Raw genomic sequence first — 227,451 nt, 5'->3', positions numbered from 1 at the left:
GCGGCCGAGGCGAACACGTCGAACGATTCGGCCGCTTCGGCCGATCGCTAGGCCTGGCCTTCCAACATGTAGACGACCTCCTCGGCATCTGGGGCGACCCGGCCGTCACCGGAAAGCCGGTGTACTCGGACCTGCGCAGCCGCAAGAAGTCGCTGCCGGTCGTCGCCGCGCTCACCTCCGGCACGTCAGCCGGAGCGGAACTGTCGATGCTGTACCGGCAACCGCTGTCGGACGATTGCCTCGCCAAAGCCGCGGCCCTAGTCGACGAGGCTGGCGGCCGGGCATGGAGCCACGCCCAAGCGGACGAGCTGCTCACCGACGCGCTGACCGCACTGACCGCCGCCAACCCGACCCCGCGCGCGACAGCCGAACTGACTGCTTTAGCCCAGCTCATCACCCGCCGAGACCACTGACCCGGCCGATCACCCGCCTCGGACGAACGCCCGTCTAGGCCAAACACCCGCCCAGGGCGATTGTCCGCCCTGCACGATCGCCCGCCCCGGACAATCGTCTGACCGGGGCGACCACCCGACCTGCACGGACGACCGCCCGACACGCAAGACCATCTGCGACACAACCGCCCGACCACCTGCCCAGTACGACCGTCCGACCAGGGCGAACGCCCGCCCAGGACGATCGCCCTAAACGGACACCTGCCCTGGGCAAACGCCCAACTAGGGCGGTCGCCCAACCACGGCGAACGCCCTTACCTCGACGGATACCCACCCAGGGCGAACGCCTGACCTATACGGACACCCGCCCAGGGCGATCGTCCGCCCTGGGCAATCGCCCTACCTATACGGACACCTGCCCAGGGCAGTCGTCCAGGGCGATCGTCCGTCCAGGGCGATCGCCCTGATGCCGTCTCGGCCGCATCCCACCACGCCCCGGGAGAAGGCGGCCCATCGCCCCAGCGGCATCGGGTGCTCCATCGACACCTCGCCACCGAACCGAACCGTCACCGACCCGGGCGGCTCAATCCGTCATCCCCAGCACCCCGGGAAAGCACCACCTCATCGGTATTGGCGAGCGCTTCCTTCCCCCGCTGCGTCGGCGGCGCAGTCGTCAGGTCCCGCAACCGAATCGGCGGCCCGAGGTCGATCAACGTCGGCACATATTCCGCCTTGTCCACCGCCCAATGCCCGCCAGCCCGGCTGAACCGGAACCGCGCCGCGACCCCTTCCTCGGTCGACCCGCGAGGCTCGTCATGCCGAGCGACCTCATTGCCCAGCCCGAACGCCACCCACTTGCCGCCGACCTTCTGGAACGGCTGCACCACGTGCGCGTGATGCCCGATGATCAGGTCGAGATCCGGCGACGCCGTCAGCTTCTGCGCCAACTGCTTCTGCTCGGCAGTCACGTCATGCTGATACTCGACACCCCAATGCAGGCTGGCGATCACGACCTCCGCCCCCGCCGCCTTCGCCGCGCGCGCCGCAGCCAAGATCTCGTCGGGGTCGATTTCGTTGGCCAGCCACGGTTTCCCGGCCGGCCGCTTGATCCCGTTGAACCCGAACGCGTACGAAAGCTGCGCGACCTTCACCCCGTGCACGTCCACGATCAGCGGTTTACCCGCCTCCTCAGCCGAACGCGCGGAGCCGGTGTGCTTCAGCCCGGTCTGGTCGAGCTTGTCCAAAGTGCGCGTGACACCCGCCGCGCCCTGGTCGAGGGTGTGGTTCGACGCGGTGGAACAGGTGTCGTATCCGGTGTCCTTCAACGCGTCCGCGATCTCCGGCGGCGCGCTGAACGATGGATATCCGCTGTACGGCCCGCCTTCCGGCGCGAGCGGCGTTTCGAGGTGGCAAATCCCCAGATCCGCGCCGGACACGAGCGGTTTGACCCCGGCGAATAGCTGCCGGTAGTCGATCCTCCCGCCGCCGTCCGCCTCGGCCTGCTCGGTGAGCCGCGGGTGGATCAGCACGTCGCCGGTCGCCACGACGGTGAACGAATCCGGCGAAGCGGCCGCCGACGACGACGGCCCGGCCGAGGGCGATCCGTCGCGTTGCGGGGCGGCTTCGCTCCCACACGCCGTGAGCATCAGCGCGACCCCGGCGAGGGCGGCGGCTCGGCGCATGTTCGTCATGATCATCCCCTTTGCCCGACTGCCCGGCACATCCTTCCTCATCACTCTTGTGGGTTAACACCCCGGTCGCGACCAGGCGAAACGCTCAGGCTAGGCAGTCGGCGGGCTGTCCGCGAGTCAGCGCCGGATCGGTCTGGTCGAACGTCCGAGCGACGCCCGGGCCGGACGTGCGCGTTTCGAACCGCACCGTCACCCGGCCGTGCCCCGCGCCCTGCACCCAGCCCGTGCCGTGTTCGGCGTGCACGACGTCGTCGCCCGGACGCCATCCTGACGACGACACCGGCGCACTCCCGCCCGGCGACGGCTCCGAGGTCGAGGTGACCATCAGCTCCTCTGTCGCAGCAGGCACGGTCAAGCTGAACAACGCGTCCTGATGCGGCACCGAAAGCCCGCTGAACGCAACGCCCGCCAGCCGCACGCCGCCGAACTCCTGCGGGTCGAGCAGCAGCCGTTCCGCAGTAGCCGCAAGCTGTTCGAGGTCGTCAGTCGGAGACGCGGTGGTCTCGGAGCGGGTCACGGTGCTCATGTCCGTATGCCGCAGCTTGATCACCACCGTGCGCGCGACACGACCCGCCTTCACCAGCCGAGCGTGCGCGCCAGCCGCGATTTTCCTTACCTCAGCACGCAACCGGACGAGATCGACCACATCGACGTCGAAGGTCGTCTCCGCGCTCACCTGCTTGGCTTCGCCCCGTTCCGCGACCGGACGGTCGTCGAACCCGCTCGCCAGCCGTCGCAAGTCGCGGCCCACCACGCCACCGAGCGTCGACACCGCGTCCGGCTCCGGCAACGCCGCCAGCTCGCCCAACGTGAGGACACCGATCGTGCGCAGTTTCGCTTCCGCTACCGGCCCGATCCCCCACAACGCGCGCACCGGCAGCGGGGCCAAGAACTCACGTTCAGTACCCGGCGGCACGACGAGCAGACCGTCCGGCTTCGCGCGGTCCGAACCGATTTTCGCGACCTGCTTGCCAGTCCCCGCCCCGACGGACGCAGTCAGCCCGGTCTCCGAACGGATCCGCGCCCGCAGATTCTCGGCCCACTCGGTCACCTGCTCGACCGAAGCGCCAGCCAATGCGGGCGGTTCGGCGAACGCCTCGTCGAGCGAAATCCGTTCCAGCACCGGCGCGACCTCGCCGACGACGTCGAAAACCTGCTTGCTCAGGACTTCGTACAACCGGAACCGCGGCGGCAGCACCACTCCGCCGGCCGGGAGCAGCCTTCGCGCCTGGGACATCGGCATCGCCGAACGCACGCCGTATTCGCGGGATTCGTAGCTCGCCCCGGCGACGACGCCCCGATGCCCGGTGCCGCCGACCACCACCGCGCGCCCGCGCAGCGTCGGCCGGGTGAGCTGTTCGGCGGAGGCGTAGAACGCGTCGAGGTCCAAGTGCACGACCCAGCGAGGCATGTCAGGTTCCAGCGTCCAGGAGCCGTTGCAACGCCTTGGTGTAGCTCTCGAACGCGGCCCGGCCCTTGCTCGTGAGCCGCACCAGGGTGACCGGCGTGCGGTGCTCGTAGGCCTTGGTGATCTCGACGTACTCGGCGTCCTCGAGCTTACGCAGATGCGTAGAGAGGTTGCCCGCGGTCATCTCCAGCAGCTGCTGCAACCGGGGGAAGGTGATCTGGTCAGCGGGACGCAGCCCGGCGAGCGCGACCGTGACGCGCAGCCGCGCCTGGGCGTGGATGACGGGGTCGAGCTCCGGCAGCTCAGCCACGGGGCCGCACCACGTAGACCAGCGCCGCGACCGCGAATCCGCCGCCGCCGGCTAGCGAGAGGACGAGAAAGTTGCCCGGCACGCCGACCAGGACGCTCGCCCCGCTGCACACAATGATCCAGCCCCCGAGGAAGTACTGCCGCATGTCCTGCCAGAGCATCCCGCCCGCGAGGTAGAGCGTTCCGGTGAGCAGCAGCGACGTACCCGACCACAGCAGCGGCACGAGATCGGAGCCCTCGGGGAGGAGTTTGGTGATCCGGATGTCGATCAGGCTCATCCCGGCGAACGAGATCATCCACGTCCAGCCGTACATCGCGCCGATCCGCCGCGACGGCCCGCGGATACCGCGACCGCCTTTGCTGCCGTGCCAGGCGGAGTAGACGATCGCGCCCACCATGAGCACTGCGACGACGATTCCCGCGACCCAGCCGGGCAGCAGAGCCGCTGACCGCTCGTCGGAGAGGTAGACGAGCCCCCAGCCGACGAGCCAGGCAAACGCCCAAGCGGCGAACAGACGCGCGGGGCTGACTCGCAGCTCCCGGCGCGTCCGTTCGTTCTGCCGGGCGATGAGTTCGAGCGATTCCGCCGCGGACAGCGGCTCGCCCTCGTCCTCGACGGGGTCCCCCGCGTCGTTGTTCACCCCGGACCGCCCTTCCCCCGTACTGACCCCGCATGCAGCACGGAAGCTAACACGTCACGCGACCTTCACCGGTCCCAGCCGGAACCGCCGCACCACCACGAGCGCGGGCACGACCAGCCACGCCGCCAGCACGCCGACCGCAAGGCCGAGACCGCCCGCGTGATCGATCGGGAGCGTGCCGACGCGGCCGAGCCAGTACGTAGGGAAGAAGTGCGCGAGGGTCGACATCCATTCCGGCAGGAACGCGAGCGGCATCCACAACCCGCCGAACACCCCGAGCGGCAGCATCAACGCACCGGTCATCGCGCCGACCGTGTCGCCCTTGCCGAACAGTCCGAGCAGCAGCCCGAGCACCGCGAACGGCAGTGCGCCCAGCCACAACGAGACGCCGCTGATCAGCCACTGTGTCGCAGTCAGCTGCACCCCGCGCAGCGCACCGGCCACGAAGATCACCAGAACCACCGGCAACGCCATCGCCATCGAGGACGCGATCTTCACCGCGAGGTAGCCGGGTCCGCGCATCGGTGTGAGCCGGAGCTGCCGCTGCCAGCCGTCGGTCCGCTCGGTCGCGACCCGGGTGCCGGTGAACAACGCGCCGCTCATCGCTCCGTACGCGCCCATGTTGATCATCGTCGTGACGCTGCCCCTGATGCCGTTCGCGCCGACCTGGTCGCCGAACAGTCCGCCGAACAGCAGGAACATGCCGAGCGGAACCACGATGGTGAACAGCGCGAACTGCGGACTGCGGACGATGCGCAGGATCTCGAGGCGGAGGTAGACGAGGTTCATCGGAGCGCTCCCTGCGGCTCGTCGGAGGTGAGGGCGAGGAACGCTTCCTCCAGCCCCGCGGAGGTGATCTCAATCGAGCTGGCCTGCGGGAATGCCGCGAGCAACGCGCGGATCGCCAGGTCGGAGTCGCTACAGCCCAGTTCCGCACGATCGCCCTGAACACGTGCACTGGCGACCCCGTCCAGCGCGGCCAGAGCTTCCTCACGGGTGCCCTGTACGACTGCCCTGATCACTCGCCCGGACACATTCGCGCGCACCTCGTCGACCGCCCCGTCCGCGACGACCTTCCCGTGCCGCATCAACACGACCCGGTCCGCGTAGTCCTCGGCTTCGGCGAGGTAGTGCGTCGCGAAGAGGACGGTCCGCCCAGCCGCCGTGAACTCGTGCATCGACGCCCAGAACTCGCGCCGGGCGTCGACGTCCAGCGCCGCCGTCGGCTCGTCGAGGAGCAGCAGCTCGGGGTCGCCAGTGAGCGCGAGCGCGTACCGGACCCGCTGAAGCTGCCCGCCGGACAACTTGCCGCACCGCCGCTTCGCGAACTCCCCGATGCCAGCCCGCTCGTAAACTTCCTTGGCCGGCAACGGATTCCGGAACATCGATCGATGCAACTCGACCAGCTCGCCCGGCGTGACGTCCCGCAGCAGGAACCCGTTCTGCACCATCGCCGCGAGCCGCCCGGAGTCGAGCGCCGCCCGAGGCGAGCCGCCGAACACCCGCACGCTCCCCTCGTCCGGAGAGGTGAGCCCGAGCAGCATGTCGATGGTGGTCGACTTGCCCGCGCCATTCGGTCCCAGGAGCGCGACGACCTCGCCGCGCCGCACGGTCAAGGACACGCCGTCGACCGCGCGGACCTGCTTGAACTGCTTCACCAGGCCGGTCAGCCTGAACGCTTCTGTCATCTCGTCCCCCAGTGCTTCGCTGTCCTGAACTTTGTAACACAAAGTTGGTTGCGATGGAAAGTAGTAGGTGATGCGGAGTTGTTCACCGCGGCAACCGGATGACGGCTATGCCCGGCAAATCCGGTTGCTCCCCGCGACCGGCCGCACTACCGTCCCGGTCCATGACGATCTTCGCCCGCTGCCGCCTGTCCTGATCCCGGCACGACTCTTCGGGCCGCCCGCCACCGGGCTGCCTCTTCTTTGCGTGCCGGACCGCATCTCGTCCGGAAAGGACACTTTCGCCTTATGGGCAAGCACATCGTCGTGGTCGGCTGTTCCGCGCCCTCCCACGTCTACCCCTCGCTCGGGGTCATCCGCGAACTCGTGCGACGCGGCCACCGGGTCAGCTACGTCGTGGGCGAACCGCTCGCCGAACTGGTCGAATCGACCGGCGCGGACGTCGTCGCGCATCCCACGATCTTCCCGATCGGCCCGGACGCGGAGTGGCCGGAGGACCCGGCCGAAGCGATGCGCGTCTTCCTCGACGAGGCCATCGCGATCCACCCGCAGCTGATCGAAACCTTCGACCAGGACCGCCCGGACCTGCTGCTTTACGACATCGGCGGCCTCGGCGCGCCTCTGCTCGGCCTCCGCTACGGAGTACCGGCGGTGCAGCTCTCCCCCACCTACGTCGCCTGGGACGGCTACGAGGAAGAACTCGCCGAGGTCCTCAAACCGATCCGCACCTCACCGTCCGGTGTGGACTACGACCGGACGTTCACCGAATGGCTGGCGGAACACGGCGTCACCGAAGACGCCTGGACGTGGCTCGCGCGACCGGTGCCGATCCTGTCCCTGATCCCGCGTGCGATGCAGCCGAACGCCGACCGCGTGCCGGAGGACCGCGTCCAGTTCGTCGGCCCGTGCCTCGACCCGGCGCGCGCGGCAGAGCACTGGACGCCGCCGTCCGACGGGAAGCCCGTACTGCTCGTGTCGTTCGGCACCGCGTACAACGATCAACTGGACGTCTACCGGCACTGCATCACGGAGTTCGACGGCTGGCACGTCGTGCTCTCGATCGGCAAGCACGTCTCGAAGGACGACCTCGGCCCGCTGCCGGAGTCGGTCGAGGCGCACGAAACGGTGCCCCAGCTGGCGATTCTCGACGTCGCGTCGGCCTTCATCACGCACGCCGGCATGGGCGGCTGCACGGAATCCCTGTGGTACGGCGTCCCGACAGTCGCCATCCCGCAGGCCGTCGACCAGTTCGGCAACGCCGCGCAACTGGAAGCGTTGGGGGTCGGCAAGCATCTTCCCGCGGACCAGGTGACCGCCAAGTCCCTCCGCGAAGCCGTCGATGAGGTCAGCAGTTCGCCGGACGTCGCCGTGCGGCTGGCCGAGTTGCGCGCGGAAATCCGTGCCAACGGCGGAATCACCGCGGCTGCGGACGCGGTGGAGAGGTTCCTGAAGTAAGCAGACACGAACCGTCCGGGCTTGGCAGCGACAAGCCCGGACGGTTCGGCTATCCAGCCCGAATCTCGTTGAGATAGTTGTAGATCGTGTACCGGGTCACCTCAAGCTGCCCGGCCAGGTGGTCCACGGCGTCCTTGATCAGGAAGTATCCGGCCTCGTCCAGTTCCCGGACCACCGCCGACTTGTGCCGCTTCTTCATCAGCTCCACCGGAATCCCGGATTTCCCGATCGCCCGTCCGACGAGGAACCGCTGCAGGCTGTCGACGTCCGGCAGGAACGTCTCCTCCCTGCGCTCCTCCGACGTCTGCGCCGCTGCGGGAAGTTCGCTGTTCACGCACAGACAACCGATCGCCGTACCCTCGGCGTCCCGCAGGAACAAAGTGGACGACCGGATCTCGCGACCGTCCGGACTGTGCGTGCGGTAGTTCGTCAGGTCCTGCGTCGTGCCGCGACGGACGAGCCCGAGCAGCAGATCCGTCATCGGCCCGCCGACCGAGCGGCCGGTGAGCCTCCCCGCGATCGCGACGATCGAATCCGGCAGCCGTGACAGGTCGTGCAGCAACACCTCGTTGCCCGGCCCGAGCATCGCCGCCAACCCGTCCACCGCCGGAATCAACGCGATGAGCAGCTCATGCGTCGCCGTGCCCGAAGCTGACGCGACCGGTACGACCCGGCGCGGCCGGAGCAACGTTTCCAGCGCATCCCGCACGAGATCGGCAGCCGCCACCGGGGTCGACGCGTGCGGCGACAATCGGACATGTTCCGGACGGACCGTCGCCGCGATCCCCGCCGCCGTCAACGCCGCCCCGACCTGCTCCGCTGGCTTATCCGGCAATGAGAACGCGAGAATCCCGGCCCGTCGCTCTGTCGCCGACACGATCTCCGCGCCGAACGAACGCAGCACTTCCTCTAACTCGCCAACGCGTTCATCGATCCGGCCAGCGATCGCCGCGACTCCGGTTTCCTCGATCAGTTCGAGCGCAGCCGCGAACGCGCCGGACGTGACCGGGCTGAGGTTCGAGATCGACCAGCTCGCCGCGGTCGGGTCGGCCGGGTGGATCTCGTTGTCGAACAGACCGGGGTCGCGCGCGCCGGTCCAGCCGGACAGGATCGGGTCCATCCGCGCCAGCGCCCGGTCCGACAGCACCGCGAACCCGGTGCCCCAGCCCGCACGCAACCACTTCTGCCCGCCGACCACGAGTACGTCGGCGACCTCCCACGGCGCGTCGACGACCCCGAAACCCTGGATCCCGTCGACCACCAGCAGCCGGTCGCCCACCACCTCGCGCAACGCGGCGAGATCGGCCCGGTAGCCAGTGCGGAAGTCGACGGCGCTCACCGAAACGACCTTGGTTTCCGGCGTGAGCGCCTCCGCGAGGCGATCGGCGGTGACGTAACCGCCTTCCAGCCGCCGCATCCGCACTCTTCCGGCCTGCTCGGCGCGCGCCCACGGGTACGTGTTGGCCGGAAACTCCGCGGCCGAAACGAGCACTTCGCCGTGACTGTTGAAAGCCGCCTGGAACAAACCGAGGCTGGTGTGCGGCAGCAGTACCGTGTGGTCGGTGTCGCTGCCGCAGAGCCGCGCGGCCGCCGCTTTCGCCCGGATCTCCTGCCGCATCAGCTCGTCCACAGTGGACGGACCGGCCTTAGTCGTCGCCTCCAGCAGCCGAGCGGTGGTGTCTAAGACGGTGTGTGACGGCGGCCCGAACCGCGCGAAATCCAGGTAGCCGGCGGGCTCGTCGAACTGAAGCAGGTACCGGGGCGGGATCCGGGTCACGAGAGGACCCGCGCGAGGAACTGCCGCGTCCGCTCGTGTTCCGGTGCCTTCAGCACGAGCTCCGGCGGCCCGGTTTCGACCACCGCGCCGTCGGCGAGGAACACCACCTCGTCGGCGGCCTCCGCGGCGAAGGCCATCTCGTGCGTCACGACCACCATCGTCATCCCCTCCCGAGCCAACGTACCCATCACCGCGAGCACCTCCCCTACCAACTCCGGGTCCAGCGCGGACGTCGGCTCGTCGAACAACATGAGCTTCGGCTTCATCGCCAGCGACCGGGCGATCGCGACGCGCTGCTGCTGCCCGCCGGACAGTTGCCCTGGGTAAGCGCCCGCTCGGTCCGCGAGCCCGACCCGGTCGAGCAGGTCCAGCGCCTCTTTCCGGGCCCGCGCCGGATCGACGCCGAGCACCCGCACCGGTCCCTCGACCACGTTCTCCAGCGCCGTCCGGTGCCCGAACAGGTTGAACCGCTGGAAAACCATGCCGATGTCGCGGCGCTGCCGTGCGACGTCCTTCTCCCGCAACTCGTACAGCTTGCCGCCGCGCAGCTTGAACCCGATCGGCTCGCCGTCCACCCAGACCTGGCCGCCGTCGATCGTCTCGAGGTGGTTGAGACAGCGCAGAAACGTGCTCTTGCCCGCTCCAGACGGCCCGAGCAAGCACACCACCTGTCCTTTGTGGACCTCCAGGTCGATGCCCTTGAGCACCTCGGTGTGCCCGTAGTTCTTGCGGACCCCGACAGCTTTCAGCAGCGGCTCAGACACGCGCACCCCTCACCAACGGCATCCCTTTGAGCGCCTTCCCGGCCCGCGCCACCGGACTCCGGTCAGCCGCCCCGAACGATCGTTCAAGGTAGTGCTGGCCGATGCCCGCCACCGTCACCACGACCATGTACCAGATGGCCGCCGCGATCAGCGTCTCCATCACCAGCAGGTTGTTGGACGAGATGTTGTTGGCCGCGTGGATCAGCTCGGTCACGCCGATCACCGACGCCATCGACGTGCCCTTGAGCATGTTGATGAAGTCGTTGCCGGTCGGCGGGATGATCACGCGCATCGCCTGCGGCAGCACGACCCGGCGCAGCGTCGCGCCAGGCGTCATGCCGATGGATTTCGCCGCCTCGGTCTGCCCGGTGTCGACGCTGGTCAGCCCGGCGCGGACGATCTCCGCCATGTACGCGCTTTCGTTCAGCGCCAGTCCGAGCAGTGCCGCGGTGAACGCGCTGATCAGCACGTTCGTCGGCTCGTGGACGAGGTAGCCGCCGAACGGCAGCGGGATCGAGACCGTCGGGAAGATCAGGGCCAGGTTGTACCAAATCAGGATCTGAAGCAGCACCGGAAGCCCGCGGAACAGCCAGATGTAGGCCGCCGCGAACCACTTCGCGACCGGGTTGGCGCTGAGCCGCAGCAACGCGATCAGGATGCCGAGCACGATCGCGACCGCCTGCGCGATCACCGCCAGCACGACGGTGTTGAGCAGCCCGAGCGCCATCACTCGGTAGAAGACGAAGTCGGGTACCGAACTCCACTCGATCTGCGCCTGCGCGAGCGCGAAACCCAGCAGCACCAGCAGTGCGACGATCACCGCCGCGCTGACCCAGCGACCCCAATGCCGCAGCCGGACGATCGGCAGCGGTTCAGCTTCCGCCATTGACGGCCGCCTCCTTGACCGCACCCTGCTCGACGCCCCAGGACTGCAGGATCTTGCCGTACGTCCCGTCGGCGACGAGCGACTGCAACGCCTGCTTGACGGCGTCACGCAGCTTGGCGTTGCTCTTCGCGAACCCCATCCCATACGGCCCGCCCTCGATCGGCTGGCCAGGTACGACCTCGAAGAACTTGCCGTCGCCCGCGGTGCGCGAGATGTAGACCGCGCTCGGCAGGTCGTTGAGAATCGCCGCGACGCGACCGGTACGCAGCTGATTCTGGTTCTGGTTGTCGCTGTCGGTCGCGGTCACCGTGATCGCTGGCTTGCCCGCCTGCGTGCACTTCGCACTCTGCGCGGTGGCGAACTTCTGGTGACTGGTGCCCTGTACGACTGCCACGTTCTTGCCGCACAACGTGTCCGGCCCGGTGATGCCGTCCGGGTTGCCCTTGCGGACCATGATCGTGATGCCGGACGAGAAGTAGTCCACGAAGTCGATCTGCTTCTGCCGTTCCTTGGTGTCGTTCATCGCCGCCATGGTCAGATCGACGCGGCCGGACTGCAGACTCGTGATCAGCGAACCGAACGCGAGATCCTGGTACGCAACGGTCACCCCGAGCTTCGCCCCGACCGCCTTCGCCAGATCGACCTCGTAGCCGATCGGTGTCTTGCCGTCCGCGGCGTAGAAGTTGTTCGGCGCCGACTGGATATTGGACGCCAGCCGCAACGTCTTGGCCTGCGCCACCGCCGGCGGCAATGCCCCGGCGAGCTGCGGGTCAGTCTTGATCGTTCCGAGCAACGCGGCGTTGTCCGGAACAGCGCTCTGCTTTTGCGGTTGCCCGCCGCCAGCCCCGTCAGGACCTCCTCCACAAGCGGTAGCGAACGCGAGCAAGCCGCCCAGCAGAACGGCCTGCCAGGCACGGGAACGAAGCGACGACATGCGGAACCTCCAGGACGTCGTTGGTTCCGCGGGACGCTACAACTGGTTGTTAAAGAGGTCAACAAGCAGTTGAATTCTTGTCTCGTCTAGCGTGCGGACATGACACTCGACGAGGGCTTCCGCCAGTTCTGGACCGAACGGCGGCTCGCGTCGCTCACGACGGTGCGCCCGAACGGAACGCCGCATGTGGTCGCGGTAGGCGTGACAGTCGACTTCGAGCAGGGCCTCGCCCGCGTGATCGCCTCCGGCACGTCGTACAAGGCCCGCCTCATCCGCGCCGCCGGCGACACCGGATTGGCCGCCGCGGTGTGCCAGTTCGAAGGCCGGACCTGGTCCACGCTGGAAGGCCGAATCCGCCTCCTCGACGACGCTGTTTCGGTCCGCGACGCCGAAGAGCGCTACGCCCAGCGGTACCGGCAGCCGCGAGAGAACCCGCAACGAGTCGTCCTGGAACTCACCATCGGACGGGTGCTGGGCAACGCTTGAGTCTCCGTACCTCCGGACGACCACCCTGGTCAATCGCCCTGGTCAATCGCCCTGGGCAGCCGCCCTGGTCAATCACCCCGGGCAATCACCCCGGGCAGTCGTCCCGGGCAGATGCCCTGGGCAGTCGTCCCGGGCAGTTGTCCTGCCCGCGCGCGCTGGTCAGCCGTTGCTCTGATCAGCCGCCCGGCCTACCGCCTTGATCAATCACCCTGAGCAGTCGTCCTGGCAGTTGTCTCGGTCAACCGCCCCGGTCGACTGCCCTGATCACTAGCCCCGGTCAGTTGTCCCGCCAACCAACCCGGTCGACCGTCCGGGGCAACTGCCCTGGACGACTGCCCCAGTCACACGAACTGCGCCAGCAACCCTTCCGCACTGCGCACCACAACCTGCGCCGCCGCGCGCTCCGCCAGCGCCCGGTCCGGCCGCTCCGCCTCATGACGCCATCGCATCACCGCGTCGAGACCGGCTTCGTACCTCTCGCGCGGATCCGTACCCGCCGCGAGCCCCAGCCGCTCCTCCGGCTGCGTTCCCTCCGCGCCCAGCAGCCGCACAGCTTCTTCCGCCGACTCCCCCGCCAGCGCGGTACGCCCGCCGCGAATGTCCGCGATCAGCCGCAACTCGCGAAAGTCATGCGCACCAGCCGAAAACCGCTCAACCCGCGCCGCAAGCCGATCACTGTGCGGCCGAGGCTCCGCGTTCAAGACGGTCTCCAGCCGAATCAACGCCGTCCGCGCACGCAACGCGTCCGCACGCGCGGCGAAACACCCCGCAATAGTGTCGCGAAGCTCGCCAAGACCACTACGCCGCACCAGTTCCGTCGACAGCTTCACCCGGTCGTCACAGCCCGTCCGGATCAACGTCAGCGCGAGCTTCACCCCGAACAGCCCGAAGCGCACCACCAACGACCGTCGCGTCTCGACCGACACCGGTCCCGGAAACGCCGGATCAGTAAACGAATCCACCGACAGCAGATACCGCTCCAACTCCTCACGCGGTACAGCAGCGAAGGCCGCGAGAAGCTCAAACTCGTCATCAGTAAACGCGCGCGCCCCGTACGCAAGCTGTGCCGCCACCGCGATCACGCCTTGGAATCCACTACACAGCGGATCTTCGCGCCACGCGCGCCGCGCAATCTGCTTCGCAGTCAGCAGTGCGTCAATCCGCCCCGCGCCTGTCTCGTCCGCGCGCGCAAGCACAAGGATCGTGTCGACGGCCGTCTGTCGCGCGAACGCTGAAGGTGTTGTCGGACGCAGCGTCGCCAACTGCTCGGGCTCAAGGTGGCGCAGCAGTCGTACGGATGCGTCAGTGAGCGTCGACGGATGCGGCGCGTCGAGAAACTCCAGATCCCGCAACGCCCGCGTCGGCCAATCGCCCAACGCCGCAGCCAGCGTGGACTTCCCCGTCCCCGCAGTCCCGCCGATGCTCACCCGAAGCGGCTCGTCAAGATGATCAAGCGCTTCCCCCAGCAACGCCGAAGCCCGCGGACTGTCGCGGTAGTACGCAGAAGCATCCGCCAGAAGCGCCCGAACGTCCTCAACCACGCGCGACACCACTCCTCACTCGACTCACGCCACCCGGCACAGTCCCGCACATCCTCGACTACCCGGCGACCTCCCGCTCACCGACCACCGAATCCGGCCATCACCAATCCGGCCACTAACTCCCGAAACGCCTCAACCGCCCAAGGAGGCCACGTTCCCCGCAGCCGAACCACCACACAGGAGCACCTCCCGCCTCAGCTCCGGCGACCGAAGCGTTTCAACACCGCCAACCCAAACCACAACTCGCCAACCAACCACCGAAACTGCTCCACCACGCAAACTGATGCCAGATCACCAAACCGCGTTCACCGCGGCAAAACGCCTCAGCGGACCAACTGACTCCCACGATGCGGAACCCGCTCGGCGACCACCGGCCCAAGGCTCAGATTCCGCGCCTCATCCAGCCAGCACCGAACCCCGCCGAAGACTCAGCTCACTCAACCAATCCCGAGGAAAGCCATCCGTACGACCAAAACACGCCGCATCCAGCCATCGCCACCGAAGTCACGCAGGCAGTCCCTCGAGCCCGGCCGACGCGCGAACTCCCAGTCCGCAGAGCCGCCCGCACCGCTAAAGCCCAACGATCCCCGCGAAGTCGCGCAGCCAACTCTGCAGACACCTGATTAGCCAGCATCCCGCTCGCCAGACCGCAAAGCCCTCTGCGTTACCTGAGCACGTCGCTCCTAGCCATCCCAGGCCGAGGTCACGCGGGCAACTCCCTGGGCATCCGACCAGCCAGCATTCCCACCCACCAAGCCGCTAGCGGAACACGCCGAACTCAGTCGAGGTCAAGCGAGCAACTCTTCTGGTGCCCGGCTGGCCAGCATCTCCAAGCCCCGCCCGCAAACGCCCAGCACTACCTGAACAGGCCGAGTCGGCCGAGGTCACGCAGGCAATTCCTTCGGCGTCCGATTGGCCAGCATCCCCAACTCCCCAGCCCGCTTGTGCAACCCCGCGAGCCGGTCGATCTCCCGTCGCAGCGACGCGCTGCGACGCTCCCGCTCGGCCGATCCGGCGATGATCATCTCACGTTCCCGCGTCAGCTCGTCGGCAAGACCGTCCGCGAGTTCAGTGAAGTGGTCCCGCAACCGTCGCTGCACATGGCGGATCGCGTCGCGGCATTCCTTGCTGAAGCGCAAGAACACGTCGTCGACATGCCGTTGCGCGGTCATCTTCGCCACCGCCTGCCGACGTTGCAGCCGCATGCCGCCCTCGTCGCTGATCGTCTTCGCCGCGAACGCGACGCCCGCGCCGATCGACACCGGGTTGATCAACGGCAATCCCGCCAACCCGGTCACCAGGCCGAACATCAGCACGCCACCATACGAACCGCGCAACCCGGTGAACGCCTTTTGCCCGATCTTGAACCGCTCGATCCGCGGCTGCCGAACCTCGGCGATCTGGTCCACACCGGAGTCGATCAAGGCCAGTTCCGGCAGGTCGTACTGCGCGCCGAAGCTCACCGCCACTGCCTGGGCGATCCACTCGGCGCGTTCTGCCGTGAACGTATAAGTCGTATCGACCGCTTCCGCGAGCGTGCTGTCCAGCCACGGCCCGAACTCGTCCCACACCTTCACCGGGTCCCCGCGGTCGAAGGTCTCGTCGATCGTCTCGACGATCTTCCGGGTGCGTTCGCGCAGGTCGTACTCGGCGTCGGACTGCAGGTCGGCGATTTCGTCCGACAGCAGGTTCTGCCAGCGGCTGTTGCGCCGGCGCAGCTCGTCGGCGCGACGTTGGGAGCGTTGCAACAGCGTCGTCTGGTCGACGCCTGCTTCCTGCCCCGCCGCTTCGGCCCGCGCGCGCAATGTCTCGACCAGCTCCGCTGCGGCCGCTCGCACGCTCACCGCGGCAAGCAATGCGGCCGTGCTCTCCGCCGGCCGCGACACCTGTGTCGCGATCCACGAAAGCAACTCCGGGAATCCGGACCGCGCGTTGAGGTCTTGATCGCCGCCCTTGGCCGCGGCGAAACGAACCGTCGCGGACACCGGCAGCACCGGCGAGTCGATCCCAGCCGACGACAACGCGGTCCGGTTCTGTTCGGCGACCGTGCGCCATCCAGCGCTGACATCGATCTTGGTCAGCGCGATGACCACGTGCGGACACCACGTCCGGATGTGATGCGCCAACGCCAGCTCGGCCTGATCCAGCGGAGCGGCGGCGTCGGAAACGAGAATGACCGCGTCGGCGTCCGCGAGAACGTCGAGAGCGGCAGCCGTGCGAGGCGACCTGGGGTCGCCGATCGCCGGAGTGTCGATGAGCACCAGGCCCGCGGACAGCAAATCGCGCGGGACCCCGACCTCGACCCGCCGCAGCGACCCGGCCGGCCGTGCGCCGACCTCGCCGGTCAGCTTCTCGATCTCGACCGGCATGCGTTCGTCAGCGCGTCCGACGAGCGTCGCGCCGGGTTCGGCCGCGTACGCGACTTCGATCGGCACTGCGGGTGTCGCCGCGTCGCCGACCGGGCAGACCGGCGCGTTGAGCACCGCGTTGACCAGGTAGCCCTTGCCTTGTTTGGGGAAGCCGAGCACCGCGACGCGCGTGCCTCCCGGCGGCCGGTCCTGACGCCGGCGAAGGCGCTGGGCCAAGTCTTCGCGGCCGTGCGTCCGGCAGGCGTCCGAGGTCTCGGCGAGCACTTCGAGCCAAGCTGGAGCCGTCACGGCGAACCAGTGTCCCCTGTGTACGGGGAGTATCCGAACCGGGTGGTGGCTCCGCGGTCGCACCCAGACCGCGGAGCCACTCCCGAATTACCCTTGTTCAGAGGGAAATGTGCAGCTCACCGCCGCCGTGCGAGGTCTCCGCACCGCCGTGCAGGTCAAGGCCGAGGCCCTGGTGCCCGAGGTCGGAAACCGTCGAGACGGTGTCGTGCACCATGCCGACGCCGGCGTCGGTCCCGGTGTGCGTCTCGGTCGCGGCGTCGGAACGCTCGGCGTCGCCGTGCGACATGAGCGAGTGCGCCTGCTGGGTCACACCGTTGACAGCGTGGTTCAGGCCGTCGGCGCTGAGCGTGTTGCTCAGGCTGCCGACGTTGTCGGTGACAGTCCCGACAGCGTCGCTGACGTGCCCGGCGATCCCGCCGCCAGCCTCGGTCGCGTGGTCGGCGACCTGCGCGCCGGAGTTCGCGACCGGCAGGTCACTGACGTTGACCGGCGAAGCGGCGGCGAGCTCGCCGCCGACGTGCTGCACCTGCGAGACGGCACCGTCAGCCGCGGCGGCCGCCTGCCCACTCGCCTGCGCGACGGCGCTGGAGTCCAGCCCGCTGGCCAGGTCGTTGCCCAGGGCGAGTGCACTGGTCGGGTTCTGCACCAGCGCGGTGACCGACGCGGCAGCGTTCTGCACGTCGCCGACGCCCGGCACCGAGGGCAGAGCCGGAGCGGCCGGGAGACCCGGCACAGCCGGGACCGACGGCAGCTCGCCGGCCACCGGCAGCGCCGGAACAGCGCTGGCGACGTCGCCGACACCCGGCAGCTCGCCGACACCCGGAAGGGAACCGGCACCCGGCAGCTCGCCGAGACCAGGCAGCTGGCCAACGCCCGGGAGCTCGCCCAGACCCGGCACTGCCGGCAGTTCGCCAAGGCCCGGCAGGTCACCGGCCGCGGGCAGCGCCGAAGCACCGGCCACGTCGCTGACGACGGGCAGTTCGCCGAGACCGGGCAGGTCGCCGACGGCCGGCAGCGCACCCGCGCCCGGCAGCTCGCCGAGACCGGGCAGCTCGCCCAAGCCCGGCACCGCCGGCAGCTCGCCGAGACCCGGCAGCTGAGGCGCACCCGCGGACGCGGCCGCACCGCCGAGCGAAGCGGTGAGCGCCTGCAGCTGCTCGATCGCGCCCTGCGGGCCGTCGCCGAGCGCAGTGGTCAGGTCGCCCGCCTGGGGCAGGTGACCGAGAGAGGCCAGGTGGTCCACCGGGACGTAGTCGAGCACCAGCGGCGCGACCTCGTTCACGTCGGCGGCGCTGATGTCGCCCAGCCCGGCAGCGGCCAGCGCGGCCTGCGGGTCCTGGCCGAAAGCGGCGAGCGCGGACGGGTCTTGGAGCAAGGTGAGCGTGAAGTCGTGCAGAGTCTGCACCGAATCCATTGGGGGATCTCCACTTGTCGTGATTACGGGGGAATGCCCGGCCCTCCCCGGCCGGGCGTGGCGCCCAAGGTAGGGACGGGGCACCCCTGCTCACATCGGGGTTTACACCCAGTCGCGCCTCGCTCAGCCGTTAGGGGGTCGATATGAGATCGTTAGGGAGTTAGGGGATCGGACACGCGGAACCCGGTTGGGTTAAATCCCACCCCACCCTTGCCCGTCTGACCCGAACGGGTGAGGATGCGTATCCGTTCAGTGAGTTACGCCCCTTGGCCGAACCCTGACTGCGACGAAGGGAGGAAGCGGCGGTGCCCTACGTGCTCGGCATCGACCTCGGCGCTGCCCGGACCCACGCCGCGCTCCGTCGCAGGCAAGGTGACCGGTGGGACGATCCCGAGCCGTTGTGGCTGGGCGAGACGTCTCCGGCGACCGCGACCGCACTCTTCCTCGACGACGAGGGATACCTGCTCACCGGCGATGCGGCCACACAAGCTGGTGCCGCTGTGCCGTCCCGGCTGATCACCGGCTTCCACCGCCGCGTCGGGGACGACGTGCCGGTATTCATCGGCAGCGAACCGTTCACGCCGGAATCCCTGACGACAGTCTTCGTCGAAGGCATCGCCGACGTCGCGGCCAGCCAGACCGGCGGACCGCCGCGCCAGCTCGTCGTCACCCACCCCGGTGACTGGGGCGGTTACCGCCGTGACCTCCTGCGCCAGTCGCTCGCGGAGTCCGGTTTCAACGCGGTCACCCTCGTTCCCAGTGCGGTCGCCGCGCTTTACGCACACCTCCCGGAGCCCGGCGCGGGCGACCGGACGGCCGCGGTGTGCGAGTTCGGCCCGGACGGCGTCACCGTCACTTTGGCGACCGCTTCGGGAGCCAGCGGATGGATCGCCCGGACCAGCACCGAAGGCGTCGCCCCGGGTGCCGCGATCACGACCGCGTTCGGCCTCGCACAGGCGGCGAACGTCACCCCAGAGTCGCTGGCCGGCATCGTGTTCTGCGGCGAACCGAGCCAGGGCGTCCGCCCCGGACGTTTGCCCTGCCCGTTTTTCACCGGCCCTCAACCTGCGGATACGGCCGCCATCGGCGCCGGGATCCTCGCCAGCCAGCGGACGAGGCCCCTCGCACGGCGGGAGGCCCCCGCCCCCGAAACCACCTTGCTGCCGCGAGTCGACCGAGAACCGGAACTTCCCGAGAGACCCGAGCGGCCGCCGGTGGAAATCACTCCGTTCACGCTGCCGGAGCCCGAGGGCGCTGCCAAACTGATGCGTCGCTGGCGACCACTCGCCGCCGCGGCGGCCGTGCTGGCGGTCAGCTCCTCGATCCTGATCGCGGTCCTCACGTCACACGAAGCGACCGCGGACAAGGAACCCGCTTCTCCCCGTCCCCCTGTTCTGAGTTCGTGCGCCCACCCAGCCACAGCTCCCTCCGGTGAAGGTCACTGTTGAACGCACTGCTGGCGAAAACCGGCAACGACGCCGTCCACCCCGCAGCCCGCCGCCTCCTTGAACAACTCGCCGACACCCCCGCGGCCCCAGTCCGGCTCGTTGTCGTGGCCCCGGGCGGTTACGGCAAGACTGCCTTGCTCGGTGCCCTCGACCGCAGCTACCGCGAGGCAGGCATCGAGGCCACCGTCGTCGACGACGCCGACCAGCTCGACGACGATGACTTGACCAGGCTCACCAGGCTCGCCGCCGCCAAAGAGGGACCGCTCGTGGTGGCACACCGTCCAAATCCGCGCGCGCAAGCATTACGGGCCCTCGGCGAAACGCTGCTGCTGCCGCCGCTGACCGTCGACGAAGTCGGCAAGCTCGCGAAACAACTCACCGGCCGCACCGCGGACGCCTCCGCGCTGCACGCCAGCACCGGCGGCGTCCCCCGCCTCGTAGAACGCGTTGTAACCGCCCACCTCGCCGACTTCCGCGCCGAACTGGCCGCACTCGACGACGACGTGCTCCGCTACCTCATAGCCGCCGAAGCCGGCGCGGCGCGCAACCTCGACCTGCTCTGTTCCTTGCTGGAGCGCACACCGGACGAACTTCCCGAAGTCGTCGACGGAGCTCGCGCTACCGGTCTCCTTGATGCTGAAGACATCCTCCTGCCTGCCGCCGCCGAAGCAGTGCGCGCTTATGGTCCGCCTGCCCGTCGCCTCGCGGTTTTGCAACAACTCGTGGAAGCACAGCTGACCCGCGGCCTGCCCGTACTCGATCTCGCGACCTCGCTCCTCGACGCCGGCAGCTCTGGTGCCTCCGCAGCCACCGCATTCGCAACCGCAGCAGGCGAAGCGCTCCCCACCGATCCAAAGCACGCCGCACGCCTCTTCGAAGCCGCAGCCGAAGCCGGTGCACGCGACGCCGCGACTACTACTGGCTGGGCCCGCGCCGCCGCGCTGTCCGGGGATCTGGACACCGCCCTCCGCCTAGGCGACGGCATGCTGTCCGGTGAAGACCCCGAAGCACGAGCCGCCGGCGCGGAGATCGCCGCGACAGTCTTGGCCCACCGCGGCGAACTGGCTCGAACCGCAGAGCTGTACCGCTGGGCTGCGGCCACGGATAACTGGTCTCGTCAACACGCGGCCACCACGTCGTCCAGCGCTGGCGGCAACGGCTCCATCCCGGCAGGCACCGAAAACCCCAACGCCGCAGCAACGAGCCGCCAAGACGCAAACCACCCAACGGCAGCCAACTCGACGCACTCTCAAGCCTCTGCACTCCCCCGGCGAACGAACGCCGCCGAAGCTCCGCTCGATCTCGCTTCCCCAGCACCAACCGCATACGCGCCCAACGCGAATGCTTCTTTCCCAACGTCGCCCCAACAGAATGGCGAGAGCTATCGCTGGGTGGGGCCTGGCGCGGTGGACGCGTTCGCCACGATCGCCCTCGTCGGAACCGGCCAGACCACCGACGGCCAAGCTGTCGCCACCGTCCCGATGCCGGGCGTCGCGCCGACGTTGTTCACCGGTGCCGCAGCGCGAACGGCGAGCGGGATCGTGGAATCGGTATTCGGTTGCGGGACAGAGGCGTTGCCGACGCTCGTAGGTGCTGCGGCTATGCTCGAACCAGCCGTCGGCGGCGCGCCGCTTCCGGACAGTCCGGCCGCTCTCGCCGCACTCGCCGGTCTGCATGCTGGTGAACTGGCGCTCGCAGAATCGGTGCTGGAACGAGCGCTGGCCAGCAGCGTCGGCGGCGACCTGCTCGCCACCCGGCACCGGCTGCTGCTCGGTTGGGTCGCGATGACCGGCGGCCACCTCGCCGCCGCGACTGAACACCGAGACGCCGTTGCCGGCACCAAACTCGAAGCCCGCGACGAACTGTTCTTCGCGACGCTGGAACTCGGCCTCGCCCGGCGGGCGAGTGACCTGGTCGGACTGCAACAGTCGTGGGAGCGGGCGTATCAGGCGTCCATGCGTCAGCAAGTGGACTTGTTCACGCTGTTGCCGTTGGGCGAGTTGGCAATCGCAGCAGCGCGGACCGGTGCGCACGCCAAGCTGTCCCGGCGGCTAGAGCGCGCCCACGCCATGCTGGACCGTCTCGACAATCCTCCTTTGTGGACAGTCTCGCTGTGCTGGCACGAACTGCATGCCGCAATCACCACGGAAGACCGAGCCACTGCGGAACGGCAACTGGCTGCACTGAACCGCTTCGCGGACTGCGGCCGCTATCCGGCTGCGCTCGCCCGCGCGGCTGGGTGCTGGCTTGCCGTGCTCAGCGGCACGTTCGATCCGGGCGAAATCTCCGCGGCGGCCGCAGAGCTTCACGAGCTGGACCTGTGCTGGGACGCTGCCCGCCTGGCGGGCCAAGCCGCGATTCGCACCTCGGACCGCAAGGCGATGGTCCAGCTCCTCGAAGCAGCTAGGCAGTTCCAAGGCACAACTGGACGTCTCGAGTCCTCCACCCCGACTCCAGGCGCGGCGACCGGCTTGAGCGCGCTGAGCGAACGAGAACTGGAAGTCGCGCGCCTGGTGGTCGACGGCCTGACCTACAAACAAGCTGGCAGCAAACTCTTCATCTCCGGCAAGACCGTCGAACACCACATGGCCCGCATCCGCGGCAAACTCGGTGCCGCCGACCGTCGCGAACTGCTCGCGACTCTGCGCGAACTGCTCGCCAAGCCGACCGTGCATTGACTGCTGGACGGTCTCAGTCCCGGCTGGGGCCGAAACGCTCGGTGCGGATCGACTGCGGCGAATGTCCCAGCGCAAGCATGATGTCCGCGGCAGTTTCGACGAACCCGGTCGGCCCGCAAATGTACGTAGTGGCACCGAATTCAGCTGGCCACGCGGCGGTGCTCAACGTGGCGACGTCGATGCGCCGAGGAATGCCGGAGCGACCTTCCGGAAGCTCTCGCGTGTAGACGTAAGTGATGTCCAGCCCCGCGTACGGACGGCGAAGTTCCTCGGCGTAGTACAGCTCCGCTGGGGTACGTAGCGAATAGACCAGCCGGAACAGCGCTTTGCTGCCAGCGTCGCGCCGAGCCCGGATCATCGACATCAGCGGGACAATGCCCGCACCACCGGCGACAAGCAGCACCGGAGTAGAATCGGTGGGACGCCATACGAACCAGCCGCCGATCGGCCCGCGGATCTCGACCGGGTCTCCGATCGAGTAAGGGCCGGTGAGGTGTTCGGACACTTCGCCGTCGGCTACCCGCTGCACAGTCAGTTCGATCCGGTCTCCGTTCGCCGGTGCGGCGAGCGAATAGCTGCGCTGCGCGGTGTAGCCGTCAGCCGCGGTGAGACGAACGTCGACGTGCTGTCCCGCGAGATGGCCTGGCCACCCAGGGACGTCGAAGACCAGCGTGCGCGCGGTCGGCGTCTCCTGCCGGATCTCCGCGAGCCGGGCGACGCGCCACGCTAGTCGCCCTGATACCGCTGTTCCCGCCATGGATCTCCGTAGTCGTGGTAGCCGGCCGCTTCCCAGAAGCCCGGATCGTCCTTCGTTGCGAGTCGCAGTTCGCGCACCCATTTCGCGGACTTCCAGAAATAGAGGTGCGGCACCAGCAGCCGGGCGGGACCGCCGTGTTCCGGGGTGAGCGGCTTGCCGCCGTATTCATAGGCGATCCACGCCTGCCCGCTGAGGAGGTCGGCGAGCGGAAGGTTTGTGGTGTAGCCGCCGTAGGAATGCGCCATGACGTAATCAGCGGCTGTCTCGAGGTCCCCGACGAGCGTGTCCACTGAGACGCCGCGCCAACGAGTGTCCAATTTGGACCATTGAGTGACGCAGTGGATGTCGACCGTGATCTTCTCGCTCGGCAGCGCCATCAGTTCCGGCCACGACCACGAGCGACGTTCGCCGCTTTCGGTCACCACCGTGAACTCCCATCGCTCGGTGCTCACCCGAGGGGTGGGCCCGGCCGAAAGAACCGGGAAGTCCTCGGCGAGATACTGCCCTGGCGGCAGCCGTGGGTTGGCACCACGGGCGCGTCCGGTGAAGCCTGGCGTGACGACTCCCATCGCGCTCCCTTCCGGACATACCCGACAGCTCAGCCCCTGAACGCGAGACTACCCGCGCACCTGTAACCCGAGCGACGTGACGAGCACCGCTGCCTGCTCCGGGGACACGATCGCGCCAGTCAGCGACGCACGGGTCAGGTCAAGCGACGACAGATCGCTCCCCCGCAGCTCAGCGCGTGTGACGTCGATGTCCTGCAGTTCCGCCCCGGACAGATCCACGTCGGCGAACACGGCACCCGAGCACTTCGCCTTGGTGAGGTCCGCTTCGCGCATCCGGACGCCCTGGAACGTGACTCCGCGCAGGTCGGCACCGTTCAATCCGACGAAAGACCAGTCTCCGCCCGTTACGCGCAACGGCCGCAGGTCGCAGTCCTGGAATCGGCTGCCGACCAGCTTGCATCCGGTGAATTCGGCGTCGAAGAGATTGCACCCCTTGAACGCGCATCCAGTGAACGCCGAGTCGGTGTGCCGCGAAGCGTTGAACTGGACGTTCCCGAACACACAGTCCAGGAAAGTGACACCGCGCGTAACGGCCTCGGTGAGATCAACCTGGTGGAACTCACAGCGCACGAACCGCCGCGCCGTGAACTCCTCCGCGTACCAGTCTTCCCGCCGGTAGACACGGTCCTCGACCGTCTCGATGCCGGGCGGCTCCGGCTCGTGTTCGGACATTCGCCAAGCCTAGTTCGCTCGCCTGCCGACCGGGTGCTGAACGCGACAGCAGCGTCTCGCCGCCACGGGATTTGGCTGGTGGTGGTCAGAATCACCGGAGCCGCCGCACGTGCTGTGTCGCCTGTTGCCTGGCCGGTTGCGTGATCAGCCCCTTCCGCTCCGCTACGCGGCTCATGCCACAGCGAGGAGCGGTCACCTCAGGACAGCCATACGATGGCCGGATGAGCGAAGGACGATGGTTCGATGCCTGGGTGCCCTGGCCCGAACTGTCGGGCCTGGCCGCCGCGGGCCGGGCGCTGCTGCCCGCAGTGCCCGCGACCCCGGCCGCACTCGCCCGGACTGTCACCGAGCAACTGGTGGGCCGTCGCCTTACGACAACGGTGCAAGGCCACGAAGTCGGCCTGACCCTCACCGAACTCGATTACCCGGCGGACTCGCTTCGCCTGGCCACCGGCCGGGTGGGAGACGTCCGCATTGTCGCGGAAGACGTCGACTGGCCCGTTCCGAACAGTTCGGCGGCCCCCGCTGAGCACGGCGCTGGCAGCCTTGCCGGCACTGCCGGCTCGTCTCGATACGCAGCGGCTGCAGCAGCGTCGAACGCGCGTGGTGAAACAAAGGACGCGACCACTTCGGGCTCATCCGACGCGCCTGCTGAGAAGGGCACGCGACCTCCCGCTGACGGGCCGAGCAACACGGACGGCTCGCCGGACACGGCTGATCTTGCGACTGGCCGCATCGAGCAGCTCGGCGACGACCGAACTCCCGCACGCCCATCCGGTCCACGAGAGACGACGGCATCGTCGAATTCTGTTCAGGCGCACCGTGATCGCCGAATCGCGGAAGCCACACCAGGTGCCGCAACGCGGAAGCCCACCTCGGCACCTGACGCATCAATCGCGGAACCGCGCGAATCCGAGCAACCGACTTCTCGGCAGAACTCCGGACGGCCGTCCAGCAGCCGCCAAGCCGACTCGGCACGCCGGTCGACTGCCGACGCGCCTGCACAATCAGGCGTCGACCGCATTCCGCTGCGCCGCGTAACCGTGCTCGCCAAGGACGTACGGCTTCGAGGATTGCCTTCGCCAGCTGTGATTCCCGGATCTGTCGAACTCGAGATAGAAGTGAGCGGGACTGTGGTGCGGGATCGGGTTGCCGCGGCACGTCCCGATCTGATCGCGACGCCGCATCCGGAAGGGTTCCGGGTGCGCTGGCGAAAGCATCCGCACTGGGGGTATCTAACCCTCGTCGCAGGCATCGAAGACGAAGCAATAGTGCTGACCCCGACCGCGCTCCGCCTCGGACGGTGGGCGAGGCGTCCGCCGAAGCGGATCCGGCCGATCGTGCTTCCGCTCCCGGATCTGCCGAAAGGGTTGCGGCTGACCGGAATCCGTCCGGACGAAGACGAGCTCGCGCTGACGATCGCAGCCGACGAATGGCCCGGACGGCTCGCCCGGATTCCGTTGCCGGACATGCTGACCTGGCTGACGACAGCGGCAATGACACTGACACTTCCCGGATTCGGATCACGGTCCCTCCCCTGAACCGGCAGCGGCGCCCACCGAACCCCTTGTGGGCCCGGGCAATGGACGCGGCGCTACCGTGATCCAGAGTGCTCGAACATCCGTTCGGAATCATCACTCGATCGGGGATAGATCTAAAACCGTTGGCGCACAAGGGAAACGCGAAATCAGCCCGAAATCCTGTCGGTGCGGTCGGCTAACCTCGGAATCGAGCCGTCAATTCGCTCCGAGGGGATGCCACCGATGACAGTCACCGCAGAACTGCTCCGAAGAAGCCGAAGACCCCGGTCCCATGCCGGGGCTCCGCAGGCAAGCGCGCGTTCAGAGCGACGCTTGTTCCTCCACCGGAAGGCAGACCTCGAACCGGGTGTCGCCCGGTTCCGACGTCACCTTGATGTCGCCCGAATGCCGTTCCACGACGATCCGCCACGAGATGTCCAGCCCGAGACCGGTTCCTTCGCCCACGCCCTTGGTGGTGAAGAACGGCTCGAAGATGCGCTGGCGCACCTCTTCCGGGATTCCCGGCCCGGTGTCGCCGATTTCGACGCGCACCTGCTTGCCGACCTGCCAGGTGCGCAGGGTCAGCGTTCCCTCGCCGCCCATGGCGCCCACGGCGTTGTCGATGATGTTGGTCCACACCTGGTTCAGTTCTGCCGCGTAGGCGGGAACCCGGTCGATCGAGCAGTCGTATTCCTTGACCACGCGGATTCCTTCGCCGAGCTTGCCCGACATCATCACCAGTGTGGAGTTGAGTCCTTCGTGGACGTCGATGAACTGGTGCGGCGCGCGATCCATTTGCGAGTACTGCTTCGCCGCGCCCACGAGCGTGGAGACCCGGCTGGTCGAGTCTTCGATCTCGCCCATCAGCATTTCGGTTTCGAGCGCGTACGCGAGCCAGCGGATCGCGCCGTCGAGCAACCCCTCGCCCACCGACTCGAGGACGTGGTCGAGATTCTTCGGAGTGAGCCCGGCCGCGACGAAGATGCTCGCGAGGTCCCAGCCCTGGTCGATGCCGTGGTCGTCGAGCCAGTCGCCGATCTCGTCCTCGCGGTCGGCCTGCTGCATCGCGGTGAGCTTGGGCGCGTCGCCGACCTGTTTCACCAAGCGTTCCTGCACGTCGAGCAGCAACTCGAGCAGATCCGGGTCGATGTCTTTCTTCGCCAGGATCGCCAGTTTGTGCCGCATGCCCGCGACCCGCTCCCGCAGGGCGGCGGTCGCCCGCACCGCGGCCGCGGCCGGGTTGTTGAGTTCGTGCATGAGCCCCGCGGACAGTTCGCCGAGGGCGACGAGCCGGCGCCGCGACGACACCAGCGCGTCGGTGTTGCGCCAGCCGAGGTACATCCCCTCCAGCAGGTGCGCCGCCATCGGGAACCATTGCCGGAATTCGACGGCGAACTCGGCGGCGGGAAGCGTGAGGAAAGTCAGGTCGCTGACTGCGTAGATCGTCGCACCGTAGGTGGCTTCGCTGTCCTGATAGGCCAGGAATTGCGTTGCACCGCAGTAGGAACCGCGCTGGTCGGACCGCTTCATCTCGACCTCGGCTCCGGCCACCACTCGGGTCATCCGCAGCGCGCCGTTGAGCAGGACGTAGAAGCAGGTGGCCGGATCGCCCTCGCGGATCACCACGGAGTCAGCCTTGAACTCCTCGCGCACCGCGTTCCGCTCGATCCAGTCGAGCTGCGCGTCCGAGAGATGTTCGAACAAGAACAGGCCGCGCAGTTCCTCGCGCGGCAAGGCGGGCTGAGTCACTGTTCCTCCAAGTAACGGTGGACCAGGGTCACGGCCATGGCGCCCTCGCCGACGGCGGACGCCACGCGTTTCACCGACTGCGAGCGCACGTCTCCGGCCACGAACACGCCGGGCACTGACGACTCCAGGTAATGCGGATCGCGGTCCAGCGCCCATCCCGGCGGCCTGCGTCCGTCTTCCACGAGGTCCGGGCCGGTCCGGACGAATCCGTGGGCGTCCCGGAGGACGCCTTTCCCCAGCCACTCCGTGCGAGGAGCGGCTCCGATGAAGATGAAGAGGTGTTCCGTGTCCAGTTTCTCGGTCACGCCGTCTTTGCAGACCGTGATGGACTCGAGGTGATCGTCCCCGTGAGCTTTGAGCACCGTGGTGTGCGTGCGGACGTGGACGTTCTCGATGGCCGCGATCTGCTCGATGAGGTAGTGCGACATCGAAGACTCCAGCGACGCGCCGCGCACCAGCAGCGTCACGTCGGTGGCGTGCTGAGCGAAGAACACCGCGGCCTGTCCCGCGGAGTTCGCGCCGCCGACGATGTACACGTGGTCGTTCGAGCACTCAGGCGCTTCCGTCGCCGCGGAGCCGTAGTAGACGCCGCGGCCGGTCAGCTCCTTGATTCCCTCGGCTTCCAGCGCGCGGTAATTGACGCCGCTGGAAAGGATCACGGAGTGCGCGGCGATCTCGGATCCGTCGCCGAAAGTCACGACCCGGCTCGATCCGCGCGCTTCCAGGCCCACGACATCGCGGGCCGTGAGCACTTCGGCACCAAACTTCTGCGCCTGGCGACGGGCTCGGTCCGTGAGCTGCGCGCCGGACACCCCGTCCGGGAAGCCCAGGTAGTTCTCGATCCGGGAACTGGTTCCGGCCTGGCCGCCGGTGGCCTTGCGCTCGACGAGCACGGTGCGCAGCCCCTCGGAGGCTCCGTACACCGCGGCACCGAGTCCGGCCGGGCCGCCGCCGATCACCACCAGGTCGTAAAAGTCTTGCGCCGGCTGGGTAGAAAGGCCCACCGCATCGGCGATCTCGCTTCCCGACGGCTGCTTCAGCACCGTGCCGTCCGGCGTCACGACCACCGGGATGTCGGTCTCGCACGCGCCAGCGGCTTGGAGGAGGCGGCTGGCCTCTTCGTCGTCGACCGAGTACCACCGGTACGGCACGGCGTTGCGAGCGAGGAAGTCGCGCATCCGGAACGACGGCGCCGAGTACCGGTGCCCGATCAGCTTCGTCTCCTCCACCGGGCGATCGCCGACGGCGAGCCAGGTCTCGACGAGAGAGTCGATGACCGGGTACAGCTTCTCCTCGGGCGGGTCCCAAGGCTTGAGCAGGTAGTGATCGACGTCGACCACGTTGATCGCCTGGATCGCGGCGTCGGTGTCGGCGTAGGCCGTCAGGAGCGCGCGCCGGGCGTTGGGGAAAAGGTCCATCGCCTTCTCCAGGAAGACGATGCCGTCCATGTGCGGCATGCGGTAGTCGGCGAGGATCGCTGCCACGGCGTCGCCGCGCAGCTTGATCTCGCGAAGTGCGTCGAGGGCGTCGGCACCCGAGTCGGCGCGGATGACGCGGTAGTCCTTGCCGTAGCGGCGACGCAGGTCGCGCGCCACCGACCGCGAAACGGCGGGGTCGTCGTCGACGGTCATCAGGATCGGCTGGCTCACACGGCACAGCCTACGGTGTCCCGGCGGCCCTCGTGGCAAGCAACAGAACCAGGGACCGGTGCCCGCCGCGGCCGCCACCGCGGCGGGCACCGGTTGTCCAGGTGGTGGCTACGGATAGCGCACCAGGTTCGCCGGTTTCGTGCCCGCCGGGGTCGTTGCGCCGACGTCGTTGATCACGTGGGTGATCGTTCCCTGGTCGTTGAGCGAAACCGTCACCATGTCGTGGAACCGCACGTTCGGGGCAGCAGGGGCGGCGAAGGCGTGCGAGCAGGCCACCGACGGGTTCGTGCTGAAGAAGCAGTAGCTGCCCAGGCCCCAGGCCTCGTGGCTGGTCACGTCCGAGGCGACCTGGTAGGCGGGGTAGCCCTCCGCCTCGCCGTTCATCCAACTGGCCTGGTCGGGGACGTCGTAGGGCATCTCGTTCTGGAAGAAGTAGGTGCGTCCGCCGTTTCCGTTCCAGGCCACCTGAGCCTTCTGGAAGTGCTCGACAAACAACCCGTAGACCGTCACGTCGTTGCCGTTCACAACCAGGCCGGTGTCGGCGGCGTTGGAGTTCCAGCCGACGTGGCTGTCGTCAGCGCCGTGGTCGGCTCGCCAGAGCCACAGGTGGTCGCCGATCACGTTGTTGCTGTTGACGACGAGGCTGGTGCGCGCTTTGCCGGCGGCGGCACCACCGACGCGGAAGAACACGTCGTGCAGCGAGGTCGGGTTCGCCGAATGGTCCGCGTCCGACCCGGGGCCGCCGACCTCCATGAGCATGGCCGACGAGGTCGTCCCGGCGTCGATCAGCAGGCCGGCGATCTTCACCCCGTCCACGTCGTCGACCTTTATGGCGGTGATCCCGCCGTCCGGCACCAAAGTCGCGATGCCGAGACCGAGGACGACGGTGTCCTGGCGAGTCACGTGCAGCGGCTGATCAAGGTGGTAGACGCCTGGGGTGATCAGCAGGTTCTTGCCCGCCGTGAGCGCCGCGTTCATCTCGGCCGCGGCAGCGCCGGGCTGCACGATGAAGAACTGGTCGATCGGCAACGAAACGCCTGGTGCGCTGTCATGTTCCCAGGTGACCCCGGAGGTGCTGTTCCGCAGTGCGGGCACGAACACTCGGTAGTGCCCGGCCTCGTCGACCTGAAGGCATGGCTTTTCGCGCACGATCGGGGTCTGGTCGACCGTCGTGTAGGGCGGGTCCGGGAAGGTGCCGGCGGGTGCGCCGTCCACTCCGACGAACACCATGTTCCAAGTGGACCCGCTCCAGCTGCCGAACCGCGAATCGCGCGAGATCCATTGCTGTTGCGACCCGGAACGGACCTGGCCGTCGATCTTCGTGTCCGAGATCCAGCCGCCGCTCGACCAGCCGCCGCCGTGGTCGAGGCGGAGGTCGCCGCGGACGTGCATCCGCCGGTACGGGCTCGCCTGCGAGACGGCCCACTGATCCGAGCCCCCGATGGGGTTCACTGACAGGTTTTCCGCGCCGCGCCAGAAGTTCTGGGTCGCATTGTTAGGGGGAAACCAGTCCGCTTCGACGTGCACCGCGCCGTCGATTGTCACGGCGTCGGGTGTGCTGCCCAGTCCGAGGATTTGGGTGTAGAAGCCGACGTTCACGTCGTTGGCGTACGTGCCCGGCTTGAACAGCACCGCGTAGCGCTGGCAACCGAACTGGTTCTTCTCCTGCTCCGCGAAGATCGCGTCCAGCTTGCGCTGGATGCTCGCGCTCGGCATCGACGGATCGAAAACGACGACGTTCGGCCCCAGGTCCACTTGTCCCGGCGGCGGAGAAGTAGTGCCACCCACGGAGATCAGTGTGAACGACCGGTTGGCGGCGTCCTGACGGCCGGGCCGCTGCGGCTTCGCGCGGTCGGCAGCCGGTCCGCCCGGACGCGGTTCGCGGTCTCGGCCGGAGTCAAGATCGACAACCGCCGCGGCTGGATGCGCTGGCCATCGCGGGTCGACCTCGGGGAACGGCAATCGCGACGAGACTGCGGCGCGGCACGTTCCCGGAGCGTTCTTGTCCCTCGGAACAGGAAGCTGGGACCGCTGGGTGGTCGTCTCGGCATCGCCCTCGCGGGTGAGGTGAAAGTGCCAATCGTGCGCGTTTGTTCCGGTGCTGATGTACGTGCGGGCCAGTGGGACGGGCCTGGCAGGCGACTGAGCGGCGGCTCTTTGAGCGTTCGCTGCCGTGGTTTGACCGGGCCGCGCTTCAGCGGTTGCAGTGAGGGGTTGATGGGGCAGCGCGCCGCCGTCCCTCGCGGGGAGGTAGCCCGCCGGGTTCGGAGGTGTCGGCAGCAGTGCAGCCACTCTCCGTGATTCGGGACCCATCGCCACCTCCTTGCCGAGACGGGGCCATCGGGCGACCTCGGCCGGGGGATGCGGTCCGCCGCATGGCTGGGGTCGGCTCGAACGGCGCGACTGCGGAGGAATGTAATCGCGGGCACACCTGCACTCAACGCAAACCTGAAGAAAAGTCAGGAAGGGCAGTCGACCTGCACTAATGAGCCCCGAGAGGAAGAGGACGGTGCGGGCTTGACCAGCTTCACGCGGCTTTCGGCCGCGCTTGCGGCGGGTATCCGACCCCCTGCCGAAGGCCTCGGACTCGGGGTGTACTGTATGTCCATACGAGATGCGGAGTTCACCTCTGCTTCGGGGCTATGGCGCAGCTGGTAGCGCACCTCACTGGCAGTGAGGGGGTCAGGGGTTCGAGTCCCCTTAGCTCCACACATAGTTGGCCCGTGCCCGCCAAGGGTGCGGGCCATTTGTGTTTCGCCAGCATATTGGGGTGTGCAATCCCCCAGCCCTGTTCGGAGTGTGCCTCGCGCCCGCGCCTGGTCGCGTTGGTCTTGTTCGCTCGGGTTCAGGCGTTGGGCAGGGCGATTCCTAGGGGCGTTGTCCGGCAAACGGGCGCGTTGCGGATATCTACGATGCTGATTCCGTTCCAGTGGTCGTCGCGGGTGAAGCCGCTTGTTGTGTATGCGGTGTGGCCGTTGCTGCTACGGCTTCGTGGGAGCAGGATGCTGTCCTTGATGATCGCGGTGCCGTGTTGGCGGGTGTCGGCCGTCATTGGTTCGGTGGTGGTGTGGCTGGACTTGGGGTCTACAACCAGGAGTCGGTCGCTTTCGAAGGGCAGCAACGGGGCACCGTCGAAGGGCGTGCGGCTGCGTAGTGCGGTTTGAGCCAGGAACTCTAGTTCCGGCCGGGTTTACGAAGATGCTGCGGGCGCTCCAGTCGCAGGTGTTGACGACGGTGACGTTGAAAGGTCGGGTGTCGGCTGGTGTGCCGGCGGCTGCGGCGGGCGATGTCGATCGCCTCTAGGACGCCGTTCCGGTTGGGGACGTCCGGGGTAGAGCGATGCTCATGCCGCCGCTGCGGTATTCGTCGGTGCGTGTCGGTGCGGTAAGAGATCAGGGCGGTGTGTCGCTGAGTTGCGGTGTCGGCGGCTACGTCTCTGCGATGGGTGCTCAGGCGGTTCCGTCGGAGCCTAGAGCGATTTCGTAGGGTGCTGTGCCGACTTGGGCCTAAGGGGGTTCCGGTGCGGAGCGATGGGCCGCCGAAAGTGACCGTGTGGCAACGAAGTCGGCGACCAGAAGGCCCGGCGCGGGACGCTTCTCAGGTGGAGGAGTCGGCGTGTGGGGGCTTGAGTGCGCTGCCAGCGTTAGTGCCGTCGCGGCGAATCCTGGTGCGGTGAGAAGGAAATGTCGGCACCGCAAGGGGATCTTTTCGCGGACTGGCCTTTTCAGCGCAGGGTATCCCTCGTTCGGTGGCTCAGGCGTCGACGGACAGGACGGGTCTGGCTGGCGCGACGCACCGGCACCGAGGTCATCCGGACGGGCGGCCTCGATGACGGGAGAGGCTATTCAACCGGCTGGGTTACGGGGCGCGGTTCGCGATGGGCGGTGACGTTTGCCTGGGGTTTTCACACTCGGCGCGAGGGCAGGAACCGGGCGGCTGGCATTTCGATGGAGCGGTGCCGCAGGTTTGGGCACAATCGCCGTCGCGGGAGCGGCGAGTACCGCGATTTCCGGGTCGGCGCGCGGCACGGAAAGCGCGCTGCTTCGACGGGATTTTCGGGTCGGCGCGCGGCACGGACAGGGTGAGTGGCGGGTACCTGTGGGTCAGGTGGACCGGGTAGATCGCCGAGGTCCGGCTTGACCGCTCCCGAATAACCTTTGACAGGCTGATCCGGTCGTTCGTGCGCGTTATCAAGAGCACCACGGCGATCGCCAGCGGCAGTGTCCGGAGCATCGCGTTGTCCTGGGAGGTGAAACGCTGATGCGGGTCGGGACCAGGTGAACACCGGTGCATGCACCGAGACCGAGCGCGATATAGCGGTGCGCGGCTTGCGTGCGCACGAGCGAGATGAGCTGACGATGCAGAACTCCTTGCCTGGCTTGATGCGCCCGCATGTGCGGCGTGCCGGAGATCTAGCAGAGGGAACGCGCGGACAGCAGGATCATGCTGAAGCAGACGACGGCCAGCAGAACCGGCGGTGCCAGGGTTTCCGAAGCAGCAACGGGATCGACGCAGCGACCCAGCGACGCGGCAACGCGGCAACGCGGCAACGCGGCAACGCGGCAGGAGACGATGATCTGGATCTATAGCGTCCAGGTGACCCCGGCCATGCCGATCCGCAGCCGCTGGAAGAAGTTCCAGATCGCCGAGGTCCAGCTTCGGGCAGAAGCGATAGAGGAGACCTGCAGTCCTACGTTGGTCATCAGGTACGCGATCGGAGTGACCACCTACAGCAGGGGCAACAGCCGGTACAGGGAGGCACCCGGTCCTTCCCGCTGTCGCATGCGTGACAGCCACGCCGCTGGTCATCAGGAAAGTGCGCACCCCGAGGGAGCCGAGGGGTTCAACGCTGAGCCGGAAGTCCTCGACCGCCTGCTCCACGAGCCGGTCGGTGAGCGCCCGATGGTGGTGCGCCAGCGTGGAGTACGCGGCCGAACAGGACGAGGCAGGACGGCCAGCGCAGCAGTTTGGTTCAGCCGGGGAAGTCCGCGGATTCCACGTTCGGTCCGTACAGGGCGGCCTTGATCGCTTCCAGCAGTTCCTCGAGGCTGAGCTGAGCGACGCCGTCCGGACTCGTGAGCGTCCAGGTGTCGGTCCAGGTGACCGCGTACACCTCGTGCCGGTAGTTCTCGAACTCCGCGAACAGGTCGTCCCGGCCCTCGCCGCGGGTCACCACGCCGACTAGCCCCTTGACTCCGGAGAAGCCGCGTTGTCCTTCCAGCGAACCGTCGTCTCCGCGGTAGCGGAACTTCAAGTACGGGGACGGCGGACGGTCCCAGCTGGTGCCGCGGATGCCGTTGCCGCGGGTGTAGCGGAACTGGGCTTCCGGGAGGGGTTCGTCGCCGGCTACCTCGCAGCGGTAGATCGGGACGAGCGACCGGACCGCCTCATGCTTTTCGGCGTCGTCTGGGAAGAGGCGGTGCACGTTCGGGCTGGCCGTGGCGACGGCGTCGAAGCCGAAGCCTGCGTGGGAGAAGCCTTCGGCAAGCGTGATCGGGTGGTCGGTGGTCAGTTCGGCGCTGTGCGAGCGAGCGAAGGACAGCAGGGCGACGGCCAAGCCTTCGTCGTACGAATCCAGCGCGTATGCCTGGAACGCGCGCTCGCCGTCGTCGTACAGGGCGGCGCTGTAGTCGAAGCCGGGCACCTTCGCCCAGTGCCAGGCGTCGGCGAGGTCGCCGAGGGCGGCGGCGTTGGGCATCGCCGCGTACGTCTCGCGCAGGTCCATTGTCCGTCTCCCGGTATCGCCTTGTTCAGTGCGCCAAGGTACATGGATGCCGCGGTCCCGGCGCGGTCTTCGCGTACCGTTCGTCCAGCTTGGCGCCTTCGGACGAGTTCTGCGACCGGCTCATCGCTTCCATGTCGTCAGTCTTGTTGTACCAGGCCTTGCGTTCCGCGTCGGTCATGTTGTGGCCCTCGTCCCGCCAGTGCTCCACGACCGGGGGAACGTGCTCGTAGGTCAGGTTCGTCTTGCCCTTGGCGTCGTAGTACGGGATCGGATTGCCTTCGCGGTCGACCCAGTTCAGCTGGTCGTGCGGGATGCGGGCGCCGGTCGTCGGGTCGCGGGGGACGCCGCCGAGCGCGCGGCCCTCCTCGGTCCACTTGGTCGCCATCGTGTCGTGGGTGGACTGCAAATAGCCCTTCGGGTACTCGGTGCCGCGGTTGTGGATGTGGTCCGCCGGCGGCAGGGCCGGGTCGCGGGCCCACCGCTTGGACACCGGGTCCTGGTAGCCGGCCAGGCCCAGCGGGTCGGCGACGACCAACGGGTTCGGGACGTAGGTGTAGTTGTTCGAGGACGGGGACAGCCCGATCGGGTCCGGCGAGAGGTACCGCGCGGTGTGCGGGTCGTAATACCGGTGCACGTTGTAGTGCAGGCCGGTTTCGTCGTCGTAGTACTGGCCGGGGAAGCGCAGCGGGCAGCCGGTGCCGTCCGAAGCGGACATGGCGATGGTGTTGCCCCACAAACCGCTTGTCCGGTACCAGGCGACGCGGCCGTTCGCGTCCACCAGTTCGGTCGGGGCGCCGATCAGGTCGGCGACGATGGCGTGGAAGCGGGTGTCGATCGTCTCGGCGGGTGCGTCCGCCAGCCAGGAACGCGTGGTCTGCGCGATCGGTTCGGCCGAGCCGCCGCGGTAGTCCCACGACGTGACGGTGGTCCGGCCGTCGACGGTGCGGGCGGCTTCGGCCAGCACGGTGCCGTCCCAGGAGAACCGGGTTTCTTCGGCGACGCCGCCGTCCGCGGCCAGCCGCTGCTTGGCGATCCGGCGGCCGAGCGGGTCGTAGCGGTATCGCCAGCGGGAGCCGTCCGGGGTGGTGACGGCGACCAGCTGGCCGAGGTCGTTCCATTCGTACTCGCGGATCCGGCGCTGGCCGGACAGGCCGCGGCGGACTTCCCGTACGACCCGGCCCGCCGCGTCGTACGAATAGGACGTCCGGCCCGCGCTGCGCAGCAGCATGCCGTCCACCGTGCGCGGGCCGGCCATGTCCGCTGCGTCCTCTGTGGACGGACCGGGTTGTGCGGAGACCAGGTTTCCCAGTGCGTCGTACGCGTAGTGCTCGGTCCAGTTGGCGGCCTGCACGCCGGTGACGCGGCCGCCGGGGGTGAGCTGGAAGAGCCGGGCGCCGTGCACCCGGTCGTCGATCGCGAGCACCTGGCCGTCCGCGCGGTAGCGGAAGCTGCGTTCCTGCAGCGCGCGATTCGGCTCGCTGGCGGAGAAGAGAGTCTGGCTGGCGAGGCGGCCCAGTTCGTCGTGGGTCTGCGTCAGGCTCGCGCCTTCGCCGAGGCGGCGGAGCACCTCAAGCCCGTCCCGGTATTCGAAGGCGATCGTCCCGGCGGTTCCGGCCATCGCGGTTTCCCGGCGCATCTCGTCGTACTGCCACCGCGCTTCAATCCCGGACGGCGTGACCCGGCGGACGCGACGGCCCACCAGGTCGTACTCGCTGCGCAGCACCCGGCCGTCGACCGACTCGGCGACCGGGCGGCCGAGCAAGTCGCGCTCGTAGGTCACTTCGACGGCGGCGTCGGCGATCCGGCTCAGCTGGCCGCCTTCGTCGTAGTCATAGGCGACGATCGTTTCACCGGACGACTGGCGGAGCACCCGGCCGCGGACGTCGCGCGTCAGCTCGGTCGCCGGGCCGCCCGCTTCGGTGCGCGAGATCAGCGCGCCGTTCGCGTCGACCCGGTACTCGAGCGAGCGGCCGGTGAAATCCCGTTCGCCGATCAGGTTTCCGGCCGGGTCGTAGCGGTAGGACCAGGCCTGTCCGGCCGGGTTGCGGACCTCGGTGAGCCGCATCTCGGTGTCGTGGGCGAAGGTGTGCCGAATGCCGTCATGGCCGGTGCGCGCGCGGAGCAGGCCGAACGGGCCGCGTTCGAAAACCGTGATCGCGCCGCTGACCGAACGGTCCCGGACCAGGCTGCCTTCGAGATCGTAGAACCGTTCCTCCCGGTCGCCGTTGGGAGCGACGCGCCAGGCCAGCGCGCCTTCGCGGGTCCAGCCGTACCGGGTGGTGCGGCCGCGCGAGTCGGTCGCTTCGACCGGCTTGCCGAAGCCGTCGAACCGGAAGGTGGTGGTTTCGCCGTCCGGCGAGGTGATCGAAAGCGGGCGGCCGGCGTCGTCGCTGGTGTAGGTCCAGCGGGCGCCGTCCGGTTCGACGGTGGCGGCGAGATGGCCCCGCTCGTCCAGTTCGCTGGTCGCGACCGCCCCCATCGGGTCCACTGTGGACACGACGCGGCCGGCGTCGTCGTAGGTGTGCCGCCAGACCGCGCCGTTCGGCTGGACGACCGTGCTCGGCAGCCGCCAGCGCGGGTCGTACTCGATGGTGAGCGCGGTGCCGTCGGGGTACTCGATCCGCGTCGGATCGCCGTTCTCGTCGCGTTCGTAACGGGTGACCGCGCCGTTCTTGTCGGTGAAGGACACCAGGCGGTGGAACCGGTCGAACTCGGGGCGTTCGACCTCGCCGTTCTGGTCGACCACCGCGGTGATGTGGTTGTGCTCGTCGTAGTGGTACCGGGTGCGCTGGCCGAGGCTGTCGGTGATGGTGGTGACCCGGCCGGGCAGGTCGTAGTCGAACGTCGCGTCGAGGTACCCGTCCAGACCCGCGCCGCGGACGACGCGTCCGTCCGCGCCGTATTCGTACGCGTAGCGGTAGCCGGTGCGATCGGTCCAGGCGACGATGCGGTCCTCGTCGTCGTAGTCGTACTGGTACGGCGCGCCGGTCGAGTTCACGATGCCGGACAGCCGGCCGCGCCGGTCGTAGCGGAACGACACGACCGGCACGTCTTCGCCTTGTTCTCCGCCGCTGAGCAGCCGGTACCCGGCGATGCGGAGACCTGCCGGGCCGTCGACGGTCTCGACGCCGATCCGGTAGCCGCCGGAATGCGTGACGGCGAGCGGACGGCCCGCTTCGTCGCGCAGGTAGTCGACGCGGTGTCCGCTGCGGTCCGACAGCGAGCTGATCTGCCACTCGCCGGGAGCCGAGGGGTGTGCGGCGAATCGGCGGGTCCATCCGGATTCCTGGTCGACCAGTACGTACGTTTCCGCGGCGGCGTCCCAGCTCAGCGGCCAGCGGGCGCCGAAACTCGGCAGCACCGGCGAGCCGTCGCGCGCGGGGTGGACGTAGCTGAGCACTTCCGCGTCCGCGCCGTAGTACCGGACGAAGTCGTCGGTCAGCTCCAGCCGCTGGTCCATTGTGGACGCCCAGCCGGGGCCGAACGACCGGCCGGCGTCGTAGCCGGAGGCGTACCCGCGGTTCAGCACCAGCGGCAGCAGCCCGGGCAGGTCGACGTCGGTGCCCGCGGTGATCATCTGGCCGGACACCGCGTCGACCGGGTCGCCGCCCTTGCCGTCGCAGCCGCCGGTGCCCTCGGACTTCTGCCCGCCCGCCGCCTCCGGATCGCGGCTGCCGGGTGCGGCCGGGTCGTGGCCGCCCGGCGGTGTGCCGTCCGGGACCGTGCCGCCCGGCTCCGGCGAGGAGGACGGGGTGGTGCCGTCGTGCGGGGCGCCGGGTTCGTGCGGGCCGCCGGGGTGGCCGGGTTCGGCCGACGAGACGTGCGTGCCGTCCCCGCCGGGGCGGCCGTGCAGTTCGGACATGACCTTCTTGACCGCAGCGAAGATCTCTTCGAGCTTCGACATCAGCGGCCGCAGTTTCTCGACCGAGTTGATCAGCTTCTTGACCAGCGCGCCGATCTTCTCGATCCACGCCGACACCTGCTCGACCACCTGCGCCACCACGACCGGGGTGCCGAGGCCCAGCGAGCAGACCTCCTCCAGCGCGTCCTGGATGAAGTCGCCGACCGCCTGGGTGATCATGTCCCGGACCATGGCGCGCACCGCCGCGGTGATGACGCCGACGACCTCCACCACGGTGCTGATCCCGCTCGCGCAGGTCGCGGCCGCGTTGAGGTGGTCGATCTTGTTCTTGACGTTCGCGCGGTAGGCGTCCGCGGCCTGCCCGCCCCAGTGCGCGGTGTCCTTCTGCACGCTGTCGCCGAGGTCCTTGGCCGCTTTCTCGACGGCCTTCGCGATGTTGCCCCAGGTCTGCGAGTACGCGGTGATCTGGTCAGCGTCGCCCGCGAGCTGGTTCAGCGCGTCCTGCAGCGGTTTGACGTGTTCGATCAGCCAGTTGAGGCCGTAGGAGATGAGCGTGCCGACCGGGTTCATCGCGATGGTCAGCAGGTCCATCGCGGTGCCGAGCGCGGCGATGCCGCCTTCGATCCACGAACCGGACTTGATGCCGTCGTACGCGCCGATCGCGTCGTCGAGGACGTTGACGCCGGTGTGCCAGGTGGTCGAGTCCTGTTTGCCGGCGACCAGCGGATTGCTCACGGCAGGTCCTTGCCGAGGCTGCTGATCCGCTGCGAATGCGCCTGTTCGGCGTCCTGATAGGTCTTCGCGGCCTGCTGGATCGACTGGGACAGCGTGCCCATGGCCTGCTGCGCGGCGCCGAGGGTGAGCAGGCCCGGCGCGCTGACCGCGAGCACCATCGGCACGAACAGCGGGCCGCAGATCAGGCCGTAGGCCTGCACGCCCATGGTGACCTGCTCGGCCGCGGCCAGCGCCTGGCCGAGGGTCTGGCCGACCTGCTCGACCGCTTTCGCGTGCGTGAGCAATTCGTCCGGGCGGACCTGATAGCCGCCGTTCGCCGCGCCGTCCGGCATCGTCGCCTCCCCCAGTCCCGGCTATTCGCGGATCATGACCGGGCCGCCGAAGCCCTCGTCGTTGTCGTCGTCATCGCCGGGCGGGGCCGGACGCCGCGGCGCCGGCGGCGGCGGCTCGGCAGGCCGCGGGGTCTCCGGTTCGTCGTCGAGCCGGCCGATCCGGCTGTCCGGAGGCGGCGGCGCTTCGTCCGGCTCGGGTTCGGGTTCGGGGAATTTCGCCCGGTAGCTGCCGACGATCGTGTCGCGGGTCCGCGGATCGTCGCCGATGGTGTCCGCCATGACCTCGCCCAGCCGGTCCGGCAGTTTCGCCTGCGCGGCGCGCAGCGCGGTCAGCACGGCCTTCGCGACCTGATCGCCGGACATCTCCCGCACGCGGTCGGTGATCCGCAGGTCGGCGACATTGCCGGCGGAGTCCACCGTGACCGTGGCGGTGCCGTCCTTGCTGGCCGCCGACACCGAGACCTGTTCGACGGCCTGCTGCATCGCGCGGTACCGCTCGGCTTTCCGCTTGGTCTGCGCGACCAAGTCGTCGATCCGGGCTTCCGCATTGTCCGATAATGGATCGCTCATCCGGTTTTGTGCTCCCCCATCGCCGGGTCTGTACGAGGAAACCACCGAAGCCGGAGCGAAAGGGGGCAGACCTTCCGGAATTACGCCGAATGGCGCACGACGGCAACTGATCGATGGTCGGCGGGCCCGGTTCGGGAGCGGGTGCGGCAAGAGCACAAAGCGGATTTTTCCGGCAGAGAAACGTCATCCGCGGCCGGAGTCGTTCCGGCCGGGTTTCGTCCACAGTGGACTCAGCGTGGGCTCCGGCGGCACGGGCGAGTCGGCTCCGGTCCCCCGGCGCCGGTTCTTCCACCACGGCTACAACGAAAATCGTGCGGGCGATCCTACGGTCCGAGCATGTCTGACAGCTGGCCGCGGCCCGGGCGCGGCACCGCGCCGGAGCGGGTCGTGGTGCTCGGCGGGACCGGGTTCCTCGGCCGGAACCTGTGCGTCTCGCTGACCGCCGCCGGGTACGCGGTCACCGCGGTCGCGCGGCGGCCGCCCGCTGTTTCGCTCGGCTGCCGGTTCCGCCCGTTCGACGTCGTCGTCGGCGGAGCGGCCGGGCTGGCGCGGCTGCTCGCCGACGAACGCGCGACTGTGCTGGTCAACGCGGCCGGAGCGGTCTGGCGCGGCTCGGACTCGGACCTGACGAAGGCGAACGTCGAGTTGGTCGGCACCGTCCTCGAAGCGCTCGCGTCGTGCCCGGCCGCGCCGCGGTTGATTCAGCTCGGCACGGTCTACGAATACGGGAATCCTGCCGGGCCGGCCGAACTGCGCGAGTCCTCGCCCGCGGCGCCGGTGAACCATTACGGACGCGGCAAGCTGCTTGCCACCGAGGCGGTGCTGGCCAGTCGGGCACGGGCGGTCGTGCTGCGGCTCAGCACCTCGGTCGGGCCCGGGATGCCGCCGGAAAGCCTGCTCGGAATGACGGTCCGGCAGCTCGCGGACGGCGCCGCGGTGATCGAGCTTCCGGCGCTCCGCGGCCGGGGCGACTTCCTCGACGTGCGGGACGTCGGCGCCGCGGTGCTCGCCGCGGTGCGCACGCCGGCGGCATCCGGCGTGTTCAACATCGCGCGCGGCGAGCTCGTCCCGGTCGCCGACGTGGTGCGGCAGCTGATCCGCCTCAGCGGGGTCCCGGCGACGGTGGCCGACCGCGGCGGCGGGCAGTCGCGGCGGGCGGCGGGGTTCGAGGCCCGGCGGATCGTGCCGGACGCCGCGAAGCAGGTGCTCGGCTGGGAGCCGCGCCGGTCGCTGACCGAGGCGCTGCGCTCTCTGTGGCAGGAAACCAGCTCTGAACGGAGACGGCAGGCATGAACGACCCGGCAACGCAGTCCATTCTGGAACAGACGCGGAAGCTGCACCGCAGCCGCCGCACCGACGGGGCGTTCGTGCCCGGGGTCACGCCGATCCTGGCGTCCGGCGCGGTGCTCGACGAGGACGACCGCGCGGCGATCGTGGCCGAGGCGCTGGAACTGCACATCGCCTCCGGGGACACCGCGTTGCGGTTCGAGCGGGAGTTCGCCCGCGCGCTCACTCTGCGCAAGGCGCATCTGACGAATTCCGGGTCGTCGGCGAACCTGCTCGCGCTGAGCACGCTGACCTCGCCCAAGCTCGGGGAGCGCCGGCTGCGGCCGGGCGACGAGGTGATCACCGTCGCCGCGGGGTTCCCGACCACCGTCAACCCGATCCTGCAGAACGGCCTCACCCCGGTCTTCGTGGACGTGGACCTCGCCACCTGCAACACGACCGCGGACCGCGTCGCGGCCGCGATCGGCCCGCGCACCAAGGCGATCATGCTGGCGCACGCGCTCGGGAACCCGTTCCCGGCCGCCGAAATCGCCCAGCTCGCCACCGACCACGACCTGTTCCTGATCGAGGACAACTGCGACGCCGTGTGGTCGACCTACCAGGACCGCTACACCGGCACCTTCGGCGACCTGGCCACCGTCAGCTTCTACCCCGCGCACCACCTGACGATGGGCGAGGGCGGCTGCCTGCTCACCGACAACCTGGCGCTGGCCAAGATCGCGGAGTCCTTCCGGGACTGGGGCCGCGACTGCTGGTGCCCGCCGGGCGAGGACAACAAGTGCCTGAAGCGGTTCGACCACCGGATGGCCGAGCTGCCGCACGGCTACGACCACAAGTACATCTTCTCCCACGTGGGCTACAACCTGAAGACCACCGACATCCAGGCCGGGCTGGGGCTGAGCCAGCTGCGCAAGCTGGCCGATTTCGTCGCGGCCCGCAAGCGGAACTGGCGGCGGCTGCGCGCCGAACTCGACGGGCTGCCGTGGCTGCTGCTGCCGGAGCCGACCCCGGGCAGCGACCCGAGCTGGTTCGGTTTCGTGATCACGGTCGACCCGGCGGCCCCGTTCGCCCGGCGGGAGCTGGTGCGGTTCCTGGATTCCCGCCGCATCGGCACCCGGCTGCTGTTCGCCGGGAACCTCACCCGGCAGCCCGCCTACCAGGACCAGCGGTACCGGATCGCCGCGGATCTGCGCAACAGCGACGTGATCACCGAGCAGTCGTTCTGGATCGGGGTCTATCCGGGGGTGACCGGCGAGATGATCGACTACATGGTCGCCTCGATCAGCGAATTCGTCACCGGGCGCCGCGGCTAGCGACCGGCCCGCACCGAAGGAGACCTGCTGATGAGAGTGCTGGCCCTGCCGTCCCCGTCCGCGGCGACGCACATCATGGCCATGGTGCCGCTGATGTGGGCGCTGCGGGCGGCCGGGCACGAGGTGCTGTTCGCGGGCACGCCGGACATCGCCGGCTCGGCGCACGCCGCCGGGTTCAGCTTCGCCGCGCTGGGGTCGTCGGAGAACTTCAACCGGGACCTCTACGTCGACCCCGGCGACCGGTTCCCGGTCGAGGAGTGGAAACACCGGGAAACCACGCGGTACGGCCGGTTCCTGGTGGAAATGCTCGCGGATCTGCACGCGGACTACGCGGACGCGGCGCTGCCGGACTACGAGCGCTTCGCCCGCGAGTGGCAGCCGGACCTGCTGCTGCCCGACTCGACCGCGCTGATCGGCCGGGTGCTCGGCGGCGTGCTCGGCGTCCCGGTCGCCACCCACCGGTACGGCGTCGACGCCACCGGCCCGGTCTATCACGACAAGGCGAGGTGGGACCTCGCCCCGCTGTGCGACCGGCTCGGCCTCGCCGGGCTGCCCGATTCCGATCTCGTCCTCGACCCCTGCCCGCCGAGCCTGCAATCGCGGGAGGCGAGTCCCGGCCTGCGAATGCGGTACGTGCCGTTCAACGGGGCCGGCACCGTCGCCGACTGGGCGCTGCGCCCGTCGCCGCGCAAGCGCGTCTGCATCTGCTTCGGCAAGACGCTGCTCTCGATCTGCGGGCCGCGGCCGCTGGTGCGAGTGGCCGAAGCGCTCGCCGGCCTCGACGACGTCGAGGTGGTTCTCGCCGTCAGCAAGTCCGACGTCGGCTTGATCGGCGAGCTGCCGCCGCACTGGCGGGTCGTCGAGCTCATGCCGCTCACCCTGTTCCTGCCCGGCTGCGACCTTTTGATCGCGCTCGGCGGAAGCGGCGCCGCGCTGTCCGCCGCGGCGCTCGGAGTCCCGCAGCTCGTGCTGCCGCAGGTGTTCGACCACTTCGACTGCGCGAGCCGGATCCAGGAAGCGGGGGCGGGCCTGTCGATCGACACCCGGGCGGCGCAAGCGGACATCGGCGGGATCCGGGACGCGATCAGCACGATCCTCGGCGACCCGTCGTACGCGGCCGCCGCGCGGCGGGTGCGGGAGGAGAACGAGGCGGGCCTGACCCCCGCGGAGGTGGTGCCGGTGCTGGAACAGCTGGCAGCGGACCGGCGCTCCGGCGAGCACCGCGTCGCCCGGCCCCGGGCAGGCGCCCCGAGTTGACTCGTCATAAAAAGACTAGTATCTTCATGGCTATCGGGCCTCCCGGCCGGTAGCCGGTCTTCGCCGCGCTGAGGACGCCCGCCGGGAATCGAGCCCGGCTGCCGGCGCTGTGCCGCCGGTCGACGACAGCGAAAACTATTCAGAGGGTGAGACGCATGGCAGACGAGGAACGCGTTCCGGTCCTGGTGGTGGGGGGTGGCCTGGTCGGGCTGGCCACCACGTTGTTCCTGGCCGAGCAGGGGGTGCGCACCCTGCTGGTCGACCGGCACCCGGGCGCGTCGATCCAGGGCCGGGCCCGCGGGATCAACCAGCGGACGATGGAGATCTACCGGGCGCTGGGCCTGGAAACCGCCATCCGCGAGGCGGGCAAGCCGTTCGAGGACGACTGGGGCGTCGCCCGGTGCGAGACGCTGGCGGGCGAGTGGCACTGGCTGTTCGACGACGACGCGCCGCGGATCTGGCCCGCGCTCAGCCCGGGCGAGTTCTGCCAGGCCGACCAGAACGCGGTGGAGCCGATCCTGATCTCCGCGGCCCGGGAAAAGGGTGCGGAGCACCGGTTCAACACCGAACTGGTCTCCATCGTCACCGACGACAACGGTGCGACCGCGGTCATCCGCGACCGCGCGACCGGCGTCGAGGAGACCGTCCTCGCGGACTACGTCGTCGCGGCGGACGGGCACCGCAGCCCGATCCGCGAGCAGCTCGGCATCCACCGCACCGGGCCCGGCGTGGTCCAGCACTCGGTGAGCATCGTCTTCCGCGCCGACCTCTCGGAGTTCGTGCCGCGGCCGGCGCTGTTCTGGATCATCGTGAACGAGAAGGTCGGCGGCGGCCTGGTCACCACGGCGGAGCCGAACCGCTGGGGCATGAGCGTCGGCTACGACCCGGCGGCGGGCCAGTCGCCCGCGGACTTCACCGTCGAGCGCTGCGTCGCCGACGTGCGGAACGCGATCGGCCGGGACGACCTCGAGGTCGAGATCGAGGACGTGGCGGCCTGGGAGCAGGCCATCGGCCTCGCCGACCAGTACCGCAGCGGCCGGGTCTTCCTCGCCGGCGACGCCGCGCACGTGTGGCCGCCCGCGGGCGCGATGGGCGCGAACACCGGCGTCCAGGACGGGTACAACCTGGCCTGGAAGATCGCCGGCGTGGTCAAGGGCTGGGCGGGCGAGGGCCTGCTCGACACCTACCACACCGAGCGGCACACGCTCGCCGTGGAGCTGTCGGACCTCGTCGTGAACCGGCAGATGCAGCGCAACAGCGCGGAAATCGAGGACGACACCACCGACGACCAGCTGTGGACGCTGGGCCAGCGCTACTGGTCCTCGGCGGTGCTCGGGGCCAAGCACGACTCGGTCTTCGGCGACACGCTGGGCAAGACGGCCGAGCCGGGCCTGCGCGCCCCGCACCTGTGGGTCGAGCGGGACGGCGAGCAGATCTCCACCCACGACCTGTTCGGCCGCGGGTTCGTCCTGTTCACCGGGACCGACGGCACCGGCTGGTCCGAAGCCGCGGCCGCGGTCTCGGAGCGGCTTTCCTGCCCGGTCAAGGCTTTCCGCATCGGGTCCGCGGAGGCCGGGGCCGACCTGGTCGACGTCGACAAGGTCTGGGAGCAGCACTACCCGCTCGGCGCGGGCGGCGCGGCGCTGATCCGCCCGGACGGGTATGTCGCGTGGCTGAGCCAGACCGGCGACCAGCCGGCGGCGGCTCTGTCCGGCGCGCTGGAGCGGGTCCTGCAGACCCGCTGAGCGGCAGCGGAAACCGGCCCGGCGGGCGGACTCGGGCAGTCCTCCCGCCGGGCTTTTCGCGTGCCCGCCGCACGTGTGGCTTACGAGTCCTTTATGGACTGAACGTTCCAGCCGAGCTCCAGCGGCGGTCGAGCCGCCCCGAACACTGTTGGTGCAGCACAGCATGTCTTGCCGAGAGCAGCAGTCCGACCTGATGAGGATGGGGCGATGGTGCAGACGACTTCGGGGGCGGGAACCCGCCTGCGCACGTTCGAGCGCGCGGTGTCGGTCCGGATCGCAGAGTCCGCGCTCGCCTTGAGCGGCGTCCTCGACCTGGAGCAGCTGCACGGCTGGCTGGCCGCGCGCAAGCGCCAGGAGGTGTTCGACGTCCGGCGCGTCGCGTTCGACGAGATGCGGAAGTGGTCGAGGGCAAGCGAAACCGGGAACTACGCGCACGAGAGCGGCAAGTTCTTCAGCGTCGAAGGGCTGTCGGTCGCGGTGTCCGGCGGCCCGGTGAAGGAATGGTCGCAGCCGATCCTCAACCAGCCGGAGGTCGGCATCCTGGGAATCCTGGTCAAGGAGTTCGACGGGGTGCTGCACTGCCTGATGCAGGCGAAGATGGAACCGGGCAACGCGGGCGGGGTGCAGCTGTCGCCGACCGTGCAGGCGACCAGGAGCAACTACACCCAGGTCCACAAAGGACGGACGGTGCCCTATCTCGAGTACTTCCGGGACACCGGCGGGCACCGGGTGCTCGCCGACGTGCTGCAGTCCGAGCAGGGTTCGTGGTTCTACCGCAAGCGCAACCGCAACATGGTCGTCGAGGTCTCCTCGGACGTCGAGGTGCTCGACGGGTTCTGCTGGATCACCGTCGGCCAGCTGCACCGCCTGCTCGCCGAATACGACGTGATCAACATGGACACCCGCACGGTGCTGTCCTGCCTGCCGTTCTCCGCGGCGGGCATCGCCTCGCTCTTCAGCTTCGGCGGGGACGATTTCCAGTCCTCGGTCATCCGCTCGCTGTCCGAGGACAACGGGAGCCTGCACAGCGCGGGCGACGTCCTCAGCTGGATCACCGAATGCCGGGTCGGCAACGACGTCGCGACGAAGCTGATCCCGCTCGCCGAAACGACGGGCTGGCGGCTCGGCGACGACGTCATCGAGCACGAGACCGGGGCCTTCTTCGACGTCATCGCGGTCGAAGTGAGCGCGGGCAACCGGGAGGTGCACGGCTGGTGCCAGCCGATGATCTCGCCGCACGGGACCGGTCTCGTCGCCGTCCTCGTCAAGCGGATCAGCGGGGTCCTGCACGTGCTCGTCAACGCCCGCGTGGAACCGGGCTACCTGGACGTGATCGAGCTCGCGCCGACAGTCCAGTGCGCCCCGGAGAACTACGAGCACCTCCCGCCGGAAGCCCGCCCGGCCTATCTCGACGACGTGCTGGAGGCGCCGCCGGACGCGATCCGGTACGACACGGTCCTTTCCGAGGAGGGCGGCCGCTTTTTCCAGGCGCAGAACCGCTATCTCGTGATCGAGGTCGGCGACGACGAACACGAGGACGTGCGCCAGGACTTCCGCTGGCTGACCGTGCACCAGCTGACCGCGCTGATCCGGCACAGCCACTACGTGAACGTCCAGGCCCGCAGCCTGGTTTCCTGCCTGCACAGCCTTTCCTTCGCCGCGCCGGGCGGCCTCGGATGACCAGACAGGAAACACTCGCCGGCTCCGGCGAGCCCCCGGTCCGGCTCGGCGTGCTCGGCGCGTCCTCGGTCGCCCGGCGCCGGACGCTGCCCGCCGCGCTCGCCGCCCCGAACGTCGTGCTCGCCGCGGTCGCCAGCCGGGACCGGGAAAAAGCGGAGCGGCTGGCCGCCGAATTCGGCTGCCGGGCGGCGAAAGACTACGACGCGGTGCTCGCCAGCCCGGACGTCGACGCGGTGTACCTGCCGCTGCCCGCCGCACTGCACCGCCGCTGGACGCTCGCCGCGCTGGCCGCGGGCAAGCACGTGCTCGTGGAGAAGCCGATGGCGACCGATGTCGCCGAAACCGCCGAACTGCTGGCCGCCGCCGCGAGCCGGGGCCTGGTGATCCGCCAGAACCTCACGTACCCGCATCACGGCCAGCACGCCGCGGTGCGCGATCTGGTGCGCGCGGGCCGGATCGGCTCGCTGGTGGAGTTCCAGAGCGCGTTCTGCATTCCTTCGCTGCCCGCCGCCGACATCCGCCATCGCCCGGAGCTCGGCGGAGGCGCGCTGCTCGACGTCGGCGTGTACCCGATCAGCGCGGCGAGGTTCTTCCTCGGCGACGATCTCGAGGTGGCCGGAGCCGTCCTGCGCTGGGACGACGAGTACGGCGTCGACGCGGGCGGATCCGTCCTGCTCCGGTCCGCCGGCGGCCGGACCGCGACGTTGAGCTTCGGCTTCGAGCACGGTTACGGCGCCCGATACCTGCTGTGGGGCGGCAGCGGCCGGATCAGCGTCGACCGCGTCTTCACCCCGCCCGAATGGCTGCGGCCGGTGGTGCGCGTCGAAGAACAGGACCGGGTCGAGGAAATCGTGCTGCCCGCCGATCACCAGTTCCGGAACTCGTTGTCCGCCTTCGCCGACGCGGTGCTCGCGACCCGGCGCACCGGTGCGGATCCGGAGCGGGAGGCCCACGCCGCCTCCGCGCTGGGACTGGCCCAGCTGCTCGCGGACATCGCGGCCAAGGCTCAGCGGGTTCCCGCGACCCGGGGTGCGTGATGGAGATCGTCGGCAACGGGTTTGTCGCACGCGGCCTCGCTTCGCTGGCTTCCCGCCACCCCCGGGTGACTGTGCTCGCCGCCGGGGTGTCCAGCACCCAGGCCGCGGGCAAGACAGAGTTCGACCGCGAGGCCGAGCTCGTCACCGAGGTCCTCGGCCGCTGCCGCCGCCAGGGCGCCGCGGTCGTCTTCCTGTCGACCGCGTCGCAGGCGATGTACGGCTCGACCGACGTCCCGGCCGCCGAACACCGGCCGGTCTTCCCGGAATCGCCGTACGGCAAGCACAAATACGCGCTGGAGCGCCGGGTGATGGACTTCCCGGTGTCCTGGCTGGTGTTGCGGCTGAGCCATCTGGTCGGCGACGGCCAGCGAGCGCACCAGCTGCTGCCGAACCTCATCCAGCAGATCCGGTCCGGGACCGTCCGGCTGCGCCAGGGCGCGCACCGGGACCTGATCGACATCGCGGACCTGCGCTGCGCGCTGGACCACCTGCTGGAGAAGGAGATCACCGGCGAGGTGGTCAACGTCGCGTCCGGGCAGCCGAACCGCGTGGAGCACATCGTGCAGGGCATCGAGGACCGGCTCGGCATCACCGCGCGACGGCTCGTCATTCCCGGACCGCCCGCCCGGACCGTGGTGTCGACGGAAAAACTGTGCAGCCTCGTGCCGCAGATCTACTCGCGGATCTCCCGCGACCGCTACGCCGAAAGCCTGCTCGACCGTTACGTCCCTTGCTACTAGCCGTTCCGCGAACAGACAGGAGTGACGAAATGCGCGTGCTGTTCACGGTTTCCAGCTGGCGGAGCCACTATTTCCCGATGGTGCCGCTCGGCTGGGCGCTGCAGGCCGCCGGGCACGAGGTGCGGGTCGCCTGCGCCCCTTCGGAAAGCACGCACGTGACGCGGGCCGGACTAGTCCCGGTGCCGATCCTCGCCGGGACCGAGCAGCTCCTGCACGCCCGCTGGCTGAACGCGGTGCAGGCCCGGGGCGGTCAGTGGCGCTACGCCTCCCCGCCGCCGCACCCGGAAACCGGGGAAGAGGTGAACGACCTCGACGAGATCGACCTGGCCGGGATCACCGCCCGGCTGCGCGCGGACGGCGCGGCGGCGGCCGAACGGAGCGCGGACAGCGTGGTGGCCTTCGCCCGGGACTGGCGTCCCGCGCTGGTCGTGCACGATCCGGTCAGCTTCGAGGGACCGCTGGCCGGCCGGGTGCTGGACGTGCCTTCGGTCAACCATCTCTGGGGCCCGATCGGCCCGGAGGAGATGGTCCTCGCCTTCGCCGGGCTCGACGAGACCGCGAGCATCCACGACCTGGTCCAGTTCGACGGCGAGTACGTCCTCAACCGCCCGCTGACCGACGCGCTGGCCAGGTTCGGGCTCCCGGAAACCCCGTCCGGGCCCGGTTACGTCCTGGACCCGTGCCCGGCGAGCACCGAGCCGGGCCTCACCGCCGTCCGCCTCCCGATCCGCTATCTGCCCTACAACGGACCCGGGGAGGAACCGGACTGGCTGCCGGAGCTGACCCCTGACCGGCAGCGGATCTGCGTGATCTGGGGCAACTCGTCGCGGCAGATCTTCGGCAGCCGCGCGCTCGCGGTCCCCCCGGTCGTCCGGGCGCTGGCCGAGACCGGGGCCGAGGTGCTGGTCGCCGCCAACGCCGCGGACCTGGCCGAGCTCGGCCCGCTGCCGCCGGGGGTGCGGCCGATGGAGAACGTGCCGCTGCACCTGGTACTGCCGCGCTGCGACCTCCTCGTCCACCACGGCGGCGCCGGTTCGGTGATGACCGCGCTCGCGACCGGCGTTCCGCAGCTGGCCATCCCCCACGGACTCGACCAGCACGTGATCGCGCGGCGGGTGGAGGCCGCGGGCGTCGGCCGGAACATCGCCGCGTACGAGGCGAACGAGAACGACATCGGCAAAGCCGCGCTGGAGATCCTGGCCGACCCCGCGTACCTCCGGAACGCGGCCGAGGCGAGCAGGCAACTGCGGGAACGACCCGCCCCGAGCGAGGCGGTCGGGGCACTGGAAGACCTGGCGAACCACGGAACCACGACGACGCACGGAAAGAGCTGAGCATGACCGCCGAACGAACCCGCACCGAGGCCGTGACCCACACCCTGCCGAACGGGAAACAGGTGGACTGCTTCGACGAGGTCGAGGCACGGATCCTCTGGGAGGAGATCGACGGCGACACCCCGTACACCGAGGCGGTCGCGGGAGTCCGGCCGGACGAGGTCGTGCTCGACGTCGGCGCGCACGTCGGACTGGCGTCGCTGTGTTTCGCCGAACTCGCCCCCGGTTCCCGGATCATCGCCTTCGAGCCGGCCGCCCGCACCTTTTCGTGCCTGGAAACGAATTTCGCCCGGAACGTGCCGGGCGGCACCGCGTTGCGGCTCGCGGTCGCGGCCGAGCCCGGCGAGGCCGAGTTCGTGTACCACCCGCACGCCGCCTCGAAATCGACCCTGCACACCGATCAGGCCGAGGAGGACCTCAACCTCGAGGCGTACCTGACCAACGTCGGCTTCGACGAGGCCGCGAAACCGCTGGTGCGGGAGATGCACAACGTCCGCGAGACCGAGACCGTCCAGGTGGTGACGCTGAGTTCGGTGTTCGACGAGTACGGGATCGACCGGGTCGGCCTGCTGAAGATCGACGTCGAACGGGCCGAACTGGAAGTGCTCGACGGGGTGCGGGACGACCTGTGGCCGCGGATCCGCCGGGTACTGGCCGAGGTGCACGACCTCAACGGCAGCCTCGGCGAGACGGTGGCCCGGCTGGCGGGCCGCGGTTTCGACGTCCGCGTCCGGCAGGCGCCGGTGTTCGCGGGCGGGACGGTCTACGTCGTGCTGGCGACGAGGGACTGAACCTTATTCGCGCGAAAGGGGCGGCCGCGGGAATTCCGCGGCCGCCCCATGCTTGTCGCGACAAGGTCAGCTGACGCCGGTGCCTTCGTAGGCCCCGATGTTCAGCTTGCTGGTGATCGGGTTGCCGAAGAAGTCCTTGCCGCCGTTGTCGGTCACCGGCGCGCCGTGGTCGATCGCCGGCGAGGTCTGGTGGAGCTGGTAGCCGGTCGCGGTCGCCATCGAGGTCGCGGTGCCGGGGCTGAGCAGCCCCGGGTCGCCGAGAATCGAGGTCGGGTCGGCGAGCGGGGCCCCGGAGACCTGGTAGAAGACGTTCTTCAGGTACTTGCCGGTGGTGTCGCTGACGCTGGAATTGCCGGGCTGGCCGTAGAAGATGTTGTTGGTGAAGCTGACCCCCATCGTGCTGGTGCTGATGTTCGTGACCAGCCGGGGACTGGCCGGGGCGTAAAAGACGTTGTTGTAGATCTGGGTGTTCGACGCGTCGCCGCAGGAGATGGTGATCGTGCTGGTGTAGGGCCCGTCCGTGCCCGCCGCGTCGTTCTGGCTGAGGTTGTACCGGGCGATGCCGTTCGCGGACTTCACGTCGTTGCCGGAGCACTCCAGCAGGAAGCCGCCCTTGTTGTCGTGCGAGAAGTTGTATTCGATGACCGTGTCGATGTTCGCGTCGTCCAGGCTGAACGCCATCGCCTGGCCCTTGCCGTTCGACACGTCGTTGTACCGGATCCGGGTGCCGGTGGCGTTCCAGCCGTACGCGCCCGCACTGTCCTGAGTGGACCGTTCGTTGAACCCGTTGATGACGTTGTGCTCCATGATCGCGCCGGAGCCGTTGAACACCACCATGCCCTCGCCGCCGATGTCCCGCACGGTGTTCCCCGAGAACCGCACGTTCGTCATCGGCACCAGCGGCGAACCGGTCCAGGTGGACAGCATGCCGATGCCGATCCGGTCGACGTGCTGGACGGTGTTGCCGGTGACGGCGACGTCGTCGAACCGGGTCGGGGTCGCGGAGCCGGTCGCGTAGAACACCACCCCGCCGCTGGGCGGGAACCGGCAGTCGCATCCGTTGACGTCGTGGACGTCCACATTGGAGATCACGTAGTGGCTGCCGACGCCGTAGTCCTCGAGCAGCGCGTAGATGCCCGCGCGCTGCTGGTTCGCGGCGGGCGCCGGGCCGGTGTTCGTGATGTCGAGGTCGCGCAGTTCCCAGCCCGCGACGTTGTGCAGATAGATCGCGCTGGCCCCGCCGTTGCCGTCGATGCGGGGTTTGGCCCCGGAGCCGAACTTGCCGACCTTGATCGGAGCCTTCGCCGTTCCGGAGCCGCTGGGCGCGAAGGTCCCGGTGCAGGTGACCCCGGACTTGAAGAGGACGGTGTCCCCGGGCAGGAACTTCGCGGTGTTGGCTTTGGACAGCTTCCATGCCTGGTCAGGACTGGTGCCGGGCCCCACGTCGAGGCCGCGTGCGCAGTCGACGTAGTACGTGCGCGGTGTCTTGGGCGCGGCGGCTTCGGCCGGGGCCGCGGCAAGTCCCGCGCCGAGAACGAGCGAGGCCGCGGCGGCCAGGACCTTGGCCGCGACGGCTCGTTTTCCGTGCATGAATGTTCCCCCACTGTTCGATTCGTGCTTTTTGTGCTTCTCCAGCTAATGGCGTACTCCGACAGGGGTTTCGTCACCCTCGGTCAGATAACTGAACATCCTTTTAGCCCCGCCGGATGAACTTCCCCAGAGCTAGTCGCCGGCGAGTAACGCTGAGTCTAATGACGCACACCGGGCATGTCCATCAAAGGAATAACTAACTCATAACTATAGACAAGATAACTGGCGCTTTCGTTTCGCTGCGCACACGCCTTGCTACCTAATATATTGCAGAGATAACTAACGTTATTCTGATTAACACTACTATGACTAGGTGAGTGTCGATGGCGAGTGAGCTGCAGCGGGTGCCGGTCCTGATCGTCGGCGGGGGCCTCGCCGGCCTCGCTGCGTCGGTTTTCCTGACCCGCCACGGGGTGCGGTCGGTGCTGGTGGAACGGCGGCCCGGGGTGCGCCCGCCGGGCGGCGGCTCCGGCATCGACCAGCGGACCATGGAGATCTGCCGCGCACTGGGGCTCGAAGAGGAGATCCGGGGGACGGTCCGCCGCGGCGCGTCGCCCGGCCCCGGATGGTGGCCGGATCTGTGCCCGTGCGATGTCCACGAGGGCGACCGGCACGCGCTCGAGCCGGTTCTGCTCGAGGCGGCCCGCCGGCCGGGAGCCGTGATCCGGTTCGGCGCCGAGCTCGTGTCGATCGCCACCGACTCCGCCGGGGCCGACGCGGCGCTGTTCGACCGGGCCACCGGCCGGACCGACGTCGTCCGGGCGGACTACGTGATCGCGGCGGAGGGCACGGGAGGCCGGGTCGCGGCCAGCCTGCTCGTCCGCCCGCCCGGGCGGACTGCCGCTCCGGAGAACGAAGCAAGGTACGCGGGCGAGCCGATCTCGGCGCCACGCCGGGCCGGGACGCGGCGGTACCTGTCCGGCACCGCCGAGACGTTCCGGATCGGGCGGGTGTTCCTGGTGGGAGACAGCGCGCGCTGGTGGCCCGGAGCCGACGCGCTCGGCGCCGGCCTCGCGGTCCAGGAAGCGCACAACCTGGCGTGGAAGCTCGCCGGGGTGATCCAGGGCTGGGCCGGGTCCGGTCTGCTCGACAGCTACGAAGCCGAACGTCGTCCGGTCGCGCTGGAATTGGAGAAGCGGTGGGTGCCCGGCAGCGCGCGGATGCCGTCGGACGAGGCGGAGGACCAGGTGCTGACGCTGGGGCAGCAGTACCCGGCGGGCGCGCTCGTCGGGAACCGGCCGGACTCGGTGTTCGAGGACCGGTTCTCGGTGCGGGCCCGCCCGGGGACGCGGGCCCCGCACCTGTGGCTGGAACGGGCCGGGTCCCGGCTGTCCTCCCACGACCTGTTCGACGGTTCGTTCGTCCTGCTGGCCGGGAGCGACGGGGCGGAGTGGACCGCGGCGGCGCGCCGGGTCGCCCGCCGCACGTCGGTGCCGCTGCGCGCGTACCGGCTCGGCCGCGGCCCGGCGGAAACGGAGCTGAAGGATCTCGACGGCTGGGGATCGGCCCGCTATCCGATCGGCGACGGCGGCGCGGTGCTGATCCGTCCGGACGGGTACGTCGGCTGGCTCACCGAAACCGCGCCCGCGTCGCCGGAACTCGCGCTGGCCGGGGTGCTCGGCGAGCTGTTGCGGTGAGCGGTCCCGGCCCGTCCGCCGTTCGGGGGCGGGCCGGGACCGGCGTCAGGGTTTGCGGCAGATGACGAGCGTGTCGTACGCGCCGAGCGGCTGCTCGGTGATGTCCCGGCAGCCCGCCGCGGCGGCGTGCTCCTTCACCTCGGTCACCGGGTACTCGGAGCCGCCGTCGGTGACCAGCAGCATGTCGAGGCTGATCACGAGGTTCTCGACGTGGGCGGGCTCGTCGTCCAGCATGCGGTCGTAGACGAGCAGCGCCCCGCCCGGCTCGACCGCGGCGTACGCCTTGGCCACGAGTTCCTTGCGCTGGGCGGGATCCCAGTCGTGCAGGACGTGCCCGAGGTTGACCAGGTGCGCGGTCGGCAGCGGGTCCTCGAAGAAATTGCCGCCGCGGAACGAGGCCCGGCCGGTCAGTCCGGTCTCGGCCATCAACTCGGCGAAGAACGGCTCCATCTGGGGCAGGTCGAAGACCGTCCCGGTGATCCCGGGGTTGGCGCCGAGCACTTTGGACAGCAGGTTCCCCCGGCACCCGCCGACGTCGAGGACGGTGCGGTGCCGGGCGAAGTCGTACGCGGCGACCAACTGCGGGCCGAGCACCTGGGTCAGCCCGTCCATCATCCCGATGAACTGGCGCAGCAGCCGGGGATCGGCGACCACCTGGTCGAAGTTGCCCACCGCCTGCGGCCGCCCGGTGCGCAGCGCCTCGGCCAGCTTGCCCCAGGCCGGGTACAGGTTGCGGTCGGACCGGAGCAGGAACCCGCCGATGTAGTCGTCGGTGCCGCGGATCAGGTACTTCGCCGCCGAGGGCGTGTTGGCGAACCGGCCGTCCTCGAAGTCCAGCAGGCCGAGCGCGGCGAGCAGGTGCAGCAGGTCGGACAGTCCGCGCCCGGCGACGTCGAGCCGGGTGCGGATTTCTTCGGCGGTGCCGGGATTGTCCTGCAGTACGCCGAAGAGGTCCAGGTCGACGGCGGTGAGCAGCGCCTTGGCGTCGGAGAATCGGTTGCCGAGGCGGACGATCTGCTCCGGACTGTCCAAAACGGACACTCCGGGGGCGGCGCTGGTGCTGGGCATGTGCGGGCTCCTCAGTGCTCGGTCGGATCGGGGTTCGGTTCAGCCGAAGGCGACCTTGGCCAGCTGGTCGAGCTGTCCGGGGTCGGCGGTGGTCGGGAAGAGGATCAGTTCATCGCAGCCGGCGGCGGCGTAGCTGTCGATCGTGTCGCGGAGCCGGGCTTCGTCGGAAAGCAAGCCCTTGGCCAGAAACTCGGCTTTCGGTCCGATGTAGGAGTAGTAGTCGCGCAGGTACTGGGCGCCGCGCGCGGAGTTCTCCTCGCCGAGGCCGACGTAGGTCATCGCGGCCATCCGCGGTTTCTCGGTGCGGCCGGCCGCGGCGAACGCGGTGTTGGCGCGCTCGACCAGCTCGGAGTAGGCCGATGCGCTGCCGCCCGGGGAAATCCAGCCGATGCCGTGCTTGGCCGCGCGGGCCAGTGCCGCCTCGGAGTGCCCGCCGATCCAGATCGGGATCCGGCCGCGTTCCGGTTTCGGGCCGATGCCCGGCACCGCGCCGCCGCCGGACCAGACCTGGCCCAATTCCTCGAGCAGCGCGTCCAGCCGGGCCCCGCGACGGCGGTAGGCGACGCCGGAGGCGGCGAAGTCGTCCTCCCGCCCGCCGGCCGCGACGCCGAGCACCAGCCGCCCGCCGCTGATCCGGTCGATGCTGGCGAGCTGTTTGGCCAGCACCGCGCCGCTCGGCCGGTACGCGGCGAGCAGGATCGTGCTGGCGAGCGTGATCCGCTCGGTCGCCGCGGCCGCCGCGGCCAGCGCGACCAGGCTGTCGTAGCTGTCGCAGACGAGCCGGTCGAGCACCGCCAGCGTGCTGAACCCCAGCTCCTCGGCCCGCCCGGCGAACTCGACGAGTTCCTTGCCCGCGGCGCCCGGCACCGTGCTGGGCAGCCCTACTCCGATGTCCATGCGCCCTTCCTTCCCGAAGTCGTGCCCCGGCCGCGGCCGGGTTTCCCGCTGGTCGTCCCGAGCCTGCCGAGGGCCGATCGGGCCGCGCTGGAGCCGAAATGGGGCAGCCGGTTCATCCGCTCCGCCGGGCAGGCAGGAGCCGGCAAAGCGCGGCGGCCAGAAGGAGAACACCGGCCTGCACCCACAGCGTCGTCGTGGTGGCGTCGGCGAACGCGCGCTGTTTCGCGCCGGTCAAGGCAGCGGCGACGGCCGGGCCGCGCAGCTCGGGAACACGGCAGGAATCCGGTGGCGCGAACGGGTTCGGCCCGGCCGTTTGATCGTGGACGCAGGTGCTGAACGCGGCCTGCGGCGTGCCGACCGGAGCGGACAGGTCTTGGCTGCCGCCGCGCGCCACGAGGGCGAAGAAGACGGCAGCCGCGACGCCGACGCCGACCGCGCCGGCGAACTGGAAGACCGCGGACAGGATGCCGCCCGCCGCTCCCGCGTCGCGTTCCGGCACGTCGCGGAGCTGGATGTTCACCAGCGTGCCGACGACCAGCGCCATGCCGGACCCGGAAACGAACAGCGCGGCGGACACCGCGAGCGGCGAGACCGCGGCGCCGGCGAGATCCACCAGCACGCTCAGCAAACCGACGCCGGCCGCCATCAAAACCGCCCCGGTGGCAACGGTTCCCCGGCCGAAGGACGGCACCCGCTTCGCGCCCCAGGTGCCGACGGCGACCAGTGCCACCGCGAAACCGACCAGGCCGGCCGCGGTCCGCATCGGCGTCCACCCGAGCGCGAGCTGCGTGAACCAGACCAGGACCAGGTTCACGGAAATGACCGAGGACAGCACCAGCATCGCGAGCAGACCGGCGGCGGAGAACGACCGCGACCGGAACAGGCTCGTCGGCAGGACCGCGTCCGGGCCCCGCTTCCGCTCGTACCGGATCAGCACCGCCAGCAGCGGCGGCACTGCTGCCAGCATGGCGAACAGCCACCACGGCCAGTGCGCTTCGCGGCCCTGCTGCAGCGGGACGACCGCCAGCGCGGTGACGACCGCGATCAGCACGATGCCGACCGGGTCGAGCGCGGGACGGCGATCCGGCCGGGACTCCCCGACCAGCGCCCGCGCGGCGACCGCGATCGCCGCCCCGATCGGCACGTTGACCAGGAAGATCGCCCGCCAGCCGAGGCCGAGCAGGTCCTGGGTGGCCAGGATCCCGCCGAGCAGCGGCGCGCCGATCTGGGCGAGATTGATCACCGCGCCGTAGATCAGGAACCCGGTCCCGCGTTGCTCCGGCCGGAACAGCACCTGCATCATCGCGAACACCTGCGGGGTCATCAACGCGCCGAAAGCCCCCTGCAGGAGCCGGGCGGCGATGAAGAGACCGGCGGTGGGGGCGGCGGCGCAACAGGCGGACAGCACGGTGAAACCGGTGACGCCGATCAGGAAAACCCGGCGCCGGCCGTAGCTGTCCCCCAGCCGGCCGCCGACCACCAGCACGATCGAGAAAGCCAGGACGTACGCGACGACGAACCACTGGCTCTGCGCGTAAGTGGCGCCGAGATCGCGCTGGATCACCGGCACCACGACGGTGACGATGCCGACGTCGAGCAGGTCCATGAACGAAGCGAACGCGAGCACGAACATGGCGAGGCCCGCGCGACGCGGGACAGCCGGGGCCGGGACGGTCGTCATGGCAGCCCTTCCAGGACTGGCACCCCGCGGTGCCGTGGAGAGCGGCGCGGCCCGGACCCCGGGCCGCGCCGCGGTCAGATGGCGAGGTCGACCTGGTAGTGGCGGAGCCACGCGTCGAACTGCAGCGCGGTCTCCACGTTGATCCGGCTCTGCCATTCGTGCGCCGAACCGGTCGGGTTCGCGGCCGTCTCCTTCGCGGCCTTCACGTCGAGCAGCGGCAGCACCGGCGACGACGGGTCGGCAAGCACGTCGGCGAGTTCGCGGTGCAGGGCCTCGGTGTAGGCCGGGTCCTGGGTGACCGGCCACGGGCTCTTCCGGCGCTCCACAATGGACTTGGGCAGCAGATCGCCGACGGCCGCCCGCAGAAGGCTCTTCTCCCGGCCGTCGAACGTCTTGAACGCCCACGGGGTGTTGTAGAGGTATTCGACCAGCCGGTGGTCGCAGTACGGGATGCGGGTTTCGAGCCCGTGCGCCATCGCCAGCCGGTCGCCGCGGGCCAGCAGCATCGGCAGCCAGCGGGTGAAGTGCGCGTAGCAGATCTCGCGCATCTTGTGCTCCAGGCCGTTTTCCCCCTCCTGGTGCGGGGTTTCGTCGACGGTCTGCTGGTAGTTGTCGGCGTAGTAGGTCGCCATGTCGAGCTTCCGGCTGAACAGTCCCTGGTCGAACAGCCCGCGGCCGTGGCCGGTGCTGCGCATCTTGTTCTCGTTGGCCACCCAGGGAAAGGTGCCGGAGTTGGTGAAGTCGGGGTCGAACATCCAGCGGAAGCCGCAGAACACCTCGTCACCGACCTCGCCGGTGAGCATGACCGTGGAGTGGTCCCGCACCGACTTGAGCATCAGGTAGTGCGAGTAGTCCATGTCGCCGAGGGTCGAGGGCATGTCCTGGGCCAGCAGCACCGCCCGCCGGGTCTCCGGGTCCATCAGGTCCGCGGTGCGGATCACCAGGTCGGTGTGATCCGACCGGACCAGCGCCGCCATCTCGGCGGCGAACGGGCCGTCGGGGGTGTCGCGGACGTCGTCCGGGCGGAAGTTCTCGGCGTACCCCTCGAAGGCGTGGGTCACCGTGCGCACCCGCTCGCCGCCGAGCTTCCACTGCCATTGCGCGGCGAGCGCGGTGATCGCGCTCGAGTCCAGCCCGCCGGACAGCCCGACGCACAGCGGCACGTCGGCGACCAGCTCGCGCAGCACGATGTCCGACAGCAGGGAGCGCACGTGCGAGATGGTGCCTTCGAGGTCTTCCTCGTGCGGTTTGGCCTCGAGCTTCCAGTAGGTCTGCTCGTGCAGGCCCTTGCGGCTCACGGTCAGCGTGTGGCCTGCCCGCAGTTCCCGCATGTCGCGGAAGACCGCCGCGCCGGGGCGCTTGGCGGTGGAGAAGATCTCGCGCAGGCCGTCCAGGTCGACGGTCGGCCGGATCGCCGGGTGCGCCAGCAGCGCCTTCGGTTCGGACCCGAAGATGAATCCGCCCGGGACCTTCGCGTAGAACAGCGGTTTGATGCCCATCCGGTCGCGGATCAGCACCAGTTCCTCGGTCCGCAGGTCCCACACCGCGAACGCGAACATGCCCTCGAGGCGCTCCGCGCAGCGCACGCCCCACTCCAGATACGAGCGCAACACCACCTCGGTGTCGCTGCGGGTGCGGAACCGGTGCCCGCGCTCGCGCAGTTCGGTGCGCAGCTGCTGGAAGTTGAAGATCTCGCCGCTGTAGGCGAGGACCGCGGACGGATCGCCGCCGTCCTCGGCGATCATCGGCTGGACGCCGCCCTCCGGGTCGATCACCGCCGTGCGGGTGTGCCCGAGGCAGGCGTGGCCGCGCAGCCACAGCCCGTGGTCGTCGACGCCGCGGCTCGCGATCGCCTCGGTCATCCGCTCCACGGTCGGCCGTTCGGTGGCCAGGTCACGGTGGTAGTCGACCCAGCCGGTGATTCCGCACATGTGCTAGCCCTCTCGTCCGATCGAAACCACTCCGGCACAGACTTGCCAGCGGGGCTCGAGCAGAACTCGACCCGATCTGAAAGAAGGCGGGCGGCAACCGGCGTTCGAGCCCGGTTCGAGAGCGGCCGTCCAGTCTCCCGGCACGGCCACTCGGCGAGAAACGGGAGACGACGATGACCGCATGGGGAACACGTTCGGCCGGTGCGTTGGCGGTGGCCCTGCTGACGGTCTCGGCGACCGCCGCGCCCGCCGCCGCTGCCCGTCCGACGACGTATTTCGTGGACTGCCAACGAGGATCCGACGCGGCGGCCGGCACGCGCGCCTCGGCGCCGTGGGCGTCGGCGGCGCGGGCGAGCGCGCAGACCTACCGGCCGGGCGACCGCGTCGAGTTCCGGGCGGGCAGCCACTGCGACGGCACCTTCGCGCCGAAGGGATCCGGCACCGGCAGGCGCCCGATCACCGCCGGTTCCTACGGCGCGGGCGCCAAGCCCCGGATCGACGCGCACGGCGCGCTCGCGGCCGTGCTGCTCGACAACGTCGAAGGCTGGGAGATCGAAAACCTCGACCTGTCGAACTCCGGACCGCCGCCCGCCGCGCACGAAATCCGGTTCGGCGTCTACGCCCGGCTCACCGACTACGGCATCGGGCGGCATTACGTCGTACGCGACGTCGACGTGCACGACGTCAACGGCTGTCAGTGCCAGAACCCCAGCGACCGGGACCCGAGCGGCGGAATCCTTTTCAAGGCGGCCGGAACGCAGCGGCCGACCGGTTTCGACGACGTGGTCGTCGACCGCAACACCGTGACCCGGGTGGGCCGGACCGGCATCGGCACCTCGTCGGACTGGGAACGCCGGCCCGAATACCCGGACGGCAGGGGCACCGCGTACGTGCCGAACACCCGGGTGCGCATCACCGGGAACACGCTGCGCACCGTCTACGGCGACGGCATCGGTGTCTACAATGGACTCGGCGCGCTGGTCGAGGACAACGTGCTCGACGGCTACGCCATCGGCGGGACGAAGTACACCACCGGCGTGTTCTCCTACAACTCGAACGGCACGCGGATCCGGTACAACACCGTGTCGGACGGGCGCGGCGGGGAGGCGCTGCCGTCGCAGGCGTTCATGATCGAAACCGCGTCGATCGACACGGTGTACGAACACAACCTCAGCCAGCGCAGCGACGGCGGTCTGCTGATCGTGTGCAACGACCCCGACGCCACGTCCGACCGCACCGCGTTCCGGTACAACGTCAGCCTCGACGACAATTCCCTCGGCCGGTACCCGAACGGCGTCCGCACCGGAGTCTTCACTTTCATGTGCGGCAATCCCGGATCCCTTGCGGTGTACGGAAACGTGGTGCGCACGAGCACCGCCGACGTGCTGGTGAACAATGTCGCGGACTTCGGCGCGTCTTTCGTCGGCAACCTGTTCTCGGGCCGCCGCGGCGGTTCGCGGATCGACGACCCGCACAGCACCTTCCGCGGCAACCTGTTCCTGAACGTCGTCGACCCGCCGTCCGGCAGCGCTTTCGCCAGCCCCGCGGTGACCGCGGGCGCCCGCCGCGACAGTGTCACGGTGCGATGACCGGCTTGCCCGAGCTCGCTTTCCCGCTCGCCGACGCGCCCGCGCTCGACCCGGACGCCCGCTTCCCCGCGTTGCGCGAAGCGGGCCCGGTCCGGGTCCGGCTGCCGTTCGGCGAAGCCGCCTGGCTGGTGAGCAGCTACGAGCACGTCCGGCTGGTCCTCGGGGACCGGCGGTTCTCCCGCGAGCAGTCGCTCGAAGGCGACGAGCCGCGAGTGGTGCCGATGCCGCAGCGCGCCAACCTGATCCTGAACCACGACGAGCCCGCGCACAGCAGGCTGCGCGGTTCGGTCGCGGCCGCGTTCACCCGGCCTGGCGTGCGCCGGATCGAGGCGGCCGTCGAGGGTTTCGTGGCCGATCTGCTCGACCGGCTGTGCGCGGAAGGCCCCCCGGCGGACCTGGTCTCCGGGCTGGCCGCACCGTTGCCCGCGCTGGTGATGGCCGAACTGCTCGGCATTCCGGCGGGCGACCACGAGGAGTTCGTCGGGCTGACGGGGTCGCTGCTGGCGTCCGCGTTGGCCAGGCAACCCGCGGAACAGACCAAGAAAGCCGGGCTGCGGCTGTGGGAACGCCTCGGCGATCTGGTCCGTGTCCAGCGCCGGTCTCCCGGCGCCGGGCTCGTCGCCGAACTGGTGCGCGGCGGGGCGAGCGACGAGGAGACGGTCGCGCTGTGCGCCACCGTGGTGATCGCCGGGCACGACGCGACCACTATGCAGATCGGCAACTTCTGCTACCAGCTGCTCACCGCGCCCGGCCAGTACGCCCGCCTCGTCGCCGACCCCGGGCTGATCGAAAACGCCGTCGAGGAGCTGATGCGCTACAGCCCGCTCGGCATCAGCACGGCCTTCCCGCGCCGGGTCACCGAGGACGTCGAGCTCGGCAGCGTGCTGCTGCGCGCCGGCGATTACGTCGTGGTGGCGCTGACCGCGGCCAACCGCGACGGAGCCGTCTTCGACCGGCCGGAGGAACTCGAGCTGACCCGGCGGCCGAACCCGCACCTGGGATTCGGGTACGGGGTGCACCGGTGTCTGGGGGCGCAGCTGGCGTTGCTGCAGCTGCGAATCGTGTTGCGGGCGCTGGTTTCCCGGTTCCCTCGGCTCGCGCTCGCGGTTCCGGCGGCGCGGGTGCGCTGGTCGCCCGGTTTGCTCGCGCGCAGCGCGGAAACCTTGCCGGTGCGCTGGTGACCGCGGCGGCGCGGGCTGTTCAGCAGAGCGCGCCGTCGACGGTAACCGCGGAACCGGTGACGCCCAATGCCAGGAACTTCAGGCTGTGCTGCGGACGCGCTTCCGGATTGTGGTCCGTGAGGGGAACCCTGAGGGAATCTGATTCCCTCAGGGTTCCCCTCACGGACTTCAAGACCCGGCCACATGGCGGCAAATCGGGCATTCCTGTTCCGATGATGTCCTTTGTGGACGGTCAGCGGGCCGAGGTCGCCACTTATAATAAGTTCCTGGCATTGCCGGTGACGCCGTCCTCGATCGGCCGGAGGAACTCGAGCTGACCCGGCGGCCCAACCCGCACCTCGGATTCGGCTACGGGGTGCACCGGTGTCTAGGGGCGCAACTGGCGTTACCGCAGCTGCGAATCGTCCTGCGGGCACTGGTTCCCTCGGCTCGCGCTCGCGGTTCCGGCGGCGCGGGTGCGCTGGTCCCCCGGTTTGCTCGCGCGCAGCGCGGAAACCTTGCCAGTGCGCTGGTGACCGCGGCGGCGCGGGCTGTTCAGCAGAGCGCGCCGTCGACGGTGACCGCGGAACCGGTGACGTAACCGGCGAGATCGCTGGCCAGCCAGCGCACCGCGTCGGCCGCCTCGGCGGGCTCGGCCAGCCGCTCGAGGGCGATGACCGGACGGAACCGGGCCAGCAGCGCGGCGCGGTCGGCCTCGGCGAGGTCGTCGTAGACCTCGGTGCGGACCATGCCGAGCGTGAGCAGGTTGAACCGGATGCCGGACGGCCCGTACTCCCGGGCCAGCGACCGGCTCCAGCCCTGCAGCGCGGCCTTCGACGCGGTGTAGTGCGCGCGCCCGGCCAGGCCGAGTTCGGCGGATCGCGAACTCATCGCGACGACCGAGGAGCCGCGGCCGAGCAGCGGGAGCACCGCCGCGGTCAGTTCGTGCACGGCGGTCAGGTTCGCGGACAGCACGGCCGTCCACTCGGCGAGGCCGAGTTCCCGGTACCCGCATTGGCCGACCGCCGCGGCGTTGTGCACTACGAGGTCCAGCCTGCCGGACCGGGCGGCGCAGAGCCCGGCGAGGCGCTCGGCCTCGCCGGGAGCCGCGATGTCGGCCTCGCAGACGAGGTGGTCGCCGCCGATCGCGTCGAGTTCCGCCCGCAACGCCGCCATGCTCTCGCCGCGGCCGCGCGCACAGGTGACGACGTCGACGCCGTCCTTGGCGAGCGCCAGCACCACGGCCTTGCCGATCCCCCGCGTGCCGCCGGTCACCAGTGCGCGTTTGCCCCGCAGTTCGAGGTCCATGCTCAGCGGCCGCCCGCCACGTTGATCACCTCGCCGTTGATGTTGCCGTTGGCCTCGGAGCAGAGGAACACGATGAGCCTGCCGACGTCCTGCGGCGTGCTCAGGTGCCCGCTCGGGGTGGTGGCCGACGCCTGTTCGACGATCGCCGGGTCGACGCCGTCGAAGCTTTCGGTCAGCGTGCCGCCGGGGGCGACCACGTTGCTCAGCACGCCGCCCTTCGTCCACATCAGCCCTCGGACGAACCCGTTGAGCGCGGACTTCGCGGCGCTGTAGATCTCCGACGCGTACATCCCGCTGGTGGCGGTCACCGAAGACAGCAGCACCACCCGGCCCCAGCCGCGGGCGCGCATGCCGCCGAGCGCGGCCTGCACGGTGCGGAGGTGCCCTTCGCTGTTCTCGCGCAGCTTCGTGTACCAGTCCTCCTGGAAGTCCTCGAAGTCGCTCAGGTCCTCCGGGTTGATCCAGGTGAACGTCTGTGCGTTGCAGACCACGACGTCGATGCCACCCCATTGCTGCTCGACCTCGGCGACGGCGGCCTTGATCACCGCCGGGTCGCCGAGGTCGTGCCGGACCGCGAGCGCCCGGCCCGGCCCGCCGAGTTCGGCCACCAGTTCGTCGGCCGCGTCCTTGCCGGTGTGGTAGGTGACGGCGACCCGCGCGCCCTCTTCGGCGAACAGCCGCGCCGTCGCCTTGCCGATCCCCCGGGTCGCCCCCGTGATCAGCACCCGCTTGTCCTGAAGCCCCAGATCCATAACGTCACTCCGCGGTCGTAGTCGTGGCAGGCGCCCGGCAGGCGCCGCACCCCTCAACCATAGCCATACTATGGTTATGGTTAATAGGGCTTTGCCCTCTTCCGCTCAGTCGGCGCGCAGCGCGGCGGCCAGCACCGGGTACTCGCCCTCGGTGGGCGCGGTGATCCGCAGGCCGGACACCCGGCCGGGCTGCGCGCCGGAGAACACCCGGACCACCACCCCGTGCCGGAGCAGCCGCTGGTGCTCCCGCTCGGCGTCTTCGGTGTGGACGAACCGGTAATGCACCGGGACGCCGGTGCCGACGACCGGATAGCGGGCGCGGAGCAGGGCTTCCATCCGGTCCGCGGTGGCCAGCAGCCTGCTGCGGCTGTGCGCTGCCCATCCGGTGTTGCGCAGCGCCTCGGCGGCGACGATCGCGTCCAGGCCGGAGATCGACCAGTTCAGCTGACGGCCGCGGATCGCCGCGCGCAGCTTCGCGTCGGGCGTCCACATCACGCCGGTCCGGGTGCCCGCGATGCCGAACAGCTTGTTGGGCGAGAGCAGCACCACGACGTTGCCGAGCCCGGACCAGATCATCGAACGCTGGGCGCCGCCGTCGGCGAAGTCGATGTAGGCCTCGTCGACGATCAGCGTCGCGTCGGGATTGTCCCGGCAGATCGCGGCGAGTGTCTCGGCCGGGACGTAGAGACCGAGCGGATTGTTCGGGTTGGACAGCAGGACGCAGTCGTAGCGGCGCATCGCGTCGGCGACCCTGTCCGCGCGGCTCTCGACGGTTTCCGGCCCGCCTCCCGACGGGCCGACGTGGTTGGCGATCCACCGGATGCTGTCGGTGTAGTCCGGGGTCACCACCGCCGTGCGCGAGGCCGGGAAGTGGGCGGACAGCAGCCGGATGAACTCGGTGATGCCCCGGCCTGCCACCAGATCGCCGGTCCCGATGCCGAGATAGTCCGCGTAGGCCGAGAGAAACAGCTCTTCGGCGTCGTAGGGATGCGCGCGCAGCGACCGGATGTCCACCGCGCGCAGCGCCGAACCCACGCTGGTCGGCGGACCGTACCGGTTGATGCAGGTGCCCAGGTCCAGATACGGCCGTTCGCCGAGCGCGCGCAGGTCGCCGCCCTGCCATTCGGTGGCCGTGAGCGCCTCGGTCACTTCTCCGCGGCCTTGTGCAGTTCGACGAGCGTCTCGTTGCTGTCCAGCGCGACCACCTTGCCGCGCCGGAATCCCGCCGCCTCGCCGAGTTCGGTCAGCTCGGCGATCGAGTACTCCGACCCGCCGGGCGTCACCAGGCGCATGTTCAAGCTGGCGACCAGGTTCTCGACGTGCCCGTAGTCGTCGGGCAGCATCCGGTCGAAGACCACCAGCACGCCGCCGGGATTCACCGCCCGGTAGGCGTTTTCGACGATCTGCCGGCGTTCTTCGGGAGACCAGTCGTGCAGGATGTGCCCGAGCACCACCACGTCCGCGGCCGGGATCTGGTCGCGGAAGAAGTTGCCCGCCTGAAAACGCACCGAACCCGGGCTGCCGATTTCGGCGCGGTACTCGTCGAAGAACGGTTCGATCTGCTCCCGGTCGAAGACGGTGATCTCCAGTCCGGGGTGTGCCTTGGCGAGTTGGCTTGCCAAGTTGCCGCGGCCGCCGCCGGCGTCGACCACGGTGCGCTGCCCGGCGAACCCGGCCGCCTCGATCACCTTGGCGCCGAGGACCTGCATCAGCCCGTCCATCATCCGGACGTACGGAGCGATCATCTCCGGGTTGTTGAGCATCACCTCGAAGTCGCCGCCCGCCTGGGGTTTGCCGGTGCGCACCGCGTTGCCGAGGCCGCCCCACACCGGGTACAGGAAGTGCTTGGCCCCGCCGAGGAAATCCCCGATGTAGCCGGTTCCGCCGGGCACCAGGTGCCGGGAGCCCGCCTCGGTGTTGCGGTAGCGCTCGCCCTCGGTTTCCAGCAGGCCGAGCGCGACCAGCAGGCGCAGGAAATCGCGCAGGCCGCGGCCGTGCAGGCCCAGCCGCTCCCGGAGCTCCTCCTCGCTCGCCGGGCCCGCGGCGAGACTGCCGAAGAGGTTCAGCTCGACCGCCGTCAGCAACGCCTGCGCGTCGCAGAAGGAGTTGCCCAGCCGAAGGATGTCGGCCGAACCGTCGGTGTGCCGGGCGAGAGTGTCCTGGGCGGGCGGGGTGGTGGTGTTCGTCATCGGCGTCGTTCCTCTCCTGGTTCCGGTCCCGGCCAGGGTGGCGAGGTCCGGTCGAGGATCGCTGGGACGGGACTGGGCGCGCCGCCCGCTGACCGCTGCTCCAGCGCCGCACCAGCGGGGGGCGCGACGGTGTGCGGCGAGCAAATGCCCAGTTCGCCGTCGGCGCGCGGCTGACCTGAGAGAGGTGCCCGGTGTCCGGTTCGTGCCCTGTTTCTTACCCGTTCGCGTGGACTCCGCCGCTGGAGATCCCCGAGAAGTGGCGGGCGCTGCGCGAGCAGCCCATCCTCGAGATCTCCTTGCCCAGCGGCGATCCCGCTCTCCTCGTGACCCGGTACCAGGACGTCAAGGCGCTGTTCGCCGACGTGCGGCTGAGCCGCAACACCGCCCGGCACCCGACGTCGCGGATCTCGCTCAACAACGACCTGTTCGGCGACCCGGAGATCGACTCGGACCCGCCTCGCTACAACGCCGAGCGCGGACTGGTGACCCGGGCCTTCAGCGCCCGGCGGATCGAATCGCTGCGGCCGCTCGCGACGAGGATCACCGAAGAGCTCCTCGACGACATGGCGCGGGGCGGGCCGTCCGCCGAACTCAACGAGGCGATCGCGTTCCCGCTGCCGATCCGCGTGATCTGCCATCTGCTCGGCATTCCCGAGGAGGACATGGAGGTCTTCCGCGGGCTGGTCGACGGCTTCCTGTCGATCAGCAAGCTGCCCGACTCCGAGGTGGCGCGCTGCCGGGAAGACCTGTGGAGCTACATCGACAAGTTCATCCGGCTGCGCCGCGAAACCCCGGGCGAGGACCTGACGAGCGCGCTGATCCAGATCAGCGACGGGGACCGGGACCGGCTCTCGGATTACCAATTGCACCACTGGATCCGCACCCTGCTGATCGCCGGCTACATCACCACGGCCAGCCAGATCGGTTCCAGCATGGCGGTTCTGCTGCACCGTCCGGAGGTCGTCGCCGATCTTCGCGCCGACTACTCGCTCATCCCGTCGGCGGTCGAGGAACTGCTCCGGTACGAGCTGATGGGGTCCTCGCTCGGCTCGCTGCGGTACGCGCTGGAAGACATCGAACTCGCCGACGGCTCGGTGGTCCCCAAGGGGTCGACCGTGCTGCTGTCCACCGAGGCGAACGTGGACGAATCGATGTTCCCCGACCCGTTGAAGCTCGACATCCGCCGCACCGGCAACCACCACCTCACGTTCGGCTCGGGCATCCACTACTGCGTGGGCGCGGCGCTGGCCCGGATGGAGCTGCAGGTCGTCACCGAGGGCTTGCTGCGCCGGTTCCCCGGGTTGCGCCTCGCCGTGCCCGCGGCCGACCTGCCGCGCAAGGACGGCGGGTTCCTGGAGGCGTTCGCCGAGATCCCGGTCGAATGGTGACCGGCGAGGACGCGCTGCGCGTATCGGCGGACCGGGAGGTCTGCGTGGTCAGCAGCCTGTGCGTCTACCGGGTGCCGGAGGTGTTCGACCAGGACGACGAGGGCCGGGTCAAGGTCGTCGACCCGGCCCCGCCCGCCGCGCTGGCGCCGGAGGTGCGGCGGGCGGTGCAGGGCTGCCCGACCCGGGCGATCCGGATCGAGGAGCCCGGTCCGGGGGACGAGCGATGACCCAGGAGACGGCGGGCGCCCGGTCGGCGGCGGGTCCCGCGCCCGCGCGCGCCCGCGGGATTTACGCGGCGCTCGTGCTGGCCGCGATCCTCGGCCAGATGTCCGGTGCGATGCCGACCGCCGCGCTCGGCGACATCGCGCTCCGGCTGCCCGCCTCGGCGGCCTCGGTGGGATTCGCCCATTCCCTGTGTTTCCTGCTGGGCGGCCTGGTTTCGGTGGTGGTGGCCAGTTACGCGGACTACTCCAGCAGGCGACGGCTGCTGATCGGTTCGCTCGTGGTGACCTGTGCCGGTTCCGCGCTCGCCGCGGCGGCGCCGGACATCGGGACGCTGATGGCGGCGCGGGTCCTGCAGAGCGCTTCCGGCGCGGCGTTCCCGCTGGCGTTGCGGGTGTTGTGGGAGACGATGCCCGCGCAGCGGTTCGGCCGGGCGATGGGCATCATCACCGCGGCGTACGGCGGGGTGGCCGGGATCGACTCCCTGATCGGCGGCTGGCTGACCGACCACGGCGGCTTCCGCGCGGTTTTCGGCTTCATGACCGCGTTCGGGCTGCTCGCGCTGTACTCCGTCGTCCGCGCGGTGCCGAAGTCCGCGCCGTCGCGCGAGGGCAGGATGGACTGGCGCGGCGCGGCAGTGCTCTGCCTGTGCCTGGCGGCGATCCAGGCGGCGGCCGGGATGGCCGACCGGCCGGTGGTCTGGCTGCTCGGGCTCGCCGCCGTCGCCGCGCTGCTGTTCCTGGTGTTCGTCCGGGTGGAGGCGCGGCTGCCGAACGCGTTGATCCCGGCGGAGTACCTGCTTTCGCGGCAGATCTGGCCGATGCTGCTGACTTCGGTCCTGCTGCTGGTCGGCGTGCTCAGCGTCATCAACTACACGGTCCCGCTGCTCGCGATCTTCCCGGCGGGCGGCTACGGTTTCTCGGCGACGATGATGACCCTGGTGTTCATGGTGCCGCCGTGCGCGGTCACTGTGCTCGCGTCGCCGCTCGCCGGGGCGCTCGCACCGCGGGTCGGCTGGCTCCGGCTCCTGCGGCTGTCGCTGTTCGGGGTCGCGCCGCTGATCGTGGCGATCGCACTGGCCCACCGTTCGCCGTGGGCGGTTTTCGGTCTGGTCATCCTGCTGGCGGCGGTCAACTCGGTCGCGCTGACCGCGCTCAACGGGCTCAGCGTCGTGCTCGCCCCGCCCGGAAAAGCCGGGGTGCTGCCGGGAATCAACTCCGCCTGCCTCGGCCTCGGCGGTTCGATCGGCATCGCGCTCGCCTCGCAGCTGTCCAGCCGCCCTCCGGGAAGCGGCTCGCCGACGGCGGGTTTCGCGGCGGCGCTGTGGATGGCGGCGATCGCGGCGGCACTGGCACTGGCGGTCTCGTTCGCGGTGCGGGACCGGCGCGCGACGGGTTGATCCCGGAGGACGACTGTCCTCTGTGGACTAAATACTGTGCGAGCCGGAAACGGCGGCACGAAGGCAAGGGCTCCGGTGCGCAATCCGCGCCGGAGCCCTTCGGCGTGGCGGCTGTGCTGCCCCGCGCCGGGCGGCAGCCGAGCCCGTTGTCCCCGGCCCGGCGCGGTTCCCGGACCTTGCGGCTCGGGCGACCCGGCGTCCGGCCCGGCGGGAACGACGGATCCGGCGGAACGGATACGCGCCCTGATTCCGGTGGCCCGAGCCGGTCTCCCTGTCCGGCACATCTGTCCTCTTTGGACTAAACACCGCGCACCAGGGACAGCGGCACGAAAGAAGGGCCCCGGTGCGCGATCCGCACCGGGGCCCTTCGGCAGGGCATGGGGCCTCCGTTGGGGGCCGGGGGCCCGAGCCGGGTCAGGGGTCACTCAAGACGGCGCCGCGGGTGCGGTTCGCGGGCGGGCCAGGCGTCCGTGAGGGGAACCCTGAGGGAATCAGAGTCCCTCAGGGTTCCCCTCACGGAGTTCAGGCGTTCCGGCGGCACTGAAGTCCTTTGTGGATGGTCCAGGGCATGGGGTCAGGGGGCGGGGACCGGGGCCGTCCGCTCCAGTTCGGCGACCACGTTCGCCGGGGTCGGCTGAGCGCGCATTTCCTCCCGCAGGGCGACCGCGGCGGTGCGGAAAGCCGGGTCGGACAGCAGCCGGGTCACCTGGGCCGCGACCGCTTCCTCGGTGGCCTCGTCCCTCGCCAGCACCTCGCCGGCCCCGGTCGCGAGCACCCGGCCCGCGTGCGCGGCGTGGTCCGGCAGCTGCGGCAGGAGGAGCATCGGGACTCCTTTCGACAGCGCGGTCAGGATGCTTCCCGCCCCGCCGTGCGAGACGAGCAGGTCGCAGTCGTCGAGCAAGCCCTCCAGCGGCGCGTCGACGTACAGCGAGACGTCGTCCGGGAGCGGCCCGAGCAGTTCGAGCTGCGCCGAGGAGCACGCCAGCACCACCCGCACGTCCAGCTCGCGCAGCACGCCGGCGATCCAGCCGGCGAGGAAAAGCCGCGGGTGGAGCTTGGCCATGGTGTGCCCCCAGCTGACGCACACGGTCGGCCGGCTCCCGCGCGGCGGCGGGGCCGGGCGCGGGCCGGGGCTGTTGAACGGCACGTACCGCACGGGGAACCGCCGGTAGTCCGCCGGAAGCTGGAGAGACGCCGGCACCGGGTCGATCGTGTACTCGCCGAACGGATCGAACTCGGCGACCCCGTGGCGGCGGGCCAGCGGGGCCAGCGCCGAGGGCAGGATTCCGCGGGCGCGCAGCATCAGGTCCGTGCCGTAGAGGTGGCGCACCGCGGGCACGCCGGCCGCGGCCGCGCAGATCGGCCCGGCCAGCGCGGTCGGTTCGTACACCACGAGGTCCGGCCGCCACCGGTCGGCGAGCTCGATCAGCCCGCCGGTCATGGATTCCGCGTGGGCCAGGAACATTTCCATCGCCCGCGGCCCGGCCCCGGTCCGTTTCGCGCCGCCCAGCGAGCCGTCGGGGTCGGCCGCGGAGGGGAGGACGTACTGGCGGACGAGGTCGGCGGCGGCGACGTCGGTTCCCACGCTCGCGCCGGGCAGCCCGGTCGCGGTCACCCAGTCCGCCGCCGCCGGCTGGCTGGCCAGCAGCACTTCGTGGCCCGCCGCGCGCATCGCCCACGCCATCGGCACCAGCGCGTACAGATGCGAAGGCCAGGCCCACGCAGTCAAAAGCACCCGCATCGAGGACTCGCTCCTTTGCTCGAGGTCAGTCCGGCCGGGAGGGTCAGGTGGACTGCTGGGCGGGCTGGAGGACCAGCCGGCTCTGCTCCGGGATGCCGAACGCGTCGTCCCCGCCGAGCACCTCGGTCAGCCGGTCGTGCTCCTCGGCGAGCTGCCGTCCCACCGCGCTGATGCCGGGCAGGCAGCGGCACACGCTCGAATCGTCCTCGCGGATCGTCACCAGGCACAGCTCGGCCAGCTCGTCGAGCGTCGTTTCCGCGACGTGCTCCGGGACGAACAGGCGGGCCGCGAGCCCGGCGGCGGACACCGAGCCGGTCAGCTCGCCGGTCACCACCCGGAACGCCGCCCGGCCCAGCGGGGTCAGGCATTGGTAGCTCTGCCACACGCCGGCGCGCAGGCCGAGCGGATCGCTGGTGGCCCCGCCGTCCCTGGCGAGCTCCGCCTTGATCCAGCGGACCGCGCGGGCGGTCGTCCAGTGCGAGTGGACTTTCAGCCTGCTCGCCACGGTTTCCAGCGCGCCGGGCAGCCCGTCGCACAGCCGCAGCAAGTCGGCGTCGGCGGCGGACCGCGCACTGTCGTCGCCCGGTCCGAAAAGCTGGGCGAGCATCGTCGCGCTCTGGTCGAGGTCCAGCGGCGACAGCTCGATGACGGTGGCCGACGGCGACGGGACGATCCGGCGCCTGCTGATCACGATCACCGCGCAGTCGTCCCCGGACGGCATGAGCCCGGACAGCTGGTCCAGGCTCGTCACGTCCTCGAAGACGGTCAGCAGCCGCCGGTCCGAGGTGCGCGAACGGAAACCGAGCACCCGGTCGTCGAAACCGGCGGGCACGTCCGCGCGCTGGTCGCCGAGCGCGCGCAGGAAGTGGCCGAGCGTCTCGCTCCGGTCGGCCGGGTTGCCGTCGTCGTCGGTGAGCCGGGCGTAGAGCTGGCCGTCCGGGTACTGGCGGCGCACCAGGTGCGCGATCTCCGTGGCGAAGGCGGATTTGCCCGACGCGGGCGGGCCGGTCACGACGATCGTCGCCGGGCCGCCCGCCCCGTCGGCGCGCAGCGCCGCCAATGCCGCCGCCCGCGGCTGGTCGCGGCTGACGAGGTTGCTGCGCCGGGGCGGCAGCTGGCACTGCGGCTCCGGCGAGGTCACGCGGTGCGCGTCGGTGTCCGGCTCCAGGTCGAGCGACCGGTCCGCGTCGAGCACCGCGCGGTGCAGCCGCTGCAGTTCATCCGACGGGTCCAGCCCCAGTTCGTGGTTCAGCGCGGTGCGCAGCTGCTGGTAGACACGCAGCGCCTCGGCCCGGCGCCCGGCCCGGTACAACGCGATGATCAGCTTCGCATGGAGGCCTTCGTTGGTCGGCTCCTGGCCGACCAGCCGGGCGAGCTCGCCGATCAGCTCGTGGTGCCTGCCGAGCCGGAGGTCGGCCTCCAGCCGCAGTTCCAGCGCGTTGCGGCGGAACTCGTCCAGCCGCAGGATTTCAGCGCGCAGCACCGGGCCCACGTTGACGTCCGCCAGCGCCGGCCCGCGCCACAGCAGGCCGGCGTGGGCGAGGGTGGCCGAGGCGTCCGTCCACCGGCCCGCCGCGCTTTCCGCCCGGCCCTGGTTCACCAGCTGCTCGAAACGGTAGGAGTCGAGGCCCTCCGGCTGGTAGGTGAGGCTGTACCCGCCCGGCGAGGTCTGCAGGCTGGGCAGCGGTCTCGTGTCGACCTCGCCCGCGGGGGCCAGGCCGGGCCGCTGCAGCCGGAGCAGCTTGCGCAGCTGGTAGATGTAGGTCTGCATGGTGGTGGTGACGCTGATCGGCGGGTTGTCCTCCCAGAGCTCCTCCAGGATCTGCTCGTTGCGGACCACCCGGCCGGAATGCAGCGCGAGCAGAGCGAGCACCTGGCGAAGTTTTGCGGCGGTAGGGGTGATAACTGCGTTGAGGTGGACGACCTCCAGCGGACCAAGAAGATTAATCCTCACGGTATGTTCCCCCATAGATCGGCAAAGTCGATTGCTCGCGTTAATAGTTTCAAAATGATCAGTCGCGGTCTACGGCCAGACGGGGGACAAACAAATCTCTTGACAGTAACTGCCAAGCGTTCACAGATCACGTCGAGGGCACGAGACCGTCTCGACGGCGCCGCGCCGGACGGACCGGAACCGCGACAGCCAGGCATTGCACACCACTGACCGAACATTGCCGGAGCTGGTGATTTTTTTCCTGACAAGCCGCCCCTGGGGATTGAAAACCGCACGCGAGATGCGCCTCACCTGCGAATACAACACAATGGCGGCACACTAATTATTTGATGATTAGCCCTATCATCACTATCGCTGTACTGGGCGTTCGCGGTGTGCCGGAAGCTGGGACGCAGGGCTCCGACCTGGACCGGAGCCCCCTCGGCGAGGCCGGCGGCCCGGCCCGCCGAGGGGTCGCCGACCGCCCCCGCGGCACCGCCGGAAGCAGTCCGAACAATTTTCTCGAATTGCTTCCGAGTGATCCGGGTGGGCGGATAAAGCGAGGCCGCCGCATTCTTTTCAAGGTTAACTCGATTTGTTCCGAACCATTTTTCTGCTGACTTTAATGCAACGGCGCGGGCGCGCTGTTCGCCGAATTTTTCCCGGGCTCGGCGGCGGGCATCGCGATGTCGATCTTGCGAATGGACCACTGGGCGATTTTGAGCGACAGACCGACCGCGGCGGTCGCGTGCTCGGTGACACCCGTTCGATATCGGTCAAATGCATCAGCAAGGCCGATATCCCCGTCGGCCACCTGGCGGAGCAGCCCGGTCAGCAGGGCCGCGTCCCATGCCGCGCTGTTCGCTCCGACCCCGCCGGAGGGCGGCATCGTGTGCGCAGCGTCGCCGAGCGCCACCACCCGTTCGGTCCCCCACGGCACGACCGGCACGCTCGCGCGCAGTGACACCGCGAACGTGTCCGCGGCGTCGCCGAGCGCGAACAACCCGCGCAGCGCCGGGTGCCAGGCACTCATCCGGGCGGTGGCGAAGCGCGCCAGCGCCCGGCCGTCCATCGCGAAGAACTCGTCGTCCGACAACCCCAGTTCGTCGCGGTGCACGTTGAGCACCGCCATGTAGTAGTCCTCGCCCGGCGGCAGGTCCAGACCCGGCCACAGGCGGGCCGCCGCGGCGGGCGGCGCCTCGCGGAACACCATCGGCATCAAGCCGAGATGGTGCCCGTCGGAGCCGATCACGTAGCTGAACTCGCCGCGCAGCTGTGCGGGCAACCCGGCCTGGTGCACCGCGGTCATCGGCAGCCGCGCGAAAACCGTCCGCACACCCAGGTCCCGCGGCTGCTCGTGCGGGCAGAACTGGGTGCGCACCGCCGAGTTCGCCCCGTCCGCGGCGACCAGCACGTCGCCGGTCGCGGACGAGCCGTCGGAGAACCGGGCGGTGACGCCGCCGGTGGTCTCCACCACCTCGGTGAGCTTGCGGCCGAAGCGCACCACGTCGTCGAGACCGGCGAGCAGGACCCGGCGCAAGGTCACGCGGTCGACCGCGTCGATCTTGTCCGGGCCGCTGCCCCTCGGGTCGTCGAACGCGGGCGCCCACTGCGGGGCCAGCTGTTCGTCGAAGGCCAGCAGTCCTTCGCCGTGGCGCTGGTTCGAAGTGGCCAGCAGCAGCTCGATCACGCGCGGCGGCAAGCATTCCCGCATCGCCCGCTCGCCGTCCGGGCTCACTCGCAGCCGGTAGCCCTGGGTCCGCGTGCGCGGGGAGGCGTCCCGCTCGTGCACCTCGACCGGCAGCCCCGCCGCGTGCAGGCCCTGTGCCAGGATCAGCCCGCCGACGCCTCCGCCGATGACGATCGTCTTGGGGCCGCGTGCTCCGGTGGCCATGGTGGCTCCTCGCCTTCGTCGCTGTACGTGGTTTCCCCGGGAAGCACGATGCAGCCGGCGCCCGCGCCGAGCGCGATCAGCCCCTCAGCCAACCAGGACGTGCAGCGCCGCAGCGAGGTCAGCACGGGTCGGCCGCCTCGCCGGCGAAGCCGTCCAGTACCTGGTAGACGCCGAACGGGCGGGGCAGGCCGAGGTCCCGGTAGGGCCGCAACGGGGCGGTGCTCGCCCGGTGCGACGCACCGGTTTCCCAGTCGTCGAAGGCTTTCCGGTCGGCCCATTCGCTGATCACGATGAACTCCGCCCCGTCGTGGACGTTGCCGAGCAGTTCGTTGCCGAGCAGGCCGGGGGTCCCGCTCAGCGCCTCGCTGGTGCGGCGGTAGGCGGCGCGCAGGCCCTCGCCGTCCTCCGTCCGGTTGAACAACAGGACCCGCAGCGCGCCGGGCATCAGAGGCCCCGGTCGAGGTAGGCGATCACCCGCATGGTGACCATCGAGCCGCCGGAGCGGTAGGGGTGCAGCTTCTGCCGGTGGGTCAGGTGCCGGTCGCTCGTCTCGAACTCGCGGAACGCCGGTTCGCTCACCCAGTCGCTGACGATGTAGTAGACCGACGCGCCGTCCTCGGTCTCCTCGTCCGAGCGGGACAGCCACTGCCCGAGGTTCGCCGGGTGGGTGACCACCGAGTCGCCGACGTCGAGCCAGACCCGTTCGAAGTCCGCGCCCATGCCCGGTTTGATCACCATCCGCAGCATGACCCGGAACGCGGTGCTCGCCGGCATCAGGAGATCCCCCCGTCCACGCTGACGACCGAACCGGTGACGTACCGGGCGAGGTCGCTGGCCAGCCACAGCGCGGCGCCCGCGACCTCGGCCGGGGTGCCGAGCCGGTGCAGGGCCGTCTTGTCGGAGTACCGCTTGACCATGGTTTCGCGGGTCTCGGCGGGCAGCGCGTCCATCGCCTCGGTCGCGATCACGCCGAGGGAGAGCACGTTGAACCGGATGCCGCGGCTGCCGAATTCCTTCGCGAGCGAACGGTTCAAGCCCTGCAGCGCGGCCTTGGTCGCGGTGTAGTGGGCGCGCAGCGGGATGCCGGCGTCGATGGACTTGGAGCCGATGCTGATCACCGAGCCGCCCGCGTCGAGCAGCTCGATCGCGTTCTGGGTCACCAGGTGCACCGCGGTCAGGTTGGTGGCGAGGACCCGGTTCCATTCCTCCAGCGGGAGTTCGGCGTAGGGGATGTGGCTGATCGCGCCCGCGTTGTTGACCACCACGTCCAGCACGCCGTACTCGGAGCGGACGACGTCGAACAGCCGCTCGATCTCGTCCGGATCGGTCAGGTCGGCCCGGACCACGTGGTGCCTGCCGCCGATCTCCTTGAGCTCGCGCTGCAGGGAGGCGGCGGCCTCGGAATCGGTGCGGTGGCAGGTGATGACGTCGATGCCGTGCCGGGCGTACTCCAGCACGATGCCGCGGCCGATGCCCCGGGCCCCTCCGGTCACCAGCGCTGTCTTGCCGTGCAAACCAAGATCCATCGGAACGCTCCTCGTTGTCTCGTCGGGTCAGGCCGCCGCGCCCAGCAGGAAGCCGAGCGCGACGCAGTTCAGCGCGAACGCGAGCACGGAGAGCGTGCTGCGGACGCGATTCCAGGCGCCCCAGTGCTTTCGGGGGTCGAGCCGGGCGAAGTCGGCGGGCAGGCGGTCCGGGTCGAGAGTCCGGAGCCACCTGTTCACCGGGACGTTCTTCGCCAGCGAGACGGCCATCGCGACGCCGGTCAGCAGCGCGGCGACGGCGAACAGGGCGCGGCGCGGGCCGGTGTCGGCGAAGGCCAGTGCCGCGTCGCCGGCGAACGTGAAAACGAAGCACAGCGGCATGAACGGGTCGTAGCGGGTGGCGAAGAAGGCGTGCGCCTGGACGTAGCGGTCCGGCGGGAGGCCGCGCAGCAGCGGCCAGCCGCCGAGCTGGGTGCCGACCAGCACTCCGGCCGCCAGCCCGTTCGCCAGCAGCACCACCGGGAACAGCAGGACGGCCACGGGGCTAGCGGGCCGCGGCCAGCTGCTCGAGCCGGTCCCGGATCAGTTTCTGCTGGATGCCGGTGTTGTGGTCGAGCCGCGCGCGCATCGCCTCGTCGTCGATCGGGGCGGCCGCCTTCATCTCGAAGTCCTGTACCCAGCGCATCCGCGTGCCGTCCGGGGTTTCGGTGTACTCCCAGTAGATCCACATGTACTTGAACGGCCCGGTCTGCACCCGCTGCGACCGCACGGTGCGGGTCTCGGGATCCGGCGTGCGGGCCGAGACCCAGTCCCACACCTTGCCGTTCTCGTCGGGGTGCAGCGCCAGCCGGAAGACGATGGTGCCGTCCCGTTCGGACAGGATCTCCGCGGCCGAGTACTCGCTGAAGAGCTCGGTCCAGGACTCGACGTCGTTGGTGCGCTCCCACACCAGTTCCAGCGGCGCCTTGATGAGGATCTCGTTGTCGACGTGACCGGACATCTCAGTGGGCCGTCCTCTCCAGGTGTCGGTTGATGGTGCGCAGCGCCTCGGCCGGGGTGCGCATGTCGAGCGCGGCGTCGTCGGTGATGGTCACCCCGTACCGGCGCTGGAGCTGGCCCGCCAGTTCCAGGACGGCCAGCGAGTCGTAGCCGAGCTCGGCGAATTCGATGTCGCCGATGTCGGCGTCCAGATCGACTCCTTCGTCGACCCCGACGCTGGTGCGCAGGATGTCGCGCAGGTCGTCGATGGTGAGCTCGGTCATCGGAGATCTCCCTGTCTGGTTCCGTCGGGTTCGGTTTTCCGGAGGACGAGGGCGGAGGTGAAGCCGCCGTGTCCGCGCGCGAGGACCAGCGCGGTGGTCAGTGCCGTTTCCCGGGGCGCGGTGCGCACCAGGTCGAGATCGCAGCCGGGGGCCAGCCGCTCGGTGCCCGCGGTGTGCGGGATGACGCCGTCGCGCAGGGCGAGCAACGCGGTCGCCACGTCCAGCGCCGCCCCGCCGCCGTAGAGCCGGCCGGCCAGTGTCTTCGGCGCGGTCACCGGGACCGCGCCGGCCCCGAACACCTCGCCGATCGCTTGCGCCTCAAGCAGGTCCAGGTCCGGGGACCCCGCCGCGTCCGCGAAGACGACGTCGATGTCGCCCGGTCCGAGACCGGCGTCGGCGAGCGCGCCGCGGATCACCCTGGCGAGCGCGGGCGGCCGGCCCGAGCCCGGCCGGGGGTCCATCCCCGCCGCGTGTCCGGCGACTTCGCCGTAGGAGTGCGCGGCCCCGCGTTCGCGATGCGCGCGAGCGCTTTCGGCGACCAGGATCGCGCCGCCCTCGCCCGGCAGATATCCCGAGGCCGCCTCGTCGAACGGCAGGTACGCCCGCCGCGGATCGGGTTCGGCGGACAGCCTGCCGTTGGTCAGCTGGGCGACCAGCGAGTAGGGGCACAACGGCGCGTCGGTGCCGCCCGCGACCACCACCCGGGTGTCGCCCGCGGTGAATCTCCTTGCCTGGCCGAAGGTGTCGAGCCCGCCCGCCTGCTCGGCGCAGACCACGCCGCAGGAGCCGCGCATGCCGTGCCGGATCGCGAGCTGGCCGGTCGTCGCCGCGTAGAACCACGCGATGGACTGGTAGGCGCTGATCCGGGGGCCGTGCTGCCACAGGCTCGCCATCTCGCGCTGGCCGAACTCGACTCCGCCGGACGAGCTGGACGTCAGCACGGCCATCTCGAACTCGGGGACCGAGGCCGGGTCGAGCGCCGCGTCGGCCAGTGCCTCGTGGCTGGCCACCAGCCCGGTCTGCGTCCAGAGGTCGGTCTCCACCAGCAGCCTGCCCGGCAGGTGCTCGTTCGGGGCGAAGCCGCGAAGCTCGCCCGCGTGCCGGACCGGATAGCCCGCCGGGTCGAACCGGCTGATGCGCCCGATCCCGGAGCGGCCGGCGAGCGTCGCGCTCCAGTGCTCCCCCGTCCCGATGCCGGTCGGGGCCACGACGCCGATCCCGGTGACCAGCGTCCGCCCGGCACCGCCCGAATCGGTCATGATCCTCACCTTCCCCAGCGGACAGCTTTCCTGCCCGGTTCCGATCTTCAGCGCGTTCGCTGAAGCGCTTCTCGAACGGTGCTCGATCGTTCGCTCAGGAAATCGCGGCCGCGTTGAGCCCGGCCGCGAGCACCGCGATCCCCGTGCGCAGCAGGTGCCACCGGCGCCACAGCGGACGCGGATCGGCCCAGTGCGCCGGGATCGCCTCCGGGTCGAGCCGTTTGACCGCCCGGTTGAGCGGGACGTTGCAGAAATGCGAGACCACCGACACCGCGGCCAGCGCTCCCGCTCCCGCGCCGAAAAGCCAGGCCCGGCCCGGCACCAGGAACGCGAGGACGACGTCGAGCGCCGTCGAGCCCAGTACGAGCACCGGCATCGTCGGGTCCCACCGTTTGCCGATCAGCTGGTGGCTGTAGACGTACTGCGCGGGCGGCATGGCGAACAGCGCGGGCAGGACGGCGAGCGCGACGGCGAACAGCACCCCGGCGATCGCGCCGCTGGAGACCGTCGCGGCGCCCGCCAGCCAACGTTCCACTGTGGACACGTCGATCCCTTCCGCGTCACCGCGCGGACGACGGGTCGCGGTGGAAGCCTTCGGCGATCACCGCCGCGTCGTCGTCGCCGTGCCCGGCGTCGACCACCGCGCCGAACCGGTCCGCCGCGGCTCCGGTCACCGGCATCGGCACGCCGCGACCGGCGGCGTCCTCGCAACCGAGCCGGAGATCCTTGTGCATCAACGCGCTGCGGAAGGCGGCCGGCCGGTAGTCGCGTTCCCGCATGAACCGCGCGCGGAAGCCGAGGATCGGCGAATACCATCCGCTGTTCGCGAAGACGTCCAGCAGCAGGGTGCGGTCGATCCCGGCGGACCCGGCGAATTCCAGCGCTTCGGCCAGTCCCGCGGTCTGCACGCCGAGCAGGAGGTTGAACGCGAGCTTGAGCGTGCTCGCGCGACCGGTCTCGCCGAGCCAGCTCACCTGCTGGCCGATCGCGGCGAACACCGCGGACACGTCTTCGCCGGGCGTGCCCTCCCCCGCGGCGAAGACCCGCAACCGCCCGGCCCGCGCCATTTCCGGGTTGCCCATGACGCAGCTTTCGATCCGGCGGACCCCCTTCCCGGCCAGCGTCTCGGTGGTCTGGATCGAGAACGGCGGCGACACCGTGGAGGTGTCCAGCACTGTGTGCCGGGAGGTGAGCACGCCGGCGAGATCGCCGAGCAGCACCTGCGTCACCGCGTCTTCGTCGGCGAGGCTCACCAGGACCAGATCCGCGTCCTGGACGGCTTCGGCGGGGGTGGCGGCGACCCGCGCGCCAGCCGGGCGAAGCGACTCGGCGCGGGAGGCGGTGCGGTTGAAGACCACGACCTCGTACCGCGCGGCGAGCAGCGCGCGGACCATCCCCGAACCCATTTCCCCGAGTCCGATCGCGGCTACCTTGGCGGTCACCGCGGCGTCCCGGCGTTCGGGTGGTCGGCGGCCGAGAGCTGGGAGACGCAGCGCATGGTCGCCGCGGCGAAGTAGCGAGCGAATCCCTTTTCGCTCTTGGTGTCGCGGGGCTCGGCGAGGTACGGTGCCAGCGCCTCCTCGACCAGGTGCACGCCGCGTTGCGCCCCGACATGCCTGCCGACCGCGGAAAAATCTCCTTCGTAGTGCACGAACCGGACCACGACGTCGTCCTGCACGAACACCGCGGTGCCGAGCAGGCGGGCGCCCTCGTCGCCGTTCCCGGCCGGCGCCTGCGGCGTCGACATCCGCTGGAACCCGGCGAAAATCTCCGCGATCCGGTCCTCGTTGCCCGGCTTGACCCGATAGCAGATGGCCGCGTAGGGCATCAGACTCCTCCGTCCACGTTGAGAGTGATTCCGCTGATGTAGGCCGAGGTGTCGCCGGCGAGGAACAGCACCGCACCGGCGACGTCGGCGGGCTGGCAGATCCGGCCGAGCGCGGTCATGCCCACGATCCGGCTGACCGCCTCCGGCGGCAGCCCGGCACCCGGTTCGGTTTCGGTGAGCCCGGGGGCGACCGCGTTGACCCGGATGCCCCGCGGCCCGAATTCCTTGCAGAGCGCCCGCGTGAACCCGATCAGCGCGGCTTTCGACGTCGTGTAGTGCACCCCGTTCGCGCGTCCGCGCAGCGCCACCGACGAGCCGACGGTGATCACCGAACCGCCGTCGGCCACCTTGTCCGCGAACGCGTGCGTCACCTGGTACACGCTGGTGACGTTGTGGTCCATCACCCGCTGCCATTCCGCCGGGGTCAGCCGGCCGAACGGCACGACGCCGTCCACACCGACGTTGTTCACCAGAACGTCCACCGCGCCCAGCGTTTCCGCGGCTTCGGCGGCGAGCCCCGCGGCGCCGTCCTCGCTGGTGACGTCGGCCCGTACGACCCGGTGTGTCCCGCCGATCCGGTCCAGTTCTTTTTCCAGCGCGGCAGCGGCTTCCTCGTCTTCGCGGTAGCAAGTGACCACGGAAGCGCCGGCCGCGGCGAACGCGAGCACGATCGCCCGGCCGATGCCTTTCGTGCCGCCGGTCGCTACGACTTTCTTGCCGTCCAGTCCTTGGTGCATGGGAAAAAACCTCTTCTCTAGCTTCGATGGGGGGCGGCGGCGCGCGGTGCGTCGTGCCCGGCGGGATCGCGGCGCAGCGCGGCGGTCAGCCGGCCGCGGAAGACGGTGAACAGCAGTCCGGCGAGGACGCTGGCGGCGCCGAGCCCGAGGTAGTACCAGAGCTCGGGAATCAGTTGCAGCAACCGCAGCAGGATCGCGCCGATCGCACTGCCGAGACCGGCGAAAAGCCAGTAGAGGCCGAGCATCCGGGCGGTGAACGAGCGGGGCAGCACGTCTGCGGTCGCCGCGATGCTGACCGCCGCGATCACCAGTTCGCCCAGCGCCGAGACCAGGTAGGCGGCGACCAGCCAGAGCGGGGAAACCTTGGCCCCGCCGCCGGTCTGGCCCGCGGCGACGGCCATGGTCAGGAATCCGGAACCGATCAGGCAGAGCCCGATCGCGAACTTCACCGGGACGTTGTTCCGCCTGCCCAGCCTCGGCAGCAGCCGCGCGATCACCGGGGCGAACAGGAGCGTGCACAACGGGATCACCGACTGCAGCCAGCTCGCCGGGACGAGGAACCCGGCGAACTCGCGGCGCACGTGGTCACGGGCGAACAAGGTGAGCAGCGATCCGGAGTAGGCGAAGACCATCCAGAACAGCGCCGCGCCGCAGAGGACCGCGAGGAACGCGGACAGCCGTTTCCGGTCCGCCTCGGCGAGTTCCGGATTCCGGCGCAGGGAACGGAAACCGGCGACCGTCGTGACCAGAAGCAGCACTCCGGCCGCGCTGACGAGCGTGCGGACAGTGAGCACCCCGGCGATCGCGGCCGCCGTCGTCGCGACCGCGGCCGCGACGACGACCAGCGCGGTGCGGCGGAGCACCCGCCCCCGTTCTTCCGCGCTCAGCCCGGTTCGCGGGGCAAGGCCCGCCGAGCCGAACTGGCTCGCCGCCGTGGCGACCCGGACGCCCGTCAGCAGCATCGCCGCCGCGCAGCAGAGGAACGCCGCCGACCAGGAAACCCGTTCGCCGAGCCAGCCGCAGGCCAGCGGGGCGAGCAGCGAGGAGACCTGAGTCGCGACGAACATCAGCGAAATGCCGGATTCCCGTCCGCGCCCGTTCCCGAACAGCAGGTTGACCAGCGCCTGGTGGTTCGGTTTGAACACGGCGTTGCCGACCGCCAGCAGGCCGAGGCCGGCCGCCGCGGGCAGTCCCGCGCCCAGCGCGACGAACCCGGCGGCGCTCAGCGCGCACCCGGTGAGCATCGCCCGCCGCGCGCCGAGCACCCGGTCGCCGATCCAGCCGCCTGCCAGCGACAGCAGGTAGGTGAACGCGATCCAGGCGCCGAACAGGGCGGCGGCGTCGACGCCGAGGGCCAGCCCGCCGGTGCTCGCCGGGGCCGCCGCGTACAACACCAGCACCGCTTGCAGACCGTAGAAACCGAAGCGTTCCAACAGGTCCGCGGTGAACAGACGGGAGTACCAGGCCGGCATCGCGAACAGCGTGACCGGCCGGTCGCCGGGATCGGCTTCGGATCCGGCCGGGGCCGCCATCACGGCCGTCCGGTCGCGGCGGCGAGTGCGGCGCGCAGCGCGTCTTCGGCGGTGTCGGCCCCGGCGTCGCTCCGCCACGCCACGAAAGCGTCCGGGCGGACCAGGACCGCCCCGTGCTCCGGAACCCCGTGTGCGGCGGCGAAAGTGCCCGGTTCCGTCCGGAGGTCGCCGTCCTCGGCCAGCACGTGCCCGCGCACCGGTGTGCCAAGCAGCTTGCCGACCCGGTCCGCCGCTTCGAGCCAGCCGCTGTCGCGGGAACCGGTCAGCAGCACGAAATCGTCGTAGTAGAGGTCGATTGTGGACAGTCGCTCGCCGTTGCGCTCGAGCCAGCAGTGCGGCGCCCGGGTGCCGGGCTTGCCGGTCAGCTCGAGCTCGGGTTCGAGCACGCGGGCGTCCTCGGGCACCCCGGTGATGGCCGCGGAGCGGTAGCGATAGCCGAGGGTGACGATCACGTCGTCGACCATCTGCGCGGCGGTCTCCGCGTCCGCGTGGCCGTGCCGGATCCGGTTGCGCACCAGGGCTTGTGCCGCCATCGCCTCGCCGACCAGCCTGCGCTCGGCGTCGTAGGAGTCGAGCAGCGGCTCGTCCGCGGTGCCCGCCAGCACCGCCGCCAGCTTCCACGCCAGGTTGTGCGCGTCGTGGATCCCGGTGTTGGCGCCGAATCCGCCGGCGGGCGGATGCACGTGCGCGGCGTCGCCGGCGAGGAAGATCCGGCCGCTGCGGAACGTCTCGGCGACGAGTTGCGCGCCGCGCCACGGCACCTTGGCCATGACCTCGACGTCCATCTCCGGGCGGCCGGCGGCGGTGCGGATGATCTCCAGGCAGCGCTCGTCGGTGAAATCCTCCCGGGTCTCGCCGCGGTCCGGGAAGTAGAGCGGCGCCGCCAGCCAGGGGTCGCAGCCGTGCAGCCGCGACAGGCCCATCAGGGTGCCGGGAGCCGCGGTCGCGTAGCAGAGGATGAATTTCCGGTGCGCCAGCATGGTTTCCAGCTCTGGCGCCCGGAAGTAGATCGACATCGCGTCGAAGACGGTGCCCCGCCCGGTGCGCTCGATGCCGAGCATCCCGCGGGTGGTGCTGCCCGCTCCGTCCGCGGCGATCACGTACTGCGCGCGCACCCGCAGCGGACGGCCGTCCTCGTCGAGTTCGGCGGTCACGCCGGAGTCGTCCTGGCGGAACGAGAGCAGGGTGGTCTTGTGCTTCACCGTGCCGCCCGCCGCGGCGACCAGGTCGACCAGCACCCGCTCGTACCGGTCCTGCCCGCAGCCCATCACTCGTTCCGGGCTGATGTGCTCGCCGTCCAGCGACGGCGCCTCGAGCGTCACCGCGTCGTCGATCTCGGCGAACGTCCTGGTCTGGATGATGCCGCCCTCGAAGTACGGGTGCGAGTCGCCCATCTCCAGCGCGCGGATCTCCGAGACGAAGCCCGCCGCGCGGAACAACTCCATCGTGCGGGCCTGGAGGCCGGGGGCCCGGGGCAGCGTCGAGGTGCTGTCGCGCCGTTCGGCGACGAGCGCCTTCACCCCGTGCCGCCCGAGGAACGCCGCGGCGGAGAGGCCGACCGGCCCGGCGCCGACGATCAGCACTGGTACAGAGATTTCCTGCATGGTTGGTTCCTTCGTTCGACCTTGGACGGGAGTGTTCGGGGACGCCGGGGAGCCGGGGCGGGTCACGAAGGCGAGCCGGACCGGGGCAGGGAGAGCTGGGTGACGCTGCGCAGGAGGCTGGCGGTGAACGTGCGCACGAAACCCTCTTCGGTGTCGGTGTCCCGCGGCGTCCGCAAGTACGGCTTGAGCTTGCGTTCGACCTCGCGCACGCCAGGCTGGGCGGCCATGAACCTCGCGATCGCGGCGAGGTCGCCCTCGTACTCGATGAACCGCACCAGCAGCCCGTCGCGGATGAACACCGCGGTGCTCAGGATGCGGCTGGGCGTGCCGTCGGCGGCCGCGGGCGGCACGGTCGACGTGTCCGGACGGCGGAAATCCGCGAACACCTCGACGAGTTCGTCCTCGTGGCCGTTCTTGACGTCGTAGCTGATCGCGGCGAAAGGCATCGCGTCTCCTCGCATCTCTCCGGCACGGTGTGCGCACACCGTGTGACAGGCGCCTGGAGAGAGGCTCGAGCGACGTCGGACGGGGACTGTCCGGAACTCCGGGCCCCGTTGTGATGTTTCTGTTATGACTATAATTACCGGGGTGACCGCACACGCGAACGACGAGGCAGACTCGGCGGCCGTCCGCCGGTCTCCGCTGGCGATGGCCGTCCTGCTCCTGCTCGCGGTCGAGCCCAAACACCCCTACGGGCTGCGGCAGCGGATTCTCGAATGGGAGAAAGACCGCGTCATCAACGTCAGCCAGCGCAACGCGATCTACCAGACGATGCGCCGGTTGGAGCGGCACGGGCTGATCGTCGTCCACGAGACGGCCAAACACGAGAACCGCCCGGAGCGCACCGTTTTCCGCACCACCGAGAGCGGCGTCAAGCTGTCCCAGGAATGGGTGCGGGACATGCTGCGCACGCCCGCGGTGGAGTACCCCGAATTCCCGGCCGCGCTGGCGTTCATCGCCTCGATCTCCCGGCCGGACGCGATCGCCGCGCTGAGCGAGCGGCTCGAGGCCTGCGAGCGGAACCTGGCCGAGTTCGAGGCCGAGGTCACCGGGCGGCTCGCCGATTTCGCCGACCCGGTCGACCCGATCCACCTGGTCGACACCGACTATCAGCGGGCCATGGCCACCGCCGAGATCGACTGGCTGCGCCGGACGCTCCTGCAACTGGACGCCGCTCAGCTGAACGGGGCCGCCGCCGACGCGTGACCCGGCGGGCCGCGCTTCGACCGCGGTCCGATCCGCGGTCCAGCCGCCGGCTCCAGCATCGGACGCGTCCGTTCCGCCGACGCATCCGGAGTGCTCATGAACGCCGCAGGCACTGTCCAGCCCGAACGCGGCCCGAGGGTCCGCACCGCATTGGTCACCGGTGCGAACCGGGGTCTGGGCCGGGCGGTCGCCGCCGAACTGCACAGCCGGGGCTTCGAGGTCGTCGTCAGCGCCCGGGACGGGGCGCGGGCCCGCGAAGCCGCGGCCGGGCTCGGCCGATCGGTGCGGCACGTCGCGCTGGACGTCACCGACCCCGCGTCGGTGACCGCCGCCGCGCGCGCACTGCCCGAAGTGGACGTTCTGGTGTCCAACGCCGGCGTGCTGCTCGACACCGGGGCCGATCCGCTGACCGTCGAGCCGGAGCTGGTCGAGCGCACGATGGCCGTCAACCTCCTCGGCTCGTGGCGGGTCGCGCAGGCGTTCCTCCCCGCGATGATCGACCGGGGCTGGGGCCGTCTGGTGTTCGTCTCCAGCGCGACCGGTTCCTTCACCGCCGGCCTGTTCATCGGCTGCCCGGCCTACTCGGTCTCCAAAGCCGCGCTCAACGGCCTGACCCAGATGCTCGCCGCGCACACCGAGGGCACCGGCGTGCTGGTGAACGCGGTCAACCCCGGGCAGACCAAGACCCGGATGATGCCGTCGGCGACCCGGACCGCCGAGGAGTCCGCGATCGCCGTCGCCGACGCGGTCACGCTGCCCGACAGCGGACCGACCGGCACCTTCCGCAGGGGCGACCGGCTGATCGGCTGGTGAGCCGCGTTCGAGCCGGATTCCAGCCCCGGTGTGTCAGATCGGGGCATTCCCCTTTCGAGGTCGTTCCTAGGAGGACGCCGTGCACCGGACCCTGATCGTGGCGCGACTCGAGACACCCGACCCCGGCCGGATCGCGGAGGTGTTCGAGGAATCGGACGCCAGCGGGTTGCCGCACGAGGTCGGCGTCTCCCGCCGGACCCTGTTCAGCTTCCACGACCTGTATTTCCACCTCGTCGAGGCCGACGAGGACATCGCCCCCCGGCTGTACCGGGCCCGGCCGGGAGCCCAGTACCAGGACATCCACACCAAGCTGCTGCCGCTGGTGTCGCCGTACGACCCGAACTGGAAAGAGCCGAAAGACGCCATGGCCCGGCCGTTCTACGTCTGGTCGGCGGAGAACGGGAGGGAACAGTGAACGAGACCGGCCGCAAGGTGCACTACCGCGAGGTCGCCGCGAATCGCCGCCGCGGCGGCGAAATGCGGGTCACGCTGAGTCCGCGCACGGTCGCGAGCACGTCCGGCTTCGGCGGGGTGCTGTGGCTCGAGCCCGGCGAGTACGTGTCCGAGCACTACCACCCGCACTCCGAGGAGTTCCTGCACCTCGTGCGCGGTTCCGGGACGCTCTACCTCGACGGCGAGCCGATCCCGCTGGCCGAAGGCGATTCGCTGCTGGTGCCGATCGGCGCCCGGCACCGGCTGGTGAACGACGGGACCGAGCAGGCGCACTACGTCTTCCACCTGTCCCCGCTCGCGCCCCGCCCGGAACTGGGCCACGTGGACACCGAGGAACCGCCCGCGCCGCACGAATCCCAGCCAGCGGTCGGCGGGCCCCGATGAGCCGGAAGGCGGCGATCACCGGGATCGGCGTGGTGGCGCCGGGCGCGATCGGCGCCGCGGCCTACTGGGACCTGCTCAGCGAGGGCCGGACGGCCACCCGGCGGATCACCCACTTCGACCCGGCCCCGTTCCGGTCCCAGGTCGCCGCCGAGGTCGACTTCGACCCGCTGGCGAACGGGCTGACCCCGCGCGAGGTGCGCCGGATGGACCGGGCCGCCCAGTTCGCGGTCGTCTGCGCCGGGGAAGCCATGCGCGACAGCGGGTTCGAGGAGGGCGCGATCCCGCCGGAACGGGTCGGCGTCGTCGTCGGCAGCGCGGTCGGCTGCACCGTCGGGCTGGAGAACGAGTACCGGGTGCTGTCCGACGACGGCAAGGAATGGCTGCTCGACCACGAGTACGCGGTGCCCCATCTGTACGGCTACATGGTGCCGAGCACGCTCGCGGTCGAAGTCGCCTGGGCGGTCGGGGCCGAGGGGCCTTCGTCGGTGGTCTCCACCGGATGCACGTCCGGACTGGACGCGGTGTGGAACGGTGCGATGATGATCGAACGAGGCGAGGCCGACGTGGTCTTCGCCGGTGCCACCGAGGCGCCGATCTCGCCGATCACCTTGGCGTCGTTCGACGCGATCCGGGCCACCACCCCGAACCTGGACGACCCGGAGCACGCTTCACGGCCGTTCGACGTCCGCCGGGACGGTTTCGTGCTCGGCGAGGGCGCGGCGATCCTCACCTTGGAGAGCGAAGCCACGGCGCGGGCCCGCGGGGCGAAGATCTACGGGATCATCGACGGTTTCGCCAATCGCACCAACGCGTTCCACATGACCGGGCTCAAGCCGAACGGCCGGGAGCTGTCCGAGGCGATCAACGCCGCGCTCCGGTACGCGAAACGGGACCCGGGCGAGATCGACTACGTGAACGCGCACGGTTCGGCGACCAAACAGAACGACCGGCACGAGACGGCGGCGTTCAAGCGGAGCCTGGGAGCGCACGCGTTCGACGTCCCGATCAGCTCGATCAAATCGATGATCGGGCACTCGCTCGGCTCGATCGGCGCGCTGGAGCTCGCCGCCTGCGCGCTGGCGATCGACAACCAGGTGGTGCCGCCGACCGCCAACCTGAAAGAACCGGATCCGGACTTGGGGCTCGACTACGTGCCGCTGGTGGCCCGCGAACACCGCACCGACGTCGTGCTCAGCGTGGGCAGCGGATTCGGCGGCTTCCAGACCGCGGTCGTGCTGAGCGGGCCGGACAGCCGCTGAGTTCCGGGACCTCCGGGCCGGGCGGACCTTGGCGGGGCCAGGCGTCACTGCCAGGGACTCAAGCTGCGCGGCCCGCGTCCGCCGAACGTCCACAAAGGACTTCGGTGCTCGTCGGAATGCCTGATTGATGAGTATGTAACCACTTGCTGAACTCCGTGAGGGGAACCCTGAGGGACTCTGAGTCCCTCAGGGTTCCCCTCACGGACGTTTGGCCCCGCCCAGGTCTTCCGGCCTGGGCAACCCGCACCCGCAGCGCCGCATTAGGTCCCTGACATGGAGTCCAGGCGTCCGCGAGGGCCCCTTCACTGCCCCAGATTGCCATGTCGGGAGCTTAAGGCTATGGCATGGACGCGCTGCTGGCGTGTTTCCCCGGCTCGGCGGGTTCGGTCCGGTTGAGCGCACGTCGCCGTGGACCCCGGGAGCCGGGTTGCGGTCCGTGAAGGGCTCCTTGAGGGAATCTGATTCCCTCAAGCAGCCCTTCACGGACTTCAGAGCACGGCCACATGGCGACAAATCGGGCATTCCGGCGGAATAGGAGTCCTTTGTGGACGGTGAGCGGGCGCGGGCTGCGCGGCTTGAGTCCCAGGCATTGGACGCCCGGCTTCGCCGACACCTTCTACGGTCGTCTGTCCGAGGCGCTCGCGGCGGAACCGCCAAGAAGTCCGCTCGATCCCGATCATGCCGTTCGGTCAAGCACGCGAGTGCGGACCAGGCGGTTTTTCGTTCCCGGAGACAACGGCTGCGGGCGAAGGCGTGACGGTCGGAAATCACGCCACGGAGTGTCAGAAGGAAACTTTCGGACGGCTCGGCCGGAGTCTCCCAAAACGAAGCGGGTGCCGCCACCCGGCTGGGCTTGTTTCCGGACACTGCTGGACCAGACCACTGGGCACGGAGGTACGGCCCGGGGCGAGGCGGTCGAAGGTTCCGGCCGGGATGCGGGAGACGACGTCCGCGGGCGGGAAAACGGGGGTCGGCGGATGTCGCGTCACGACGGGGGCGCGACACGCTAATGGTCTAGGCCAATGTGAGGAAGGGGCGAAAACGGAGGTTTGCGTTCACCGCCGCCGTCAGCCGGGAAGAGGAGTTCCGCACGCCTCGAAAGTGCCGGATCTTGCCGGGCCTCCTCGTCATAGCCCCGGAAGCTTTCCCGAGAACGACGGAGTCCCCCGCCCGGACGGGTCGCGCGCACGGGAAGCCGTTGGCGCAGCTCCGGCCTCCGGCTCAGCCCGGTAACAAAAGGGCACGAGTATTGCACGGGCCGCACGCAATGGACTTCTGGCACACAAGGCGGATTTGTTCCCAGCAGTCGAGAGGCGGGGCGTTCACGATGCCGAATGCCACCGCAACCCACGGGAACAATGGAAACACCCTCCGTCGCCAGATCGCTAATAAATAACCATTATCCGATTCGGCGGCAACGGGCAGAAACATTGCCCGTTACTGCAATTGCAACTCCGCGCCCGCCGAAATAAGCAGTGGCGCCCCGGTGGCGTTAATTGATTCAACACCGTACCGGCCAGTACGACAAGGTATTCGCCCGAGAAGGGCCCCTTGGGGGAGGTACCACCACTGTCCTGACTGGTGCCAGCACCACCATCGGGAGGTCAGGGGCGGTAAATCGGGAGGGTCCTTCCTATTCGGAGCCCGAAACTGTCGAACATGACGCCAACTCATTACCCCAATCGGAGGTAGACCGTCTTTTCAAGTTCTGACATGCTCGGCTCGGCCGACAGCTCGGTGCGTGGGGTCACTTGAGACGGGCTATTTTTCCTCAGGGGTAGATATGGAAATTGAGCTATTGGGATCGGTGACGCTCCGGCAAGCCGGCCGGAGGCACGGAGTCGCGTCGCGAAAGGTGCGGACCGTGCTCGCGTTGCTGGCCTTGTCGCCGGGGGTGCCGTTGTCCCTGGACACGCTCGCGGACGAACTGTGGGCCGACAAACCGGTCTCCAACGTGCGCAACGCGTTGCAGGCCAACATCGCCCGGTTGCGGAAGCTCGTGTTCAACGTGACCGGCGAGCGCGAGGTGGTCCGCACGGTCAGCAGCGGTTATCTGATGACCGTGCCCGCCGAGGCGGTCGACGCGCATCGGTTCTCCGCTCTGGCGCAGCGCGGCGCGAGCTTGCTCGGGCAGGATCCGCGCGCTGCCATCACGGTGTTCGAGCAGGCGTTGCGACTCTGGCGCGGGCCGGCGTTGCTCGACGTGGCCGATTGCACTCGCTGCCGGATGGCCGCCGAGCAGCTCAACGAGCATCGGCTGACCGTGCAGGAGGACCTGATCTCCGCGCGGTTGCAGGTCGGGGAACATCACGGGCTTTCCCATGACCTGAAACAGCTCGTCGCCGAGAACCCGGCGCGTGAGCGGCTCAGCGAGTACTTGATGATCTCGCTCTATCGCGACGGCAGGCAGGGCGAAGCGGTCTCGGTCTTCCACAGCACCCGGCAGTGGCTGAGCGCCGAACTCGGGCTGGAGCCGGGGCCGGGGCTGCGGCGGTTGTACCAGTCCATTCTGATGCAGGACCGGGTCCTCGACTGAGCCGTCGTTCACGATCGTGAGCATGGCAGTCCCCGATGACCGGCTGCTGACAGCGCGCCGACGAACCGGGCGCGTCAGGGGTCTGTCAGAACGAGGTCAGAAGGGTGTCACCGCTCGCCGCTAGTTTCGGGCCGATCCCAGAACCGGTCCCTGACTATCGGGAGTGCCCCCATGACGACAGCCGTCTCCGAACGCATGCAGCAGATCCGCGAGATCGTCTGCACGCACCTCGAGCTCGACGACGCCGAGCTCACCGAAACCAGCGACTTCGCCGACGACCACGAGGCGGACTCGCTGTCGCTGATGGACGTGCTGGCCGCGCTGGAGAAGAAGTTCGGCGTCACGATCGACCAGGCCCAGTTCGCCAGGATGACCAACCTGCGCGCGGTGTACGAGGTCGTGTCGGAATCCGCGAGCTGGTAGAGACCATGTCGACGAGCATCGGACGCCGGGTCGTCATCACCGGATGCGGCGTCGTGTCCAGCATCGGCATCGGGGTACGGGAGTTCACCTCCGCGCTGCGCGCCGGGCGCAGCAACGTCCGGCCGATCTCGGTGTTCGACACCACCGGGTTCGCCCACGACAACGGCTGCGAGGTCACCGACTTCGAGCCCGCCCAGTGGATCCGCACGCTCGACCCCGGCGACCTCGGCCGGGCGAGCCGGTTCTCCACCGCCGCCGCGCGCCTCGCCGTCGAGGATTCGGGGCTGCCGCTGGAAACCCTGCGCGCCGCGCGGACGCTCGTCTCGGTGGGCAGCACCGACGGCGAGGCGCACGAACTCGACGGCCTGGTGGGGCAGGAACTCTCCGCCGGGCTGGCCGGTCTCGACCCGCGACTGGTGCGCCGCACCTCCGCGGGCCGGCTCGCCACGTCGATCGCGCGCGAGCTGGAACTGACCGACGTCGAGACCGGGACCATCGCGACGGCGTGTTCGGCGGGCAACTACGCCATCGGCAACTCGCTCGACGCGATCCGGTGCGGGGACGCCGAGTTCGCCCTCTGCGGCGGCGCGGACGCGCTGTGCCGCAAGACGTTCACCTCGTTCTACCGGTTGCGCAGCATCGCCCCGGACTGCTGCCGTCCCTTCGACCGCAACCGGATGGGCATCCTCACTGGCGAGGGCGCGGGCATCCTGCTGCTGGAGAGCCTGGACTCCGCGCTCGCCCGCGGCGCCCGGATCTACGCGGAAGTGCTGGGGTACGGCATGTCCTGCGACGCGCACCATCCCGTCGCGCCGCATCAGGCCGGGATCGCCCGTTGCATGGAACTGGCGCTGGCCGACGCCGGGGTCAAGCCCGGCGAGATCGACCTGATCTCCGCGCACGGCACCGGCACCAAGGCCAACGACATGACCGAATCCGCCGCGATCCGCGACCTCTTCGGGCCTAAGCCGCCGCGGACCGTGTCGATGAAGTCCATGCTGGGGCACTCGATGGGCGCGGCGAGCGCACTGGCCGCGATCGGCTGTTCGATCGCGCTCACCGAGCAGTTCATCCCGCCCACCATCAACCATCGCGACACCGACCCGGACTGCCCGGTGGACTGCGTGCCCAACGAATCCGTCGACGCCGACCTCGACATCGTGCAGAACAACGGCTGGGCCTTCGGCGGCAACAACGCCGTGGTCCTGCTCGGCCGGTACGAGCGGCAGCCCCGAAAGGAGACCGCGCGGTGACCGCACCAGCCCGGCGCCGTCCGGTCATCTCGGCCTGGACGGCCATTTCCCCCTTCGGCTACGGCCGGGAGGCGTTCGCCGACGGCGTTCGCTCCCGGCGCGAGCCGACCGTTGACCGCGGTGCACAAGGTGATCCGGCGGCCGTCGTGCCCAGCTTCGACGTGCGCGAGATGTTCGGCCGCAAGAAGACCCGGGCGATGAACCGGGTCAGCGGGCTCACCGTGGCGGCGGCGCAGCAACTGCTCGCCGACATGGAACTGGATCCGGACGGGGACCGCGAGCACATCGGGTTCGTGCTCGGCACCACGACCGGCAGCGCGCAGAGCATGATGGACTTCACCCGCGCGTCGATCACCGGCGAGCAGCCCGACCACGTCGAGCCCGCCGCCGTTCCCGGCACGGTGATGAACTGCGCGGCCGGGCAGGCCGCGATCTGGCACGGGCTCAAGGGCCCCAACGCGACGATCGCCGCTGGTCGCACCACTGGGTTGCAGGCGCTGAACTACGCCCGCCGGTTGCTGATGACCGAGCGTGCGGCGCAGGTGCTGTGCGGTGCCGCCGAGGAGCATTCAGATGCGCGGTCTTGGCTTGAACACCACCGGCGCGGCGGGGCGGCGACGCTCGGCGAAGGCTGTGCGATGTTCCTGCTGGAACCGGCGGATTCGGCCGATCCGCGCAACGTGCTGGCGACGTTGACTGGCATCGACTCGCGGATCTGCCTCGACGGGGATCTCGCCGGAACCTTGCACGCCACCGTGTCCTCGCTGCTGAAACGGTCTGGCGTCGCGGCAGAACGGGTGTGGGCGGCGATTGGCAGCGGCTTCCCCGCTGGGTCGGATCGCCCTGAGGACGCGACGCTGCGGCAGTTGTTCGGCGACGAAGTGACGGACCGCGTGCCACCGGTGGATCTCATCGGCGACACCTCGGCGGCGACGGCGCTGTTCGGCTTGGCGTCGGTGCTCAGCATCGCTGACGGCGCTGACCACGGCGAGCAGGACCACATCGTCGTCACCGCCTGCGACGACGACGGTTCGGTGGCCTGCGCGCTGCTGCAGCTCGGCGGTGCGCGATGAGCAAAACCGCGCTCGTGACCGGCGGCTCTCGAGGGATCGGCCGGGCAGTCGTGCTCCGCCTCGCCCAGGACGGGTTCGACGTCGCCTTTTGCTATCACAGCAACCAAACCGCGACGGACGTCCTCGTCAAGGAAGTCCTTGACCTGGGCGTCCGGGTCGAGGCCAGCCAGGTCGACGTCGCCGACGGCGAGGCGGTCACGGCGTGGGTGGAGCGCACGGCCGACGGGTTCGGCGCGCCGGACGCGCTGGTCACGTCGGCGGGGATCACCCGGGACGGTTCGCTCGCGCTGATGTCCGAGCCGGACTGGTCGAGTGTCCTGCGCACGAACCTCGACGGCGTCTTCCACGCGTGCCGTCCCGCCGTGTTCCGGATGATCAAACGCCGCGCCGGAAGCGTGGTGACGCTGTCCTCGGTGTCCGGCGTGCACGGCAATCCGACGCAGACCAACTACTCCGCGGCCAAGAGCGGCGTGCTCGGTTTCACGAAGGCGCTGGCCAAGGAGGTCGGCCGGTACGGGGTGCGCGTCAACTCCGTCGCGCCGGGCCTGATCGAGACCGACATGCTCGGCAAGCTGAGCGACGCGACCCGCGAGAAAATGCTGAAGGCTGTTCCGCTGCGCCGCTTCGGCAGGCCGGAAGAGGTCGCGGACCTGGTGTCTTTCCTGGTTTCCGAACGCGCCTCCTACGTCACCGGCAGCGTTTTCGAGGTCGACGGCGGCTTCGTCGTCTAACCGGTCCTCCCCCGCGGCAGCGCAGGCAGCGCGTGCCGCGTCCTACCCGTGCGCTGGCGAAAGGACGTCATGAGCGCCGACAACGGTTTCATCCCGCGGCTCAAGACCGCGGTTCTGGGCTCGGCCGAGCGCCCGCTGGTGTTCGTCGGCAACTTCGAGGTCGAGGAGCAGTGGGCGGTCGACGAGCAGGGGCTGCCCAGGGTGTCCGCCCCGGGCGGTATGGCGGTCGTGAACAGCATGGACGAGTTCGCATTGCTGCTGGGCGGAAAGCGGGACCACGTGGTGCTCAAGCACGCGCCCGATCCCGGTTACCGCGGCTATCTGGAAGGGCTCGGCCTCGACCTGCCGCAGATCCACGTCATCACGGACCCGGACCCGGCGCGCACGGTCAGCCAGGACGCCCTGCACGATCCGTGGCTGATCGCCGCGCTTTCCGCGCTGCGCACCGACGAAGCGCATCTGCTCGCGCACGGCGTCTCGGCGGTGGAGGAAGAACTGTCCACCGCGACCGGGTTGCCGCTGGCCGCGCCCGACGCGGCTCGGTGCAAGGCGGTGAACAGCAAGATCTACAGCCGGCGCATCGCGACGCAGCTCGGATTGCGGCAGCCGAATGGGTGGGCGTGCGACACGCTCGACCTACTCGACGAGGCCGTCGCCGAGGCGGCCTCGGTGCTCGCCACCGGACGGCGGGTCGTCGTCAAGGAGGCGTTCGGGGTGTCCGGCAAGGGGATCTCGGTGGTCTCCGACGAACGCAGGCTCGACCGGTTGCGCCGGATGATCTCCGCGACCGCGCGACGCAAGGGCCGGGACCGGATCGCGTTCGTCGTCGAGGAGTGGGTCGACAAGCGCGCCGACCTCAACTACCAGTTCACCGTGAGCCGAGACGGTTCGGTGCACTTCGACTTCGTCAAGGAGCTCATCACCGAGCACGGCGTCCACAAAGGACACCGGATCCCGCCTCGGCTGGACGAGAAGCAGATCGAGATCATCCGGTCCGCGGCGCAGGCGCTCGGCGGGCGGCTCGCCGCCGACGGCTACTACGGCGTCGTGGGGGTGGACGCGATCGTCGAACCGGACGGCGGCGTCTTCCCGGTGCTGGAAATCAACGCCCGCAACAACATGTCCACCTATCAGGTGCCGATCCAGGAACGCTTCGTCACCGCGGGCGAGACCGCGATGGCCCGGCACTACTCGCTGCGGCTCGGCGCCAGCGTCGGCTTCGACCGGGTCCGCGACGTGCTCGGCGACCTGCTGTTCGACGGCGCGGGCAGCGGCCTGCTGGTGAACAACTTCGCCACCGTCAACGCCGGTGCGCAGACCGCGGACGGAGCCCCGTTCGCCGGCCGCCTCTACGGCGTGCTCATCGGGGATTCGGTCGCCGAGGTCGACCGGATCGACGCGCGAATCGAACGCGCGCTGGCCGTCCTGCAGCAGGACTGAGCACCCGTTTTCCGCCCAGCCGAAGACTAAGGAAGTTCTGTGACCGAAACCGCCACCGTTCCGGAGTTCGCCGTCGTGTCCGGAGCTCAGGTGCACCAAGTGCTCGACGGCGCCGAGAAACAGCTCGTCGAACTGATCGAAGCGACCTACCGGCTGCACGGGCAGCAGGCGACCGTGAACCCGCCCTCCTACTTCCTCCGGTTCCCGGACCGGCCGTCCGCGCGCATCATCGCGCTGCCCGCCTCGGTCGGCGGGGAGGTCGCGGTGGACGGCGTCAAGTGGATCTCCAGCTTCCCGGAGAACGTCCGCACCGGGCTGCCGCGCGCGTCGGCCGTGCTGATCCTCAACGACCAGGCGACCGGCTATCCGCTGGCCTGCATGGAAAGCTCGATCATCAGCGCCAGCCGCACCGCGGCGTCGGCGGCGCTGGCGGCCGACTGGCTCAGCCGGCGCGGCGAACGACCCCGGAGGCTCGGGTTCGTCGGCACCGGGCTCATCGCGCGGTACGTGCACCGGTTCCTGATCGGCACCGGCTGGGACTTCGACGAGACCGCGGTCTTCGACCTCTCCGCCGAACACGCCGCCGGTTTCCGGGGCTACCTGGAGAGCACCGGCGCGAGCGGGATCGCGGTGCGCGGGAGCGCGGAGGAACTGATCCGCGGCAGCGACCTGATCGTGTTCGCCACCGTCGCCGGTGAACCGCACGTGCACGATCCGGCCTGGTTCGGCCACAACCCGCTGGTGCTGAACGTTTCCCTGCGCGACCTGTCCACCGAGGTGATCCTCGCGTCGGCCAACGTGGTCGACGACGTCGAGCATTGCCTGAAGGCCAACACCTCGGTGCACCTGGCCGAACAGGTCACCGGCGGACGCGACTTCCTCGACGGCACCCTCTTCGACGTGATGTCCGGGGCACTCGCCCTGGACGCCGGCCGGCCGCTGGTGTTCTCGCCGTTCGGACTCGGCGTGCTCGACCTCGCGGTCGGCAAGCACGTCCTGGACGAACTGCGCCGCCGGGGCGAACTGCACGAGGTCGGCGACTTCTTCTTCGAACTCGACCGCTACGGCAAGCGCTGAGCCGATGCCGATCATCACCAGTCCGCACGAGTTCAACGTCGGCGACCTGTTCGTCGACCTGAACGGGTGTACAGGGCGATCGCTCTACCTCAAATGCGAGGGCTTCAACTTCGCCGGTTCGATCAAGATCAAGGCCGCGACCGAGATGATCGACGCCGCCGAACTGGACGGCACGCTGCGGCCCGGCGCGACCCTCGTGGAGAGCTCGTCGGGCAACCTCGGGGTGGCGCTCAGCCTGGTCGCCACCAGCCGCGGCTACCGGTTCATCTGCGTCACCGACTCACGCTGCACCCTCGGCGCCCGGCAGCTCATGCAGACGCTCGGCGCCGAGGTGCACGTGATCACCGAGCCGCATCCGAAAGACGGGCTGCTCGGCGCACGGATCGCGCACGTGCGGCGGCTGTGCGCCGAGGGCGACGACCGGGTGTGGCTCAACCAGTACGCGAACGCGGGCAACTGGCAGGCGCACTACCGCACCACCGGCCCGCAGATCGCGAACTCGTTCCCCGACGCCGACGTCGCGTTCATCGGGGCGGGCACGACCGGCACGCTGATGGGATGCGCGCGGTACCTGCGCGAACACTGTCCAGGCATGCGCGTGGTGGCCATCGACACCGTCGGTTCGGTGACCTTCGGGACCCCGGCCGCCCCGCGGATGATCCCCGGTCTCGGCACCGGGGTCCGGCCCGCGCTGCTCGACGAGTCCTATGTGGACGATGTGGTGCACGTGCCGGAACTCGCCACCGTGCGCATGTGCCGCCGTCTCGTCCGGGCGGGGTTCCTGTTCGGCGGCTCGACCGGCACCGTCGTCGCCGGGGCGCTGAACTGGCTCGACCGGCACGCGCACGGCGAGAACCTCACCGCGGTGGCGGTCTCCCCCGATCTCGGCGACCGCTACCTCGACACGGTCTACCACGACCAGTGGGTGGCCGACCTCTACGGAGACGCGGCGCTCGCCCCGCCCGCCGCGCTCGGGAGCTAGTACCACTCGAAATCGAGGTGCCACGCCCAGTGTGCGCACGATCACGAGGAGCCATCCTTAGACCGTCCGGCTTGCCGCCTGCGCGGCGGGAGGCCTGAAGCGGCCCAAGGAGTGCGGCAATTGCGAACGCTACCTCTGCTCCGTCTCGCGCGCTGGTGTGCCGGACACCCCGGCCCGGTCCTGTGCGCGTGGCTGCTGTTCCTGGTCGCGGCGGCGAGCGAGGGTTTCGCCGCCGCGACCGGCGGCTCCGCCCAGCCCGGATTCCCGCCCGCCGGTTCCGTCCTCGCCGTCGGCGGCCCGCTCACCGCGTTGCTGCTGGTGCTGGTGCTGGGATCGCTGCGGCTGGCCGCGATCGCGTTCGGCTATCTCGCGACGGTCGGCGTCAGCGCGCTCGGGGTGCTGCTGACGGCGGCCGAAGGAACGGGCTCGTTCGGCAGCTGGAACCTCGTTCTCCTGCCGGGCATCACGAGCGCGGCCAACCACCTGCTGTTCGCGGTCCGCAGGCAGCAGGAGATGCCGCCGGGCAAGCACACCGTCTCAGACACCGCACAGATCGTCGCCTCAACGGCCGGACGGACCGCGCTCGTCACCGGGCTCGCGATGCTGACCGCGATGACCGGGCTGTATCTCACCGGCGAGCCGCAGGTCATGCGACTGGCGGCGGCCGTGGTCCTGGTGATCCTCGTGGAAGCCGCCGCCGCGCTGACGCTGCTCCCCGTGTTGCTGACCCGGACCACGCTTCCCGTGCGGCGGTCCTTCCAGTGGCACTGGCTGCCCCGGTTCGTTGCCCGCCTGCCAGCAACCTGGCGTTACCGCAGCGCAGCTGGGCTCATCGGCGCGCTGGTGTGCACCGCCGCGGCACTCGGCTACGTCGTCTACCGCTACCTCGAATCGCCGACGCTGCCGCCGTTGCCGTTGGCGCTGCTGATCGGATTGACTTCGCTGGCGGTGATCACGGCTTTCCGACCGGTGGTGATCACGCTGACGACCGCGGCGCTTTCGGTGCTGTCCGCGCTTTTCGCGCTGACCATGCTCACCTGCATGGACCCGCCGACCCCGACGTGGCTGCCCGTGGCGCTGGTGGCCGTGCTCGCCGCGCCCACGACTGACATGCACGTGTGCCTGCTGCACCACTTCCGCGTCGAAGCGCTGACTGGGATGTCGCCACAGCATGTGCTCGCCGAAGGACTGCGTCGCGGCACCGTGGCGATCTCCAGTGCGAGCGTGGTGTCGATCGGGATCTTCAGCGCTCTCGGGATCGCTGGCACCGGCGCACTGAGCGAGTTCGGCTGGGCAGCCGCCGCGGCGCTGGCGATGGACGTGCTGGTGATCCGGTTGGTGCTGCTGCCCTTGCTGCTCTCGCTAGCCGGCCCGGTCCGCTGGTGGCGGCGGACCGGGCCGGGGGCTGCGCGAAGGTGAGGCGGCGGTGCGTGCTTTGTCCGTGAGGGGAACCCTGAGGGAATCAGAGTCCCTCAGGGTTCCCCTCACGGACGCGAGCAAGCGGTGATAGGTCCGGCAGCAGCCGCCTCGCCCCGGGCAGCACCGCCTTAAGACCCGAGCGTCGGGATCACCCGGTGGTCGGGTGCCCGGTGAGGTCGAGGAAGGCTTCGTCGAGGGTCGGCCGGCGCAGCGCGAAATCCGCCAGCGCGACGCCGCGTTCGTGCAACGCGTTCGCCGCCGCCGCGATCCCGCCGCTCTCGTCGAGCAGTTCGAGGGAGATGCTGCACCGGCGTTCGTCGACGACCGGGACGCCCACCGCGACCGGCGTCAGCGCCGCCACTGCGTCCGCGAGGCCTTCGGGGTGCGCGACGGCGACTTCCAGCCGTTCCCGGCCGACCTTGCGCTTGAGCTCGTCCGCGGTTCCTTCCGCGACGCTCCGGCCCTTGTCGATGACCACGATCCGGTCGGCGAGGTAGTCGGCTTCCTCGAGGTATTGCGTGGTGAGCAGGACCGTGACGCCTTCGCCGACCAGCTCACGGACCATCGTCCACAAGCCCATCCGGCTCGCCGGGTCGAGCCCCGTGGTCGGTTCGTCGAGGAACAGCACCGAGGGCCGCGCCACGAGGCAGGTCGCGAGGTCCAGCCGGCGACGCATCCCGCCGGAGTAGGTGCCGACCGCGCGGTCCGCCGCCTCGACCAGGTTGAACCGCTCCAGCAGTTCTCCCGCGCGGGCGCGCGCGCCTCGACGGCCGAGGTGCAGAAGACGGCCGAGCAGCACGAGGTTTTGCCTGCCGGTCAGCAGTTCGTCGACGGCCGCGTACTGGCCCGCGAGCGCGATGTGCCGCTGGACCTGCTTGCGTTCCGCCACGATGTCGTGCCCGGCGACCAGCGCGCGGCCGCCGTCCGGCGGAAGCAGGGTCGCGAGCATCCGGACGGTCGTGGTTTTGCCCGCGCCGTTGGGGCCGAGCAAGCCCAGGACCGTGCCGGGCGGGACGGCGAGGTCGACGCCGGCGAGCGCTTCGTGGTCGCCGTAGCGCTTGCGGAGCCCTTCGGCTTCGATCGCGAGTTCTCCGTGTGCCATGTCAGCCTGCTTCCCGGATGTTCTCGGGCGACAGATCGGTCCAGCGGCCCGAAATGTGCGCGAGGGCTTCTTCGCGGCTGCTCTCGCCGAGCGAGACCCGCCAGCCTCGCGGGACTTCCGCGAACGAAGGCCAGAGACTGTACTGCTGTGCGTCGTTGACCAGGACCAGGAAAGCGCCGTTCTGGTCGTCAAACGGGTTTGTCATCGCGTACTCCGGATCGGTTAGGCGAGGCGGTAACGGCGGAAGCTCAGCAGGGTCGCCGCGGCGAACAGCACGACCAGCGTCACCGCGACGACGATGCCGGGATGCTGCGCGGGGAACGAATCGTCCGCGGGCACCGGCACGCCCCACAGCTGGCGGCACAGCGTGGTGACGGAGCTGACCGGGTTCCATTCGGCGATCGGCCGGACCCACGACGGGAGCTGGCTGACCGCCATGAAAGCGTTGGACAGGAAGGAAAGCCCGAGCGTCAGCACCGCGCCGACGCCGTCGATCGATTCGGGATTGCCCATCGTGAGCCCCAGCAGCACGCCGACCCAGATCATCACGTAGAGGAAGAGCGCGAGCACGGCCAACCCGGCGAGCAGCGCGGGGAACCCGGCGTGCACGCGGCCGCCGACCGCCAGCCCGATCCCGGCGACGATCGCCAGCGCGATGAAGCCGACCAGCGCGTCGCCGATGGTGTGGCCGAACAGCACGGCGGGACGGGAGATCGGCAGGGAGCGGAATCGGTCGGTCAGGCCGCCTTTGAGGTCCATCGCCACCGCGATCGCGGTCGGCGCGACCCCGGCGAGGCCGACCTGCATGAGTGCGGCCGGGAAGAGGAACTCCGGGTAGCTGCCGCCGCCTTCGACGCTCACCGCGCCCTTGAAGACGTACCCGATGGCCAGCATGGTGATCAGGGAGTTCAGGGTGATCGCGAGCAGTCGGCCGGGCACTTGGCGCAGGTGGATCAGCCGCCGGCCGGCCAGGGCGAACGTTTCGACGAACGCCGCTGCCCGCGGCGGATTCGCCGGGGTAGTCATCGTGGTCACTGCGACTCCTCGCTTCCGGTGCTCAGCGTTTCCGCCACCGCGGTGCCGACCTCCGCCTGCGGTCGCGGGTCCATCAGGTATTCGTGGCCGCAGTCGATCCGGTGCGTCCGCACCGGTCCTGCCACGTGCGGCACCCAGCGGCCCGCTCGTTCGGCCACCTCGGCGTCGGTCACTCCCTCGGCGGCGACGAACAACTCGACCGCGCCGGTGAACCTCGTCGGGCGGTACTGGTGGGCCAAGGCAGCGTTGTTGTCCATCACGGCGAGGACGCGGGTCATGCGTTCCTCGCCGATGTCGGCCAGTCTGCTGTCTCCGTTTCGCAGCACGGCGATGACGTCGGCCGGGGTCAGCTCGGCACCGGCGTCGGTGTCGTGGAAGCCCACGTGCTCCAGGAAATCGACGAGCAGCTCGTGCCGGGTCGGTGCGGTTTCGGAGCCGTCCTGCGGGTAGCTGTCCAAGATGGACAGTGAGCCGACCGTTTCGCCTTCGGACTCAAGGCGTACGGCCAGTTCGAAGGCCAGCAGACCGCCGTAAGACCAGCCGAGCAGGTGGTACGGGCCGTGGGGCTGGATTCGGCGGAGGTGTTTCAGGTAGTCCTCGGCGACCTGTTCGACGGACTCCGGGAACTGTTCTGTGCCGCTGATTCCGGGTGATTGGAGGCCGTAGATCGGACGGTCCGGCAGATGGGCCGCCAAGCCGAGGTACGGCAGGCTCAGGCCGAGTCCGGCGTGCAGGCAGAACAGCGGCGGTTTCGCCCCGGTCGGACGGATCGGCAGGAGCGGCGCGAAGGGGTCCGGCAGGTCTGCCAGGTCGGGTTCGGCTCGTTCGGCTAGTGCAGCCAGGCGTTCGATGCTGCCGTGGGTCAGGACGTCGGCCACCGTCAGCCGGAGTCCGGCTCGTCTGGCCAGCGCGACCAGGCGGACGGACTGCAGGCTGTTGCCGCCCTGTTCGAAGAACCCGGCCTGGACGTCAACGTCGGCGACACCGAGGGTTTCAGCGAAAGCTGCGCGCAGCAGTTCGACGGTTTCCCCTGTGTCTTGGCCGGTCTGCGCGGTAGGCGCGGGCAATGCGGCGCGGTCCAGGGATCCGTCCGGGGCGACGGGGATGGTGTCCAGCTCGGCGAACGCGGTCGGGATCAGGTAATCGGGGAGTTCGGCGGCGAGCGCCTCCCGCAGGGCGAGCGGGTCGACACCGCGTTCCCATTGCGGGACAACGTAGGCGATCAAGTCGTCCTCGGCGACGACGGCGGCCGCGGCGACCGAGGGCTGGCGGTGCAGGGCCGCTTCGATCTGCCCGAGCGGGATCGCGAAGCCGCGTACCTGGGCCTCGCGAATCACTTCCACGGTTCCGTCCAGGCGGACGCGGGCGGGGACGCCGGTGGGTGCGCCAGCCAAGTACAGCTCTCCTCGGCCGCCGCGAGGCACTGATTGCCGACTCTCGTCGAGGACGTCGGCACGGCTGTGCGCGAACGAGCGTCCGTTGACCAGCGAGAGCCAGCCAGACGCCGCGGTGCCCTCGCAGTTGAGTGCGCCGTCGAGAAATGCTTCGCCGAAGTTCAGCACCCGAGTGCCCGGTCGCAGCGCCAGCATTTTCGCGATGCTCGGAGTCAGGACCACGACGCTCGGGTCCACCGACGACGCGAGTTCCGCGATCTCGGCGGCGGGAGCGACAGTCACCACCGCGCCGACGTGCAATGCGGCCAGCACGACCGGCAGCGCGAACTCGGTGTCCGGTGCCAGGACGCGGTCGCTGGCCGTGAGCGGCAATTCGGCCAGCAGGGCGGCGATTGTCGCGGCCAGGGCGTCTCGGCTGAACACCGCTTCTCCGCGATAGGCCAGCTCCGCCCCGGACAGCGACACCTCGAGGTCGGTGTCGGCGAATCCGGACACATCCGCCGGGACTGTGCAGCGAGACAACCCGCTCGGCGTCCAGGCCGCGCCAAGGGCGAGAACGGCGAAGATCGCTGCCCAGCGGTCGCGGCCCGGCGGCAGGTCGACGGTTACCGTCTCCCCCGGACCCGCGCCCTGCGCCTGCAAAGCCCGGGCCAGTCGGTTGGCTTGCTCGCGCAGGCCGATGTCCCCCGGCACCAGCAAGTCATCGGGAACCTCGGGAGCCGACCCGGCTGAGGTGGCCCGCTCGGCGACCGTGCGCAGGTCGATCCGGCTCAACGGCTGGCCGGGATCTTCGGCGGCGGCCGTCAGCAGGAGCGTCAGCCGGTCGACGAGCAACTGCGCGGTGTCCGCGGTGAACGCGTCGGCGTTGTACTCGAGCGTGCCTTCCAGACCGCGTTCTCCCTTGTGCTGGCCCAACTGGAAAGTCAGGTCGAACTTGAACTTCTTGTGCGTCGGGGCGAGCAGTTCGGGCCGCGCGGTCAGGCTGCCGAGACTGACTTCGGACGGCGGCACGTCGTAGAAGGACAGCAGCACCCCGAACAACGGCTGCCGCGACATCGAACGGGCCGGTTGCGTCGCCTCCAGCAGTCGTTCGAAGGGCAGGTCCTGGTGGGCGTAGGCGGCGAGGTCGGCGTCGCGGACCCGCGCGACCAGGTCGGCGAAGTGCGGGTCGCCGCTGGTGTCGGTGCGCAGGACGAGCGTGTTGACGAAGAAGCCGACGAGGTCGTGCACGGCTTCGTCCGGACGTCCGGCGACCAGGCTCCCGAGCGGGATGTCGGTTCCCGCGCCGAGCCGGGTGAGCAGCGTGGCCAGCGCGGCCTGGACGACCATGAACAGGCTCGCCCCTTGCTCGTGCGCGAGCCGCGCGAGCCCGCGGTGCACGGTGGACGGCACCTCGAACTCGATGGTTCCGCCGTGGTAGCCCGCTGAGGCACGGCGCGGCAGGTCGACCGGCAGCGCCAGTTCGCCCGGCATCCCGGCGAGCGCTTCCCGCCAGTGCTTCAGCAGGCGGGCGGATTCGCCGTCCTTGGTGTCGTCCAGGAGGGAGTGCTGCCAGACCGAGTAGTCCGCGTACTGGGCGGGCAGCTCTGTCCACTCCGGACTCTTTCCGGACCGCCGCGCCTCGTAGGCGGTAGCGAGGTCGCGGGCGAGCACGTCGACGGACCAGGCGTCTCCGGCGATGTGGTGGAGCACCAGCAGGAGGACGTGGTCGCCGTTCTCGGATGGGCCGAAGAGCTTGCTGCGCAACGGAAGGTCGGTCGCCAGATCGAATCCGCGGCCGACTTCCTCTTCCAGGGTCGCAGTGAGGTCCGCGGGCATCGGCGCGGTGCGCAGGGGCTCCCCTGCGTCGAGAACGCGCTGGTACGGCACGCCGTCGGTGTCGGGGAAGACAGTGCGCAGGATTTCGTGGCGTGCGGTCAGATCGTCGACGGCCGCCGCGAGTGCCGAGCGGTCCAGCTCTCCGGAAAGCCGCACGGCGAGCGGGATGGTGTAGCCGCCGTGTTCGCCTTCGAGCCGGTTGAGGAACCACATCCGCTGCTGGGCGTACGACTGCGGCAGCGGATCGGGACGGTCCAGTTTCCGGAACGCCGCGCGAGCCTGTCCTGCCGACGCGAGCCGTCCAGCCAGTGCGGCGACGGTGCGGGCTTCGAACAGGTCCCGCAGCGGCAGTTCGACGTCCAGTTCCGACCGGATCCGGCTGACCAGCGCGGTGGCCAGCAGGGAATGGCCGCCGAGTTCGAAGAAGTCGTCGTCGATTCCGGCCTCGGGCAGGCCCAGCACCTCCGCGTAGAGCCGGGTCAGCTGTTCCTCGACCGGGGTGCGGGGGCCGCGTTTCTCCTGTCCGGTCAGGTTTTCCGGCGCGGGCAGGGCTTTGCGGTCGACCTTGCCGTGTGCGGTCAGCGGGAGCCGGTCGAGTACGACGATCGCGCTTGGCACCATGTACGCGGGCAGCAGCTCGGCCAGCTGAGCCTGCAGATCCTCTGGGCGGGCGGTTCCCGCGACGTAGCCGACCAGGTGCCGGTTGGCCGCGTCGGAGCCCTGCACGACGACGACCGCGTCGGTGACGGAGTCCTGGGCGAGCAGACCGGCTTCGATCTCGCCGAGTTCGATGCGGTGGCCGCGGATCTTGACCTGGAAGTCCCGGCGTTCCACGAACTCCAGCGCGCCATCGGCCCGGCACACCACGCGGTCGCCCGTCCGGTACATCCGGGTGCCCGGCTCGCCGAACGGGTCGGCCACGAACACGGAGCCCGTCTTGACCGGGTCACCGACATAGCCGCGGCCGACGACCAAGCCGCCGACGTACAGTTCGCCGGCCGCGCCTGGCGGAACCGGCCGCAGCTCGTCGCCGAGCACGTACAGCCGGGTGTTCCGCACCGGGAGCCCGATCGGCACCCGCAGACCCCGCGCATCGTCCACACTGGACAGAACGGCGTGGGTCACGTCGTCCGAGCACTCGGTCGGACCGTAGGCGTTCACCATCGGGATGTTCGGGAAGTACTCGAACCACCGCACGCACAGATCCGGCGGCAAGGCCTCGCCGGTCACCACCAGCCAGCGCAACCCGTCCAGCTCAGGCGGGCTGCCCGCATCCCAGAAGTCCAATGCCGCGCGCAGCAACGAGGGCACGACTTCCAGCACGGACATGCCCAAACCGAAGAGCGCGTCTGGATCCGCTGCCGTCTCCCGGCTCACTGCGCGGACTTGCGCGCCGACCATCAGCGGGGCCAGCATCTGCCACACCGACACGTCGAAGGTCAGCGGGGCGTTCTGCACCAGCACATCCGACGGTCTCAACGACAGGTCCTCCACCTTGGCGAGCAGGTGGTTGACCATCCCGAGGCGAGTAACCATCGCGCCCTTGGGACGGCCGGTGGAGCCGGAAGTGAAGATGAGGTACGCGACATCGTCGTCAGCACCGACCACCGGAGCCAGCTCGGTGTCGACGACGCCGTCCAGTTCGATGACGTCCACCGGCAGGCTGGCCGCGAGCTCCCGGAACTCCGGTGCTGCGATCACGCACGCCGCGCCGCTGTCCTCGACCAAGCCTCGCAGCCGAGCGAGCGGCACCGTCGGATCCAACGGCACATAGGCACCGCCTGCGCCCAGGACACCGAGAACCGCCGAAATAAAGCCAATACCGGGACCGGCGAGCACGCCCGCCACGCGCCCCGGCGGCAAGCGCCGAGACAGCGCCGAAGCCAACCCCACCAGTTCCGCATAACTCACGGCACCGGAGTCATCGACCACCGCCAGAGCGTCCGCGGCCTGTGCACGCACCCGCTCGACGACGCCCGCACCGACCGGTCCGGACGCGCCCAGCAGGAAGGTCTCCGAGAGTTCGGCCACCACGTCGATCCGGCCGAGCAGGCGGTCCGGGTCGCCGAGCACCGTGTCGAGCAGCGCCTGGAACTGCTGCGCCAGTCCGCGGACACGGTCGTCGCCGAATGCCTCGCGGAGGTAGTCGAAGCGGAAGACGAGGGAGCCGCGCGGCTCCACGACGAGGCTGAGCGGGTAGTGCCGTGAATCGAGCGTCACCGCGTCGACCACGCGGACGTCCTCGCCGAGTTTCACCAGCGGGCCGCCGTCGCCGGCGGGGACGTTCTCGAACACCACCGCGGTGTCGAAGAGTTCTCCGCTGTCCGGGATGGCTCCGCTCAGCTGGGCCTGTCCGATGTGCTGGTAGGACACCATTGAGGCTTGCTGATGCCCCAGTTCGGCGAGCAGTTCGCGGACCGGGCGAGCCGGGTCCAGACGAGCCCGCACCGGGACGGTGTTCACGAACATGCCGACCATCGTTTCGACGCCGGGCAGTTCCGCGGGACGTCCGGAGGCCACTGCGCCGAAGACCACGTCCTGCTGTCCGGCCAGCCTGCCGACCAGAATCGCCCAGCACGCTTGCACAATCGTGCTGACCGTCAGCTCGTGTTCCCGCGCCCACGCATAGAGATTCGCAGTGTCGCTTTCGGACAGTACTAACTCGACGGTCGCGGGCAGGTTCGCGGCGGCGGGCAGGTCTGGTGCTACGCGGGTCGGTCCGGGCAGGCCGTCGAGCAGGTCCTGCCAGGCTTTCCGTCCGGCTTCCTGATCTTGGCGGGACAGCCAGGCGAGGTAGTCGCGCATCTGCGGCACCGCGGGCAGTTCAGCCTTCGCGCCGCGCGCGTAGAGCTGCGCCAGCTCGTCGATGAGGATGGGCACCGACCAGCCGTCCGTGGCGATGTGGTGCGCGCTCCACAGGAACCGGTAGCGCTCAGCGGCGATCCGGATCAGGGTGAAGCGGACCAGTGGCGGGCGGGCGAGGTCGAAACGGCGCAACCGGTCTTCCTCGACCAATCGCTGCAGCTCCGCCACGCGACGGTCCTCCGGCAGCACGGTCAGGTCGATCTCGGTCCACGGCAGCTCGACCGATTCGGCGACCAGCTGCACCGGCTCCCCGTTGCGGCGTCGCCGGAAGTATCCGCGCAGGGCGGTGTGCCGGGTCAGCAGCGTGGCGCAGGCGTCCCGGACCGCGGCGGTGTCGAGCGGTCCTTCGAGGTCCGCGATTGCTTGCACGGCATAGAAATCCACGCCTTCGGCGTCCAGTTCGGCGTGGAAGAGCATGCCCTGTTGCAACGGGGCGAGCGGAAGCACTTCCTCGACCGAGCCGACCCGCAGCTCGTCCAGTTCTCCCGGCTCGAGTTCGACCAAGACGACGGATTCAAGCGCAACCTCGTCCCCCGCCGGGACCGCGTTCTCCGCGATCGCCGCCGGAGTGCGGGCTTCCAGCAGGTCGCGCGGGGTGATGATCAGCCCGGCCTTGCGCGCGCGGCTGACCACCTGGATCGAGCTGACGCTGTCTCCGCCGAGAGCGAAGAAGTTGTCGTCGATGTAGACCTTCGGCACGGTCAGCACTTCGGCCAGGACGTCGCACAGGATGGCCTCGACGGCGTTGCGCGGAGCCCGGCCGACTGCCTCGGCGGCGAAATCGGGCTCTGGCAACGCGTCCCGGTCGACCTTGCCGTGCACGGTCAACGGCATCGCGTCGAGCACGACCATCGCGGGCGGCACCAGGTAGTCCGGCAGCCGCTGCTGCAGTTCGCTTCGCACCGAAGGGATGTCAACCGGCTCGGTCCCGACCAGGTACGCGGCCAGCCGTTTGGTCCCGGCGTCGTCGGTGCGCACCACCACGACCGCGTCCGCGATCTCGGGCAGTTCGCGCAGGGTGGCTTCGATCTCGCCGAGTTCGATGCGGTGGCCGCGGATCTTGACCTGGAAGTCGCGGCGCTCGATGAACTCCAGCGCACCGTCGTCCCGGCGCACCACGCGGTCGCCGGTCCGGTACATCCGGGTGCCCGGCTCCCCGAACGGATCCGCGACGAACACCGAACCTGTCTTGGCCGGATCGCCCACGTAACCGCGTCCGACCACCAGACCGCCGATGTACAGTTCGCCAGCGGCACCCGCCGGGACCGGGCGCAGCTCGTCGCTCAGCACGTACAGCCGGGTGTTCCGCACCGGGAGACCGATCGGCGTCCGCACCCCGCGCACATCGTCCACGCTGGACAGAACCGCGTGCGTCACGTCGTCCGAGCACTCGGTCGGCCCGTAGGCGTTCACGAGCGGGATTTCCGGGAAATACCCGAACCACCGCACGCACAGGTCCGGCGGCAACGCCTCGCCGGTCACCACCAGCCAGCGCAATCCGGCCAGCTCCGGCGGGCCACCGGCGTCCCAGAAGTCCAACGCGGCCCGCAGCAACGACGGCACCACTTCCAGCACCGACATCCCCAAGCCGAACAGCGTCTCCGGGTCCGCCGCGATCTGTCGGCCCACCACGCGGACCTGACCGCCGACCACCAGCGGCGCGAGCATCTGCCACACCGACACGTCGAACGTCAGCGGCGCGTTCTGCACCACCACGTCGGACGCGCCCAGCCCGAGGTCCGCCACCTTCGCTAGCAGGTGGTTCATCATCCCGAGCCGGGAAACCATCGCGCCCTTGGGACGGCCGGTCGACCCCGACGTGAAGATCACGTACGCCACGTCATCGTCCGCACCCACCACCGGTGCCAGCTCGGCATCAACCGTGCCGTCCAGCTCCACGACGTCCACCGGCAGCTCCGCCGCGACGTCTCGAAACTCCGGTGCGGCGACCACGCAAGCCGCACTGCTGTCCGCCACCAAGTCGCGCAACCGCGCCAACGGCAGCGTCGGATCCAGCGGCACGTAAGCACCGCCCGCGCCCAACACGCCGAGAACCGCTGAGATGAAGCCGCTCCCCGGGCCAGCGAGCACGCCAACCACGCGCCCCACCGGCAACCGCCGCGACAACGCCGAGGCCATCCTGACCAGGTCCGCATAGCTCACCGATCCGGCAGCGTCGACCACCGCGACCGCATCCGGAGCCTGCGCGCGCACTCGCTCCACCACGCCCGCGCCGACCGGGCCACTAGCGCCCAGTCCGGCCGCGAGCAGTTCCTCGCGCTCCTGCGCATCGGCGACGTCGATGCGCGCGAGCGGCGCGTCCGGATCGGCGCGCGCGAAGCGGTCCAGGAACCCGGCGAACCGGTGCAGGTGAGTGTCCACTCCGGGCTCGTCGTAGAGGTCGGGATTCCCGTTGAGGTGCAGTTCGATCCCGCCGCCGGGCTCGTCGAGGACCGTGATGGACAGGTCGTTGGTGATCCCGGTGGACAGGTTCCGCACCCGGGTCACGCAGTCGCCGAGCCGCAGGCCGGGATCCGCGGGCAGCACGTTGACGAACGGACCGCCGAACGGCCGCCGTTCGTCGCTTCGCACGCCGATGTCGCGCCGGATCTGGTTGACGTGGTACCGCTGGTGTTTGAGCGTGCGGGCGAGTTCCCGCGAGGCCTGCTTCAGCAGCAGCTGCGGAGTCATCGCGGGCGTGACCTGCATTTTCAACGGCAGGTAGTTCGCCATCATCCCCGGAATCGTCCGCGTCCGGACACCCGCGCGGGCGGCCACCGGGACGGTCAGCATCAGGTCTTGGATGCCGGAAAGGCGTTCGGTGTAGGCGGCCATCGCGGCGAGCAGGAAGGTCGGCAGGGTCACCCCGGCCTGCGCCACTGCCTTCCGCGCAGCTGCGGCGGAATCGGCGGGCAGGGCGAGCGTGCGGCGAAGGAAGCCTCGAGCGGGTGCGGGTTCCTTGCCGGACAAGCTGATCAAGTCCGGGACGGTGCGGAAGTGGCTGCTCCAGAACTCGCGGTCCCGCCCGAGGTGCGTCGAGGTCTGGTAGGCGAGTTCGGATTCCAGCAGGTCCCGGAACGGCGGCAGCGGACGGCCCGCGGGCTCCGCGCCGGTCAGCACGGCCGTGTACAGCTCGCCCATCCGCCGGTGGCAGATCGCGGCGCTGAACCCGTCGCCGACCAGGTGGTGGGTGGTGAGATACCAGAATCGCCGACACGGGCCGAGCGTGAGCAGCGCGGCGCGGAACAGCGGGAAATCAGTGACGGAGAACGGCCGGGCCAGGTCCTCGTGCATCCACGCGAGCGCGGCCGCCTCGGGGTCCGCTTCGCCGGACAGGTCCAGGAAGCGCACCGGCAATTCGGTCAACGGCTCGACGATCTGGCGCGGCTCGCCGTCGACCTCGAAGAAGCGCGCGCGGAAGCATTCGGCCTCGTCGGTGAGCAGGCGGAACGCCTCGATGAACGCCGCCGTGTCGAGGTCGCCGGAGATGTCCAGGTAGTCGGCCATCGCGTAGGCAAGGCCGCCCCCGGACAGCTGCTCGTCGAACCAGACGTCGGTCTGGGCCGTGGACAGGGGCAGGCTGGTCTCGACAGCAGTCATCGCGGCACCTCGGAAAGTCGGTCGGTGGTCTGCTCGGGCACCCGGCCGAGCGCGTCGGCGGCCCAGTGGTCCCGGTAGACCGTGTCCAGGTAGTGGTCGCCCAGATCCGGGGAGATGGCCACGGCGGTCAGGTCGCGGTCCTCGCGGGCGAGCCAGGACAGCGCGCCGGCGACGACGGTGCCGGTCGAGCCGCCGAACAGGAAGCCGTGCCGCACCAGCGTCCGGCACATCTCGACGGTTTCGGTCTCCTCGACGTGCACCACGTCGTCCACTAAGGACTCGTCGAGCAGCGCCGGGCGGATCGCGGAGCCCAGCCCGGGGATCTGCCTCGGCCCGGGCGGGCCGCCGAAGCTCACCGAGCCGACGCTGTCCACCGCGACCACGCGGATCGACCGGCGCGCCTCGCGCAGGTAGCGGGCGCAGCCCATCAGCGTCCCGGCCGTGCCGGTGCCGACGAACAGCACGTCGAGGCCGGGGAACATGCGCAGGATCTCCGGGCCGGTGGTCCGGTAGTGCGCGGTCCAGTTGCCCGGGTTGGTGTGCTGGTCGAGCCAGACGTAGTCCGCGTGCTCCGCGCAGAGGCTCTCCACCAGCCGCTGCCGCGCGCCGACCAGGCCTTCCACCGGGTGCGGCTCGGTCAGCACGTGGACCTCGGCGCCGTAGTTCTGCATCAGCTGCCGCGCGGACAGCGTGCAGTGGTCGTCGGTAACGCAGATGAACCGGTATCCCCGGCTGGCCGCGACCATCGCGAGCGCGACGCCGATGTTCCCGGACGAGCTTTCGACGATCGTGGCACCGGGGCGCAGCTGGCCGTCCCGCTCGGCGCGTTCGACGATCTCGAGCGCCGCCTTGAGCTTGATCGACCCGGCGAAGTTGAAGCCCTCGCATTTGACGAACAGGTCGCGGCCGACGAACCGGCGCAGGTCGACATAGAGATCCGGGACGGTGAACTCCTGAGGGGCGGATATCACCCGCACGGCAAACCTCCGGTGCCCAAGGGGCGGTTCAGCGCCGGGAACGACTCGCCGCGGCCGACTTTGCCGGCGAGCAGCCCGGTGAAGACGATGAGTTTCTGGATGTTCGCGGTGCCTTCCATGAACTCGACGCCGCGCGCGTCGCGAACCAGCTTGTCCAGCACGGGATGCGTCCAGCGCGCGCTCGGCCCGAAGAACCGGCAGGCGGCTCTGGTCGCGTCTTCGGCGAGCCGGCTCGCCTCGGCTTTCGCGGACGAGGCGAGGTGCCCGCCGCGGCTGCCCCCGGCGTCGACCTCCATCGCCGCGAGGTGAACAAGGTTCCGGACGCTCTCGATCCGGTAGCCCAGCTGGTCCCATTCGCCCGCCGCGCCGCCGGTGAGCAGGCCGCCCTCGGCGCGGACGTACTCGTGCGCGGCCCGCGCGATGCCGACGGCGATGGCGGCGACGCCGGGGCGGAGCCGGTTGAACGTCAGCGTGGCGGCCCACATCCCGCGCCGGGTCGGGGAAAGGTGCTGGCCCAGCACCCGGTTCGCGGGGACGCGTACTCCGTCGAACTCCAGGGCGCAGAACCGGGCGCCGCGCAAGCCGAGCATGCCCAGCGGTTCGGCGTGGAAGCCGGGGGAAGCGGTGTCCAGGAGGACCGCGCGCACGCCGAGCGGGCCGGGCGCGGTGCGGGCGAAGACCACGCCCATGCCTGCGCGGGAAGCGTTGCCGACGTAGCGTTTCCGGCCGTTGAGGACGAAGTCGCCGTCTGGGCCGGGCGTCAGGCTGGTGGTCAGCGCGTTCGCGTCGGAGCCCACGTCCGGTTCGGTGAGCGCGAAGAAGGTCCACGTTGGACGGTCGACGAGCCTGCCGTAGAACCAGGCTTTCTGTTCGGCGTCCCCGAGTACGTCGATCAGGACGCCGGACATCGACGCGCCCGGCGCGGCGAGCGTCGCGCCCGCGTCGCCCCGGGCGAACTCCTCCAGCAGCACCGTCCGTTCCAGTGCGGTCATCCCGTTGAACCGGTGCCCGGCGACCCTGATACCTTCCGCGCCGTACTCCGCCGGGACCAGCAGTTGCGCCATACAGCGCGCCGCGGGCAGATCAGCGAGCTCGGCAGTGGCCTCGGGATCGCGGTCGAGCACAGCTCCGGCGGCGCGGAGATCGGTCGCCCATTCCGCGGCGAGATCCCGTAGCGCCAGCAAGGGTTCGGTCAGTACCGTGCCCGTCACGTCGTCCCCATTTCGTGCAAGCTCGCGAGCAGCTCCGAGACGTCGGCGACCTCGCCCGGCTCGCCAGCCAGGAATCCCTTCGCTCCCAGCAGGCCGAGCAGCTTCCTGTCCACATCGGACAGACACTGATGCAGATACCGCACTCGCGCGGGAGCCGCGCTCCCGTCCGCCAGCAGATCCGCTTCCACCGCCAGCTGCCCGTTGAGCGCGGTCGCGAGGCAGTCCTGGATCATCTGCTTGCGCAGCAACGACTCCTCACCGGAACGCCGCTCGCCCAGGTACTGAAGACACTCGTCGAGCAGCCACTGCGAAAGCCCCAGCCGCACCCACAACAGCTCCGGCCCCGCGGGCGCGTCCGGCAGGCCCCGGGCGAACGCGACAGCGCCGCCGGGAAGGTCGGCTTGCCGCAAGATCTCCGTCCCGGCGGGCAGTTCTCCCGCCGGGGCCGCCGCGATCGCGCCCGTCCGCCGCGTCGTCCGCAGCAGTTTGAGTGCGGGCGCGACGCCCTGTTCCCGGGCGACGCGCCGGTACTCCTGCCACGGCACCGGGTCAGGCACGGATTTCCGCGATGACGAACGCGGCGAGCGAACGCACCGATTCGAAGTGCTGCATCTCCAGGTTCTCGGTGTCGAACTCGATGCCGAACGTGTCCTCGAGCTGCATCAGCAGTTCCAGCACGCCGGTCGAGTCGAGGCCGGCGTCGGACAGCCGGGTGTCCGCGGACAGGTCGGCGACGTCCCGTTCGAGCACCGCGCCCAGCGCGCCGGTGATGCCCTCGACGATCCGGTCCTCGGTCAGGGTCTGCGCGGTCTCAGTCATGACTCTCCTTCTTTTACACGGGGTTCAGCGCGCCGTCGGAGCGAATCCGCGGGCGTCGCGGCGGGCTTGGCCGCGGGAGATCCGCAGCGGATCCCAGTCGTGGCCGCGTTCGGGCAGCAGGGCGCGGTCGGCGAAGACCGCGCCGTCGTACGCTTCGGCCAGCACCGGCCGGTCGAGGATCGCTTCGGCGCACTGCGCACCGCCGACCGCGGCGCCGACGACTCCCCCGCCATGGATGTCCTGTCCGGCGACGAACAGTCCTTCGACGTCGGTGCGCACGTCCGGCCGCCGCCCGTGCGGGCCCCAGGACTGCAGTCCGTACGCGGCTCCGCCGGTGGCGAGGGTGTAGCGCTCTTGCGTGAGCGGGGTGGCCGATTCGAGGTAGACGATGCGGTCCCGGAACGGGCCGAGCACCTCTTCGGCGCGGTCGAGCAGGCAGGCGGCCAGTTTCTCTTTGGCCGCGCGGTATTCGGCGACGCGCCGGTAGCGGAGCCCGGACGCTGGCCCGTCGGCTACGCCCCACTGCTCGTAGCCGGGCGGGCACGCGGTCATGATCTGGAGGTTCGTGTAGCCGGGCGGGCAGACGGCGGGGTTGCCGGGATCCTTGTGCGAGGCGGACGAGATGAACACAAAAGGCAGCTCGTCGAACTGGCCCGATTCCGTTCGGGCGTAAGCACTCTCGACGTCGCCGCTCGGCCAGTACCAGATGTTGGCTTCGGACGCTTCGACCAACTCGGTGTCCACCACCGCGTAACTGGTCACCAACGGCAGCCGCATGACCGCGTCTTCAGTGCGCCGGACGATGCCTTCGGGGAGGTTTTCCCGGCCACCGCACAACTCAAGCACCGTGCGCCGATAGTCCGCGTTCGACACCACCAGCGGCGCGCGCAGCACGTCTCCGTCGGCCAGCTCGACACCGACCGCGCGTCCGTGCTCGATGAGGATCCGGGCGGCGCGCGCTTTGGTGCGCAGCTGGCCGCCGTGCGTTTCGAGCTGCTCCACCAGCGCGGCGGCCAGCATCTGGCCGCCGCCCTCGGGGTAGTACGCGCCGCCAGTCAGGTAGTCGTCGAGCATGCGGATGTGCGCGGCGACAACGGTATTCGCTGGCGACGACGCATAGTTTCCGGACTGCGCGGCCAGCACCGTACGCACGGCCGCCGACAGTCCACAATGGTCAAAAAGGCGGCTCAGGCTGCGTCGGCTCCAGCGTACGACAGCGGCCGAGTTGCCCAGCACCGGCCGAGCGCTCGCCGAATACCGGGCCGCCGCGGCGATCTCGCCGCAGATCGCGAGGTACTCCTGAAGCCCAGCGGCCTCCGCCGGAAAGGTCTCCAGCAGCCGGTCCCCGTACTTGGACCAGCCTTCCGGGACGTCGAAGCGCAGGCCCGGCAGCACGATCCGGTCGAAGCCGTCCGGGTCGAGCCGGCGGAACCGCACCCGGTCGCCGACGCCGAGCCCGGCCAGCAGCGACGGGAGCAGCCCGCCGGGCCCGCAGTCGCCGAGGTAGTGCACGCCGATGTCGAACTCGTAGGAGCGCCGCCGCCGGAACATATGGCAGTTGCCGCCCGCCACGTCGTGCTGCTCCAGCACCAGCACCCGGCGGCCGAAGGCGGCGAGGTACCCGGCGCAGACGAGGCCGCCGATCCCGGACCCGATCACGATCGCGTCCCAGGAGGAGCTTCCCGCCTCGTTCGGACTCATGCCGCTGACGCTACGGCGGGGCGGTGACCCCGGGCTGACCGCGCGCTGACAGCTGGGGGCAGTCAGCGGCAGGCGGTCGCCCAGGGGTCACCTATTCAGGAGAGAGCATGGCGATCGAGGTCTTGCCGCGCACCGCGAGCCAGGTCGGGAAGAGCGTGGCGACCATGCTTACCACGACCGCGAGCAGGACCACCACCGCATAAATCCACAATGGACCGTAAGGCAGCCAGCTGTCGGACACCGCCTGGCTGAACGGAACCAGCATCGCGAGCGAGACGGCGGTGCCGAGGACCACGCCGATGATCGCGACGACCATCCCCTCCACGGCCATCACGCCGAGCACCTGGCCCCGGCTCGACCCGGCGAGGCGCTGCAGGCCGAACTCGCGCCGCCGGTGCGCGGTCGAGAGCACGAGCGTGTTCACCACCGAGATCGCCGCGTAGAGCAGGATCATGCCGACCACGAGGTAGTTCACCCACGCGTTCGCTTCCTGTTCCTGCACGAACTTGGCGGTCAGCGTGTCCCGGTTCGCGACCTGTACCCCGGGCGAGGCCTGCGCCAGCCCGTCGAGCGTGCTCATCAGCTGCGAGACGCTCGTTCCCGCCGCCGCGGTGACAAGCACCTGCGACGCGATCCCGTCCGTGGTGTGCGGCGCCAGCGTGCCCGCGGGCATCAACGCCGTCGCGAAAGACGGCGCGGACCGCAGTGTCGCCACTACCCGCAACCGCACTTGCGCACCGTCGCCGAGCCGCAGCCCGATCTCGTCGCCGACCTTGACGTGCAGCCGATTCGCGTTGTCGACCGGAAGCGCGATGGTGTTGCCCTGCAGGGCGTCCAGCGAGCCGGTAGCGACCTCGGCCGCTCGGGTCTTCGCCACCGCGTCTCCGGTGACCCCGGTCAGCGCGAGCCCGTCCTCGTCCTGGCTCGAATCGGACGGCTTCTCGTTGTAGCCCTTGCTGGTCACGTACGCCGAAGCGGTGCCGACGCCGGGCAGCGACCGGACCTTGTCGAGCAGCCCGGTGCCGACGTCGCCGGTCGACGAGGTGACCACCGCGTCCGCCGAGAGGTTCGACGCGTACTTCTGCTTCGCCGATTCCACCTGCGTGGTCTGGAAATAGAGCATGAACACGGCCAGCGTCGTGGCGAGCATGACCGGCACGACGGCACCGGACATCGGCAGCCAGCGCACCCGGGCGTTGGCCATCGCGAGGTAGCCGGACAGCCCGCTCACCGCGCGCACCGGAACCCGCAGCACCGCGACCATCAACCGGGTGATCCCCGGCGCGAAGAGCGCGACCGCCGCCGCCACCAGCGTGACCGCCGGCCCGGCCGTGCTGGCCGCGAGCGGTCCGTCCATCACCGTGATCGTCAGATACGCCAGTGCCACACCGCCGATCAGGCTGCCGATGCCCCACCAGAGCCGGAAGGACGTCAGCCAGCGCTTCGGCGAGACGAGTTCCTGCATCGCCTCCACCGGACGCGTCCGCCCGGCGTACCGCGCCGCGACAAACCCCGCGCCCCACGCTGACAGCAGGCCGACCAGAATGCCCGCGGCGGTCGGAATCCAGTCCTGGTGATACGCCAGCACCGGTTCGAAGACGCCGAACCCGGACAGCCGGTCGAACAGCCAGTTCCCTAGGAGTTCGCCGGGGAACGCGGCCAGCACGGTCGCGAGCACGCCGATCACCATCGACTCCGCGGTGATCATGCGGCTGACCTGCTTAGGTGTCGCGCCGACCGCACGGAGCAACGCGACCTCGCGACGGCGTTGCTGCACCGACAACCCGAGCGTGCTGGCGACCACGAACAACGCGACCTGCACGGCCAGGCCGCCGAACACCGCGGCCAGGATCACGAGGATTTCCCCGCCGTCGCTCGCCTGCGCGAACTCGGCCGTCCCGCGCGCGACGCCGGTGAGCGCGACCGCGTGCTGATCCCGGACCGCGTTCGCGATCTGCGTGCTCAGCGCGGCCGGATCCGTGCCAGCGGCGGGAAGCACGCCGAACGCGTCGACCTGCCCAGTCGCGGGCGTCAGCGCGAGAGCGTCTTCGTGGGAGAAGAACACCGCGTCGGAAGCCATTTTCCCGCTCGCGACGGCGATTCCGGCGACCTGGAAGGACCGGACGCCGCCACGCACGGCGATCTGCACCGAACCGCCCGGCGCGACCCCGGTGGCAGCAGCCGTCGCCTGGTCGAGCACCACTTCGCCGCTGCGCTGCGGAGCGCGGCCGTCAGTCAGCGAGTACGGGGCCAGCTCGGCGGTCGCCCAGTCATGCCCCAACGCGGTGCCGCGCACCAGCTTCACGTCGGGATCGGCCGGAAGGGTCGCCGGGATCGACACGTCGGGAATGACCTTCGCGACGCCCGGAACGGCCGCGATCTTGGCCCCGAGCGATGCGTCCAGGCGCACGCGTTCGGGCAGCGTCGCGGACTCGTGGTCCTCGTCCTCGGTGCCCGGGTTCGTCGGCGGCAGGTCGTAGTGCTGGTCGCCCGCGACGACCACCGGCGCCTCGGCGAGCCGCTGCGGCGGTACGCGGGGCGAAATCCCGGTCTGCATGAGCCCGCCGCACGCCATCACGATCGCGGTGCCGACGAGCAGCGCGACGAACGTCGCGGTGAATCCGGCCTTGCGGAACCGGAGGGTGCTCAGGGCAAGGCGCAGCATCAGCGCACCGTCCCGACGGTGTTCCGGCCGTCGCGGCCGAGCCGCGCCGTACGCGAGCTCAACGCGGTCAGCCCGCGCGCGACCTCGTCCACGGTCGGTTCGTGCAACTCGCCGGCGAACTGGCCGTCTGCCAAGAACAGCACCCGGTCGGCGTAGGAGGCAGCGACCGGATCGTGCGTCACCATCACGATGGTCTGCCGCTCGGCCCGCACCGCGGTGCGCAGCAGGTCCAGGATCTCGCTCGCCGACGTCGTGTCCAGCGCGCCGGTCGGCTCGTCGGCGAAGGTCACGTGCGGACGGCTGACCAGCGCGCGGGCGATCGCCACGCGCTGCTGTTGGCCACCGGACAATTCACCGGGGCGGTGCCCGCGCCGCCCGCCGAGCCCGACCTGCTCGATGATCCGGTTCACCAGCGCCGGGTCGGCCCGTTTGCCCGCCAGCCGCAGCGGCAGCGTCACGTTGTCGACCACGTCCAGCGACGGCAGCAGGTTGAACTGCTGGAAGATGAATCCGATGTGGTCGCGGCGCATCCGGGTCAGCGCGGCCTCGTCGAGCCGGCCGAGGTCCTGGTCGGCGAGCACGACGGTGCCCGAATCCGGCTGGTCGAGTCCCGCCGCGCAGTGCAGCAGCGTGCTCTTGCCCGAACCGGACGGTCCCATCACCGCGGTGAAACTGCCGCGGGCGAACGAAACCGAAATCCCGTCGAGTGCGACGACGCGGGCCCGGTTCCCTCCGTAGAACTTGGTGACGGACCGGAGCGTCACCGCATCCGTGCTTGGCTGTCCGGACTGGTACATCGGTCACTCTCCCAGGCGCGTCGGGCTACAGAAGAAAGCTACGAGCGCGGGGGCCGGATTCCGATGGTGCTAGCTCTTCGATCCGGACTGGTCCTAGCACCCCTGCCGGGAAAGCCCGGAACAGCACATAATCGGGACATGCCCTCCACCGATGCCCGCGAGCCGAAGCCCTGGTTCGCGAGAGGCGGCCTCGCCGTGCTGCACAGCACCGCGCTGGGCCTGCTCGCACCGGTCGAGGCGGTGCTTTTCGGACTGCTGGCCTGCGCCGCTTCGCTGCTGGGCGTCGGCGTCGGCGTGTTCCTGATTCCGCCGGTGGTCTACGCCGTCCGCGCGGTCGCCAATCTGCAACGGAAACTGCACGGCACCTGGACCGGACGGCAGGTGGCGCGGCCGTATCTCCCGCTGCCCGAGGGCACGCGTTTTTTTCAGGTGTTCGCACGCTTGCTGGCCGACCGTGCCACTTGGCGGGACACCGCCTGGCTGCTGGTGGACTGCACCATCGGCTGCCTGCTCACGCTCGCCCCGTTAGCCCTCGTGATCGACGGCGTGCGCGGGCTGCTGATGCCGTTGCTCTATCCGGTTCTGGACGATCTGTGGCTCGGCGACTGGTACGTCGCGTGGCCGGTGGACAACCCGACGGTCGCCTGGGCCGCCGTCGTGCTCGGCCTGCTGCATTTCCCGCTCGTGCTCTGGGCCGCTCCGCATCTGCTGAAGCTGCACGCGGCGCTGGCGGCCAAGTTCCTTTCCCCGTCCGAAAGCACCGTCCTCGCGCAGCGCGTCCAGCACCTCACCACGACGCGCGACGACGCCGTCGGCCATCAGGCGCTGGAGCTGCGCCGGATCGAACGCAACCTGCACGACGGCGCGCAAGCCCGGCTGGTCGCGATGGGCATGACGCTCGACGCGGCGGCGAAACTCGCCGAACGGCAGCCGGAAGCCGCGAAGAGCCTGCTGGAAGAGGCCAAGGCGAGTTCGGTGAAAGCGCTGCAGGAACTGCGCGATCTGGTGCGCGGGATCCAGCCGCCGGTGCTGGTCGACCGCGGTCTCGCCGACGCGGTCCGCGAACTCGGGATGGAAGCGACGCTGGAAATGGAAACCACCGTCGACCTTCCCGGCCGGTTCGCGCCCGCCGTCGAGACGGCCGCGTATTTCACCGTTTCCGAGGTGCTCAACAACGCGATGAAGCATTCCGGCGCGGATTCCGGGAAAATCGACGTGCACCATTCCGGCGGCCGGCTGTCCATCACGGTCACCGACTACGGCAAGGGCGGCGCGGACCCGGCCAAGGGCACCGGGCTGCGGGAACTGGAACGCCGGCTCGCGCCGCTGGACGGATTCCTCACCGTGCTCAGCCCGCTCGGCGGCCCGACCTCGGTCGTCATCGAAATCCCCTGCGAGCCGGTCGGCTGACGCACGCTGGCTGGGCGGGTTCGCGGTCCGTGCGGGACTCTGAGTCCCCATGCCAGGAACTCAAGAGTGTGCTGTGGACGCGCTTCCGCGTGTTTCCCCAGCTCAGCTGGTTCGGTCCGGTTGAGCGCAGGTCGCCGTGGGCTGCCAACCCGGGAACGGAAGCCGGGCAGTGCCTCAGCGGCGCAGGTAAGCCAGCACCGCCTGCACGCGGCGGTTGCTGTCGTCGGACACCGGCAGCTGCAGTTTCGCCAGGATGTTGTTGATGTGCTTGGACACCGCCTTCTCGGTGACGAACAGCTCGGCGGCGATGTTGCTGTTCGACCGGCCCTCGGCGATCAGCCGGAGCACGTCGTTCTCGCGCGGAGTGAGGCTTTCCAGCGCACGGTCGCGCGTGTTGTGCGTGAACAGCCGCGACACCACTTCGGGATCCATCATGGTGTTGCCCGCGGCGACCCCGCGCAGCACGTCGACGAAGTGGTCGCCGTCGAGCACCCGGTCCTTGAGCTGGTAGCCGACCGCGCCCGCGCCGTCGGCCAGCAATTCGTTGACGTACAAGCGTTCGACGTACTGCGACAGCACCAGCACCGGCAGCCCCGGCACCTGACGACGCGCCTCGATCGCCGCGCGCAGGCCCTCGTCGGTGAACGACGGCGGGAGCCGGATGTCGACCACGCCGACGTCCGGCTTCTCCGTGACCAGCGCGTTCAGCAGGTCCGGCCCGTTGTCGAGCGCCGCGACGATCGTCATCCCGTGCGCTTCGAGCAGCCGGACCAGCCCGTCGCGGAGCAGGAACTGGTCTTCGCCGATGACCACGCGCACAGAGCTTCACCTTTTCTTCGCCGCGGCTGTTCCGCTCCTGATTATAGGGGCGCGGACGGCTCGATTTCCCGGGTGCCGCGGGTGGTTCGGCCCGTGTCTCCAGGTTCGTGAGGGGAACCCTGACGGACTCTGATTCCCTCAGGGTTCCCCTCACGGACCTCGAACGCCGTGGGTACCTCCCCGGATGGGCCGGCCCCGCCTCGGTCAGGTTTACCGGGGCGCGGACGGCTCGATTTCCCGGGCGAAGGCGCAGATTCCGAGAGTCCCGCGAACCGGGTCGTAATCGGCGAGCACCGCGGGCGGTTCGGCCCACAGCGCGGTGGCGGAGCGTCCTTCGGTGCTCGGTCCGCCGGTGAGACCTGCTCCGTAACGGTCTGCTGGCGCGAGCCCATCGGCCTCGGCCCGCGCGTCGGCCGGGGCAATTCCGGGCAGCACCGCGACTCGGGTGCTGCCCATTCCGGCCTCGAACAGCAGTGCAGTCGCCGCGTCCACCGGCGGGCGTACTCCGGCGTACGGCATTCCGCGCTGCTCCATGATGAGGATCAGCGCGCGGTGCATCGGCCTGCGCCGCACGTATCCGGCCGCCACTCGCAGGGCGAGGAAACCGGCAAGCGGTCCTTGGCCGGACACCGAGTACGTCATCGGACCGCCCGGCAGCACCGCGGTCAGGTTGACCGGAGCGGACAGGCGCGGGTCGAAATCGGGACCGTCGTGCGCGACGACGACCAGGTCGATCGGCTCGCTCACCTGGCCGTCGAGCAGTTCCCGGGCCAGGGAGATGAACGTGTTGCCCTGCGCTTGAGCGACCAGCCCTGGGGAGTAGCCAACGTCGTGTCCAGCGGCCAAGTCGGTGAAGTACCGCGTCATGATCGGCCCGTCGAGCCGGTCGTTGCCGGACTCGAATCGCCGGTGCAGTGCGGTTTTCAGCCCCATCGGCAGCACGGCGAACGGCGAAGTGCGCGTCGCTGCCACGGGGGCACCAGCACTGAACATCAGCCCTCCACCGCGGGAACCGGCAGCCGGTGCAGGTGCTGGCGGCGCAACAGGTCCTCCGGCTGATCCCGTTCACTGATCACATAGGACTGTCCATCATGGACCAACACTTCGGCGGGGTAGCCGTGGCTGAGGAACAACACCGGCGACGCGCTCGGACCGTAAGCACCGGAGCGTTCCACTCCGATCAGGTCGCCCGGACGGACCGGCGGCAGCGGGATCTTCTTGCCCAGCACGTCGTTCGGCGTGCACAGCGGACCGGTGATCTGCCAGGTTTCGGTGGCCGGTTCGTCGATCCGGTTGAGCAGCCGCATCGGGAAGTCGCGTTTGACGTAGGAGCCGATGCCGACCGCGGCCATGTGGTGGTTCGTGCCGCCGTCGGCGACCGCGAAGTTCTGTCCCAGCGAGGTTTTGACGTAACGGACCCGCACGACGTAGGTGCCGCTCATCGCGGTGAGGTAGCGGCCCAGTTCCATCACCAGCCGGGTACCGGGACGCCGCGCGGCGAACTCGTCGATCACCGGGTTGAGCCGCGAGGTCAGCAGATCGAGGTCGAGGTCGCGTTCCCCGTCGAAGTACGCCACGCCCAGTCCGCCGCCGACGTCGACCAGGTCCAGCCCGAAGCCCAGCCGCGCGGACAGCTGCTCGGCCAGCGCGAAGATGCGGGTGGTGTTCTCCACCACCGATTCCTCGCTGAGAATGCGCGTGCCCATGTACACCTGGACGCCCATGATCTTCACGTTCGCGTGCCGGGAAACCAGGTCTTCGGCGGCGAACAGCTGTTCCTCGTCAATGCCGAACTGACGGGGTTTTCCGCCCATCGTCAGCCCGGAACCCTTGACCGCGAAGCTCGGATTGACCCGCAACGCCACCCGCGCTTTCACCCCGCGCGCTCCAGCGAGCCGGTCGATCAACGCCAGCTCACCGAAGGATTCGCAGACGATCGCCGCGATGTCCTCGTCCAGGCAGGCTTCCAGCTCGCCTTGGCTCTTGCCGGGGCCAAGGAAAATGATGTCGCGCGGTTCGACCCCAGCACGGCGCGCGGTACGCAGCTCGGCGAGGCTCGACACCTCGGCGCGGGCCCCGTTGTCGTGCAGCACAGCGAGAATCGACACGTTCGGGTTCGACTTCAGCGAGAAGAAGACCTCCATGCTGTCGTGCAGTTCCCGCCGCAGCCGGGACATCCGCCCGGCCAGCTCGCCGCCGTCGTAGACGAACAGCGGGGTGCCGTAGCGGTCCGCGAGCTCGGTGATCCCGACGCCCTCGATCTCGAGTTCCGTACTCATCAGGTTCTGCTCCTCCTGTTGTGGCGGCCTGCCGTGAGGGGAACCCTGAGGGACTCTGAGTCCCTCAGGGTTCCCCTCACGGCGCACAGCAGCGCCTGCTCCTAGTGTTCGAAGACCATCGCGGAAAACGTCGAGCCGAGGCCGACCGAAACCATCAGGTAGCGCTCGCCCGGGTTCAGCAGCCCGAGCCGGGTCGCGGTGTGGTAGTTGAGAAACGGGTCAGCGCAGAAGCAATGCCCGGTGCGCGGGACGTTGCCGAGGAAGATCTTTTTCCGCGGCACGTCCATCGCCTCCGCCGCGCGGATCCACGAAACTTTGTTGACGTTGTGCGGAAGCACGAGCGCGAGATCGCTTGCCGCACAACCGGCGGCTTCGAGCGCGGCGCGGGTGACGTCGCCCAGCGCGTCCGGATAGATCTGCCGGAAGACCTTGTTCTGCTCTTCGTTCGTGATGACCTCGCCGCCCGGGCCGCCGAGCGTCGTCGTCGCGTAGCCGAGCAGCCGATCCCGTTGCCCGCCAGGGGCGACCAGCACCGCGGCCGTCCCCTCGCCCATCACCGCGACGTCCGGGATGATCTGCGCGGCCGGGGTGAAAGCCTTCTCCCCAGCGAGAATCAACGCCAGCGCGTCGGGGTCGCCGTCCTGCTCGAGCAGCGCACCGGCCAGGTCGAGGGCGAGCAAGCCGGACGCGCACGCGTGATCGGTGACCGTGAAAGACAGCGCGTTCCGGAGCCCCAGCCGCTGCTGCACCTCCGCCAGCGGATCGAACGGAAACGGCGACGCCGCGGGCACTGTCTTGGGCCGCAGCACGTACCGGACGCGCTCCTCCACCCCGGCGAACCCGTCGAGTTTCGCGACCGCGCCGAGCAACATCTCGGCCTCGGACTCCGGCGACCGGCAGACCTCGGACAGCCCGTAGATGCGATGCAGCCTGCGCAACTGGGCGTCGGTGAGGTCGAGTTCGCCCTGCAACGCCGCGATCGGCACCGCGGCGGGCAGGTAACTGGACACAGACATCAGGCACGTCACCCCGACAGAGTCGCAATCGGCACTGACGCGACGCTGACGCGCGGCTTTCAGGAGGGTTCGCTCACCACACCACGACGGCGGTGAGCACATGCACCGCACCCGCCACGGAGCTTCCCGCGATCATGCCCCGTTCCCCGCGGAACACCCCGATGCCGACGTCGCCCGCCTGCGCGACCGCGGCCGCGATCAGGACCACCGCGCAGACTGGTCCAGACCAGATCAGCGGCACCACCGCGGCCGCGCAGCCCAGCGGCACGGCTCTCACCGCATACATCCAGCCGTAGAACCTCTCGCCGCCCGTCGGCGCCGCACTGTGGCTCAACGCCGCCGGTCGCACTGCCGCGACGACCGCGAAAGCCACGCTGGCCACCGCGAGCACGGCATTGGCCACCACCAAGACGATCATCACTACTCCATCTGTCAACTGTTCACATTTTGAACTGTTCACGGATGATAGGGTACTGGCGTGGCGGCCAACAGCTCTTTTCCCGAGACCTCGGCGTTCCGGCTCATGGTGCTCGGCACCGACCTGGCCAACGACTTCGCCGAGCACCTGCGCGAAACCGGTCTGGCCCCCAAACACCTCGGGACCCTCGCCATGGTCGAGCAGGGTTTCGCGCGGACCCAGGACGACATCGCGAGGCTCATGCGGGTGAGTCCCAGCCTGGTCGTCCGGCTGGCGGACCAGCTGGAGCAGCGGAACCTCATCGAACGGCGGCGAGACCCGGAGAACCGGCGCAAGCACATCCTCACCGTCACCGGGGAAGGGAAATCCCTGCTGGCCGAGATGGGTTCGCTCGCGGCGGCGGTCGACCACGAGCTGGCCGAGCGGCTCGGCCAGCGCCTCAGCGGACGGCTGGACGAGGCGCTCGCGCAGCTGATGGGCAAGCTCGTGGCGGACCGGCAGCGCCCCGGAACCGCCCGGCAGACCGGCGCCGGCTGAAGCCGGTCACCCGAGCAGGTGCCGGCGAGTCTGCGAATCGGCGTCCGCGCGGCTACCGTCGCAAGCATGCGTGCACTGGTCGCCGGAGCCTCGGGGTTCGTCGGCAGCCGCTTGTGCCCGGCGCTGGAAGAAGCCGGGCACGACGTGCTCGCCATGACCCGCCGTCCGGAGAACTATCGAGGGGCGGGCGAGCCGGTCCACGGCGACGTCGCCGACATCGGGTCCTTGCGGAACGCGCTCAAGAACGTCGAAGTCGCCTACTACCTGGTGCATTCCCTGGACAGCACCGACTTCCAGCAGCGCGACGCCAACGCGGCCCGCGCGTTCGCCCGGGCCGCCGCGGAAGCGGGAGTGCGCCGGATCGTCTACCTCGGCGGTCTCGGCGACGACGGCGACTCGCTGTCCGAACACCTGGCCAGCAGGCGCGAGGTCGAACGGCTGCTGGCGGAGACCGGCGTACCGGTGACCGTGCTGCGCGCGGGGATCGTCATCGGGCACGGCGGCACGTCGTGGGAGCTGACCCGCCAGCTCGTCGAGCACTTGCCCGCCATGATCACCCCGCGCTGGGTCAGCACCCGCACCCAGCCGATCGCGCTCGCCGACGTCGTCCGCTACCTCACCGGCGTGCTGGAGCATCCCGAGACCGAGGGCCGGACGTTCGACATCGGCGGCCCCGAAGTGCTGACCTACCGGGAAATGCTGCAGCGCGTCGCGGTCATCGAGGGCAGGATGCTGGTGATCGTGCCGGTCCCGCTGCTCTCGCCACGGCTGTCGTCCTACTGGCTCGCGCTGGTCACCGACATCGACGCGACGACCGGGCGCGCGCTGATCGACTCGATGGGCAACGAGGTCGTCGTCCGCGACGACGCGATCCGCCGGATCGTCGAGTTCGAGCCGCTGAGCTACAACGACGCCGTGCTGCAAGCGCTCGGCGAACGCGCGCGGCGGCGGACCAGGTGAAGACGTTCCTGAAGGCGGTGACCGCGGCCGGGTCCGGCCTGCTGGGCGCGTCGCTGGCCAGCAAACCGGGATCGCGACGGTTCCATGTGCTGACCGCGTCGGTCGCGGCGACCTGGTTCGCCGGTGCGCGAGCGGCCGGGCCGGTGTCACGGGGGCGTCCGGACGTCGTACAGCCGGTGCTGGCGGGCGCGGGCGCGTTCGGAGCGTTCTACGGTTGCGCGCTGGTAGCTCGCCGGATTCCGTTGCTGCGCCGGGCAATCACCGGCGTGCTCAGCCACGCCCACCACGGCTCGACGCCGACAGTGGTGACGACTGCCCTCGTAACCGGTGCCGCTGAAGAGGTTTTCTTCCGCGGCGCGCTTTACGACGCGTTCGGCCCGCGAACATCGACCGCGATGTACGTCCTGTCGACGACGGCGACGCGGAATCCAGCGTTGGTGCTGGCGTCAGCGACCATGGGGACGCTCTTTACGTTGCAACGCCGTCGAAGCGGCGGCGTACAGGCACCGTTGCTGACGCACGTGACCTGGTCCGCCCTGATGATCGGCTTCCTGCCTCGGCTTTTCCCGCCTCAGTCCAACTCGGGCGGAGTGGGCCCGTAGGCATTGGCGCGGGCAGCGCGAGCGCGGGCACCGGGAATGCCGGTGAGCAACCGCAGAAGCCGATACGGCGGAGCAGCCGGACGACCACGCTCCCGCGCGCGGGCGGCGCGTTGTTCCAGCCGGACTTGCTGTGCCTGCACCTGCCGGATCGCGGGCTCACGCTCGGCCTGAATCCGCGCGAGAGCAGCATCGGACCGATCCCGCACGAGGTGATTGGCCGCGGTGACGGCGTCCTGGACCGCCATGAGGATTCCGTTGCCCCCGACCGGCGAGATGACGTGCGCGGCGTCGCCGATGAGCAGCAGGCCCGGACGCCACCAGCGCTCCACCCGCGAGATGTCGACCGACAGCAGGGTTGTCTGGCCGAAATCGGTCAGCAGCTCGGCACGATCGGCCAGCCAGGGCACGTGGTCGGCGAGGAACGTCCGGATCGGGCCGACCCCGCGCTCGCGGGCCTCGGCGTATCCGCCCTTGGGCAGGCTGTACCCGACCTGCCAGCCGTTCGTCCCGGCCAGCAGGCCGACGTAGTGGTGCCGCCCGAAGAAGAGGTCGACGTCAGCGTCCGGCGGGTCCTCGGGACGGTGCGGCAGCCGGAACCACAGCAGGTCGGTGGTGGCGCCGAGGGAGCGGGCCGGAGCGTCCGCGAGCCGGCGGATCCGCGAAAAGCGGCCGTCCGCACCGACCACCAGCGAGGCTGCCAGGTCGTGGGTTCCGGCGTCGTCGCGGTAGCGGACGCCGGTGACGCGGCCGTCGCGAATCAGGTCGACGACCTTGGCCCCCGTGCGCACGCTCGCGCTGGGCAATGCGGCGGTTTCGGCGGCGAGAAAGTCGAGGAATTGCGCCTGCGGCATCAGGGCGACGTAGTTGTACGGCGAGGCGAGCTTGCCGTAGTCCGCGGTGGTGATCGACCCGGCCGGGGTGTGGAAGCGGAAGAAGCGTGCTTTGTGGTGCGGCAGGCCGAGCAGCCGATCGGCCAGACCAAGCTGGTCGAGCAGTTCGAGGGTGTAGGGATGCAGCGAATCGCCGCGGAAGTCTCGATCGAAGTCTTTGTGCGCTTCCAGCAGCGTGACGGGGATTCCGGCCCGGCCGAGCAGGTAGGCGAGCACCATTCCGCCCGGCCCGCCGCCTACGACGACCACGGGGTCCGTCACGCGCCACCCGCTTCGAGGCGGAACACCGCAAGCGAGTCCAAGTGCGCGGCTATCTCGTCCGCCGACGAACCGGGGCCGACCGGGAACGCGGCGAGCGCCCACGGAGCCTGCACCGCGGCCAGGTAAGCCGCGATCACCGACACCGCCTCGGCGCCGTTCACCGGTTGCGCGCGCACGCTTTCGCTGTTGTCGCCACCCCGGACGCGACAAGCCGGAACGGCGGCGAGATTGCGTACCCAATCGCGGTTCGCGTCCGGCGACACGAGGTAGCGGTCGCCACCGAGCCGGAGCACTCCGAGCGGCGTCTGCCGGGTTCGGCCGCTGCGGCGTCCCGTCGTTTCGAGCACGCGCAACCCGTAGCCGCCGTCGGGTATCGGCTGCGGATCGGCGTCGAGCAGCTTCCGCACCATCTGGGCGTTGACCTCAGCGAATTCGCTAGATTTTCTAGCCATGTAGCCGAGCGTACCGCTTCCCTAGAACTTCTAGCTACCATTCGGTCGTGGCGGACGAACAAACGGCGCGGCAGGTCTCCCTGGCAGTGCGGCGACTGCTGCAAGCGGGCCGGGGCATGCAGGCGGCGCTGGCGCGCAGGCTGTCGCTGCGGGTCACCGACGTGCAGGCCATCGACCAGGTGGTCTCCAGCCCCGAGCTGATCGGACCAGGCGAACTGGGCAACCGGCTCGGCATCACCTCGGCTTCGGCGACGGTGCTGGTCGACCGCCTCGCCGCCGCCGGGCATCTGGCCCGCCACGCCGACCCGGCCGACCGGCGGCGCGTCCACCTCCAGGCCACCGACCACGCCCGCGAGGACGTCCGGACTGCGCTGACCCCGTTGCTCACCGAGATCGAGACCATCACCAACCGCCTCGACCCCGAGCACGTCCCCGTCGTCCTGGCGTTCCTCGACGACGTCGCAGCCGCCATGCGCGCCTACGACCGTCAGCCCTGAGCCGCCTGCTCGAACCGCCGCTTCGTCACCACAGTCCACCCGATCAGCCCCGCGAAAGCGACGACCATCAGCGCCTGCGAGAAAGCAGCCGCCGTGTCGAACGGCAGCGTGTAAACGCCCACGATGCGCAGCACCGAATCAGCAGTCAGCCCGGCGCCCCACACCAATGAGATCTGGTACCACCGCCGCCGAAGGGTCGCGTTCTGCGCGGTGGCGTCGAATTCACGCTGCCGAGCACCGCCCGCCGAATGGGCGAGGCGGCGGGCCGCGTAGTAGGCGAGAGGCCGGCCGAGCACACAGCTGCCGACCAGGGCCACCCCAGCGCAGAAGGTAGTCACCGATTCCTTCGCCAGCAGCAGGCGCGGATCGCCGGTCAGGAAGCTCAGCCCCAGGCCCAGACCGAAAAGCAGCACGAGGAACGACGAGAACAGGTCGATCCGGCGCTGCGCGACCGCGACCCAGATCGTCCGCAATCCGGCGACGATCGTGCCGGCCAGCAGCGACACGTAAGCGCTCGCGCCGAGCAGGTTGGCCGCGTAGTAGACGACGACGGACAAACCGACGTCCAGGAACATCGTGGTGATCATCGTGCGGGTGGACTTGGTCATGCCGGGCTCCCCGTTTTCGGCTTGAGTGCTGGGATTCGCCAGGAAACGCTACGGTCGCCGCCGCCCGCCGTCTTGCGGCGCAGGGGGTATCCCGGGTGGAGAAAAACCGGCTCGGGTGGAGGGATTTCTCCACCCGGGGATACCCCGCGCACCGCACGACTTCGAAGCCGTTCCTCCGTAGTTTTCTCGGCATCGGAACGGATGCGAAAGGCAGGAACAACTCATGAGCGGACCCGTGGAGATCGTCCTGATCGTGGCGGCGATCGGCTACCTGATGGTGCGGCGGCTGATCGGCGAACCCGCGCAGGCCAAGCAGATGCTCATCCTGCCCGCGGTGCTGTCCGTCGTCGGCCTCAGCACTTTGTCCGGCGAGGTGAAGACGCCCGCCTCGATGGTCTTCCTCGTCGGGACCGCGGCGGTCAGCGTCGCCCTCGGCGTCCTGCGCGGGATGAGCGTCCGGATCTCCCGGCGCGACGGCACCGCCTTCGTCCGCTACACCGCGCTCACCGTCGCGCTGTGGGTGGCGAACATCGTGGTCAAGATCGGCGTGAACCTCGCACTCGACGCGTTCGACCCGCAGGACGCCGGCGGCGTCGCCAACAGCATGCTGCTCACCATCGGCGTCGGCATCCTCGCCGAAGGGCTGGTCGTGCTCTACCGCGCGCTGCGCGCCGGGCACCAGGTGATGTGGACCCAGGGCAGCGACGGCGCTCCCGGGCAGACCTCGCCGCTGCTGGACGACATCCAGCGCAACCTCAACGGCCGTCCGGCGGAGTGGAACACTCAGTCCGCCCACGACGCCGCCCCGACGAGGAGGAACCTGGTCCCATGAGCACGCCGGACCAGCGGTCGCTGTCGCTTCTCGGGCAGTACCGGGACGAGCTGATCCAGCCCGTCCTCGTCCTCACCGCCATCGCTTGCACCGCCGTTCAGTGGCCGGACGCGCAGATCGCGTACCGGCCATTGGCCTTGCCGCTGTTCGTGCTCGCCTCGGTTTCCGGGATCGTCTCGCTGCTGCCCTGGACCCGGCTGTCCGAGCACCGGCAGATCGGGGTGATGAGCGCCTACATGCTGTTCGGCGCGCTGCTCCTGCCGCTGACACACGGAACGTTCGCGGCGATGTTCCCGTTCGTCGCCGCGTCCGCCTCGGGGGTCAAGCTCGCGTCCCGCCGGGCCGCGGTGACCATCGCGGTCGCCGGCACCGCCGTCGCGGCCGCCGCGACCTGGACGGTCGGACACCTGTCACCGGGCTTCCCGGTGTGGCCGGTGTGGGTGACGCTGACCGTGGGCCTGCCGGTCGCCGTCGGCATCTCGCACCACGACCGTCTTGACGCCGTTCGCAACGCGCAGCTCGCCGCGGACGCGGCCCAGCGCGCCCGCGAGTCCGAGGCGCGCGAGGCCGCGCTCGTCGAACGAGGCCGGATCGCGCGCGAGATTCACGACGTGCTCGGTCATTCGCTCTCGGGGATCGCGCTGCAATTGGACATGGCCGACGCACTGCGCGACAGCGGCCGCGACGACGAGGCAGCTGCCGCGGTCCGCAAGGCACGCGCCATCGCCGTCGACTCGATCACCGAGACCCGCCGCGCGGTGCACGCGCTGCGCGAAGACACCTTGCCGCTGTCTGAGACGTTGTGCCAACTCGCCGAACACGCGTCGGCGGAGTTCGCCATCGAGGGCGAGGCCGGGGTGGTCGGCCCGGAGACCACGCACACCATGGTCCGGGCGGCGCAGGAGGCGATGACCAACGCGGCCAAGTACGCGCCGGGCGCGACCCGCAGCCTGCGGCTGGCCTTCACCGCTGATCAGGTAAGGCTGACCGTGCACAACGGGCCCGCGACCGAACCGCTGCGCGCCGAACTGGCCGGCGGTTCCGGGGTCGGGCTCGTCGGGATGCGCGAACGGGCCGCCCTGCTCGGCGGCACCCTGCGAGCAGGCCCGGCCGGCGACGGCTGGACCGTGGAACTGGAGCTGCCTCGATGACCGACCGCCCGATCAGCCTCGTTGTCGTCGACGACCAGGCGACCGTCCGCGAGGCGCTCGCGGTCATGCTCGACCTCGCCGAAGACGTCAACGTCGTGGCGACCGCGACCAACGGGGCCGAAGCCGTCGAAGCGGCGCGGCGGCACCGTCCGGACGTCGTGCTCATGGACCTCAACATGCCGGTGCTGGACGGGGTCGGCGCGACCGGGCGCATCCGCGAAACCCAGCCGGACACCACCGTGCTCGTGCTCACGACGTTCGACGACGACAAATCGATCCTGGCCGCGCTGCAGGCGGGCGCGAGCGGCTACCTGACCAAGGAAGCCGACCGCACCACGATCCTGCACGCCGTGCGCACCGCCGCGCAGGGCCAGACCGTGCTCTCGCCGGAGGTGCAGCGGCGGCTGCTCGCGCTGGCCGCCAAGCCGGCCCCGCGCGCGGAACCGGAGCTCGCGCTGACCGCGCGCGAACGGGAAATCCTCGGCCTGATCGGCGACGGCCTGCGCAATCCGGAAATCGCGGCCGCATTGGTCATCAGCGAGGCCACCGTGAAAACCCACATCAACAACCTTTTCGCCAAAGCCGGTTTCCACTCGCGCGCCGACGCGGTCCGCTACGCACTCAACTATCAGAACGGTCAGCGCCAGCAATAACTGAAGCCGGGCAAGGGTTTGTCGCGGTTTCCGCGATGACGCATCGATGCCGCATCCGCGACGCCGCGACCGGACAGCATGGGTCGCGAGGCGCACCGCCCGAGGTGCTCCCAGGCGCGAAGGAATATTCGTTATGGTTCGATTCACCGGCCCCGGTTCTCTTTCCGAAAGAGCCGCCAAGCCGTTCCTCGCCATCGCATTGACTATCGTCGCGTTGTTCGCGGGCGTGAGCGTCGCCACCGCGGCCCCGACCGGCGTAACGCAGACCGGAACCCTCAGCTCAGCGGGTGCCGTCGCGGCACCGGACACCACGCCGCCGGTGTTCAACTGCAGCTATTTCTCCCGGGCCCCGTTCCACGTCGTCGCCATCCAGTGCTCGGTCCAGGTCGGCGTGATGCGGGTTTACCTCGTCTGCTCGAACAATTCCCGGTCCTACGGTCCGGTCATGCGCGCGGGCACCACCTACCGTTTCATTCTTTCCTGCGGGAGCGTCCCGCTGCGGACCATTAACTGGGAAGCCTTGTCCTAGTCCGGAAAGCGTTCCGGGGCGGCCATCCGGCGGGCCGCCCCGGACGCGTTCCCGGTCCGCTTGGCCGAAACTGCTCGCCCGTAGCGCCGCAGATCCGCCTCGGCAGTTGCCCGAGCCGGGCAACTGCCGCTAGACACAAGAAGTCTTGGTCCGGCGACCGGCTCACGGGTGATGACGATGACGGTACGATTCCGTCTGCTCGGCCCTGTTGGCGTGACGGTGGACGACCGCGCGGTCGCACTCGGCCATCAGCAGTTGCGCTGCATGGCGGCGGTGTTGCTGACCGAGGCCAACCAGACGGTCGCGATGGACGAGCTCATCGACCGCGTCTGGCCCGAGGGCGCGCTCCCCCGGCAGCCGCGCCGGGCGGTGCAGCACAACATTCCGTTGCTGCGCAAGGTGCTCGCTCCGATTCCGGAGGTCGCGCTCACCCGCAACGGCTGCGGTTACCGGCTTTCCGTCGAACCGGACGCGATCGATCTGCACCGTTTCCACGCACTGCTGGAACAGGCCCGCAACGCACCGCAACGCGACTCCCACGCGGACCAGTTCGCCGCGACCGCCCTGGAACAGGCGCTGTCCTTGTGGCAAGGCAAGCCCTTCTCCGATCTCGCCGCCGCGGCCGACATCCCGTGGCTGTGCTCGCTGCGCGCCGCGCTGACCGCACGCCAGCGAACCGCCCGCCTCGACCTGACCGATATCCGGCTGCGCCAAGGCAACCACGCCGAACTGCTCGCCGAACTGGCAGCCGACACCGCGAGTCACCCGTTCGACGAACGCCTCGCCGGGCAGTACCTGCTGGCCCTCTACCGCAGCCGCCGCCAAGCCGAGGCGCTGCAGCATTACCATCGCCTGCAACGCGTTCTGGCCGACGAGCTCGGCACCGACCCCAGCCGTCCGCTCCGTCAGCTGCACGAGCAGATCCTCGCCGCCGATCCCGCGCTGGCCGCGCCCGCGCCGGAACCCGCGACCCGGCCACCGGTCCCCCGGCAACTGCCGTGCCCGCCTCGGCTGTTCACCGGCCGCAGCGGCGAACTCGTCCAACTGGACCGGCACATGGACCTGGCTGGCACGGTGGCCATCGGCGGCACCGGCGGGATCGGCAAAACCTGGCTGGCGCTGCACTGGGCGCATCAGCGGCTCAGCCGGTTCCCGGACGGGCAACTTCACGTCAACCTGCACGGTTTCGATCCCACCGGGCAGCCCGTGGCCGCTGCCGAGGCAGTGCGCGGATTCCTGGACGCCCTCGGCGTTGTCCCGTCCGCGATCCCCGTCGACTTGGAAGCGCAGATCGGGCTCTACCGCAGCCTGCTGGCCGGGAAACGGATGCTGCTCGTACTGGACAACGCCCGCGACATCGACCAGGTCACGCCGCTGCTGCCGGGCACTCCCACCTGCACCGTCCTGATCACCAGCCGCCGCCATCTGGTCGGCCTCGCCGCGCTGTACGGCGTCCACCTGCTCAACCTGGACGTGCTCCCGGACTCCGACGCCCGGGAACTCCTGGCCGGACACCTCGGTCCGGAGCGGCTTGCCGCCGAACCGGACACGGTCGCCGACCTGCTCACGATGTGCGCCGGGTTGCCGCTGGCAGTCCGGATCGTGGCCGCCCGCGCCCAGCACCACCCGACGTTCCCGCTGGCAGTGCTGGCCGAGGAACTGCGCGACGCCTCTGCCCGGCTGGACGGCCTGAACGCCGGTGGCCTGCGCGTGAATCTGCGCGCGGTGCTGTCCTGGTCAGTACGGGCACTCAGCCCGCAAGCGACGCGGCTTTTCGGTCTATTGGGCATCGCTCCCGGCCCGGACATCAGCCTGGCCGCCGCCGAGGCTTTGGCGGCACTTCCCGCTGCCCAACTGCGAACGGTCCTGCGCGAGTTGGAGATCGCCTCCCTGGTACAGCAACACGTTCCGGGCCGGTACCGGATGCATGACCTGGTCCGCTTGTACGCCAGCGAAACCGCCCAGCACACCCTCGCCGAAGACGCGCGCGACGCGGCTCTGCGGCGAATCCTGTACTTCTACACGCACACCGCCCACGCCGCCGACCGGCTGCTGAACCCGCGCCAGGACTCGGTCCCGCTCGATCCGCCCGCACCGGATGTCCTGCTCCATCCGCTGCCCGACGCGCTGGCGGTTCTGGCCTGGTGCAACACGGAGCACGCTTGCCTGCTCGCCGCGCAGCACACCGCGACCACGCTCGAACGGAACCCCGCCGGTTGGCAACTGGCCTGGGCGCTGGAGACTTTCCAAGTCCGGCTGTCCCGGCTCTACGACCGCCTCGCCCGGTGGCAGGCCCCGCCGGGTCTCGCTACGGCTCCTCGCCGAGGTAGCGCGTCTGGTCCTTCTGCTGGTTGACCTCCGCCGCGTAATACTCCTCCGCCAGCTGATGCGTGCGACGCTCGATCAACCCCAGCTGGGTCGCCAACTCCTGCCCCGCCTCGCCCCGATGCGCGGCGAACCACCTCGGCAAGTTGAGATACGTCTGAACCGACAACGGCAAATCCGTCCGCGCCAGCAACAACACCCGATGCTGCAAATCCGGATTCCCCGCCAGCCGTCGAGGATCCGCGAGCAGATCCGACAACATCTCCGCCACTCGCCGCACCGCGTCCATAGTGGACTCCGGAAGCCGACCAGAAGCCGTCTGTACCAAAGTGTCCAGCGAGGAGCGGACCTCGGCTGCCTCGACCGACGGGTCGACAACCAGCCGCACCTTCTCCGGCGGGCCTAGCAGCGCGCCCGCCGCGTAAAGGACGGCGAGGACCACGAACATCAGCCACAACGGACCGATCACACCGGTCACGTACAGCAGCAGCCCGGTCAGCGCGCCGACGCAGCCGAAGAGGTTCTTGGTGGAGCCGAACCAGCGTCTCATTGGTACCCGCGAATCTCCTGGAACACGCTGGCCAACTGCACGTTCCTGGCGTCGAAGACCTTGCCGCCGGTCAGTGCGGCGACCTGGCCGAGTTCGTCGCCGCTGCCCTCGCCGAACAGGACCGTGAACACCGGGATCTGCCGCATCGCGGGCGGCAGCGCGCCGAACGCCGCCTTGAACGCGGCGAGGTCCGAGCCGTTCTCGTTCTGGCCGTCGGTCATCAGCACGATCGAGTTGAAGCGGTCCGGATCCTTCGCGACGAGCGGCTCCAGCACCTGGTACCCGTGCCGCAGGGTGTCGTAGATGGCCGTGCCGCCGTTGGCCGTCAGACCGCCGACGTAGTCCTTGATCTTCGCCAGTTCGGGCTGCGGGTACTGCTCGGGCACGGTGAACGTCGTCGGCATCCCCGGCTGGGTGTTGAACGGCAGCATCGTGACCTCTTCCCGGCTGCGGAACTGCCGGTAGCGGCCGACCAGCGAACTGTCCGCGCCGGTGAGCCCGGACAACGCCGAACGCAGCGCCTCGATCCGGCCGTCCCGCATCGACCCCGACGTGTCCAGCAGGTACAACGTCCGCGACGGGCGGCGGATCTTGCTGAAGTAAGCGGAAAGCAGCGCGTCGACCGCCTGCTGGGTCGCCGGGAACGGAAGCTCCACCAGGTCGTGTGAAGCGAACTGCTGCCCGAGCTGTACGCCAGGGACAGCCGGGCGACGCTGCGTCGTGGTCATGATCCGGCGCTGCACATCGGGCGTGCGCAGATAGTCCGAGAGCTTCTGGTGCGCCGTGCGCGCGGCGTCGCTCGCGCCGTTGAGCAGGGTGAGCGGGTAGTCGGCGGTGACGACGCCGTCCGCCGGGTAGATCAGCGTCAGCGGCTGCGGCAGCTTGCCCGAGGCGTTCAACGACAGCAGGACGGACTCGTAATTGACCAGCCCGTCGACCTTCTGCCCGGGATCCTGCCCGCTCGCCCGCTTTTGGAACGCATCGGACAGCCAGCCCGACGAGCCCGCCGACATCTGCTGCGCGCTGAAGAACTGCGTGAGCTGCGGCGTGACCGCCTCGATCTGCTTCGCATCGATCGCCGTGCCCGCGCCGGCGAGCGCCGAAGCGACCCCGACGAGCGCGGAGAACCCGGAGTTCGACGCCGACGGGTCGGTCATCCCGTAGCTGAGCTCTTTCTTCCCGGCCGCCACGGCGATGTCGCCCCAGGTCGGCGATTTCTTGTCCCAGCCGAGCCGCTGCGCGACCGGTGCCGAGAGCCCGAGCACCACCGGCGAACGCATGATCTTCGCCTGGTTGCCGAGCCGTTTGTTCGCGTCGGGAATGCCTGCCGGGTAACGGTTCGAGGAGAACCACACCGCGTCGTACTTCCCGTCGACACTGCCCTTCGCGAGCGCCTCCGCGCCTTCCAGCGTGCCGGTGAAAGTGAACTTGACCCGCACCCCGGTCGCCTTCGCGGCTTCATCGAGGACCGGCTGCAGGTCGGCCAGCTCGCTGCCCGCGAACACCCGCAAGGTGTCCGCCGCGGGCTGGCCCGGATCGGCCGGTTCCGCCGACGAACAACCAGTCACCAGCAGCGCGGCGGCCAGCGCCAGTACGCCGAGTCTTCTCACAGCTCCCCCTCGTGCGACCGGCGCAGCCGATCCTCCGCGCGACGCAGCTCCCCGGACAGGGATTCCACAGTGGACGCCATCCGCGACACAGCTTCGGCCTTGAACCCGTCGATCGCGTCGAACGCCGAATAGATCCGGTCGAACGACTCGCGCAGGGTGTCGACCGCGATCGCCGGGTCGCTCGAAGCCTTGCGGATTTCCTCGCTCTGCGACTGCAACAGCTCCGCGTTCGCCCGCAGCAGGCCGTTGGTGGTCGCCTGCAACGCGTTGACCTCGTCGAGCACGTCACGCTGGTTGGCCAGCGCCGCGCTCACCAGCATCGCGACGCGCAGCGCGGAAACCGTCGTGGTCGCCGCCCGCTCGACGCCGCGGATCAGCTCGTCGTTGGTCCGCCGCACCAGATCGAGCGCGAGATACCCCTGTGCGCTCACGGCCAACTGCGTCAGCACATCCTGGTGCCGCTGCCGGATCGGATACAGCAGGTCGGCGCGCAAAGCGTTGGCGTGCGCGGGATCCGTCAGATCGAAGACGCCCGCCTGCCGATCGATCGCCCCGTCGACCGCCTCAGCGAACGCGGCGGCCTCGGCCAGTTTGCCCAGTGTCGCCCAAAGCCGCTCGCGTTCGCCCTTGATCGCCGCGTTGTCGCGCCGCAGGACGTCCTGCCGCACGCGCAACTCGCGGACCAGCGCGTTCACCGGCTCGTTCGCCGCCCGATACCGGTCAAGCGCCCGCTTCGCACTGGCCGCCGCCGGGAAGATCCCGAGCAGTTTGCGGCCAGTGATCGGCAGCTTCGCCGGATCGAGTTCCGCGACCGTGCGGCGCAACTCGGTCAGGCTGGTCGTCACTTCCTGTTGCGGCGAACGAGCAGCGTCGAGTGCCTTTGTCGACCGGTCCAGCATCGTGCCCGCGACGGTCGCCGCCGTGCGCATGTCCGCCTCGCCGACCGCGAGGATTTCGTCAAGCAGCGCAGTGAACTCGGGTGACTTTACGTCGAGCGCTTCGAGCCGCGAGGCGAATTCTTCGGCCCGCTGGGAAATCCCGGCCCGGGTGTCGTCGCCGAGCGTGATGAGGCCAGCCGCGCGTTCCACGGGCACCGCCGCCACCGGTTCCGGCGGGGTGAGGGTGAATTCGTCCATCAGTACTGCTTCTGGATCGCGTCGAGCATGCGTTCCAGGGTCTCGAAACTCGGCGGCTCGACGGCGTCGACGAGCTCGCCCGGCACCTTGGCCCGCGCGGCGACCTCGCGGAACACCTGGGGATTCGTCGTACGGAACCCGAAGGCGGCGGCGAGCTTGCCGAGCTCCGGATCCGTCGACAGCGCCTGGCCGACCTTGTTTCCGTTGGCGGAGAACGGAACCAGGGTATGCTTGGAATACACCGTCGGCGCCGTGTAAAGCATCCGCATGTCCGGCCGAATCGAGCCGTCGTTCCGCAGCACCCGGTCGACGTACTGCGATTCGTAGATCAACGCGAGCGGCGTCTTGCCCATGCCCGCCGAAAGGTAATCCTCGAACGGCCCCTCGGTGCTGTTCTGGGTATACCCCTGGTCCAGGAACAACTTCGCGACCTGCGGCAGCACCTTCGCCTCCTGGTCCGGACTGGAGACGACATTGTTCCCGTTGGCCACGAACGAAACGATCGACAGATACATCGCCGCGGAATTGGACTCGCGCGGGTCGGTAGTGGTCACGAGGACGTTCTTGCGCACCGGGTAGGCCGTGTTGTTCGGCAGCTGATCCCAGCGGGTGCCCGCGAGCTGCAGGTACTTCGCGATGTCGAGCACCTGGTAGTCGCCCGCGCCCTTGTGCACCACGCCGTTGCCGCTCAGCAGCTGCACGATCGGCTCGAACGTCGCGACCGCCATCGGCGACTGGAACGGCGTGTAGACCGTCGTGACCTTCTTGTCGCGCTGGATCTTCTGCGCCGCCGGCGACGAGGAGGGGAACGCGAACTCGTACTTCCCGAGGTCCACGGCAGTCGCGATCTGCCGCGACCCCGCGGTGTCGACCTCGACCTTCAGCCCCTGTTTGGCGAACGCGTCCACCACCCGCTGATCAGTGAAGAAAGCCTGCTTCTCCGACCCGATCACCCCGCGCACGACGGTAATCCCGCCGCCGGCCGCGCGGTCGTCGCCGGACCGCCCCCAGACGACCACCCCCACCACGGCGAGCACCAAAACCACAGCCAGCCCGATCGACAACCGGCGCTTCACGACCCACCCTCTCGCACGTCCCCCGACGCGTTCTTCCCGAATCCTTCAGCTTTTGACGCCCGGCACGGGGATTTCGGCGTGAACGGTCGATGAACAACCGGGGTCTTTGGTGGCGCGGTGGCGGAATCCGTTTGGCGGCGGGGATTTTCTTACGCCGGGAGGTCGTCGAGGCTGATCCGGAACCAGTCGTCTCCGCTCACGAGGTGCAGCTCCGCGCCCCTCCCGAATACCCTCGCCTGCCGCGGCACCTCTTGTCCGTCGGGCAGAACGAGCCGGTACTCGCCGGTCACCCGGAAGCGGCCGTCGTCCAGGACCCCGGCCACCAGCCGATCACGCAACGGCTCGTAGCCGCCGTACAACGCCACCCGGGAACCGTGCACTGCCAAGGCGGTGGCACCGCTGATGCCGTTGGTCCACCCGGTCACGCCGTCGTCGCGGATCCGGACGACGGGCCAATCGGTGTAGTAGCACGTCCAGGCGGTGTCGCCGTCGACGTTGAGTGCGTAGCAATCCAGAAAGTTGCCCCACGCCGCCCGGACGGACCCGGGGTAATGCCATTCCTCAGCCAAGCCGGCCGAGAACCGGACCAACCCGCTCTGGCCGACGGGAGACGCGGCGCCGTCGCCGCCCCAGCCGTTCGAGCCGAGGACGCCTTCGTCGAAGTAGCCGACCCAGGTCTCGCCGCTCCGCGTGGTCTGCACGTGCAGGATGCCGTCGCCGAAGGTCTGCTCGGCCAGCACCTCGCCGTCGAGGCCGTAGACGATCGCGTTGCGGTCCGGGCTTTCCGGCCGCCACGTGCACCGGGCGCCGACCACCAGCACGCGACCGTCCGGCAGCGGCTGCACCTGCGGGTACGCGAGCCGAAGATCAGGAATCCGCGCGGCGACCGCCATCTCCGGCACGTGCACGGTCACCCGCACCGCCGTCGGCCGCGACTCGGGCGCGCGCGGAAACCTCTCCAGTTGGTTCCCGGGGGCCGACCACAGCGCCATCAACTCGCCGAACGGCCCGATCGACTCCGAAATCCGCACATCTCCCCGCTGCGGCGGCACGATTCGCGCATGGTGCCAGACAGGAACAGTCGGCAGCGCCAAGACCTTCGCCCGGCGCTCGGCGTACTTCCGCTCCCGCTCTCGCATCCGGGTATCCGACCACGCTCAAGTCCGCGAACTCCACCGAATTCCCCCGAACCGCGCGAGGGTCAAGGCGATCCACGGCCGAAGCGAAGATAGTTCCGGACGGAATCCGCCTCCGACGAGCCGATGCGGTCGAAGATCTCCAGCGCGGCGCGCAGGCAGTCGCGCGCGGCATCCTGATCGCCACGCGAAAGCGCGCAGCGGCCGAGCCCGGCCAAGGCCTGTGCCTCTTCCAGCGGGCTGTTCACCTCGCGAGCCAGCGGCAGCGCGCTCCGGTACCGCTCGCCCGCGTACTCCGCCTGCCCGGTCGCCAGCAGCAGCGCGCCCATGTGGTTCAGCGTCTCGGCTTTGCCGAGCTGGTTGCCCAGCTCGGAGAAGATGTCCAAGGCCTCGGTGTGGCACTTTTCCGCGGACTCGAGTTCCCCGAGAAGACGCAGCGCCGCACCGAGTTCGTTGAGTCCGAACCCTTCGCCGAGCCGGTCGCCCAGCGCGCGGGAGATCGCCAGCGCCTCGTTGTGCGCGGCGGCCGCTTTCCGCGGTTCGCCGATCATCCGCCAGGCCACGGCGAGGCTGTTGAGCGCGAACGATTCGTGGAAACCGTCGCCGAGCCTGCGGAAGCCGCCGACCGCGCGGGTGTTCGCGTCGACCGCGCCGGGGAAATCGCCGATCGCCCGCCGCGCGACCCCCAGTTCGTTCCAGGCGTCCGCCTGCCCCAGAAGGTCGTCCAGCTCCTCGTAAATGCTCAAGGCGTGCTCGTGCGAGCCGACCGCGGCCCGGTAGTCGCCGTTGACCAGATACAGGATGCCCAGTTCGTTGCGTGCGTGTGCTTCCCCGCTGCGATCGCCGAGTTTCATCGCCATGGCGAGCGCGCGCTGGAAGGCCTCGGCGGCGCCGGGATAGTCGTCGAGGCAGCGCCGCACAGCCCCGAGCTGACTGAGTGCGGCAGCCTGTCCCGCCTCGTCTCCCAGCGCCGTGTAACTCTCCAGGGCGGCAGTGTGCGACGCGGCCGCGGACTGGTAGTCGCCGATGCGCCGCTGCACGCCTCCCAGATGGTTCAACGCGCGCGCCCGCGCCGCCTCGTCGCTGTTGTGCTCCGCCGCGCGCACCGCCGACTGGTGCAGCCGCGACGCCCGGTCCCACGGCCCGGCGATATAGAGGAATTTGGCCAGGCACGCCGACAAATCGACGACCTGCTGATGCCAGCCGTGCCGGATGGCGTGGTCGGCGCAGGCGAGCAGGTTGACAGACTCGACCCGCATCCACCGCCACGCCTCGATGCTGTTGGCCACCCGGGTGTCGCGGGCCGCCCGCCGCCGGAGCGACCGGGTTTCCCGGAGCCCGTCGGTGGTCACGTCCTTGGCGATGCGCGCGGCCGCGTCGGCGGCGGTGTCGCAGTAGTAGTCGAAAAGCCTGCCGACCGCTCGTTCCGCCTCCTGCTGGCCGTCCTTGTGGCTGAGGTTCCGGGAGTACTCGCGGATCAGGTCGTGCATCCGGTAGCGGTCGAAGGCCGGCTCCTCGAGCATGTGGTCGTCGTAGAGGGCGCCGAGGTGCGCACCGGCCTCGGCCACCGGAATGTCCGCCATCGCCGCCGTCGCGTGCGCGTCGAGTTCCGGCCCCGGGTGCAGGCCGACGCGGCGGAAGAACCGTTGCTGGCCGGGGCCGAGTTCGCGGTAGGACAAATCGAAGGCCGCGGCCACCTCGATGTCCTCCGCGCGCAGCCGCCCGAGCCGGTCGTGCGTCGAGTCCAGTTCGTCAGCCAGGTCGGTCACTGTCCACTGTGGACGGCTGCGGAGCCGTCCCGCCAGCAGCGTCACCGCCAGCGGCAGCCATCCGCACAGCCGCACGACCCGCTCGACCGCTTCGCTCTCCTCGGGCCGGACCGGCCTGCCCGAAAGCCGCACGAACAACGCCGACGCCTCCTCGGCCGGCAGGACGTCGAGCGCCAGCGAAACCGCCCCGTCCAGGGCGATGAGCCTGCGGCGGCTGGTGATGATCACCAGCGATCCGGCCGTCGCGGGCAGCAGCGGTTCGACCTGCTGGTGGCTCAGCGCGTCGTCCAGGATCAGCAGCGCCCGCTTGTCCGCCAGCCGGTCGCGCCACAGCGCCGCCCTGGCGTCCAGCTCCGCGGGCATCTGCTGTGCGGTCACCCCGATCAGGGTCAGCAGCGACGCGAGCGCGTCCGCCGGTCCGACCGGCCGCTCGCCCGGGGTGTGCCCGTGCAGCCGCAGGAACAGCTGCGCGTCCGGGAACCGGTCCGCGAGAAGGTGGCCCGCGTGCACGGCGAGCGCGGTTTTCCCGACTCCGGCCATGCCGTCGATCGCGTGAATGGCCACCATGCGGCCGGTTTGGACCGCGTCGGCGACCTCGTTGAGCACGTTCTCCAGTTCCGCGGCCCGGCCGGTGAACGCGGGAGCGTCGCGGGGAAGCGTGCGTTTCGCCAGCTGGCCGTTCACGCCGCCTTCCCGCTCCGGCGGGTACCGGAAAGGCTGGTCGGCGGGCGGAGCGAGGAGGCCCGGGGGTTCGCCGGTCCCGTCGGCGGGCCACGGATCGCCGGGCAGGCTCACCCAGCCGGTCGTCCGGCCTTCCCGCAGCGGCACCGCGAAAGGCCGGGAGTTCTCCGCGCGCCCGCTCTGGCTGTGCCGCACGACCTCGTCGAAGAACCACGTCGAGACCATCATCGCGAGAACGCTCGAGGACCCGGCCAGCGCGGACTTCAGCGCAGGCGAATCAACCAGCCGGAAAGCCAGCACGACCGCGTTCGACGTCACGCCGTGCTGGTCGTAGTGGACCTCGCCGGCGTGCACCGCCAGCCGCAACCGGATCTGTTCTTCCGCGGCGGCGACCCGGTTGTGGACCTCCAGGGTTTCGACGATCGCGCCGGGAAGCGATTCGGTGAACGCCGCCTTCGGCACTTCCGGGGGAGCGAGCACCAGCACCCCGTCGCCCCGGTCCTCGTGGTAGCACGCCTCCCAGGGGATGCCGGCTTCCCGGAACGCCCGGCGCAGCGTCTGGTACATCGCGTCGCGCACGGACAGCTGGTTCCGGTTGGTCCGGCTCCGGTCGCTGAACCCTTCGACGTCGGCGACGAGAATCGTCCGGTGCACCGCCGCCGGGCGCGACCGGCCGCCGCCCTGCCCGGGCAGCAGGCCGAGGACGAACCGCTTGACCTGCCCGTAGACGAGCGACTCGCGGTCCTCGGGCTTGCAGATGCCCACGTGGTCCGCGTCCACCGGAATCGGGCGGACCCTCGGCAGCCCGGGATTGGCCGACGCCTCGTCCACCACCCGGACCCGGCGGGTCAGGCGCGTTTCGAAGAACACCAGGTTGGCGATGCCGGTCTCGTCCGCCCAATCCCGGTAGCGGTCGTTGAGCTGCCGCAAGTACGCGCCGTTGCGGCGCAGGTCCTCGACCGCGGGCGTGCCCCGGTACAGCACGCCCAGCGCGTCCACCGCCCGCGCCAGCCCGGAGCCCGTGTGCGGTGTGCTCAGGAAGACGACGCCCGTCGCCGCCTTCGCGAAGCACGCGAAATCGGTCCGGCTTTCAGCGGCGTGCAGCAGGATCTCCTTCACCAGCAGCCCGCCCATGCTGTGCGTGACGAAGCACAACGGACGCTCGCCGAGACCGGCGTTCCGCAGCTGCGCCATCAGGTTGACCGCCCGGTCCGGCACCGGCATCGACTGGCCGCGCCATCCGCTCGACCACGCCTCGTACCCAACGGTCCAGACCGCGACGCCGGCGAGGTCCGCGGCCAGCCACCGCGGCCAGAACGTGCCGTCCCCGCCGCAGCGCCACGACGCGCGGGCATCGCCGTCCAGTCCGTGGACGAAGACGACGTCCAGAACCGTCCGGCGCGGGACATGCACTGCCACGACCGCCGTCACTGCCGCTACTCCCCTGCGCGTCCGCCCTTCACGCCCCCAGCGCCGCCACCGGCCCGCCACCTCGAACGACCGGCATGGTCCGGGCAGATCGTTCCGTGCGTTCAACGGTCGCACGGTTTGTTGCCACTGGACAAGAGTTGCCCGATATCGCGCCCGTGCCGGTCCACGACGACACCCGGGTGCCTGAACTGCGAAAACAGTGGTATCGCTCCCGGATTTGTGGCTATCACATCGGTGGTTGCCGCACACGGTGCGGTTTTCCTTCTTCGCTGGGCCGGAGATATCGTCCGCGTATCGGAAACCGCATACGTGCTGGCAACATCGTTCTGCCTTGACTGGCACGCATGACCTACCGCGAACCGGCACGTGCCGCGGGGCCGCGGTCGCTGGTTCCGGCGACCGGCATCACGATCTACGGGTGCGGGCCCGACGAAGCCGCCTTGGTCCGGGAGGCGGTGTCTCGTTTGGGGGTGGCACCGGCTGTCACCTCGGCGGCGCTGTCGGAAGCCAACGTCGAGCTCGCCGCCGGGAATCGGTGCGTCAGTGTCAGCCACAAAACCCGCATCACCAACGCGACTCTCCACGCGCTCGGCGAGGTCGGGGTCAGATATCTCTCCACGCGGAGCATCGGGTGCAATCATCTCGACGTCGCGTACGCCGAGAAAATCGGCATCACGGTGGAAAATGTCGCATACTCGCCCGACAGCGTCGCTGACTACACGCTGATGTTGATGCTGATGGCCATCCGCAACGCGAAATCGCTCATCCGCCGGACGGATGCGCACGATTACCGGTTAAGCGATCTGCCGGGAAAAGAACTGCGCGACCTCACCGTCGGCGTCATCGGAACCGGACGGATCGGCGCGGCGGTCATCGACCGGCTGTGGGGTTTCGGCGGCCAGAAGCTGGCTTACGACCTCCGCCCGCGGACGTCGGCGGACTACGTTCCCCTCGACGATTTGCTGCGGCAGAGCGACATCGTCACCCTCCACACCCCGCTCACGCCCGAGACCCGCCACCTGCTGAACCGGCCGCGGATCGCGCAGCTGAAACCCGGGGCGATCGTCGTCAACACCGGCCGCGGCGGGCTGATCGACACCGAAGCCCTCCTGTCCGCACTGGAAAGCGGCAGGCTGGGCGGCGCGGCATTGGACGTCCTCGAAGGGGAGGAAGGGATGTTCTATGCCGACTGCCGCCGAAAACCGATCGAAAACACGAATCTGGCGCGGCTGCAGAAACTGCCGAACGTCCTGATCAGCCCGCACACCGCGTACTACACCGACCACGCCTTGCGCGACGCTGTGGAAAACAGTCTCCTCAACTGCCTGAATTTCGAAAGCTGGACGAACCATGACTAAACTCAAGGTCGGCGTCATCTTCGGGGGAATCTCCGAGGAACACCCCGTCTCGGTCAAATCCGCGCGCGAGGTCGCGAAGAACCTCGACCCGGAAAAGTACGAGCCGTACTGGATCGGGATCACCAAGGACGGCTCCTGGAAGCTGTGCGACGGACCCGGCGAAGCGTGGGAGGACGGCGGACGCCCGGCGATGCTGTCGCCGGACCGGAGCGTCCACGGGCTGCTCGTCGAGGACCAGGGGAAATACGAACCGGTCCGGCTGGACGTGGTGCTGCCGGTGCTGCACGGAAAGCTCGGCGAGGACGGCGCGACGCAGGGCCTCCTGGAGCTGTCCGGAATCCCGTACGCGGGCTGTGACGTGCAGAGTTCCGCGCTGTGCATGGACAAATCCCTCGCGTACCTGGTCGTCGACAGCGCGGGCATCGCCACGCCGAACTTCTGGGCCGGGACCGCGGCCGAGAACGTCGACGCCAGCAAGTTCACCTACCCCGTCTTCGTGAAACCGGCCCGGTCCGGTTCGTCGTTCGGCGTCACCAAGGTTTCGCGCGAGGAGGACTTGCCGGGCGCGATCGCTGAGGCAGCGCAGTTCGATTCCAAGGTGCTGATCGAGGAAGCGGTCGAAGGCAGCGAGGTGGGTTGCGCGGTGCTGGGCAACGGCGCGGAGCTGACAGTCGGCGAACCGGACCAGATCCGGCTGTCGCACGGCTTCTTCAAGATCCACCAGGAAGACAATCCCGAAAGCGGCTCCGAGAACTCGACCGTCCTCGTCCCCGCCGACATCTCCGGCCAGGCGCGCGCCCGCGTCCAGGCGACCGCCCAGACCATCTACCGCGCGCTGGGCTGCGCGGGCCTCGCCCGGGTCGACCTGTTCCTGCTGGAAGACGGCACCGCCATGCTGAACGAGGTCAACACCTTCCCCGGCCTGACCTCCTACAGCCGGTACCCGCGGATGATGGCGGCGGCCGGGTTGCCGTTCCCCGAAATGCTCGACCGGATGGTGTCGCTCGCGTTGGCCAGGGAGCCGCGATGAAGCACGGTTTCGCCTTCCTGGACGAGGCCGCGCCCGGGATCCGCTGGGACGCCAAGTACGCCACCTGGGACAACTTCACCGGCAAACCCGTCGACGGTTACCTCGCGAACCGGATCGTCGGCACCCACGCCTTGTGCACCGCCCTCCAAAGCGCCCAGGACAAAGCCGCGACGCTGGGCTTCGGCCTGCTGATCTGGGACGGCTACCGGCCACAGCGCGCGGTCGACTGCTTCCTGCGCTGGGCGGAACAGCCCGAAGACGGCCGCACAAAACGCCAGCACTACCCGAACCTCAACCGATCGCAGATGTTCGAAAACGGCTACGTGGCAACCAAATCCGGCCACACCCGAGGCAGCACAGCCGATCTGACGCTGTATCGCCTGGACACCGGCGAACTCCTCCCCATGGGCGGCGGCTTCGACCTGATGGACGTCGTCTCACACCACGGCGCACCCAGCATCACCGCGACCGAGGCAGCGAACCGCGAACACCTCCGGTCCATTATGGAGGACTGCGGTTTCGCCGCCTACGAAGCCGAATGGTGGCACTACACGCTGAAGGACGAGCCCTATCCAGACACGTACTTCGATTTCCTCGTCGCGTAGATGGAAACCAGAGCACCACGCGTGGTCGTCGCCGGAGGCCATTCCGCCGGGCACATCGAGCCCGCGATGAACTTCGCCGACGCACTGCGAAAGCTGGCCCCCGCCGCCGAGGTCACCGCGCTCGGCACCGTCCGCGGCCTGGACACCACGCTCATCCCGGCCCGCGGCTACCCGCTCGAACTCATCCCTCCCGCGCCGCTGCCGCGCAAGGCAACCCGGGCCCTCCTGAAGACGCCGTCCCGGTTGCGCGATTCGATCCGCGCCGCCGGAGCGGTCCTCGACCAGGTCAAGGCAGACGTCGTAGTGGGTTTCGGCGGCTACGTCGCCGCCCCGGCTTACCTCGCCGCCCGCCAGCGACGCCTGCCCATCGTGATCCACGAGGCGAACGTCCGTCCCGGCGCAGCCAATCGGCTGGCCGCCCGGATGACGACGCACGTGTACACCGCCTCCCCGGACGTCCGGCTGAAACACAGCACCGCGATCGGCATCCCACTGCGACCGGCGATCACCGGACTCGACCGCCTCGCGACCCGCGAGGCAGCTCGACGGAAGTTCGGCCTCCGCCCCGACGGCCCAGTTCTGCTGGTCACCGGCGGCTCGCAAGGCGCCACCGCGATCAACGCCGCCGCCTCCGGTGCAGCTGAACAGCTGAAAGCAGCCGGGGTCCAAGTCCTGCACATCACCGGCCCACAGCACACCGTCGAAGCGAACGACCCGTCGTATGCAGTCCTGCCGTTTGTCGACGAAATGCAGTACGCCTACGCCGCAGCTGACTTCGCGATCTGCCGCTCAGGCGCGATGACCTGCGCGGAACTGGCCGCCGTCGGACTGCCAGCCGCGTTCGTCCCGCTCCCGGACCGCGGCGGCGAGCAACGCCTGAACGCCGGACCAGTCGTCGCAGCGGGTGGCGCACTGCTCGTCAACGACGCCGACCTCACCCCTGCTTGGATCGAAGCCACGCTCATCCCGATCCTCTCCGACCCGGCCCGTATCGCGGCGATGTCCGCCCGCGCCTCCGCGACCGGAGCGCCCAACGCCGACACCGTCCTAGCCCGGCACGTCCTGACGATCGCCGAACGACATCGCCCCGCCAGGTAGCCGCACCGTCACGCGAAGCCCGCCAGCAACACCCGGCGCGAGAGAAAGAGTCCCGTCATGCGCCTGCGCGATGCTCTTCACGATCGCCAGCCCAAGACCGACCCCGGCGTGGTCACGACGGATCCGCTCGGTACCGCGCTGGAACGGCTCGGTGAACGTCCAGATCTTCTCCGGGCTGACCTCCTCCCCGGTGTTTTCCACGGTGAGCGTGCTCGCCGTCGCGGAGGCAGTGGCGCGAAGCTGCACCGTCCCGCCTTCCGGCAGATTGTGGACGACGGCGTTGTGCAGCAGATTCGTCGTCAACTGCAGCAGCAGCGCACGCGACCCGCGAACGGCAGTGATGTCTCCCGAAGTCTCGATCACGACCCCGTGCTTCTCGGCCAGCGGGAGAAGCGTCTCGGCGGCTTCCTCGGCCAGAAGCGACAGATCGACCGGTTCCCGGGTGAAGGACCGCTGATCCGCGCGGCTGAGCAGCAGCAAGGCTTCGGTGAGCTCGATCGCCCGGGCGTTCACGACGCGGAGACGTTCGTGGAGTTCGCCGACGTCGCGATCCGGGTCGTTGCGGGCGACTTCGAGGAGGCTCTGCGTGATCGCCAGCGGGGTGCGCAGCTCGTGGGAGGCGTTGGCGGCGAATCTGCGCTGTTCGGCGACGTGCGCGTCGAGGCGGGCGAGCATGGCGTCGAAGCTGTCGGCGAGCTCGCGGAACTCGTCGTCGCGGCCTTCCAGTTCGATCCGGTGGGCGAGCGACCCGGTCGAGGCGTGCCGGGTCGCGGCGGTGATCCGGGTCAGCGGGGCGAGCATGCGCCCGGCCAGGACCCAGCCGCCCAGCAGGCCGAACACCAGCAGGAGCAGCATCACGACGGCCGCGTCGGGCGCGAAGTCCTTGATCAGGTCGCGGCCGGACGGAGCCATCACCACCGGCATCACTTCCAGCGCCCGTTCCTGGTAGTTCAGCAGGAACAGGCCCACCGCGCCGAGCAGCAGCGTGCCGGCCAGCATGAGGAACCCGGCGTAGCTGAGGGTCAGTTTGAGCCGGACGCTCATCCCCGGCTCGCGGATCATCCGCGAGCCGATCCGTCGTCGATCCGGTAGCCGACCCCGGGGACGGTCGCGACCAGCCACGGTTCGCCGAGCCGTTTGCGCAGCGCCGAGACCGTGATGCGGACCGCGTTGGTGAACGGGTCCGCGTTCTCGTCCCAGGCCCGCTCGAGGAGCTCTTCGGCGCTGACCACGCCGCCCTCGGCCGCGACCAAGACCTCGAGGACGGCGAATTGTTTCCGGGTCAGCGCGACGTACCGGCCGTCCCGGTAGACCTCGCGGCGGAACGGGTCCAGCTTCAGTCCGGCGATTTCCCGGACCGGCGGCCGGTTGTGCGCGCGCCTGCGGTCGAGCGCGCGCAGCCGGAGCACGAGTTCCCGCAGCTCGAACGGTTTGGTGAGGTAGTCGTCGGCGCCGAGTTCGAAGCCGGAGACCTTGTCGTCGAGCCGGTCGGCGGCGGTGAGCATCAGGATCGGCATGCCGCTGCCGGACGCGACGACGCGTTTCGCGATCTCGTCGCCGGACGGGCCGGGGATGTCCCGGTCGAGCACCGCCATGTCGTAAGCGTTGACGCTGAGCATTTCCAACGCGGTGTCCCCGTCCCCGGCGAGGTCGGCCGCGATCGCTTCCAGGCGCAGTCCGTCCCGAATGGCCTCGGCCAGGTACGGCTCGTCCTCGACGATCAGCACACGCATGCCGTCGATGCTACGAGCAGACGCGTATCGCTGGCATATCCGAAACCGCGTACACGCCGGCAACACCGTTTCGACTTGGCTGAACGCCATGACCCGCAGCGAATCAGCACGACGCCCGGCTCTCGCCGTCTTCCGGCGAACCGTCGGCCGGGTGCTTCGCCGTCGTGACGCACTGAGCGAGGCCGACGGAGCCGTCCCGTCCGGCACGACGGTGTTCGCCGAGATTCCCGCCGTGGCCAATCTCGACCCGGTGTTCCTGGACGCGCTGCGCCGCGCGGCGAAGGACGCCGCGAACGACGGCGTCGAGTTCCGCGTCAACAGCGGCTGGCGGTCCCCGGCGTATCAGAATCAGCTTCGGCACAAGGCAATCGCCAAGTACGGCTCGGAACAGGAAGCCGCGCGTTGGGTAGCCACCGCGGACCGGTCCGCGCACGTTTTGGGGAATGCGATCGACCTCGGGCCGTTCGAGGCCACGGCCTGGCTGTCGAAACACGGTGCCGCGTATGGACTGTGCCAGATCTACCGCAACGAACCGTGGCACTACGAACTGCGCCCCGAAGCCATCGACCAGGGCTGCCCGCCGATGTACGCCGACCCTTCGCAGGACCCGAGATTGCGGGCCTAGGACGGATCCGCCAGCCGTTCCTGCAATCGAGCGTGCCGGAACTGGTACACCTCACCCACCTGCCGAAGGACGCCGCGGCGATGCGCGTCGTCGAGGAAACCCATCAGGTCCAACGGGATCCGCTTCCGCGAGGCCAGCCACAACCGGCTGAACGTGTACGCACCCCAAGCCCGGGCGATCCACACGCTCAGCCCCACCGCCAGCCCGAACCCGACCCCCGCCGCGATCGCCTGCGCCGTGCTCGACGCCCGCGAAAAGACCTGGCCGCCGATGAGCACGCCAGCGAGGCCGTAGGCGAGACTTCCCGGGCTCCGCACCAAAAACCGGCCGAGCAACGCCGACGCCAGCCCGCCGGCGAAGGCCAGCGCCAGGTCGTAATGGTCGTGGAAAACGCCGAGGAATCGCGTTTCCTTCGTGAAGGCGAACGCCATCCCGTAGAACAAGCCCAGCGAAACGATGAAGGACAAGGTGAACGACAGCGTCGCGGCGCGGTCGTTGCGCAGGACGCTCGCCGGACTCGACACCCGGCTCGCCTCCAGCGGCGTGTCCAGCCAGACGTGCACCCCGATCGCCAGCCCGAACACCACCGCGAGCAGCGCGATCACCCCGGCCGACAGCGACCAGGCCAGCCCGAGGCAGACCCCGATCAGCACCCCGACCGCGAACCGCCGCAGGAAACGGCCCGCAGTGCCGCGGAACCGCGCCTCCACGCGCAACGGACCCGGTCGGCTGCCGACTGTATGCGTTACACAACCTGCAACCGCGAACGACAGCCCGTAAATCGCGCCGATCACCGGCCCTGCCGCGATCCAGCCGGTCAGCGCGAACAGCAACGCGGGCGGCAGCCCGAGACAGAGCCCGAGGACCAGCCTCGGCACCGCGCGATCCAGCTGCCACCACGCGAGATCGCGGCTCTGGTCGCGTTCCAGCTGCCGGGCGAAGAAACTCAGCCAGCGCTGCGCCTGGTCCGCCGGGTAATCGCGGGGCCGGGTCGGCCGGTCGAGCCGCGCGGGCGGTGCCGGACGGGAGGTGTAGACCACCGGCAGGTACTCGTCCAGCAGATGTCCCTCGATCGCCGCGCGGTCGGGAAACCGGTTCGTGTCGCAGAGTTCGCCGGGATCGGTCGACGGGTGCGCGTACGCCGTCCTGGCCAGGTCGACCATCAGCGGCGTGCGGAGTGCCTGCGCCAGCGGGCTTTCCGGGCTCTTCCGCAGCTGCCGGACCACCGGTTCCCAGCGGGTTTCGCCGAACCTCTGCCGCGCGGTGAGGAAGTCGATCGCGTCCTCGGTCTCGACCGGTTCGATCTCCACCACCGCCGCCCGCGACAGGAAGGTCCCGGACTGCCGCACCGCGAACTCGTACTCGGTGCTGCGGCAGGTCACCACGAGCGGCCGGCCCCCGGACACGGCCTGGTCCAGCGCGTCGATCGCGGCGGTGTGCAGCCCGGGCGCCAGCTCGTCGAGCCCGTCGAGCACCGGGATGATCCGGCCTTCGAGCACCAGCCGAAGCGCCGCGCCCTTGCCGTACGCGCCGGTGTTGGCCAGGCCCGGATACTCCTCGACCAGCCGTCGGGCCAGCCAGCCGTGCAGGTGCTCCTCGCGGGGATTCCACGACGACAGCGGCAGCAGCACCGGCACCGGTTCGCCCGGCGGCGGGTCGGCCAGCAGCCCGAGCGTGAGCAGGATGGCCAGCACCGATTTCCCCGCGCCCGGTTCGCCGAGCACGACCAGCTGCCGCGCCGGGACCTGCCGGAACTTCGCGACGACGTCGGTGAGATCGCCGCTGAACGTCAGCCTGCTCTGGTCGCCGGGCAGGCCGAGCACCGCCGGCGCCGCCGCGGCGACCGGACGCTCGGTGCTCGTCCAGGTCAACGGCACCGGTTCCGGACGGTGCAGCGAGCGGATCTCGGCCTCCGCGGTCCACTGCCGGACGATCGCCGCCGCGAGTTCGTCGGCCGCCCGGTCAAGCTGACTCGACGGTTGCTCCGGCGGGCTCGGCGGTACCTCCGGCTGGCTCGGTTCTTCCGTCTCCCCGCGCAGAATCCGCTCGTGCAACCGGCGCACCTCGGCACCGGGATCGACCCCGAGCTCCTCGGCGAGCTGCCTCCGCAACTGCTGGAACACCGTCAGCGCGTCCGCCTGCCGCCCGCTGCGATCCAACGCGAGCATCAGCTGTGCGTACGGCCGTTCCCGCAGCGGATGCTCCTCGACGATCTCCGCCAGCTCGTCCACGACCTCGCGGTACTGGCCCAGCTTCAGCTGCCAGTCAATGCACAGCTCCAGCGCGTTCAGCCGCTGCTCCTCCAGCCGCGCCGCGCGCCCGGCTAGCGCCGCGGAGTCCAGACCGTCCAGCACCGGACCGCGCCACAGCTTCAACGCCGAGCGGATCTCCTCGACACCCTCGGCCAGCGCACCGCCCTCCGCCGACTGGCGGGCAGCAGCAACAGCGTCGGTAAATCGAAGCCAGTCGACTTGCTGATTGTCGACCGTGATCCGGTAGCCGGAACCGTCGGTCACAATGAGCTGTTGTCCGGGATCGGCCAGCCGTTCGCGCAGCACCGAAACACAGTTCTGGATCTGCTTGGTGGCCGTCGCGGGCGGCTCGCCATCCCACGTCGCCTCGATCAGCTTCGGCAGCGGAACGACGGAGTTCGGAGAGAGCAGCAAACAGGCCAGCACGCGGCGATGGCGCGCGCCGGGCAACGTCAGCCGGTCGGATCCAGTCTGGATTTCCAGCGCCCCGAGCACGCGAAAATCCATTCCGCGGTTCCCCCCTCGGCTCCGGCACCGCTGCGGGCCTGAGCATACCCGCGCAGGTCAACGGCCTCCGCGAGGACGAAGGGACAGACCGGGGACAGGTTGGGGACGGCTCCGGGCACGGTGGAACCACGTCCGGCCCCCGAGGTGGGGACCTGGTCGCCGGCTCGGGGGCCGGCGGCGGTGGGGCCGGGCGGACATCCTCCGGCCAGCGGCGCGATGCCAGGCCCGCGTGCGCGGCTCGGCAGGTCCGTGAGGGGAACCCTGAGGGACTCAGAGTCCGTGAAGGTTCCCCTCACGGACCGCGCACCGCCCCCGCCTACCTGGCGTCGGAGGGAGGGGCGAGTGCTGGGGGTACTCGCCGCCGCCGGCGCGAAAATCCGGTGCCGTCCGTGCTCGTCTTCGTGACAATCGCGGGCATGGAGGAAGTCGAAATCGTCGTCGCCCACCACGAACGCGCGACCCTGCGCGTCGGCGACGTGTTCCTGAAGGTCGACACCGACCGGGCACGCGCCGACGCCGAGGTCGCCGCGATGGCGCTGGCACCGCTCCCGACTCCGGAGATCCTCTGGCGGAAACCGCCCGTGCTCGCCCTCGCCGCGCTGCCCGGACGGGAACTCGGCCGCCCGGGGAAACCGTCGACCGCGTCGCCGGAAGCCTGGGTCGCCGCCGGAGCCGCCGCCCGGAAGCTGCACGAGGCGCCGCTGCCGCCGTCGCCCGGCCTCGACCCCGGCCAGCTCGCCGCGGACCTCGACCGCGAATGCGCGTGGCTGATCGCGAACGACGTCCTGCCCGCCAGCCTGGTCACCGGCAACCGCCGCCTCGCCGAGGCCGCGCTCCGGCCGTGGACCCCGGTGTTCACGCACGGAGACCTGCAGGTCGCGCACATCTTCGTCGAGGGCGACGAGGTGACCGGCGTCCTCGACTGGTCCGAAGCCGCCCAGGGCGACGCCCACTTCGACCTCGCCGCCTTGACGCTCGCCCACCAGGAACACCTCGACGACGTCCTGGCCGGCTACGGCGACGGCGTCGACCTCGACGTGCTCCGCGCGTGGTGGTCGCTGCGCAGCCTGCGGGTCGTCCACTTCCTGGTCGGGCACGGCTTCGACCCCGCACCGGAGGTCGCGGTACTGGAGGCTCAGCTATTCTAGTACTAGAATAGCGGGCATGGCCGCCCTCACCGACGCCGAACTGACCATCCTCGGTTTGCTTGTCGAGCAACCGCGGCACGGCTACGCGCTGGAGCGGGTGGTCGAGGAACGCGGCATCCGCACGTGGACCGCGCTCGGTTTCTCCTCGATCTATTACGTCCTCGACAAACTGGCCAAGCGCGGCCTGATCGAAGCCACCGGCGCTCCCCGCTCCGGCAAATCGCGCGCGACCATCCAAGCCACGCAGGCCGGCGTCGAACTGTGCGCGGAGGCCACCCGCGAAGCGCTCACCGCGCTGACCCCGATCCACGCGCGGGTCCTCGTCGCGATGGCCAACAGCCCCGGCCTGCCGGACGCGGAAGTGCACGCCGGGCTGACCGCGCGACTCGCCGCGTTGCGCGAACAACTCGCCGAAGTCCGGGCGACGCGCGCCAGCCAAGAACCGTTGCCGGACGCCGCGGCGGCGATCTTCGACTACAGCGAAGCGATGCTCACGGCCGACCTCACCTGGACCGAAAACGTCCTCAGCAAGGAGACCACGGTGGACAAGTACGACGTCAAGAAAGCCCACCGCGCGCTGTATTCGCCGCCGTCGAAGGACTTCACCGTCGTGGACGTACCCGCGCTCCAGTACCTCGCCGCCGACGGCCACGGCGATCCGAACACTGCTCAGGAGTACACGAACGCCGTCGAAGCACTGCACGGAATCGCTTATTCGGTGAAGTTCGCCAGCAAGAAAACCCTTGGCCGGGACTTCGTCGTCGGACCGCTCGAGGGCCTGTGGCGCGCGGACGACCCCAGCGTTTTTCTCGCGCGCGACAAAGAGAAATGGGACTGGACGATGCTGATCAGCCAACCGGACTGGGTCACCGGGGAGATGGTCCAGGAGGCCGCCGAAAGCGTCGCGAAAAAGAAGGACAACCCCGCGCTCGCCGGGGTTCAGCTACGCACGCTGACGGAGGGCACGAGCGTCCAGATCCTGCACCTCGGCTCGTACGACGACGAAACGCCCACGCTGAACCGGCTCCACCACGAATACCTGCCCGAGCACGGCCTGACGTTCAACGGCGACCACCACGAGATCTACCTGAGCGACCCGCGCCGCACCGCGCCCGACAAGCTGAAGACGGTTCTGCGGCAGCCGGTCAAGCCTCTCGGAACACGATCCGCAGCGGCGGAGTCGGCCCATTCTTTCGGCTGACGCACCTGGAGGTTCGCGGCGGAGACGAGCGGTCACTCATGCGGTGACCGCTCGTCACGCCCCGTGCGTTATTACTGGCAGGCTTCGCAATCCGGGTCGTCGATGCGGCAAGCGGCGCCGTCGACGAGCGGAAAGTCGAAGTCGTCCAGAACGGGAACGACCGAGGCGGTTTCTTCAGCGGCAGGCGGCGTGGTGGGAGCAGACATATCCGTTGTAGCGCTGAAGATCGCCGAACATTCCGTGACGCCCGCCACAGGTCAGGCCACCCAGTCCGGAAGAATCTTGTCCCCGTCGGCCGTCGCACACGCTGGCACCACGCCAGTCCGATACACCCGCGTACTCCCCGGCGCACACACGATCGCCACCATGCCGTTGCGCGCATCGGCCCGCACCTGCCGCTCGGCGTCAGCAGGCAGCACCACCGTCTCCCCTTCCTTCACGACCTCGACGACGCCGCCCAGCTCAATCTCCGCCCCGCCGCCGAGAACCGTCCACACCTGCTCGGTATCGAACGCATGCACCGGCCCGACCGCACCCGGCACCATCTCCACTTTCCAGACCGCCTGCTGACTGCCGCCCTGCGTCGGCGACGCCAGCGTCGTCATGACCGCGTTCGGCGTCTCCGTCCGACGACTGTCCCTGATGACCGTCACTGGCCACTCCCCTTACAATAGACAACGAGGTTGTCAATATAGTCAACGAGGTTGTCTACCTATGTCAAGCGATCCGCCCGGATACGAGCTGCCGCTGCGCCTGTTGTTCGGCTTCCGCAGCCTGATCGACGACCTGCACGCCGAACTCGCGAAGCAAGGCCACCCCGACGTCCGCCCGATGCACGGCTTCGTCTTCCAGGCGATCGGCCCGTCGGGCACGACCGCCGTCGACCTGGGCCGCACTCTCGGCGTGACCAAGCAGGCCGCGGGCAAGACGATCGACACCCTTGAGCGGCTGGGCTACGTCCACCGGGAACGCGACCCCGACGACGGCCGCCGCGTGCTGGTGCGCCTGACCGACCGAGGCCTCGACTGCCTGGCCAAGTCCGCGCAGATCTTCGACCGACTACGCGCGGAGTGGTCTGAAACCCTCGGCGCCGGACGGCTTCGCGCCTTGGAGGAGGACCTGCGGAAGGTCGCGTCGCCAGACTCCGCGCGACTGGATCTGCCGGGCTGGTTCTCCGGCGCTTGACACCGATCGGGAGCGGCAGTTGGATCCGCTCATGCATCGAAGACGGGGAATCCTGCTGGCCGCCGCAGCGGTGGCTGGTACGGCGATCGCGGTGACCATGGGGCTGACTTCCAGCAGCGAACAGCCCACTCCGGTGGCCGCTTCCGCGCCTTCCTCGGCTTCGCCTTCACCGGTTGCTGCTTCACCCGCCCCGGCTGCCGCTTCGCCGACCCCAGCCGCCGTATCGCCGACTCCGGCGCCACCCGCCGTCAAGCCCGCCAGCGCGCATCCCACGCGCCACAGCAACCCAGCGCCGAAGCCCACGCATTCAGCATCGACCGGCCGCGCCCCCAGCGACGCAATCCGAGACCGCGTCTACGAACCGCCGCTCAACCCGCGCCCCCAGGGCCAGGTCCCCGGAGCCGGCTGGGAACCCGGAACGAAATCCGGCAACACCGGCCCGTCCGACGAGCCCGTCACGACCCCGACTCCCCTGCCGAATCCGGGAACCCACTAGTCCGGTTAATCGAACGTTTTCACCGGCGAAGGCTGATCGGCGGCACCGTAGCGCCCCGCAACGTCAGGGCATCAATCGTCACCGGCCGATACGACAGCGTCGGCAACCGCTCCACCATCGTCTCCACCGACGCTTCCACTTCCGCCCCAAAGAAAAACGCCCACTCATGCTCCGGCGAGCCAAAGTAGACCGGCGTCGGGAAGACGTCCTCGAACCGTCGCCAGCACTTCACCAACGTCGAGTTCCGCCACAACGTCGGGCACCCGCCCTGATACGCCACTACCCCACCAGGCGTCAGCAACGACCGGCACTGAGCCAGGAATTCCGCGCTGTACAACCGATTGTGCTGAGCCTCAGTGGAATCCTGCTCGTCTGGCAGATCCACCAACACGACGTCGTACTTCTCGCCGCAAGTATGGACGTACTCCCACCCGTCGGCGTAATGCACCCGAACCGGCCCCTCGCCACGCTCCGCCCGGGCCAGCTCAGCCGACGAGTACCCATACGGAAGATGCTCCGCACAAAGCCGAACCGCCTCGGCATCGATGTCCACGTGATCGACCGAAGCCCCCGCCTCGGCCGCGATCTGGCACACCACGCCTTCGCTGGACCCGACCACCAGCACCCGGTCCACAGTGGACGCCAGCAGCAACGCGGGCACCAGCAACGCCTCGTGATACACGAGCTGGCTGAACTCGGTACTCTGCCGCTCGTCATCGCAGAACAGCGAAATCCCCTGCGCCGTCTCGCCGATCACCACATGCTGATAAGCAGTCCGTGTGTCGACCACAACGTCCGAAACCTGCCACAGCCGCGTCAGCCCAGCGCCGACCGGTTCCTCGATGTTCAACTGTCTTCCTGTCCTCTGTGGATAGTGGTGACCCGCGAAACGCTCGCGCCGAGCAAGTCCCGCAGCAACTGAACCGCCAGCTCCGGATCCGCCTTGCGCCCGCACGTGAACACATCCACGAACGCCGACCCGCGCTCCGGATACGTGTGAATCGAAGCGTGCGACTCCGAAAGCAAAGCCATCGCCGTCACCCCGTGCGGCTCGAACTGCTTGTACGTCAATTCGCACACCGTCGCGCCAGCCTTGTCCAGCGCACGTTCCAAGCTGTCGCACAGAAACGCCGGATCGTCGAGCACCTCCGCGGCCACCCCGGAAAACTCAGCCAGCACATGCCGTCCGGCGAACTCCCCGACCCCGCCGGCCTCCCCGCCGACGAAGTACGACCGCAACGGCGGAAACCCGTTGAACGACACCGAAGAGTAACTTTGCGTGTACGCTCCGGTGTCCGGAATGTCGACGTAATCCCCCGCCCGCAACGCCAACGGCAGCCGATACGGCGTGCGCTGATAAAGCACGTCGTCCCCGTCGCAAGTCGGCCCCGCGATCACCACAGGCCCGTCCGGACCGCCGTCGTGCGCGGTAACCAGCCGATACGCGATGGCCTCGTTCTCTGTCTCAGCAAGCCCGCCATAACGGCCGATGTCCAGGTACACCCAACGCCGCTCGTCCGTCGAAGACTTGCGCGACACCAGCACCACCTCGCTGAGAATCACCCCAGCCGACGCCACCACCGCCCGCCCCGGCTCGAACGACAACGCGGGCGCGACCGTGAAATGCCGCCCCACTGCTTCGCGAATAACCGCCGCGTAGTCCCCCAACGGCGGCGGCTCAGTCAGATACCTCACCGGAAATCCGCCGCCGATATTCAACCCCCGCAACGAAACCCCGCGCTCGGCTACCGCACGGGTCACCTCAGCCGCAGCAGCGATCCCGACTTCCCAAGCCCGCGGATCGACATGCTGAGACCCCACGTGAAACGCGACGCCCTCCGGATCGAGGCCCCACTCAGCCGCCCGCACCAGCAGATCGACCGCCATCTCGGTGCTGCAGCCGAACTTCCGCCCGAACGGCGTCAGCGCCCCAGGACTGTCCACCAGAATCCGGCAAGAAACAGCGGCCCCCGGCGCGAACTCCGCGAGATTCTCCAGATCCTCAAGGCTGTCAAAGGTAAACCGCCGCACCCCGACCCGATTCGCGAACTCGATGTCCCGCGCCTTCTTCACCGTGTTGCCATAAGACAGCGACTCCGGCCGCACCCCCTGCGCGAGACACAACTCGATCTCCTCGCGCCCGGCAACGTCAAACCCGGCCCCCGCTTGCCGAAGCACCCGCACGACCTCCGGCGCCGGATTAGCCTTGACCGCGTAGTACATCCGAGCTTCCGGCAACGCTTTGTGGAGCCGCTCGCAGTTCCCCCGAACCACGTCAAGGTCCATCACGAGACACGGCGTGGGCGGCCGTCGTTCCTCCAGGAACGCCCGGCACCGCTCCACCACCTGCGAGAACCCTTCAGTCACAACGCCCGAGTATAGGTGCCGGCTTCACCGCAGCAGCTCTCCCAGTCTGCGCTGGGCGAACGCTACGAGCGGTACACAGTCCATCACTTGGCAATCGGCGGCACCGATCTTCCCCCGCCGCACGCCGCCCGTCTCCACGAATTCGGTCCCGACCTGAGGGAAGAAGCGTCCGTTGTCGTCCCCGACGTCGTCGGTCCGCACCCACACCCGCTCCCCGTCCACAAGGTACGGAAACCGCCGCACCTTCCGCCGATGATGCGGCACCGAAGATTCCGCGTAGTGCAGGAACGAGTTCCGGCCATGCCCGACCCCCAGCAACACAATCCGCGCCCGCTCCCGATACAGCCAGTCAAACGGCGACCCCAGCCCCACCGCATACCCCAGCGGCTGCCGCCGGGTCACCTCCGCCGCCCGAGCCCCCACCGCCGCCACCGACACCTGCGGATGCCGACTACGCGACCGTCCCTCCCACCTCAGCACCGCGTTGGACACCGCCCCCATCGGCGTCACCAGCCCCTCATGAAACAACGGCACCCTCCCCCGCGCCTCCTCAACCTCAGCGTCCCCCGGCACCACGACGTCCGGAAACGGATCCGTCACCTGCGGCGTAAACGCGGGCACCACCACCGTCCCCGCAGATCCCACCGCCCGCAGCAGCCCACGCACCACCGCATCCGCGCCACCGTCCACGTCCCCGAACGCGGACAACGACGAATGCACAATCACCACCCCGCCGTCAGAAACCCCCAGCTCCCGAACCCCCGCGCACACCGCATCCGCGTCAACCACGACCGCCAGCCCCTCTCGCAACTCACCAGGACGACCGCTCCGCCCCGCCACAGTCAGCACTGGCTCGGCGCTGTCGAGGGCGCCGAGCCAGTGTCAGCCAATCACAAACGGGGGAGTCCGTCCCACCCGAAACTCACCACGCGACAGGCAGCTTCACGACCCCGTAAATATTCTGCACCTCAGGCCGCAACGGCACCTCCCCCGCCACCCGCAGTGTCGGAAACCGCCGAACCAACGCAGGCAACGCCACCGTCATCTCCACCCGAGCCAACTGCTGCCCCAAACACTGATGAATCCCATGCCCGAACCCCACATGCCCGGTCGCGACCCGCCGCACATCCAACTCGTCCGGCCGCTCAAACTTCAGCGGATCCCGATTCGCGGCCTGCACGGACACCACCACGGACTCCCCGGCCCGGATCACCGACCCCCCGACCTCAACGTCGGTCAACGCGGCCCGAACCCCCGTGTGCGCAATGGACAGATACCGCATCAACTCCTCGACAGCCCCGCCAGCAGCCTCGGGCTCATCCCGGACCACAGCCCACTGCTCAGGGTTGTTCAACAGCGCATAAGTCCCCAACGCCACCATATTCGCCGTCGTGTCCAACCCGGCGGCGAGCAGGAACGTCCCCAGCCCAGCCAGCTCCTCGTCAGTCAAATCACTGCCGGTCAGATCACTGAACAGATCGTCCGTAGGCGAGGACCGCTTAGCCGGTACCAACGAAGCCACATAATCCTGCAACTGGCCATAAGCAGTCATCCTCTCCTCATCGGAAAGACCGACATCGCTGATCGCCGCCGCGTACCCCAAGAACGACGCCCGATCCGAATAAGGAACCCCGAGCAGCTCGCAAATCATCACCGCGGGCACCGGATGCGCATAAGCCGAAACCAGATCGACCCCAGGCCCGGCCTTCTCCATCAAATCCAAATACTCGTCCGCGACCTCAGCGACCCGATCACCGAGCAACCGCATCCGCCGAACCGTGAACTTCCCCGTCAGCAGCTTCCGGAACCGCGTGTGCTCCGGCGCGTCAATCCCCGTCATGTCCCCGACCGGAGCCGGCGGCAGTTCCGAAAACTGCTCCATCCCCGGAAACGGGTAGTGCCACAATTCGTACCGGTTGCTGAACCGCTGATCCCCCAGAATCGCCCGGACCTCCGCGTGCCCGGTGGCCAGCCACCCGACGTGCCCGTCCGGAAACACCATCCGCGTCAGCGGAGCCCGGTCCCGCACCTCGCTCAGCGACTGCGGCGGGTCGAACGGACACCCCTGCGCCCGCCCCATCGGCACCCCTTGCACAGCCTCTTCCCCAGTCATCCCCGTGCCCCTTTCAGTGTGCGTATTCGCGATTGAAAAGCTTCTTGGACCAGAGGTAACCGCCGACGCCCAGCACGGCGCACCAGCCGAGCGCGAACCACAGGTGGTTGCCGAGCGGCTTGTCGAGCAGCAGCGCGCGCAGGGTTTCGATGATCGGCGTGAACGGCTGGTACTCGGCGAACCACCGCAGCGCGCCCGGCATCGAATCGGCGGGCACGAACCCGCTGCCGAGGAAAGGCAGGAGCAGCAACGGCATCGGCGTGTTGCTGGCCGATTCGACGCTCTTGCTCACCTGGCCGAGCGCGACGCACAGCCACACCAGCGCGAGCGCCACCACCACGAGGAACCCGACCGCGGCGAACCACGAGCCGACCCCGGCGGCGGGCCGGAAGCCGACCAGCAACGCGGCCCCGGTGACCACCACGAGCCCGAACAACGCTTGCAGCACACTGCCGAGCACGTGCCCGGTCAGCACCGAAACCCGGGCGATATGCATGGTCCGGAACCGGGCGATGACGCCTTCGGTCAGGTCCATCGCCACCGAAATCGCCGTTCCCTGCACCGTGGCGGTAATGGTCATCAGCAGAATCGTCGGCGCGACGAAGTTGGCGTATTCGGCTCTGCCGCCGCCGGCCCCGCCTAATCCGGCGCCGAGCGTGCCGCCGAAAACGTAGACGAACAGCAGCAGGAACACCACCGGCATGCCGACCAGCATGATCGTCAGCGACGGATACCGGAGCATGTGCTTGAGATTCCGGCGCAGCATGGTCATCGAATCGCGGACCGGGTGGAAACGCAGGTCGGGTCCGGCGAGAGCGGGCGCGGTCATCGGGAAGTCACCTTTTCGTCAGTGGGGTTTCCGGTGAGGGCAAGGAATACGTCGTCGAGATCAGGCGTGTGCACGGAAAGTTCGTCGACCTTCACCGAAAGCGAGTCGAGCCGGTCGATCAGCGATTTGAGCGACTGCAGGCTGCCGTCGCTGGGCACGCGCAGCACGAGCGCGTCGTTCTGCCGAGACGCCTCGCTCAGTGCACGCTGTGCGTGGAGGAGGTCGGCCTCTTCTTCGAAGCGCAACTGGACGTGCCCGCCGGGGATCTGGCGCTTGAGCTCCTCCGCGGTGCCCTCGGCGACAATCCGCCCGCGGTCGAGCACCGCGATCCGGTCGGCCAGTTCGTCGGCCTCTTCGAGGTATTGCGTGGTAAGGAAAATCGTGACCCCGCCGGCCACCAGCTTGCGCACGATCTCCCACATCGCCCGGCGGCTGCGCGGGTCCAGGCCGGTCGTCGGCTCGTCGAGGAAGATCACCCGCGGGCTGCCGACGAGCGTCATCGCCAGGTCGAGCCGGCGCCGCATGCCACCGGAAAACGTCGAGACCGGCTTCTTCGCCGCTTCGACGAGATCGAACTGTTCGAGCAGCTCCGCCGCACGCCGCTGCCGCGCGGGGCGGTCGAGGTGGTGCAGATCCGCCATCAGCAGGAGGTTTTCCTCGGCGGTCAGCAGATTGTCGACCGCGGAGAACTGGCCGGTGACGCCGATCGAGGCGCGCACCCCGTCGGCTTCCGAGGCGACGTCGTACCCGGCGACCTGCGCCGCGCCGCCGTCGGCATTGATCAAAGTGGACAGAATCTTGACCGTGGTGGTCTTGCCCGCGCCGTTCGCGCCGAGCAGCGAGAAGACCGTGCCGCGGGCGACGGAAAGGTCGATGCCGTCGAGCACGACGTGGTCGCCGAAGGATTTGCGCAGTCCGGTGGCGGCGATCGCCGGCCGGAAATGGTTGCTGGACATAGGTTTCTCCAAGACTGTGATCAGGAGCGGTGGATGACGATTTCGCCGAACGCGGTGTGCCCGCGGACCTCGACGGTCTCCTTGGACTCGCCCGGGCTGGCCGAGGTCTCCAGCTGGTTGCGCACGTGGCCGAAGTTGGTCTTCACGTCGAGCCAGGCCGCGGTGCCCTTCGCGATGCCGATCCGCAGGTCGCCGATCGCGCTCTCGAGCAGGACCGAACCGCGGACGACCTCGCCGAGCGAGATGGCGCCGTTGGACGTCTTCGCGTCGACCCCCGCGCCGGCGTGCTCGACCGTGATGTCGCCGTTGGCCGCGCGCACCCGGACGTCGCCGCCGGCCGAGTCGATCGTGGTGTCGCCGTTGGAGTTCTTGACCACCGCGGTCCCGTCGACCGGGCCGAGCCGGATCCGGCCGGACGCGCTGGTGACCTCGGCGTCGCCCGCGACCCCGTCGACCGTGACGTGGCCGACCGAGGTGTCGACGCGCAGCGGGCCGGTGCGGTCGAGGCTGACGTTCCCGGCCGCGGTCTTGAGCCGCGTCTGCCCGAGTTCGCCGGAGCCCTGGAAGGCGCCCGCCTGCACCTCGGCGGAAACCCGGGAGCCGGTGGGAAGTTCGACCGTCACGTCGACCGAGCGGGTCTTGCGGGAGAAGTCGAACGCCCGCATCTTCGGGCCGGTGATGTGCAGCGTGCCGTTGCCGTACTCGACGCGGATCTGCTTGGCGGTCTTGACGTCGGAGTCGTCCGACTCGTCGGTCGGGCGGACGTCGACAACCGTGTCGACGCGGTCGCTCGCGGCGAACCGGACCTGGCCGACGCCGAGGTCGACGGTGACGGAAATCGGTTCGGGAGTATCGAATTTAGGCATGGTTGTCCCCACATTTCGGTTAGGTGTGCCGTCTCCGCAGGTCAGAGACGGGTGAAGGAGTTGGTGAAGAAGGGAGCTACCGGACCCAGCCGGTGAAGCTCTGCTTGGAGAAACTGCCGCCGGGCGACTCGAAACGCTGTTCGCGTTCGGGCCGCTGCTGCAATGCCGCGGTGGCCGCCCGGACGAGCCACGCGTTGACCGAACGACCCTCCTTGGCGGCGGCCTCCTCGACCGCGGCTTTGAGCTGTTCGGGCAGCCGCACGTTGATCCGCGCCGACGGCCCGTCCTCGGAGAACAGCGGCTCGCTGCTCTCCGGCACCGGTTCCGCCGCGGGCGCGGCGGCCGGAACGGGCTCGGCGGGCGGCGAGGTCACGACGAAGTTCGGATCGCGGCCGCGCAGGCGCAATTCGACCGAGCCGGGCGCGAGGTCCCGGGTGATCTCGTCGACGGCGCCGGACAGCGTGTCCAGGAGGGTCATCCGGATCGCCGATTCGAGCGATCCGGTCAGCCGCTCGACCAGCGCGCGTCCCTCTTCGCCACTGGCCTCGGCCAGCGTCGCGAATTCCCACCCGAGGTTGCTTACGTACGTGGTCAAGTCCATGGCACCACTATGGCACACGCTTGGCACCACCACAAGCCACCTTGGCTCAGTTTGGCACCACTACGGCTCATTCAAGAGCAAATCCCCAGTTCAGAGCGTGGTGCCACCCGAAAAATCAGGTGCCGCGATGGCGTGCCACCCGATCCCGCAGCAGAGCAAGCCCCGCATCCGGACCACCGCCGCCACGATCCGCCACGCCCCCAATGTGGCATTGGGTGCGTCAGGCGCACCGAACGCCACATTGGGTGCGTCGCATGCACCCAATGCCACATTGGGGCGCTCCGCTGCGACTACTTGGCCGCCTTCGCGACCGGCAGATCGACCCCGGCACGGAAGCGGGGACACTCGTCCAGCGCGCCGTCGTGACTGCACGTCATGAGGTGCTGCAGATACGCCTGCGCGTCGAGCAGCCGACTCACCTCCGCCTGGATCGCCTCGATCCGAGCGGTGACCGTGCCCCGCCAATCGCCGGACTGGCCGCGGCTCCCGAGCAGCACGGCGATGTCGTCGAGGCTCAGGTGGCCGGTCTCCCGCCAGGTGCGGATCAGCGCGATCCGATACAGCTGGTCCCGGTCGTAAAACCGCCAGCCGGAGCGGCGGCGCGGCTCGATCAGGCCGCAGCTCTCCCAGTAGTGCAGCGTCGAAACCGGCACGGCGAAGCGCGCCGACACCTCGCCGATCGAGTACAGGTCCATACCTCATTGCACCGCACCACGACGACCAAAGCAAGGTTAGCCTAACCAAACAGTCCGCTCGCGTACCAGTCGTTCTGGTCGCGGACGCCCGGCAGCGTGAAGAAGTAGCCGCCGCCGAACGGCTGCACGTAGTCCACCAGCGGCTCGCCGGCCAGCCGCTGCTGCACGGTCTCGAACTGCCGCCGCACGTCCTGCTGGTAGCAGACGAACACGTGCCCGGCCTGGAGTTCGCCGTTCGCGTCCACGCCGAGGTCGTAGTTGTAGGAGCGGCGGACCAGGCGCTGGTTGTCGGTGGCGGGCGTGCGCGGGTTGGCCTTGCGGATGTGCGAGGTCAGCGGGATCACCGCACCCTGGGGGTCGGCGGGGTAGTTCGGGTTGTCGGTCTCGGTGTTGCCGTCCAGCGGGGCACCCGAATCGCGGCGGCGGCCGAACATCTTCTCCTGCTCGTTGATCGACACCCGGTCCCAGAACTCGACCAGCATCCGGATCAGCCGCACCACCTGATAGCTGCCGCCGCGCGCCCAGACCGGCTCGGCCGGATCGTCGACCCACACCAGCCCGTTCGCCTCGCCGCCGACCGGATTCGCCGTGCCGTCCTTGAACCCGAGCAGATTCCGGCCCGCGCCGGACGGCCGCGGCGGCGGGTTGTAGCCGTGCATCTTCCACCGCACCTGCATCGCGCCGCGGGTGTGCCGGGTGAGGTCGCGGAGCGCGTGGTGCACGGTGTCCGGGTTGTTGGCGCACAACTGGATCAGCAGATCCCCGTGCATCCAGGCGGCTTCCGGCGCGTCGTCGGGGAAGACCTTCATCGGCGTCAGCTTTTTCGGTTTGTGCGCGCCGAGGCCGACGCGGTCGAAAAGGCTGGCACCGAACGAAACCGTGACGGTGAGGCCGTCGGCGAGGACGGACGGGCCGAGCACCTCGCTGTCCGACGGCGGTCTTCCGACGCCCAGGTTCGGCGGCGTTCCGCCGGTGGCGAGGAACCGGGCCCGGTCGGTGAGCGTGTGCAGGAGCGCGATCAGGTCCGTCTTCGAGCCGCTGAGCAGGTCGAATGCCACGAAGGCCGCGGAAGCCTGCTTTTCCGCCGGAGCCGGGGTGAGCACGCCGGACTGGTTCGCGCCGTGGAACGGGTGCTCGGTCGCCGGGGCCGGTGCCGCGCCGGCGGAGCGTTCGTCGGCTTGGGCGCCGCCGATCAGCACGCCTCCGGTGAGCGCGGTGCCTGCCGCGCCGGCGGCCGCGCCTTTCAGGAAGTTGCGGCGATTGACGTTCGTCACTTCGGGATTCACCAGCCGATCAGTGGCTCGGAGGAACTTCGAGCAGAGTGGGCGCCGCGGACAGCGTCTCGACGACAGCCCCGGCCGCGCCGTTCACCGCCTGGCGTTGGGCGAGGGTGCTGGGCGCGTGGTTGGCCAGCGCTTCGTGCAGCGTGTCGAGCTGCCTTGCCGCCGTCTGGACCAGATTCGGAGCGCGCTCGTTGAGCAGCGGAGTCAGCTCGGCCAGGACAGTTCGGGTGACGTCGATGTCCGCATCCGTTGTGGCGTAAGCAGTTCCACTGCCTTGATCGTCCATTCCGGACAGATGATCGCGGATCGCGTCCTCGAGGATTTCGTGCGCGCGGATCGGCAGCTTCGTGGGATCGCCCGCGACGTCGTCGGTGGCGAGTTTTCCGCGCAGGGCCGCGATATCCTGGGTGAGCTGGTCGGCGACCGGGACCAGCGACGCCGGAGCCTGACCGTGCCACAGGCCGTACTCCAAGCGGTGCAACCCGGTGAAGCCAGGATCGGCCGCGCCCGCGGGCAGGCCGTTGGGCAGGCCGTCGACCGCAGTGCCCACGTCGCCGAAGCTGTTGTAGGACGCCCCCACGCGCTCCCACGCGAGCTGCGCGGCGAGCCAATCCTTCTTCGCCGCCTCAGTGTTATTTGCCGTCAAATCCGCGCGGACCGTACTCACCGCGGTCGACACCGCGGCGAGCTGCTGGGCGGCGTAACCGAGATATTTCTGATTCGGTCCGGCTAGGTCTTCTGTGGTGACCGGTTTGACCGGCGCTGGCCCGTCGTTGGCCGCACCACCGCTGACCTGCACCGGAGCCGACGCGGTGGTGGCCTGCCCGGACATCAGGCAGTGGAAGGTGTAGGACCCGTCGGCCAGCGTCGCGGACATCGTGGCACTCGTGGCCGGACCGATCGTCTCGATCTCCGCGACGATCCCGCCGCTGCTGTCGTCGAGCCGGATCTCGCCCGCCTTCGCGGTTTTGTTGGTGACGGTGATGCTTTGCGTCCCGGCCTGCGCGGACTTCCATTCGGGCGCGCAGTCGTGCTCGCCCACCGAAACCGTGGAACCCGTCGCGGCTTGGGGAAGCGCGGCGATCACCAAGGCCGCCACCGCGACCGGTACCAGCACCAGCGCGCCCGCGACGAGCACAGTGTGCTTACCCGCGAGCCGTTCCCACTTCCCGGCCGGCGCGGCTTCGCTTGCCGGCTTTCGCTCGACCGGCTGTCGCCCGGCCTTGACGAACAGCGGGATCACGACGGCGAGGTAGCCGAGCCAGGCCGTCACCTGCAGCACGGTCATCCTGGGCGTCAGTTCGGTGACGCCGCTGATCAGCGAAACCCACCAAGAGTTCGGGTCGAGCGTGCCGGTGAGGTCGAACGCGACCCAGCTCTGGCCGGGCAGCACTCCCCCGTCCTGCAGGTCGCCCAGGCCGTAGGAGAGGACGCCGGCCGCGATGACGATCAGCACGAAAGCGGTACGGCTGAAGAAAACGCCGAGGTTGAGTTTCACGGCTCGGCGATAGAGCAGCCAGCACAACAGGATCGCGATGCCGAGCCCGAGCGCCGCTCCGGTCAGCGGCGCGACCGTGGTGCCGGACGCCTTCACCGCCGTCCAGAGGAACAGCGTGGTCTCCAGCCCTTCGCGGCCGACAGCCAGGAATGCCGTGAGCGTCAGCGCGCCCGCGCCGATCGCCACCGCGCGTTCGACTTCGCCGCGCAATTGCGCGGAAAGCCCCATCGCGGTCCGGCGCATCCAAAACACCATGCCGGTGACGAGGAATACCGCGAGCACACTCAACGAGCCGCCGACGATCTGCTGCGCCCGAGAAGAAAGGACATCGGTGGAAAAGGTGAGAATCGTGGCGAAACTACCCGCTACGGTCACCGCGCCCACTACGCCCAGCCACACCGGAGCCGTGGACACTCCGTTTTCCGTGCTGTCGTCCGGCCGCAGCTTGCGCAACGCGGCCAGCAGGATGCTCACGACGAGGCCTGCTTCCAGCCCTTCGCGCAAGCCGATCATGAGGTTCGGAACCGCGTCTGCCCACTGCACGAAGATTACGATAGGCAAACCTAAATTGTCGGTCGAGAGCGGGCCGCGAAACGGTTCTTTTCCTCCCGAATAGTCCTTATTCGGGGCCGATGATGCGTTTGACCGCCTCGGTGATCAATTCTTCCCGTTCCGCTTCGGAGAAAACGTCCGGCAACGTGAGCTGTTCGACGATCAGCCAGTTCAACGCGAGAATCAGCAACTTGACCGCCGTCGCGTCGCCCGGGAGCCCGGACGCCAGGTGGTACGCGACATTCCCCTCGACATCGTCCCGGACCCGCTCCGTCAACACCCTGCGCAACTCCGGCCGTCGAGTCGCCTCGAGCCGGAGCTCCAGCAACGCGAGATACCCCGTGCGAAACGCCGCGATCCGGCCGACCAGGTCGCGCATCAACTGCGCGTACGACTCCCGGTCCTCCAGCCCAGGCGGGAGCGAGTCGTCCTCTGGCTGCAGCCGCTCGTACACCCGAGCCCCAGCCTGCGTGAAGAGCTCGTCGCGATTGGCGAAGTAGTTGGACGCCGTCCCCGCGGGCACGCCGGCCTCCGCGTCGACCGCCCGGAACGTCAGCCCGCGCGCCCCTTCCCGCGCCAAGACCTCGATCGCCCCGTCGACAAGCGCAGCCCGCCGCTGGTCGTTCCTCCGCACCATTTGACACCACTCCAGTTGTAGTTGTACGGTTCAAACCACTTCAATCAGAGTACTACAGACGGAGTTACTAGATGCGAAAGCTCGTGTACTACATCGCAGTCACCCTCGACGGCCGCATCGCCGGCCCCGGGGACGAGTTCGACTTCTTCCCGGGAGGAGATGCGCAGCAGACCGCCGCCTACATGGGATTCATGAACTCGCTGTACCCCGAGACGGTCCCGACCGCCTTCCGCGCCATGGCCGGTGTCGAAGGCGCCCCGAACCGCAGATTCGACACCGTGCTGATGGGCCGCGCGACGCACCAGCTCGATCCGAGCGTCCCGAGTCCCTATGCGCACCTGCGGCAGTACGTCGTGTCGAGCACCCTGAAGCCGGACATCGACCCAGCCGTAACCGTCGTCCCCGGCGACCCGGTCGGCCTGGTGAAAGACCTGAAGAAGGAAGAAACCGGCCAAGACATCTGGCTCTGCGGCGGCGGCAAACTGGCCGGAGCGCTGATGCCGGAGATCGACGAGATCGTGCTGAAGAGCTACCCGGTGGTGGCCGGTGCGGGCATCCCCATGGTGGACGGCGTGTTCGATCCGACGGTGTTCTCCGTGGCGGAGCGAACGGCCTTTCCGAACGGGGTCACGGCTACCCGGCTTGTGCGGAACTAGACAAGCTGCTCGCAGCAACACTGCCGATGCTCGAACCGGCTCGCCGCCCTCGTCGCAGCTGAGCGAGCCGGTCGGTGCCAGCAGACCGGATGGGCCGTGCGACGGTAAAGGGAGGGAAAGTCCGGTGTTCTGAGAGAACCGCGGCAGCCGGAGGAATCACGCGCCCGCTGACTCCTCCGGCAAAGCTTGCTACCGATCGGCGGATCGTTGGCCGCTCCCGGCACCCCGGGCACCTGGCACCAAGCCGCACTAACTTCCCCCGGGCTCCCGGCACCCGGGCACCTGGTCACCGAGCCGCGCTAGCTCCCCCAGGCTCTCGCCACTTCCGGCAACCCCGCCGACCGCCGCGCAAGCCCTCGCCGCCCATCGAGCGGGTTCTCAACTCACTCCCGGCCTCCGGATACACCAAGTCGCCGGGAGCCGTGTTGGCTCCCGGCGACCGGGCTTCCCTTGTCTCGCAACGATCAGTCAGTTGAGCTGATCCGGGTCCGGACCAGTCCGCAGACCGCGGTCGGCGGCGGCGATCGCGGTGAGGTCGGCGTCGGTCAGGTCGAAGTCGAAGACGTCGAGGTTTTGCCGGATCCGGGCGGGCGTCACGGACTTCGGGATCACGATGTTGCCCAGCCGCAGGTGCCAGCGCAGCACCACCTGCGCCGCCGACTTCCCCGTGCGCGCGGCGATTTCGGTGATCGCCGGGTCGATCAAGACCGCGCCCTGAGCGAGCGGGCTCCACGCTTCGGTCGCGATGCCGTGCTCGGCGTGGAAAGCGCGCAGCTCCGCCTGCTGGAGGCCGGGGTGCAGCTCGATCTGGTTGACCGCGGGCACGAGGCCGCTGTTGTCGAGCAGGCGGCGCAGGTGCGCGGGCTGGAAGTTGGACACGCCGGCGGCGCGGATCCGGCCGTCCTTGGCGAGGTGTTCCAGTGCGCGCCACGTGTCGAGGTAGCGGTCGCGGGCGGGCGTCGGCCAGTGGATCAGGTACAGGTCGACGTAGTCGAGACCGAGCTTGGCGAGGCTGACGTCGAAGGCGCGGAGGGTGGAGTCGTAGCACTGGTCGTCGTTCCACAGCTTGGTGGTGACGAAGAGGTCCTCGCGCGAGATCCCGGACTCGGCGATGGCGCGGCCGACGCCGGCCTCATTGCCGTAGATCGCGGCGGTGTCGATGCTGCGGTAACCGGCTTCGAGAGCGCTGGTCACCGCGGCGGCGGTCTGGTCGTCCGGGACCTGGAAGACGCCGAAGCCGAGTTGCGGGATCTCGACGCCGTTGTTGAGGCGGACGTTGGGGACAGTCATGCGAATTGCCTTTCTCACTGCTGGACAAGGGGTTCGGCCACCGCGACGCGCGGACGGCGCTCGAGGGCGGCCGACCAGATCGCGAGGCCGAGCGCGGAAGCGGCGAGCGCGACCCCGACCCAGTTCGGTGCGGTGTAACCGAATCCGGCGGAAATCACGACGCCGCCGAGCCACGCGGACAGAGCGTTGCCGAGGTTGAAGGCGCCGATGTTGACGACGGAGGCGAGCGTCGGCGCGCCGTGCGCCTGGTCGAGAACGCGCTTCTGCAGCGGCGGCACCGTGGCGAACCCGAGCGCGCCGATCAGCAGAATCGTTGCCGCGGCGAGGATTTTGCTGTGCGCGGTGACCGTGAACAGCGCCAGGACGATCGCGAGGCCGCCGAGGCTGACGTACAACATCGGCATGAGCTTGCGGTCAGCGAACCGGCCGCCGGTCAGGTTGCCGAGGAACATGCCGACGCCGAACAGCACCAGCAACCAGGTCACCGCGCCCGCCGAGTATCCGGCGATCTCGGTCATCATCGGGGCGATGTAGGTGATTGCCGCGAAGACACCGCCGAAGCCGAGAACCGTCATGGCCATCGCGAGAACAACCTGAACGTTCCGGAACGCGGCCAGCTCCTTGCGCAGATGCGCACCTTCCGGCCGAGGCAGATCCGGCACCAGCTTCGCGACTCCCGCCAGCCCGACAACGCCAAGCGCCGCAACGATCCCGAAGGTGACCCGCCAGCCGACCGCCTGCCCGACAAACGTCCCGAGCGGCACGCCGACGATGTTGGCGACGGTGAGCCCGGTGAACATGATCGCGATCGCGCCCGCGCGTTTGTCCGGCGCGACCAGTTCCGCCGCGACGACCGAGCCGATCCCGAAGAACGCCCCGTGCGCCAGCGACGCGACAATGCGCCCCGCGAGCATGACCCCGAACGCCGGCGCGACCGCCGACAGCAGGTTCCCCGCGATGAACAGGCCCATGAGCAGCATAAGCATGGTCTTGCGATTGATCTTCGTGCCGAGAATGGTCATCACCGGCGCCCCCGCGACGACCCCGAGCGCGTACCCGGTCACCAGAAAGCCCGCGGACGGGATGGAAACCCCGAAGTCCGCGGCGATCTCGGGGAGCAAACCCATGATCACGAACTCGGTGGTACCGATCCCGAAGGCCCCGATGGCCAGCGCTACCAGTGCTAATGGCATGAGCCCGCGTCTCCTTGGTCTGCGTCTCGTTCTGCGTGTCGATGCCGCTTGTCGGCTTTCGCAATAGTTGCATACGCGTCTTGTTGTTGGCGCGTGTTGTTGATGAGGGTCACAGTCTCAGCTGACACGGACGGGGCAAGAGCTGCACGGATCTCGAGGCGGCAGCGGTGACGAGCCAGGACGAGGGCCTCGAAGCGGCGGCAGTGATGAGCCAGGGCGAGGGTCTCAACACGGTGAAGATGGCGGCCGGATTGACATGAAGCCCGAATGGGGCCCGGATTGGCATGGAGTCCAAACGGGGCCCGGGTTGACAATGGGGCCTGGGTCGATCGCGCCCGGGACGGCGATCCCCGCTCGGCAAATGACCACAGGGTTTGTCGACTGCCGCCCGAAGATGATTGGACGGTATACAATCGACCGGCATACTTGCGCCGGGTCGACAAGTGAACAAGGTTCAGTCGACTGGATCTAGCGGACCGGATCTAGCGGACTGGATCCGCGTAGCCAGTCGATGGTATGCAATCGACCGGCATACCTGCGGCCAGTCGACAAGCGGACGGAATCCCGACGACGGTCGCCAGTACGCGACACCGCAGGATCCAATCGGCGGGATCCATGCGACTTCCCGACATCCCGACTCGAAGGGCGGCGTCCAGGAAGGACTCCGGCGGGCCACGGTCAGGGAGATCTCCGGCGGGTGGCAGTCAGGAACACGTTCGGTCGGCCATGGCCAAGGAAAGCCTCGCGGGTGGCAGTCAGGAAAAGCCTCGCCGAGCCACGCCGACAGAGCACTTCGGCCAGTGCAAGTCAAGAACCGGTTCGGCCATCCATGGCCAGGGAAAGCTTCGCGGATGGCAGCCAGGAAAGCCTCCGGCGGGCCACGTCGATAGAGCGCTTCGGCCGATGCCAGTCAAGAACCCGTTCGGCAGGCCGCGCTCAGGGAGATCTTCCGCGGGCGGCAGGCAGAAGGTCTTCTGCGCGTGGCAGTCATGGAGGTCCTCCGTGCGCGACAGTCAAAGAGTCTCGTGACAGTCAAAGAGTCTTCAGCGAGAGGCAGTCGGCCGGATCCAGTTGGCTGCCGTCGCGTCGGCGGGATGTTGTCCATTGCATACAGTCCGCCGGATGTTGTTGGCCGGATGTTGTTGGCCGGATCCGGGCGGCGGGGATGTCGTCGGCTGGAGCCAGTCGGTCGGATTCAGCTGACTGGCTCCATGTAGCCGGTCTGCGGTATGCAATCGACCGGTCCTCTTGGCTAGGATAGAAAGCGCTTACTATCCCGGAGGTACCCATGACACAGCGGCCTCGCGCGTTGTTTGCGATGGCGTCTCGCTATGTGCCCGGTCTTTTTCCCGCTCCGGTGCTCGAACGGTTGCATGCGGTGGCGGACCTCGATCCCGACGTGGTGGCCGAGAACTTCGGGGAGGTCGAACTCGCGGACGTCGAAGTGCTGATCACCGGCTGGAGGTGTCCGCCGATCACCGCTGACGTGCTTGAGCGGGCTCCTCGGTTGCGGGCGGCGTTTCATGCGGCGGGCGGGGTGAAGGCGCACGTCACCGAAGCATGTTGGGAGCGCGGTCTGCGCATCACCTCAGCGGCCGACGCGAACGCGCTCCCGGTGGCCGAGTTTTCGTTGGCGGCGATTTTGTTCGCGGGCAAGGACGCGTTCCGGGAGCGCGAGAGCTACCGAAGCCATCGGACGCCCGGGGATCCGGCGTCGGGTGGGGAACCCGGCAACTACGGTGCACGGGTCGGGGTCATCGGAGCGTCGCGGACTGGGCGGCGGCTCATCGAACTGTTGCGGCCGTTCGATTTTCGGGTTTCGGTGACTGATCCATTCCTCGATCAGGAAGGGGCGGCGCGGCTCGGGGTGGAGTTGCTTGAGCTGCCAGAGTTGTTGGCGGCCAGCGACATCGTGACCGTGCAGGCACCGGATCTTCCGGAGACCCGGAATCTGCTGGACACCGCGGAGCTGGCTCTCCTGCGCGACGGCGCGACGCTCGTCAACACGGCCCGGGGTGCGCTCGTCAATACCGCGGCGCTCACCAGGGAACTCGCGACCGGGCGGATCAAAGCGGTGTTGGACGTGACGGAGCCGGAAGTTCTGCCGCCCGGCCATCCGCTGTGGACATTGCCCAACGTCTTCCTTACCCCACATCTGGCCGGATCGCGAGGAAATGAGCTGGCGCGGCTCGGGGCTAGTGCGGTCCGGGAGTTGGAGTTGTTCGCGGCGGGGAAACCGGCTGCGTATCCGGTGCATCGAGCGGCGCTGGCGCGGCTCGCCTAGAAGTGGGCGACGGAAGTTCGGACTACGACGGAAGTTTCCAGCACAGGATGTTCCGTACGGCTGGAGAGGGCAAGGTGGACGGCGGCGCGGCCTAGGTCCTCGTAGGGCACTCGGACGGTGGTCAGGCCCAAGTCCTCCGCTAGATCGAGATCGTCGTAGCCGACTAGGGAGACGTCTTCTGGCACGCGTAGGCCGTGTGAACGCAAAGCGGTGCGCGCACCTGCAGCGACGAGGTCTGTTGCGGCGAAGACGGCGGTGAAATCTTCGGGCAGTCGGGCGCAAAGTTGCTGGTAGCCGGATTCTCGGGTGAAGTCGGACGGTTGTACCCAGCCGGGGTGGCCTAGGGCGCGGCGGTAGCCCGCCAGGCGATCGGTGACCGTTGTGGTTGCGGGGCCGGAGGTCGGGCCGCCGAGGAAGAGGATTCTTTGGTGGCCTGACGATAGTAGGTGCTGAGTTACCGCGTAGGCACCGGCTTCGTTGGCGTATTCGATGGAGGGGACGCCATCCACCGGAGGGCGTCCACACAGGACTAGGCGGGAATCTGCTGCGGTTAGTCCGTTGGATAGGTCGGTGATTCTCTTGCAGTATTCCTCATCGTCGATTACGCCGCCAATCAGGATTACTGCGCTGGCTCGTTGTTCTCGCAGCAGGTGGAATACGGCGCGTTCTCGTTCTGGGTCGCCTTGTGTTGTGCAGATTAGGCAGAGTGCTCCATGCTCCGCACTTGCCTCTTCTACGCCTTGGGCGGCGTGGGCGAAGGCTTGTGCGCGGATGTCTGGCAGCACAAACGCGACCGTCCGCGGGGCGACGCCGGCTAGGGCGCGGGCATGCACGTTGGCGACGTAGTCGAGAGCCTGGATCGACTGTTCGACGCGGCGGCGGGTTTCAGTAGCAACGGGGTAGTTTCCGGCCAGTACGCGGGAAACTGTCGCTACGGACACTTGTGCGTGCTCGGCGACCTCACGCAGCGTCACCCGGTTTCTGCCCGGCATGCCGGAACAGTACTCGGGCTCAGGCTGGCAGCAGTTCCGGCGGTACGAAACCTTCGGTAGCGAGCCGGTTCCACAGCTCATCCGGGATCGGCAGCCGGGAGTCGGTCGCGTTGCGGGTGACCTCGGCGGCGGAGCGGCAGCCGACTACGACTGACCGGACCGCAGGATGCAAGAAAGGGAACTGGATGGCGGCCGCGGTGAGAGGGATGTCGAAATCTGCGCATATTTCTGCACAGCGGCGCGCGCGGGCCAGTGGTTCGGCGGGCACTGGGCGGTAGTTGAACATCGCCGCGGAGTTCGGGTCGGCTAGCAGGCCGGTGTTGAATACGCCGCCTACGACTACCTCGGTACCGCGTTCGGTGCACAGTGGCAGCAGGGTTCGTAGCGCGTCGTGGTCTAGTAGGGAGAATCGGCCTGCGATGAGGACGACGTCCACTTCGTACTCGGCGACGTATGCGGCCAGTTTTTCGGCGTGGTTCATGCCGAAGCCGATGGCGCGGGTCAAACCTTCGTCACGCAGTTTTCGTGCGGCCGGGTAAGCCGATGTGCGGACTTCGTCGGGGAATTCGTCTGGGTCGTGCAGGTAGAGAATGTCCACAGAGGACCGTTGCAAGCGGGTAAGGCTGGATTCCAGCGACTCTCGGATGCCGTGTTCGGTCCACACGGGTTCTACTTTGGACTCGGGGCGCAGCAGCCAGCCGGTCTTGGTGGACATAACCGGGCGAGGGACTTCTGACAGCAGACGGCCGAGTCGTTCCTCGGCTTGGCCGTGGCCGTAGCGTGGGGCGGTGTCGAAGTAGGTGATCCCGCTATCGACGGCGGCGCGGATGGTCGCTGCGGCGTCCATTTCGGACACCTCCTCGAACAAGCCGCCCAACGGTGCGGTGCCGATGCCTAGGCGCGGCAGGTTGACGTTCATTGTTCGGTCTCCCAGGGTGCGCGCATGGTCGGCGTCGAAGCTCGCAGCGTCACCGACAGAGTGAGTCGGACTGCGCTCGACGGCGGCAATTCCACTCGCAGGTACCGGCCGTTGACAGGAAAGGCCGGAGCGTCGTCGACCCGCACCGATTCCAGGCGGTGTTCGGCGAAAGTTCCGGACTGCAGCAGGAGATTCCGTGTGGTGGCACCGAGATTCACCAGGTCGACGACGGTGTGCTCGGTCGCGATGTCGGACACCAGCGCGGCGACGTCTTCCGGCAGGCCAGCGCGGTGGAGGTCTGCGTCGAAGTATCGCAGGTGCAGTTGGGCGAGGCCGCCGTTATACAGGATCTGCGGTGACCCGGTGGTCAACTGCAGCAACGCCTCGGTGACGACGGGATTGTGGTCCTGCCAGTGGTGGATGTCCAGAGCGCTGGGAACCGCCACCGGATCCTGCTCGATCGCGGCCAGCTTGGCCGCGCTGCTGTCCAAAGCGCTGCGCAGCATTCGTTCTGGGAACTCGGGATTGCGGCCGTGCAGGTACTCGAACCACGGTTCTTCGTGACCGGCTTCGTCCTTGAGTCGTTGCGTGTGGACGGTCGACCAGTCCCAAGTGGACTCCGCGCGCAAGCGTTCGATCCGTTCGAGGTCCGCGGTGTCGCGGCTGAACTGCCACAGCGAGACGGGCAGTTGGGTCGGCATGATGTTGTAGTCGAACCAGCCGGAGTCGTCGTGTCGTTGCGGGACCATCAGGGTCGGGGCACCGTCCAGCTCGCGCAGGTGTGGTTGCCAGCGTTTCTTCAGGGTGCCCATTTCTGCGCCGCTGCGAGGTTCTGCTTGCTTCAGCACCACGTCTTGCGGGTTGCGTGCGAGGTCTAAAAAGGACTCGTCGCCGGTCAGGAGTACGGCGTTCATTGCCGCGACTAGCGTGGCGGTGCCGACTGGGTTCAGTCCGTGCGGCCAGGCCCAGCCGTAGTGTCCGCCGTACCAGCGGCCGTCCAGGTGTTCGCCGACTTCGCCATGCAGGCCTGCGTTGTCCGGCAGCACTTCGCGGTCTTCTAGCCGAGAGAGCCAGGTGCCGACGTATTCCGCGACCCAATCCGCGTAACGTTGTTTGCCGGTCAGCAGGAAAGCAGTGGTAACCAGGCTGGTGACGGCCAGGTTCACGACGACGTCGCCGCGGCCCATTCGTTCCCACATTTCGCGACCGTAAGCGCGGGCCTTCGCTGGGTCTTTGAGGTCGTCGAACTCCGTGATGCCCAACCAGTCCAGGGGAAGTCCGTACGGGCGCAGCGCTTCGCTCCACGGGAAGTACTCCTCGTGGTCGCTGAATCCCCAGCGCGGACCTGCCGCACCGGTGTGCGGTGCGCGGATCACGCGGTGTTCGGCGGAGTAGTTCGGCCCGCCGGGCAGGTAAAGGTCGGCGAACCGGATGGCCAGGTCGCGTAGTTCGGCGTCGTCGGGGCGCGCCAGGCAGAGGGCGTAGTAGAGCAGCAGGCCTTCGCCTTGGTGGAACCAGTCGTAGCCGCGCTCGATGCCGTCGACGACCATGCCCATTTCGGCCAGCTGCTCAGTGACGCCGCGCCAATGCCGGTGTGCGGCGTCGAGAATCTCGGTGCTGCCGCCGAGCAGGTACAGGGTCGGCCAGTTGAAGAACGGTTCGTAGAAGTCGTCGACGCCGTCGCGGTCGTCGTGGCCCTCGCCGAGCTTGTCGCGGAAGACCAGCCGGCCGTCGCCTTCGGTGTAGCGGGCGGAGAACACCGGCCACGCCCGGTCCAGTGCGGCGAACAGGTCCCGTTCCAGCCGCGCCCACTCGGGCACCGCCGCCAGCTTGCGACCGGCCCGTACCTCAGGCACGTCCTGCACCGTCGCCACCCGCTCTCTATTGCTGATCGATAACCGATGGCTATCATCGAGACCGGGATTCCCCGTGTCAATACTCCCGGAGGCCGCGAGATGTTCGACTGCCACGCGCATCTGTGGGACCCGGCCGCCGGGTTTCCCTGGATCAAGCCCGGTTCGCCGCATTACCGCGCATTCGGCCCAAGGGATCTGGAGGACGCGGGCGCGGGGCTGGGTATCACCGGAACCGTGCTGGTCGAAGCGTCGCGCGGGGATTCCGGAGAGACGCCCACCCTGCGGGAGCTACGGCGGCGAAACCCAGAACTGATCGCGGGGTACGTCGGGAATCTGCACGTCTACGAGGCCGCCGAGTTCCGCACGCTGCTGGCCGAACCGGACCCGCCGAACGGGATGCGGATCGGCGGCGCGGACTGGGCCGCTACCCCGCCAGCGGCCCGTGCGCTCGTGCCGCTGCTGGCCGACGCGGGGCTGGCTCTCGAACTCAACCTCCACCGGCACGCATTGCGGACGGCGGCCGAGGCGGCAGTCGAATACCCGACGCTGACTGTCGTGGTCGACCATCTCGGAAGCCCCTCTGACCTCGACGAATGGCAGCAAGAACTACGAGAAGCGGCGTCGGTGCCGAACGTGGTCGTGAAGCTGTCCGGACTGCTGACCCAGCAGCACGGCACCCCGGCGATCGCGAGGCAGGTGCTCGACGCGGTCGGCGCGGACCGGTGCGTCGTCGGCTCCGACTGGCCGATCTGCCTGCCCCGCGGTTCCCGCGCGGACTCGCTGGCCCGCTCGACGGAGGCCGTTTCCCCGGCGGAACGGGACCGAATCCTGGTCAGCACGCCTCGCCAGGTCTACCGGCTGGCCGGTTGACAACGTTCCCGCGCGCCTGGTTCGATTCAACGACCGATAGGCGATGATTGACTGTCGCCCCGGGAGTCCTGGAGATCCAACGCAATGGCCTTCTTCGACCTGCCCCTCGACGAGCTGGAACGCTACCTTCCGACGCTCCCCGAACCGGCCGACTTCGACGAGTTCTGGGCGAAGACGCTCGCCGAGCAGCGGGCCGTCGACGTAGAGGCGACCTTCGAGCCGACGCCGAACGGCCTCGCCACGATCGACACCTTCGACGTCACCTTCCGCGGCTACGGCGGCGCCCCGATCCGCGGCTGGCTGCAGCTGCCGGTCACGCGCACGGGCCCGCTGCCCGCAGTCGTGGAATACCTGGGATACGGCAGCGGCCGCGGCGTGCCGCACGAGAAGACGTTGTGGGCCAGCGCCGGGTACGCGCACTTCATCATGGACACCCGCGGCCAGGGTGCGGAAACGCCCGACCCCGACCCGTCGACCGGCGACATCGCCGCCCCGGGGTTCCTCACCCGCGGCATCCTCGACCCGCATCGCCACTTCTACCGCCGCGTCTACACCGACGCCGTGCGCGCGGTCGACGCGGTGCGCACGCATCCGGAGGTCGATCCGGCGCGCGTCGTGGTCACCGGCACCAGCCAGGGCGGCGGGATCGCGCTGGCCGCCGCCGGACTCGTGCCGGACCTCGTCGCGGCGATGCCCGACGTGCCGTTCCTGTGCCATTTTCCGCGCGCCACCACGATCACCGACAAACCGCCGTACGTCGAGGTGCAGCAGTTCGTGAAGCTGCGCCGGCAGCACGCGGAAACGGTGAACCGCACGCTCGCTTATCTCGACGGCGCGAGCCACGCCCGGCGGGCGAACGCGCCTGCGCTGTTTTCCACCGCGCTGATGGACCACATTTGCCCGCCCTCGACGGTGTTCGCCGCGTTCAATCACTACGGTGCGCTCAATGGGCTCGCGCCGGAACACAAGAGCATCCGCAGCTATCCGTTCAACGACCACGAGGGCGGCGCGGCCCCGCACGAAACGGTGAAACTGGCCTGGCTGGCCGGACTGCTCGGGAATTGACCCGGTCCATCGATACCTGTTAGGCGATCCCGCCTATCATGGCAGGACGGTTCCGGCAGCGCACGATGGGAATCTCATGGCAACGACACGCCAGACACGGCAAACCGACGACGCACCAGCGGGTTTCGCCTCCACACTGGCCACGAACAAGGACCAGTTCCGCAACCCGCTGATCTCCGACCGGGTGTACGCACTGCTGCGCCAGGCGATCGTGGACGGCGAACTCGAACCGAACGAACGCGTCGTCGAATCGGAAATCGCGCGCAGGCTCGGCGTGAGCCAGGCCCCGGTCCGCGAGGCGGTCAAACAGCTCGCCCGCGAAGGCCTGCTGACGCACATCCCGCGGCGCGGCAATTTCGTCGTCGAGATCTCCGAACAGGACGCCGAACACGCGCGGCAGGTGCGGGAACCGCTGGAACGGCTCGCCGCGCAGCTGGCCGCCGAGCACATCACCGAAGAGCACCTCGCCGCGCTCGACGAACTGGTCGAGGACATGCACCGCGCGGTGGCGCTCAACGACGTCGGCAAGTTCCGCGACGCCGACATCGCGTTCCACACGCTGGTCAGCCAGGTTCCGGGGAACCCGTTCCTCACCCGGATGTGGGAGGTGCTGGAGCCGAGCCTGCGCGCGCTGCGGGCGATAGCGGACCCGCTGTTCGACGGCGATTGGCACGCGATGGCGGACGAGCACAGCCGCTTGGTGTCGCTGCTGCGCGAACGCGACGGGGAGGCCGCGGCGGAGGCGTTCGCGGCGCATGCGGCGGGGCAGTCGCCGGTGCCGGATCCTCGGGCGCAGAAGAAGAGGGCTGTGCGTGGGAGTGCCAGCCGGAAGAAGTGAGGGGCCGCGGACGCAGGATTCCGCGGTGCACCCAATGCCGCGGGGGTTCTCGCTCCCGCCGCGCGATGCCGAGGTACGTGAGGGGAACCCTGAGGGAATCTGATTCCCTCAGGGTTCCCCTCACGTACCTTCGCGGGAAACGCAGCCGTCTCACCAGGCGGTACGCCTCATCCCCTGACCAGCACCGCCGCAACGAACCCGCCGCCCACCTACTCAGCCAGCCTCGTGCTCAGCCAGCACCCGACCCAGCAGCCGCACCAACGTCGTCCGTTCCTCCGCTGACAAAGCCCCCAGCAGCTCGTCCTGGACCCCGTCCAGGACCTTGTCCATCCGGCGCAGCTGGCGGCCTCCGGACTTGGTGAGGTGCACGATGTTGCGCCGCCCGTGGTCCGGGTCCGGGGTGCGCTCCGCGTAGCCCAGTTCGGCCAACTGGTTGACCGCCGCCACGACGTCGCTGCGGTCCACCCGGCAGCGGCGGCCCAGGTCCGCCTGGCTGGCCGGGCCGAACTCGTCCAGCGCCGCCAGGATCCGGTAGTGGTATCCGCGCGCCCCGGCCTCGGCGAAGCCCAGAGACACCAACCGGCGGGCGTGCACGGTCAGCTGGGTGAGCAGCCAGCTCGGCTTCTCCGTCAGGCGGCGCGGGATCTCGTCCATGGCGCTCATGCTAGCAGTGTTGGCGCAACCAACAACCTTGCTCTAGTGTTGGTCGCACCAACATTGAAGGAGTTCCCATGCCGACCACTGATCGTCTCGACGTCGCCGAGTTGTTCGCCCGTCTCGCACGGATGCTGGACGAGCGTCGTCACGACGAGATCGACCGCGTTTACCACCCCGACATCGCCGTTCATTCCCCGCGCGGCGAGCTGAGAGGACTGGCCGAGGTGACCGAGTTCCTCGCTCAGCAGCGCGACGAACTCGCCCAGCACGTGCACAGCGACATCCTGGTCGACCTCGACGGCGAGCGCGCCACGGCGACTGCCAATCAGCTCGCCTACTTCTACCGCGAGGGCGAGCCGCCCCATCGCCGTAGCGGTTTGCGGCTGACCACTGCTGCGACCAAAACGGCAGAAGGCTGGCGGTTTACCGAGATGGGCATCAGTCCGGCGTGGATCCAGGAAAACTGAAAACAAACGGCGCCCGGACCGTTCCGGGCGCCGCCAGTTTTACCGCGTCGCTCCAGCTGTCCACTTAGGAGCGCCGTACTGATACGCGCCGAGGCTTGGCGTGGGGTCGGTGGAGCCGTCGTTGATGCCGGGCAACGGGATCGCCGCGTTGCGCGCGGGGGAATCCGCGCTCAGCCGGTAGTCGCGGGCAGCCGCGTCGACGAACTTCGGGTCGGTGCCTGCCGGGAGGTTGTTCGAGATCAGCATTCCGCCGTCGGTCGCCCCGGCCAGGCCGACGATCTCGCCGATGTTGTTGTACAGCTTGGTTCCGGTCGACTGCCCCGGTCCCTTGACGTAGAACAACGTCGCGCCGCCGGTGTTGTTGTAGACGAGGTTGTCGCGCGAACCGGAACCGAGACCGTTCAGCATCACGGTTTTCTCGAGGTTGTTCCAACCCGCGTTGTTCGCGATGGTCAGGTTGCTCTGACCGTTGTCGGCATAGATCCCGGCTACGGCGAACGGGTTCACGCCGGGAGTGGGCGTGCCGTCGTGCAGGATGTTGTGGTCGATCGACGTTCGCAGCATGTCGGAGGCGCAGCAGGTGTAGATCGCCGCCGTATCCAGGCTCAGCCGTGCGTACTGGGAAATATCGTTGTATGCGATCCGGTCCGGGCCGGGTGTCGTACCCGTCGCGACGTCCCATTGCAGGTTGATGCCACTCCGGCCAACGCGGTAGATCGTGTTGTGCTGCACGGTTTGGCTGTTGCCTGCCACGGCGATGCCAGCCGCGTAGGTGCCGAGATAGTCGGCGTCGTGGATCACGTTGTTGGAAGCGGTATTGTGCTGTCCGCGCAACGCGATCGCATTGCCTGCGCTGTAGGCGAGATTGCTGTTGACGACCTGGTTGTTCGTGCCGTTGATGACTAGGCCGGTGTCGGCGACGCCGCGGGTGACGGTGGAACCGCAGTCCGTCGCGCCCTGCGTGATGTCGGTGTAGTGCGACAGGTAATGGGCATTGATCTTGTCCAGCAACACGTTCGTGCTCGAAGAACCGGTCTGGACCGAAGCGCCGAACAAAGTCAGTCCGGTCAGGTTCGTGTAGCTGCTGTTCGTGAGATCGAAGGCGAGTTTGCGTCGTTTCGCCTCGACGTTGTGTGCGGTCGGGTTGTCCGTGCTGTACACGTAAAGCCGCTTGGCAGTGGTGTCGTAGAACCACTCCCCCGGATTCGCGAGCTCGCCGATCTTGCCGGACAGCGAATACCGCGTGTCCGTCGGCACGACCTTGTGCGTGCACGGCGGAGCCGCGGCCAACGTCACCGAGCCCACTGCCGAACTGGCCACTGTGGACGTTGCCGACACATACCAGTATCCGGTCAGCGCGCGAGCGCCGTTCCAGTATCCGGCCGGACGGGTCATGCCTGGGTCGACGATGGTCGCGTCCGCGCTGCCTGCGCCCGCGTACGCCAGTTTCGGCGTCACCAGGTCCAGGCCTGGGTAAGGCCACTGCGCTTCGACGCCCATGGTCCCGTCGGTGAAGACCTGCACGGTGGTCACATCGCTGCCGAGATCCACCGCGGTGCTGTAGACATTCCCCGCCGAAACCGCCTGGCTGAACGACGAGTTCGCGGCGAACGGGTCCGTCTTGGCAATGGCAGCGACGTCGGCCGCGGACACCTTCGCCCAGCCGCGCACTGGCTCCGCCCCGCTCAGCGTCACCTTCTCGCCGGGCGCGGTGCGATAGGTGATCGGCTTTCCGGCAGTACCGGAATTGGCTGGCTTAACCGTTTCCCGGTAGGTGCCGCCGGCGATGACGCAGGTATCACCGGCCACCATCACGTCGGCGCATCGTTGGACGTGCTGGAACGCCGCGGTCGGGGCCTGCCCGTTCGCGGTGTCGTGACCGTTCGTGGCCACGTAGAACGTGCGCCCGGCGGCCGAAGCGGCAGGGGCGACGGCGAGCGTCGTGACGAATGCGGCCGCCAGGACCGCGACCTTCCTCAGCACTGCATTGTCCTTACTCCTTATGAGAGAGACTCAGCCCTTCACGGCCCCGACGGTGAGGCCGCTGATGATGTGCCGTTGCATGTAGACGAAGAAAATGATCACCGGCGCGATCGCCAGCAGAAGATTCGGGAACACCTTCGTCAGGTCGGTCGAATACTGGCTGATCCCGGCGTAGATCGCGGTGGTCACGGTGTAGTGGCCGGACCCGGGGCTCAGCAGGATCTGCGGGCTCACGAAGTCGTTCCAGATGCCGATCGAATTGAGGATCAGCACGGTGACCACGGCCGGGCGCATGAGCGGGAAAATGATCATCCAGAACGTCCGGTACCGGCCCGCGCCGTCGATGGTCGCCGCGTTGTCGATGTCGACCGGAATGGTGCGGATGAAGCCGACGAACAGGAAAATGCTCACCGGCAGCGTGGAGGCCACGTCGTGCGCGATCAGGCCGGTCACGGTGTTCGCGAGGCCGACCGAACGCAGTACGTAGATCACCGGGATCACCAGCGCCGCGCCTGGAATGAACGTGCCCGCCAGGAAGTACAGCAGCAGCAACTGGGTGCGTTTCTTCAGGCTGCGCGCGATCATGTACGCCGCGGGTCCGGCGAGCGCGATGCAGAAGATGTCCACCATCACGACGAGGAACAGCGTGAATCCGTAGCCCTGCAGCACATTGAAGTCCGGGCTCGTCGCCGCGGCCTTGATGAAATCGAAGGTGAAGTTCCCGATCGGCAGCGCGAACGGGTTGTTGACGATGTCTTCCTGCGGTTTGAAACTGTTGACCAGCAACAGGTAAACCGGCACCACCATGACCACGAGGAGCCCGGCGAGCAGCACGAACCGGACGACGCCGCCCTCGCGATCCGTGACTCGCTTCGCCGGAACAGCCCGCGGCCGCACCTGTACCACCACTGCTTGCCCCCTTATCCGGCCGCGGCTTGGTCTTGCCGGTTGCGCAATGCCGTGACCAGCAGGGCGAGCGCGGCCGAGACCACCATCAGGAACACGGCCTGCGCGGTCGCGTAACCGATTTTGGTGCCCTCGAACGATTTGGCGAGGATGAGATATCCGTACGTCTGGGTCGAACCGGCCGGACCGCCGCCGGTGAGGCTCACGACGAGGTCGTAGGCGCGGATCAGGCCAACCAGGTTCAGCACGGTCGCGACGGTGACCACCGGGGCGATCATCGGGACGACGATCCGCCGGTTGATCTGCGCTTTGGACGCGCCGTCGATCGCCGCCGCTTCCAGCAGTTCCGCCGGAACCGTCTGCAGCGCGGCGACGAACAGCACCACGTTGAAGCCGAACCCGGCCCACACGATGACCCAGATCAACGCGATCAGCGCGAGCTTCTCGTCGAACAGGAATCCGATCGGACCGAGCCCGAATTTCTGCAGCGTGCTGTTGATCGCGCCGTTGGTGCCGAGGATCGCCGCCCACAGATAGCCCAGGATCAGCGCGCTGATCACGTGCGGATAGTAGGCCAGCGCCCGGAAAAACGAGTTCCATTTGGACCGTCCGCGCAAGGCCAGCGCGTACACCAGCCCGCCGCCGACCATCAGCACCGTACCCGCCACCGAGATGATGCCGGTGACGTACCACGCGCGGCCCGACGCCGGGTCGGAGAACAGCTTCGCGTAGTTCTTCAGCCCGACGAACACCGCCTTGGAGAAGCCGTTCCAGTCGGTGAAACTGAGATAGATCGCGACCCCGACCGGCACGACAGTGAGCACGGTGTAGAGCAGCACCGCCGGACCGCTCATGCCCAGCGAGACAGCCGCCGCGCGGAGCCGGACGCCTCGCGGCCGCGTGTTCCGCCGCGGCGGCGCGGGCGGTGCCGCTACCGGCTTGGTCAGCTCTGCGAGTTCCACCATTTGTCCAAACCCTCCGCGACTTGCTGCGCCGACGAGCCGGTGTACAGGGACTGCACCTGGGTGTTGAGCTCGGTGGTGTACCCGTCGATCGGCTGGCGCTCGCCCGCCTTCACGAGCACCGACGGCGCGGCTTCGAGGATCTGCTGCACCTGCTTGCCCAGGCTCGACATCTCGTAGGTGAAGCCCTTGCGCAGGTTGCCGTCCGCGGCGAGCTGGCTGCGCACAGCCTCCTTGTCGGTGACGAGCCAGCGCACCAGCTCGGTCGCTTCCTGCGGGTGCGGCGAGGCGGCGGCGACCACGTACGGATCCGCGACGTTGCCGAACTGGCCGGACGGGTACGCGCCGTCGGTCGGCATGCTGAACACGCCGATCTCGTCGCTCTTCTTCGCCTTGTCCGCGGAGGGCACGAAGTACGAGCCCATCACGTACATCGCCGATTTGCCGGCGAGGAACGCGGCCTGCCCGTCGGTGTAGGTGAGGCCGAGCGCGCTCTTCTGGAGGTAGCCCTGCTGGATCCAGCTCTGGTAGCGCTGCAGGTATTTCACGTAGCCGCTGTCGGCGAAGCTGACCTTCTTGCCCGTGCGCTTCACTGTCCACTCCGGATCGGCGGTGAGCACGCCCGCGTCGGCCGTCATGGAGAACTGCGCGCCCGGAACCCATTGCCCCGCAGTCTGCAGCGGCTGAAAGCCCGCCGCCTTAAGCTTGCCCATCGCCTCGGTGAACTGGTCGAGAGTCTTGATCGCCGCCGGGTCGACCCCGGCCTTCGCGAACGCGGCCTTGTTGTAGAACACCAGCGACTGGATCTGCTCGCCGACGCCGACCAGGTAGCGCTTGCCCTCGATCTCGTGCTGCTGCGCGAGCGGCGTGTCCTTCGTCCACTCCTGGTCGCTGAGATCCGTGAAGAGCTGCGCGTTCTCCTTGGTCGGGATGATCTGCTGGGCGATGTCCGGCGGATCGCCCGCGGCGAGGTCCTGGTTGAGCTTCGCACCCGCCGAGATCGTGCCGGTCAGCTCCAGCTTGACGTGCACGCCCGGATGCTTCTGCTCGTACTGGGCGAACAGGCCCTTCCAGTACTCCTGGGTGAGGTTCGGGGTGATGTTGACGATCACCCGCAACGTCGTCTCGCCGGACGCGTCGGACGCCCCGCCGCCGCACGCCGCGGTCGAGCCGAGCACGATCGTCGCCGCAACGGCAGCGGTGCCTCGGCGCCAGTGTTTTCTCATGTCAGCCACACGCTCCATTGCGTAATCGCGAGTAATCGATAGTCGAGATGAAACCACGCGCCCTGGGTACGGTCAATAACGAATCGGAAGCGAAACGCCTGTGCCGCAACGGAATTCACAACCACATGGGCGCACGGGGACGCCGGGGACAGCGCCGCGCGACGCCAACCCCAGGACGCCGGTTTGACGCGGGAAACGATCAATCCTTATCCATCGTCTATCGATAGATGATCGTAGACCCGGTCCCTCGCCTGTTCAAGACCGGATTTTCACCGTCGCCAGCGCACCTCGACCCGGCGCGCGGCCAGATCGGTGACCCGCAGGCTGAGCCGGGTGAGAGCGTTCCCCCAGTTCAGCCGCAGGAGCGGATCGTCGAGCGGCTGCTCGTGCAGCTCCGCGACCGCCACCGCGGGATCCCACGCCAGCCGCAACGTCCGGCCGTCCGCGGCAACCACAGCCCAGCCGTCGCCGCACTCGACCGAACCGGCCAGGAGATGGTGCAGCAAAACGGGTTCCGGATCTCCGTCCCACTCGTCCGCGACCACCACCTCGCCTTCCGCCCGGCACAGCCGTACCGTCCGCTGCCACCGCGGCACAGCACCGTCCGGGTACGCGCCGCTGAGCTCAGCGCGCAGGCTCGGCTCGCTGAGATCGGCCGTCACCGCGCGGGCCCCGAACCCAGCGCCGGGCACCTGCTCCGCGCCGGGTTCGGGGACGTTGTGCCAAGCGCTGCGGAACGGCCACGCGGCGTACCGGTCCGGGCCGAACGTCGCGGCGGTGTAGGTCGGCCGTCCGGCGTCGACGACCATCGGACGGCCGTCGAGCGCGACCCAGTACGTGCCGACGTCGAGGTGGTTGTGGTGCTCCCCGTTGTGCCCGGCCTTCGCCGCCACCGCGAGCCCGTCGACGCGGCCGGTTTCCTCGCGTGCCACCAGAATCTGGACTCGCGGAAACCACGATTCGCGCGCCAGCCACGGCGTCTCCGGGTTGTCGTCGAGAGCGGCCCGGCACCAGTGCGGATCCCGCAACGCGGCGAGCGCGCGGCCGAGCCCAGTCACCGGATGCACGGCGCGACCGGACAATCGCGCACCGGCCGCCGCGTGTGTCGCCGTCTCGGGTTGACCGAGCAACCGCCCCCACTGATACGGCACATGCCAGGGTTGAGACAGCAGCAGCCGCGCGGAGGCATCCCCGACGTTGACATACCAATCCTCGCCGAGATGCATCCGCTGCGGATATCGCAGCAGCTCGGCGAACGGCTCGCGGACGTCCGGACCGCCGACCTCCGCGAGCAGATCCAGCGCTTCCAGCAACCGGCACGGACCCTGCCACCAGTACGCGATGCCCTCGTCGATCGCACCGTCGTCGGGCAGTGCGGCGAGGTAGTGGTTGAGTCCTTCGCGGACGAGCCGCACCAGCCGAGTCCGGCGCGGCCGGTCGTCGCACAGGAAGACCGCGGCGGCGAGAACCGCGCCGTGGATCCAGGGATTCCAGTTGTTCGCGGTGCCGTCCGCGCCGATCCACGCCCAGTCCCGGATCCGCTCGAACGGACCGAGCACGCGCCGGTCCGCCTCGCGGCGAAGACGTTGGCGCAGGCCCGGCGCGCGCAGGTCCAGATGCGGGCCGAGCACCTGGTCGGCCCAGGCGAAGAGGGAGACCACGTCGGCCGCGCCGAGGTCGAGGAACGGTTCGTCCGGGTCCGGGAGGACGTCGCCGCGGGCCGCGGTGAACCGGTCGTGCGGGGCCCAGCACCAGCTGGTCGCCTCGGCGAGCGCGACCAGGCCGTCGATCGCCGCGTCGAGGTGCGGGCACTCCCCCGGCGGCGCGGCGGCCGGCGCGACTTCGCCGGTCAGCACGGCGGCCAGCACCAGCACGGTGACGCGTTCCTTCAGCTGCCGGGCCTTCGTCTCGTACGCGCTGCGGTTGCCGTCGCGCAGCGGGCGCGCCCAGTCTCCGGCCAGCAGTTGCGGCATGGGGCGGTCGAGCTCGATGGCGGCGGCGACCAGAATGTCTTGCCGCGTCGAGGATTCCGTCGCATCCCAGACCGCACGATCGGTGACGTCCGGCAGGTTCGGCTCGGTCAGGTCCACTTCGGACAGTCGCTCACGCATCGGCGTCGAGGAACAGCTCGAGGACGGGGAGCAGCACGTCCGGCGCGATGATCGGCAGGGTCAGGGTGAGCGTGCCCGCGTCCTGGCTCGGCGGTGCGAGGTTGTTGTGCTCGTGGTTTTCCCCGTCGAGCTGATGGAACCGCACCTCCGAACCGTCGTGCAGCAGCTGCGCGTACCGGACGCGACCGGCCAGCCCCGGCAGATGGAGGTGTTTGAGCGGCCACGACAGCAGGTGTACGTACAGCCGGTCGCCGACCTGCGTGTACAGCACGTTCGACGGCGGCGTGAACTCCGCCGGACCGGCGTCGTGCACCGAGCGCTCGTGAAGCCGCATCCACCCGGCGATGGCGGCGAGCGTCTCCCGGGCACGCGGGTCGAGCGCGCCGCGACCGGTCGGACCGACGTTGAGCAGCAGGTTTCCGCCGCACGCCACGGACTGGACCAGCATCCGCACCAGCAGCGCGGGGTCTTTGTACTCGTGATTGTCGCGGTCGTAGCCCCAGGATCCGTTGAGCGTGTGGCACGCTTCCCAGCGCACCGGCACGCCGTCGCGTTCCAGCGGACGGTCCGGTTGGTACTGCTCGGGCGTCACGTAATCGCCGGGGATGCCGAGGCGGTCGTTGACCAGGATTCCCGGACGCAGTTCCCGGACGAGGGCCAGCAGTTCCTCCGCACCCCAGTCTTCGGGGCCCTTCGCGGGGTAGGTGAAGTCGAAGAACAGCAGGTCGATGTCGCCGTACTCGGTGAGCAGCTCAGTGACCTGGCCGCGCAGGAATTCTCGGTAGCGCGCCATGTCGCGGGGCTGTTCCAGCGCGGCGGCGTCGGCGTGCAGCGGATGGTAGCGGTCGATCTCGAAGTCCGGGTGGTGCCAGTCGAGCAGCGAGTAGTACAGCCCGACGCGGATTCCTTCGGCGCGCATCGCGTCGGCGAACTCGGCGACCAGGTCACGGCCGGTGACCCGGACCGAGTGGTAGCCGGTCAGTTTCGAGCCGAAGAGGCAGAAGCCGTCGTGGTGCTTGGCGGTCAGCACGGCGTAGCGCATCCCGGCCTCGCGGGCGGCTTTGGCCAGCGCCGGGGCGTCGAACTGGTCCGGGTCGAAGCGTTCGAGGTAGCGGTCGTACTCGGCGTCCGGGATCGCCTCGCGGCTGCGGACCCATTCGTGCCGCGCGGCCAGGCTGTAGAGGCCGAAGTGGACGAACAATCCGAACCGGGCGGGCTCGAACCAATCCGGGGATGCGGGCACAGCGGTCTCCCTTCCGCGGGACCTCGGGGGATCTCGGGGGACCTCGGGGGTCTCCGAGGTTGACAGCCCTCGGCCGTCGGCGGTTACATCTACCATCGATAGACGATAATGTCACCGTCACTCGGACGGCGACGCGCGGAGAGGCACGCAATGGACGCGAACGGCCGGCAGGCTGTCCCGGCAGGGGAAACCGACACCTACGACTCGAAGCTGGCGCCGGTGCAGACCGCGACGTTCACCCGGCCGACCGCGCGGATGGTCGAGGCGCTGGACGACGTGAGCGCGGCGACGGCGTGCGCGAAGCTGCACCAGATGGGCATCACGCGAACCTTCCTCGACGGCCCGGTCCCGCTGCACCGGACGCCGGACGTCAAGGTGGTCGGCGGCGCGGTGACGCTGCAGTTCCTGCCGCAGCGCGAGGACGTTTTCTCCGGGACCGCGCAGGAGGACGCCGAGCGCAAGACGGCCCTGTGGCAGGTGCTGGAGTCGATCGAACCGGGTGACGTGCTGGTCGTTTCGGCGTTCGGCAGCCACTTCACCGGCTGTCTCGGCGACATGCTGGTGCGCTATTTCAAGCTGCGCGGCGGCGCCGGGATCGTGGTGGACGGCCGGGTGCGCGACGCCGCGCGGATCCGCGCGCTGGGTGTGCCGGTGTGGTGCACCGGGGTGACGCCGCACTACGCGTCGCAGACCGAACTGTTCCCGGCGGCGTTCAACGTCCCGGTCGGCGCCGGCGGCGCGTTGGTGACGCCGGGCGATCTGATCGTGGCCGACGAGGACGGCGCGGTGGTGGTGCCGCAGCAGAAGGCGGTGGCGATCGCCGAGGATTCTCTTGCACACCAGGACAAAGAAGCGTTCGCGCGACGTCGGCTGGACGAGGGCGGCCGGTTGTCCGACTACTACCCGCTGACCGGGCGCGGGCTGGAGGAGTACACGGCGGCGCGGACCTCCGGCTGATCAGCCGCCCCAGCGCGCGAGCCATCGCGCCGCCGCGCGCAGCGGGACGTCGATCGGCGCGATCTCCGGATGCCAGGCGCGTTCCCATTCCAGGGAAATCCAGCCGGACCACGGCCGCAGCAGACGTCCGCATTCCGCGAGCGGGACCTCCCCCTCGCCCGGCGGGACCGGCGTCAGCCCGGCGGCCGCGTCCTTGAGCTGGAAGTACCCGAGGTACTCCCCCAGCAGTGCCCGGGTCCGCGCCGGGGGTTCGCCGGCCCGCCACGGGTGCAGCGCGTCCCACAGGACCGCCACCCGTGCCGGGTCGGCGAACGGTTCGACCAGCCGCAGCACGGATTCGGCGGTCAGGTGGGAATCGTGGGTCTCGACGAGCAGCCGGACTCCCGCCGCGGCGAGGTCCGGCAGTACCGCGGCGATCCGTTCCACCGCACGGCCGTCCTCGCCGGTGCCGCCGGGGAAGACCCGGATCGCGGGGGCGTGCAGCCGCGCGGCAAGGTCGATCAGCGCGCGCAGTTCGTCCACCACGCCGGGGCCGGGTGCGCAGACCTGGACATAGCCGGCCAGCGCGGAAATCTCCAGCCCCGCTTCGCTGATCTGTTCGCGAACGGCCGCGGCATTGCTCAGTCCTAAGTGGACCTCCTCGTCCGCGTGCACCCGAAGTTCCAGCCCGGCACAACCGTGCGCGGCGGCGATCGCAGCCGACTCACGTACTGGAATGCCGGGCATCCCCAGTGTGCTCACCGCGAATTTCCAGTCTGCGCAAGCATTTCGGCTGTCTGCCACAGCAGTAATCTTACGCGGCTGCCGTCCCGCCGGTGGCCGGAGTCCGGCCGTGCCGCATCACAAAAGTCAGCAAAAGCGCGAGTACGCTGACGCCGAGCAGCACGAAGTACGCCGCCTGGTAGCCGGTGTCGCTGGTGATCGACTTACCGGAACTGATCTGGACCTGATTCGCGGCGGTAATCGAGCCGACGATGGCCGTACCGAGCGTGTTCATCACGCCGAGTGCGGTGTACAGCAACGAAGTCGTGACACCTTGCGCTTCGGCGGGCACCGCTTCGATGACGAGATTGTTGGCCCCAGCGTAGAGAAATCCGAGTCCGATGCCCATGAGCGCGGCGATCACCACGATCAGGACCGGTCCGCTCAACTGTCCGAAAAGGATCAGCACCACTCCCCCGAGCGTGCCGATAATCGAGGTGAGCAAAGCAGTTCTCGGCGCGAATCTCCGGCACACCCACCCGGCGGCGTAACCCGCGGCCGCGCCGACGAGTCCGAACGGAAGACCGTAGCTCACGCCGTATTCCAAAGCAGTCATACCCAGACCGCGCTCCGCGACCCCGGGAACGTGCGGAGTACGAAGCAACTGCGGGATGAGCACGGAACTGTTGGCGGTGGTGACGAAAATGGCGGTTCCCGAGGTGAGCAGTGTCAGCCACACCTTGGGTTGAGATACCAGCGTCAGATCGATCAAGGGCTCGGCACGGCGACGCTCGACAATCACGAAGAGCACCAGCAATACCACCGAAAGCGCCACGGCGTAACCGAGGTAATGCTTTTCCACCAACCCGAGCACGAGCACCGCCATCCCGGCCCCGAGCAGCAATCCGCCGGCGACGTCGATGCGCCGTTTGATCCGCACGCGGGTTTCGGGAACGACAAGCAGTACGAGCGTCGAGACGACGACGTCGTAGCCGAGCGTGAACCAGAAGGCGCTGCGGAACCCGTAGGCGTCGACCAAATACCCGCCCAGCAGCGGACCGCCGAACGCGGCGACGCCGGTACCGACACCGAGCGCGCCGACGCCGAGCGGCACCCATCGCGGCGGGAAGAGGTCGCGGATGAGGCCGTAACCGGCGACGTACGCGACGACGAACGCGGACTGGAGCACGCGTCCGGTGAGGAACAGCCAGTACACCGGCGCCAGCGCGCAGATCAGCGACCCGGCGCCGAACATGACGGCCGCGGCCAGGAGGACTTTCTTCTTGCCGTGCGCGTCGGCGAGTTTCCCGGCGATCGGGAGGAACACGAGCGACGCGACGAAGACGACGGTCATCACCAGCGCCACCTGGCCGGTGCCGAAGGCGGCGGCGATGTCGGGCAGGCCCACCCCGACGAGGGTGAACTCGAAGTTGGCGTTCTCGGTCAGGAGTGCGATCGCCACGACGATCAGCACGTAATACCCTTTCGACCGCTCTGCGGTGCGCGGTTCCTCAGCCATGCGCACCGATGTAACCGGCGGTCCGTCCGGATTGAGCGGGTCAGTCCCGCTGTCCGGGACTCACTCCGCCAACCGGTCGAGCGCTTGCTTGAGCTGCGGGATCCAGGCCTCGTGCTCCGGCTTCATCAACACCGAGCGGAGGATCGTCACCGTCTCGGAGTCGCGTTCGATCTCCGGGTGCAGCGCGGCGAAAGCGTCCGCGTCCACGCGCAAAGTGGACAGATACAGCGGGTTTTCCGTGTCGGCCATACCGTTCTGGAGGATAGTGTTGGCGGATTCGGTGATCTCGCTCATCCGGGCGCGGCGAGGCCAGTAGGTGACAATGTCCAAAGTGGGCTCGAGGTGCAAGGCGAACCGGTCGGATTCCTTGATGCGGGCGGCGAAATCGTTCGCTGCCCGGCGGCAGGCGGCCAGCATCTTCCCGAGGCCGCGGTCGCGTTCCAGCGGAAATGCCTGCAGGGTAAGCCAAAGTGCGCCTGCAGCGGCACCGGCGCGGGAGCATTCCAGGGAGATCTCTCCGAGGTGCAACTCGTCGGAAGTGAAGTAGGTATAGGGAGAATCGTGTTTGTAGAACCGGCCGACCGCCGGGTCCGCGAACAACACCGCGCCGCATCCGTACGGCTGGAGCCCGTGCTTGTGCGGGTCGACCACGACAGAATCGCACGAGCCGATCGCACGGTAGGCCTCATATTCGTCCAGCAAGGTATAGAACCCGCCGTACGCGCCGTCGACATGCAGGCGGACGCCGTAACGTTCCTTCAGCGCAAGAGCTTGCTGGATGTCATCGACCGCCCCGAGCCCGGTAGTTCCTGGGGTCAACACGACGGTCCCGACCCCGCCGCCGCGGACTTCGGCTTCGACCGCTGACAGATCAACGCGCCCGTCGGGAAGTGCCCGAACCGCGCGGGATTCGACGCCGAGCACCTGGCACATGCGGCCGTGCGTGTAGTGCGCGTCCTGCGAATGGACGACCGCCTTGCCCGGGGCGAGTTCGCGGGCGACCCAAAGGGCTTCGAGGTTCGCGATCGTCCCGCTGGAGGTGAGATGCCCGAGCGACGGCTGCGCGAACCCGAACATCCGCGCCAGGTCCGCGATGACCTCGACCTCCATCGGCGAGGTGGCCTGCGAGGCGTCGAGCGCGTGGTTGTTCGGGTTGACCACCATCGCGGCGAGGTAGGCGGCGACCGCGACCGGATGCGGCGGTTTCAGCATCTGGCCCGCGTAGCGGGGGTGGAAGAAGGGGAAGGACGCGTCCATGCGGGCGGCGTAGTCCTCCAGCAGCGCGGGGAGGTCGACGTCCGGCCGGCTCGCCGGGGACGGGGTGTAGGGACCCCATTTGCGTTCCCACGCCTCGACGCCGAGGAGAGCCTGGTCGATCAGTTCGCGCCGGTCCATGCGTCACCTCGTCGGTCGCCGGTTGCTGCCTCTCGGGCACCCTATCGACCCGAGGGCAGCGGATTGGGCTTCTCGCGCCGGCGATCTAAGGTGTGACGACGTTTCTTCCGCGCGGTGAGGAGCTTTCCCATGACCGATGGCCCGGAGTCCGGACCCGCGCCGCAGCAGATGCCGCCGGGAGAACCCGCTCCGATGCCGGGACCCGCGCCGCAACCGGTGCAGTGGGCCGGACAGCCGCAGCAATGGGCCGGGCAGCCGAACGCCCAGCAGTATCCGAGCCCCTATCCGCCCGCCCAGCCGTGGGCCGCGCCCGCTCCGGCGAACGGCGTCTGGCTGGGCGTCGCGGCGCTGGTGCTGGGCCTCCTCGGCTGCGTGCTCCCGCTGCTGCCGATCGACCTGTCCGGCATCCGGGCGTACCTCGCGCTCCCCTTCGGGTTGGCCGGGCTGGCCTGCGGACTCGTCGGCGTCATCGGACGACGCACCGCGAAGCCGTTGTCGGCGGTGGGCATCGCGGTGTCGGCGATCGCGCTGATCCTCGGCATGATCATGCTCAGCAACCAGCTCGTCGGATGAGGGCCGTTCTGCCCTGAGCGGAACGGCTGTCCATCCGGCCCCGGCGGATGCCAGGCTGGGCTTATGGCGGACATCCTTCCTTTCCACCAGCGCCGCGCCCCCGTCCGGGACGACGAGGCCGAACCGCTGTGGCGCGAGGTGCTCGGCCGCAGTCTCCGCGCCGAGCGGGAGACACAGGGCGAGCGGCTCGTCGACGTCGCCGAGCGGGCCGGGATCTCGCCGCAGTACCTGTCCGAGATCGAGCGCGGCCGGAAGGAACCGTCGAGCGAGATGATCGCCGCGGTGACGGGTGCGCTCGGGGTGAACCTGGCCGGTCTGCTGAACGGGATCGCCGGGGACATCCGGCGGATCAGCGTGGTGGGACCGCGCCCGGCGCGCCGTCCGGCCGGACCCGTGCTGATGGCCGCCTGAACCACGGTCCGCCGCCGCCGAACTGGCCGGTTCAAGTCCGTGCGGGGCCCCTTGGGGGAATCAGGTTCCGATGCCAGGGACTTAAGGCGGCGCTGCGGGTGCGGTTTGCCCAGGTCGGCGGAGTCGGGCGTCCGTGAGGGGAACCCTGAGGGACTCTGAGTCCCTCAGGGTTCCCCTCACGCAACGCAGGCCGGAACCCCAGACCGGCCCGCGAACCCCGCCTCACGGACGAGCGGCGATCACCTGGTCCGCCAGCCCGTACTCCACCGCGCCGGCCGCGTCGAACACCCGGTCCCGGTCGGTGTCGTGCCGCAATTCCGCCACGTCGTGGCCGGTGTGCCGGGACGTGATCTCCTCCAGTTGCGTCCGGACCCGGACCACCTCGTCCGCCTGCAGGATCAGGTCCGGGATCGTCCCGCGTCCCTGCGCGGCGGGCTGATGCAGCACCACCCGCGCGTGCGGCAGCACCGATCGCCGCCCTTCCGCACCGGCGGCCAGCAGCACCGCGCCCGTCGCGACCGCCTGGCCGACGCAGGTCGTCGCCACCGGGGCCTTGATGAAGCGCATCGTGTCGTACAGCGCGAGCATCGCGGCCGGGTCGCCGCCCTCGGAGTTGATGTACAGGTTGATTTCCTGTTCCGGGTTGTCCGACTCCAGGAACAGCAGCTGCGCGATCAACGCGTTCGCGACGCCCGAGTCGATCGCCGTGCCCAGGTACACGATCCGTTCGGACAGCAGGTGCGAGTAGACGTCCATGATCCGCTCGCCGCCGGGACTGCGGGTCACGACGTTCGGAATGGTGTAGGTGCTCATGCGCGTACCCCCAGGCCCATCGCGTGCGTGCGCACCGGCACGACCTGCTCCAGGCGGTCGACGATCTGGTCGATGAAGCCGTAGTCCCGCGCCTCGGCGGCGGTGTACCACCGGTCGTGCAGGGAATCGGCGAAAATGCGGTCGAACGGCTGGCCGGTGTCCTGCGCGGTGAGGCCCAGCACGGTGTCGCGGGTGTAGCGCAGGTCGTCGGCCTGCACCTCGACCTCCACGGCCGAGCCGCCGATTCCCGACGAACCCTGGTGCATCAGGATTCGCGCGTGCGGCAGGGCGAATCGCTTCCCGGGAGTGCCCGCGGACAGCAGGAACTGCCCGGCACTGCAGGCCAGCCCGAGCGCGAGCGTCGAGACGTCGCACGGCACCAGCCGCATCACGTCGCGGATCGCGAGCATCGACGGGACCGAACCGCCGGGTGAGTGGATCCACAACGCGATGTCCTTGACCGGGTCTTCGCCGGCGAGGGAGAGCATCTGGGTCGCGAGGACCGTCCCGTTGTCGTCGTCGAGCACGCCGTCCAGTACGAGGACCCGCTGGCTCAGGAACCGTTCCCGGAGCCGCTGGTCGAACATCGGCGGAGTCGATTCGTTGGTCATGCCTCGACTGTGCCGTCGCGGCCCCGGCCGCCGCTGCTTTCGCTGCCGACGGCAGATCTGCTGTGAGCAGCGCGGGAAGTCAGCCGGTTTTGCGGACGAGGTTCGTGTACCCGGCCAGCGCCAGCGTCGCGAGACCCCACACCGCGACCTGCACGCCCCAGATCGCGGCCGTGAAGACCTGGCCGGAAGCGCTCGCCGTGTCGAGGTCGCATTTGCTCCGCAGACCTGTCGGCGCGATCGGCAGACCCCGGTCGAGCCCCAAGCCGATCAACTCGATCGGCGAGCACGCGGCGCCGCTCGCGACTCGTTCCGCGGCGTGGTGCCCGGGCCGGGTTTCCGTTGTCCCAGCCCACAAACCGAGCACTCCGGCCGCGACGAGCGCGAGCAGCAACGCCGCCGCGGTGCGCCGCGCGCGGTAGCCGTATCCGGCCAGCGCGCCCCAGATCCAGTGGAACAGCCGCGACATCCGCCCGCCGAGAGCGTCCGGCGAACGGCGGCGCAGGTCGTCTTGCTGGGCGATCAGGATGGTGCGAGCGTTGCCGTCGTGGCCCGCGGTCCGTTCGACCGCCGCCAGCTTCTGGTAACCGGTAGCGTCGTAGTACTCGGTGTGGCAGCGGAGCAGGTGCAGCCACCGCCGCCAGCCGAACGACGGATCGATTGCCGCGTAAGTGAATCCGTCCAGCCAGGCCAGTTCGAAATGGGCGCAATCGGCACCGGTGCTGCCGTCGGGACAGACGAGGTCGCCCGGCATGAACACCGTCGTGGCCTTCGCGTCGGAGAGCCCGAGCAGCCTCCCCTCCGGCGACGTGACGCGCGTGGTCGCGGAGAACTCGAGCTGCCCGCCGATCTGCGCGCCCTGCAACCGCACCGCACCGATTTCGCCGTTGCCGACCAGTTCCGAGTCGCGGATCAGCATGCTGCGGCCGACGGTCAGGGTGTCCGCCTCGATAGCGGGTCCGATGTCGTTGGAGACCTTGATGCTTTGGCACTCAAGAGAACCGCCGATGCACGCGCCGTTGAGGTGGATCGCGCCGTCGGCCGACGAGCCGGTGATCCGCGTTCCCTGGTGCAGGTACAGGCCGCTGCCCAGCTCCGCCGAACTCGCCTCCAGCGCGAGCCCGTCCGGATTGGCGATCTCCGCGTCCCGGCACAGCAGGCTGCCGCCGATGCGCGCGCCGATCAGCCGGATCGCGCCGTCCGAGTTGGTGCCGGTGATCCGCACACCGTCGGACAGGTGCAGGTCGCCCGCGATCCGCACCCGGGACGCGTGCAGGCCCGGCATCCGCCCGCCGATCAAGTACAGGTGCGGCAGCGTCGCCTGGCGCACCTCTACCGGCTGGTCGAAGACACAGGTGAACAGCATCAGTCCGGCGGTCGCGGTGGCGCCGTCGAGGTTCAGTTCGCCGGTGATGCGGGCGCGGGCCAGCATGACCCCGCGCGGGTCGAGGTCGCCGTGCCTGCCGAGCAGCACGTCCCGCAGCACCTCCGCGCGCACGAGGTGGTCCGGGCTTTCGGTTTCGGCCAGGTCGGCGACGTCGATCTGGCCGGCGCCGAGCAGTTCGCCTTCCCGGGCCGACTCGACCAACCGGCGTTCGAAGTCGCTGAGATCGGTCACCCGGGGCGCAGTCACTCCCGAAATCATGCCTGGTCCGGAGTTCAGTCGCGACCGCGCTCGAGCTGGTCGGCGAGGTCTGCGAGTCCGTCGGCCTGGAGGTCGAACCGGTCGGCGGGAGCTGGCGGGTCGCCGACCGGACGGCCGACGTACGCGGTCCGGAATCCGGCTTCCTGCGCCCCGCGCAGGTCCCAGGCGTGCGCGGCGACCATCAGCAGCCGTTCCGGCGCGCGGCCAGCGACGTCGATGGCGAGCCGGTAGACGTCCGGAGCGGGCTTGTAGGTGCGGGCGTCCTCGGCGGACAGCACGGTGTGCCAGCGCAGCCCGGCCTTCGCGCACAGGTCGAGCAGCACGGTGCGGCTGGCGTTGGAAAGCCCGACCAGCGGGAATCGTTCGGCAAGGCGGGCGAGCCCGGCCACCGTGTCCGGCCACGGCGGGAGCTGGCGAGCCGCGAGCGCCAGTTCAGCCGCGTCCCCAGTGCCGACTGCGTCCGCGACGGCCTGCGCGGCTTCCCGGTCGATGACGTCGCTCGCGACGTACGGCCGTTCTCCGGCGACGATCCGGCCCTGCTCCTGCTCAACATGCTTCTGCCACACAGAAAGCAGCTGTTCGACCTCTGCGTCAGCGAGCGACGGCGCGAATTTCCGGATCCCCGCCCGGATTCCGGCCGGTTCGTCGACGAGTGTGCCGAGCACGTCGAACACGAGCACATCGATGTCCATGATCGCAACCTATCCGGACGTCCCGCACAGAGCAACCAGCGCCGTTCGCAGCCAGCGTCCGTATTCCGCCGCGGCCCAGTCCTGGACGCGACGCAGATGCACGATCGTGTCCGCGCACAGCAAGGCGTCCGTGGTGCTCGCGAGTTGTTCAATGTCCATAGTGGACGCAAGAAGGCCATCACGCCCCGCGCGGGACCAGAATTCCCGGCACAGTCGCGCCGTTTCGCGTCGCCCCGACTGTGCCGCCTCGGCGATTTCCGGCTCCGCGTCGCCGACGAGCGCTTCATCGATGCCCCGCCGGAACGACGCCGCCTTGGTGCCGAAGCGGACGTACACGGTCCTCGGCGCGACCCCGGCCTGGCGCGCGACCTGCGTCAGCGCGGTGGCCGCGTAGCCGTGTTCCAGAAACAGCTCCCGCGCCGTTACGCCGACCGGCGTCACCATGACGCATCCCCGCGGCGGACCGGACCGGCGAACAGGTCCGGCTGGCCAAGCACTAGTCCACTGTGGACAATTTACGCAACCCGAAGAACGCCGCGACCACCACCGCGAGCCCGATCACGTACGCGAGCACCAGCAACCCGACGCGGCCGCTGAAATTGCCGCCCACCGGCGGAAGCACGAGAGAGAACACTGCGACGAGCGCGATGAGCACGGACCGCACGCGCCCGGCAGGCAACGAAGCGGCGAGCGGAATCGCCGCCCACAGCAGGTACCACGGCTGCACCACCGGCCCGAAAATCACGACCACGCTCAGCATCAGCCCGAGCGAGCGGACCGGGTCGATCCGGCCGGTCCACTGACTCCGCAGCACCACGACGATCCCGGCCGCGGTGAGCACGTACCCGATGATTTTGCCGACGCCGATCATCGTCTGCGTGATGTGCGCGCCGAACAGCGAGCCGACGCCGCCGACGAGGAAGCCGAACCAGTTCGTGGGCGCCATCCAGCTGTTGACCGCTCCCGAGGTCGTCAGCGCCGACACCCAACTGAACCCGATCCCGGTCGCCAGCGAAACCGCCGCGGACACCGCCACGAAGACGACCACCATCCCCGCACCGGCGAGCAGGAACTCGCCGATCCGGCCGCGGCGTCGGGCGAGCGCCGTCCCGACCACGGCCAACGCGACCAGCGCGGGCACCTTCACCTCGGCGCCGAGCGCGATGAGCAGCACGCCGCCGGCGAGCGGCCACCAGCGGATCCGGTCGCCCACCGCTTCCAGCGCGACCGCCACGCCCGCGACCATCAGACCGATCATGAGGGCGTCGTTGTGCATCCCGGCGACCACGTGCCACAGAACCAGCGGGTTCAGCACGCCCAGCCACAACGCGACCCGCGGCGACGCGCCCGCCGCAGCCGCCAGGCGCGGCACTGCCCACGCGATCAGCACCAGCCCGGCCACCTCGACGAGCCGGTGCAGCGCGACGCCGACGATCGGATTCCCGCCGGACACCTGCGCGATGACCCGCTCGACCGCGCCGAACAACGGACCGTACGGCGACGGCGTCTCGCGCCAGTAAACGCTGACCCGGCCGACGATGTCCGACGCCGATCCCAGCGCCTGCTGCGGACCGACGACGTTGAGGTCGAACCCGTGCGCGGCCACCGCGCCCTGCGCGAGATAGCTGAAGACGTCGCCGCTGAACAGCGGCGGCACGACGAGCAACGGCCCGCACCACAACGCGAGCGTCCGCTTCAGCCAACCGGCGTCGGGGGTGTCCGAGGCGAGCACGCGCCCGCCGAGCAGCGCCCACGCGAGCACGACCAGGCCGACCCCAGCGATGCCGCCCGCGAACGGCAGCACCCCAGACATCCCGGCTGCCCCGGCGTACACCGCGGCGGCCAGCAGCAGCACCCCGCCGAAGCCGGTCCAGCGCAGGCTCCCCGCGGACGCGAAACCGAAGAACCGCACGGGCCGCGAGAGCGTGACCGGCTGACTACTCATCGAAGACCTGCGCACGACATGCGGCGATCGTAGTAGCCGCCTCCGCCAGCCCCCGCGCCACCGCCCGCGCGCGCCCCGGCTACCGGTACGTGAGGGGAACCCTGAGGGAATCTGATTCCCTCAGGGTTCCCCTCACGTACTTCACCGGGGCAGAGTCCACAAAGGACTTGGGGGTCAGTTCTGGTCGCGGTTGATGACGCCGCAGGCGTACCGGGAGCCCGCGTCGCCGGTCGCCTTGGTTTTCTCGTCCGGAACCGGTGCGCTCGGGTCGCCCCGGACGGCGTAGCGGTCGGCGGGGATGTTCGCGAAATTGTCGGACTTCGAGTGCACGATGATCGAGGTCCCGTCAGGACCGAACAGCTGGTCCAAGGTGAAGGTGTCGAGCACGAACTTCGTGTACCCGCGGCCGTTCGACCGCACGAGCACCGAAGGAAGCTGGCCGATGGGCAGTCCGGTGTGGTGGTCCATCGGCATCAGGTGGCCGCCCGCCGCGGTGAACGGGTTTTTCGGGTCGCCGACGGTGCAGTTTCCCTTTTCGTGGACGTGCATGCCGTGGAAACCGGGCGCGAAATGACCGGTGAGGTACACCTCGACCCAGACGGCCTTCGCCCGGCTGTCGGCGGTGAACCACGCGGAGCCGACGTCGTTGCCCTTGGCGTCCTTCAGCGTGGCGGAGGCGGAGTCGCCGTCGCGGTAAGCCGCACCGGCCGGCTGCCGGGCGGTGTCCGGCGACTGCTGGCCGAGCTGGCTGCTTGCCGCCGGCGCCACGCCCATGACCAGTGCGCAGGCACCCAACGCGCCTGCCACCAACTTAGTTCTGCGCACGGTATCTCCCTGAGGGCACTGGTGATCTATGACCGATACAGAATCGGGCCTCGCCTTCTCCGTGACCAGGGGCCAGATGGAACTAAAAGAATCCGGCACGCGGCGGAACGTCCATCTTGCGCGGAACTCTCGTTCAGGAAGAATGTTCGGCGATCAGCCGCTTCACCGTCTCGTACACCGGTTTCGGGGAATAATCGTCCCGCAGCAATCCGAACCGATTCTCCCGCGGGCCGCTCGACAACCCGTCCCGCAGCCCGAAAATCTCGTAGGTGTCCACGCCCGCCTCAGCTGCCAGTCCAAACACCGTGCGCGCGACGGATTCCATCACCTGGACCTGTTTTTCCTCCGAATTCTCCGGACCCGTCGGCCAACCGGTCTCGGTGATGTGCATCGGCACCGTCACCGGGACCCCGATCGCCGACGCGGATTCGCGAAACGACCGCACGACATGGGCCACCGCTCCGGCCAATGCGTCGGCGGGCACTGGCCGGAAGACGTCCGGAAAGAAGTCCAAGCCGAGGAAATCAATGCGATTCAGCACTTCTGGGTCTACCGCCGAGCGCACCGCTTCCCAGAACGGATCGCCGGGCAGCGCGACCGCGGCGTTGAACCCGATCAGCACGTCGGCCCCGAGCCGCGCCCGCTCGTCCACCGCCGCCGCGAGCCCGGCGCCGAGCGCCTCGTAACAGCCAGGACTGCCGCCGTCCAGCGGCGCGGCCACGTTGACCTCCTCGCAGACCTGCAGTTTCCCGCCGCCCGACTCGGCAACCTCGCGAACCGCCGCGCGCACCGCGTCGGCGAACCCGTCCGGATCGACCTCCGGACTGCCGTAGCCGAGCACGTAGTCCACCACTCGCCCGTCGCCGAGGTACGGCACCGCGTCCGGCGGCGTCGGCTCGTGCGCGCCCCGGTAGTGGCGATAGCACCGGACGTAGAACCGCTCCGTGCCTTTCGCCAGGTCCCGCAACGCTTCCGCCGTCCGTTCGACGTCCTCCGGCGGCGCGTCGATGAAGGTTTCCAGCCGCACCAGATCGGTGCTGACGACGCCGGGCCACACGCCAAAGGTGATCATGACCATCCCTCTCCAGTAGTCGTATACAAACAACCGTACTCGTATACGACTAGCGTGCGCTACCCTGGTCCGGTGCCGACGAACGCTCTCGACAACCCGCTAGTGCTGCCGATGCTCGGCCTGCTCGTGGAAACCCCGCGCCACCAGTACGCGCTCCTGCGCGAACTCCGCACGCGCTACCCGTTCCTGAACCCGAAGACGTCGACCGTCTACACGCTGGTCGGCACGCTGACCCGGCACGGACTCGTCGCGCCGGACGGCGACGGCGACCCGCGGCCGGTCCGGCTGACCGAAGACGGTCTCGCCGATTTCCGCGAGCGGATCGAACGGCAACTCCGCGACGCCGACCCGAACCTCGATTCCCGGTTCCTGATCGCGCTGGCCTACCTCGGCGCGCTTCCGCCGGCGCGCGCGGTCACCCTGCTGCACGACCGCGCAGAACGGGTCCGAGAACAGCACCGCGAGCTTTCCGCGACGCTCGATAATGCCGATTTGCCGGAAATGCAAATGATCGAGGTGCATTTCCTGGTTTCCCGGCTCCGCCACGACGCCGCGTGGCTCGCCCGCACCGCGGACCGGATCGAGAGCGGAGACCTCGTCCCGCCCCGGTGAGCACAGCTTTCATCGTGATTTCATCGCCGCCCCTTACCGTGCGCGAGTGCCCGGCGGAAGCCAGCCGGGCAAAGGCGAAGGCGGGGGTATGACCGGAGAATCCGGATCGGTGGTCGACGCCGCGTCGGCCGGGGTGGAGAACCTGGCGGGCTCGGCGCTCGCGGGACTCGACAAGGCGGGGCCGGTCGGCGACCTGGCCCGGCCGGTGGTGTCGGCGCTGCGCAACGTGTGGGAGGGCTACTTCGGGGCCCCGGTCCCGCCGGGCAGCACCAACTGGAACGCTTACACGCACCAGCAGCTGTACCAGATGCTGTGGGAGAAGGCCGACGTCGGCGACGTCAGCACGGTCGCCGCGGAATGGCAGCGGCACGGTTCGGAAATGCGCACGCACGCCGATTCGCTCAAATCGCAGCGGGGGACGCTGCACGAGAACTGGAGCGGACAGGCCGCCGAACGCGCGTCCGGGCGGCTGGGCTCGCTCGGCGATCGCGCGTCCGGGATCGGCGACCGCGCCGGGACCGTCGGCGGCGCGGCCCAGAACGCGGGCGATTCGCTCGCCGTCGCGCGCAACACCATGCCGAAGCCGCCAGGCGACCCGACTGGGGGCGCAGTCGCCGCCGCGGCGGCCGGAGCGGGTGCGGGCGCGGTCATCGGCGGGATTCTCGGAGCCGGGGCGGGCGGCATCGGCGCCGGTCCGGGCGCGTTGATGGGCGCGGCGATCGGCGCGGTCGCGGGCGGCGGGGCGAGCCTGTTCGCCTCGAATGTCGCCGCGGCGGAACAGAAAGCCGAAGCGGTGCACGTGATGCAGCGCTACGAAGCCAGCCTGCACAAGAGTTCGCACGCGATCAATCCGCCGCCCGCCGGGTCCACGACCGCGGATTCCTACGGCGCGGACGATTCGACCAGCGCCTCGAGCTACGCCGGTCCGCTCGGCGGGGCCGGATCGGGCGCGGGCAGCGGCATGCCGTGGGGAGCGCTGACCACCGCGGCCCCGGTCGAATCGGGCCTGTCGGCCGGAATTCGCTCCGCGCTCGGCATGGAGGGCGCGATGCTCGCCCGCAACGCCGCGATGGCGGAGATGGCCGCCGCTCGCGCGGCCAGCGGCAACGGCATGATGCCCGGCCGCGGCGCGGGCGCCTCGCAGGAGGAGGAAGAGGAGCACAAGAACAAGATGCCGGTGCTCGACCAGCCGCTCCTGCACCCCGAGGACAAGACCATCAGCCCGGTGATCGGGCTGTGATCGGCAAGAAAGACAGGAGCACCCGATGACCGGCCACGAGGTCGCCCCGAACGCGCTGGACCGCCAGGTCGCCGCGCTGGGCAGACTCGGCGAGCAGACCGGGGAACTCGTCGGTTCGGCGGGACGGCTCGCCGACCGGCTCCCGCAGCTGGGCACCGCGCCGCCCGCGCTGCACCTGGCCCAGCGGCTGCGCGAGGCCGCCGGACACGCCGGGCTGACCGGCGAGCTGGGCGCGGCGGACACCGAACTGACCGGGTTCCACGAGGCGCTGCAGGCAGGCATCCGGCGCTATCAGGAGCACGAATCCGGCGTGCAGCAAGCGTTCCAGCGGCTCGAACGGCAAGCCGAATGACCGCCGCACTGCCCCGGGTCGGCGACGAGACCGTCCACATCGGACTTGTCGAGGCCGACCTGCTGGCCACGCACGCCGGGGCGAGCTGGCCGTTTCCGTTGCAGGTACCGTCTTACGGGCGGATCGACGGCGAGCGCGAGATCCTGTTCGCCACTGCCGGGCAGGCGCTAAAGGCACGCGGGCTCGCCGACGACTCCGGGCCGGACGGCCTCGCCGCGGAAGCCGTGACCGCACTGCGCGAATGTCGCGGCATCGTTGATTTGGTGGTGGCGGACGCCGAGGGGGCGACCGCCGTCACCGCACTCGTCTACCGGTCCTCGGCGCTGATCTGCCGTCAGCGGCTCGAGGCCGACACGCTGTCGGTGCGCCGGGTGGACGAAACGGCGCTGGTGGACGCCGTACTCGCGGAAATCCCGAAGGTGGAGGCGGCCCGCACGATGCCGGTCACGCTGCCCGCGCACGCGGTGAAGGAGGCGATGGCGCTCACCGACGACGAGGACGACACCTCCCGTGCCCACCGCTTGCGCGACCTCGTCCGCGACAGCGGCGGCGACCCGGCGGCGCTGGACAGCCTCGTCGGCCTGGTCGTCCCGCTGACCGGCCGCGGCCAGCTCGGCGCGACCCGCGACGGGCGCACCCGGGAGGGCCGCGAACTGTCCTGGATGGACGGTCCGCGCGGCCGCGTCCGGATCAACCCCGCGCGCGACGGCTGGCTCAGCGTGAACTCGCTGCGCCAGGCCGACCTGCGCTTCGCCCTCGGCGAGCTGGCCACCGCCGCGCGGCGGCCGCGATGACCGCACCGAAACCGACCGGAGGACCTTCCGTGCCGATCCAAGACTCGGCGGCCTGGCTCGCCGACTACCAGAAAAACCTGTCCCGGATGCAGGCGAACGCCGAGGCCGCGAGCGCGAACCTCAGCCGCGTCGGCGGCCGGGCCGCTTCCCCGCGCGGCGAGGTCGAGGTCGAGGTGGGCCCGAGCGGCGCGCTGACCGACCTGCGGCTGAGCCCCGCCGCCCGCGCGCTGGAAGCCGACGCGCTCGCCCGGCTCATCCTCGCGACCGTCCACGACGCGCACCGCCAGGCCGGTGCCCAGGTCGTGGACATCATGACCGACTACGTCGGCGACGGCCCCGCACTCCAGCTGGTCCGCGACAACCTGCCGGTCGAGGCGGCCCCCGCCGCACCGCGCCAGGAAGACGACTACTTCGCGAACCCGGGGATCATCTCGTGACCGCCGGTTTCGAGGTCGACCCCGCGCAACTGCGCCGGCACGCGGCCACCGTCGGCGACCTGGCCGACCGGCTCGGCAATGTCGCCCGCAGCGCCCCGTCCGGACTCGGCGACCAGGCGCTCGGCGTCTTCGTGCAGTTCCTCACCGCGGGCCTGCAGTCGGCGGTCGGCAAGACCAACGACGCCGTCTCGCACGCATCGTCCACTGTGGACAAAGTGAGCGGGAACCTCACTCAGGCGGCGGAAAGCTACGAACGCCGCGACCAGGGCAACGCGGCCGCGCTGCCGGGGAAGGACCTCCCGTGACCGACTCCAGCCAGCTGCTGACCGACCTGAAAACCACCACGCAGGCGGTCGAAAACCACGACTGGGTGTCCGCCGGACTCGGCGGTGCCACCACCGCGCTCGACCTGCTCGGCGCGTCGCAGGACCCGCTCGCCGCACTGACGTCGGCCGGGTTCGGCATGATCACCGAACTGGTGCGGTTCCTGGAGGAGCCGCTGAAACAGTTGCAGGGCAACCCGGATTCGGTGTCGTCGCACTCGCAGGGCATGGAAGGCGGCGGCCAGCAGGTGTCGTCCGTCGCGGACGATTACCGGCAGTCCGCGGGCCCGGAGACGTCGGGATGGAGCGGTTCTTCGGCTTCCAGCTACCGCGACAACAGCTCGCAGCACGCGGACTGCGTCGAGGCGGTCGGCCAGGCGGGCATCGCGATGGCCAAGGCGGCTACCGGCGCGGGGAAGGTCGTCGCGAAGGCGCAGCAGGAGGTCGGCGGGCTCATTTCGGAGGCCGTCGGGCAGATTATCCAGCTGATGACGCAGGCATTCGCCGCCGCTCAGGCGACGTTCGGCGCGAGCATCGCCGCAGCGATCCCGCAGGCGGTGGCGATCGCTACCCAGTACGGCGGGCAGATCGCGCAGAAGCTCGGGGTTCTGCTGTCGGATTCGGACAATTTGCTGCAGCTGATCACCTCGGTGACCCAGGGGCTGGAGGCGGCTACGCAGCTGATGACGAAGCTGAGCGAGGCTTCGAAGAGCGGTTCCGGGGAGGGTTCCAGCTCTTCGGATTCTTCGCAGACTTCGTCGAGTTATCCGTCGTCTTCGCAGTACTCCAGTTCGTCGGACTCGCAGTACTCGGATTCCTCGGACTCGGACTCTGCTCCGGACTCGGCGGATTCGCAGTACCCGGGCCAGAACCGCCCGCGCACTCCGGTCAGCACTGCCCGGCAGAGCTGACGAGTTCGACCTCGAAGCCGTCGTCGTTCTGCAAGTACGCGGCATAGTGCCCCGCGCCGCCCGCATGGGGATGTTTCTCCGGAAACATCAGCTGCCACCCGTGCCGGGCGGCGTCGGCGGCCAGCCGCTCGACCGTCGCGGCGTCCACGACGTGAAAAGCGAGGTGGTTCAGCCCCGGACGGCAGCGGTCGTGCCGGTCCGCGGTCAGCGCCGGGGATTGCTCGACCACGAGATACGTCGGGCCAAGCCGCCAGCTGCGGCCGGCCGCCCAGTCCTGGAACTGTCGATATCCGAGCTCCTCCAGCAGCCAGCCCAGCGACGCCACCGCGCGGCCGAGGTCCGGCACCCACAACTCGACATGGTGCAGGGTCCCGTGTTCACTCACGAGGGACCCCGATCCGAGCTGAGCACCGTCCGCAGCTCCCGGTCCAGCTCCGCCCCCGGTTCGACATCCAAATCCGTCCGCAGCCGCTCCCGCATCCGCCGATGCACCGCCAGCGCGTCCGCCCGGCGGCCACCGCCGTGGAGCGCCCGCATCAGCAGCACCGCCAACGGCTCCCGATGCGGATGCACCGCCAGCAGCGCCGACAGCTCGTGCACCACCTCGTCAGTCCGCCCCAGCTTCAACTGCAGCAACGCTTTCTCCTGCACCAACGTCAACCGCCGCTCAGTCAGCCGCAGGCGCTCCCCCTCGACGAACGGGCCCGGCAACCCGGCCAACGGCTCGCCGTGGAACAGGGCCAGCGCACCGGCGTAAGCATCGACAGCGGCCGACGGATCGCCGCCGTGGGTGGCGGTCGTGGCTTCCGAGATCCGGTCGGTCAGCTCGGTGACGTCCAGCCGCACTCGCTCTCGAGCGAAGCGGTATCCGCCGCGATCGCTGCCGATGACTGAGTCTTCCGTCCTCTCGCCGACCGCACGCAAGCATTTCCGCAGTCGATGCACGTACACCGGCACCACCCGGCCACCGGTGCCCGGCGGTTCCAGCCCCCACACGCCGTCGAGCAGTTCCCCGGGGCTGACCGTCTCGCCGGGGCGCAGGACCAGCGCCGCCAGCAGCGCCTGCTGCCGCACCGGGCCCAGGTCCAGCAGGTTCGGTCCCCGCCAGGCTTGCAACGGGCCGAGGACGCTGAACCGCAGCGAGTCCGGACCGGCCGGAGCCGGGGCCGCGCCGGGGGTGACCAGGCCGTGGTCGAAGGCGTAGACGATGCCCGCCGCCCGGTCGCGGAGGCGGAGTTTCGCGCACACCCGCTCGAAATGCGCCTCGACCGTACTCGCGGAAATCCCCAGCGTTCCGGCGATTTCCGCGTCCGTCAGCCCCCGGGCCACCGCGGTCAGCACATCCAGTTCCCGCGGCGTCAACAACCCGGACGGGACCGCCGGGCGCTCGGCAGCCGCCTGGCGATAGGTCGTGAGCACCCGTCCGGTGACCGCCGGATCGAGCCACGCCTCGCCCATCGCGACGGCTCGCACCGCGCGGATCAGGTCCTCCGCCGAAGAATCCTTCAAGACGTACCCGACGGCACCCGCGCGCAGCACTCCGGCGAGCAGCTCGTCGTCGTCGAACGTGGTCAGCGCGAGCACCGGCGGGCGCGGGCCGGACGCGCGCAGCCGCCGCGTCGCCTCGATGCCGTCGACGCGCTTCATCCGCAGGTCCATCACCACTGCGTCGACCCGGTCGACCCCGCCGGCCGCTTCGAGCGCGGCCGGGACCTCGTCGCCGTCCGCGCACTCCCCCACCACCGCGAACCCGTCGCGGCGGCGCAGGATCAACCGCAGGCCCGACCGCACCAATTCCTGATCGTCAACCAGCAAGACCCGTATTTCCTCCGACGCCGCGGTCACGACACGACCTCGCGCGCCAGCGGCACCGTCACGTCGACTACCCACTCGCCGTCCTCGGGCCCGGCAGCCAACCGCGCGCCGAGCTGGCCCGCACGCGCCGTCATGCCCGCCAACCCCGAACCGCCCGCATTGCGCGCGGCGCCGTTGTGTCCATTGCGGACGGTCAACCGGGCATCCTCTGCGCCGATCTCCAGCCGTACCAACGCCTTCTCCGCCGGGGCATGTTTGACCACGTTCGCCAGCGACTCCTGGACGATCCGGTAGAGCCCCAGCCCCACCGTGTTGTCGACCGCGGTCACGTCGCCCTCCAGTTCGTAGTCCGCGACCAGCCCGGCCGCGCACGTTTCGGCCACCAGCTCCGCGATGTCGCCCGCACCGGGCAACGGCCGCGTCCCCGCCGACTCCTGCGAGAGCAATCCAACCGTGCGGCGGATATCGGCCATCGCCGCCCGTCCGATCCGCTCCGCCTCGGTGAGCGCCGCGACGGCCTCGTCGATGTCGCGGTCCGTGCGCAGCCCGTGCCGCGCGCCCGTGACGTGCAGCAACGTGATGCTCAGCGAATGCGCGACGACGTCGTGCACCTCGCGCGCGATCCGCTGCCGCTCGCCGAGCCGCGCCTGTTCGCGCACGGCCTCCTGCTTGCCGCGCTCGGCGTCCAGCGCGCGCACGTACCAGCGCAGCATGAACCCGGCGGCCATCCCGACCACCACCGCGAGCGTGTACACGGGGAACCCGACGAGCCCGACCGTCAACGCGGCGGCCCCGAGCAGCGCGACCGCCCCGCCGGTCGCCGCGAACGCGACCCGCGCCGTCGCGATCGACCCCAGTTCGCCGGTGAGCACGGCCAACGGCATCGGCGCGAAGTCCGGCACCACCGGATACGCCAGCAGCAGCCCGATCCCGGCGAGCATCCCGAGCGCCTTCAGCCACGACGGCGCGAGCCGTCCGGTGAACGCGAACAGCAGCGACGACGACGTGGCCAGCAGAAACCCGGCGAGCGCGACCGGCAGCGCGGGCCCGACCCGCTGCCCCACCGCCACGACCAGCCCGATCACCGTGAAGGCGGTCGTCCCCATCGGCACCCACCAGGGCAGCGTGAGCCCCGACTGGGCCAAGCCGTCCGCCAGCCGGCCCCGGAGCCGGTCCCTCGCTGTCTCCCACACGGGGTCCAGCCTAGAAAACCGCATCGGAAGCCGCCGGGTGTATCGGCGATACGATGCCGCGTGCGCTTCGCTCGCCTCTTCCTCCTGCTGGCACTGCTGCCCCTCACCGCGTGCGCGACTGGGAAGGACGCGGTCAGCCAGTCGGACACCTTCGAATTCGTCTCGCCGGGCGGGCAGACGACCATCCACTATCCCGTGCCGCAGCGCAAAAAGGTAGCCGAACTCAAGGGCCCGAGCCTGCGCGAGCCCGGCAAGGACATCTCGCTGGCCGAGTACTCCGGCAAAGTCGTCCTGCTGAACCTCTGGGGCGCCTGGTGCGGGCCGTGCCGGGCCGAATCGCGCACCTTGCAGACCATCGCGGACTCCGGGCGGGGTCGCGGGATCCAGGTGCTCGGCCTCAACGTCCGCGACAACCAGAAGTACGCCGCCGACTTCGTCAAGGACCTCGGGCTCGGCTACGAGTCGATCTTCGACCCCTCCGGCCGGGTCGCCCTGCGACTGCGCGGCCTGCCGCTGGCCGCCGTGCCGATCTCGCTGATCGTGGACAAACAGCAACGAGTCGCGGCCGTCTATCTCGGCGCTGTCCTGCGGACCGACGTCCAGCCCACCCTCGACAGCGTGCTCGCCGAGTAGACCGGCCAAGGTCCAGACCGTTCGAGCGGCGTGCGCCTACCATGGGCGGATGACCGCGAGTGGCTACAACCGCCGGGAACGTCCCGCCAAGCCCGCGCTGAGCCGCGAGGGCATCGTCGCGGCCGCTCTCGACGTCGTGCGCCGCGAAGGGGCCGAGCGCGTCACCATGCGGCGGCTCGCGAAGGAACTGGACACCGGACCGGCCTCGCTCTACGTCTACGTCCGCGACACCGACGAACTCCACGCCGCCGTGCTCGACGAACTCCTCGGCGAAGTCACCGCCACGACCGCCGGCTCCGACTGGCGGAGTCGCTTGTGGACAGTCGTGTCCACCTACCGCGACGTCCTCTACGCCCACCCCGGGCTCGCCCGCGTCGCGCTCGTGAGCCCGTTGAACGGGCCGAACTACCTCGCCATCGTCGACACCGTGCTCGGCCTCCTCGCCGAAGCCGGGGTGCCGTCCGGCCCCGCCGCGTGGACGGTCGACCTGCTGCTGCTCGTCGCCACCGCCAGCGCGGTCGAGCACAGCACCCGCAAGGACCGCCCGGACGCCGAGCAACGGCACGACGCGCTCGCCGAAACCGTCCGCGGCCTCTCGCCCGAAACGCATCCGCACATCGTCGCGGCGAGCGAGAACCTGTTCTCCGGCAACGCGGACACGCGTTCCCGATGGGCGATCGACGCCCTCCTCAACGGCGCGCGCACGACCCCGCTTCCCGATTAAAGCCTTCACTGCGGCGAACTCTCCCGCGCAGCACGATCGAGAAGTTCGTGAGGGGAACCCTGAGGGAATCAGAGTCCCTCAGGGTTCCCCTCACGAACCACCGCAAGCACAACAGCTTCCCAAGGGTCCATAATGGACCAGTACGCCGGAATAGCGACGTTAACGGGCGCAATGTCCGCTTGATCGATCCTCTCTATTTCCGCAGTTGATGCGGTCCCTCCTTTCGTAGGTTCCCGGAAAATTTCCGCCGATCTACCTTTGCAGTGGTCGGATCCACCTCCCCACCCTTTCCGCTTTCTTTTTCTGCATGTCCAAAGGAGTACCAGGATGCAGATCAGAAAAACGTCCGCACTCGTTTCCCTGCTCGCCGCGGCCGGCCTGGCCGCGGCGATGGGCGCGACCCCTGCCACCGCGGCCGCCGCCCAGCACCACCCGCAGCACCTCAAGCACGGCCTCGGGCTGAACGTCGCCGGGCTGAAGGCCGCGCAGGCCAGGATGCACGCCCACGCGAACTCCGCGCTCCCCGTGCACCCGCGCGCCACCGCCGAACTGCCCTCCAGCGGCGACCTCACCCAGTACGCCAACGCCCCCGGCGACCAGGGCCAGGTCGGCGCGTGCGTCACCTGGGCCACCGGCTACACCGGCTACGGCGTCCTGATGAACGAGCAGGGCATCACCGGCGGCCCGATGGCCCCGATGTTCATTTACTCCCAGATCGCCCAAGGAAACGACCAGGGCACCTGGGCGAGCGTCGCGCTGCCGATGGAACAGCAGCAGGGCATCGACACCAAATCCGACTACTGGCAGGGCGATTTCGACTACACCACTCAGCCCGACCAGAACGAAAAGTCGAATGCGGCGCACTACAAGCTGTCCGGCTACACGCAATTGTCGACGAGCGGCGACGCGGCGCGGTCCGACATCGAGAACGCCATTTCCCAGGGCGAGCCGGTCGCGATCGGGTTCAATGTGCACCAGAGCTTCATGAACCTGGACTCCTCGACCGCGAGCGACTACTCGTACATGCCCGGCGACTCGGGCAGCGACCCGGTCGTCGGCGGGCACGAGGTGACCATCGTGGCCTACAACGACCAGGGCGTGAAGATCGAGAACAGCTGGGGATCCGGCTGGGGCGCAAGCGGTTTCGTGACCGTGCCGTGGTCGTTCTTCAGCACCGGCGACGTCGACGAGGTCAACGCGATGGGCAAGCTCGTCCAGAGCTGACCCCCTCGGCGGTAAGCACGGCGAAGAAAAAGGGCTCCTTGCGGGAATTCCCGCAAGGAGCCCTTTTCCGATCAGCCGATCAGGAAACTCAGACCAGGTCGTACCGGTCGTTGTTCATGACCTTGTGCCACGCGGCGACGAAGTCGCGGACGAACTTCTCCTTGGCGTCGTCGCTGCCGTAGACCTCGGCGACGGCGCGCAGTTCGGAGTTCGAGCCGAACACCAGGTCGTTGCGGGTGCCGGTCCACTTGACCTCGCCGGTGGCGAGATCGCGGGCCTCGAAGGACTCCGCGTGCGAGCCCTCGCCGTCGGCCGGCTTCCACTCGGCGCCCATGTCGAGCAGGTTGACGAAGAAGTCGTTCGTCAGCGTGCCCGGCCGGTCGGTGAGCACACCGGCAGCCGAGTTCTGGTAGTTCGCGCCCAGCACGCGCAGGCCGCCGACCAGCACGGTCAGCTCCGGCGCGCTCAGGTTGAGCAGGTTCGCCTTGTCGACCAGCAGGTACTCCGACGGCAGCGGGTTGGCCTTGCCGCGGTAGTTGCGGAACCCGTCGGCCTTCGGCTCGAGCGGCGCGAACGAGTCCGCGTCGGTCTGCTCCTGCGTCGCGTCGGTGCGGCCCGGTGTGAACGGAACGGTGACGTCGACGCCGCCGTCCTTCGCCGCCTTCTCGACACCAGCCGCGCCGGCCAGCACGATCAGGTCGGCGAGCGAGATCTTCTTGCCGCCGGTCTGCGCGCTGTTGAAGGCTTCCTGGACGCCCTCGAGCGTGCGCAGCACCTGAGCCAGCTCGTCGGGCTCGTTGACCTCCCAGCCGCGCTGCGGCTCGAGGCGGATGCGGGCGCCGTTCGCGCCGCCGCGCTTGTCGCTGTGGCGGTAGGTCGAAGCCGACGCCCACGCGGTGGACACCAACTGCGCGACCGACAGGCCCGACTCGAGCAGCTTCGCCTTCAGGTCCGCGACGTCCGCATCGTTGACCAGCTCGTGGTCGACGGCCGGAATCGGGTCCTGCCAGATCAGCTCTTCCTGCGGCACCAGCGGGCCGAGGTAGCGCTGGATCGGGCCCATGTCGCGGTGGGTGAGCTTGTACCAGGCGCGGGCGAAGGCGTCCGCGAACTGGTCCGGGTTCTCGTAGAACCGGCGCGAAATGGGCTCGTAGACCGGGTCGAAGCGCAGCGCCAGGTCCGAGGTCAGCATGCTCGGCGCGCGGTTGAGCTCACCGCTCTCCGGGTCCGGCACGGTGCCCTGCGCGGCGTTGTTCTTCGGCTTCCACTGGTGCGCGCCCGCGGGGCTCTTGGTCAGCTCCCACTCGTAGGTGAACAGGTTGTGGAAGAACCAGTTGCTCCACTGCGTCGGGGTCGGGGTCCAGGTGACCTCGAGCCCGCTGCCGATCTGGTCGCGGCCCTTGCCGCTGCCGAAGCTGTTCTTCCAGCCGAGGCCCATCTGCTCGATCGGGGCGGCTTCGGGCACCGCGCCGACGTTCGCGTCCGCGTCGCCCGCGCCGTGCGTCTTGCCGAAGGTGTGGCCGCCGGCGATGAGGGCGACGGTCTCCTCGTCGTTCATCGCCATCCGGGCGAAGGTCTCGCGGATGTCGCGCGCCGAGGCGATCGGGTCCGGGTTGCCGTTCGGGCCTTCCGGGTTCACGTAGATGAGGCCCATCTGGACCGCGGCGAGCGGGTTGTCCAGCTCGCGATCGCCCTTGTAGCGCTCGTCGCCGAGCCAGGTGCGCTCCGGGCCCCAGTAGATGTCCTCGTCCGGCTCCCACACGTCGGCGCGGCCGCCGGCGAAGCCGAAGGTCTTGAAGCCCATGGTCTCGAGCGCGCGGTTGCCCGCGAAGACCATCAGGTCGGCCCACGAGATCTGCTTGCCGTACTTCTTCTTGACCGGCCACAGCAGCCGGCGCGCCTTGTCGAGGCCGACGTTGTCCGGCCAGCTGTTCAGCGGCGCGAACCGCTGCTGGCCGCCGCCCGCCCCGCCGCGGCCGTCGTCGATCCGGTAGGTGCCGGCGCTGTGCCAGGCCATCCGGATGAACAGCGGGCCGTAGTTGCCGAAGTCGGCCGGCCAGAATTCCTGCGACGTGGTGAGCAGCGCGTCGACGTCGCGGGTCAGCGCGTCGAGGTCGAGGCTCTTGAACGCCTTGGCGTAGTCGAAATCCCCGCCCATCGGGTCCGCCGCGGGGGCGTGCTTCCGGAGGATCTTCAGGTTGAGCTGGTTCGGCCACCAGTCACGGTTCGCGGCGCCCTCGGAGGGGTACCCCATGCGGCCGGTGACCGGGCATCCCGCCGTGTGGTCGTCGGCAACGGAATCAAGCGATTCGGACAACAGAAATCCTTCCGGGAATCAGGTCTTGCTCAGGAACTCGGCACAGCGGAACAAGCGGGGCAGCGCCCCCAGTAGACGACCTCGGCTTCTTCGACGACGAAACCGTGCGTCTGCGAAGCGGTCAGGCAGGGAGCCTCGCCGACCGCGCAGTCGACGTCCTCGATGGCACCGCACGAACGGCACACGACGTGGTGGTGGTTGTCCCCTACCCGGGCCTCGTACCGCGCGACCGAACCGGGCGGCTGGATGCGCCGCAGCAGCCCCGCCTCGGTCAGCGCGCGCAGCACGTCGTAGACGGCCTGGTGGGAAACCTCGCCGAGATCCGCGCGCACCATGCCGATGACGGACTCGGTGTCCGCGTGCGCGTTGGCGTGCACCGCGGAGAGCACAGCCACCCGAGGGCGCGTGATCCGCAACTGCACTCCGCGCAGCAGTTGCTCGAAGTCCGTGGTCGTCGGCATGCCCCGGAGTCTGCCGGATTTTCTGGAATGAATCAAGAATCTGTCACCCACTCCGGTTGTCCTCCTCCTGGCGGTCGCTTGACAGCGCCGGAGGGCTACTGTGAGTAGGCCAAAGAGACGCCCGACACATCCGAGGTGACGCCAGAAATGACCGAGGCCGTCGAATCGCCCAGTTCGCATCCGGTCGGGGTCGACATCACGCGAGCGAGCATCGCCCGGGTGTACGACGCCGCGCTGAACGGCACGAACAACTACGAGATCGACCGCAGGGTGCTCGACCAGGTGCGGACGGTGGCCCCGGAGGTCAACGACCTCGCCTGGGCCAACCGCAACTTCCTCATCCGGGCCTGCCGGTTCCTCGCCACCCAGGGCAGGGTCACCCAGTACCTCGACTGCGGATCCGGCCTGCCCACGGCGGAGAACACGCACCAGGTCGTGCAGCGGATCATCCCGGAGGCCCGCGTGCTGTACGTGGACAACGACCCGGTGGTCCTCGCGCACGGGCGCGCACTGCTCGAAGAGAACGACAACACCCGCTTCGTCGAGGCGGACATCTTCAAGCCCGAGCAGATCCTGCAGAACGAGACGGTGCGCGAGTTCCTCGACTGGACCCAGCCGATCGCGTTGCTGCACAACGGAACCCTGCACCACTACCTCGGCGACGACTACGCGGAGATGATGCAGACCTATGTGGACGCGCTGCCGTCCGGGTCGTTCGTGGTGATCGCGCACTTCCTCGACCCGCAGACGCCCGAGCACAGCGAGATCGCCCGGCGGATGGAGGACAAGTTCACGCACAGCCCGATGGGCAGCGGCCTCTTCCGCACGTGGGACGAGATCGGGCGGATGTTCGGCGGCACCGAACTGGTCGACCCGGGCCTGGTCCTGTGCGAGGACTGGTGGCCGGACGGCCCGCGGTACCAGCCGCTGAACCAGGTCCAGGAGTGCATCGCGGGCGGGGTCGGCCGGAAGGCCTGACGCTTCTCGCTTGACTGTCCGTGAAGGGCCCCTTGATGGAATCTGATTCCTTCAAGGGGCCCTTCACGGACGTTCGACGATGCGGAAATCCAGCTCGGACAACGGCGAATCCGGGTTGAGCGCCACGCCGACCGTGCGCAGGGTGTCGTCGAGGATTGACCAGACCCAGCGGGCGAGCAGCTGGCGCAGATCGTCGCGGTCGATGCCGCGCGGGGCCTCGAGCCAGTGCGCGGTGCTGGATTCGACCAGCCCGACCAGTCCGTAGGCGATGGTCTCGCCGACCCGCTGGTCCGCGCCGAACAGGCCGAGGTAGTACTCGAACAGCACGGTCAGCTGCCGGGCGATCGCGGTCTTGACGTCCGCGACGACGTCGCGCGGCCCGGTCACCGACTGGCGCATCAGGTATTGGTAAAGCTCGCGGTGTTCGGAAAGCCATTCGATATGCGCGCCGATCGTCGCGTGCACCATGTCGCGCGGGGTTCCGGAAACTCCCCACAGCGGCGAGAATTGCGCGCCGAGCATTTCCGCCGCGCGCAACGCGATAGCGCGCTGCAGATCCGCGGTGTCGGCGAAATGCTTGTAAATGCGCGTGCGAGCGACACCGGCCTCGTCGGCGATCTGCTCGGTGGACACCTCCGGCCCGTATCGGGCGATCGCGCGCATCCCGGCTTCCACGAATTCCCGGCGCCGGCGTTCCCGCTGCCCTGCCCACCGGGTGGCCCGCCCGTCGGACGGAGTGCCTGAGGACGTCATCCGCGCGAGTGTATCGCCGGGTCACATACTGGATACGGCGCTGTACCTGTTACTTTGGGTATAGAGGGATGACTGTCAGTGGTCGGCGATGCCTCGATGTAGCAGTCGCTTTCACGGCGGCAGTTGCTTCGGTGTGACCCAGATCATGGACCGGGAATGCGTCATCGGCACGCGGGGAGCGAGTCGCGTCGATGAAGCGAGCGTCGCCCACAAGGGTGGCGTGCAGGGAGGAACACATGGACGGCGAACAGCACCGGCCCGAACTGTCCACCGGTCACCGGGTCACCTACCTGGTCGGCCAGCGCACCGGCAGGCGGCAGCTGTGCAGGCGCGGGGTGGTCACCGGAGCCCCGGTCACCGACGACGCGACGGCGGTCACCTGGGTCCCGGTCCAGGTAGACGGCCAGGCGAGAGACGCGAACCCGCAGTGGATCGCGGCCGACGCGATCATCGACGTGGTGAGCGCGTCATGAGCGGCGAGCAGGCCGTGGCCACCCCGATCTTCGACGGCGTGGTCGCCGAGGCCGGGCTGGACTGGTCCGAAGAGGACGTTCCGGCCGGCGGCAAGGGCGGGACGGACGAGGCCAAGAAGGCGGGCTCCGGCAAGTAACCGCCGTTCCCCAGGCTCCGCACCGGCCCTCCGGTGCGGTACTCGCGTGCGCCCGCATCCCGGCGGGAGGGCGCGATGAGGCCACTTCGGTGTCACCGGTTCGCGCGTTCGATACTGCACTCGTCCGGGTGAACTGCGCGACGCCGATTGCCGGTGAATGCGGGCCATTTCGCCGTGCGCCGGTCGATCCATGCCGCACATCGCCAGATACTCACGAATTCGTCCAGTGTTACGCAAAAGATCAACGGCGCGCTTCGTCCAAATACCGAAGCACCGCCGTAACCCGCCGATCCGCGCTGTCGTCCGGAGCCAAACCCAGTTTCGCGAAAATGCTGCGGATGTGTTTGTGCACCGCGCCGTCGGTCACCACTAACCGTTCCGCGATCGCGCCGTTTCCCAATCCCTCCGCCATCAGCGCCAGCACATCCCGTTCCCGCGGACTGAGCCGTTCCAATCCGGAATCCGCGCGCGTCCGGGTCAGCAATTGCGCCACCACTTCCGGATCGATCGCCGTTCCGCCGTCGGCGACCCGGTTCAGCGCTTCCATGAACTCGCCAACCCGTCCGACGCGTTCCTTCAGCAGATACCCGAGCCGCGCGCTGCCGCCGCCCAGCAGGTCGGTCGCGAAGGCCTGCTCGACATATGCCGACAGCACCAGCACCGCGAGCCCCGGCCGTCGGCGACGGGCTTCGACGGCCGCGACGATGCCCTCGTCGGTGTGCGTCGGCGGCATGCGGACGTCCACGACCGCGGTGTCCGGCTCGTATTTGTCCACCGCGGCAAGGAAATCGGCCGGGTTGTCCGTGGTCGCGACGACGTCGAGGCCCTCCGCGCGCAACAGCAGCGCGAGGCCTTCGCGCAGCAACGGGTCGTCCTCGGCGATCACAATCCGCATGGCAGGCTCACAGTCAGAGTGGTCGGTCCGCCGGCGGGGCTCGCCAGCGCGAAAGTTCCGTCGAGCGCCTCGATCCGGCGGCGCATCCCGCCGAGTCCCGAGCCGCCGGTTTCGGCAGCGCCGCCGCGGCCGTCGTCGGTAATGCGGAGGTGCAGCAGGTCGTCCCGCCGACGCAACACGACCTCGACGCTGCGGGCACCGCTGTGCTTGGCGACGTTCGTGAGCGCCTCGGCGACCACGAAATACACCGACGCCTCCACCGAAACGGCGTACCGGCCAGGCAGGTCAGCGTCGATCGTGCACGGCACCGGGCAGTCCGCGGCGAGCGCGGTCAACGCATCGGCGAGGCTCCGGTCAGCCAGCACAGGCGGCAGGATGCTGCGCACCACCGCGCGCAATTCGGCGAGCGCGGCCTCGGTAGCGTCCTGCGCGCGGCCGAGGATTTCGTCGACGTCCGCCGAACCCCGGGCGGCTGCCCGGCGGGCCGCGCCGACCAGGACGTTCACCGCGACCAGCCGGTTCTGCGTGCCGTCGTGCAGCGCCCGCTCGATGCGGCGCAACTCAGTGGAATGCGCGTCGAGCGCGGCGGCACGGGTGGCGGTGAGGTGGGCGATCCGCAGCGTGACGTCCGCGTCCGAACCCGCAGGCAACAGCCGTCGGCCGGGCAGTGCCTGCAGCCCCGCCATCGCGGGCAGCAGCGCGACCGAAAGGAACGCCCACGCGACGCCGAGCAGCGACACCGGAAGCGCCTCCGCCAGGCTGTGCACCGGCCAGCCGAGCGAGGCCGTCGCGTCGTCCGGCGGCAGCAGGTACCAGTAGAGCGGGAACAGCCCGTCGCGCGCGGTGTTGAGCACGATCGTCAGCCCGATGAAGCCGAGCAGGAACCCCGCGAGGCCGTGCACCACAACCCACAGCACTTCGCGCTGCACAGTCCGGTCGCGCAACGCCGCCCCGAGCCGCTCGGGACCCGGACCGGGGCTGATGACGTCCGGCTTCATCGCGGTGAGCCGGATCCGCTCCCGATCGGCGACCGCGTGCACGACGCCCAGCATCGGCCGCGCCAGCACCAATCCGACGCCCACGAGGCACAACAGCGCGACCGTGACCACGCCGAGCAGCACCAGCAACGCCAGCACCGAAGTACCGATCCCGCCGACGAGGTGTTCCAACGCATCGAGAGCGGCCCGGACCCGCACAGCCCACGAACGCGGCCGAGGTTCCCCTGCGGTTGCCATCGCACCTCCTAGCGCCTCACGCGCCGAACCCTAGCCGAGAAATCCGCGCTGACGCTGCGGTGCGGCGCGAAAGTACAGCCTGCTGTACCTAGATCCTCCCGCGCACGGGATCGTCATGGCGAGCCCCGATTCGTAGCGTTCGCGGCATGACGAAAACACCCGCCAGACAAGGCACCCGGCCACTGCTGTGGGGCGTGCTGGTACTCAGCGCCGCAGCCAACGCCCTCACCTCAGCACTCGGGGTCAACCTCCTGCTGAGCACCATTTTCGGCGTCGTCACCCTCGCCGCGGGGATCGCACTCATCGCGAACTACCGCTCCCGCCGCTGAACCATCCACAAAGGACTCACCCGCCATGACCGCACTGCGCGCCCTCGTCGCACGCCACCCCGTCACCACCTTCTTCACCCTCGCCATTACGCTCAGCTGGCTCGCGTGGATCCCTTACGTGCTATCGGACAACGGCCTCGGCATCGTCCACTTCGGATTCCCGCCAGTACTCGGCACGACGCAAATCCTCGGCATGCTCCCCGGCGCTTACCTGGGCCCGATCTTCGCGGCGTTCCTCGTCACCGCACTCGCCGAAGGCCGTCCGGGGCTGCGCGCGTGGGTCGGCCGGTTGCTGCGCTGGCGAGTGAACTGGCGATGGTACGCACTCGCCCTTTTCGCGGTCCCGGTCGTGCTGACGCTCTCCAGCCTGCCCTTCGCCGGCCCATTCCGGATGCCCGCCGCGTCGCTGATCCTGGTGTGGGCATTGGGTTTCGTCCTTCAGGTGATCACTACTGGCCTCGCCGAAGAACCCGGCTGGCGCGATTTCGCCCTGCCGCACTTGCAGCCGAAGCACGGCCCGTTGCGCGGCACGCTGATCCTCGGTCCGCTGTGGGGCGTCTGGCATCTGCCGTTGTTCTTCACCGAATGGGGCCATTGGCCGAACGTGACGGTCTGGTCGGTGCTGGAGTTCGTCGCGACCGCCATCGCGATCAGCTTCGTGATGACCTGGGTGTTCAACCGCAGCGGCGAAAGCCTGCCGATCGCGCTGCTGCTGCACGCCGGGATCAACAACTATCTGTCCGTCGCCTGGGGCGAGCTGTTCCCCAGCGCGGACCCGAAAATCGCCGAACACCTGCTGTTCGCCGCCTTCGCCGCGGCCGCGCTGATCGTGGTCGCCGCGACCAAGGGCCGTCTCGGCTATCCCCACCCGGCGCGGGAACTCCAGGCCGTTCAGTAATAAATCTGCCCGGGGACGCCGCCGCCGACCGCGATGGCGTCCCCGTTGATCGCGACGCTGCGCGGAGACGCCAGGAACGCCACGACGTCCGCCACCTCGGCCGCCGTCACCAACCGCCCGATGCTCACCCCGGCGGCGAGGCCTTTTTCCAGCTCCGCCACCGAAATCCCCCGCATCGCGGCGATCTCGGCGAACTTCTCCGGCGTCCGCTCGGTCACCGTGTAGCCCGGATGCACGACCGTCGCGGTGATTCCCTGCGGCCCCAGCTCGTCGGCGAGATTCTTGGTCATCGCCGCGACCGCGACGTTGCGGATCGAACCGAACGTCGAGGCGGCGATCCGCGCGTTGAGCCCGCTGACGTTCACGATCCGGCCCCAGCCGCGCTCCCGCATCCCCGGCGCGAGCGCGCGGGCGCACCGCAGGTAGCCGAGCACCTTGGTCTCGATCTCGGTGCGCAGGTCGTCGTCGCGCAGGTCGTCGAGCGGCGTCCGGACCCCGCTCGACGCCGGAGCCGCGCAGTTGACCAGGATGTCCGCCGCGCCGAACTCCGCCGAGACCCGCTCCGCCATCGCCGCGACCGCAGCGTCGTCGGTGGTGTCGGCGACCACCGCGATGACCTTCGTGCCGTGCCTGCCGACGCCTTCCACCGCCGCCGCGAGCGTTTCCTGATCCCGGGCGACGAGCGCGAGGTCCGCCCCCTCCGCCGCGAGCACCTCCGCGACCGCCAGCCCAATCCCGCGGTTAGCGCCCGTGACGACCGCGCATGTGCCCTTCAACCCGAGATCCACAGCTTCTCCCCTAAAGCGTTAACGACGCCGACGAGGCTTGCCGCGCCCGCCGGGCTTGGGTGCGGTCCGCCGACGAGCCGGTTCGCGCTGCTGCTGCGGCTTCTTCTTCGCCGGTGCCGCCTTGCCCGTCTTGGCCTGCGTTTCCTGCTGCCCGCGGGTGCTGTTCACCGTGCGCCCGCGGACGATGCCGATGAACTGTTCCACCAGGTCGCCGGTCTCGCCCTCCGGCCAGGACAACGCGACGCGCGACTGCACCGCGTCGTCGACCGGCCGGTACGTGAGGTCACGACGATGGTGCAGCCGAGCGAGCGACTGCGGCACCAGCAGCACGCCGACCCCCGCCGCCACCAGCTCGACCGCGTCCGCCGTCGTCTCCGGCCGCTCGAGCGCGGGCTTGCCGGGCAGCTCGTCCCAACCGAGCGAATCGTCGAGCGGATGCAGCACGAGCTCGTCCGCGAGGTCCGCAATGGACACCTCGTCAGCCGCCGCGACCAGGTGATCCTTGGGAACGATGACCACCGTGGACTCGGTGTAGAGCGGGATCGCGTGCAGACCTTCGCGGTCGTCGGACAACCGCAGCAACGCCGCGTCCGCCCGCCCCTCGCGGACCACGCCCGCGGCCTCGGCGGCAGTGACCGCGACCAGGTCAAGCGGCACTTCGGGATTGCGTTCGCCCCAGATCCGGACCCACTTCGCGGGGGTCGCACCCGGAACGTAGGCGAGCCGGAACGCCGAGGCCTGGTCGGCTTCTGTCACGTGGCAAGGCTACCGGCGCGGGGCTGCCGGTTACGCTGGTGGGCATGACGGCGCAGAAGACCCCCCAGACCATGAAGCCGGCGACGGCAGCGAAGAAGCTGGGCGTCTACCTCGAAGCCACCCCCGCAGAGTTCCGCGCGGGCGCCGTCTCGCGCGACGAGCTGAACGCCCTGCAGACGGACCCGCCGGAATGGCTGCGCGACCTCCGCCGCAACGGCCCGCACCCGCGCCCGGTCGTCGCGGCGAAACTGGGAGTCTCCATCGGCGGCCTGGCCCGAGGCGGCGTCACCGAGGCCCTGACGACGGACCAAATCGAGGCCCTCAAGTCCGACAACCCCACCTGGCTGCAACACGAACGCGAAACCCAGGCCGAGGTCCGCCGCGAAGCCGCCCGTTTGAACGCGGAAAAGCCCGAGTAACGTCCACTTCGGACCTTGCTTGCGCACCGAAGTCCGTGAGGGGAACCCTCACGGACTCTGATTCCCTCAGGGTTCCCCTCACAGCCAGCGATGTGCCGTGAGGGGCCCCTTCACGTACTTAGATTCCCTCAAGGGGCCCTTCACGGACCGCCCGCCGCCGCGATGCCCCCAATGTGGCGTTCGGTGCATCCCACGCACCCAATGTGGC

General features: G+C 69.3%; 202 protein-coding genes, 1 tRNA gene and 2 pseudogenes (1 of these 205 running past the window's edge). 79 read left to right on the top strand and 126 right to left on the bottom strand.

The genetic code is table 11. The features are described 5' to 3' along the window. Positions 1 to 413 carry the final stretch of a family 2 encapsulin nanocompartment cargo protein polyprenyl transferase gene (locus ACFORO_RS04640; RefSeq protein ID WP_377869628.1) on the top strand. It extends 610 nt beyond the left edge of the window, so 413 of the gene's 1,023 nt are visible here — the last part of the coding sequence; its start codon lies beyond the left edge, outside the window; it ends in the stop codon at positions 411 to 413. 545 nt (positions 414 to 958) lie between these two features. Here ACFORO_RS04640 and ACFORO_RS04635 read toward each other — a convergent pair. The 6 genes and pseudogenes from ACFORO_RS04635 to ACFORO_RS04610 form a co-directional block, all read right to left on the bottom strand. Beyond that, positions 959 to 2,089, bottom strand: a complete 1,131-nt coding sequence (locus tag ACFORO_RS04635; RefSeq protein WP_377869627.1) for a CapA family protein — start codon at positions 2,087 to 2,089, stop codon at positions 959 to 961. 79 nt (positions 2,090 to 2,168) lie between these two features. Beyond that, positions 2,169 to 3,494 (bottom strand): DNA polymerase IV, encoded by a 1,326-nt coding sequence (locus ACFORO_RS04630; protein WP_377869626.1) that lies wholly within the window; start codon positions 3,492 to 3,494, stop codon positions 2,169 to 2,171. A gap of 1 nt (position 3,495) precedes the next feature. Beyond that, positions 3,496 to 3,801 carry a winged helix-turn-helix domain-containing protein gene (locus ACFORO_RS04625; RefSeq protein WP_344269543.1) on the bottom strand — a complete coding sequence of 102 codons (306 nt, stop codon included), beginning with the start codon at positions 3,799 to 3,801 and terminating at the stop codon, positions 3,496 to 3,498. Continuing rightward, the gene (locus ACFORO_RS04620) at positions 3,794 to 4,441 is read right to left on the bottom strand and encodes a hypothetical protein (protein ID WP_377869625.1); all 648 of its coding nucleotides are present in this window, start codon (positions 4,439 to 4,441) and stop codon (positions 3,794 to 3,796) included. The genes ACFORO_RS04625 and ACFORO_RS04620 overlap by 8 nt, the downstream gene beginning before the upstream one ends. A 54-nt stretch (positions 4,442 to 4,495) precedes the next feature. Then, positions 4,496 to 5,230, bottom strand: a complete 735-nt coding sequence (locus ACFORO_RS04615; protein WP_354746481.1) for an ABC transporter permease — start codon at positions 5,228 to 5,230, stop codon at positions 4,496 to 4,498. Beyond that, positions 5,227 to 6,075, bottom strand: a pseudogene (locus ACFORO_RS04610) (ABC transporter ATP-binding protein); the annotation flags it as partial. The pseudogene ACFORO_RS04610 and the gene ACFORO_RS04615, both read right to left, overlap by 4 nt. Positions 6,076 to 6,414: 339 nt before the next feature. Here ACFORO_RS04610 and ACFORO_RS04605 point away from each other — a divergent pair. Then, on the top strand, positions 6,415 to 7,581 hold the full coding sequence (locus ACFORO_RS04605; protein ID WP_377869623.1) for a macrolide family glycosyltransferase: 1,167 nt from the start codon (positions 6,415 to 6,417) through the stop codon (positions 7,579 to 7,581). A 49-nt stretch (positions 7,582 to 7,630) separates the two neighbouring features. Here ACFORO_RS04605 and ACFORO_RS04600 read toward each other — a convergent pair whose 3' ends face one another. From ACFORO_RS04600 to ACFORO_RS04585, 4 genes are read right to left on the bottom strand one after another with little or no spacing between them, the layout of a single operon-like run. Then, positions 7,631 to 9,358 (bottom strand): aminotransferase class V-fold PLP-dependent enzyme, encoded by a 1,728-nt coding sequence (locus ACFORO_RS04600; RefSeq protein WP_377869622.1) that lies wholly within the window; start codon positions 9,356 to 9,358, stop codon positions 7,631 to 7,633. Beyond that, complete coding sequence (locus ACFORO_RS04595) at positions 9,355 to 10,122, bottom strand: amino acid ABC transporter ATP-binding protein (protein WP_377869621.1); 768 nt, start codon at positions 10,120 to 10,122, stop codon at positions 9,355 to 9,357. The genes ACFORO_RS04600 and ACFORO_RS04595 overlap by 4 nt, the downstream gene beginning before the upstream one ends. Beyond that, the gene (locus ACFORO_RS04590) at positions 10,115 to 11,008 is read right to left on the bottom strand and encodes an amino acid ABC transporter permease (RefSeq protein WP_354746471.1); all 894 of its coding nucleotides are present in this window, start codon (positions 11,006 to 11,008) and stop codon (positions 10,115 to 10,117) included. The genes ACFORO_RS04595 and ACFORO_RS04590 overlap by 8 nt, the downstream gene beginning before the upstream one ends. Further along, positions 10,995 to 11,942, bottom strand: a complete 948-nt coding sequence (locus ACFORO_RS04585) for an ABC transporter substrate-binding protein (protein WP_377869620.1) — start codon at positions 11,940 to 11,942, stop codon at positions 10,995 to 10,997. Before ACFORO_RS04585 ends, ACFORO_RS04590 begins: the two co-directional genes overlap by 14 nt. Positions 11,943 to 12,041: 99 nt before the next feature. Between ACFORO_RS04585 and ACFORO_RS04580 the strand changes: the two genes are divergently transcribed. Beyond that, a complete protein-coding gene (locus ACFORO_RS04580) occupies positions 12,042 to 12,428 on the top strand; it encodes a pyridoxamine 5'-phosphate oxidase family protein (RefSeq protein ID WP_354746467.1) in 387 nt (128 codons plus the stop codon). Positions 12,429 to 12,769: 341 nt separating this feature from the next. Here the strand turns inward: ACFORO_RS04580 and ACFORO_RS04575 are convergent, their stop codons facing one another. From ACFORO_RS04575 to ACFORO_RS04565, 3 genes are all read right to left on the bottom strand, one after another. Next, the gene (locus tag ACFORO_RS04575) at positions 12,770 to 13,969 is read right to left on the bottom strand and encodes a GTPase (protein WP_377869619.1); all 1,200 of its coding nucleotides are present in this window, start codon (positions 13,967 to 13,969) and stop codon (positions 12,770 to 12,772) included. Between the two features lie 884 nt (positions 13,970 to 14,853). After that, the gene (locus ACFORO_RS04570; RefSeq protein WP_354746463.1) at positions 14,854 to 16,626 is read right to left on the bottom strand and encodes a dynamin family protein; all 1,773 of its coding nucleotides are present in this window, start codon (positions 16,624 to 16,626) and stop codon (positions 14,854 to 14,856) included. A 97-nt stretch (positions 16,627 to 16,723) separates the two neighbouring features. Next, positions 16,724 to 18,040 (bottom strand): IniB N-terminal domain-containing protein, encoded by a 1,317-nt coding sequence (locus ACFORO_RS04565; protein WP_377869618.1) that lies wholly within the window; start codon positions 18,038 to 18,040, stop codon positions 16,724 to 16,726. A 305-nt stretch (positions 18,041 to 18,345) separates the two neighbouring features. On the opposite strand from ACFORO_RS04565, the gene ACFORO_RS04560 reads away from it, so the two are divergent. Next, positions 18,346 to 19,488 (top strand): molecular chaperone DnaK, encoded by a 1,143-nt coding sequence (locus tag ACFORO_RS04560; protein ID WP_377869617.1) that lies wholly within the window; start codon positions 18,346 to 18,348, stop codon positions 19,486 to 19,488. Next, complete coding sequence (locus ACFORO_RS04555; RefSeq protein WP_377869616.1) at positions 19,485 to 22,166, top strand: LuxR C-terminal-related transcriptional regulator; 2,682 nt, start codon at positions 19,485 to 19,487, stop codon at positions 22,164 to 22,166. Before ACFORO_RS04560 ends, ACFORO_RS04555 begins: the two co-directional genes overlap by 4 nt. A 13-nt stretch (positions 22,167 to 22,179) precedes the next feature. Here ACFORO_RS04555 and ACFORO_RS04550 read toward each other — a convergent pair whose 3' ends face one another. The 3 genes from ACFORO_RS04550 to ACFORO_RS04540 are packed head-to-tail and all read right to left on the bottom strand — an operon-like array spanning position 22,180 to position 24,164. Next, positions 22,180 to 22,923 (bottom strand): ferredoxin reductase, encoded by a 744-nt coding sequence (locus ACFORO_RS04550; protein ID WP_377869614.1) that lies wholly within the window; start codon positions 22,921 to 22,923, stop codon positions 22,180 to 22,182. Continuing rightward, a complete protein-coding gene (locus ACFORO_RS04545) occupies positions 22,893 to 23,492 on the bottom strand; it encodes a sulfite oxidase-like oxidoreductase (RefSeq protein ID WP_377869613.1) in 600 nt (199 codons plus the stop codon). Before ACFORO_RS04545 ends, ACFORO_RS04550 begins: the two co-directional genes overlap by 31 nt. A 48-nt stretch (positions 23,493 to 23,540) precedes the next feature. Then, positions 23,541 to 24,164 (bottom strand): pentapeptide repeat-containing protein, encoded by a 624-nt coding sequence (locus ACFORO_RS04540; protein WP_377869612.1) that lies wholly within the window; start codon positions 24,162 to 24,164, stop codon positions 23,541 to 23,543. 1,121 nt (positions 24,165 to 25,285) lie between these two features. Here ACFORO_RS04540 and ACFORO_RS04535 point away from each other — a divergent pair. Then, the gene (locus ACFORO_RS04535; RefSeq protein WP_377869611.1) at positions 25,286 to 25,705 is read left to right on the top strand and encodes a DUF2993 domain-containing protein; all 420 of its coding nucleotides are present in this window, start codon (positions 25,286 to 25,288) and stop codon (positions 25,703 to 25,705) included. A gap of 300 nt (positions 25,706 to 26,005) precedes the next feature. On the opposite strand, the gene ACFORO_RS04530 is transcribed toward ACFORO_RS04535, so the two are convergent. From ACFORO_RS04530 to ACFORO_RS04520, 3 genes are all read right to left on the bottom strand, one after another. Beyond that, positions 26,006 to 27,433: an ATP-binding protein gene (locus tag ACFORO_RS04530; protein ID WP_354746448.1), complete on the bottom strand. Its 1,428-nt coding sequence runs from the start codon at positions 27,431 to 27,433 to the stop codon at positions 26,006 to 26,008. Then, entirely contained in the window at positions 27,430 to 29,082 is a 1,653-nt protein-coding gene (locus tag ACFORO_RS04525) for an FAD-dependent oxidoreductase (protein ID WP_377869610.1), read from the bottom strand. The genes ACFORO_RS04530 and ACFORO_RS04525 overlap by 4 nt, the downstream gene beginning before the upstream one ends. A 108-nt stretch (positions 29,083 to 29,190) precedes the next feature. Continuing rightward, positions 29,191 to 30,798 (bottom strand): coagulation factor 5/8 type domain-containing protein, encoded by a 1,608-nt coding sequence (locus ACFORO_RS04520; protein ID WP_377869646.1) that lies wholly within the window; start codon positions 30,796 to 30,798, stop codon positions 29,191 to 29,193. Between the two features lie 920 nt (positions 30,799 to 31,718). Here ACFORO_RS04520 and ACFORO_RS04515 point away from each other — a divergent pair. Then, positions 31,719 to 31,791: transfer RNA gene (locus tag ACFORO_RS04515), tRNA-Ala, on the top strand. Positions 31,792 to 31,927: 136 nt separating this feature from the next. Here the strand turns inward: ACFORO_RS04515 and ACFORO_RS04510 are convergent. From ACFORO_RS04510 to ACFORO_RS04485, 6 genes are all read right to left on the bottom strand, one after another. Next, positions 31,928 to 32,203, bottom strand: coding sequence for a hypothetical protein (locus ACFORO_RS04510; protein ID WP_377869609.1), 276 nt, complete (start codon positions 32,201 to 32,203; stop codon positions 31,928 to 31,930). A gap of 1,462 nt (positions 32,204 to 33,665) precedes the next feature. After that, positions 33,666 to 33,809 carry a hypothetical protein gene (locus ACFORO_RS04505; protein WP_354746442.1) on the bottom strand — a complete coding sequence of 48 codons (144 nt, stop codon included), beginning with the start codon at positions 33,807 to 33,809 and terminating at the stop codon, positions 33,666 to 33,668. A 245-nt stretch (positions 33,810 to 34,054) separates the two neighbouring features. After that, positions 34,055 to 34,807 carry a hypothetical protein gene (locus tag ACFORO_RS04500; RefSeq protein ID WP_377869608.1) on the bottom strand — a complete coding sequence of 251 codons (753 nt, stop codon included), beginning with the start codon at positions 34,805 to 34,807 and terminating at the stop codon, positions 34,055 to 34,057. Positions 34,808 to 34,832: 25 nt separating this feature from the next. Then, positions 34,833 to 39,404: an RHS repeat-associated core domain-containing protein gene (locus tag ACFORO_RS04495; protein WP_377869607.1), complete on the bottom strand. Its 4,572-nt coding sequence runs from the start codon at positions 39,402 to 39,404 to the stop codon at positions 34,833 to 34,835. Beyond that, positions 39,401 to 39,736, bottom strand: a complete 336-nt coding sequence (locus tag ACFORO_RS04490) for a type VII secretion target (protein ID WP_354746437.1) — start codon at positions 39,734 to 39,736, stop codon at positions 39,401 to 39,403. Before ACFORO_RS04490 ends, ACFORO_RS04495 begins: the two co-directional genes overlap by 4 nt. 21 nt (positions 39,737 to 39,757) lie before the next feature. Then, on the bottom strand, positions 39,758 to 40,306 hold the full coding sequence (locus ACFORO_RS04485; RefSeq protein ID WP_377896488.1) for a YbaB/EbfC family nucleoid-associated protein: 549 nt from the start codon (positions 40,304 to 40,306) through the stop codon (positions 39,758 to 39,760). Positions 40,307 to 40,642: 336 nt separating this feature from the next. Between ACFORO_RS04485 and ACFORO_RS04480 the strand changes: the two genes are divergently transcribed. The 9 genes from ACFORO_RS04480 to ACFORO_RS04440 all read left to right on the top strand — a co-directional run bounded on the left by ACFORO_RS04480 (position 40,643) and on the right by ACFORO_RS04440 (position 51,490). After that, positions 40,643 to 41,599 carry an NAD-dependent epimerase/dehydratase family protein gene (locus tag ACFORO_RS04480; RefSeq protein WP_377896487.1) on the top strand — a complete coding sequence of 319 codons (957 nt, stop codon included), beginning with the start codon at positions 40,643 to 40,645 and terminating at the stop codon, positions 41,597 to 41,599. Continuing rightward, a complete protein-coding gene (rfbH, locus tag ACFORO_RS04475) occupies positions 41,596 to 42,906 on the top strand; it encodes a lipopolysaccharide biosynthesis protein RfbH (protein ID WP_377869604.1) in 1,311 nt (436 codons plus the stop codon). The genes ACFORO_RS04480 and rfbH overlap by 4 nt, the downstream gene beginning before the upstream one ends. A gap of 30 nt (positions 42,907 to 42,936) precedes the next feature. Continuing rightward, a complete protein-coding gene (locus tag ACFORO_RS04470) occupies positions 42,937 to 44,163 on the top strand; it encodes a nucleotide disphospho-sugar-binding domain-containing protein (RefSeq protein ID WP_354746430.1) in 1,227 nt (408 codons plus the stop codon). A 155-nt stretch (positions 44,164 to 44,318) separates the two neighbouring features. Next, positions 44,319 to 45,908, top strand: coding sequence for an FAD-dependent monooxygenase (locus ACFORO_RS04465; protein ID WP_377869603.1), 1,590 nt, complete (start codon positions 44,319 to 44,321; stop codon positions 45,906 to 45,908). Between the two features lie 207 nt (positions 45,909 to 46,115). Continuing rightward, the gene (locus ACFORO_RS04460) at positions 46,116 to 47,588 is read left to right on the top strand and encodes an NDP-hexose 2,3-dehydratase family protein (RefSeq protein ID WP_354746426.1); all 1,473 of its coding nucleotides are present in this window, start codon (positions 46,116 to 46,118) and stop codon (positions 47,586 to 47,588) included. Next, the gene (locus ACFORO_RS04455) at positions 47,585 to 48,625 is read left to right on the top strand and encodes a Gfo/Idh/MocA family protein (RefSeq protein ID WP_377869602.1); all 1,041 of its coding nucleotides are present in this window, start codon (positions 47,585 to 47,587) and stop codon (positions 48,623 to 48,625) included. The genes ACFORO_RS04460 and ACFORO_RS04455 overlap by 4 nt, the downstream gene beginning before the upstream one ends. Then, the gene (locus tag ACFORO_RS04450; RefSeq protein ID WP_377869601.1) at positions 48,625 to 49,365 is read left to right on the top strand and encodes an NAD-dependent epimerase/dehydratase family protein; all 741 of its coding nucleotides are present in this window, start codon (positions 48,625 to 48,627) and stop codon (positions 49,363 to 49,365) included. Before ACFORO_RS04455 ends, ACFORO_RS04450 begins: the two co-directional genes overlap by 1 nt. A gap of 29 nt (positions 49,366 to 49,394) precedes the next feature. Further along, positions 49,395 to 50,699 carry a nucleotide disphospho-sugar-binding domain-containing protein gene (locus tag ACFORO_RS04445; RefSeq protein ID WP_377869600.1) on the top strand — a complete coding sequence of 435 codons (1,305 nt, stop codon included), beginning with the start codon at positions 49,395 to 49,397 and terminating at the stop codon, positions 50,697 to 50,699. A gap of 2 nt (positions 50,700 to 50,701) precedes the next feature. Continuing rightward, complete coding sequence (locus tag ACFORO_RS04440) at positions 50,702 to 51,490, top strand: FkbM family methyltransferase (RefSeq protein WP_377869599.1); 789 nt, start codon at positions 50,702 to 50,704, stop codon at positions 51,488 to 51,490. A gap of 66 nt (positions 51,491 to 51,556) precedes the next feature. On the opposite strand, the gene ACFORO_RS04435 is transcribed toward ACFORO_RS04440, so the two are convergent. Then, a complete protein-coding gene (locus ACFORO_RS04435; protein ID WP_354746416.1) occupies positions 51,557 to 53,080 on the bottom strand; it encodes a right-handed parallel beta-helix repeat-containing protein in 1,524 nt (507 codons plus the stop codon). A gap of 323 nt (positions 53,081 to 53,403) precedes the next feature. On the opposite strand from ACFORO_RS04435, the gene ACFORO_RS04430 reads away from it, so the two are divergent. Beyond that, entirely contained in the window at positions 53,404 to 54,717 is a 1,314-nt protein-coding gene (locus ACFORO_RS04430) for an FAD-dependent monooxygenase (RefSeq protein ID WP_377869598.1), read from the top strand. 45 nt (positions 54,718 to 54,762) lie between these two features. On the opposite strand, the gene ACFORO_RS04425 is transcribed toward ACFORO_RS04430, so the two are convergent. From ACFORO_RS04425 to asnB, 4 genes are all read right to left on the bottom strand, one after another. Beyond that, positions 54,763 to 55,785 (bottom strand): methyltransferase, encoded by a 1,023-nt coding sequence (locus tag ACFORO_RS04425; protein ID WP_377869597.1) that lies wholly within the window; start codon positions 55,783 to 55,785, stop codon positions 54,763 to 54,765. A gap of 39 nt (positions 55,786 to 55,824) precedes the next feature. Further along, complete coding sequence (locus ACFORO_RS04420) at positions 55,825 to 56,682, bottom strand: LLM class flavin-dependent oxidoreductase (protein ID WP_377869595.1); 858 nt, start codon at positions 56,680 to 56,682, stop codon at positions 55,825 to 55,827. Positions 56,683 to 56,794: 112 nt separating this feature from the next. Next, a complete protein-coding gene (locus ACFORO_RS04415) occupies positions 56,795 to 58,363 on the bottom strand; it encodes an MFS transporter (protein WP_377869594.1) in 1,569 nt (522 codons plus the stop codon). Between the two features lie 74 nt (positions 58,364 to 58,437). After that, positions 58,438 to 60,294 (bottom strand): asparagine synthase (glutamine-hydrolyzing), encoded by a 1,857-nt coding sequence (asnB, locus tag ACFORO_RS04410; RefSeq protein WP_354746406.1) that lies wholly within the window; start codon positions 60,292 to 60,294, stop codon positions 58,438 to 58,440. A 173-nt stretch (positions 60,295 to 60,467) separates the two neighbouring features. Here asnB and ACFORO_RS04405 point away from each other — a divergent pair, with 173 nt between their 5' ends. Next, on the top strand, positions 60,468 to 61,883 hold the full coding sequence (locus ACFORO_RS04405; RefSeq protein ID WP_377869593.1) for a hypothetical protein: 1,416 nt from the start codon (positions 60,468 to 60,470) through the stop codon (positions 61,881 to 61,883). Continuing rightward, positions 61,880 to 63,064 carry a cytochrome P450 gene (locus ACFORO_RS04400; protein ID WP_377869592.1) on the top strand — a complete coding sequence of 395 codons (1,185 nt, stop codon included), beginning with the start codon at positions 61,880 to 61,882 and terminating at the stop codon, positions 63,062 to 63,064. Before ACFORO_RS04405 ends, ACFORO_RS04400 begins: the two co-directional genes overlap by 4 nt. Positions 63,065 to 63,598: 534 nt before the next feature. Here ACFORO_RS04400 and ACFORO_RS04395 read toward each other — a convergent pair. From ACFORO_RS04395 to ACFORO_RS04380, 4 genes are all read right to left on the bottom strand, one after another. Continuing rightward, positions 63,599 to 64,351 carry an SDR family NAD(P)-dependent oxidoreductase gene (locus tag ACFORO_RS04395; protein ID WP_377869591.1) on the bottom strand — a complete coding sequence of 251 codons (753 nt, stop codon included), beginning with the start codon at positions 64,349 to 64,351 and terminating at the stop codon, positions 63,599 to 63,601. A gap of 2 nt (positions 64,352 to 64,353) precedes the next feature. Further along, the gene (locus tag ACFORO_RS04390) at positions 64,354 to 65,103 is read right to left on the bottom strand and encodes an SDR family NAD(P)-dependent oxidoreductase (protein WP_354746398.1); all 750 of its coding nucleotides are present in this window, start codon (positions 65,101 to 65,103) and stop codon (positions 64,354 to 64,356) included. 105 nt (positions 65,104 to 65,208) lie between these two features. Beyond that, on the bottom strand, positions 65,209 to 66,252 hold the full coding sequence (locus tag ACFORO_RS04385; protein ID WP_377869590.1) for an aminotransferase class I/II-fold pyridoxal phosphate-dependent enzyme: 1,044 nt from the start codon (positions 66,250 to 66,252) through the stop codon (positions 65,209 to 65,211). Further along, the gene (locus ACFORO_RS04380; RefSeq protein ID WP_377869589.1) at positions 66,249 to 67,292 is read right to left on the bottom strand and encodes a methyltransferase; all 1,044 of its coding nucleotides are present in this window, start codon (positions 67,290 to 67,292) and stop codon (positions 66,249 to 66,251) included. Before ACFORO_RS04380 ends, ACFORO_RS04385 begins: the two co-directional genes overlap by 4 nt. Positions 67,293 to 67,483: 191 nt before the next feature. On the opposite strand from ACFORO_RS04380, the gene ACFORO_RS04375 reads away from it, so the two are divergent. From ACFORO_RS04375 to ACFORO_RS04365, 3 genes are read left to right on the top strand one after another with little or no spacing between them, the layout of a single operon-like run. Beyond that, positions 67,484 to 68,680 (top strand): cytochrome P450, encoded by a 1,197-nt coding sequence (locus tag ACFORO_RS04375; protein WP_377869588.1) that lies wholly within the window; start codon positions 67,484 to 67,486, stop codon positions 68,678 to 68,680. Continuing rightward, positions 68,674 to 68,907 carry a ferredoxin gene (locus ACFORO_RS04370; RefSeq protein ID WP_354746391.1) on the top strand — a complete coding sequence of 78 codons (234 nt, stop codon included), beginning with the start codon at positions 68,674 to 68,676 and terminating at the stop codon, positions 68,905 to 68,907. The genes ACFORO_RS04375 and ACFORO_RS04370 overlap by 7 nt, the downstream gene beginning before the upstream one ends. Further along, a complete protein-coding gene (locus ACFORO_RS04365; protein ID WP_354746389.1) occupies positions 68,904 to 70,301 on the top strand; it encodes an MFS transporter in 1,398 nt (465 codons plus the stop codon). The genes ACFORO_RS04370 and ACFORO_RS04365 overlap by 4 nt, the downstream gene beginning before the upstream one ends. 574 nt (positions 70,302 to 70,875) lie before the next feature. Here ACFORO_RS04365 and ACFORO_RS04360 read toward each other — a convergent pair. The 17 genes from ACFORO_RS04360 to ACFORO_RS04280 form a co-directional block, all read right to left on the bottom strand. Further along, entirely contained in the window at positions 70,876 to 72,042 is a 1,167-nt protein-coding gene (locus ACFORO_RS04360) for a nucleotide disphospho-sugar-binding domain-containing protein (protein ID WP_377869587.1), read from the bottom strand. 43 nt (positions 72,043 to 72,085) lie between these two features. Further along, positions 72,086 to 74,011: an AfsR/SARP family transcriptional regulator gene (locus ACFORO_RS04355; protein ID WP_377869586.1), complete on the bottom strand. Its 1,926-nt coding sequence runs from the start codon at positions 74,009 to 74,011 to the stop codon at positions 72,086 to 72,088. A gap of 586 nt (positions 74,012 to 74,597) precedes the next feature. Continuing rightward, on the bottom strand, positions 74,598 to 75,869 hold the full coding sequence (locus ACFORO_RS04350; protein ID WP_377869585.1) for an FAD-dependent oxidoreductase: 1,272 nt from the start codon (positions 75,867 to 75,869) through the stop codon (positions 74,598 to 74,600). Between the two features lie 118 nt (positions 75,870 to 75,987). After that, on the bottom strand, positions 75,988 to 76,314 hold the full coding sequence (locus ACFORO_RS04345; protein WP_354741196.1) for an antibiotic biosynthesis monooxygenase family protein: 327 nt from the start codon (positions 76,312 to 76,314) through the stop codon (positions 75,988 to 75,990). Beyond that, entirely contained in the window at positions 76,314 to 76,643 is a 330-nt protein-coding gene (locus ACFORO_RS04340; protein ID WP_354741198.1) for an antibiotic biosynthesis monooxygenase family protein, read from the bottom strand. Before ACFORO_RS04340 ends, ACFORO_RS04345 begins: the two co-directional genes overlap by 1 nt. Then, on the bottom strand, positions 76,643 to 77,395 hold the full coding sequence (locus ACFORO_RS04335) for an SDR family NAD(P)-dependent oxidoreductase (protein ID WP_354741200.1): 753 nt from the start codon (positions 77,393 to 77,395) through the stop codon (positions 76,643 to 76,645). Before ACFORO_RS04335 ends, ACFORO_RS04340 begins: the two co-directional genes overlap by 1 nt. A 27-nt stretch (positions 77,396 to 77,422) precedes the next feature. Next, positions 77,423 to 77,893: a DUF1772 domain-containing protein gene (locus ACFORO_RS04330; protein ID WP_377869584.1), complete on the bottom strand. Its 471-nt coding sequence runs from the start codon at positions 77,891 to 77,893 to the stop codon at positions 77,423 to 77,425. A gap of 4 nt (positions 77,894 to 77,897) precedes the next feature. Then, positions 77,898 to 78,353: an SRPBCC family protein gene (locus ACFORO_RS04325; protein WP_354741204.1), complete on the bottom strand. Its 456-nt coding sequence runs from the start codon at positions 78,351 to 78,353 to the stop codon at positions 77,898 to 77,900. A 1-nt stretch (position 78,354) separates the two neighbouring features. Continuing rightward, positions 78,355 to 78,615, bottom strand: a complete 261-nt coding sequence (locus tag ACFORO_RS04320; RefSeq protein ID WP_354741206.1) for an acyl carrier protein — start codon at positions 78,613 to 78,615, stop codon at positions 78,355 to 78,357. Next, positions 78,612 to 79,874: a ketosynthase chain-length factor gene (locus tag ACFORO_RS04315; protein WP_354741208.1), complete on the bottom strand. Its 1,263-nt coding sequence runs from the start codon at positions 79,872 to 79,874 to the stop codon at positions 78,612 to 78,614. Before ACFORO_RS04315 ends, ACFORO_RS04320 begins: the two co-directional genes overlap by 4 nt. Before the next feature lie 94 nt (positions 79,875 to 79,968). Then, on the bottom strand, positions 79,969 to 80,418 hold the full coding sequence (locus tag ACFORO_RS04310; RefSeq protein WP_354741209.1) for an anthrone oxygenase family protein: 450 nt from the start codon (positions 80,416 to 80,418) through the stop codon (positions 79,969 to 79,971). Positions 80,419 to 80,434: 16 nt separating this feature from the next. After that, the gene (locus ACFORO_RS04305) at positions 80,435 to 81,316 is read right to left on the bottom strand and encodes an NAD(P)-dependent oxidoreductase (protein WP_377869583.1); all 882 of its coding nucleotides are present in this window, start codon (positions 81,314 to 81,316) and stop codon (positions 80,435 to 80,437) included. After that, positions 81,313 to 81,702, bottom strand: a complete 390-nt coding sequence (locus ACFORO_RS04300) for a SchA/CurD-like domain-containing protein (RefSeq protein WP_377869581.1) — start codon at positions 81,700 to 81,702, stop codon at positions 81,313 to 81,315. Before ACFORO_RS04300 ends, ACFORO_RS04305 begins: the two co-directional genes overlap by 4 nt. Further along, entirely contained in the window at positions 81,702 to 82,439 is a 738-nt protein-coding gene (locus ACFORO_RS04295) for an SDR family NAD(P)-dependent oxidoreductase (protein ID WP_377869580.1), read from the bottom strand. Before ACFORO_RS04295 ends, ACFORO_RS04300 begins: the two co-directional genes overlap by 1 nt. 17 nt (positions 82,440 to 82,456) lie before the next feature. Continuing rightward, positions 82,457 to 83,971 carry a peptide MFS transporter gene (locus tag ACFORO_RS04290; protein WP_377896486.1) on the bottom strand — a complete coding sequence of 505 codons (1,515 nt, stop codon included), beginning with the start codon at positions 83,969 to 83,971 and terminating at the stop codon, positions 82,457 to 82,459. Beyond that, a complete protein-coding gene (locus ACFORO_RS04285; protein ID WP_377869578.1) occupies positions 83,971 to 85,575 on the bottom strand; it encodes an FAD-dependent monooxygenase in 1,605 nt (534 codons plus the stop codon). Before ACFORO_RS04285 ends, ACFORO_RS04290 begins: the two co-directional genes overlap by 1 nt. Positions 85,576 to 85,637: 62 nt before the next feature. Next, positions 85,638 to 86,021, bottom strand: a complete 384-nt coding sequence (locus tag ACFORO_RS04280; RefSeq protein ID WP_354741221.1) for a SchA/CurD-like domain-containing protein — start codon at positions 86,019 to 86,021, stop codon at positions 85,638 to 85,640. 142 nt (positions 86,022 to 86,163) lie between these two features. Between ACFORO_RS04280 and ACFORO_RS04275 the strand changes: the two genes are divergently transcribed. The 14 genes from ACFORO_RS04275 (at position 86,164) to ACFORO_RS04210 (ending at position 100,624) form a co-directional block, all read left to right on the top strand. Then, positions 86,164 to 86,781 carry a PadR family transcriptional regulator gene (locus ACFORO_RS04275; protein WP_377869576.1) on the top strand — a complete coding sequence of 206 codons (618 nt, stop codon included), beginning with the start codon at positions 86,164 to 86,166 and terminating at the stop codon, positions 86,779 to 86,781. 96 nt (positions 86,782 to 86,877) lie between these two features. Next, positions 86,878 to 87,594 carry an SDR family NAD(P)-dependent oxidoreductase gene (locus tag ACFORO_RS04270; protein WP_354741225.1) on the top strand — a complete coding sequence of 239 codons (717 nt, stop codon included), beginning with the start codon at positions 86,878 to 86,880 and terminating at the stop codon, positions 87,592 to 87,594. A 79-nt stretch (positions 87,595 to 87,673) separates the two neighbouring features. After that, positions 87,674 to 88,009 (top strand): TcmI family type II polyketide cyclase, encoded by a 336-nt coding sequence (locus tag ACFORO_RS04265; RefSeq protein WP_354741227.1) that lies wholly within the window; start codon positions 87,674 to 87,676, stop codon positions 88,007 to 88,009. A gap of 62 nt (positions 88,010 to 88,071) precedes the next feature. Next, complete coding sequence (locus tag ACFORO_RS04260) at positions 88,072 to 88,431, top strand: cupin domain-containing protein (RefSeq protein WP_354741466.1); 360 nt, start codon at positions 88,072 to 88,074, stop codon at positions 88,429 to 88,431. Next, complete coding sequence (locus ACFORO_RS04255) at positions 88,428 to 89,690, top strand: beta-ketoacyl-[acyl-carrier-protein] synthase family protein (protein WP_377869575.1); 1,263 nt, start codon at positions 88,428 to 88,430, stop codon at positions 89,688 to 89,690. The genes ACFORO_RS04260 and ACFORO_RS04255 overlap by 4 nt, the downstream gene beginning before the upstream one ends. 1,783 nt (positions 89,691 to 91,473) lie before the next feature. Continuing rightward, on the top strand, positions 91,474 to 92,226 hold the full coding sequence (locus tag ACFORO_RS04250; protein WP_354741231.1) for an AfsR/SARP family transcriptional regulator: 753 nt from the start codon (positions 91,474 to 91,476) through the stop codon (positions 92,224 to 92,226). A 171-nt stretch (positions 92,227 to 92,397) separates the two neighbouring features. Beyond that, positions 92,398 to 92,649, top strand: a complete 252-nt coding sequence (locus tag ACFORO_RS04245; RefSeq protein ID WP_037812007.1) for an acyl carrier protein — start codon at positions 92,398 to 92,400, stop codon at positions 92,647 to 92,649. Between the two features lie 5 nt (positions 92,650 to 92,654). Next, entirely contained in the window at positions 92,655 to 93,902 is a 1,248-nt protein-coding gene (locus ACFORO_RS04240; protein ID WP_354741233.1) for a beta-ketoacyl-[acyl-carrier-protein] synthase family protein, read from the top strand. Next, the gene (locus ACFORO_RS04235; protein ID WP_377869574.1) at positions 93,899 to 94,975 is read left to right on the top strand and encodes a beta-ketoacyl synthase N-terminal-like domain-containing protein; all 1,077 of its coding nucleotides are present in this window, start codon (positions 93,899 to 93,901) and stop codon (positions 94,973 to 94,975) included. Before ACFORO_RS04240 ends, ACFORO_RS04235 begins: the two co-directional genes overlap by 4 nt. Further along, complete coding sequence (locus tag ACFORO_RS04230; protein WP_377869573.1) at positions 94,972 to 95,706, top strand: beta-ketoacyl-ACP reductase; 735 nt, start codon at positions 94,972 to 94,974, stop codon at positions 95,704 to 95,706. The genes ACFORO_RS04235 and ACFORO_RS04230 overlap by 4 nt, the downstream gene beginning before the upstream one ends. A 69-nt stretch (positions 95,707 to 95,775) precedes the next feature. Further along, positions 95,776 to 97,146 carry a preATP grasp domain-containing protein gene (locus ACFORO_RS04225; protein WP_377869572.1) on the top strand — a complete coding sequence of 457 codons (1,371 nt, stop codon included), beginning with the start codon at positions 95,776 to 95,778 and terminating at the stop codon, positions 97,144 to 97,146. 39 nt (positions 97,147 to 97,185) lie between these two features. Continuing rightward, on the top strand, positions 97,186 to 98,223 hold the full coding sequence (gene sbnB / locus ACFORO_RS04220) for a 2,3-diaminopropionate biosynthesis protein SbnB (RefSeq protein WP_377869571.1): 1,038 nt from the start codon (positions 97,186 to 97,188) through the stop codon (positions 98,221 to 98,223). A gap of 4 nt (positions 98,224 to 98,227) precedes the next feature. Next, positions 98,228 to 99,205 carry a 2,3-diaminopropionate biosynthesis protein SbnA gene (sbnA, locus tag ACFORO_RS04215; RefSeq protein WP_377869570.1) on the top strand — a complete coding sequence of 326 codons (978 nt, stop codon included), beginning with the start codon at positions 98,228 to 98,230 and terminating at the stop codon, positions 99,203 to 99,205. A gap of 120 nt (positions 99,206 to 99,325) precedes the next feature. Further along, complete coding sequence (locus ACFORO_RS04210; RefSeq protein ID WP_377869569.1) at positions 99,326 to 100,624, top strand: MMPL family transporter; 1,299 nt, start codon at positions 99,326 to 99,328, stop codon at positions 100,622 to 100,624. A gap of 148 nt (positions 100,625 to 100,772) precedes the next feature. Here the strand turns inward: ACFORO_RS04210 and ACFORO_RS04205 are convergent, their stop codons facing one another. The 11 genes from ACFORO_RS04205 to ACFORO_RS04155 form a co-directional block, all read right to left on the bottom strand. Continuing rightward, entirely contained in the window at positions 100,773 to 101,726 is a 954-nt protein-coding gene (locus ACFORO_RS04205; protein ID WP_377869568.1) for an ATP-binding cassette domain-containing protein, read from the bottom strand. 1 nt (position 101,727) lies between these two features. Further along, positions 101,728 to 101,931: an MbtH family protein gene (locus ACFORO_RS04200; RefSeq protein ID WP_354741248.1), complete on the bottom strand. Its 204-nt coding sequence runs from the start codon at positions 101,929 to 101,931 to the stop codon at positions 101,728 to 101,730. Positions 101,932 to 101,948: 17 nt separating this feature from the next. Next, on the bottom strand, positions 101,949 to 102,752 hold the full coding sequence (locus ACFORO_RS04195) for an ABC transporter permease (RefSeq protein ID WP_377869643.1): 804 nt from the start codon (positions 102,750 to 102,752) through the stop codon (positions 101,949 to 101,951). 5 nt (positions 102,753 to 102,757) lie between these two features. Continuing rightward, the gene (locus ACFORO_RS04190) at positions 102,758 to 112,438 is read right to left on the bottom strand and encodes an amino acid adenylation domain-containing protein (RefSeq protein ID WP_377869567.1); all 9,681 of its coding nucleotides are present in this window, start codon (positions 112,436 to 112,438) and stop codon (positions 102,758 to 102,760) included. Next, complete coding sequence (gene sbnA / locus ACFORO_RS04185) at positions 112,435 to 113,415, bottom strand: 2,3-diaminopropionate biosynthesis protein SbnA (RefSeq protein ID WP_377869566.1); 981 nt, start codon at positions 113,413 to 113,415, stop codon at positions 112,435 to 112,437. Before sbnA (ACFORO_RS04185) ends, ACFORO_RS04190 begins: the two co-directional genes overlap by 4 nt. Continuing rightward, a complete protein-coding gene (locus tag ACFORO_RS04180; protein WP_377869565.1) occupies positions 113,406 to 114,626 on the bottom strand; it encodes an acyl-CoA dehydrogenase family protein in 1,221 nt (406 codons plus the stop codon). The genes sbnA (ACFORO_RS04185) and ACFORO_RS04180 overlap by 10 nt, the downstream gene beginning before the upstream one ends. After that, entirely contained in the window at positions 114,623 to 115,183 is a 561-nt protein-coding gene (locus ACFORO_RS04175) for a DUF2786 domain-containing protein (RefSeq protein ID WP_377869564.1), read from the bottom strand. Before ACFORO_RS04175 ends, ACFORO_RS04180 begins: the two co-directional genes overlap by 4 nt. After that, positions 115,176 to 115,445, bottom strand: coding sequence for an acyl carrier protein (locus ACFORO_RS04170; protein ID WP_344269413.1), 270 nt, complete (start codon positions 115,443 to 115,445; stop codon positions 115,176 to 115,178). Before ACFORO_RS04170 ends, ACFORO_RS04175 begins: the two co-directional genes overlap by 8 nt. Before the next feature lie 24 nt (positions 115,446 to 115,469). Continuing rightward, positions 115,470 to 117,146, bottom strand: a complete 1,677-nt coding sequence (locus tag ACFORO_RS04165) for a phytoene desaturase family protein (RefSeq protein ID WP_377869563.1) — start codon at positions 117,144 to 117,146, stop codon at positions 115,470 to 115,472. 91 nt (positions 117,147 to 117,237) lie between these two features. Further along, positions 117,238 to 119,811 carry an ABC transporter permease gene (locus ACFORO_RS04160; protein WP_377869562.1) on the bottom strand — a complete coding sequence of 858 codons (2,574 nt, stop codon included), beginning with the start codon at positions 119,809 to 119,811 and terminating at the stop codon, positions 117,238 to 117,240. Beyond that, positions 119,811 to 120,608, bottom strand: coding sequence for an ABC transporter ATP-binding protein (locus ACFORO_RS04155; protein WP_377869561.1), 798 nt, complete (start codon positions 120,606 to 120,608; stop codon positions 119,811 to 119,813). Before ACFORO_RS04155 ends, ACFORO_RS04160 begins: the two co-directional genes overlap by 1 nt. A 138-nt stretch (positions 120,609 to 120,746) precedes the next feature. On the opposite strand from ACFORO_RS04155, the gene ACFORO_RS04150 reads away from it, so the two are divergent. Beyond that, positions 120,747 to 122,018, top strand: a complete 1,272-nt coding sequence (locus tag ACFORO_RS04150) for a sensor histidine kinase (RefSeq protein ID WP_377869560.1) — start codon at positions 120,747 to 120,749, stop codon at positions 122,016 to 122,018. Positions 122,019 to 122,192: 174 nt separating this feature from the next. On the opposite strand, the gene ACFORO_RS04145 is transcribed toward ACFORO_RS04150, so the two are convergent. From ACFORO_RS04145 to ACFORO_RS04125, 5 genes are all read right to left on the bottom strand, one after another. Beyond that, positions 122,193 to 122,837 carry a LuxR C-terminal-related transcriptional regulator gene (locus ACFORO_RS04145; protein WP_377869558.1) on the bottom strand — a complete coding sequence of 215 codons (645 nt, stop codon included), beginning with the start codon at positions 122,835 to 122,837 and terminating at the stop codon, positions 122,193 to 122,195. Between the two features lie 210 nt (positions 122,838 to 123,047). Further along, positions 123,048 to 123,809 carry a hypothetical protein gene (locus ACFORO_RS04140; protein ID WP_377869557.1) on the bottom strand — a complete coding sequence of 254 codons (762 nt, stop codon included), beginning with the start codon at positions 123,807 to 123,809 and terminating at the stop codon, positions 123,048 to 123,050. 20 nt (positions 123,810 to 123,829) lie between these two features. Continuing rightward, the gene (locus tag ACFORO_RS04135) at positions 123,830 to 125,116 is read right to left on the bottom strand and encodes a type III PLP-dependent enzyme (RefSeq protein ID WP_377869556.1); all 1,287 of its coding nucleotides are present in this window, start codon (positions 125,114 to 125,116) and stop codon (positions 123,830 to 123,832) included. Positions 125,117 to 125,217: 101 nt separating this feature from the next. Then, positions 125,218 to 126,132, bottom strand: a complete 915-nt coding sequence (locus ACFORO_RS04130; protein WP_377869555.1) for a 3-oxoacyl-[acyl-carrier-protein] synthase III C-terminal domain-containing protein — start codon at positions 126,130 to 126,132, stop codon at positions 125,218 to 125,220. 73 nt (positions 126,133 to 126,205) lie between these two features. After that, positions 126,206 to 126,550, bottom strand: a complete 345-nt coding sequence (locus ACFORO_RS04125; protein WP_377869554.1) for a hypothetical protein — start codon at positions 126,548 to 126,550, stop codon at positions 126,206 to 126,208. A gap of 60 nt (positions 126,551 to 126,610) precedes the next feature. On the opposite strand from ACFORO_RS04125, the gene ACFORO_RS04120 reads away from it, so the two are divergent. The 3 genes from ACFORO_RS04120 (at position 126,611) to ACFORO_RS04110 (ending at position 128,649) form a co-directional block, all read left to right on the top strand. After that, positions 126,611 to 127,087: a MarR family winged helix-turn-helix transcriptional regulator gene (locus ACFORO_RS04120; RefSeq protein WP_377869553.1), complete on the top strand. Its 477-nt coding sequence runs from the start codon at positions 126,611 to 126,613 to the stop codon at positions 127,085 to 127,087. Positions 127,088 to 127,153: 66 nt separating this feature from the next. Then, on the top strand, positions 127,154 to 128,047 hold the full coding sequence (locus ACFORO_RS04115; protein WP_377869551.1) for an NAD(P)H-binding protein: 894 nt from the start codon (positions 127,154 to 127,156) through the stop codon (positions 128,045 to 128,047). Continuing rightward, positions 128,044 to 128,649: a CPBP family intramembrane glutamic endopeptidase gene (locus ACFORO_RS04110; RefSeq protein WP_377869550.1), complete on the top strand. Its 606-nt coding sequence runs from the start codon at positions 128,044 to 128,046 to the stop codon at positions 128,647 to 128,649. The genes ACFORO_RS04115 and ACFORO_RS04110 overlap by 4 nt, the downstream gene beginning before the upstream one ends. Here the strand turns inward: ACFORO_RS04110 and ACFORO_RS04105 are convergent. Continuing rightward, positions 128,619 to 129,800: an FAD-dependent oxidoreductase gene (locus ACFORO_RS04105; RefSeq protein WP_377869549.1), complete on the bottom strand. Its 1,182-nt coding sequence runs from the start codon at positions 129,798 to 129,800 to the stop codon at positions 128,619 to 128,621. The genes ACFORO_RS04110 and ACFORO_RS04105 overlap by 31 nt on opposite strands. Further along, a complete protein-coding gene (locus ACFORO_RS04100; RefSeq protein WP_377869547.1) occupies positions 129,797 to 130,252 on the bottom strand; it encodes a nitroreductase family deazaflavin-dependent oxidoreductase in 456 nt (151 codons plus the stop codon). The genes ACFORO_RS04105 and ACFORO_RS04100 overlap by 4 nt, the downstream gene beginning before the upstream one ends. Positions 130,253 to 130,299: 47 nt before the next feature. Between ACFORO_RS04100 and ACFORO_RS04095 the strand changes: the two genes are divergently transcribed. Next, positions 130,300 to 130,749 (top strand): MarR family winged helix-turn-helix transcriptional regulator, encoded by a 450-nt coding sequence (locus ACFORO_RS04095; RefSeq protein ID WP_377869546.1) that lies wholly within the window; start codon positions 130,300 to 130,302, stop codon positions 130,747 to 130,749. On the opposite strand, the gene ACFORO_RS04090 is transcribed toward ACFORO_RS04095, so the two are convergent. Next, positions 130,740 to 131,357: a VC0807 family protein gene (locus ACFORO_RS04090; protein ID WP_377869545.1), complete on the bottom strand. Its 618-nt coding sequence runs from the start codon at positions 131,355 to 131,357 to the stop codon at positions 130,740 to 130,742. The two genes, ACFORO_RS04095 and ACFORO_RS04090, sit on opposite strands and share 10 nt — an antisense overlap. Before the next feature lie 223 nt (positions 131,358 to 131,580). Here ACFORO_RS04090 and ACFORO_RS04085 point away from each other — a divergent pair, with 223 nt between their 5' ends. From ACFORO_RS04085 to ACFORO_RS04065, 5 genes are all read left to right on the top strand, one after another. After that, positions 131,581 to 132,189, top strand: a complete 609-nt coding sequence (locus tag ACFORO_RS04085; RefSeq protein ID WP_377869544.1) for a DUF1453 domain-containing protein — start codon at positions 131,581 to 131,583, stop codon at positions 132,187 to 132,189. After that, entirely contained in the window at positions 132,186 to 133,340 is a 1,155-nt protein-coding gene (locus ACFORO_RS04080) for a sensor histidine kinase (RefSeq protein ID WP_377869543.1), read from the top strand. Before ACFORO_RS04085 ends, ACFORO_RS04080 begins: the two co-directional genes overlap by 4 nt. Continuing rightward, complete coding sequence (locus tag ACFORO_RS04075) at positions 133,337 to 133,993, top strand: response regulator (protein WP_377869541.1); 657 nt, start codon at positions 133,337 to 133,339, stop codon at positions 133,991 to 133,993. The genes ACFORO_RS04080 and ACFORO_RS04075 overlap by 4 nt, the downstream gene beginning before the upstream one ends. A gap of 133 nt (positions 133,994 to 134,126) precedes the next feature. Further along, positions 134,127 to 134,522: a hypothetical protein gene (locus ACFORO_RS04070; protein WP_377869540.1), complete on the top strand. Its 396-nt coding sequence runs from the start codon at positions 134,127 to 134,129 to the stop codon at positions 134,520 to 134,522. 177 nt (positions 134,523 to 134,699) lie between these two features. Continuing rightward, positions 134,700 to 136,877 (top strand): AfsR/SARP family transcriptional regulator, encoded by a 2,178-nt coding sequence (locus tag ACFORO_RS04065; protein ID WP_377869539.1) that lies wholly within the window; start codon positions 134,700 to 134,702, stop codon positions 136,875 to 136,877. On the opposite strand, the gene ACFORO_RS04060 is transcribed toward ACFORO_RS04065, so the two are convergent. From ACFORO_RS04060 to ACFORO_RS04035, 6 genes are all read right to left on the bottom strand, one after another. Beyond that, on the bottom strand, positions 136,831 to 137,397 hold the full coding sequence (locus tag ACFORO_RS04060; protein ID WP_377869538.1) for a hypothetical protein: 567 nt from the start codon (positions 137,395 to 137,397) through the stop codon (positions 136,831 to 136,833). The two genes, ACFORO_RS04065 and ACFORO_RS04060, sit on opposite strands and share 47 nt — an antisense overlap. Further along, the gene (locus tag ACFORO_RS04055) at positions 137,394 to 139,007 is read right to left on the bottom strand and encodes a vWA domain-containing protein (RefSeq protein WP_377869537.1); all 1,614 of its coding nucleotides are present in this window, start codon (positions 139,005 to 139,007) and stop codon (positions 137,394 to 137,396) included. Before ACFORO_RS04055 ends, ACFORO_RS04060 begins: the two co-directional genes overlap by 4 nt. Continuing rightward, positions 139,004 to 140,143: a toxic anion resistance protein gene (locus ACFORO_RS04050; RefSeq protein ID WP_377869536.1), complete on the bottom strand. Its 1,140-nt coding sequence runs from the start codon at positions 140,141 to 140,143 to the stop codon at positions 139,004 to 139,006. Before ACFORO_RS04050 ends, ACFORO_RS04055 begins: the two co-directional genes overlap by 4 nt. After that, complete coding sequence (locus tag ACFORO_RS04045) at positions 140,143 to 141,219, bottom strand: hypothetical protein (protein WP_377869535.1); 1,077 nt, start codon at positions 141,217 to 141,219, stop codon at positions 140,143 to 140,145. Before ACFORO_RS04045 ends, ACFORO_RS04050 begins: the two co-directional genes overlap by 1 nt. Positions 141,220 to 141,368: 149 nt before the next feature. Further along, a complete protein-coding gene (locus tag ACFORO_RS04040) occupies positions 141,369 to 142,358 on the bottom strand; it encodes a hypothetical protein (RefSeq protein WP_377869534.1) in 990 nt (329 codons plus the stop codon). 62 nt (positions 142,359 to 142,420) lie between these two features. Then, on the bottom strand, positions 142,421 to 146,236 hold the full coding sequence (locus ACFORO_RS04035) for a tetratricopeptide repeat protein (RefSeq protein WP_377869533.1): 3,816 nt from the start codon (positions 146,234 to 146,236) through the stop codon (positions 142,421 to 142,423). A gap of 344 nt (positions 146,237 to 146,580) precedes the next feature. Between ACFORO_RS04035 and ACFORO_RS04030 the strand changes: the two genes are divergently transcribed. From ACFORO_RS04030 to ACFORO_RS04015, 4 genes are read left to right on the top strand one after another with little or no spacing between them, the layout of a single operon-like run. Then, positions 146,581 to 147,594 (top strand): D-isomer specific 2-hydroxyacid dehydrogenase family protein, encoded by a 1,014-nt coding sequence (locus tag ACFORO_RS04030; RefSeq protein ID WP_377869532.1) that lies wholly within the window; start codon positions 146,581 to 146,583, stop codon positions 147,592 to 147,594. After that, positions 147,587 to 148,624, top strand: coding sequence for a D-alanine--(R)-lactate ligase (gene vanA / locus ACFORO_RS04025; RefSeq protein WP_377869531.1), 1,038 nt, complete (start codon positions 147,587 to 147,589; stop codon positions 148,622 to 148,624). The genes ACFORO_RS04030 and vanA overlap by 8 nt, the downstream gene beginning before the upstream one ends. Continuing rightward, on the top strand, positions 148,621 to 149,229 hold the full coding sequence (gene vanX, locus ACFORO_RS04020) for a D-Ala-D-Ala dipeptidase VanX (RefSeq protein WP_377869530.1): 609 nt from the start codon (positions 148,621 to 148,623) through the stop codon (positions 149,227 to 149,229). The genes vanA and vanX overlap by 4 nt, the downstream gene beginning before the upstream one ends. After that, complete coding sequence (locus ACFORO_RS04015; RefSeq protein ID WP_377869529.1) at positions 149,230 to 150,327, top strand: UDP-N-acetylglucosamine--N-acetylmuramyl-(pentapeptide) pyrophosphoryl-undecaprenol N-acetylglucosamine transferase; 1,098 nt, start codon at positions 149,230 to 149,232, stop codon at positions 150,325 to 150,327. It abuts the gene before it with no gap. On the opposite strand, the gene ACFORO_RS04010 is transcribed toward ACFORO_RS04015, so the two are convergent. Beyond that, positions 150,277 to 151,389 carry a sensor histidine kinase gene (locus ACFORO_RS04010; RefSeq protein ID WP_377869528.1) on the bottom strand — a complete coding sequence of 371 codons (1,113 nt, stop codon included), beginning with the start codon at positions 151,387 to 151,389 and terminating at the stop codon, positions 150,277 to 150,279. The genes ACFORO_RS04015 and ACFORO_RS04010 overlap by 51 nt on opposite strands. Then, positions 151,386 to 152,060, bottom strand: a complete 675-nt coding sequence (locus ACFORO_RS04005; protein WP_344269313.1) for a response regulator transcription factor — start codon at positions 152,058 to 152,060, stop codon at positions 151,386 to 151,388. The genes ACFORO_RS04010 and ACFORO_RS04005 overlap by 4 nt, the downstream gene beginning before the upstream one ends. An 88-nt stretch (positions 152,061 to 152,148) precedes the next feature. Between ACFORO_RS04005 and ACFORO_RS04000 the strand changes: the two genes are divergently transcribed. After that, entirely contained in the window at positions 152,149 to 152,685 is a 537-nt protein-coding gene (locus tag ACFORO_RS04000) for a M15 family metallopeptidase (protein WP_377869527.1), read from the top strand. On the opposite strand, the gene ACFORO_RS03995 is transcribed toward ACFORO_RS04000, so the two are convergent. Further along, positions 152,682 to 155,444, bottom strand: a complete 2,763-nt coding sequence (locus tag ACFORO_RS03995; RefSeq protein WP_377869525.1) for a BTAD domain-containing putative transcriptional regulator — start codon at positions 155,442 to 155,444, stop codon at positions 152,682 to 152,684. The genes ACFORO_RS04000 and ACFORO_RS03995 overlap by 4 nt on opposite strands. Positions 155,445 to 155,860: 416 nt before the next feature. On the opposite strand from ACFORO_RS03995, the gene ACFORO_RS03990 reads away from it, so the two are divergent. Together ACFORO_RS03990 and ACFORO_RS03985 are read left to right on the top strand one after the other, a co-directional pair. Continuing rightward, positions 155,861 to 156,592: a phosphotransferase family protein gene (locus tag ACFORO_RS03990; protein WP_354741325.1), complete on the top strand. Its 732-nt coding sequence runs from the start codon at positions 155,861 to 155,863 to the stop codon at positions 156,590 to 156,592. A gap of 16 nt (positions 156,593 to 156,608) precedes the next feature. After that, positions 156,609 to 157,793, top strand: a complete 1,185-nt coding sequence (locus ACFORO_RS03985; RefSeq protein ID WP_377869524.1) for a GyrI-like domain-containing protein — start codon at positions 156,609 to 156,611, stop codon at positions 157,791 to 157,793. Positions 157,794 to 158,050: 257 nt separating this feature from the next. Here ACFORO_RS03985 and ACFORO_RS03980 read toward each other — a convergent pair whose 3' ends face one another. Further along, a complete protein-coding gene (locus tag ACFORO_RS03980) occupies positions 158,051 to 158,446 on the bottom strand; it encodes a cupin domain-containing protein (RefSeq protein WP_377869523.1) in 396 nt (131 codons plus the stop codon). Between the two features lie 61 nt (positions 158,447 to 158,507). Here ACFORO_RS03980 and ACFORO_RS03975 point away from each other — a divergent pair, with 61 nt between their 5' ends. Then, positions 158,508 to 158,978 (top strand): MarR family winged helix-turn-helix transcriptional regulator, encoded by a 471-nt coding sequence (locus ACFORO_RS03975; RefSeq protein WP_377869522.1) that lies wholly within the window; start codon positions 158,508 to 158,510, stop codon positions 158,976 to 158,978. A gap of 515 nt (positions 158,979 to 159,493) precedes the next feature. On the opposite strand, the gene ACFORO_RS03970 is transcribed toward ACFORO_RS03975, so the two are convergent. The 13 genes and pseudogenes from ACFORO_RS03970 to ACFORO_RS03910 all read right to left on the bottom strand — a co-directional run bounded on the left by ACFORO_RS03970 (position 159,494) and on the right by ACFORO_RS03910 (position 171,871). Further along, entirely contained in the window at positions 159,494 to 160,324 is an 831-nt protein-coding gene (locus ACFORO_RS03970; RefSeq protein ID WP_377869521.1) for a spermidine synthase, read from the bottom strand. Next, positions 160,321 to 160,713, bottom strand: a complete 393-nt coding sequence (gene speD, locus ACFORO_RS03965; protein ID WP_377869642.1) for an adenosylmethionine decarboxylase — start codon at positions 160,711 to 160,713, stop codon at positions 160,321 to 160,323. Before speD ends, ACFORO_RS03970 begins: the two co-directional genes overlap by 4 nt. Before the next feature lie 60 nt (positions 160,714 to 160,773). After that, positions 160,774 to 161,760: pseudogene (locus ACFORO_RS03960) on the bottom strand (type III PLP-dependent enzyme); the annotation flags it as partial. A 105-nt stretch (positions 161,761 to 161,865) separates the two neighbouring features. Continuing rightward, positions 161,866 to 162,630: an aminoglycoside N(3)-acetyltransferase gene (locus tag ACFORO_RS03955; RefSeq protein WP_377869520.1), complete on the bottom strand. Its 765-nt coding sequence runs from the start codon at positions 162,628 to 162,630 to the stop codon at positions 161,866 to 161,868. A 133-nt stretch (positions 162,631 to 162,763) separates the two neighbouring features. Continuing rightward, on the bottom strand, positions 162,764 to 163,954 hold the full coding sequence (locus tag ACFORO_RS03950) for a cytochrome P450 (RefSeq protein ID WP_377869518.1): 1,191 nt from the start codon (positions 163,952 to 163,954) through the stop codon (positions 162,764 to 162,766). 13 nt (positions 163,955 to 163,967) lie between these two features. Then, entirely contained in the window at positions 163,968 to 164,783 is an 816-nt protein-coding gene (locus ACFORO_RS03945) for an ABC transporter permease (protein WP_377869517.1), read from the bottom strand. After that, a complete protein-coding gene (locus ACFORO_RS03940; protein WP_377869516.1) occupies positions 164,780 to 165,739 on the bottom strand; it encodes an ATP-binding cassette domain-containing protein in 960 nt (319 codons plus the stop codon). Before ACFORO_RS03940 ends, ACFORO_RS03945 begins: the two co-directional genes overlap by 4 nt. A gap of 20 nt (positions 165,740 to 165,759) precedes the next feature. Further along, a complete protein-coding gene (locus tag ACFORO_RS03935) occupies positions 165,760 to 166,605 on the bottom strand; it encodes a DUF4097 family beta strand repeat-containing protein (protein ID WP_354741345.1) in 846 nt (281 codons plus the stop codon). A gap of 76 nt (positions 166,606 to 166,681) precedes the next feature. After that, complete coding sequence (locus tag ACFORO_RS03930; RefSeq protein WP_377869515.1) at positions 166,682 to 167,206, bottom strand: YlcI/YnfO family protein; 525 nt, start codon at positions 167,204 to 167,206, stop codon at positions 166,682 to 166,684. A 290-nt stretch (positions 167,207 to 167,496) separates the two neighbouring features. Then, entirely contained in the window at positions 167,497 to 167,901 is a 405-nt protein-coding gene (locus ACFORO_RS03925) for a MerR family transcriptional regulator (protein ID WP_377869514.1), read from the bottom strand. 41 nt (positions 167,902 to 167,942) lie between these two features. Further along, positions 167,943 to 169,175: a Dyp-type peroxidase gene (locus tag ACFORO_RS03920; RefSeq protein WP_377869513.1), complete on the bottom strand. Its 1,233-nt coding sequence runs from the start codon at positions 169,173 to 169,175 to the stop codon at positions 167,943 to 167,945. 19 nt (positions 169,176 to 169,194) lie between these two features. Continuing rightward, positions 169,195 to 171,225 (bottom strand): iron uptake transporter permease EfeU, encoded by a 2,031-nt coding sequence (gene efeU / locus ACFORO_RS03915; RefSeq protein WP_377869512.1) that lies wholly within the window; start codon positions 171,223 to 171,225, stop codon positions 169,195 to 169,197. A 76-nt stretch (positions 171,226 to 171,301) separates the two neighbouring features. Beyond that, entirely contained in the window at positions 171,302 to 171,871 is a 570-nt protein-coding gene (locus ACFORO_RS03910) for a TetR/AcrR family transcriptional regulator (RefSeq protein WP_354741355.1), read from the bottom strand. A 71-nt stretch (positions 171,872 to 171,942) separates the two neighbouring features. Here ACFORO_RS03910 and ACFORO_RS03905 point away from each other — a divergent pair, with 71 nt between their 5' ends. Continuing rightward, positions 171,943 to 172,527, top strand: coding sequence for a dihydrofolate reductase family protein (locus tag ACFORO_RS03905; protein WP_354741357.1), 585 nt, complete (start codon positions 171,943 to 171,945; stop codon positions 172,525 to 172,527). Positions 172,528 to 172,995: 468 nt separating this feature from the next. Here ACFORO_RS03905 and ACFORO_RS03900 read toward each other — a convergent pair whose 3' ends face one another. Together ACFORO_RS03900 and ACFORO_RS03895 are read right to left on the bottom strand one after the other, a co-directional pair. After that, a complete protein-coding gene (locus ACFORO_RS03900) occupies positions 172,996 to 173,817 on the bottom strand; it encodes an aldo/keto reductase (RefSeq protein ID WP_377869511.1) in 822 nt (273 codons plus the stop codon). Positions 173,818 to 173,831: 14 nt separating this feature from the next. Further along, positions 173,832 to 175,010, bottom strand: a complete 1,179-nt coding sequence (locus ACFORO_RS03895; RefSeq protein WP_354741361.1) for an MFS transporter — start codon at positions 175,008 to 175,010, stop codon at positions 173,832 to 173,834. A 1,288-nt stretch (positions 175,011 to 176,298) separates the two neighbouring features. Between ACFORO_RS03895 and ACFORO_RS03890 the strand changes: the two genes are divergently transcribed. Beyond that, positions 176,299 to 177,294: a hydroxyacid dehydrogenase gene (locus tag ACFORO_RS03890; protein WP_377869510.1), complete on the top strand. Its 996-nt coding sequence runs from the start codon at positions 176,299 to 176,301 to the stop codon at positions 177,292 to 177,294. On the opposite strand, the gene ACFORO_RS03885 is transcribed toward ACFORO_RS03890, so the two are convergent. Genes ACFORO_RS03885 through ACFORO_RS03875 form a run of 3 tightly spaced genes read right to left on the bottom strand, consistent with a single transcriptional unit; the run spans position 177,291 to position 181,061 of the window. After that, entirely contained in the window at positions 177,291 to 178,286 is a 996-nt protein-coding gene (locus tag ACFORO_RS03885; RefSeq protein ID WP_377869509.1) for a LacI family DNA-binding transcriptional regulator, read from the bottom strand. The two genes, ACFORO_RS03890 and ACFORO_RS03885, sit on opposite strands and share 4 nt — an antisense overlap. Before the next feature lie 19 nt (positions 178,287 to 178,305). Then, the gene (locus ACFORO_RS03880) at positions 178,306 to 179,205 is read right to left on the bottom strand and encodes an aldo/keto reductase (RefSeq protein WP_377869508.1); all 900 of its coding nucleotides are present in this window, start codon (positions 179,203 to 179,205) and stop codon (positions 178,306 to 178,308) included. After that, a complete protein-coding gene (locus tag ACFORO_RS03875) occupies positions 179,202 to 181,061 on the bottom strand; it encodes a hypothetical protein (protein WP_377869507.1) in 1,860 nt (619 codons plus the stop codon). The genes ACFORO_RS03880 and ACFORO_RS03875 overlap by 4 nt, the downstream gene beginning before the upstream one ends. A gap of 45 nt (positions 181,062 to 181,106) precedes the next feature. On the opposite strand from ACFORO_RS03875, the gene ACFORO_RS03870 reads away from it, so the two are divergent. The 3 genes from ACFORO_RS03870 to ACFORO_RS03860 all read left to right on the top strand — a co-directional run bounded on the left by ACFORO_RS03870 (position 181,107) and on the right by ACFORO_RS03860 (position 183,834). Continuing rightward, positions 181,107 to 181,931, top strand: coding sequence for an amidohydrolase family protein (locus ACFORO_RS03870; RefSeq protein WP_377869506.1), 825 nt, complete (start codon positions 181,107 to 181,109; stop codon positions 181,929 to 181,931). Between the two features lie 84 nt (positions 181,932 to 182,015). After that, on the top strand, positions 182,016 to 182,996 hold the full coding sequence (locus ACFORO_RS03865) for an acetylxylan esterase (RefSeq protein ID WP_377869505.1): 981 nt from the start codon (positions 182,016 to 182,018) through the stop codon (positions 182,994 to 182,996). Positions 182,997 to 183,072: 76 nt separating this feature from the next. Continuing rightward, positions 183,073 to 183,834 (top strand): GntR family transcriptional regulator, encoded by a 762-nt coding sequence (locus ACFORO_RS03860; protein WP_377869504.1) that lies wholly within the window; start codon positions 183,073 to 183,075, stop codon positions 183,832 to 183,834. Between the two features lie 213 nt (positions 183,835 to 184,047). Here ACFORO_RS03860 and ACFORO_RS03855 read toward each other — a convergent pair whose 3' ends face one another. After that, a complete protein-coding gene (locus ACFORO_RS03855) occupies positions 184,048 to 184,497 on the bottom strand; it encodes a MarR family winged helix-turn-helix transcriptional regulator (RefSeq protein ID WP_377869503.1) in 450 nt (149 codons plus the stop codon). 68 nt (positions 184,498 to 184,565) lie between these two features. Here ACFORO_RS03855 and ACFORO_RS03850 point away from each other — a divergent pair, with 68 nt between their 5' ends. Beyond that, a complete protein-coding gene (locus ACFORO_RS03850; protein WP_377869502.1) occupies positions 184,566 to 184,958 on the top strand; it encodes a nuclear transport factor 2 family protein in 393 nt (130 codons plus the stop codon). Between the two features lie 39 nt (positions 184,959 to 184,997). Here ACFORO_RS03850 and ACFORO_RS03845 read toward each other — a convergent pair whose 3' ends face one another. The 6 genes from ACFORO_RS03845 to ACFORO_RS03820 form a co-directional block, all read right to left on the bottom strand. Then, positions 184,998 to 186,941 carry a right-handed parallel beta-helix repeat-containing protein gene (locus tag ACFORO_RS03845; RefSeq protein ID WP_377869500.1) on the bottom strand — a complete coding sequence of 648 codons (1,944 nt, stop codon included), beginning with the start codon at positions 186,939 to 186,941 and terminating at the stop codon, positions 184,998 to 185,000. Between the two features lie 30 nt (positions 186,942 to 186,971). After that, positions 186,972 to 187,850 carry a carbohydrate ABC transporter permease gene (locus ACFORO_RS03840; protein ID WP_377869499.1) on the bottom strand — a complete coding sequence of 293 codons (879 nt, stop codon included), beginning with the start codon at positions 187,848 to 187,850 and terminating at the stop codon, positions 186,972 to 186,974. Between the two features lie 11 nt (positions 187,851 to 187,861). Then, positions 187,862 to 188,812, bottom strand: coding sequence for a carbohydrate ABC transporter permease (locus ACFORO_RS03835; RefSeq protein ID WP_377869498.1), 951 nt, complete (start codon positions 188,810 to 188,812; stop codon positions 187,862 to 187,864). Further along, the gene (locus ACFORO_RS03830; protein ID WP_377869497.1) at positions 188,791 to 190,035 is read right to left on the bottom strand and encodes an ABC transporter substrate-binding protein; all 1,245 of its coding nucleotides are present in this window, start codon (positions 190,033 to 190,035) and stop codon (positions 188,791 to 188,793) included. The genes ACFORO_RS03835 and ACFORO_RS03830 overlap by 22 nt, the downstream gene beginning before the upstream one ends. A gap of 269 nt (positions 190,036 to 190,304) precedes the next feature. Beyond that, complete coding sequence (locus ACFORO_RS03825) at positions 190,305 to 192,146, bottom strand: heparinase (RefSeq protein WP_377869496.1); 1,842 nt, start codon at positions 192,144 to 192,146, stop codon at positions 190,305 to 190,307. Further along, positions 192,139 to 193,389 (bottom strand): alpha-L-fucosidase, encoded by a 1,251-nt coding sequence (locus ACFORO_RS03820; protein WP_377869495.1) that lies wholly within the window; start codon positions 193,387 to 193,389, stop codon positions 192,139 to 192,141. The genes ACFORO_RS03825 and ACFORO_RS03820 overlap by 8 nt, the downstream gene beginning before the upstream one ends. Before the next feature lie 150 nt (positions 193,390 to 193,539). Here ACFORO_RS03820 and ACFORO_RS03815 point away from each other — a divergent pair, with 150 nt between their 5' ends. Further along, positions 193,540 to 194,346 carry an RraA family protein gene (locus tag ACFORO_RS03815; RefSeq protein ID WP_377869494.1) on the top strand — a complete coding sequence of 269 codons (807 nt, stop codon included), beginning with the start codon at positions 193,540 to 193,542 and terminating at the stop codon, positions 194,344 to 194,346. On the opposite strand, the gene ACFORO_RS03810 is transcribed toward ACFORO_RS03815, so the two are convergent. Genes ACFORO_RS03810 through ACFORO_RS03800 form a run of 3 tightly spaced genes read right to left on the bottom strand, consistent with a single transcriptional unit; the run spans position 194,347 to position 197,962 of the window. Next, complete coding sequence (locus ACFORO_RS03810) at positions 194,347 to 195,087, bottom strand: sugar phosphate isomerase/epimerase family protein (protein ID WP_377869493.1); 741 nt, start codon at positions 195,085 to 195,087, stop codon at positions 194,347 to 194,349. It abuts the gene before it with no gap. A gap of 52 nt (positions 195,088 to 195,139) precedes the next feature. Beyond that, positions 195,140 to 196,567, bottom strand: coding sequence for an MFS transporter (locus ACFORO_RS03805; RefSeq protein WP_377869492.1), 1,428 nt, complete (start codon positions 196,565 to 196,567; stop codon positions 195,140 to 195,142). 60 nt (positions 196,568 to 196,627) lie between these two features. Then, positions 196,628 to 197,962: a pyridoxal phosphate-dependent decarboxylase family protein gene (locus ACFORO_RS03800; RefSeq protein WP_377869491.1), complete on the bottom strand. Its 1,335-nt coding sequence runs from the start codon at positions 197,960 to 197,962 to the stop codon at positions 196,628 to 196,630. A gap of 129 nt (positions 197,963 to 198,091) precedes the next feature. On the opposite strand from ACFORO_RS03800, the gene ACFORO_RS03795 reads away from it, so the two are divergent. Further along, positions 198,092 to 198,535: a hypothetical protein gene (locus ACFORO_RS03795; protein ID WP_377869490.1), complete on the top strand. Its 444-nt coding sequence runs from the start codon at positions 198,092 to 198,094 to the stop codon at positions 198,533 to 198,535. A 63-nt stretch (positions 198,536 to 198,598) separates the two neighbouring features. Beyond that, on the top strand, positions 198,599 to 198,946 hold the full coding sequence (locus ACFORO_RS03790; RefSeq protein WP_354741405.1) for a helix-turn-helix domain-containing protein: 348 nt from the start codon (positions 198,599 to 198,601) through the stop codon (positions 198,944 to 198,946). Positions 198,947 to 199,168: 222 nt separating this feature from the next. Here ACFORO_RS03790 and ACFORO_RS03785 read toward each other — a convergent pair whose 3' ends face one another. The 8 genes from ACFORO_RS03785 to ACFORO_RS03750 form a co-directional block, all read right to left on the bottom strand. After that, positions 199,169 to 199,759, bottom strand: coding sequence for a ClpP family protease (locus tag ACFORO_RS03785; RefSeq protein ID WP_344266854.1), 591 nt, complete (start codon positions 199,757 to 199,759; stop codon positions 199,169 to 199,171). Beyond that, on the bottom strand, positions 199,756 to 200,370 hold the full coding sequence (locus ACFORO_RS03780; protein ID WP_354741407.1) for a ClpP family protease: 615 nt from the start codon (positions 200,368 to 200,370) through the stop codon (positions 199,756 to 199,758). Before ACFORO_RS03780 ends, ACFORO_RS03785 begins: the two co-directional genes overlap by 4 nt. A 79-nt stretch (positions 200,371 to 200,449) precedes the next feature. Further along, positions 200,450 to 202,000 carry a hypothetical protein gene (locus tag ACFORO_RS03775; RefSeq protein ID WP_377869489.1) on the bottom strand — a complete coding sequence of 517 codons (1,551 nt, stop codon included), beginning with the start codon at positions 201,998 to 202,000 and terminating at the stop codon, positions 200,450 to 200,452. Between the two features lie 26 nt (positions 202,001 to 202,026). After that, positions 202,027 to 202,704, bottom strand: a complete 678-nt coding sequence (locus ACFORO_RS03770) for a haloacid dehalogenase type II (protein WP_377869488.1) — start codon at positions 202,702 to 202,704, stop codon at positions 202,027 to 202,029. A gap of 9 nt (positions 202,705 to 202,713) precedes the next feature. After that, complete coding sequence (locus tag ACFORO_RS03765) at positions 202,714 to 203,148, bottom strand: TetR/AcrR family transcriptional regulator (protein ID WP_377869487.1); 435 nt, start codon at positions 203,146 to 203,148, stop codon at positions 202,714 to 202,716. Between the two features lie 52 nt (positions 203,149 to 203,200). Next, a complete protein-coding gene (gene mptB, locus ACFORO_RS03760) occupies positions 203,201 to 204,649 on the bottom strand; it encodes a polyprenol phosphomannose-dependent alpha 1,6 mannosyltransferase MptB (protein ID WP_377896485.1) in 1,449 nt (482 codons plus the stop codon). Between the two features lie 174 nt (positions 204,650 to 204,823). Further along, the gene (locus ACFORO_RS03755; RefSeq protein WP_377869485.1) at positions 204,824 to 205,474 is read right to left on the bottom strand and encodes a superoxide dismutase family protein; all 651 of its coding nucleotides are present in this window, start codon (positions 205,472 to 205,474) and stop codon (positions 204,824 to 204,826) included. A gap of 133 nt (positions 205,475 to 205,607) precedes the next feature. Further along, entirely contained in the window at positions 205,608 to 206,546 is a 939-nt protein-coding gene (locus ACFORO_RS03750; protein WP_377869484.1) for a hypothetical protein, read from the bottom strand. Between the two features lie 72 nt (positions 206,547 to 206,618). On the opposite strand from ACFORO_RS03750, the gene ACFORO_RS03745 reads away from it, so the two are divergent. From ACFORO_RS03745 to ACFORO_RS03715, 7 genes are all read left to right on the top strand, one after another. Continuing rightward, positions 206,619 to 207,158: a PadR family transcriptional regulator gene (locus ACFORO_RS03745; RefSeq protein WP_377869483.1), complete on the top strand. Its 540-nt coding sequence runs from the start codon at positions 206,619 to 206,621 to the stop codon at positions 207,156 to 207,158. A gap of 88 nt (positions 207,159 to 207,246) precedes the next feature. Beyond that, positions 207,247 to 208,398, top strand: coding sequence for a WXG100 family type VII secretion target (locus ACFORO_RS03740; protein ID WP_354741423.1), 1,152 nt, complete (start codon positions 207,247 to 207,249; stop codon positions 208,396 to 208,398). 25 nt (positions 208,399 to 208,423) lie between these two features. After that, the gene (locus ACFORO_RS03735; protein ID WP_116203433.1) at positions 208,424 to 208,750 is read left to right on the top strand and encodes a hypothetical protein; all 327 of its coding nucleotides are present in this window, start codon (positions 208,424 to 208,426) and stop codon (positions 208,748 to 208,750) included. After that, positions 208,747 to 209,544 carry an ESX secretion-associated protein EspG gene (locus tag ACFORO_RS03730; RefSeq protein ID WP_377869481.1) on the top strand — a complete coding sequence of 266 codons (798 nt, stop codon included), beginning with the start codon at positions 208,747 to 208,749 and terminating at the stop codon, positions 209,542 to 209,544. Before ACFORO_RS03735 ends, ACFORO_RS03730 begins: the two co-directional genes overlap by 4 nt. Before the next feature lie 29 nt (positions 209,545 to 209,573). Continuing rightward, positions 209,574 to 209,981, top strand: coding sequence for a YbaB/EbfC family nucleoid-associated protein (locus ACFORO_RS03725; RefSeq protein WP_377869480.1), 408 nt, complete (start codon positions 209,574 to 209,576; stop codon positions 209,979 to 209,981). After that, positions 209,978 to 210,286 carry a type VII secretion target gene (locus tag ACFORO_RS03720; RefSeq protein ID WP_354741430.1) on the top strand — a complete coding sequence of 103 codons (309 nt, stop codon included), beginning with the start codon at positions 209,978 to 209,980 and terminating at the stop codon, positions 210,284 to 210,286. Before ACFORO_RS03725 ends, ACFORO_RS03720 begins: the two co-directional genes overlap by 4 nt. Then, on the top strand, positions 210,283 to 211,215 hold the full coding sequence (locus tag ACFORO_RS03715) for a hypothetical protein (RefSeq protein WP_377869479.1): 933 nt from the start codon (positions 210,283 to 210,285) through the stop codon (positions 211,213 to 211,215). The genes ACFORO_RS03720 and ACFORO_RS03715 overlap by 4 nt, the downstream gene beginning before the upstream one ends. Here the strand turns inward: ACFORO_RS03715 and ACFORO_RS03710 are convergent. Genes ACFORO_RS03710 through ACFORO_RS03700 form a run of 3 tightly spaced genes read right to left on the bottom strand, consistent with a single transcriptional unit; the run spans position 211,193 to position 214,223 of the window. Then, positions 211,193 to 211,600: a VOC family protein gene (locus ACFORO_RS03710; protein ID WP_377869478.1), complete on the bottom strand. Its 408-nt coding sequence runs from the start codon at positions 211,598 to 211,600 to the stop codon at positions 211,193 to 211,195. The two genes, ACFORO_RS03715 and ACFORO_RS03710, sit on opposite strands and share 23 nt — an antisense overlap. Then, positions 211,597 to 213,060, bottom strand: coding sequence for a BTAD domain-containing putative transcriptional regulator (locus ACFORO_RS03705; RefSeq protein WP_354741436.1), 1,464 nt, complete (start codon positions 213,058 to 213,060; stop codon positions 211,597 to 211,599). The genes ACFORO_RS03710 and ACFORO_RS03705 overlap by 4 nt, the downstream gene beginning before the upstream one ends. Next, positions 213,057 to 214,223 (bottom strand): sensor histidine kinase, encoded by a 1,167-nt coding sequence (locus ACFORO_RS03700; RefSeq protein ID WP_354741438.1) that lies wholly within the window; start codon positions 214,221 to 214,223, stop codon positions 213,057 to 213,059. The genes ACFORO_RS03705 and ACFORO_RS03700 overlap by 4 nt, the downstream gene beginning before the upstream one ends. Positions 214,224 to 214,283: 60 nt before the next feature. Here ACFORO_RS03700 and ACFORO_RS03695 point away from each other — a divergent pair, with 60 nt between their 5' ends. The 3 genes from ACFORO_RS03695 (at position 214,284) to ACFORO_RS03685 (ending at position 216,804) form a co-directional block, all read left to right on the top strand. After that, complete coding sequence (locus ACFORO_RS03695; protein WP_377869477.1) at positions 214,284 to 214,856, top strand: TlpA family protein disulfide reductase; 573 nt, start codon at positions 214,284 to 214,286, stop codon at positions 214,854 to 214,856. A 49-nt stretch (positions 214,857 to 214,905) separates the two neighbouring features. After that, positions 214,906 to 215,580 (top strand): TetR/AcrR family transcriptional regulator, encoded by a 675-nt coding sequence (locus ACFORO_RS03690; RefSeq protein ID WP_377869476.1) that lies wholly within the window; start codon positions 214,906 to 214,908, stop codon positions 215,578 to 215,580. A 327-nt stretch (positions 215,581 to 215,907) separates the two neighbouring features. Further along, entirely contained in the window at positions 215,908 to 216,804 is an 897-nt protein-coding gene (locus ACFORO_RS03685) for a C1 family peptidase (protein ID WP_377869475.1), read from the top strand. 88 nt (positions 216,805 to 216,892) lie between these two features. On the opposite strand, the gene katG is transcribed toward ACFORO_RS03685, so the two are convergent. Further along, on the bottom strand, positions 216,893 to 219,121 hold the full coding sequence (gene katG, locus ACFORO_RS03680) for a catalase/peroxidase HPI (protein WP_377869474.1): 2,229 nt from the start codon (positions 219,119 to 219,121) through the stop codon (positions 216,893 to 216,895). A gap of 29 nt (positions 219,122 to 219,150) precedes the next feature. Beyond that, positions 219,151 to 219,582, bottom strand: a complete 432-nt coding sequence (locus ACFORO_RS03675) for a Fur family transcriptional regulator (protein WP_354741448.1) — start codon at positions 219,580 to 219,582, stop codon at positions 219,151 to 219,153. A 147-nt stretch (positions 219,583 to 219,729) separates the two neighbouring features. Here ACFORO_RS03675 and ACFORO_RS03670 point away from each other — a divergent pair, with 147 nt between their 5' ends. Then, positions 219,730 to 220,560, top strand: coding sequence for an SAM-dependent methyltransferase (locus ACFORO_RS03670; protein ID WP_377869473.1), 831 nt, complete (start codon positions 219,730 to 219,732; stop codon positions 220,558 to 220,560). A 63-nt stretch (positions 220,561 to 220,623) separates the two neighbouring features. Here the strand turns inward: ACFORO_RS03670 and ACFORO_RS03665 are convergent, their stop codons facing one another. After that, entirely contained in the window at positions 220,624 to 221,313 is a 690-nt protein-coding gene (locus tag ACFORO_RS03665; protein WP_354741452.1) for a TetR/AcrR family transcriptional regulator, read from the bottom strand. A 236-nt stretch (positions 221,314 to 221,549) separates the two neighbouring features. Between ACFORO_RS03665 and ACFORO_RS03660 the strand changes: the two genes are divergently transcribed. Both ACFORO_RS03660 and ACFORO_RS03655 read left to right on the top strand, forming a co-directional pair. Further along, positions 221,550 to 221,786, top strand: coding sequence for a hypothetical protein (locus tag ACFORO_RS03660; protein WP_344266772.1), 237 nt, complete (start codon positions 221,550 to 221,552; stop codon positions 221,784 to 221,786). After that, positions 221,783 to 221,923: a hypothetical protein gene (locus ACFORO_RS03655; protein WP_344266769.1), complete on the top strand. Its 141-nt coding sequence runs from the start codon at positions 221,783 to 221,785 to the stop codon at positions 221,921 to 221,923. Before ACFORO_RS03660 ends, ACFORO_RS03655 begins: the two co-directional genes overlap by 4 nt. 241 nt (positions 221,924 to 222,164) lie before the next feature. Here ACFORO_RS03655 and ACFORO_RS03650 read toward each other — a convergent pair whose 3' ends face one another. Together ACFORO_RS03650 and ACFORO_RS03645 are read right to left on the bottom strand one after the other, a co-directional pair. Next, the gene (locus ACFORO_RS03650) at positions 222,165 to 222,818 is read right to left on the bottom strand and encodes a response regulator (RefSeq protein ID WP_377869472.1); all 654 of its coding nucleotides are present in this window, start codon (positions 222,816 to 222,818) and stop codon (positions 222,165 to 222,167) included. After that, positions 222,806 to 224,053 carry a sensor histidine kinase gene (locus ACFORO_RS03645; protein WP_377869471.1) on the bottom strand — a complete coding sequence of 416 codons (1,248 nt, stop codon included), beginning with the start codon at positions 224,051 to 224,053 and terminating at the stop codon, positions 222,806 to 222,808. The genes ACFORO_RS03650 and ACFORO_RS03645 overlap by 13 nt, the downstream gene beginning before the upstream one ends. Positions 224,054 to 224,199: 146 nt before the next feature. Between ACFORO_RS03645 and ACFORO_RS03640 the strand changes: the two genes are divergently transcribed. Together ACFORO_RS03640 and ACFORO_RS03635 are read left to right on the top strand one after the other, a co-directional pair. Further along, positions 224,200 to 224,382 carry a hypothetical protein gene (locus ACFORO_RS03640; protein WP_354741458.1) on the top strand — a complete coding sequence of 61 codons (183 nt, stop codon included), beginning with the start codon at positions 224,200 to 224,202 and terminating at the stop codon, positions 224,380 to 224,382. A gap of 25 nt (positions 224,383 to 224,407) precedes the next feature. Next, positions 224,408 to 225,280 (top strand): CPBP family intramembrane glutamic endopeptidase, encoded by an 873-nt coding sequence (locus ACFORO_RS03635; RefSeq protein WP_377869470.1) that lies wholly within the window; start codon positions 224,408 to 224,410, stop codon positions 225,278 to 225,280. Here ACFORO_RS03635 and ACFORO_RS03630 read toward each other — a convergent pair. Next, entirely contained in the window at positions 225,274 to 226,068 is a 795-nt protein-coding gene (locus tag ACFORO_RS03630; RefSeq protein ID WP_377869469.1) for an SDR family NAD(P)-dependent oxidoreductase, read from the bottom strand. The two genes, ACFORO_RS03635 and ACFORO_RS03630, sit on opposite strands and share 7 nt — an antisense overlap. Positions 226,069 to 226,086: 18 nt before the next feature. Beyond that, positions 226,087 to 226,824 (bottom strand): LysR family substrate-binding domain-containing protein, encoded by a 738-nt coding sequence (locus ACFORO_RS03625; protein WP_377869467.1) that lies wholly within the window; start codon positions 226,822 to 226,824, stop codon positions 226,087 to 226,089. A gap of 44 nt (positions 226,825 to 226,868) precedes the next feature. Here ACFORO_RS03625 and ACFORO_RS03620 point away from each other — a divergent pair, with 44 nt between their 5' ends. Then, positions 226,869 to 227,243: a DUF5997 family protein gene (locus ACFORO_RS03620; protein ID WP_344266748.1), complete on the top strand. Its 375-nt coding sequence runs from the start codon at positions 226,869 to 226,871 to the stop codon at positions 227,241 to 227,243. Positions 227,244 to 227,451: the final 208 nt, after the last annotated feature.

The organism is Amycolatopsis halotolerans (assembly GCF_042647905.1).
Classification (GTDB): Bacteria; Actinomycetota; Actinomycetes; order Mycobacteriales; family Pseudonocardiaceae; genus Amycolatopsis; species Amycolatopsis halotolerans.
This window is presented reverse-complemented; position numbering and strand designations above follow the sequence as displayed.

What these genes read in the sequence shown, in the direction of transcription:
- ACFORO_RS04635 (WP_377869627.1), bottom strand. Translation starts at nt 2,089, where the DNA reads ATGATCATGACGAACATGCGCCGAGCCGCCGCCCTCGCCGGGGTCGCG.
- ACFORO_RS04630 (WP_377869626.1), bottom strand. Translation starts at nt 3,494, where the DNA reads ATGCCTCGCTGGGTCGTGCACTTGGACCTCGACGCGTTCTACGCCTCC.
- ACFORO_RS04615 (WP_354746481.1), bottom strand. Translation starts at nt 5,230, where the DNA reads ATGAACCTCGTCTACCTCCGCCTCGAGATCCTGCGCATCGTCCGCAGT.
- ACFORO_RS04605 (WP_377869623.1), top strand. Translation starts at nt 6,415, where the DNA reads ATGGGCAAGCACATCGTCGTGGTCGGCTGTTCCGCGCCCTCCCACGTC.
- ACFORO_RS04590 (WP_354746471.1), bottom strand. Translation starts at nt 11,008, where the DNA reads ATGGCGGAAGCTGAACCGCTGCCGATCGTCCGGCTGCGGCATTGGGGT.
- ACFORO_RS04585 (WP_377869620.1), bottom strand. Translation starts at nt 11,942, where the DNA reads ATGTCGTCGCTTCGTTCCCGTGCCTGGCAGGCCGTTCTGCTGGGCGGC.
- ACFORO_RS04580 (WP_354746467.1), top strand. Translation starts at nt 12,042, where the DNA reads ATGACACTCGACGAGGGCTTCCGCCAGTTCTGGACCGAACGGCGGCTC.
- ACFORO_RS04565 (WP_377869618.1), bottom strand. Translation starts at nt 18,040, where the DNA reads ATGGATTCGGTGCAGACTCTGCACGACTTCACGCTCACCTTGCTCCAA.
- ACFORO_RS04550 (WP_377869614.1), bottom strand. Translation starts at nt 22,923, where the DNA reads ATGGCGGGAACAGCGGTATCAGGGCGACTAGCGTGGCGCGTCGCCCGG.
- ACFORO_RS04545 (WP_377869613.1), bottom strand. Translation starts at nt 23,492, where the DNA reads ATGGGAGTCGTCACGCCAGGCTTCACCGGACGCGCCCGTGGTGCCAAC.
- ACFORO_RS04540 (WP_377869612.1), bottom strand. Translation starts at nt 24,164, where the DNA reads ATGTCCGAACACGAGCCGGAGCCGCCCGGCATCGAGACGGTCGAGGAC.
- ACFORO_RS04520 (WP_377869646.1), bottom strand. Translation starts at nt 30,798, where the DNA reads ATGCCGAGCGCGAGCATCCAGCGCAAGCTGGACGCGATCTTCGCGGAG.
- ACFORO_RS04500 (WP_377869608.1), bottom strand. Translation starts at nt 34,807, where the DNA reads ATGGACCTGCGCGAGACGTACGCGGCGATGCCCAACGCCGCCGCCCTC.
- ACFORO_RS04490 (WP_354746437.1), bottom strand. Translation starts at nt 39,736, where the DNA reads ATGCCGGACGGCGCGGCGAACGGCGGCTATCAGGTCCGCCCGGACGAA.
- ACFORO_RS04485 (WP_377896488.1), bottom strand. Translation starts at nt 40,306, where the DNA reads ATGAGCGATCCATTATCGGACAATGCGGAAGCCCGGATCGACGACTTG.
- ACFORO_RS04480 (WP_377896487.1), top strand. Translation starts at nt 40,643, where the DNA reads ATGTCTGACAGCTGGCCGCGGCCCGGGCGCGGCACCGCGCCGGAGCGG.
- rfbH (WP_377869604.1), top strand. Translation starts at nt 41,596, where the DNA reads ATGAACGACCCGGCAACGCAGTCCATTCTGGAACAGACGCGGAAGCTG.
- ACFORO_RS04470 (WP_354746430.1), top strand. Translation starts at nt 42,937, where the DNA reads ATGAGAGTGCTGGCCCTGCCGTCCCCGTCCGCGGCGACGCACATCATG.
- ACFORO_RS04465 (WP_377869603.1), top strand. Translation starts at nt 44,319, where the DNA reads ATGGCAGACGAGGAACGCGTTCCGGTCCTGGTGGTGGGGGGTGGCCTG.
- ACFORO_RS04460 (WP_354746426.1), top strand. Translation starts at nt 46,116, where the DNA reads ATGGTGCAGACGACTTCGGGGGCGGGAACCCGCCTGCGCACGTTCGAG.
- ACFORO_RS04455 (WP_377869602.1), top strand. Translation starts at nt 47,585, where the DNA reads ATGACCAGACAGGAAACACTCGCCGGCTCCGGCGAGCCCCCGGTCCGG.
- ACFORO_RS04450 (WP_377869601.1), top strand. Translation starts at nt 48,625, where the DNA reads ATGGAGATCGTCGGCAACGGGTTTGTCGCACGCGGCCTCGCTTCGCTG.
- ACFORO_RS04445 (WP_377869600.1), top strand. Translation starts at nt 49,395, where the DNA reads ATGCGCGTGCTGTTCACGGTTTCCAGCTGGCGGAGCCACTATTTCCCG.
- ACFORO_RS04440 (WP_377869599.1), top strand. Translation starts at nt 50,702, where the DNA reads ATGACCGCCGAACGAACCCGCACCGAGGCCGTGACCCACACCCTGCCG.
- ACFORO_RS04435 (WP_354746416.1), bottom strand. Translation starts at nt 53,080, where the DNA reads ATGCACGGAAAACGAGCCGTCGCGGCCAAGGTCCTGGCCGCCGCGGCC.
- ACFORO_RS04430 (WP_377869598.1), top strand. Translation starts at nt 53,404, where the DNA reads ATGGCGAGTGAGCTGCAGCGGGTGCCGGTCCTGATCGTCGGCGGGGGC.
- ACFORO_RS04425 (WP_377869597.1), bottom strand. Translation starts at nt 55,785, where the DNA reads ATGCCCAGCACCAGCGCCGCCCCCGGAGTGTCCGTTTTGGACAGTCCG.
- ACFORO_RS04420 (WP_377869595.1), bottom strand. Translation starts at nt 56,682, where the DNA reads ATGGACATCGGAGTAGGGCTGCCCAGCACGGTGCCGGGCGCCGCGGGC.
- ACFORO_RS04415 (WP_377869594.1), bottom strand. Translation starts at nt 58,363, where the DNA reads ATGACGACCGTCCCGGCCCCGGCTGTCCCGCGTCGCGCGGGCCTCGCC.
- asnB (WP_354746406.1), bottom strand. Translation starts at nt 60,294, where the DNA reads ATGTGCGGAATCACCGGCTGGGTCGACTACCACCGTGACCTGGCCACC.
- ACFORO_RS04405 (WP_377869593.1), top strand. Translation starts at nt 60,468, where the DNA reads ATGACCGCATGGGGAACACGTTCGGCCGGTGCGTTGGCGGTGGCCCTG.
- ACFORO_RS04400 (WP_377869592.1), top strand. Translation starts at nt 61,880, where the DNA reads ATGACCGGCTTGCCCGAGCTCGCTTTCCCGCTCGCCGACGCGCCCGCG.
- ACFORO_RS04395 (WP_377869591.1), bottom strand. Translation starts at nt 64,351, where the DNA reads ATGGACCTCGAACTGCGGGGCAAACGCGCACTGGTGACCGGCGGCACG.
- ACFORO_RS04390 (WP_354746398.1), bottom strand. Translation starts at nt 65,103, where the DNA reads ATGGATCTGGGGCTTCAGGACAAGCGGGTGCTGATCACGGGGGCGACC.
- ACFORO_RS04380 (WP_377869589.1), bottom strand. Translation starts at nt 67,292, where the DNA reads ATGACGAACACCACCACCCCGCCCGCCCAGGACACTCTCGCCCGGCAC.
- ACFORO_RS04370 (WP_354746391.1), top strand. Translation starts at nt 68,674, where the DNA reads ATGGTGACCGGCGAGGACGCGCTGCGCGTATCGGCGGACCGGGAGGTC.
- ACFORO_RS04365 (WP_354746389.1), top strand. Translation starts at nt 68,904, where the DNA reads ATGACCCAGGAGACGGCGGGCGCCCGGTCGGCGGCGGGTCCCGCGCCC.
- ACFORO_RS04360 (WP_377869587.1), bottom strand. Translation starts at nt 72,042, where the DNA reads ATGCGGGTGCTTTTGACTGCGTGGGCCTGGCCTTCGCATCTGTACGCG.
- ACFORO_RS04355 (WP_377869586.1), bottom strand. Translation starts at nt 74,011, where the DNA reads ATGGGGGAACATACCGTGAGGATTAATCTTCTTGGTCCGCTGGAGGTC.
- ACFORO_RS04350 (WP_377869585.1), bottom strand. Translation starts at nt 75,869, where the DNA reads ATGGCCACCGGAGCACGCGGCCCCAAGACGATCGTCATCGGCGGAGGC.
- ACFORO_RS04345 (WP_354741196.1), bottom strand. Translation starts at nt 76,314, where the DNA reads ATGCCCGGCGCGCTGCGGGTCCTGTTGTTCAACCGGACGGAGGACGGC.
- ACFORO_RS04340 (WP_354741198.1), bottom strand. Translation starts at nt 76,643, where the DNA reads ATGCCGGCGAGCACCGCGTTCCGGGTCATGCTGCGGATGGTGATCAAA.
- ACFORO_RS04335 (WP_354741200.1), bottom strand. Translation starts at nt 77,395, where the DNA reads ATGGATCTTGGTTTGCACGGCAAGACAGCGCTGGTGACCGGAGGGGCC.
- ACFORO_RS04325 (WP_354741204.1), bottom strand. Translation starts at nt 78,353, where the DNA reads ATGTCCGGTCACGTCGACAACGAGATCCTCATCAAGGCGCCGCTGGAA.
- ACFORO_RS04320 (WP_354741206.1), bottom strand. Translation starts at nt 78,615, where the DNA reads ATGACCGAGCTCACCATCGACGACCTGCGCGACATCCTGCGCACCAGC.
- ACFORO_RS04315 (WP_354741208.1), bottom strand. Translation starts at nt 79,874, where the DNA reads ATGACCGATTCGGGCGGTGCCGGGCGGACGCTGGTCACCGGGATCGGC.
- ACFORO_RS04300 (WP_377869581.1), bottom strand. Translation starts at nt 81,702, where the DNA reads ATGCCCTACGCGGCCATCTGCTATCGGGTCAAGCCGGGCAACGAGGAC.
- ACFORO_RS04295 (WP_377869580.1), bottom strand. Translation starts at nt 82,439, where the DNA reads ATGCACCAAGGACTGGACGGCAAGAAAGTCGTAGCGACCGGCGGCACG.
- ACFORO_RS04290 (WP_377896486.1), bottom strand. Translation starts at nt 83,971, where the DNA reads ATGGCGGCCCCGGCCGGATCCGAAGCCGATCCCGGCGACCGGCCGGTC.
- ACFORO_RS04285 (WP_377869578.1), bottom strand. Translation starts at nt 85,575, where the DNA reads ATGCAGGAAATCTCTGTACCAGTGCTGATCGTCGGCGCCGGGCCGGTC.
- ACFORO_RS04280 (WP_354741221.1), bottom strand. Translation starts at nt 86,021, where the DNA reads ATGCCTTTCGCCGCGATCAGCTACGACGTCAAGAACGGCCACGAGGAC.
- ACFORO_RS04270 (WP_354741225.1), top strand. Translation starts at nt 86,878, where the DNA reads ATGAACGCCGCAGGCACTGTCCAGCCCGAACGCGGCCCGAGGGTCCGC.
- ACFORO_RS04260 (WP_354741466.1), top strand. Translation starts at nt 88,072, where the DNA reads ATGCGGGTCACGCTGAGTCCGCGCACGGTCGCGAGCACGTCCGGCTTC.
- ACFORO_RS04255 (WP_377869575.1), top strand. Translation starts at nt 88,428, where the DNA reads ATGAGCCGGAAGGCGGCGATCACCGGGATCGGCGTGGTGGCGCCGGGC.
- ACFORO_RS04250 (WP_354741231.1), top strand. Translation starts at nt 91,474, where the DNA reads ATGGAAATTGAGCTATTGGGATCGGTGACGCTCCGGCAAGCCGGCCGG.
- ACFORO_RS04245 (WP_037812007.1), top strand. Translation starts at nt 92,398, where the DNA reads ATGACGACAGCCGTCTCCGAACGCATGCAGCAGATCCGCGAGATCGTC.
- ACFORO_RS04240 (WP_354741233.1), top strand. Translation starts at nt 92,655, where the DNA reads ATGTCGACGAGCATCGGACGCCGGGTCGTCATCACCGGATGCGGCGTC.
- ACFORO_RS04230 (WP_377869573.1), top strand. Translation starts at nt 94,972, where the DNA reads ATGAGCAAAACCGCGCTCGTGACCGGCGGCTCTCGAGGGATCGGCCGG.
- ACFORO_RS04225 (WP_377869572.1), top strand. Translation starts at nt 95,776, where the DNA reads ATGAGCGCCGACAACGGTTTCATCCCGCGGCTCAAGACCGCGGTTCTG.
- sbnA (WP_377869570.1), top strand. Translation starts at nt 98,228, where the DNA reads ATGCCGATCATCACCAGTCCGCACGAGTTCAACGTCGGCGACCTGTTC.
- ACFORO_RS04205 (WP_377869568.1), bottom strand. Translation starts at nt 101,726, where the DNA reads ATGGCACACGGAGAACTCGCGATCGAAGCCGAAGGGCTCCGCAAGCGC.
- ACFORO_RS04200 (WP_354741248.1), bottom strand. Translation starts at nt 101,931, where the DNA reads ATGACAAACCCGTTTGACGACCAGAACGGCGCTTTCCTGGTCCTGGTC.
- ACFORO_RS04195 (WP_377869643.1), bottom strand. Translation starts at nt 102,752, where the DNA reads ATGACTACCCCGGCGAATCCGCCGCGGGCAGCGGCGTTCGTCGAAACG.
- ACFORO_RS04190 (WP_377869567.1), bottom strand. Translation starts at nt 112,438, where the DNA reads ATGACTGCTGTCGAGACCAGCCTGCCCCTGTCCACGGCCCAGACCGAC.
- ACFORO_RS04170 (WP_344269413.1), bottom strand. Translation starts at nt 115,445, where the DNA reads ATGACTGAGACCGCGCAGACCCTGACCGAGGACCGGATCGTCGAGGGC.
- ACFORO_RS04165 (WP_377869563.1), bottom strand. Translation starts at nt 117,146, where the DNA reads ATGAGTCCGAACGAGGCGGGAAGCTCCTCCTGGGACGCGATCGTGATC.
- ACFORO_RS04160 (WP_377869562.1), bottom strand. Translation starts at nt 119,811, where the DNA reads ATGCTGCGCCTTGCCCTGAGCACCCTCCGGTTCCGCAAGGCCGGATTC.
- ACFORO_RS04155 (WP_377869561.1), bottom strand. Translation starts at nt 120,608, where the DNA reads ATGTACCAGTCCGGACAGCCAAGCACGGATGCGGTGACGCTCCGGTCC.
- ACFORO_RS04150 (WP_377869560.1), top strand. Translation starts at nt 120,747, where the DNA reads ATGCCCTCCACCGATGCCCGCGAGCCGAAGCCCTGGTTCGCGAGAGGC.
- ACFORO_RS04135 (WP_377869556.1), bottom strand. Translation starts at nt 125,116, where the DNA reads ATGAGTACGGAACTCGAGATCGAGGGCGTCGGGATCACCGAGCTCGCG.
- ACFORO_RS04130 (WP_377869555.1), bottom strand. Translation starts at nt 126,132, where the DNA reads ATGTCTGTGTCCAGTTACCTGCCCGCCGCGGTGCCGATCGCGGCGTTG.
- ACFORO_RS04125 (WP_377869554.1), bottom strand. Translation starts at nt 126,550, where the DNA reads ATGATCGTCTTGGTGGTGGCCAATGCCGTGCTCGCGGTGGCCAGCGTG.
- ACFORO_RS04115 (WP_377869551.1), top strand. Translation starts at nt 127,154, where the DNA reads ATGCGTGCACTGGTCGCCGGAGCCTCGGGGTTCGTCGGCAGCCGCTTG.
- ACFORO_RS04100 (WP_377869547.1), bottom strand. Translation starts at nt 130,252, where the DNA reads ATGGCTAGAAAATCTAGCGAATTCGCTGAGGTCAACGCCCAGATGGTG.
- ACFORO_RS04090 (WP_377869545.1), bottom strand. Translation starts at nt 131,357, where the DNA reads ATGACCAAGTCCACCCGCACGATGATCACCACGATGTTCCTGGACGTC.
- ACFORO_RS04085 (WP_377869544.1), top strand. Translation starts at nt 131,581, where the DNA reads ATGAGCGGACCCGTGGAGATCGTCCTGATCGTGGCGGCGATCGGCTAC.
- ACFORO_RS04080 (WP_377869543.1), top strand. Translation starts at nt 132,186, where the DNA reads ATGAGCACGCCGGACCAGCGGTCGCTGTCGCTTCTCGGGCAGTACCGG.
- ACFORO_RS04075 (WP_377869541.1), top strand. Translation starts at nt 133,337, where the DNA reads ATGACCGACCGCCCGATCAGCCTCGTTGTCGTCGACGACCAGGCGACC.
- ACFORO_RS04070 (WP_377869540.1), top strand. Translation starts at nt 134,127, where the DNA reads ATGGTTCGATTCACCGGCCCCGGTTCTCTTTCCGAAAGAGCCGCCAAG.
- ACFORO_RS04065 (WP_377869539.1), top strand. Translation starts at nt 134,700, where the DNA reads ATGACGGTACGATTCCGTCTGCTCGGCCCTGTTGGCGTGACGGTGGAC.
- ACFORO_RS04060 (WP_377869538.1), bottom strand. Translation starts at nt 137,397, where the DNA reads ATGAGACGCTGGTTCGGCTCCACCAAGAACCTCTTCGGCTGCGTCGGC.
- ACFORO_RS04050 (WP_377869536.1), bottom strand. Translation starts at nt 140,143, where the DNA reads ATGGACGAATTCACCCTCACCCCGCCGGAACCGGTGGCGGCGGTGCCC.
- ACFORO_RS04040 (WP_377869534.1), bottom strand. Translation starts at nt 142,358, where the DNA reads ATGCGAGAGCGGGAGCGGAAGTACGCCGAGCGCCGGGCGAAGGTCTTG.
- ACFORO_RS04030 (WP_377869532.1), top strand. Translation starts at nt 146,581, where the DNA reads ATGACCTACCGCGAACCGGCACGTGCCGCGGGGCCGCGGTCGCTGGTT.
- vanA (WP_377869531.1), top strand. Translation starts at nt 147,587, where the DNA reads ATGACTAAACTCAAGGTCGGCGTCATCTTCGGGGGAATCTCCGAGGAA.
- vanX (WP_377869530.1), top strand. Translation starts at nt 148,621, where the DNA reads ATGAAGCACGGTTTCGCCTTCCTGGACGAGGCCGCGCCCGGGATCCGC.
- ACFORO_RS04015 (WP_377869529.1), top strand. Translation starts at nt 149,230, where the DNA reads ATGGAAACCAGAGCACCACGCGTGGTCGTCGCCGGAGGCCATTCCGCC.
- ACFORO_RS04010 (WP_377869528.1), bottom strand. Translation starts at nt 151,389, where the DNA reads ATGATCCGCGAGCCGGGGATGAGCGTCCGGCTCAAACTGACCCTCAGC.
- ACFORO_RS04005 (WP_344269313.1), bottom strand. Translation starts at nt 152,060, where the DNA reads ATGCGTGTGCTGATCGTCGAGGACGAGCCGTACCTGGCCGAGGCCATT.
- ACFORO_RS04000 (WP_377869527.1), top strand. Translation starts at nt 152,149, where the DNA reads ATGACCCGCAGCGAATCAGCACGACGCCCGGCTCTCGCCGTCTTCCGG.
- ACFORO_RS03995 (WP_377869525.1), bottom strand. Translation starts at nt 155,444, where the DNA reads ATGGATTTTCGCGTGCTCGGGGCGCTGGAAATCCAGACTGGATCCGAC.
- ACFORO_RS03990 (WP_354741325.1), top strand. Translation starts at nt 155,861, where the DNA reads ATGGAGGAAGTCGAAATCGTCGTCGCCCACCACGAACGCGCGACCCTG.
- ACFORO_RS03985 (WP_377869524.1), top strand. Translation starts at nt 156,609, where the DNA reads ATGGCCGCCCTCACCGACGCCGAACTGACCATCCTCGGTTTGCTTGTC.
- ACFORO_RS03975 (WP_377869522.1), top strand. Translation starts at nt 158,508, where the DNA reads ATGTCAAGCGATCCGCCCGGATACGAGCTGCCGCTGCGCCTGTTGTTC.
- ACFORO_RS03950 (WP_377869518.1), bottom strand. Translation starts at nt 163,954, where the DNA reads ATGACTGGGGAAGAGGCTGTGCAAGGGGTGCCGATGGGGCGGGCGCAG.
- ACFORO_RS03945 (WP_377869517.1), bottom strand. Translation starts at nt 164,783, where the DNA reads ATGACCGCGCCCGCTCTCGCCGGACCCGACCTGCGTTTCCACCCGGTC.
- ACFORO_RS03940 (WP_377869516.1), bottom strand. Translation starts at nt 165,739, where the DNA reads ATGTCCAGCAACCATTTCCGGCCGGCGATCGCCGCCACCGGACTGCGC.
- ACFORO_RS03935 (WP_354741345.1), bottom strand. Translation starts at nt 166,605, where the DNA reads ATGCCTAAATTCGATACTCCCGAACCGATTTCCGTCACCGTCGACCTC.
- ACFORO_RS03930 (WP_377869515.1), bottom strand. Translation starts at nt 167,206, where the DNA reads ATGGACTTGACCACGTACGTAAGCAACCTCGGGTGGGAATTCGCGACG.
- ACFORO_RS03925 (WP_377869514.1), bottom strand. Translation starts at nt 167,901, where the DNA reads ATGGACCTGTACTCGATCGGCGAGGTGTCGGCGCGCTTCGCCGTGCCG.
- ACFORO_RS03910 (WP_354741355.1), bottom strand. Translation starts at nt 171,871, where the DNA reads ATGGTGCGGAGGAACGACCAGCGGCGGGCTGCGCTTGTCGACGGGGCG.
- ACFORO_RS03905 (WP_354741357.1), top strand. Translation starts at nt 171,943, where the DNA reads ATGCGAAAGCTCGTGTACTACATCGCAGTCACCCTCGACGGCCGCATC.
- ACFORO_RS03900 (WP_377869511.1), bottom strand. Translation starts at nt 173,817, where the DNA reads ATGACTGTCCCCAACGTCCGCCTCAACAACGGCGTCGAGATCCCGCAA.
- ACFORO_RS03895 (WP_354741361.1), bottom strand. Translation starts at nt 175,010, where the DNA reads ATGCCATTAGCACTGGTAGCGCTGGCCATCGGGGCCTTCGGGATCGGT.
- ACFORO_RS03890 (WP_377869510.1), top strand. Translation starts at nt 176,299, where the DNA reads ATGACACAGCGGCCTCGCGCGTTGTTTGCGATGGCGTCTCGCTATGTG.
- ACFORO_RS03885 (WP_377869509.1), bottom strand. Translation starts at nt 178,286, where the DNA reads ATGCCGGGCAGAAACCGGGTGACGCTGCGTGAGGTCGCCGAGCACGCA.
- ACFORO_RS03880 (WP_377869508.1), bottom strand. Translation starts at nt 179,205, where the DNA reads ATGAACGTCAACCTGCCGCGCCTAGGCATCGGCACCGCACCGTTGGGC.
- ACFORO_RS03870 (WP_377869506.1), top strand. Translation starts at nt 181,107, where the DNA reads ATGGCTATCATCGAGACCGGGATTCCCCGTGTCAATACTCCCGGAGGC.
- ACFORO_RS03865 (WP_377869505.1), top strand. Translation starts at nt 182,016, where the DNA reads ATGGCCTTCTTCGACCTGCCCCTCGACGAGCTGGAACGCTACCTTCCG.
- ACFORO_RS03860 (WP_377869504.1), top strand. Translation starts at nt 183,073, where the DNA reads ATGGCAACGACACGCCAGACACGGCAAACCGACGACGCACCAGCGGGT.
- ACFORO_RS03855 (WP_377869503.1), bottom strand. Translation starts at nt 184,497, where the DNA reads ATGAGCGCCATGGACGAGATCCCGCGCCGCCTGACGGAGAAGCCGAGC.
- ACFORO_RS03850 (WP_377869502.1), top strand. Translation starts at nt 184,566, where the DNA reads ATGCCGACCACTGATCGTCTCGACGTCGCCGAGTTGTTCGCCCGTCTC.
- ACFORO_RS03835 (WP_377869498.1), bottom strand. Translation starts at nt 188,812, where the DNA reads ATGGTGGAACTCGCAGAGCTGACCAAGCCGGTAGCGGCACCGCCCGCG.
- ACFORO_RS03830 (WP_377869497.1), bottom strand. Translation starts at nt 190,035, where the DNA reads ATGAGAAAACACTGGCGCCGAGGCACCGCTGCCGTTGCGGCGACGATC.
- ACFORO_RS03825 (WP_377869496.1), bottom strand. Translation starts at nt 192,146, where the DNA reads ATGCGTGAGCGACTGTCCGAAGTGGACCTGACCGAGCCGAACCTGCCG.
- ACFORO_RS03815 (WP_377869494.1), top strand. Translation starts at nt 193,540, where the DNA reads ATGGACGCGAACGGCCGGCAGGCTGTCCCGGCAGGGGAAACCGACACC.
- ACFORO_RS03805 (WP_377869492.1), bottom strand. Translation starts at nt 196,567, where the DNA reads ATGGCTGAGGAACCGCGCACCGCAGAGCGGTCGAAAGGGTATTACGTG.
- ACFORO_RS03800 (WP_377869491.1), bottom strand. Translation starts at nt 197,962, where the DNA reads ATGGACCGGCGCGAACTGATCGACCAGGCTCTCCTCGGCGTCGAGGCG.
- ACFORO_RS03795 (WP_377869490.1), top strand. Translation starts at nt 198,092, where the DNA reads ATGACCGATGGCCCGGAGTCCGGACCCGCGCCGCAGCAGATGCCGCCG.
- ACFORO_RS03790 (WP_354741405.1), top strand. Translation starts at nt 198,599, where the DNA reads ATGGCGGACATCCTTCCTTTCCACCAGCGCCGCGCCCCCGTCCGGGAC.
- ACFORO_RS03785 (WP_344266854.1), bottom strand. Translation starts at nt 199,759, where the DNA reads ATGAGCACCTACACCATTCCGAACGTCGTGACCCGCAGTCCCGGCGGC.
- ACFORO_RS03780 (WP_354741407.1), bottom strand. Translation starts at nt 200,370, where the DNA reads ATGACCAACGAATCGACTCCGCCGATGTTCGACCAGCGGCTCCGGGAA.
- ACFORO_RS03770 (WP_377869488.1), bottom strand. Translation starts at nt 202,704, where the DNA reads ATGGACATCGATGTGCTCGTGTTCGACGTGCTCGGCACACTCGTCGAC.
- ACFORO_RS03765 (WP_377869487.1), bottom strand. Translation starts at nt 203,148, where the DNA reads ATGGTGACGCCGGTCGGCGTAACGGCGCGGGAGCTGTTTCTGGAACAC.
- mptB (WP_377896485.1), bottom strand. Translation starts at nt 204,649, where the DNA reads ATGAGTAGTCAGCCGGTCACGCTCTCGCGGCCCGTGCGGTTCTTCGGT.
- ACFORO_RS03750 (WP_377869484.1), bottom strand. Translation starts at nt 206,546, where the DNA reads ATGATCACCTTTGGCGTGTGGCCCGGCGTCGTCAGCACCGATCTGGTG.
- ACFORO_RS03740 (WP_354741423.1), top strand. Translation starts at nt 207,247, where the DNA reads ATGACCGGAGAATCCGGATCGGTGGTCGACGCCGCGTCGGCCGGGGTG.
- ACFORO_RS03735 (WP_116203433.1), top strand. Translation starts at nt 208,424, where the DNA reads ATGACCGGCCACGAGGTCGCCCCGAACGCGCTGGACCGCCAGGTCGCC.
- ACFORO_RS03730 (WP_377869481.1), top strand. Translation starts at nt 208,747, where the DNA reads ATGACCGCCGCACTGCCCCGGGTCGGCGACGAGACCGTCCACATCGGA.
- ACFORO_RS03690 (WP_377869476.1), top strand. Translation starts at nt 214,906, where the DNA reads ATGACCGCGAGTGGCTACAACCGCCGGGAACGTCCCGCCAAGCCCGCG.
- ACFORO_RS03685 (WP_377869475.1), top strand. Translation starts at nt 215,908, where the DNA reads ATGCAGATCAGAAAAACGTCCGCACTCGTTTCCCTGCTCGCCGCGGCC.
- ACFORO_RS03675 (WP_354741448.1), bottom strand. Translation starts at nt 219,582, where the DNA reads ATGCCGACGACCACGGACTTCGAGCAACTGCTGCGCGGAGTGCAGTTG.
- ACFORO_RS03670 (WP_377869473.1), top strand. Translation starts at nt 219,730, where the DNA reads ATGACCGAGGCCGTCGAATCGCCCAGTTCGCATCCGGTCGGGGTCGAC.
- ACFORO_RS03665 (WP_354741452.1), bottom strand. Translation starts at nt 221,313, where the DNA reads ATGACGTCCTCAGGCACTCCGTCCGACGGGCGGGCCACCCGGTGGGCA.
- ACFORO_RS03660 (WP_344266772.1), top strand. Translation starts at nt 221,550, where the DNA reads ATGGACGGCGAACAGCACCGGCCCGAACTGTCCACCGGTCACCGGGTC.
- ACFORO_RS03655 (WP_344266769.1), top strand. Translation starts at nt 221,783, where the DNA reads ATGAGCGGCGAGCAGGCCGTGGCCACCCCGATCTTCGACGGCGTGGTC.
- ACFORO_RS03650 (WP_377869472.1), bottom strand. Translation starts at nt 222,818, where the DNA reads ATGCGGATTGTGATCGCCGAGGACGACCCGTTGCTGCGCGAAGGCCTC.
- ACFORO_RS03645 (WP_377869471.1), bottom strand. Translation starts at nt 224,053, where the DNA reads ATGGCAACCGCAGGGGAACCTCGGCCGCGTTCGTGGGCTGTGCGGGTC.
- ACFORO_RS03640 (WP_354741458.1), top strand. Translation starts at nt 224,200, where the DNA reads ATGACGAAAACACCCGCCAGACAAGGCACCCGGCCACTGCTGTGGGGC.
- ACFORO_RS03635 (WP_377869470.1), top strand. Translation starts at nt 224,408, where the DNA reads ATGACCGCACTGCGCGCCCTCGTCGCACGCCACCCCGTCACCACCTTC.
- ACFORO_RS03620 (WP_344266748.1), top strand. Translation starts at nt 226,869, where the DNA reads ATGACGGCGCAGAAGACCCCCCAGACCATGAAGCCGGCGACGGCAGCG.